Origin of the sequence: Streptomyces sp. NBC_00433, from assembly GCA_036015235.1 — a bacterium.
Taxonomy (GTDB): Bacteria; Actinomycetota; Actinomycetes; order Streptomycetales; family Streptomycetaceae; genus Actinacidiphila.
On the sequence record CP107926.1, the window covers coordinates 3875437 to 4055000 of the forward strand.

Genomic DNA, 179564 nt, shown 5'->3' on the forward strand with positions numbered 1-179564 from the left:
GGGGGCCTCCGTGGTCGCCGCGGGACGTACCGCCGTCACGCTCGCCGAGACGGTCGCGCTCATAGAGAAGGCGGGCGGCACGGCCGTCGCGGTCACCGCCGACGTGGCGCGCTCGGCGGACGCCAGGGCCCTGGTCCGCCGCAGCGTCGAGCACTTCGGCGGCCTCGACGTCGCCGTCAACAATGCGGGCGTCTTCCGCGGCGGCGCCCCCGTGGCCGACCTCCCCGAGGAGGACTGGCGCACCCTCCTCGACGTCAACCTCACCGGCGTGCTCCTCGGCCTCCAGGCCCAGGTCGCCCGCATGCGCGACCAGCCGTCCGGCGGCGCCATCGTCAACGTCGCCTCCAACCTCGGCGCCCACAGCCGCATCCCGGGCCTGGCGGGCTACCTCACCACCAAGGCCGCCGTCTCGGCCCTCACCAGGGCCGCCGCCCTCGACCACATCGCCGACGGCGTCCGCATCAACGCGGTGAGCCCCGGCCCGACCGACACCCCCATGTCCCTCCGCCGGGGCGAGACCCCCGCCGACCGCACCACCCGCATGAGGACCGCGGTCCCCCTCGGCCGCGTCTCCACCACCACCGAGGTCGCCGCCGCGATCCTCTACCTGTCCTCCCCGGAGGCCGCGTCCCTGGTCGGCACCGACCTGGTGATCGACGGCGGCGCCTCCGCCTGACGGCGGGCGGGTCGCGGGGGGAGCCGGGGCCGCGCCCCGGCATGATCGCGGGACTCCGCGGAGCGGAAGGAGCGGGCGCCATGACCACCGCCCCCGGTGACGCACTTGCCTACCTGGCTGTGCGGGACATCGTCGAGCAGATGCGATCCGCCGTTCCCGGCAGGCTGGAGATCACCGAGGAAGGAATCGTCCACGACACGGGGTTCCCCAGCGGGCCGCACGAGGTGACCGCCGCCCGGGTCAGCCGCCGACTGGAGAAGGTCATGCCGGAGGGCCTGCTCGCGCACACCGGCACGCGATGCGGAGGACGTCCACGAGGGCGTGGTGCGGCATCCCGACGTCATGGTCATCGCCGAGGCCGACATGGAAGTCGAGGGCTCCTTCGACCCCGCCGGCCTGCTCGCGGCGATCGAGGTGGTCTCCCGCTCCAACCCGGACAACGACTGGGTCGGCAAGATGCGCGACTACCCGCTGCTGGGCATCCCCGTCCCCGTCCTCTTCGACCCGCGCACCGGCGGGGGCGACGTCCTGTCGGACACCCACCCGACGCCGAACGGGCCGCGCTACGCGACCCGTACGGACTTCGTCTACGGCGAGGACGTCACGATCGGCGAGTGGACGATCTCCACGGAGAATCTGCCGCGCTACCGGTGAGCGCCGCCGGGCGGGGTGGCGCGGCGCGGTCTCCTCGCAGACGGGCGCAGAAGCGCTCCGAGACGGGCGGCCGGGAGAGCACCACTGCGAGCGGCCAGGGGCGATTGTCGGTGGCGGTCGCTAAGGTCGGTGGTGTCTGAGGGGCAGTCAAGAAGGCGGTCGAGGAGGACTGACCATGCGATCACCGGACGAGCTGGGCCGCGTCCCCTGGCATGAGCTGGGGCATGCCTTCGGATCCGCCGATGATGTGCCCCGGCAGATCAGGGCGCTCTACCTCGGGGACGAGGAGGCGGCGCGCGAGGCGATATACGAGCTGCACGGGACGATCCACCACCAGGGCTCGATCTATCCCGCGTCCGCGCCCGCAGTCCCCTTCCTCGCCCACGCCGCCCTCTACGCCCGGGACAGCCTGCGCGCCGAGCTGCTGACGCTGCTCGCCACGCTCGCCGACCACCTCCCCGAGGACACCGCGTCGCCGCACTGGCCCGGCAGCTCCGTCGCCGGCGTCTGCGCCGAGCTGGCGCGGGTGATGCCCGATCTGCTGCCGTGCGTGCGCGACCCCGACCGTGCGGTGCGGCGGGCGGCCCTGCGGGTCGTCGCGGCGGTGGCCGACCTGCTGCCCGCCGAGCTGAAGGCGATCGCCGCCGCCGAGGCCGACGTGCTCTATGCCGAGGACCCGGTCCCGGCGGTGAGGGCGGACGCCATGGTCGTTCGGGCCATGCTCGGCGGGGAGCCCGCGCGGCTGGACGACCCGGTGCCCGAGGTGCGGCTCGCCGCCGCCGTGTTCGCCGCCGAGCGGTCCGGGCCGCCCTATGCCCCGGAGGTGGTGGACGTCCTCACCGAAAGCCGCGCCGCCGCCGACCCGGAGGACGACTACCCGGAGGACTCCCCGGACGGCGCCACGGGCGACTACCCGGACGACTTCGAGGACGGCTCCACGGACGACTTCCCCGGCGGCTTCCGGGACGGCTTCCCGGACGAGGACGACCTCCCGGTGGACGACGACTTCCCGTGGCCCGGCACCGAAGGCCGGGACGCGGACCTCACCCGCCTGCTGCTGGAGGACCCGGCGGCGGCCCTGTCCGTCGCCGCCCGCTGGGCCGCCGACGGCGACGTCGGCAACCGCGGCTCCTGGCTGGCCGAGGAGGTCGCCAACGACTGGCGCGACCGCGAGGCCGCCGTCATCGACGTGCTGCTCAGCGCGCTGCCGCACCAGCGCAGCGACGGCGAGCGCGCCAACCGTGTGGACGCCATCGGCCGCTGGGTCGCACTGCACCCGTCGCCGGGCCAGGAGCTGCGCGACACCCTGTTCGGCTACGCCCGCGGCGATGAGCGGCTGACAGCCCGGCCCGCGCTGCTCGCTCTCGTCCGCGCCCGCGACCCGCGCGCCATCGACCTGCTGGCCGACCGGCCCGGCCCCAGTCCCACGACGCTGCGGGCGGCGTCCGTGTATTTCCCCGGCGCGGGCGACCGCCTCATAGCCGTGGTCCGCCGCGAGCTGGCGGCGGACCCCGACGGCGGCGACGCGACCAACCTGATCGAAGCCCTCGCCGGCTTCGGCACCGCGGCGCTGCGCGCGGCCGTGCCCGACCTGATCGCCCGCCTGCCGCACGGCTACGGCGCCATCGCCGCCGCCCGCCACCTCGGCCTGGCCGGCGTGCGCAGCCGGGAGGCCGAGTCCGCGCTGCTCGCGTCCATGCGGCACCGCGAGACCAAGATCCGCGCGGCGGCGGCCGTCGCCCACTACCAGCTGACCGGCGACCCGGGCCCGGCCCTGGAGGTCTTCCGCACCCTGCTCTCCTCCCCCGGCTTCGCCCCCTTGCACGTGACCGACCTCGAAGCCCTGGGCCGCGCCGCGGCGCCGCTGCTCCCCCTGGTCGAGCCGCTGCTCACCGACTCCTACGAGCCGGCCCGCGTCGGCGCGGCCCAGGCCGTCGCCTGGCTCACCGGCTCCCCCGCCCGGTCCGTCCCGGTCCTCACCGCCTCGGTCGCCGCCAACCCCGTGGGCTTCAGCGCCCTGAAGGCCCTGGCCGCCATCGCCCCCGTCCCCGCCGTGCTGCATCCCGCCCTCCACGACTTCGCGACATCCCCTCGCCGCCTCATCGGCCCCACCCCGACCGACGAGATCCACCCCGACGAGCAGCTCCGCACCCTGGCCCGCCGCCTGCTCGCCCGATGACTTCCGCCCCGCCGGCCGGCCCCCTGCGGGGCACCCGGTCTCGCGGGCCGACCTGCCCGGACGCGGGGGCCGCGCCCGCCACCGCCCCTCCCCCGCCGGGACCCGGCACCGCGTCGTACGGAGAGCACCTGTAACACGGCGGCGGCCCCGTGCATCGACTACGGGTAAGAACACGCCGTCCGGAGGGGGCCGTCCGCATTGCGACACGCACAGACCAAGGCGTACATCGAGTTCGCCCAGGCCAGAACAAGGCCGTTGTACCGCTCCGCGTGGCTGCTCACCGGCGGTGACACGCACCTCGCGGAGGACCTCGTCCAGGAGACGCTGAGCCGGATGTACGTCGTGTGGGGGCGCCGGTCGGACAAGGTCGGCAACCCGGCCGCCTACGCCCAGACCGTCCTCGTACGGAACTTCCTGATGCACCGGCGGCGCCGCGCCACCGGCACCGAGCGGCTGACGGCCGAACCCCCGGAGTCCGGGCAGCAGCCGGCCGCGGGCGGCACCGCCGACGTGGCGCTGCGGCTGACGCTGCTCGACGCGCTCGCCCGGCTCAGCCCGAAGGACCGCGCGGTGCTCGTCCTGCGCTACTGGGAGGACCGCAGCGTCGAGGAGACCGCGGCGGCCATGGACGCGTCGTCGGGCGCGATACGCACCCGTACGGTCCGCGCCCTGGAGCGGCTGCGGGCCGAACTGGGCGAGCAGGCGGCCGATCTCGTCCCGCGCTGAGCCGCACGTCGCACCCGCCACCGCCTCGCGCCCAGGCGAACACCGGATCCGGCGCCGCCTCGCCATGAGGCGCACACCGCACCCGGCACCGCTTCCGCTCGCCGGCAGTACCCGCCACCCGTCCGCACGCGCGGTCCGCGCATGCCCACCAGACGAGGATCACCCATGCCCGAATTCGAGGACGCGCTCAGCACCGCCTTCCGGCAGGCCACCGAATCCGTCCGGCCCGACAAACCGCTGCGGCTGGTGTCCGAGGCGCACGCCCAGGGCCGCAGGATCCGGCGGCGGCGCAAGGTCGCCGTGGTGTCGACGGCGGTCGCCGTCGCCGCCGCCGTGGCGATCGGCGGCACGGTCGTCGCCACGTCGGCGTCCGGCAGCCACCGCGCCGGCACGATCGTCGCGGACCCCGCGAACCCGCGGACCGCCCAGGGGAAGAGGGACGCGCAGATGCGCGACGCCTTCACCGCGCTGCTGACCCCCGGCACCCTCGCCGGGATACAGTCCGAGGACAGCGACCCGGGGGAAGCGCAGCAGGGCGTGGCGCCCGCGGCGGGTATCGCGGCCAAGTTCACCAACAGCCGCGGCACGGCGGTGGTGTCCGTCTTCGTGACCCGCAAACCCGCCGGGTCGGAGCCGTCCAGGGCCGTCTGCCCTCCCGTCCGTGGTGGGGACTCCGACGGCCCGTGCCACCTGTTCGCATACAAGGACGGCCGGGGCATGGTCTCGCAGAACATCCATCCGGCCCCCGCGGACTGGCTGGGGTCGTACTACGAGACCGCCGACTACCAGGTCACCATCGGCCAGAACTGGTTGCGGACGCCGCACCACAGCAACTCCCCGACGACCGACGCGCCGCTGACCGTCGCGCAGCTGACGTCGATCGCCGAATCCGACCTCTGGCGGGACATCGCCGCGGGGATGCCGGTGCCGCCCCGGTCGGCCATGGTGCCGGGCCGGCTGATCACCACGGAATCGTGGTCCTGACCCTTCCGCCGCGACGCCGCTCCCGTACCGGCGGACCGGAATCGCTGGGCTGTATCCAACAGAGGCGGTAACGTATCCATCGTGCCGCGCATTGCGTACCCCGGCGGCGGGCCCTGACGTGCCCTACGGCCACTCGACCCTCCGGCAGTGCGTGACGTCCCGCCTCGATATCCGGTTGGCTTTCGTATGCCATCACGATCGGCCCAAGGGGAAGTGAAAAGCGATGTCCAATGTCGAGATCGTCAGGAAGATGTACGACGACTTCTTCGTCCGCGGTGACACCGACGCGGTGGTCGCGGTCCTCGATCCCACCATCGAGTGGGCGGAGCCCGACCTGGAGTTCCTCCCCTACGCCGGACTCACGAAGGGGAGGGAGAACGTCACCGAGAAGGTCTTCCCGCATATCCCCGCCACTTACGAGAAGCTCCTCTTCCGCCCCGAGACCTTCATCGACGGGGGCGACACCGTCACGGTCATGGGTGAGTGCCTCGCCAAGGGGTTCGACAACCCGGAAGAGCAATTCCCCTTCGCGCACGTGGTGAGACTCCGCGACGGCCTGGTCGTACGGTTCGACCACTTCGTCGACACGAACAAGATCGCCCGGACCCTGAGAACGAGATAGGCGCCACCATCAACACGGACTGGACATTCGGTGGCCTGTGGCCTTACGAGCCGCGGTGGTTCGACACCCCCGAGGGCCGATTGCACTACATCGACGAGGGGAAGCGCGACGGCGACGCGGTCGTGCTGATCCACGGAAACCCCACCTGGGGATTCCTCTACCGGAATTTCATCGACCCCCTGGTGCACGCGGGCTACCGGGTCGTCGTCCCCGACTTCCTCGGCTTCGGACGCTCCGACAAGCCCAAGGACCGCATCGCCTATCACGCCGCCGCGCACACCCGGCGCCTCGCCGACCTCCTGGACTCCCTCGACCTGGACCACACCACCGTCGTCCCGCAGGACTGGGGAGGGCTGGGCCTGGCCTGGGCCGTCGCCCGCCCGGAGCGCGTCGACCGGCTCTTCATCCTGAACACCACCGCACACAACCCGGACCATTTCCGGGTTCCGGCCGCGCTCAAGCTCTTCCGCACCCCCGGCCTGGGCGAGATCATGGTGAAGGGCCTCTCGCTCTTCCACCGCCTCTTCCTCTTCGCGGCCGGCACGATGCGCCGGGAGCGGCTGACACCCCAGGTGCGGCGGGCGTATCTCGCCCCGCACCCGACGTGGTCGAGCCGCACCGGGGTGCTGGAATTCCCCCGGCAGATACCCACCGGCCCGGTCAGCCCGTTGACGTCACTCCTCAGCGACCTCGAAACCGGCCTCGAACGCGAATTCAGGAGCCGGCCCGTCGAGATCGTCTGGGCCATGAAAGACGTGGCTTTCACGTCGCAGATACTCAATGACCAATGGCTCAGGACCTTCCCCGACGCCAAGGTGCTGCGCCTCCCCGACGCCGGCCACTACCTCCAGGAGGACGCCCACGAGGAGATCGTCGCCGAACTCCTCGACTTCCTCCGCACCTAGGGTCTGTTCCCATGGAAATCCTCGGCTACGGTGTCAGCACGATCCTGCCGAAGACCTCGCCGGCGTCCATTTTCCGGTGCGCCAGCACGGCTGCGTCCAGTGGCAGCACCTCGTGCACCACTGTTTCGATCTCGCCCCGGCTCGCCGCGGCGAAGTGCTCGCTCCGCACGGCACGCCGTTCGGCCGCGGTGACGGTGGCCGCGCTGAAAGCGGCGAAGGACATCGACTTCTGGAACGCCGCCATGATCTTCGTGCCGAAGTCCGCCGGTGGCTGCCCCGCGACGGCGCCCACGGCCACCATGCGGCCGTTCGGGTCGAGCCGGTCGAAGAACGACGGCATGTCCTTGCCGGCCACCACGTCGATGATGACGTCATAGCCCGCGGGAGACGGTTCCCCTCCGTCGCCCGAGCGGTCCAGCACATGGGTCGCGCCCAGGCGTCGCAGTCGCTCGCCGCGCTCGGCCGACGAGGTGGTGACCGCCACCGCGGCGGCGCCGCCGCGAGCGGCGAGTTGCACTGCCATGATCCCGATGCTGCCGGCCGCACCGCGCACCAGGACCGTCTCCCCGGGAGCGAAGTGGGCGTGGCGGAGCCCGAAGTGGGCCACCACGCCGGCGCTGCCGAGTGTCACCGCATTGACTGCGGACAGGTTCACGGGCAGGGGAACGATCTCCTCGACCGGCGCGAGGGCCTGTTCGACGTAGCCTCCGCCGGTCCCGGTGAAGGCCCACACCCGCCCGCCGATCCACGACGCGTCGACGCCGTCGCCGACCGCGGTCACGGTGCCCGCCACCTCGCCGCCCGGGATGTGGCCCTCCTTGAAGCCGTAGGCGGCCAGAGCCCCGCTCCTGATCACGGTGTCGACACCGCCGACGCCCACCGCCTCGGTGGCTATCCGTACCTGCCCGGCAGCGGGTACGGGTACCGGCAGGCCGACGACAGCCAGACCGTCAGGACTTCCGAACGTCCGGATCGAGATTGCCTTCACTGTGGTCTCCACGTTCTCGGACAGCTCAAGCACGAGAGCTTCTACGTCTCGGACGCTAACGGACGCCCTCGTCCGTTTGGGTAAAGTGAGAGTGGTGACCGACCGCTTGCCTCACACGCTGCGTTCCGACGCGCTGGACAACCGCGGACGCATCCTCGACGCGGCTCGGGCGCTGTTCTCCACCGATGGCCTGGACGTGCCGATGCGGGAGGTCGCGCGGCGCGCCGGGGTGGGACCTGCCACCTTGTACCGTCGCTTCCCGACCAAGCAGACGCTGGTCGCCGAGGCCTTCGCGGACCAGCTGAACGCCTGTCGCGCCATCGTCGACGAGGGGTGCGCCGATCCTGATCCGTGGCGTGGCCTGTGCCTGGTGATCGAGAGGATCTGCGAGCTGCACGCACGCGATCGGGGCTTCACCGAAGCCTTCCTGTCGACCTACCCGGAGATGAAGGATGTCGCCGCGGGCCGTGAGTACACGCTGAAAGCAGTCGCCGTACTGGCTCAGCGAGCCAAGGAAGCGGGACAGCTGCGGTCCGACTTCGTCCTGGACGACCTGATTCTCATCCTCATGGCCAACAAGGGGATCCACGCCACATCGACCGCCAACCAGGTCAAGGCCTCCCGACGCTTCGCAGGCTTGGCGATCCGGGCGTTCGAAGCCTGCCCTCAGCACGCACCGCTACCACCAGCGGCAGGCCCGGCCTCCGCAGCACCTGGTCGTCCCAGCCGCGCGCCCCGAGCCGTACGGGGTGGGCCGGATCCGGGTGCTGCTCGCGGAGCAGGTCCCGGACCGGGTCGGCGGTGATCTCCGGCGTGGTGACGGTTGCGGTGTGCGTCATGCGCGGCAACCGTAGCCCCCGCCCACGGGGTTGGGCCCGGGGACGGGGGCGTTCACGTCAGGGAGTGGAGCAGGTGACGGTCGGAGGCGGGGGCGGGGCGCTCGACGCGAGGAAGCCGAAGGTGGTCGAGGCACCGGCGGCGAGATTGCCGTTCCAAGCGCCGCTGTGGATGATGACGCTGCCGTCGGGATTCGTCACGACGATGACGTTCCAGGCCTGGGTGACCTGGATGCCGGTGAGGGTGACCGTCCAACTGGTCAGCGCCCGCAGGGCGGTGACGGTGACGTCGGCCTGGTAGCCGCCCTGCCAGGCGTTGCTGACGGTGAGGGCCGCGGTGCAGGCGGCTTTGCCGGTGCCGCCGGCGGCCGGGACCGCCGCCCGAGGCGCGGCCGAGGCGGCACTGGCCCCGCTGAGCGCGACGACGGCCCCGACGGCGAGCAGCAGCAGGGCGACCAGCAGCCTCGAAGCCCGCAGCGCGGGCCGGGCGAGTGATTCTCCACGTGACATGACCGGGGTCCTTCCGGGTGGGGGTACGCCCGTATATGGGAGCGCTCCCATACACGTACGACGGACCCGTTCACCCGTCAAGACCAGCACGGCCCCCCACCGCCTTACGCCACCGCGACGGCCCGCCGGTCCAGCTCCTCGGCGGGCGGCCCCGCCGGGTGAGGCCGGCGTCCTTGGTGGGCGGAGCGCGGGTGCGTATTAGGGTCGGGCGGGCACGGGCCGGGCGGGTATGCCGGTCCACCATCCTCACCCGTACGGAGGCGCGATGCGCGCGACGAACAACGGCAGCGCACTGCTGCGGCTGCGCAAGGTGAGCCGCACGTACGGCCAGCGCCGCGCGCTGCACCCGCTCGACCTCGACCTGGCGGCCGGGCAGTGCGTGGCCCTCTACGGGCAGAACGGCTCGGGCAAGTCGACGCTGCTGCGGATAGCAGCCGGCCGCGACGCCCCCACCAGCGGTGACGCACTCTTCGCCGGGCGGCCGGTCAGCGAGGACGACCCGGAGGTCAGGGCCAGGGTCGCCGTCGTCGGCGACACGGTCGCCTGCTACCCGGACCTCACCGTCCGCGAGCACCTGGAGCTGGTCACCGTCGCGCACGCCGTGGACGACGCCGACGCCTGGATCGACCAGGTGCTGGCCGACCGCCGGCTGTCCGACCACGCCCGCGCCCTGCCCGGCTCCCTCTCCTCCGGCCAGCTCCAGTCGCTGCTGCTGGCGGCCGCCCTCGTACGTCCCCGGGACCTGCTCGTCCTCGACGAGCCCGAGCAGCGGCTCGACCCGGCCGCCAGGCGGCGGCTCGCCGACCTGCTCATCGCCGAGAAGGCCGACGGCGTCGCCGTCCTGCTCGCCACCCACCAGCCCGACCTCGCGGAAGCGGTCGCCGACCGCATGATCGCCCTGGACGACGGCGAGGTCATCGCCGACGGGCCGCCCGCCGCGGTCCTGCGCGAGCTGGGCGTCCGCGGATGAAGGACGGCCTGCGGCCCGCACCGCACGACGACGAGACCCACGGCCCCGCGGCCGACCCGGAACCGGAAGGCGCGGACCCCGCCGACCCGGGCCTCTCCGCACCGGACGGCGAGGACGACGACGCCCCCTGGTCGGAGGAGGACGACGACCGGACCGGCGAGACGCTCGCCTGGCTGCGCCGCAAGCGGCGCGCGCACCGGCGGGCCAAGGGGCGGGAGACGGCCGTCCTCGCCTACACCGTGCTGATCGCCGTCGCCGGATACGGCAGCAGCTTCGTCGTCAGCTTCCTGCGCGGGCTGGAGGACGGGTCCGGCTACGCCGACGCCGCCCGTGACCTGCGCGCGGCGATGCCTCCGCTCTTCGCGCTGCTCGCCCTCGGGATCGCCGTGCTCGCCGCGCGGGACGCGCTGTGGCGGGGGCCGGTCGTCCTGCCGGGGCCGTCCGTGGGGTGGCTGCTGGCGCAGCCGGTGCGGCGGGGGAAGGTGCTGCGGCCGTGGTTCTGGCTGTCGGCCGGGCTCGCGCTGGTGGCCGGGGTGCTGGGCGGGATCGCGGGAGCCGCGGTGCTGCGGGTGACGGGGCTCGCCCCGCTCGGGTCGGCGGTGCTCGCCGCCCTGCCGGCGGGCCTGTGCCTGCCGCTGCTGGCCGTCGCCCTCGGGATGGCGGTGGAGCGGCACCCCGCTGCCGCCCGCGCGGTACGGCGGTGGACCGCGCCCGCGGTGCTGCTGCTGGCCGGGCTCGTCGCCCAGACCGTGCTGGCCGCCAACGGCCACCGCTCCCCCGCCGTCGAGCAGGTCGAGCTGTGGAGCGGCCCGTGGGGCTGGGCAGGCCAGCCGGTGGTGGACGCGGTCGGCGGCAGCGCCGCCGCCTGGCCCGCCGCCGTCGCCCTGCTCGCCGCGGCCACCGCCGCCGCGGTGCTCGCCGCCTACCGCGACGCCGCCCTGGTCCCCACCGCCCGCCTGCGCGAGCGGGCAGCGACCGCGACCACCGTCTCCTCGGTGGCCTGGTCGCTGGAGCTGCGGGCCGCCAAGCTGGCGATCATGGACGCGGGCGGCGGCACCCCGGTCCGCCAGGTGCGGCTGCGGCCGCCGCGCGGCCGGCTCGGGCGGCACCTGGTCGTCGCCTGGCGCGACGCGCTGACCCTGCTGCGTACGCCGGGAAGGCTCGGCAAGGCGGCGCTGTGGACGGCGTGCGGCGCGGCGGTCGCCGGGCTCGGCGCGGACCTCGGCGGGGAGCGCCGCTGGGTCGGGCTGGTCATCGGCCTGCTCCTGGGCTACCTGGCTGTCGGCGCGCTGGCCGAGCCCGCCCGGCTGGAGACCGACGACGTCCGCAGGGCGGCCTGGGCGCCCTACCGCTTCCGTACGCTGATGCTCCACCACGGCATCGTGCCCGCCCTCCTGGGCGCGCTCCTGGGCCTGCTCGCCGCCGTCCCCTACGCGGCCGACGGGCACACCTGGGCGCTGCTGCTGCTCCCGCTGTGCGCGCCGCCCTTCACCGGTGCCGCCCTGGTCTCGGCGGCCCGCGGCCCGGCCCGCACCCAGCTGCTCTTCCTCGGCGGCGGCTCCCCCGTCGGCGGTCCGGGACCGCTCATCTACGTCGCCTGGTACGCCGCGGGGCCGCTGCTCGCCCTCACCGCCCTGACCCTCGCCCTGGCCCCGGTCCTGCGCCACGCCACCGGCTCGGCGGTGGTCCAGGCGGCCACCGTCTGCGTCCTGCTGACCGCCCTGCTGCTCCTGCTGGCCACCCGCATGTCCGACCGCCTGCTGCGGCACTGACCAGCACTGACACAGTGGGGCCATGGGTACGTACGAGACGATGGCCACGCATCTGGAGACCGCCCGCCTGAGGCTGCGGCCGTGGGAGGACACGGACGCGGAAGACCTGCGGGCGCTGTTCGGGGAGCGCGGCGGGCAGACCCCGACGCTGGAGCAGACCCGCGTCGACATCGAGGTGCTGCGCGACCGGGAGGCCGCCGCCGGTGTCGCGCTGCTGCCCATGCAGCGGCGGGAGGAGGGCGACTTCATCGGTTACTGCGGCCTGATCGTCGGCAGGGCCACCGTGGACGAGCCCGAGCTGGCGTACGAGCTCCTCCGCCGCGCCCACGGGCAGGGTTACGCCACCGAGGCCGCCCGCGCCGTGGTCGGGGCCGCGGCGGCGACCGGCAGGGAGCGCCTGTGGTCGACGGTGGGCAGCTGGAACACCCCGTCCCTGCGCGTCCTGGACAAGCTCGGCTTCGCACGCCACCACGTGACCGAGGACGACCGCGGCGGCGAGGTCGTCTGGCTCACCCGCTCCCTCATCGCCCCCACCGGGCAGGCGGGTTAGGGCCTGTCGTTTGGATCTCCGCGGCGCCCTCGCGGACCCCGGCCCACGAGGGCGCCGCCCCGGTCATACGACCGCCCCGGTCAGAACGGCCGTCCGCCGCGGGGTGCTCCGGGGGAGATCACACCCCCCGGAGGGAACCCGTCCGGGGACAACCGGCTCAAGCCGGGTATGAGCGCGAATGACGTACACCACCCCTCTCGCCGCGCCGCGCTGGCCGCCACCGTGGTGGCCCTCGCGGCGACGGGAGCGGGCTGCAAGGCCGCCGCGCACGAGGCGGCCGTGAAGCCGGCGCCGGCGGCCGGGGCCTACCGCAGGGCGGCCGGGGCGCTGACGATGCAGGTGCTCGCCCACCCGGACGACGACCTGTACTTCATGAACCCGGACACCCTGCACGACCTCCAGGCCGGCACACCGGTGGTGTCGGTGTACGTGACCGCGGGCGAGTCGCGCGGCTGGAACACCCCGCCGGGCGGAACGCACAAGCACGAGCACGCCGACCAGGCGGCCTATTCCGCGGCCCGGCACCAGGGCCTGCGGCAGGCGTACGCGGCGATGCTGGGGCTGCCGCACTTCACCCGCTGGCAGAGCGAGGTGCTCGCCCTGCCGGGCGGCCTGCACGCCCAGATCGACTCGCTCGGAAATGGCGAGCGCCGGGCCAGCCTGGTCTTCCTCCAGGTGTCGATGCACGAGCTGAGCCAGACCGCGAGCGTCCAGATGCTGTGGTCGACGCCCGGCACCACGCTCGCGTACGTCCCGGCCGAGGACAGCCCGCCGCCGGCGGACGCGCCCGCCACGTACACCCACGACAAGCTGGTCGACGTCCTGGTCGCCCTGCTGAAGCGGTACGCGCCCACGCATGTCCGCACCCTCGACCCGGACCCCGACATCCAGGTCCACGACGCCGAGCACCTCAGGGACAGCGACCAGTTCGGCTACTCCGACCACCGCGACCACACGCCCGTCGCGCTCTTCGCGTGGAAGGCGCTCGCCCGGTGGGCCGCCGCCGGCGGCAGCGGCTTCACCACCGCGGCCTACCGCGGCTACTACAACCAGCGCTGGCCCTTCAACCTGCCGCCGGCCACCGTCGCGCTCAAGGCGCGCTTCATGCGGCAGTACGGCGGCGACCCCGACTGGTCGTGCGGCGACCCCGGCGGCTGCGGCGACTACGGGCAGGGCCGCGACCAGCCGCTCACCAACCGCAAGGGCTGGATCCGCTCGACCCACCCGCGCTACCCGGGCGCCGGGCAGGTGGTCGTCCCCGCGGCCACGGCGAAGGCACGGCGGACGGCCTACGAGGTCCTCGGCCTGCACGCGGCCGTCCGCACCGAGACCGCGCCCGGCAGCGGGCACTGGGGCCCGCCCCGGGACCTGGGCGGCGGGCCGCTCGCGCCGCGGCTGGCGTGCGTCGCCGTGCCGGGGCGCGGGACGCTGGTCTTCGGGCTGCGGTTCGCCGCGATCGAGGGGCACGGCGGGCCCAACGCGCGGGACGTGGTGGTCCTGGACGGCGGCCGCTGGACCTCGCTCGGCAATCCCGAGCGCTCCGAGAACCGGGGGCGGCGCGTCGGCCCGCCGTCGGCCGTCCGCACCACGGACGGCCGGGTCCACCTCTTCGTGCGGAACGCGGACAAGGGGCTCAGTACGCGGGTACGCGAGGCGGACGGCACCTGGAGCGCCTGGGCCGACCTCGGCGGCTCCGAGGTCCAGGAGGGCCTCTCGACGATCACCGACCGCCAGGGGCGCGTCCACGTCTTCGCCGCCGGGCGAGACACGGTCCACCACTGGGCCCAGTCGGCCCCCTCCGCCCCGGTGGCCTTCCAGCCCGCCACGGGCCTGCCATGCCCGGCCGAGATGCCCCTACCCGCACTCGCGCCCGGCGGCGCCATCGCCCTCACCTACAACCGTCCCGCGTCAGCGGATTCCCTCCGGGAGACGGTGCGCACCTAGGGGCGCGGGGCTGCATCTGATCTGCGGCCGGCGCCGCGTGGGCGCTGCTGCGTAGGGCGGCGCCCTACAGGGGCGCGTGGGGGCACCCCCACGCGCCCCTGTCAGGCACCCCCTTGCCGAAGGGAACCGCAGAACCGCCGCTTCCGGGGCAAACGGAAAGGTCCCGCACCGCCCGGAGGCGGTGCGGGACCTTCCGCGTAGAGCTCAGCGCAGCGTCACTTGTTGATCTTCGTGACCTGGCCGGCGCCAACCGTCCGGCCACCCTCGCGGATGGCGAACTTCAGGCCCTCCTCCATGGCGATCGGCTGGATCAGCGCGACCGTCATGGCGGTGTTGTCGCCCGGCATGACCATTTCGGTGCCCTCGGGGAGGGTCACGACGCCGGTCACGTCGGTGGTCCGGAAGTAGAACTGCGGACGGTAGTTGTTGAAGAAGGGGGTGTGACGACCACCCTCGTCCTTCGACAGGATGTAGGCCTGGGCCTCGAAGTCGGTGTGCGGCGTGACCGAACCCGGCTTGATGATGACCTGGCCGCGCTCGACATCCTCGCGCTTGATGCCGCGGAGGAGCAGACCGACGTTCTCACCGGCCTGGCCCTCGTCGAGCAGCTTGCGGAACATCTCGATACCGGTGACCGTGGTGGTGGTCTTCTCGGTCTTGATGCCGATGATGTCGACGGTCTCGTTGACCTTGAGGATACCGCGCTCGATACGACCGGTGACGACGGTGCCACGACCGGTGATCGTGAAGACGTCCTCGATCGGCATCAGGAACGGCTTCTCGACGTCACGAGCCGGGGTCGGGATCGCCTCGTCGACGGCCGACATGAGGCCGAGGAGCTTCTCGCCCCACTCCTTGTCGCCCTCGAGCGCCTTGAGCGCCGAGACCCGCACGACCGGAAGGTCGTCACCCGGGAACTCGTACTCGGAGAGCAGCTCGCGGACCTCGAGCTCGACCAGCTCGAGGATCTCCTCGTCGTCCACCATGTCGGCCTTGTTCAGGGCGACGACGATGTACGGGACACCGACCTGGCGGGCCAGGAGCACGTGCTCCTTGGTCTGCGGCATCGGGCCGTCGGTCGCGGCGACCACCAGGATCGCGCCGTCCATCTGGGCGGCACCGGTGATCATGTTCTTGATGTAGTCCGCGTGACCGGGGCAGTCGACGTGGGCGTAGTGACGCGACTCGGTCTGGTACTCGACGTGCGCGATGGAGATGGTGATACCGCGCTGGCGCTCCTCAGGAGCCTTGTCGATCTGGTCGAAGGCCGAGGCCTCGTTCAGGTCCGGGTACGCGTCGTGCAGCACCTTGGTGATCGCCGCGGTAAGGGTCGTCTTACCGTGGTCGATGTGACCGATGGTGCCGATGTTGACGTGCGGCTTAGTCCGCTCGAACTTCGCCTTCGCCACTGGGTTCCTCCTGGGGGTGGATCTGTACGCCTTGCTTCATCGGCGCCAGGTGATCTTTGTGGAACGCAAGCCTACGGCGGGTTATTCGCCCTTGGCCTTCGCGATGATCTCCTCGGCGACGTTCCGCGGAACCTCGGCGTAGGAGTCGAACTGCATGGAGTAGCTGGCCCGGCCCGAAGTCTTCGACCGCAGGTCACCGACGTAGCCGAACATCTCCGACAGCGGAACCAGGCCCTTGACGACCCGGGCACCGCTGCGCTCCTCCATGGCCTGGATCTGGCCACGGCGGGAGTTGAGGTCGCCGATGACGTCGCCCATGTAGTCCTCGGGCGTGGTGACCTCGACGGCCATCATCGGTTCGAGGAGCACGGGGCTCGCCTTGCGGGCACCCTCCTTGAACGCCTGCGAACCGGCGATCTTGAACGCCAGCTCGGAGGAGTCGACCTCGTGGTAGCCGCCGTCGAGAAGGGTGATGCGGACACCCACCATCTCGTAGCCGGCCAGGATGCCGAACTTCATGGCCTCCTGCGCACCCGCGTCCACCGAGGGGATGTACTCACGGGGGATGCGGCCACCGGTGACCTTGTTGACGAACTCGTACGTCGCGTCGCCGCCTTCCAGCGGCTCCATCATGATCTGCACCTTGGCGAACTGACCGGTACCACCGGTCTGCTTCTTGTGGGTGTAGTCGATGCGCTCGACCGTCTTGCGGATGGTCTCGCGGTACGCGACCTGCGGCTTGCCGACGTTGGCCTCGACCCGGAACTCCCGGCGCATCCGGTCGACCAGCACCTCAAGGTGCAGTTCGCCCATGCCGCCGATGATGGTCTGGCCGGTCTCCTCGTCCGAGTGGACCTGGAAGGAGGGGTCCTCCTCCGAGAGCCGCTGGATGGCGACACCCAGCTTCTCCTGGTCGCCCTTGGACTTGGGCTCGATGGCGACCTGGATGACCGGTGCCGGGAAGTCCATGGACTCCAGGATCACCGGGTTCTTGTCGTCGCACAGCGTCTCACCGGTGGTGGTCTGCTTCAGGCCCATCACGGCGATGATGTCGCCGGCGCCCACCGAGTCGATCTCCTCACGCTTGTTCGCGTGCATGCGGTAGATCTTGCCGATGCGCTCCTTCTTGCCCTTCACCGAGTTCAGCACCGCTGAACCGGCTTCGAGGCGGCCCGAGTAGACCCGGACGAAGGTGAGCTTGCCCAGGTGCGGGTCGCTCATGATCTTGAACGCCAGGCCGGAGAACGGCTCGTCGTCCGACGGGCGGCGCTTGACGATCTCCTCGGCGTTGCCGACGGCGTGGCCCTCGATGGCCTCGACGTCCAGCGGCGACGGGAGGTAGCGCACGACCGCGTCGAGCAGGGGCTGGACGCCCTTGTTCTTGAACGCGGTGCCGCAGAAGACGGGGGTGACGGTGACGGAGTCCTTGCCGCCCTTGGACGCCAGGGTGATGCGGCGGATGGCCGCGATCAGCTGCTCCTGGGTGGGCTCCTGGCCCTCCAGGTACAGCTCCATCATGGCGTCGTCGTTCTCCGCGACAGCTTCGAGCAGCTTGCCGCGCCACTCGTCGGCCGCCTCGGTGTGCGTGGCCGGGATGTCGACGACGTCGTACATCTCGCCCTTGGTCGCTTCGAGGGACCAGACCAGCGCCTTCATCTGGACGAGGTCCACGACGCCCTTGAAGTCCGCCTCGGCGCCGATCGGCAGCTGCATGACCAGCGGCACCGCACCGAGGCGGTCCACGATCATGTCGACGCAGCGGTGGAACTCCGCGCCGGTGCGGTCCAGCTTGTTGACGAAGCAGATACGGGGCACGCCGTAGCGGTCGGCCTGGCGCCACACCGTCTCGGACTGCGGCTCCACACCGGCGACACCGTCGAACACGGTGACGGCACCGTCGAGGACGCGGAGCGAACGCTCCACCTCGACCGTGAAGTCCACGTGGCCCGGGGTGTCGATGATGTTGATGGTGTGGTCGACGTCGTCGAGCGGCCAGTGACAGGTCGTCGCGGCCGACGTGATGGTGATGCCGCGCTCCTGCTCCTGCTCCATCCAGTCCATGGTGGCGGCGCCGTCGTGGACTTCACCGATCTTGTAGGAGACACCGGTGTAGAACAGGATCCGCTCGGTGGTCGTCGTCTTGCCCGCGTCGATGTGGGCCATGATCCCGATGTTGCGGACCCTGGCCAGGTCAAGCGAAGTGGTGGCCATGTGGCTCAGTCTTCTCTCGGTTTCGATGGGGGTGGTGACTACCAGCGGTAGTGCGCGAAGGCCTTGTTGGACTCGGCCATCTTGTGCGTGTCCTCGCGGCGCTTCACAGACGCGCCCAGGCCATTGCTGGCGTCGAGGATCTCGTTCATCAGGCGCTCGGTCATGGTCTTCTCGCGACGGGCGCGGGAGTACCCGACCATCCAGCGCAGCGCCAGCGTGTTCTGGCGGCCCGGACGGACCTCGACCGGCACCTGGTAGGTCGCGCCGCCGACGCGGCGGGACTTGACCTCAAGGGTCGGCTTGATGTTCTCCAGAGCGCGCTTGAGCGTGATGACCGGGTCGGCACCGCCCTTCTCGCGCACGCCCTCCAGAGCGCCGTACACGATGCGCTCAGCAGTGGAGCGCTTCCCGTGCAGGAGGATCTTGTTGACGAGCGACGTCACCAGCGGGGAGCCGTAAACCGGGTCGATGATGACCGGGCGCTTCGGGGCGGGGCCCTTACGAGGCATTCTTACTTCTCCTTCTTGGCGCCGTAGCGGCTGCGAGCCTGCTTACGGTTCTTGACGCCCTGCGTGTCGAGGGAGCCGCGGATGATCTTGTACCGAACACCCGGCAGGTCCTTCACACGACCGCCACGCACGAGCACGATCGAGTGCTCCTGCAGGTTGTGGCCCTCGCCCGGGATGTAAGCGGTGACCTCGATACCACTGGTAAGGCGCACACGCGCGACCTTGCGCAGGGCCGAGTTCGGCTTCTTCGGGGTGGTCGTGTACACACGCGTGCAAACGCCACGACGCTGGGGGGACCCCTTCAGCGCGGGCGTTTTGTTCTTCTCGACCTTGTCCTGCCGGCCCTTTCGGACCAGCTGCTGGATCGTAGGCACCGTTTCTCCGGTTTCTGTGTGCCGATCTCGATAAATCTAACCTGGGGACCGACCCACGCGGTCGGGTGTGTCGCGGACCCCACACATCCCCGCGAGCAATGGGGAAGTGCGTATGGCGGGTGTCGCGGCCTCGGTGCCCTCGCCCGGTCACATGGCACGCGCGAGAACCCGGGCACACCCCAGGCACAAGGTCAGAGCCTACCTACCGCATCGGCTGCGGTCAAAACACCTGCATACGGGCTGGATACGGGCCTGATTCCGGCCCCTCAGCCGGCACTCACGTGTTGCCCACCACAGCGATCACCGTGAACAGCATCACCATTGCCGCGAAGCCCGCGAGGGTCAGATACCCCAGGATCAGCCCGGCGATCGCCATGCCCTCGCCCTGCTGCCCGGTCCTGCGGATCTCGCTCTTGGCGCGGTGGCCCAGGATCACCGCCGGGATCGACGCCAGCCCCATCGTGAAGGTGCCGCATATGCCGCACACCAGCGACGCGACGGCCTGCCCGTTGGTCGACGGCATCGCCGGCACCATCGTGACGTACGGCGGCGCCCCCGGCAGGTAGGCCCCCGGCAGCAGGCCCGGCGGCATCAAGGGCGGCGGCGGCGGTGGCGGCGGCGTGGGAATGTCCGCCGTGATCCGGTCCAGCTCCTCGTACGTACGGGACTGGTAGACCAGGCCGACCCGGTCCTCGTACTCCGGCTGCTTGAGCCGCCCCTCGGTGAAAGCGTCCTTGAGGACGTTCACCGCTCTCTCCCGATCCGCATCCCCGGCCAGCATGTCTCCATGATGCCGCAGAGCGGCCGCCCCCGAAGGGAACGACCGCTCTGCGTTGTGCCAAGAAACTCGGACTGTCAGCCGTTGTACGGGCCGTAGTCGTAGTCCTCCAGCGGGACGGCCTGGCCGGAGCCGGTGCCGAAGGGGCTGTAGTCGATGTCGTCGTAGCCGACGGCCGAGTACATCGCGGCCTTGGCCTCCTCGGTCGGCTCCACCCGGATGTTGCGGTAGCGGGACAGGCCCGTACCGGCCGGGATGAGCTTGCCGATGATGACGTTCTCCTTCAGGCCCAGCAGCGAGTCCGACTTGGCGTGGATCGCCGCGTCGGTCAGCACCCGGGTGGTCTCCTGGAAGGACGCCGCCGACAGCCACGACTCGGTGGCCAGCGACGCCTTGGTGATACCCATCAGCTGCGGACGACCCGAGGCCGGGTGACCGCCCTCGGAGACGACCCGCCGGTTCTCGGTCTCGAACCGGCCGCGCTCGACCAGCTCGCCGGGCAGCAGCTCGGCGTCGCCGGACTCGATGATCGTCACACGGCGCAGCATCTGCCGGATGATGATCTCGATGTGCTTGTCGTGGATCGACACACCCTGCGAGTTGTAGACCTTCTGGACCTCGGCGACCAGGTGGATCTGCACCTGGCGCTGGCCCAGGATCCGCAGCACGTCGTGCGGGTTGGTCGCACCGTAGGTGAGCTTCTGGCCGACCTCGACGTGGTCGCCCTCGCCCACCTGCAGCTTGACGCGCTTGGAGATCGGGTAGGCCAGCTCCTCGGAGCCGTCGTCGGGGGTGACGACGAGCTTCTTGGTCTTCTCGGTCTCCTCGATCCGCACCCGGCCCGCCGCCTCGGAGATCGGGGCGACACCCTTCGGGACACGGGCCTCGAACAGCTCGACGACACGCGGCAGACCCTGCGTGATGTCGTCACCCGCCACACCACCGGTGTGGAAGGTACGCATCGTCAGCTGGGTGCCGGGCTCACCGATCGACTGGGCGGCGATGATGCCGACCGCCTCGCCGATGTCCACCAGCTTGCCGGTGGCCAGCGAACGCCCGTAGCAGTACGCGCACGTACCGACGGCCGACTCGCAGGTGAGGATCGAGCGGGTCTTGACCTCTTCGACGCCGTGCCGCACGAGCTGGTCGATCAGCACGTCACCCAGGTCGACGTTGGCCGGCGCGATGACCTTGCCGTCCACCACGACGTCCTCGGCGAGCATCCGCGCGTACACGCTGGTCTCGACGTCGTCCGCCTTGCGCAGCGTGCCGTCCTGGCCGCGCTCCGCGATCCGCAGCTTCAGACCGCGCTCGGTGCCGCAGTCCTCCTCACGGATGATCACGTCCTGCGAGACGTCCACCAGACGACGGGTCAGGTAACCCGAGTCGGCGGTACGCAGCGCGGTGTCGGCCAGACCCTTACGGGCACCGTGGGTGGAGATGAAGTACTCCAGCACGGACAGGCCTTCACGGAAGGACGCCTTGATGGGCCGCGGGATGGTCTCGTTCTTGGCGTTCGAGACCAGGCCTCGCATACCCGCGATCTGACGCATCTGCATCATGTTTCCGCGGGCGCCCGAGTCGACCATCATGAAGATCGGGTTGGTCTTCGGGAAGTTGGCGTTCATCGCCGCGGCAACCTCGTTGGTCGCCTTGGTCCAGATGTTGATCAGCTCGTCCGAGCGCTCCTGCTTGGTGATCAGGCCGCGCTCGTACTGCTTCTGGACCTTCTCGTCCTGTGCCTCGTAGGACGCGATGATCGCCTTCTTCGCCTCCGGCACCACGATGTCGGTGACCGAGACGGTGACGCCGGAACGGGTCGCCCAGTGGAAGCCCGCCGCCTTCAGGTTGTCGAGCGTCGCCGCCACGATGACCTTCGGGTAGCGCTCGGCGAGGTCGTTGACGATCTCGGAGAGCTGCTTCTTGCCGACCGCGTAGTCCACGAACGGGTAGTCCTCGGGCAGCAGCTCGTTGAAGAGCGCGCGGCCCAGGGTCGTCCGCAGCCGGAAGCTGTCGCCGAGCTGGTAGGGCTGCTCGCCCTCGCCGGGCTCCGGCGGCAGCCAGCCGCGCGGCGGGACGGTGCCCACCGGGAAGCGGATGTCGACCGGCGCCTGCATCGACAGCTCACGGTTGTCGAACGCCATGATCGCCTCGGCGGCGGAGCCGAACGCCCGGCCCTCTCCGATGACCTCGCGCTCCTCGGAGTCCGTGGTCAGGAAGAACAGGCCCAGCACCATGTCCTGGGTCGGCATGGTGACCGGACGGCCGTCGGCCGGCTTGAGGATGTTGTTCGAGGACAGCATCAGGATGCGGGCCTCGGCCTGCGCCTCCGCGGACAGCGGAAGGTGCACGGCCATCTGGTCGCCGTCGAAGTCCGCGTTGAAGGCGGTGCAGACCAGCGGGTGGATCTGGATGGCCTTGCCCTCGACCAGCTGCGGCTCGAAGGCCTGGATGCCCAGGCGGTGCAGGGTCGGCGCACGGTTCAGCAGCACCGGGTGCTCGGCGATGACCTCTTCCAGCACGTCGTAGACGACCGTACGGCCGCGCTCGACCATGCGCTTGGCCGACTTGATGTTCTGCGCGTGGTTCAGGTCCACCAGGCGCTTCATCACGAACGGCTTGAAGAGCTCCAGCGCCATGGCCTTGGGCAGGCCGCACTGGTGCAGCTTGAGCTGCGGGCCGACGACGATCACCGAACGGGCGGAGTAGTCGACGCGCTTGCCGAGCAGGTTCTGCCGGAAGCGGCCCTGCTTGCCCTTGAGCATGTCGGACAGCGACTTCAGCGGGCGGTTGCCCGGTCCGGTGACCGGGCGGCCGCGGCGGCCGTTGTCGAAGAGCGCGTCCACGGCCTCCTGGAGCATGCGCTTCTCGTTGTTCACGATGATCTCGGGCGCGCCGAGGTCGAGAAGCCGCTTCAGGCGGTTGTTGCGGTTGATCACGCGGCGGTACAGGTCGTTCAGGTCGGAGGTCGCGAAGCGGCCACCGTCCAGCTGCACCATCGGACGCAGGTCCGGCGGGATCACCGGGACGCAGTCCAGCACCATGCCGTTGGGCTTGTTGGTGGTCTGCAGGAAGGCGGAGACGACCTTGAGGCGCTTGAGCGCCCGGGTCTTCTTCTGGCCCTTGCCGGTGCGGATGATCTCGCGGAGGCGCTCGGCCTCCTGCTCCAGGTCGAAGGACTCCAGGCGCTTCTGCAGCGCCGCGGCACCCATCGAGCCCTGGAAGTACGTGCCGAAGCGGTCGCGCAGCTCGCGGTAGAGCAGCTCGTCGCCCTCCAGGTCCTGGACCTTGAGGTTCTTGAAGCGGGCCCACACCTCGTCGAGGCGGTCGATCTCGCGCTGCGCGCGGTCGCGCAGCTGCTTCATCTCGCGCTCGGCGCCCTCACGGACCTTGCGGCGGACATCGGCCTTGGCGCCCTCGTTCTCCAGCTCGCCGAGGTCGGATTCCAGCTTCTTCTGCCGGCCCTCGACGTCCGCGTCGCGGCGCTGCTCGACCTGCTGGCGCTCCACCGAGACCTGGGCCTCCAGGGAGGGCAGGTCGCGGGTGCGGCGCTCGTCGTCGACCCAGGTGATCATGTACGCCGCGAAGTAGATGACCTTCTCCAGGTCCTTCGGGGCGAGGTCGAGCAGGTATCCCAGACGCGACGGGACGCCCTTGAAGTACCAGATGTGGGTGACGGGAGCGGCAAGCTCGATGTGGCCCATCCGCTCACGGCGCACCTTGGCGCGAGTGACCTCGACGCCGCAGCGCTCGCAGATGATGCCCTTGAAGCGAACCCGCTTGTACTTGCCGCAGTAGCACTCCCAGTCCCGGGTGGGACCGAAGATCTTCTCGCAGAAGAGCCCGTCCTTTTCCGGCTTGAGGGTGCGGTAGTTGATGGTCTCCGGCTTCTTCACTTCGCCGTGCGACCAGGTCCGGATGTCGTCCGCGGTGGCGAGGCCGATCCGCAGCTCGTCGAAGAAGTTGACGTCGAGCACTGTGTCGTCAATCCCTCTCAGGGTTGATTCTCAAATGGTCTGAACGGGTCGTGGGGGCCGCCCGGGCTCCCCTTCCAAAGGGGTCCGGGCGGCAACCCGTCAGACCTCTTCGACGCTGCTCGGCTCGCGCCGGGACAGGTCGATTCCGAGCTCTTCCGCGGCGCGGAACACGTCCTCGTCGGTGTCGCGCATCTCGATGGACATGCCGTCCGAGGACAGCACCTCCACGTTGAGGCACAGCGACTGCATTTCCTTGATGAGCACCTTGAAGGACTCGGGAATGCCGGGCTCGGGGATGTTCTCGCCCTTGACGATGGCCTCGTAGACCTTCACGCGGCCGAGAACGTCGTCGGACTTGATGGTCAGCAGCTCCTGGAGCGCGTAGGCGGCGCCGTACGCCTCCAGCGCCCACACCTCCATCTCGCCGAATCGCTGCCCGCCGAACTGCGCCTTACCACCGAGCGGCTGCTGGGTGATCATCGAGTACGGACCGGTGGAGCGGGCGTGGAGCTTGTCGTCCACCAGGTGGTGCAGCTTCAGGATGTACATGTAACCGATCGAGACCGGCTCGGGGAACGGCTCGCCGGAGCGGCCGTCGAAGAGCCGTGCCTTGCCGGACGGCAGCACCATGCGGTCGCCGTCGCGGTTCGGGACCGTGGACTCGAACAGTCCGCGGATCTCGTCCTCCCGGGCGCCGTCGAAGACCGGCGTCGCCACGTTGGTGCCGGGCTCGACCCGGTGGGCGTCGATCGCCTCCAGGCGGCGGGCCCACTCGTCGGCGACACCGGAGACGTCCCAGCCCTGCTTGGCCAGCCAGCCGAGGTGGATCTCCAGCACCTGTCCCGGGTTCATCCGGGACGGGACGCCGAGCGGGTTGAGGATGATGTCGACCGGGCTGCCGTCCTCCAGGAACGGCATGTCCTCGACGGGGAGGATCTTGGAGATGACGCCCTTGTTGCCGTGGCGTCCGGCGAGCTTGTCGCCGTCGGTGATCTTCCGCTTCTGCGCCACGTACACGCGCACCAGCTGGTTCACACCGGGCGGCAGCTCGTCGCCCTCCTCGCGGTCGAAGACCCGGACGCCGATGATCTTGCCGACCTCGCCGTGCGGGACCTTGAGGGAGGTGTCGCGGACCTCGCGGGCCTTCTCGCCGAAGATCGCCCGCAGCAGCCGCTCCTCCGGGGTCAGCTCGGTCTCGCCCTTCGGGGTGACCTTGCCGACCAGGATGTCGCCGGCGACCACGTCGGCGCCGATCCGGATGATGCCGCGCTCGTCCAGGTCCGCCAGGACCTCCTCGGAGACGTTCGGGATGTCCCGGGTGATCTCCTCGGGGCCGAGCTTGGTGTCACGGGCGTCGACCTCGTGCTCCTCGATGTGGATCGAGGACAGGACGTCGTCCTGCACGAGGCGCTGCGACAGGATGATCGCGTCCTCGTAGTTGTGGCCCTCCCACGGCATGAACGCGACCAGCAGGTTCTTGCCGAGCGCCATCTCGCCGGCCTCGGTCGACGGACCGTCGACCAGCACCTGGCCCACGACGACCCGGTCGCCCTCGTTGACGACGACCTTCTGGTTGAAGGACGTGCCCTGGTTGGAGCGGGAGAACTTCGCGACCCGGTAGGTGGTGTACGTGCCGTCGTCGTTGGTCACCGTGACGTAGTCGGCGGAGACCTCCTGGACCACACCGTCCTTCTCGGCCTTGATCACGTCGCCGGCGTCGACCGCGCAGCGGTACTCCATGCCGGTGCCGACCAGCGGCGCCTCGGCCTTGATCAGCGGCACGGCCTGGCGCATCATGTTCGCGCCCATCAGGGCGCGGTTGGCGTCGTCGTGCTCCAGGAACGGGATCATCGCGGTCGCGACCGACACCATCTGGCGCGGCGAGACGTCCATGTAGTCGACGTCGTCACCGGGGATGTAGTCGATCTCGCCGCCGCGGCGGCGGACCAGCACGCGGGACTCGGCGTACCGCATGTCCTCGGTCAGCGGCGCGTTGGCCTGCGCGATGACGAAGCGGTCCTCCTCGTCGGCGGTCAGGTAGTCGACGTCGTCGGTGACGACGCCCTCGACGACCTTGCGGTACGGCGTCTCGATGAAGCCGAACGCGTTGACCCGGCCGTAGGAGGCCAGCGAGCCGATCAGACCGATGTTCGGGCCTTCCGGCGTCTCGATCGGGCACATGCGGCCGTAGTGCGACGGGTGCACGTCGCGGACCTCGAAGCCGGCCCGCTCACGGGACAGACCACCGGGGCCCAGCGCGTTGAGGCGGCGCTTGTGGGTCAGGCCCGACAGCGGGTTCGTCTGGTCCATGAACTGCGACAGCTGGCTGGTGCCGAAGAACTCCTTGATGGAGGCGACGACCGGCCGGATGTTGATCAGGGTCTGCGGCGTGATCGCCTCGACGTCCTGAGTGGTCATGCGCTCGCGCACAACACGTTCCATACGGGCGAGACCCGTACGGACCTGGTTCTGGATCAGCTCGCCGACGTTGCGGATGCGGCGGTTGCCGAAGTGGTCGATGTCGTCGGTCTCGACCATGATCGAGCGGCCCGACTCGCCGACCGTCTCGGTCTCACCGGCGTGCAGCTTCACCAGGTACTTGATCGTGGCGAGGATGTCGTCGGTGGTGAGCACGCCGGCGTCCAGCGGCTCGTCGGCGCCGAGCTTCTTGTTGACCTTGTAGCGGCCGACCTTCGCCAGGTCGTAGCGCTTCGGGTTGAAGTAGAGGTTCTCCAGCAGCGTCTGGGCGGCCTCCTTGGTCGGCGGCTCGCCCGGACGCAGCTTGCGGTAGATGTCGAGCAGCGCGTCGTCCTGGCCCTGGGTGTGGTCCTTCTCCAGGGTGGCGCGCATCGACTCGTACTCGCCGAACTCCTCCAGGATCTGCTCGGTGCTCCAGCCCAGCGCCTTGAGCAGCACCGTGACCGACTGCTTGCGCTTGCGGTCGATGCGGACACCGACCATGTCGCGCTTGTCGATCTCCATCTCCAGCCAGGCACCCCGGGAGGGGATGATCTTGGCCGAGAAGATGTCCTTGTCGGACGTCTTGTCGATGGAGCTGTCGAAGTAGACGCCGGGCGAGCGGACCAGCTGCGAGACGACGACACGCTCGGTGCCGTTGATGCAGAAGGTGCCCTTGTTGGTCATCAGCGGGAAGTCGCCCATGAAGACCGTCTGGGACTTGATCTCGCCGGTTTCGTTGTTGGTGAACTCGGCGGTGACGAAGAGCGGGGCGCCGTACGTGAAGTCGCGCTCCTTGCACTCGTCGAGCGAGTTCTTCGGCGGCTCGAACCGGTGGTCACGGAAAGTGAGCGACATCGACCCGGAGAAGTCCTCGATCGGGGAGATCTCCTCGAAGATCTCCTCAAGACCTGACTTCCTGGGGACGTCCTGCCCGCTGTCCAGGGCCGCCTCGACCCGAGCCTTCCACGCGGCATTGCCGAGCAGCCAGTCAAAGCTCTCGGTCTGAAGCGCGAGGAGGTTCGGAACTTCGAGCGGTTCACGGATCTTCGCGAAGGAGATACGCAGCGGAGCGGTGCTTGCGCCGGTGTTCGAATTGGTGGTCGAGGCGTTGCGCGAGGCGGCCAAGAGGGGGTCCTTCCGAGGGCTCGGACTCACTACGCGCGTACCGGTCCGCCCCTGAGGACCAGAAGAAAACCCTGATGACGGGCCCCTTCAGCAGCTCTCAGACGTGGGCATGCTCCTGGTGACGGGCCAGGCAGCAGCTAACAGGCAGCGCAAAGGGTCAGTGTAGCCACTTGGCACACTGATGTCCAGAGCTGTGATTCGGAGTACCGAATCGTCGCCCCCTCTGCCCGTCTGGCGGGTCCCAGCCTCGGAACCTGGAACCGCGTCCGTCAACCCTGCCGTCGTGCTGCGTCCTGCTGCATAGCCATGCATTCCCGCATCGCCGCCGATCCATGCATCGGACCTCGACCGAACCTGGACCGAAGTCCCCGGCGGTCTGCGGCGCGTCCTGAGAATTGCGCGCCGCGTGCCATACGTCAAGGCCCCAGCCCTGCGGACGTGCTCTCAGCAGGAGGAACACACTACCCGGGGGGTACGACAGCGACACGGCGGCCCGCCGCCGGAGCCGGGAACGACCGAGGGCGGCCACCCTTTCGGGTGGCCGCCCTGCGGCGGGTGGAGCAGAAGCTCCGAGGTGTCACCTGGGTGACAGGGTGCTGCTCGGGTAACAGGGTGTTACTTGACCTCGACCGAGGCGCCGGCGGCCTTGAGCGACTCGGCGCCCTTCTCCGCGGCCTCCTTGGTGACCTTCTCCAGGACGGGCTTGGGAGCGCCGTCCACGAGGTCCTTGGCCTCCTTCAGGCCCAGCGAGGTCAGCTCACGCACAACCTTGATGACCTGGATCTTCTTCTCGCCGGCGCCGGTGAGGATGACGTCGAACTCGTCCTGCTCCTCGACGGCGTCCGCGACGACACCCGGGCCCGCGGGGCCGGCGACGGCGACCGGGGCGGCGGCCGTGACGTCGAACTTGTCCTCGAAGGCCTTCACGAACTCGGCGAGCTCGATGAGGGTGAGGGTCTCGAACTGGGCGAGCAGTTCGTCCTGGGTGAGCTTGGTCGCCATGATGGCGGTCCTTCCACTAAATCGGCAGGTGCCGGATGTACAAGTCGGCGGGCGTACGGTCGGCCCGCGTCGGCCGGTGCCTGATGGCGCCGACCCGCGACCGGTGCCCTGCGGCACCGGTCATCGTGCGAGCCGAATTACTCGGCACCGCCCTGCTCGGCCTCGCCCTGCTCGGCCTCGGCCTTCTTGGCCCGAAGCGCCTCCGCGGTGCGGACGAACTTCGACGGGAGCGCCTGGAAGAGCGCGGCAGTCTGCGACTGCTTGGCCTTCATGGCACCCGCCAGCTTGGCGAGCAGAACCTCGCGGGACTCGAGGTCCGCGAGCTTCTTGATCTCGTCGGCGGACAGCGCCTTGCCGTCAAGGACACCGCCCTTGATGACGAGAGCGGGGTTGTCCTTGGCGAAGTCGCGCAGACCCTTCGCCGCCTCGACCGGGTCACCGGTCACGAAGGCGACAGCGGACGGACCCGCGAACAGGTCGTCCAGCTGGTTGATCCCGGCCTCGTTGGCCGCGATCTTGGTCAGCGTGTTCTTCACCACGGCGTACGTGGCGTTCTCACCGAGCGAACGGCGCAGCGTCTTGAGCTGCGCCACGGTGAGACCGCGGTACTCGGTCAGCACAGCGGCGTTCGAGGAGCGGAACTGATCCGTCAACTCGGCAACCGCGGCAGCCTTGTCAGGCCTCGCCATGAGTCTCGGCCTCCTTCCGGGGTGATTGCGGACCGCACGGAATTGAAGGAGGTGACGTGGCAAAAACGAACGCCCCGGCGCAGGCGCACGGGGCGTGACTCAACGAATCCCTCTCGGGCTCCGGAGATCATCCACGAATCACCTGCGCGGGCCGTCCGCATCCAGCGGATCCTTCGGTCGTCCCGCCCTTTTCGGGGCACGACGACGACCAGCGGTCTTTGGCTTCCCGGGAAGCGTACGGGACCGCGGCCCCGCGGAGCAAATCGCCCGCGGGGCCGTCGGCGGTCCCGGCCGTACCAGCCGCTCTGGCCGCGCTGAGGGCTAGCCCTCAGTTGTCCTGCGCCTTGTTCATCGCGTCGCCGAAGTCGACGGTGTCGGACGCGGCCGGCGGCGTGGCGGTCACCGCGGTGCCGAAGTCCGAGTAGAAGGTGGTCGTCTTCATCACGCCGGCCTTGGTGTCCGCCTTCACGACGGCCTCCACCGGGAGGTTGTCCTTCGACACCCACAGGTCGACGGTCTCCGAGGAGACACCGGCCTTCGTCAGGGTGTCCTTCAGCTGCGACTGCTCCGCGGCGCTCAGACCCGTGCCCGTGCCCCCGAGCATCGCCTGGACGTCGATCGTGGCCGTGTAGTGCGTGGTCCGCACGCCCCTGACCGTCTCGGTCCCGACGACCCGGCTGTCCGGCGCCGCCAGCGCCACGTCCACGCTCTTGACCGGGTTGTTGTTCTGGATCGAGTCCTTCATGTACGACCCCGCGACATCGCTGAGCTTGCCCATGTCGTCGTAGCCGTACCTGACCCAGTGCTTGCCGCCGAACTGCGCGGCCATCGCGGACCCCAGGTTCACGTAATACGCGTCCGGCAGGTACCGCGCGCTCATCGTGGTCGGCGCACCGGCCTCCCGCAGCGACTCCGCCGCGCTGCCGCCGGTGTACGTGATCCCCATGGTGCCGACCAGGCCGTGCCGCCAGTCGATCGCGCCCTTGCTGGTGATCGACATCGTGCTGCCGATCGAGATGTCCGACTCGACCTTCGCGGAGTGCACGCCGGTGGTGGTCTTCTTGACCAGGTCCAGCGCGTTGACCGCGTGCGCGGCCCCCGACAGCGGCGAGTCCTTGTGGTCGGTGCTCTGCGGCGCTCCTGTGGCGGTCGGCTCGTCCTTCGACTTGTCCCCCGCCGACGTCCCCAGCGGCCCGCAGGCCGCGAGCGCCAGCACCGACGCGACGGCGACGCCGGCCGCCGCCGCACCCTTGATCCCCGTGATCCCCTTGGTCCTGCGCATGACCCATCCCCCCTCACGGGGACCACACGCCCCCGTTGAACCAGCGGAACACTAACGCACGCCGCTGACAAGCCCGTACGGCGGTTTGTGGCACGGCTGTTGCCCTCGCGGAGCCGTCGTTGCGGCCCTCGCGGAGGGCCCTCCTGGGGCGCCGGGAACGCGAGACGCCCCGCACCGCCCGGGGAACCGGGGGTGCGGGGCGCCGGGGTTCGCTCCCGGGCGTCAGATCGACGCCGGGTCCTCCTCGACCAGGAGGTTGCGGGTGCGGTTGGGGTCGATCTGGATGCCGGGGCCCATGGTGGTGGACACGGCAGCCTTCTTGACGTAGCGACCCTTGGCCGCGGACGGCTTGAGCCGCAGGATCTCGTCCAGCGCCGCTGCGTAGTTCTCCACCAGCAGGGTCTCGTCGAAGGAGACCTTGCCGATGATGAAGTGCAGGTTGGAGTGCTTGTCGACGCGGAATTCGATCTTGCCGCCCTTGATCTCGGTGACCGCCTTCGCCACGTCGGGCGTCACGGTGCCGGTCTTCGGGTTCGGCATCAGACCACGCGGGCCGAGGACGCGGCCGAGGCGGCCGACCTTGCCCATGAGGTCCGGGGTGGCGACGACGGCGTCGAAGTCCAGCCGGCCCTTCGCCACCTCGTCGATGAGTTCGTCGGAGCCGACGATGTCGGCTCCCGCGGCTTCCGCGGCCGCAGCACGGTCACCGGTCGCGAAGACCAGGACCCGGGCGGTCTTGCCGGTGCCGTGCGGAAGGTTCACGGTGCCACGGACCATCTGGTCGGCCTTGCGCGGGTCGACACCCAGGCGGAAGGCGACCTCGACGGTCGAGTCGAACTTGGTGGTCGCGGTGTCCTTGGCGAGACGGACAGCCTCCAGGGGCGCGTACAGGCGCTCCTGGTCGATCTTGGCGTCCGCAGCGCGGAGAGACTTGCTGCGCTTGCTCACGTGCGTGCTCCTGTTGTCGTGACGGAGTCGTGGTGCGGGCCGAGCCGGCCCTTCCACAGTGGTGCCTTGGCGTGGACGTCAGCCCTCGCCGTTTTTCGCTCGGGCTTCCTGCTCACTCGCTTCGCGGACGGCCTCGTACCTCGGCCGGCCACTGCGCGAGCTCGGGCGTCAGCCCTTGCCTTTCCCTGCTCTGGCTTCCTGCTCACTCGCTTCGCGGACGGCCTCGTACCTCGGCCGGCCACTGCGCGAGCTCGGGCGTCAGCCCTCGACGGTGATGCCCATCGAACGGGCCGTGCCCGCGATGATCTTCTCGGCGGCGTCGAGGTCGTTCGCGTTCAGGTCGGGGAGCTTCGTCGTGGCGATCTCCCGCACCTGCGCGCGGCTGAGCTTGGCGACCTTCTTGACGTGCGGCTCGCCGGAGCCCTTGTCCACACCCGCGGCCTTCAGGATCAGCTTGGCCGCCGGCGGCGTCTTGGTGATGAAGGTGAAGGAGCGGTCGTCGTAGACCGTGATCTCCACCGGGATCACCATGCCGCGCTGCGACTCGGTCGCCGCGTTGTAGGCCTTGCAGAATTCCATGATGTTCACGCCGTGCTGACCCAGCGCGGGTCCGACCGGCGGAGCCGGGTTGGCCGCACCGGCGTTGATCTGGAGCTTGATCAGCCCCGTGACCTTCTTCTTCTTGGGAGGCATTGCTCTCTCCGGGTCCTGTTGAGAGTTTTTCCGTGCCTGCGAGCAGGCATACCGCACCACGATAGCGGGTAATGGGCCCGGCCCTGAAATCCGCGGGCCCGGGAGGGCGCCGGCCGGCCACTCAAGTCGTCCTCCGGCTCACCCGATGCACCCGTAACAGCGCCGGCGGTAGCTGAAATTCCGGTCTACGCGGGAAGAATTCTTGGCATGAACACTTCCCGTGGTGGGCTACTGGCTGGTACCAAGTTGGGGCAGCGTTCCCCCACTTGGAGGTTCCGTGAGACTGACCAGGCCTTTCGCCGCCATCGCCGCACTTGCGTCCGCCCTCGTGAGCGCGCTGGTGCTGACCGGTCCCGCACAAGCCGCCGGACCGGCGTACGTCGCACTCGGGGACTCGTACTCCGCCGGGAACGGTGCCGGCAACTACATCAGCTCCAGCGGCGACTGCCACCGCAGCAACAGCGCGTACCCGGCGCTGTGGGCCAGTGCCCACAGCCCTGCCTCCTTCACCTTCGCCGCCTGCTCCGGCGCGGTGACCAGCGACGTGACGGGCAGCCAGCTCGGCGGGCTCAACTCCTCCACCGGCCTGGTCACCATCACCATCGGCGGCAACGACGCCGGCTTCTCCGACGTCATCACCACCTGCGTGACCGGCTCCGACAGCACCTGCGTCAACCGGGTCAACACCGCCGAGGCCTTCGTCAGGAGCACCCTGCCCGGACGCCTCGACACCGTCTACAACGCCATCCACGCCAAGGCGCCCAACGCCCACGTCGTCGTCCTGGGCTACCCGGACATCTACACCCTCAACGTCTTCTGCATCGGGCTCAGCGCCACCAAGCACCAGAAGATCGACGAGGCGGCCGACGTCCTCGACACCACCACCGCCTCCGTCGCGGCCGCCCACGGCTTCAGCTTCGGCGACGTCCGCTCCACCTTCAAGGGCCACGAACTCTGCTCGGGCGACGACTACCTGCACTCCCTGGTCATCTCCCCGACCTGGGAGTCCTACCACCCCACCGCCACCGGCCACTCGGCCGGCTACCTCCCGGTCCTGAACGCCAACGACTGACCGGCGCCCCCTCCGCACGCGTCTGAGCCCCCGCTCCCATGACGGGAGCGGGGGCTCAGACGTGAGTCGAAAGCGTCAGTTCTTCTGGATCTGGTCGAAGCTGAGCTCGACCGGGGTCTCGCGGCCGAAGATCTCGACCAGGCCCTTGACCTTCTTCGAGTCGGGGTTGATCTCGTTGATCGTGGCCTGGAGGGTGGCGAAGGGGCCGTCGGTGACGGTGACCGAGTCGCCGACCTCGAAGTCCAGGACCTGGACCTCGACCTTGCGGGGCTGGGCGGTGCCCTCGGCGATGGCCGCGGCCTCGGCGGCCGCCTCGACCTCGGGGGCGAGCATCTTCACGATCTCGTCCAGGGTCAGCGGATACGGGTCGTAGGCATTGCCCACGAAGCCGGTCACGCCGGGGGTGTTGCGGACGACGCCCCAGGACTCGTTCGTCAGGTCCATGCGGACCAGGACGTAGCCGGGGAGCTTGTTCTGCCGGATGGTCTTGCGGTCGCCGTTCTTGATCTGAACGACTTCCTCCTGCGGGACCTCGGCCTGGTAGACGTACTCCTCGACATTCAGCGAGACGGCACGCTGCTCCAGGTTGGACTTCACCCGGTTCTCGTAGCCCGCGTAGGTGTGGATCACATACCACTCGCCGGGGAGCGTACGAAGCTCCTCGCGGAAGGCCGCCACCGCGTCCACCGGGGTGAGGGGGGCCGCGGCCTCTTCCTCGTCCTCTTCTTCGGACTCGCCCTCTTCGGACTCGCCCTCTTCGGACTCGCCCGCAGCCTCTTCGGACTCGTCCTCTTCCGACTCGTGGACGGCGGCCTGCTCGGCGGATTCTTCCTCGGCCAGGTCGGCGGCAGCCGGCTGGTCGACGTCGCCGTCGGCGGCCTCGACGATGTCGAGCGCGGTTTCGGCGCTCTCGACGGACTCGTCGGCGTCGTACACGTTCGGGTCAGACACGGTGACTGCTTCTTCCTGACTTCAAAGGTGGCACTGCGGGCGGGGCGGCCAGCGGCCTGCACCCTCCGCGCGGACTGGCGGGACCCAGGGACCAGCGGCCCGGGGACCCAGCCGGAGGACGGCTCAGCCGAAAACGGCGGAAATAAGCTTCCCGAAGCCCCAGTCAACCACGGCCACGAACCCGATGACGACCACAACGAAGACAATCACCACAGTGGTGTACGTGGTGAGGTCGTTGCGGGTGGGCCAGACGACCTTGCGGAGCTCCGCAATGATCTGGCGGTAGAAAAGCGCGAGGCGACCGAGCGGGCCCTTCTTGCCGCGCTTGCCACCGCGGCGGGGCTTCCGGTCGGAGTCCTTGTCGTCCTGAGTCGCGTCAGGCTCAGGGACCTCGATGGAGTCCGTGATCTCAGTCACTCGTCCTCACCTGACTCCGGGTCGTGGCCGTGCCGCGCCCGTCGCGCGGTACGGCGAGTGCTTATCTGCCTGCCCACGTCCAGGTCGGACGTGTGAGCAGGGCCGGAGGGACTTGAACCCCCAACCGCTGGTTTTGGAGACCAGTGCTCTACCAATTGAGCTACGACCCTTCGACAGACACTCCCAACGTACCGCAGGCGACATCGCCGGGAGGGCCATCGACGGTTGAGTGTACGTGTTCTGACGCTCCCCGTCGAACGCCTTGCACCGGAGTCCCTTCCGACCCGCGGAAGATCAGCTGCGGATCACCAGGAATCGGGGTCAAACCCCGGCCCGGCGGGCAAACTCCTGTGCGCTGCCGAACCCCGGTGCCGGGCGGCCCCGGTCTCTGGGAGCATGCAGTCATGAGCGCAGCCACTCCCTCCGTACCCCCCGCAAGCGACCGGCGGGTGTCGGTCCGCATCGGCTCGATCTCCGAGTCCGCCACCCTCGCCGTGGACGCCAAGGCCAAGGCCCTCAAGGCCGCCGGGCGCCCGGTGATCGGCTTCGGCGCCGGCGAGCCGGACTTCCCGACACCCGGCTACATCGTCGACGCCGCCGCCGACGCCTGCCGCAACCCGAAGTACCACCGCTACACCCCGGCCGGCGGGCTGCCGGAGCTGAAGGCGGCCATCGCCGCCAAGACGCTCCGCGACTCGGGGTACGAGGTCGACGCCTCGCAGGTGCTGGTCACCAACGGCGGCAAGCAGGCCATCTACGAGGCCTTCGCCGCCGTGCTCGACCCGGGCGACGAGGTCATCGTGCCCGCTCCGTACTGGACCACCTACCCTGAGTCGATCCGGCTCGCGGGCGGCGTCCCCGTCGAGGTCGTGGCCGACGAGACCACCGGCTACCGGGTCACGCTGGAGCAGTTGGAGGCGGCCCGCACCGAGCGGACGAAGGTGCTGCTCTTCGTCTCGCCGTCCAACCCCACCGGCGCCGTCTACAGCCGCGAGGACACCGAGGCGATCGGCCGCTGGGCCGTCGAGCACGGGCTGTGGGTCCTCACCGACGAGATCTACGAGCACCTCGTCTACGGCGACGCCACCTTCACCTCGATGCCCGCGCTCGTCCCCGAACTGCGCGACAAGTGCATCGTCGTCAACGGTGTGGCCAAGACGTACGCCATGACCGGCTGGCGGGTCGGGTGGATCGTCGGCCCCAAGGACGTCGTCAAGGCCGCGACCAACCTCCAGTCGCACGCCACCTCGAACGTGAACAACGTGGCCCAGGTCGCGGCCCTGGCCGCCGTCACCGGCAACCTCGACGCGGTCGCCGAGATGCGCACCGCCTTCGACCGCCGCCGCCAGACCATCGTGCGGATGCTCAACGAGATCGACGGCGTCGTCTGCCCCACCCCCGAGGGCGCCTTCTACGTCTACCCGTCGGTGAAGGCCCTGCTCGGCAAGGAGATCCGCGGCAAGCGCCCGGCCACCTCCGTGGACCTGGCCGCCCTCATCCTGGACGAGGCCGAGGTCGCGGTCGTCCCCGGCGAGGCCTTCGGCACCCCCGGCTACCTCCGGCTCAGCTACGCGCTCGGCGACGAGGACCTCGTCGAGGGCGTCTCGCGGCTGCAGAAGCTGCTGGGCGAGGCCACGCACTGACCTGGCGGTCGGCCCCGCGACCGTTCCGGTTCCGCGGTCGCCGGCCCCGCGGTCGTCCGCCCGTGGTCGTCCGCCTGTACGGGCAAGCCCCCGTTCGGAGAAACTGGTTCCGAGCGGGGGCTGACCTATAGCAGGATCTTGGAATGGCAAGCGACGTACGTACGAGGTCGGACCCGCGCGCGGGCGGCCGGGACATCCGGCACCTCCCCAAGGCACACCTCCACCTGCACTTCACCGGCTCCATGCGCCCGGCCACCCTCCTGGAGCTGGCCGACAAGCACGGTGTGCACCTGCCCGAGGCGCTCACCTCGGGCGAGCCGCCGAAGCTGCGGGCCACCGACGAGCGCGGCTGGTTCCGCTTCCAGCGGCTCTACGACTCCGCCCGCTCCTGCCTGCGCACCCCGGAGGACATACACCGGCTCGTGCGCGAGGCCGCGCAGGAGGACGCCGCCGACGGCTCCGGCTGGCTGGAGATCCAGGTCGACCCGACCTCGTACGCCCCCCGGCTCGGCGGGCTCATCCCCACCATGGAGATCATCCTCGACGCGGTCCACACCGCCTCCCGCGACACCGGCGTCGGCATGGCCGTCGTGGTCGCCGCGAACCGCATGAAGCACCCGCTGGACGCCCGCACGCTGGCCAGGCTCGCGGTCCGCTACGCCGACCAGGGCGTCGTCGGCTTCGGCCTGTCCAACGACGAACGCCGGGGCCTGGCACGCGACTTCGACCGCGCCTTCGCCATCGCCCGGGAGGGCGGGCTGCTCGCCGCCCCGCACGGCGGCGAACTCTCCGGGCCCGCCAGCGTCCGCGACTGCCTTGACGACCTCGGCGCGCAGCGCGTCGGCCACGGCGTGCGCGCCGCCGAGGACCCGCGGCTGGTCCGCCGCCTCGCCGAGTCCGGCGTCACCTGCGAGGTCTGCCCGGCGTCCAACGTCGCCCTGGGCGTCTACGACAAGCCCGAGGACGTCCCGCTGCGTTTCCTCTACGACGCCGGCGTCCCGATGGCCCTCGGCGCCGACGACCCCCTCCTCTTCGGCTCCCGCCTGGCCGCCCAGTACGAAATCGCCCGGGACGTCCACGGCTTCACCGACCAGGAACTGGCGGAACTGGCCCGCCAGTCGGTCCGCGCCTCCCGCGCCCCGGAGGACGTCCGCGACCGGATGCTGGCCGGCATCGACACCTGGGCGCACTGACGCGCTCCCCGCGCTCGCGGGCGCTCCGGGTGCCCCCCGGGTCTCGCCCGCCCCCCGCCGATCCGGGCGAGACCCCCGGCAAACAAGGAATCACGCGGACCGCCCCTCGCGCACCTGCCCCGGTGCACAGGGGGCGCTCCCTATGCACATCCGGTGTCCAAGGTGAGCGCCCGGGTGATGTGTGCCGCCAGGGCGAGGTCGTGCACCCCGCACACCCCGTTCGCGGACTCCGCGGTCGCGCCCTGCGGCTCGGGGTGGGAGACCAGGGGCTGGCGCACCTGCGCCTCGGCCCTGCGTACCCGGGCCGCCACCGTCTTGGGGTGCACCCCCAGACGCGCCGCCGCGCTCGGCGTGTGCTGGCCGGATTCGATCCACGTCACCACCGTCGGCAGCAAGTCCCCGTCCAACCGGCCGAGATACTCCTCGGCCCAGCGCCGCGGCCCGGCGCCCGCCAGCAGCTCGTCGAGATCGGGCGCCGGTCCCTGCGCCGCCCCGCCCAGGTCCAGCCGCACGATCCGCAGCGCCAGGTCGAGCCGTATCCGGTCGGCGAGCCGGGCGAGGTCCAGGCCGAGCAGCTGCCCCACCGTCTCCGCCCGCTGCCGCACCGTATTGCGGTGGAAACCGGCCAGGCGTGCCGCGCCTATCGGGCCGTACGCCAGCCACATCCGCATCCCGTCCAGCCACTCCGCCCGCCGGGCGGGCGGCCAGGTGTCCAGCGGGGCCAGCAGCGCCGCCGCCCACCGGGCCGCTGCCGCGGGCGGCAGGACGCGTACGAGGTCGATGTCGGGCGTGAAGACCGCGAAGCGGTCCGCATGGGTGCCGGCCGCCGCCAGCGCCCGTGTCGCCTCGCCGTGCGCGTCTGCGACGCCGTCCAGCGGCGCCGGGCGGCTCGCCCCGAGCCGGAAGCCCTCCCGGCGGGTCACCAGGTCGCGCAGCAGCGCCTCCGTGGGCGCGTCGGGGGTCGCGACGATGATCACCTGGTCCTCGTCCACCGGGCAGCCGACGACGAGCCCCGCGTCGCCCAGATGGTAGTGGCACGCCGACACCAGCGTGTCCCTGTGCGCGGCCCGGCCGCCCACCACGTAGACGCGTACGCCGTCCGCGTCGAGCACCGCCGGGCTCATCCCCAGCGGGTGCGCCGCCCGCCTGGCGGCCAGCACCTGGCCCGACATCAGCATCTGCAGGACCGAGGAGCGTATCGGCGCCCGCTCGCCTTCCACCGCGGCCCGCAGCCGCAGCCACGACGACAGCAGCAGCTCGGCCATCGTCACCGCCTCCGTGGCCGGCTGCGGCCAGCCGGCCGACCGTGCCCGCGCCACCGCCAGCACATCGTGGGGCGCCGCCGGGCCGAGGGCGTACAGCCGTACGTTCCACGCCCCCACGTCCGCCGTCGCGGCCTGCGTCGTGCCGTCGGTCAGCGCGGCGACCCGGTCGGCGGGCAGCGTCAGGCCGCCGGTGAGAGGCGGCGGCGGGCGGTGCGGGGCGAGCAGGACGGCCTGGCCGTCGGTCATCCGCGCCAGCCAGCGCAAGACGCCGGCCGCGGTGCCGGGTGCCGTCGAGAGCTGCTTGGCGCACTCCAGCAGCTCCTGGGCGCGGCGGCCCGCCGCCGCTTCCTGGTCGGCGAGCAGCTGCGCCAGCCGCGGCACCGTGCAGGTCCCCGGGTCCGCCAGCAGCACCGGCAGCCGGTGCCGGGCGGCGGCGGCCAGCATCCCGGGCGGCGCCGGTTCGCCGACGGCCAGTGCCGCCGCCCCGCCCTGCGCGAGTGCCCGCAGGTCGGGCTCCTGGCCCGGCGCCAGTACGGCCAGCACGTCGCGCCAGCCGCGCTCGCGGGCCGGGGCGTCCGCCGGGTCGGCCGGCCACACCCCCGCGACCTGGCGGTCGCCCTCGCCCGGCACCTGCCCGGTGCGGCGGAGCCGGTCGGGCGCCGAGCTGATCAGCGTGTCGAGGGTGGGCACGGGCTCGGGGTCAGAGCCGCACGCCGACCATCACCGGTTCGTTCACCAGCGTCACGCCGAAGGCCGCGTGGACGCCGTCGCGTACCTCGCGGGCCAGGGTGAGCAGGTCGTCGGTGGTGGCGGCGCCGCGGTTGGTCAGCGCGAGCGTGTGCTTGCCGGAGATGCGGGCCGGGCCCGTGCCGTAGCCCTTCGTGAAGCCCGCCTTGTCGATCAGCCAGGCCGCGGACGTCTTCGTGCGCTCACCCTCCGCCGGGTAGGCCGGCGGTGCCGCGTCCGCCCCCAGGCGGTCGTGGACGCGGTCCAGGAACGCGGCGAATTCGGCGGCGGTCAGCACCGGGTTGGTGAAGAAGGAGCCGGCCGACCAGGTGTCGTGGTCGGCCTCGTCCAGCACCATGCCCTTGCTCGCGCGCAGCCCGAGCACCGTCGCGCTGGCCTTGTCCAGCGGCACCCGCTCGCCGGGCTCGACGCCGAGCGTACGGGCGGTCTCCGCGTATTTGAGCGGCGCGGACAGGCCGCCGGCGTCCTCCAGCGCGAAGCGCACGCGCAGCACGACGTAGCGGGCCGGGTCCTCCTTGAAGCGGCTGCTGCGGTAGGAGAAGGCGCACTCGGCGGCGGGGAGGGTGACCGTCTCGGCGGTCCTGCGGTCGTAGGCGAGGACGTCGGTGATGGTGCTGGAGACTTCCTGGCCGTAGGCGCCGACGTTCTGGATCGGGGTCGCGCCGGCCGAGCCGGGGATGCCGGCCAGGCACTCGACGCCCGCCAGGCCCGCGCGTACGGTCGCGGCCACGGCGTCGCTCCAGGGCTCGCCGGCGGCGAGTTCGAGGGTCGTGCCGCGGAGGGTGGCGCCCTGGGTGGCGATGCGGACGGCGGTGCCGTCGAAGCCCTCGTCGGCGATGAGGAGGTTGCTGCCGCCGCCGATGAGGAGGACGGGCTCGCCGCGGGAGTCGGCGTCGCGGACGGCGGCGACGAGGTCGGCGTCCGTGCGGGCCGTGAGCAGGCGGGTGGCGGGGCCGCCGAGGCGGAGGGTGGTGTACGCGGCGAGAGGGTGCACGGGGTCAGCTTATTTGGGCCGGGGGCCGGGGGTTCCGGCGGAGGGGGGCGAAATTAGCATATTTACGGCGCGGCACCCTCCTGCGTCAACGGCACCCACTTCCGAGCGCCACAAATATACGAACAATTTCGCCCCCCTCCCCCTCCACCCCCGGCCCCCTCCGTCTTCCTCGGCGCGCCCGCCCGCTCCGGTGGCCTCGTCGGCCCCTCCGCTCCGGCGACTCCGTCGACCCCTCCGCTCCGGCGACTCCCGTGGGGCAGTTCGCTCCGGTGGCTTCGGTGGGCCCGTTCGCTCCGGTGCTTCGGCGGGCCCGTTCGCTCCGGTGGCTCCCGTGGGCCCGGTGACTCCGGTGTCCGTCAGCCCCTCCGCTCCGGCGACTCCCGTGGGGCCGTTCGCTCCGGTGGCTTCGGTGGGGTACGCCGTCCGCGGGTGGCGCGCGCCGGTCTGCCGGCCCCAGGGTCAGGAAACCGGCAGTGCGATGCTGTCGATCGCGGCTTCGGCGATTCGGTTCCTGGTCTTCACGTCGACCCCCGCCTTGGCGAGCGCTTCCAGCCCTCGATGCGTGGTGAGGATCAGTCCGCCGAGCGCCTCGGCGTCGGCGGCCGGGTCCAGGTGCCCGGCGCGCTGCGCCTGCTCGACAAGCCGGCGGCAGCTGTCGAGCAGCATCTCGTACGCGGCGAGCGACCTGCTCGCGACGGCGTCGTCCTCCGACGCCAGTTCGGCCGTCGCCTTGGCCAGCAGGCAGCCAGGCTGACCGGTGTGGCCGTCCGGCGCCGTGAGCCATCCGCGGAGGCGGTCGAGGGCCTGGTCCTCCGGGCCTTCGAGCATGGCCGCGGCAACCTCGTCGGAGTCCGCGCAGTAATCCTCGAATATTCGCTGGAACAGCGCCTTCTTGTCGCCGAACGCGCCGTAGAGGCTTCCCTTGCTGAGCCCTGTCGCGCGGGAGAGATCGTCGACCGAGGTGCCGTGGTAGCCGGTTTCAGTGAACTGCCGGCGCGCGGTGGTCAGGACGTCTTGCTCGCTGAATTTCCGTGGTCGCCCCATGGCTCCAGGGTATGCCGTTCTGAACCATCGGTCCAAATCTTCTGGACGTTCCGTTCCAGAACCCTGTATAGTGGACCGTATGTTCAGAACTAGCATCTCACCCGACACCACCGAGTTCGCAGGAAAGCGCGCGATCGTCACGGGAGGCAGCCGCGGGATCGGCGCGGCCATCGTGCAGCGGTTGCTCGACGGCGGCGCGAAGGTCGTCACCACGGCGCGTAACGCCTCCGACGAGACGCCGAAGGCCGCCACCTTCATCCGGGGCGACATCGGCACCCTCGCGGGCGTGCAGGCATTCACCGCGGCAGCGCTCGACGAGCTCGGCGGCGTCGACATCGTGGTCAACAACGCGGCGGCGGCGCGCGCCCACATCGGGGGCGTCTCGTCCATCCCCGACGAGGAGTGGCTCGACGCGCTCGACCTCAACTACCTGTCCGCCGTGAGGGTCAACAACGCGCTGCTGCCGGCGCTGCGCGAGGCCGGGCCGGGCGGCGTGATCGTCAACATCTCGTCGGGAGCGGCCCTCACGCCGCCGCCGCCGCTGGCTCACTACGGTGCCGCCAAGGCCGCCCTCAACGCCTACAGCAAAGCGCTCGCCTCCGAGCTCGCGCCTGCCGGAATCCGCGTCACCACGATCATCCCCGGCAATGTGCTCACCCCGGGCGCCGACGCGATCCGCCAGAATTTCGCCGACGCGATGGACGTCCCGCTTGCCGCCACCACAGCGGGCATCCCCCTGGGTCGTCCCGGAGACCCGCGCGACATCGCCGAGGCCGTCGCCTACCTCGCGTCGGACCGGGCCCAGTGGGTCACCGGCGTAAGCCTGACAGTCGACGGCGGTGAACTCCCCGTCATCTAGCTCCGGTTCGGTCAGCCGCTCGTACGGCCCGCGGCGACCCCGGCGGCGCGAGATCCGTCCCGCGCCGCCGGGCAAGGGAAAGGGGCGGGTGGGCGGGGGAAGCACCCCGGCCACCCGCCCCGGACGGGGAAGGTCAGGCCACCGGCTGGAGGGACGCCGCGTCCGCCTTGGCCGCGGCACCCGGCCGCCCGGCGGAGCTCCTCGGGAGCAGGAGCGCAGCGACGAGCGCGGCCGCCAGAACCCCCGCCCCGACCCACAGCGCCGGGGTGAGACCGGCCACGTACTGTGCACCGGACCCGTAGCCGCCCTGGGCCGCGAAGATCGAGCCGAGCACGGCGATCCCGAGCGCTCCCCCCACCTCGCGCAGCGCGTTGTTGGCCCCGGAGGCGATGCCCTGCTCACCGGGCGAGACGCTGGACATGACCAGGCTGGTCGCCGGTGCGATGAAGAGCGCCATCCCGGCCCCCGAGAGGATGAGCGCGGGCAGCTGGGCGACGTAGGACACGTCGGGCGAGAGGATCAGCGCGAACCACCCGAGGCCGATGGCCTGGAGCGCGAGCCCGGCGGCGACGACGGGCCGGCCGCCGATGCGGTCGGAGAGGAAGCCGGCGACGGGCGCGACGAGCATCGGCATTCCGGTCCAGGGCAGCATGCGCAGGCCGGCCTGGGTCGGGGTGTAGCCGAGCACGGTCTGCAGGAACTGGCTGAGCAGGAAGATCGACCCGAACATCCCGGCGAACATCAGTGCGCTGGAGACGTTGATGGCGGTGAAGTGCCGTCCGCGGAAGAGCCGCATGGGCAGGATCGGGTTGCGGGCGGTCATGCCGTGCCGGACGAAGGCCAGGACGAGCACGGCGCCGCCGATCAGTCCGGCGAGGACACGGGCGCTGGTCCAGCCGTGGGAGGTGGCGTTGACCAGCGCGAAGACGATCCCGAAGAGGCCGAGGCTGATCAGTACGGTGCCGCGGCCGTCGATGCGCGCACCGGGCGCGGTGGACTCGGCGAGGCGGAGCCGGGCGAGCGGGATCAGGAGCAGGCCGATCGGGACGTTCAGCCAGAAGATCCACTGCCAGGAGATGTGTTCGGTGAGGCTGCCGCCGATGAGCGGTCCCGAGGCGACGGCGAGTCCGTTGACGGCGCCCCAGATGCCGAAGGCGGCACCGCGGCGTTCGGCGGGGACGGCCGCGCTGAGCAGGGTGAGGGTGAGCGGCATCATGATGGCCGCGCCGACGCCTTGGACGGCCCGGAAGGCGATGAGTTCGTTGATGCCGGGGGCCAGGGCCGCGGCGGCGGACGCCCCGGTGAAGATCGACAGGCCGGTGATGAAGAGCTTGCGGCGGCCGAAGCGGTCGCCGAGGGACGCGCCGAACATCAGGAGTACGGCGAAGGTGAGCGTGTAGGCGTTCACTGTCCATTCGAGGTCGGACAGCGCGCCGCCCAGGTCCTTGCGGATGGAGGGCAGTGCGGTGGTGACGACGAGGTTGTCCAGGGCCGCCATGAATCCGGCGACGCTGGTGATCACAAGCGCCCAGGCCGCCGTGGCAGGCCTACGAGTGTCGGTGTGCTGGTCCATTGCCGTGCTCTCCTTACTCCCCATACGGGTCGCTCCCCTGGCGGGTTGCTTCCGTCAACTCTGGTTAGTTATTGATGACTAACTTCTGCGGGCGAAAAAAATGGCCGGCCACCGCAAAGGGCCGGCACTCGGTCACTTCGGCCTGACGGTTTCGTAGAAGCCCTCCCAGATCCGGTGGCCTGCGGGGAAACCCAGCGACACCAGCGTGTTCACGAGCATCCCGTAGGCCAGGAAGGTCGTGGTCTCGTCGACGTCCGCACCGAGGGCGAGCTGGACCGAGTCCCACAGGTCCTGCCAGGACGCCCGCACCGCCTCGCCGAAGGCGTGGTCCCCGGCCGCCTCGGCCGAGGCCACCGCGACGTACGTCTGCATCTGCATCAGCAGCCGCTCCGGGTCCTCGTGGATCATCCGCTGGTAGGCGGCGCCCATCGCCTTGAGCTTCTCGTCCTGCGGCACATCGGCGGCCGCCTCGGCGAACAGCTCGCGGGTGCCGTCGATGCAGCGCCGGGACGCGGCGAGGAAGATGGCCTGCTTGTTCGGGAAGAGCCGGAAGAGGTACGGCTGCGAGACGCCCACCCGGCGGGCGATCGCCTCGGTGGACGTGCCGTTGTAACCGCTGTGCGCGAACTCACTCATCGCCGCGCGGATGACGCTCTCGCGTCGCTCTTCTGCGCTCATCCTGACCATGGGTAAAAAGTTAGTGGCCAATCACTACCTTGTCAACCGCAGCGAGCGGAGAGCGCGGTAAGGACCGCCCACCAGGGGTGGGCGGTCCTTACCTTCGTTCCGTTGCTCAGGCGAGCCTGACCACCGCACGGGACATGCCGAGCACCTTCTGACCTGCGGACATCGCCACCAGGTCGACCCGGACCAGGTTGTCGTCCAGCTTGACGGCGACCTTCGCGGTGACCTCGATCAGCGCGCCCTCGTCGTCGTTCGGCACGACGACCGGCTTGGTGAAGCGCACGCCGTAGTCGACGACCGCACCCGGGTCGCCGACCCAGTCCGTGACCACGCGGGCCGCGGACGCCATGGTGAACATGCCGTGCGCGATCACATCGGGCAGCCCGACCGAGCGGGCGAACTTCTCGTTCCAGTGGATCGGGTTGAAGTCGCCGGACGCGCCCGCGTACTGCACCAGCGTCGCCCTGCTGACGGGGAAGCTCCGGGCGGGCAGCTCCGTGCCGACCTCGACCTCGTCATATGCCACGGTGGCCGTCATCGGACCTCTCCGTCCTGTGCCGGCTCGGCCGCGCGGGCGACCAGCTTGGTCCAGGCGGTCACCACGTGCTCGCCCGACTCGTCGTGGACCTCGCCGCGGACGTCGAGGATGTCGTTGCCCGCGAGGGACTTGACCGTCTCGATCGTGGACGTGACGGTGAGCCGGTCCCCGGCCCGTACCGGGCGGGTGTAGGCGAACTTCTGGTCGCCGTGCACCACCCGGCTGTAGTCGAGCCCCAGTTCCGGGTCGGAGATGACCAGGCCCGCCGCCTTGTACGTGATCGCGAAGGCGAAAGTCGGCGGCGCGATCACATCCGGGTGACCGAACGCCTTCGCGGCCTCCGGGTCCGTGTACGCCGGATTCGGGTCGCCGATCGCCTCGGCGAACTCGCGGATCTTCTCCCTGCCCACCTCGTAGGCGGGAGTGGGCGGATAGCTCCGCCCGACGAAGGACTGGTCCAGAGCCATCGGCACCTCGGATGTGCGGCAGGTCGGCAGATGAGGGAGTGCGGGGGTGGGTGGCGGCAGCCGGTGACGGTGGGGGTCACCGGGCCCGCAAAGCACCGCGAGACCGCCCCCAGTGTGCGACGGGGACGGCCTCGCGGTTACGGCCTTGGTACTGCTGCTGTTGTTGCGAAGGGGCGTCAGCGCGTCTCGCGGTGCGCGGTGTGCGCGTTGCAACGCGGGCAGTGCTTCTTCATCTCAAGACGGTCCGGGTCGTTACGCCGGTTCTTCTTGGTGATGTAATTCCGCTCCTTGCACTCCACGCAGGCCAGCGTGATCTTCGGGCGGACGTCGGTGGCGGCCACGTGAGTGCTCCTTGACGAACGGGTAGATGAACACAGAAAGAGTAGCCGATCGAGGGACCGATCCCGCAATCGGCTACGCAGAGTAGCGGCGACCGGACTTGAACCGGTGACACAGCGATTATGAGCCGCTTGCTCTACCGACTGAGCTACGCCGCTTCGACGAACCGACCCCCGCCGGTACGGCGGGGACCCGATCCATCAGAGCCCCAATACGGAATCGAACCGTAGACCTTCTCCTTACCATGGAGACGCTCTACCGACTGAGCTATTGGGGCGAGCGAGGAAGACATTACACGGTCCGCTGCGATACGTGAAATCCGTATCCGGCAGGGCACATCGGGCTCAGCGGACACCCGCACCGTCCGGCGCATCAGTACGACTAATGCACTCGTCCCGGGTGTCCTACCGCCGCTTACCGGACGCGCGCGTGGCCGACCCCTAGGCTCGACCATGCGTGATCATCCCGTGATTCCGGCGATCACAGGGGGCCGCGGAGTCCCGTGTCCCACGCTTCAGCCCTCAGCCACTGTCTCCCCGCCTTCAAGCCCAGCCTCCACTGCCTCCGCACCGGCCCGCTCCCGTCCCCGGGCGGGAGGCACCCCAGCACCGGAGGAGCGCGATGACCGACAGCCCGCCGCGCGGCACCGCCGCCGAGACCGCCACCCTGCTGCTGTGCGGCGCCCGACTCACCGACGGGCGGACCGTCGACGTCCGGCTGAGCGGGCCGCGGATCGAGGCCGTCGGCACCGCGGGCAGCCTCGCGGCGCCGGGGGCCGCCGGCCGCGATCAGGGTGCCGGGACCCGCATCGACCTGCGCGGTTATCTGCTGCTGCCGGCGCCCGCCGAGCCGCACGCCCACCTCGACCTCGCCCTGACCGCGGCCTCGGACGGGCCCCCGGCGGGCGACGTCGCCGACGTCCAGCGCCGCGCCACCGAGGCGGCCCTGCTCCAGCTCGGGCACGGTGCGACGGCCGTACGCAGCCACGTACGGGTCGGCGGCGTCCACGGGCTGCGCTCCCTCGAAGCGGTGCTCCAGGCCAGGCGGGCGCTGCGCGGCCTGATCGACGTCCACGCCGTCGCCGTACCGCGGCTGTTGACCGGGGCCGCCGGCGCCGACGGGCTCGATGTGCTGCGGGACGCGCTGAAGATGGGCGCCTCCGCGGTCGGCGGCTGCCCCGACCTCGATCCCGACCCCAGCGGTCACGCCGAGGCCGTCATCGCCCTCGCCGCGGAATTCGGCGTGCCGGTCGACCTGCACACCGCCGCCGGCGAACCGGCCCGGCTGGCCCGGCTCGCCGCCATGGCCGGCGGCCTGCGCCCCGGCGTCACCCTCGGCCCTTGCCACGGGCTCGGTGCATTGCCGCCGGACGCGGCAATGTGCGCAGCCGAACGGCTCGCGGCGGCAGGGATCTCCGTCGTCACCCTGCCGCAGGGCGGCTGCGGCGGCCTGGAGTCGGTCCGCCGAGGCGCCGCGGGCCTGCACACACCCGTACGCCTGCTGCGCCGCGCGGGGGTCCCCGTCGCGGCGGGCAGCGGCGCGCTCGCCGACTTCGCCAACCCGGTGGGGCGCGGCGACCCCCTGGAGGCCGCCTTCTTGCTCGCCTCGTACGGCGAGTGCGACCCCCTGCGCTCCTACGATCTGATCAGCACTCAGGCCCGCGCCGTCCTCGGCCTTCCCGAGGTCCGCGTGGAGGCCGGCTTCCCGGCCGAACTGCTCGCCGTCCGCGGCGACACAGTCGAGGGCGTCCTCGCGCTCGCCTACAGCCGCATCGTCATCCACCACGGCCGCGTCGTCTCCCGCACCAGCGCGGTCCGCGAGTATTGCGACACCTCCACCGACCCCGCACTCGACCTCCCCCGCCAGGCACACCGCGAGGCGTGAGCGGACCGGCGTGCCCTCACTCCTCCCCCGCCCCGCGCGACGTACCGTCGGACAATGCGCACCGTAATTGCCGGCGGCCACGGCCAGATCGCCCTGCGCCTTGAGCGCCTCCTCTCCGCCCGAGGGGACTCCGTGGCCGGACTGATCAGGAATCCGGCCCAGGCCGACGACCTCAGGCAGGCCGGCGCCGAAGCCGTCGTCCTGGACCTGGAGTCGGCGACCGCCGACGCCGTGGCGGCCGCCCTGGCCGGCGCGGACGCCGCCGTCTTCGCCGCGGGCGCGGGGGCGGGCAGCGGGGTGGACCGGAAGCAGACCGTCGACCGCGACGCGGCCGTACTGCTCGCGGACGCGGCCGAGCAGGCGGGCGTACGCCGCTTCCTGGTCGTGTCGTCCATGGGCGCGGACGCGGACTCGTCGTACGAGGAGCCGGTTTTCCGGGCGTATCTGCGGGCGAAGGGCGCCGCGGACGACGCGATCCGGGCACGTGAGTCCCTGGCCTGGACGATCCTGCGCCCGGGCGGGCTGACGGACGACCCGGGCACGGGGCGGGTGAACCTGTCCGCGGGCAGCACGGGCCGCGGCTCGGTGCCGCGGGACGACGTCGCCGCCGTCCTGCTCGCACTGCTGGACGCGCCGGCGACCGCGGGGCTGACGCTGGAGCTGATCTCCGGGGACACCGAGATCGCCACGGCGGTCGGGCGGCTCGCCTGACGCGGGCGGAGTCCGGGAGGCGGGATTCGCCGCGCCGCCGCCCGGCTTCGCCTCACCCGGCGGGCGGGGCGAAGCCCTGGCGCATGATCGCCAGCAGCCGCCGTGCGTGGACCGCGTCGGCCGCGGTCATGGCGGCGCCGCTGACCAGTGCGAGCAGGTCGCCGACGGCGAGGTCGCCGCGTACGGCCCCGGCGGCGCGCGCCCGCGCGAGCAGCCCGTCGGCAGTCGACCTCATCGACTCGTGCCAGCGCTCGAAGAGTTCCGTGCGCCGCTCGTCGGGCCCCTCGGTGACCGCGAGTGCCAGCGTGCGCTTGGTGGCGACGTGGACGACGAAGTCGTCCAGCCAGGCGAAGAGGGCGTCACCCGGCGGGTGTCGCTCCGCCAGGAGGCCGGCCCCCTGGCACAGTTCGGCGACCTCGTCGGCGTAGACGGCCACGAGCAGGTCGCCGCGGGTGGGGAAGTGCCGGTAGAGCGTGGCATTGCCGAGCCCTGCCCCCCGGGCCACCTCGTCGAGCGCGACGTCCGGCCCCTCCTGCGCGAAGAGCCGCTTCGCGGCGGCGAGCAGCAGCTCCGCATTGCGGGCCGCGTCCGCCCTGCGGGCCCGATGGGGTACGGGTGCCGGTCCGCCGCCATGTGCCACTGGTTTCTCCACGGGTTGAGAAGTGGGGAGGTCCCCACTAATCTACCGAAAGATAAATGGGGACTTCCCCGTATCGCCGCTTCGAGGGGGAACCGATGGCACTGACCCACGAGGACCGGACGGCCGTCACCGACCTGATCGCGATGCACGGCCACCTGGTCGACAGCGGGCGCTTCGACCTGATGGACGAGCTGTTCACCCCCGACGCCGTCTACGACCTCACCGACTTCGGCCAGCCGCCCCTGCACGGCCTGGCCGCCGTCCGCGACGCGGCCCTCGCCCTGGGCGACCGCAACCCGCTCGGCCACCACGTCACCAACACCGTCCTGACCGAAGTCGCCGACGGCCGCGTCCGCGCCCTGTCCAAGGGCATCGCCGTCACCACGACCGGCACCTGCGGCACCGTCACCTACGACGACACCGTCACCCGCACCCCGGCCGGCTGGCGCATCACCCACCGCAAGGTCCTCGCCCACCGCACCCCCCTGGGCGTGACCGGCCTGCTCCCGACGTCCGATGGACACACATTCGGGTGATCTGCCCGGCGTGGCGCACCACGTACCGCCACGGCGCCCGCACCGTGAGGATCAGCGGATGATCGGCGACAGCGTGGACCATCCGCGGTGTGGCGGGAGGTGTGCCGTGGTCTTCAACGGATTGTGGCGGACAGTGCAGCGGGCGATCGAATCGCAGGAGATGACAGTCCGGCTGATCGCCATCCTGATCACCATGGGCGCCTGCGCCGCCCTCTTCGCCTGGCTCTGGCGCACCTGACCCGGCCCGATCGTCAGACGAAAGCGGTCGCGGCGAAGGAGCCCCCCTCCACGCTGACGGTGCGCCAGTACGAGCCGGGGCGAACGCTGGGGCACCCGACGCAGGTACCGGCGGAAACCGGTGGCCTGGAAGGTGAGGCCGCCTTCGAGGCCCCAGACATCCTCGAACACGAGCGTGGAGGGCGCGATCCCAGTGGTAAACGGCGGGCCGGGGTCCGGGTGGGATCCGGGCGCCCCCGGGCCGGGCAAAACAAAGGTCCCCGACCTGCATCGCTGCAGGTCAGGGACCTCTCCATGTGGCGGCACGTGGATTCGAACCACGGTAGGCTAAGCCGACGGATTTACAGTCCGCTCCCATTGGCCGCTCGGGCATACCGCCATGGAATGACGCCCCGGACATGGACCGCTGTGCGCGGTGGTCTGTGGCGACGACGTAAACGATACCCGATGCGCAGGGGTGGTTCGCCACTGGATTGATCAGCGCGCTGGGGGGTGCGCGGTGGCTAGGGTGGTGGGTGACGGGCCGGCGACGGGCCGTGGGAAAGATCGATCGATGGAACGCCGATGGAACACAGTCAAGGAGCCCACTGAAGATGGCCGACTCCAGTTTCGACATCGTCTCGAAGGTCGAGCGGCAGGAGGTCGACAACGCCCTCAACCAGGCCGCGAAGGAGATTTCGCAGCGCTACGACTTCAAGAACGTCGGAGCGTCGATCGCGTGGTCGGGCGAGAAGATCCTCATGGAGGCGAATTCCGAGGAGCGCGTCAAGGCGATCCTGGACGTCTTCGAGACGAAGCTGGTCAAGCGCGGGATCTCGCTCAAGGCGCTGGACGCCGGCGAGCCGCAGCTGTCCGGCAAGGAGTACAAGATCTTCGCGTCGATCGAGGAAGGCATCTCGCAGGAGAACGCCAAGAAGGTCGCGAAGATCATCCGGGATGAGGGGCCGAAGGGCGTGAAGGCCCAGGTGCAGGGCGAGGAGCTGCGGGTCAGCTCGAAGAGCAGGGACGACCTTCAGGCGGTGCAGGCACTGCTCAAGGACAAGGACCTGGACTTCGCGCTGCAGTTCGTCAACTACCGCTGAGACCTGCCGCTGAGGCCTGCGGCCGACGCCGACCGGCGGGGCCGTCAGGGCGCGCAGGCGCCCCGGCGGCCCTCTCGCTCGCCCTACTGCGCGGTCTGGAGTTCCTTGACCACGGCGAGGGCGTCGTCGATGTGGCCGCCGATGTTCATCATCGAGGAGAAGGCGTGGCGGATGACGCCGTCCTTGTCGATGACGAAGGTGATGCGCCCCGGGACCACACCGCCCAGCGTGGCGGCGCCGTACAGCTTGCGCACGGCCCGGCCGGCGTCCGAGAGCAGGGTGAAGGGCAGTTCGTGCCGCCCGGCGAATTTCTCGTGTGACGCCACCGAGTCGGAGCTGACGCCGATCACCACGGCTCCGGCGTCCGTGAAGCTCTCGTAGCTGTCGCGGAAGCTGCACGCCTCCGCGGTACAGCCGCGGGTGTTGTCCTTGGGGTAGAAGTAGAGCACCACGACCTTCTCGCCCAGGAAGCCGCTGAGCGTCACCTGCTGCCCGGACTGGTCGGGGAGCGTGAAGTCAGGTGCCTTGTCGCCGACTTGCAGGGTGGCCATGGTCATCTCCTTGACGTCTCGGCAGCATTGCCGGTCGGCTTCCATCCTCGCGCGAGCGTACGCGGCGCGGGCGTACGCGGCGCGGGCGTACGCGGCGCGGGCGTACGCGGCGCGGGCGTACGCGGCGCGGGCGTACCCCCTGGCCGCCTACGGAAGGTCGGTACGCAGCAGCGCCGCCAGCAGTGCCGCCAGTTCGGCGCGACCACCGGTGCCCAGCGTCGCGGCCAGCTCGTCTTCCGCGGCCTCCACGACGGCGCGGGCGGTGGCCAGTGCGAGGCGGCCGGATTCGGTGATGCGCAGGGCGTAGCGGCGGCGGTCCTGGGGGTCCCGGTCGCGGACGACCCGGCCGGCCAGCTCCAGGTCGTCCACCACCTGGAGCACCGCCTGCTCGCTGACGGCCAGCCGTCGGGCGAGCTGCTGCTGCGAGAGGGGCGAGAGGGCCTCGTCGGCCACGACGGCCAGCGCGCCGAAGTGCCGGGGCTGCAGGCCGCTGTCGGCGAGGGCGGCCTCGACGCCGTGGCGTACGACGTGGTGGGCCTGGGTGATCAGCGAACCGGTGCGGTGGGGCGCGGGCGCGGGGCGGGACAGCAGCTCGGCGAGCAGGGCGTCGAGGCGGTCGCGCTCGGCGGCGGTCAGTGCCGCGGTGAGCCGGTCGTCGGCGGCGGAGACTGCCGGGCCCATCGCCTCGACGGCGGCCCTGCCGTCCTCGGTGAGCGCCAGGACGTACGAGCGGCGGTCGTCGGGGTTGCGCGCCCGGGTGACCTGGCCCGCGGCCTCGAAGCGGTCGATCAGCTTGACCATGGTGGTGCGGTTTATGCCGAGACGGTCGCCGAGGTCCTGCTGCGAGGACGCGGCGCCGGGCTCGCCGAGCGCGTCGAGCACCCGGAAGTCGCGGAGGCGGCCGGCGGTGTCCGCGGTGTCGCCGAAGTCCGGGGCGAGCTGGGTGGTGAGGAGGTAGGCACCGCGGAGCAGGCACGCAGCGTGACCGGCGAGGGCGGCCGGCACCCCCACGCCGACGGTTTGCCTGCTGAGCGCCTCAACGTCCACAACCGTGCACCTCCCCAGCCGACACTAGCAGGGCACAGCCTTCTGACCAGGGGCCCGAGCGGGCCGGCCGGGGCCCGGCGGGGCCTGGCGCGACCGGCGGGGCACGGGAGGCGCGCGGTGGCGGGGACGGGCTCGGTGCGGCCCCGTGCCGTCACTCGAAAGCCCTCTCCGGTTCCGCCGGGCACATCATGGTCGGATACTGGTGGTGACAGGCTGACAAGGCCGAGAGACGGGTAGAGGTGCTGACCGTGGGTGTACTCAGGTTGGTGTTGAACGTCCTGTGGTTGATCTTCTGCGGAATCTGGATGGCGATCGCTTACACCGTCGCCGCCCTGATCTGCTTCCTCCTGATCGTCACCATCCCCTTCGGCGTCGCCTCCCTGAGGATCGCCGGCTACGTCCTGTGGCCATTCGGTCGGACGGCGGTGGAGCGCCCCGACGCGGGAGCGCCGTCCTTCGCGGGCAATGTGATCTGGCTGATCTTCGCGGGCTGGTGGCTCGCCCTCGGGCACCTGATCACCAGCATCCCGCTGTTCATCTCGATCATCGGCATCCCCTTCGGCTGGGCGAACCTCAAGCTCATCCCGGTCTCCCTGATGCCGCTCGGGCGGGAGATCGTGCCCAGCGACGAGGCCTTCGGCCGGGTCGTCTGACCCGGCCCCTCGTCTCGTCGGGCTCGGCGTCTCGTCGGGCCCGGCGTCTCGTCGGGCCCGGCGTCTCGTCGGGCCCGGCGTCTCGTCGGGCCCGGCTCAGCGGCCGCCGGCCATCTGCTCCAGGCGGGAGATCCGCTCGGCCATCGGGGGGTGGGTCGAGAAGAGCTTGGAGGCGGTTCCCGGGCGGAACGGGTTCGCGATCATCATGTGGCTGGCGGTCTCCAGGCGCGGCTCGGGCGGCAGCGGGAGCTGCTTCGTGCCGGCGTCGAGCTTGCGCAGCGCGGAGGCCAGGGCCAGCGGATCGCCGGTCAGGCGGGAGCCCGAGGCGTCGGCTTCGTATTCGCGGGAGCGGGAGACGGCGAGCTGGATCACGGACGCGGCGATCGGGCCGAGGATCATCATCAGCAGCAGGCCGATGAGACCGGGCCCCTCGTCGTCGTCCGAGCGGCCGACGGGGATGAGCCAGGCGAAGTTGACCAGGAAGACCACGACGGAGGCGAGCGTGCCCGCGACGGAGGAGATGAGGATGTCGCGGTTGTAGACGTGGCTCAGCTCGTGCCCGATGACCCCGCGCAGCTCGCGCTCGTCGAGGATGCCCATGATGCCCTCGGTGCAGCAGACCGCGGCATTGCGCGGGTTGCGGCCGGTGGCGAAGGCGTTGGGCGCCTCGGTCGGCGAGATGTAGAGCCGCGGCATGGGCTGCCGGGCGGCCGTCGACAGCTCGCGCACGATCCGGTAAAGCGCGGGCGCCTCGATCTCGCTGACCGGGCGGGCGCGCATCGCGCGTAGAGCCAGCTTGTCGCTGTTCCAGTACGCGTACGCATTGGTGCCCAGGGCGATGACGAGCGCCACGATGAGCCCGGTCCGGCCGAAGAAGCTGCCGATGACCAGGATGAGTGCGGACAGGCCACCGAGGAGTACGGCGGTCTTCAACCCGTTGTGCCGGCGGTGCACGTGCGCCCTCCAGATTCTGCGGTGTGGCCGGGGGGATGCTCTCTCCGGGGATGCTTTCCCTAAGGAAAACCCCCTGCTCTGCTCAACGCCACCGGGACGGTGCTAGTTCCCTTGTGCGTACCGCCCGCCTACCGCCCGCCTGGCACCCGCGTACGGACTGCGACCGGCCCGGACCTGGGGCGGACCGGGTCCGGGCCGGTTGACGAACCGGTCAGAGCAGGGCGCCCTGGGCGTAGCGCAGGATCAGCTGCGGGGCTCCCGACAGGACGACTCCGGCGACCGCGGTCAGGGCGAGGGCCAGGGCGAGCCCGGCGGGGGTGCGGGCCGCGGCGGCGCCCTCGGCGGTCACGGTCGTGTCGGTACGCCGCTGCGCCGCGGTGAAGAGCAGGGCCGTCCAGCGCAGGTAGTAGACGAGGGCGATGACGACGTTGACCGCCATGATCACCGCGAGCCAGCCGTGCTGGGTGCCGACCGCCGAGGAGAAGACGGCGACCTTGGCGAAGAGGCCGATGACGCCGGGCGGCAGTCCCGCCAGGCAGAGCAGGAAGAAGGCCAGCGCCAGGGCCGCGGCGGGGCGGGCGGCGTACAGGCCGCGGTAGTCGGCGAGGCGGCTGTGCGGGGCGGTGCGCTCGACCAGGGCGACGGCCGCGAAGGCGCCGAGGTTCACCACGGCGTACATCAGCGCGTACGCGACGGTGGTGCCGATCTCGTGCGCCGGGTCGTCGGCGGACGCGGCGGCGGCGAGCGGGACCAGCAGATAGCCGGCCTGGCCGATCGAGGACCAGGCCAGCAGCCTTACCGCGCCGCGCGGCACGTCGGGGCGCTGGCGGAGGGCGCCGACATTGCCCACCGTCATGGTGAGCGCGGCCAAGACCCCTATCGCCGGGCCCCACACATGGGAGTACGGGCGGAAGGCGACGACGGTGACCAGGATCAGCCCGGAGAAGCCGGCCGCCTTGCCGACGACCGACAGGTACGCGGCGACCGGCAGCGGGGCGCCCGCATAGGTGTCGGGCACCCAGAACTGGAAGGGGGCGACGGCCAGCTTGAAGGCGAAGCCGACCAGGGTGAGGGCGACGCCGGCCCTGGCCAGGGTGTGCAGCTGGTCGGGGGTGTGGGTGAGGCCCTCCGCGACGGCGTTCAGCTGCAGGGAGCCGGTGGCGGCGTAGACGAAGCTGATGCCGAGCAGCGAGACGGCGGTGGCGGTCACCGAGGTCAGGAAGAACTTGAGCGCGGCCTCGCTGGACAGCCGGTCGTCGCGGCGCAGGCCGACCAGGGCGAAGGCGGGCAGCGTCGTCACTTCGAGGGCGACGATCAGCGTGGCCAGGTCGCGGGAGGCGGGAAGCAGGGCGGCGCCGGCGGCGGAGGACAGCAGCAGGAACCAGTATTCGCCCGCCGGGATCCGCTCCGTCGTGCCGATCGACAGCAGCGCGGTCAGCAGCGCCCCGCCCAGCACCAGGACCTGGATGACCAGGGTGAAGTGGTCGGCGGCATAGGAGCAGCCGCCGCCGGTCCCGGGCTGGCAGAAGGTCGTGCGGTGGCCGTCGCGCAGCGGGATCACGGTGAGCGCGGCAGCGGCGAGCCCGGCGGCGGTGATCCAGCCCAGCAGCGGTTTGCGCTCCGCCGGCAGGAAGAGGTCGGCGACCAGGACGGCCACGGCGAGCGCTGCCGGGATGAGCACGGGGGTGAGCGCCGTCCAGTCGACGGGCTGCACGAGGGATGCCATCAGTGGCCTCCGAGCAGGGAGCGTACGGCCGGGTCGGTGAGCCCGAGCAGGGCGGCGGGCCACAGGCCGGCCAGGACGGTGAGGGCGGCCAGCGGTGTCCAGGCGGCGAATTCGTACGCCTTGACGTCGGCGAGCGCGGGCCGCAGCTCGGTGGTCTCCCGGTCGCCCATGCAGACCCTGCGGACCACGGTCAGCAGATAGCCGGCGGTCAGCAGGGTGCCGAAGGCGGCGAGGGCGGTGAAGGTGAGGTACGCGGGGCGGCTCAGGCCGGCGCCGGGTTCGAAAGCCCCGAACATCGCGAGCATCTCGCCCCAGAATCCGGCCAGGCCTGGCAGCCCGAGGGAGGCGACGGCGGCGAAGGCGAGCAGGCCGCCGAGCCGGGGGGCGCGGCCGTAGAGGGCGGCGCCGGTGTGTCCGGCGAGCTGGTCGAGGTCGCTGGAGCCGTAGCGGTCCTTGACCGCGCCGACCAGGAAGAAGAGCAGGCCGGTGATCAGGCCGTGGGCGATGTTGGCGAAGAGCGCGCCGTTGACGCCGGTGGCGTTCAGCGAGGCGATGCCGAGCAGCACGAAGCCCATGTGGCCGACGGAGGAGTAGGCGATGAGCCGCTTGAGGTCGCCGCCGTTGCCGCGGCGGGCGAGCGCGAGGCAGGCGAGCGAGCCGTAGATGATGCCGACGACGGCGAAGGCGGCCAGGTAGGGGGCGAAGGTGTGGATGCCGCTCGGCGTGTCGGGCAGCACGATCCGCACCAGGCCGTAGGTGCCCATCTTCAGCAGCACCCCGGCCAGCAGCACGGAGCCGACGGTCGGGGCGGCGGTGTGGGCGTCGGGGAGCCAGCTGTGCAGCGGCCACATCGGGGCCTTGATCGCCAGGCCGAGGCCGATGGCGAGGACGGCGATCACCTGCGTGGAGTGACTGAGGTGTGACCCGTTGTCAGTGGCGAGTGCCACCATGTCGAATGTGCCCGCTTTCACCCCGATGAGGAGCAGGCCGAGCAGCATGATCACGGAGCCGAGGAGGGTGTAGACGATGAAGCGCAGGGCCGATCGTTCCCGGTCGCCGCCGCCCCAGCGGGCGATCAGGAAGTACATCGGGATGAGGACCGTCTCGAAGGCCAGGAAGAACAGCATCAGGTCGAGCACGGAGAAGGTGGCCAGCGTGCCCGCTTCCAGCAGGAGCAGCAGCGCGACGAAGGATTTGGCGGAGCCGCCGGCCGGCAGGTGGAAGTAGGAGTAGAGCGCGCACAGGAAGGTCAGCAGCGCGCTCAGTACCAGGAGGGGGAGGGAGATGCCGTCGACGCCGAGGTGGAGGTGGATCCTCAGCGCGGGGATCCAGTTGAGGTCGGTGCTTGCCTGCATCCTCGCCGGGTGGTCGTGGTCGAAGCCGGCCGCGAGGACGACGGAGAGGATCAGGACGGCGCCGGTCACGGTCACCCCGTGCCGCAGCACCGCCTGGTCGGGGCCGCGGCCGCGCAGACCGGGCGGCGGCGGGAGCAGGGCGCCGGCCGAGCCGAGCAGCGGCAGCACCACGATCGCCGCGAGGACGTACTGGAGGGCGGTGTCGTTCACTGGTTCTCAGCCTCCGACGGCGACGAGGACGGCGAGCACCACGGCGCCGGCCAGCAGCGCGCTGAGGTAGGTCTGGACGTTTCCGTTCTGGGCCCTGCGGACGGCCGCGCCGAGCAGGCGCGGGGTGCCGCCGGCGGCGCGGACGTAGGTCTCGATGACCTCGCGGTCCAGGAAGCGGACCAGGCTCGCGGCGGCGAGCACCGGGCGGACGAAGAGCGCGCTGTAGACGGCGTCGAGGCGGAAGCCGTGGGCGGCGAGCGGGTGCAGCGGGCCGAGCAGCAGCCGGCCCGGGTCGCCGGGGTCGTCGGCGGCGGCGATGTCGCCGTAGATCTCCTCGTGGGTGGCCGTCGCCTCGGCCTCGACGAGGGCGGGCTCCGCGTCGGGGTCGGCGGTGACCACCGCTCCCACGGGTACGGCCTTGCGGGTCGCGGTGGTCGCGGACCAGGCGCCGTAGGTGATCAGTACGCCCACGAGGGCGAGTCCGGTTCCGAGGACGGAGGTGACCAGGGTCGGGCCGAGCGGGGCGCCGCCGAACCAGTCGGGCAGCTCGCGGTAGGTGAGGCCGCCGAAGGCCAGGGTGGGGATGGCGAGCACCCACAGCACGCTGGTCATCACGACGGGCTGCCTGCCGTGGTCGGCGACGTCGGGGCCGCTGCCGCGGAAAGCCAGCAGGAAGAGCCGGGTGGCGTAGCCGGCGGTGAGCAGGGCCGCGGCCAGTCCCGCGACGAGCACGGTCCAGCCGACCGCCGACGGCACGTGCGCGGTGTCGCCCGCTGAGGCGTGCTCGGCGGCCCGCAGCACCGACTCCTTGGAGAAGAAGCCGGACAGCGGGGGGAGGGCGGCGAGCGCGGCGAGCGCCAGGCCCATCGTCCACATGGCGTCGGGGACGCGTTTGCCGAGCGAGCCCATCCGGGACATCGCGGTGAGCGAGTTGGTGCCCGCCGCGTGGATGACGACGCCCGCGCCCAGGAAGAGCAGGGCCTTGAAGGCACCGTGCGAGAGGAGGTGGAAGACGGCGGCGTCGCGGTCGCCGACGGCCAGCGCGCCGGCCATGTAGCCGAGCTGGCCGATCGTGGAGTAGGCCAGCACGCGTTTGATGTCGTCCTGCGCGAGGGCGGCGAGCCCGGAGCCGACCATCGTCACGGCGGCCATCGCGGCGAGCACGGCCAGTGCGGCGGCCGACGCGGTGAAGACCGGCAGCAGCCTGGCGACCAGGTAGATGCCGGCGGCGACCATGGTGGCCGCGTGGATCAGCGCGGACACCGGGGTGGGGCCGGCCATGGCGTCGGGCAGCCAGGTGTGCAGCGGGAATTGCGCGGACTTGCCGGCGACTCCGGCGAGCAGCAGCAGCGCGACCACGGTGGGGTGGTGCAGCTGCCCGTGCGAGGCGGCGTCGAGGATGCCGGTGATACGGAAGGTGTGCGCGTCGGCGGCGAGCGCGAACACCCCGATCAGGAAGGGGACGTCGCCGAGCTTGGTGACCAGGAAGGCCTTGATCGAGGCGGCGCGGGCGGCCTCGGTCTCCCAGTAGTGCCCGACCAGGAAGTAGGAGCAGATGCCCATCACCTCCCAGCCGACCAGCAGCACCATCAGGTCGCCGGTGTAGACGACCAGCAGCATCGCGGAGGTGAAGAGCGAGACCAGGGCGGCGTAGGAGGGGTAGCGCGGGTCGTCGCGCAGATAGGAGACGGAGTAGAGCTGCACGCAGGTCGCGACCAGGCCGACCAGGACGGCGACCAGGACCGAGAAGCCGTCCAGGTGCAGGGCCAGGTCGATCGGCACGGACCCGGTGACGGTCAGCCGGTGCGCGCCGTCGGTGGGGGCGCCGGTGCCCTGTCGGGCGGCGGTGATCGCGGCGAGCACGAAGGAGGCCGCGACGGGCAGCACGGCCAGCGGGCGGACGAAGCCGGGTGAGCGCCGGCCGAGCAGCAGTCCGGCGGCCGCGCCCAGGAAGGGCAGGAGGGGTACGAGCGCGGCAAGGGCGATCAGGGTCACGCGGTGGCCTCGGCCTTCTCGTCGTCGGCCGCCGGTGCGGGGGTGGCACCGGTTGCGTCGGGTCCCTGCGGTGCCTCCGGGCCGTGCGGTTCCGCGAGGCCGGTGAGCCGGTCGATGTCGGAGCTGCCGCGCTGGCGGAAGACGAGCAGCACGATCGCCAGGCCGAGGCCGATCTCGGCGGCGGCGATGGTGATGGTGAAGAGGGTCAGCGCCTGGCCGGCGTGCAGGGTGTCGCGCAGCCAGACGTCGAAGGCGACCAGGTTGAGGTTGACGGCGTTGAGCATCAGCTCGACGGACATCAGGACGAGGATCGCGTTGCGGCGGGCGAGCACACCGTAGAGGCCGACGCAGAAGAGGAGGACGGCGAGGACGGCGGGATAGGCGAGGTGCATCAGCGGTGCTCCTTGCCGGCGTCGGCGTCGGCGTCGGCGTCGGCCGAGGGGTTCGCGTCGGCGGCCGGGGCGGCGGCTTGGGCGGCCGGGGGCGGGGTGTCGCGGCGGGACAGCACGATCGCGCCGACCAGCGCGGCGAGCAGCAGCACCGACAGCGCCTCGAAGGGCAGCACCCAGTGCCGGAAGAGGCTCTCGCCGGTGGCCCGGGAGGAGCCCTGCACGACGCCGTGCAGATTGATCCAGGTGGTGCGGAAGGCGTCCACCACCACCCACACCAGGGCGGCCGCGGCGGCGGCCGCGACCCCGAGGGCGACCGGCCGGTTCTCGGAGTCGGCGTCCGCGGAGCGGCCGATGGGCGCCTTGGTCAGCATCAGGCCGAAGAGGAGGAGGACGACGACGGAGCCCACGTAGATCAGCACCTGCACCCAGGCGATGAATTCAGCGGTGAGCAGCAGGTATTCGACGGCGAGGCCGCCGAGTGCGACGACCAGCCACAGGGCGGCGTGCACCAGCTGCCGGGTGGTCACGGTCAGCAGGGCGGCGCCGAGGGTGGCGAGGCCGATCAGCACGAAGGTGATCTCGACGCCGGTCGGGGAGAGGAAGCCGGGGTGGTGGGCGGCGGCGCTGAGGTTCACGCGTCACCCTTTCCCTGGTCGCCGCTGCGGGCGCTGCGGTCGGCCCGATCGCTCCCGTCGGCCTGTCCGGCCGCGGCGGCCGCTGCCGCCTTCTCCGCAGCCTTGCGCGCCGCGGCGATCTCCTTCGGCTCCTCCGCCGCGGGGTCGAGCGCGGGCGGGGCGGGCACCGTCCACATCCAGTCGCGCAGCTTGTCGCGCTCGTGCGTCAGGTCGAGGATGTCCGTCTCCGCGTACTCGAACTCCGGTGACCAGAACAGCGCGTCGAAGGGGCACACCTCGATACAGATACCGCAGTACATGCACAGGGAGAAGTCGATGGCGAAACGGTCCAGGACGTTCCGGCTGCGCTCGCGCCCGCCGGGGGCGGCAGGCGGGGCGGTCTCCTTGTGGGAGTCGATGTAGATGCACCAGTCGGGGCACTCGCGCGCGCACAGCATGCACACCGTGCAGTTCTCCTCGAACAGCGCGATCACGCCGCGGCTGCGCGGCGGGAGTTCGGGCAGCGCGTCGGGATATTGGGCGGTGACGGAACGCTTCGTCATGGTCCGCAGGGTGACGGCCAGGCCCTTGGCGAGACCGGATCCCGGGATGCCGGAAAGAGATGCCATGGCTAGGAGATCACCACCTTGACGACGCCGGTCAGGGCGATCTGGGCGAGGGACAGCGGGATGAGCACGGTCCAGGCGAGCTTCTGCAGCTGGTCCTCGCGCAGCCGCGGGTAGCTGACCCGCAGCCAGATCACGACGAAGGCCAGCAGCGCGGTCTTGACCAGCGTCCACACCCACCCGGCGCTGCCCGACCACGGGCCGTGCCAGCCGCCGAGGAAGAGCACGGTGGTCAGCGCGCACAGCACGACGATGCCGGCGTATTCGGCGAGCAGGAACAGCGCGAAGCGCAGCCCGGTGTATTCGGTGTAGGCGCCGAAGATGATCTCGGAGTCGGCGACCGGCATGTCGAACGGCGGCCGCTGGAGCTCGGCGAGCCCGGCGGTGAAGAAGACGACGCCGCCGACGAGCTGCCAGGGTGTCCACCACCAGTGGTAGCCGTCGACGATGCCGGGCAGCGACAGGGTGCCTGCCGCCATCGCCACCGAGGCGGCGGCCAGCAGCATCGGCAGCTCGTACGCCATCAGCTGGGCGGCCGTGCGCAGGCCGCCGAGCAGCGAGAACTTGTTCGCCGACGCCCAGCCGGCCATCAGCGAGCCGAGCACGCCGACGCCCATCACGGCCAGGACGAAGATCAGCCCGGCGTCCACGGTCTGCCCGACGAAGCCGTCGGGGCCGACCGGGATCACGATGAGCACCAGCAGATACGGCAGCAGGGCCACGGCCGGCGCGAGCTGGAAGACCCGGCGGTCGGCGTCGGCCGGGACGATGTCCTCCTTCTGCGCGAATTTCACGCCGTCGGCGACGAGCTGCGCCCAGCCGTGGAAGCCGCCGGCGTACATCGGGCCGAGCCGGCCCTGCATGTGCGCCATGACCTTGTGCTCGGTCTGGCCGACCAGCAGCGGGAAGACCAGGAAGACGACGAGGACGGCGACCAGCCGCAGCACGACGTCGAGCGTGTCGTTCATGCGGGGTCGCCTCCTTCTGCGGGCGGTTCCTTCGGGGCGGGCGGGTCCTTCGGGGCGGGCGGGTCGGACGCGGGCGAGTCCTCAGGGGCCGGCGGCTCAGCCGGGGGCTCCACCGGGGCCTCGGCCGGCGTCTCCGCCGGGGGCTCCTTCGGAGCGGCCGCCGGGCGTTGCCAGGGCGCGTCCTGGCTCTGGCTCGCGGAGCCCTCGGTCACGCTGCGGGTGCGGCGGGCCGGGCGTTCGCCGGGCGCCGCGGCAGCCGCACCGCGGGCGGCGCGGGCCGGGCGGGCGGGGGCCGGCGGGAGCTGGCCCTTGAGCGGGCCCCACTCGTTCGGGTCAGGCACCCCGGGCGGCTGCATCTGCCGCCGCTTCGGGCCGCCGTCGTGCGACTCCCCCGGCTCCTTCGCGCCGGGCCAGGCCTTCGCGACCCGGGCGGCGAGCACGAAGTCCTTGCGCAGCGGGTGCCCCTCGAACTCCTCGGGCAGCAGCAGCGGCGCGAGCCCGGGGTGTCCGGTGAAGGCGACGCCGAACATCTCGTGCGTCTCCCGCTCGTGCCAGGCCGCGCCCGGGTGGACGCCGGTCGCGGTGGGCAGGGCGGGGTCGTCGTACCCGACGGTCGTACGCAGCAGCAGCCGCCGTACGCCGCCGCCCGCCGGGCCGCCGGCCAGGGCCACCACGTGCGCGCACACCCGGAAACCGGTGCCGGGCTCGTCGACCGCGCTCAGCCAGTCGAAGAAGGTGCAGCCCAGCTCGTCGCGGGCGGTGGTCAGCGCCGCCTCCCACGACCCGGGCGGCACGTCGACGGTCAGCAGGTCGTACGCCTCCTCGGCGGTGGCGCCCGCGCCGAAGATGTCCGCGGCCTCGCGCGGCAGCCATCCGGTCACGGCGTGTCCCCGGGGTCTCCGGCGGCCGGGGCGGGCGGGGCCTTCGGGGCAGGTGCGGCGACGAGCCCGCTGGTCAGCGCCTGGACGGAGGGCTTGGCGGGCGCGTACCGCTCCCCCAGCGACTCGCGGGCGATCTTCTCCTGCAGCTTGAGGATGCCCTGGAGCAGCGCCTCGGGCCGCGGCGGGCAGCCGGGGACGTAGACGTCGACCGGGATGATCTGGTCGACGCCCTTGGTCACCGAGTAGGAGTCCCAGTACGGGCCGCCGCAGTTGGAGCAGGCGCCGAAGGAGATGACGTACTTCGGCTCGGGCATCTGCTCGTAGAGCCGCTTGACGGCCGGCGCCATCTTGTCCGTCACCGTGCCCGAGACGATCATCAGGTCGGCCTGGCGCGGACCGGGCGCGAAGGGGATCACGCCGAGCCTGATGAAGTCGTGCCGCGACATGGACGCGGCGATGAATTCGATGGCGCAGCAGGCGAGCCCGAAGTTGAAGACCCACAGGCTGTAGCGGCGGCCCCAGTTCAGGACCACCTTCATCGGCTGCGGCGCGAGCCGGGACAGCGTGCCGAGCCGGCGCGGCTCGGGCAGCAGTTCGGGAGGCGCGGCGGAGGCGCCGCCCGGCGCGGCCGAGGCGGTGGGGTCGGCCGGGGAGGCCGGGGTCAGGTCCATTCCAGGACGCCCTTCTTCCAGGCGTAGAGCAGCCCGACCGCGAGGAAGCCGATGAAGACGAACATCTCCACCAGCGTCGTGCCCCCGAAGCCGGGCGCGGCGAAGACCGTCGCCCAGGGGAAGAGGAAGATCGCGTCGACCGCGAAGATCACGTACAGGTAGGAGTACACGTAGTAGCGGATCTGGGTGTGCGCCCAGTCCCCGCCCACCGGGTCGACCCCGCACTCGTAGGTGAGCATCTTCTCCGGCGTCGGCACGACCGGCCGCAGCAGGCGGCCGGAGGCGAAGGCGACGGAAACGAAGAGCACACCGACGACCGCGACCAGGCCGACGACCGAGTAGCCGTGGAAGTAGTCCACGTCCGTCCGCCCCTCGTTGACTCGTTCACCCACCGACCGGTGGTGTCCAGTGTTCCTGTTGGATCTTTAGCCGATCTATACGGAGGGAGTCTAGGCCCTGGCCTGATCGGCACTACCCGCCACCGGCAGGTTCCGGCCCGGGGGCGCCACCGTACCGGCCGACCTGGGGATAACCCCACCCACGTCCGGCCTACCCACCCCATGGCGCGGGAGGCCGCTTCCCCGGCAGGCTGGTGCCATGAACGCCTCGCCGCCCTCGACATACAGCAGCGCCACGGCCACGGCGGCCCACCCGGCCGACGGGTCCGACAGCGCCGCCCTCCCGCCGCCCCGTTTCGCCTTCGACGCGGTGACGTGGAAGGAGATCCTCAACCTGCTGCTGAATCTCCCGATGGCGATCCTCGGCTTCGTCTACGTCGTCACGACGCTGTCGATCGGTGCGGGGCTCTCCGTCACCGTGATCGGGCTGCCGCTGCTCTCCGTGAGCCTGATCGGCTGCCGGATGCTCGGCACGGTGGAGCGCGCGAGGGCGCGGGCGCTGCTGGGGGTGAAGGTCGAGGAGCCGCGGCCGCTGCGGCGCAGCACCTTCGGCTTCCTGCCCTGGCTGTGGGTGACGCTCAAGGACCCGGTGGCCTGGCGGCACGCGCTCTACCTGGCGATCCGGCTGCCGTGGGGCATCGTCACCTTCACCGTGACGCTGACCTCGCTCTTCGTCGCCTGGCCGGTGCTGCCGTTCCTGGCCCGCGGGATGTCGGCGGTGGACCGGGCGCTCGTACGCGGGCTGCTCCAGCCGTCCGACGAGCTGGAGAAGCGGATCGCCGAACTGGAGTCCGACCGCGGCGTCGTGGTCGACACCGCGGCCGCCGACCTGCGGCGCATCGAACGCGACCTGCACGACGGCGCCCAGGCCCGCCTCGTCGCCCTCGCCATGGACCTGGGCCTCGCCCGGGAGAAGCTGCTCGAAGACCCCGAGGCCGCCGCCCGGATGGTCGACGAGGCGCACGGCGAGGTCAAGATCGCCCTCCAGGAGCTGCGCGACCTCGCCCGCGGCATCCACCCGGCGATCCTCACCGACCGCGGCCTCGACGCGGCGCTGTCGGCCGTCGCCACCCGCTGCACCGTCCCCGTCACCGTGACCGTCGACCTGCCGGCCAGGCCCGCGGAGGCCATCGAGGGCATCGCCTACTTCACCGTCTCCGAGCTGCTGCAGAACGTCAGCAAGCACAGCGGCGGCACGAGCGCCTCCGTCGACGTGTGGCGGGCCGCGGACCGGCTGATGGTCCAGGTCCGCGACGACGGGCACGGGGGTGCCGACGTGGCGGCCGGCTCCGGCCTGGCCGGCCTCGCGGAACGCCTCGACTCCGTCGACGGGCTCTTCGTCGTCGCCTCCCCGCCGGGCGGCCCGACCGTCGTCACGGCCGAGCTTCCCTGGCGGGACCGGGACTTCCGCCGCTGACCACCGGTCGGGTGGGGGGTACGCAACCTGGCCCTTGCGGTGGGCCGCCCCTGCCCCTTGCGGTGGGGGGGTACGCGCTGCCCCTTGCGGTGGGCCGCCCTCCGCCGCGCCTTCGTGGCTGGTCGCTCCGTTCTCCCCCAGGGCTTCGCCTGGGGGTACCCCCACGCGCCCCTGGTGCCTGCCCTCTGCGGAGGAGCGGAGCCCCAGGCTGACGCGGGGAAGGGGGCGGCCGGCCCCCGTACAGCGGCGCTGTGGGTGCGTACGAGGCGCCCGCGGGGGCTGGTAGGGGTAGCCCCACCTCCAAGAGGCCGATCCGCACCATGGGGCAGGCGGCGGCGAAAGGCCATGGTGGGGGGTATGACGAGCAGTGCGGAGAGGACGGGCCCGACCATGGCGTACGGCTACCAGGAGCAAGAGCAGGCACGGCACAGGGCCCCGGCCGCGGTGCGGGCGCCCTTCGAGGCGCGGACGTGGCGCGAGTTCGGCTACGCGCTGCTCAACCTGCCGATGGCGATCACCGGTTTCGTGTGGACCGTCACGATGCTCTCGCTCAGCGCGGGCCTCCTCATCACCTTCGTCGGCCTGCCGCTGCTGGTGCTGGCCCTGGGCGGGTGCCGGGCTATCGGGCGGGTCGAGCGCGGCCGGGCGCGTACGCTCCTGCTGCTGGACGTGGACGAGCCGGGGCCGGTACGCACCAAGGGCCGCGGCTTCCTCGCCCGGATGGGCGCCCAGCTCAGCAGCGGTGTCAACTGGCGGCACGTCATCTACATGCTGCTGCACTTCCCGTGGGGCATCATCAGCTTCTCCGTGTCCCTCAGCCTCTTCACCTACGGCTGGGGCCTGCTGACCTACCCGCTGTGGCGCTGGGTCTTCCCGGTCTACTTCGGGCAGGACGGCCTGCAGGTCTACGGCAGCGACGACGGCCGGCACGGCTGGTGGCTGCACACCCCGGCGGACATGGTGCTGTGCGTGGTCCTCGGCGGGCTGCTCGTACTGGCCACTCCGTGGGTCATCCGCGGCATGGCGCACGCGGACCGGATCCTGGTCCTCGGCCTGCTCGGGCCGTCCCGGCTGGACGACCGGGTCACCGAGCTGGAGTCCGACCGCGGCGTCGTGGTCGACACCGCGGCCGCCGACCTGCGGCGCATCGAACGCGACCTCCACGACGGCGCCCAGGCCCGCCTCGTCGCCCTCGCCATGGACCTGGGCCTGGCCAAGGAGAAGCTCCTTGAGGACCCGGCGGTCGGCGCCGCGATGGTCGAGGAGGCGCACGGCGAGGTGAAGATCGCCCTCCAGGAGCTGCGCGACCTCGCCCGCGGCATCCACCCGGCGATCCTCACCGACCGCGGCCTGGGTCCGGCCCTGTCCGCCGTCGCGGCCCGCTGCACCGTCCCGGTCTCGGTGACGGTCGACCTGCCGGCCAGGCCCGTGCCCGCGATCGAGGGCATCGCCTACTTCACCGTCTCCGAGCTGCTGCAGAACGTCAGCAAGCACAGTGGCGCTGCGCGCGCTTCCGTCGACATCTGGCAGGTCGAGGACCGGCTGATGCTCTTCGTCTCCGACGACGGGCGTGGTGGGGCCTCCCTCGCGGCCGGCTCCGGCCTGGCCGGCCTCGCGGAACGCCTCGACTCCGTCGACGGTGTCCTGGCCGTCGACTCCCCGGCCGGTGGCCCGACCCGCATCACCGCCGAACTTCCCTGGCGGGCGTGACCCCGCCAGGGGGCGCCCTTTGCGCCAGGCAGTCACCTTCCCCACCGCCGTGGTAGGCGGCTGCCCCCTGCCGCGGGCCGTCGCCTTTCCCGCCGTCATGGCTGGTCGCGCAGTTCCCCGCGCCCCCAGGTGATTGCCACTTGGCGTGGCGTTGCCTTCTCTCCCGCCTCTTCGGCGGGCGCGCAGTTCCCCGCGCCCCTGAAAAACGCGTGCCCTCCTGCGCACAGAGCCCCTGCCAGGGACCAACGCCTGGGCGTCGGAGGACGCAGGCCCAAAGGGGCGCGGGGAACTGCGCGCCCCGCCGAGATCGCGTCGCAGACAAGCACGCACCGCAAGGGGCAATCACCCCAGGGGCGCGAGGAACTGCGCGCACAACCCACCACCGGGTCGCGGGCAAGCAACGCCACAGCAAGTGGCAACCACCCGGGGGCGCGGGGAACTGCGCGAACAGCCCCCACCGGGCCGCGGGCAAGGAGCCCACCGCAGGTGGTGCTCACCCGGGGTTGACCGCAAGAAGCGTCTTGCCCATGGTGTGCCCGGTCCGCAGGGCCGCGAGGGCGGACGCCGCCTCCGGCAGGGGATGTTCGGCTGTGACGTCGAGGCGGATCGCGCCCGAGGCCAGGAGGGCGAAGGCGGAGAGGGCGTGGCCGCGGACCGTGCGGGGGGCGCGGCGGGCGAGGTCGGCGATGTTGTAACCCGTCAGGGAGCGGTTGCTCTTCCAGAAGGGGAGGACGGGGAGGCTGAGGTCGGGTTCGCGGGCCGCCTCGCCGTAGACGGCCAGCCGGCCGAAGGGCGCGAGCAGGGCGAGGCTGGCGAGCCGGGTCTTGCCGCCGACGGGGTCGAGGACGACGTCGAGGTCGCGCAGCCGGTCGGCGAAGGCGTCCCTGAGGTGGACGGCGTCGTAGCCGAAGCGCTTGGCGTAGGCGGCCTTCTCGGGTGACCCCACGGTCCCGTGGACCGCGGCGGCGCCCAGTGACCGGGCGATCTGCGCGGCCGTGGAGCCGACTCCGCCGGCCGCCGCGTGGATCAGGACGGTGTCGCCGGCCCGCAGCCGGGCCGCGCCGGTCAGGACGCCGTAGGCGGTGGTGAGGACGAGGGCGGCGCCGCCGCCGTCCCGTAGCGATATCCCGTCCAGCGGGAAGACGAACTCCGCGGAGGCGACGGCGTATTCGGCGTAACCGCCGCCGTCCGGCAGATACGCGGCGACCGGCTCGCCGACCGCGAGCCCGCCGACGCCGGGTCCGAGCGCGGCGATCACGCCGGAGACCTCGAACCCCGGCACGTCCACCCCGCGCGCTCCGTGCGGCGGCCCGAAGTCGCCGAGCACGTGCTGGAGTTCGCCGTAATTGACGCCGGCGTAGGCGACCCGGACCAGCACCTGCCCAGGTCCTGGCGCGGGGGCGGGCAGTTCCAGCTGCCGCAGCACCTCGGGGCCGCCGTTGACGTCGAATCCGACCGCGTGCACGCGCACTCCTCTCCCTGGCCGCCGCGAGGGAAGTCGCGGCGCCCACCGGCTGCCGGGCGCAACCTTGCCCACAGCAACCGTATTCCCCATTCGCCCGCCGATGCTGGGATGCTGGGCGGGTCAGTCGGACACGGGGGGGCACGGAACGGTGGAGGACAAGGTGCGAGTGGTCATCGCCGAGGATTCGGTACTGCTGCGGGACGGTCTGACGCGGCTGCTGACCGATCGCGGCCACGACGTGGTGGCCGGTGTCGGCGACGCCGTCGGGCTGATCAAGGCGGTCGACGAGCTCGCGTCCCAGGGCGCGGCTCCCGACGTGGTGGTCGCCGACGTCCGGATGCCCCCCACCCACACGGACGAAGGCGTCCGCGCGGCGGTGCAGTTGCGCCGGGAGCACCCCGAGGTGGGCGTCCTGGTGCTGTCTCAGTATGTGGAAGAGCAGTACGCGACCGAGCTGATCGCGGGCAGCAGTCGCGGGGTGGGATATCTACTCAAGGACCGCGTCGCCGACGTCCGCGAATTCGTGGATGCCGTGGTCAGGGTGGCCGAGGGCGGTACGGCCCTGGACCCCGAGGTGGTCGCCCAGCTGCTCGGCCGCAGCCGCAAGCAGCATGTCCTCGCCAATCTCACTCCGCGAGAACGCGAGGTGCTCGGCCTGATGGCCGAGGGGCGTACGAACTCGGCCGTCGCCAAGCAGCTGGTGGTCAGCGACGGAGCGGTCGAGAAGCACGTCAGCAACATCTTCCTGAAGCTGGGCCTGACCCCGAGTGACGGGGATCACCGTCGCGTGCTGGCCGTGCTCACCTACCTCAACTCCTGAGGTACGCGGCCTCCACCGGCGATTTCGTCTCACTGAACGAGACGGCGTCTCACCCTTTGGGACAAAAGATCGTACGCGCGACTCTCACTTCCCCGGACCTCCGGGGAAGGTGAGCCTTACCGCCGTACGATGACCCGTGAGCCGCCGCCTCGAAGGAGGTCCGTTTCAGTGACCAGCCAGGTCAGCAGCCCCATCCCCGCGGGTACCGCGGAAGAGCCGCCGATCGTTGTCGACGTCGACGTAGTCGGTGATCAGCACAAACCGGCCAAGGAAACCAGGCGCCTCGACCGGGTGATTATCCGGTTTGCGGGTGATTCCGGTGATGGTATGCAGCTTACGGGTGATCGTTTCACGTCGGAGACGGCGTCGTTCGGTAATGATCTGTCGACGCTGCCGAATTTCCCGGCGGAGATCCGGGCGCCTGCGGGGACGTTGCCGGGGGTGTCGTCGTTCCAGTTGCATTTCGCGGATCATGACATTCTGACGCCGGGTGACGCGCCGGATGTGCTGGTCGCGATGAATCCGGCGGCGTTGAAGGCGAATCTGGGTGATCTGCCGCGGGGTGCGGAGGTCATCGTGAACACCGATGAGTTCACGAAGCGGGCGATGGCGAAGGTCGGGTGGCCGTCGAGTCCGCTGGATGACGATTCGCTGGCGGGGTTCGCGGTGCACCGGGTGCCGTTGACGACGCTGACGGTGGAGGCGTTGAAGGACTCGGGGCTGGCGCGGAAGGACGCGGAGCGGGCGAAGAACATGTTCGCTCTGGGGTTGCTGTCGTGGATGTACCACCGGCCGACGGAGGGTACCGAGGCGTTCTTGCTGCGGAAGTTCGCGAAGAAGCCGGATATCGCGGCGGCGAACGTCGCGGCGTTCCGTGCGGGCTTCAATTTCGGGGAGACCACCGAGGACTTCGCGGTCTCCTACGAGGTCGCGCCGGCGTCGGCGGCGTTCCCCGCGGGGACGTACCGGAACATCTCGGGGAATCTGGCGCTGTCGTACGGGTTGGTCGCGGCGTCGCGGCAGTCGGGGCTGCCGCTGTTCCTGGGGTCGTATCCGATCACCCCGGCCTCCGACATCCTCCATGAGCTGTCGCGGCACAAGAACTTCGGGGTGCGGACCTTCCAGGCCGAGGACGAGATCGCGGCGATCGGCGCGGCTTTGGGTGCGGCGTTCGGTGGGGCGTTGGCGGTGACGACGACGTCGGGGCCGGGGGTGGCGCTGAAGTCGGAGACGATCGGGTTGGCGGTGTCGTTGGAGTTGCCGCTGCTGGTGGTGGACATCCAGCGCGGCGGGCCGTCGACGGGTATGCCGACCAAGACCGAGCAGGCCGATCTGTTGCAGGCGATGTTCGGCCGCAACGGTGAGGCGCCGGTGCCGGTGGTCGCGCCGGCCACGGCGGCGGACTGTTTCACGGCCGCTTTGGAGGCCGTGCGGATCGCGGTGGCCTACCGCACCCCGGTCTTCCTGCTCTCGGACGGGTATCTGGCGAACGGCTCGGAGCCGTGGCGGATCCCGGCGGTCAGTGAGCTGCCCGATCTGCGGGTCGATTTCGCTGAGGGCCCGAATCATGCGGACGCCGACGGGACGGAGGCGTTCTGGCCCTATCTGCGGGACCCGGAGACGTTGGCGCGGCCGTGGGCGGTGCCGGGCACGGCGGGGCTGGAGCACCGGATCGGGGGGATCGAGAAGCAGGACGGCACGGGCAACATCTCCTACGACCCGGCCAACCACGATCTGATGGTCCGTACCCGGCAGGCGAAGATCGACGGGATCACCGTGCCCGACGTTCAGGTCGACGACCCCACGGGGGGTGCGCGGACGCTGGTGGTGGGGTGGGGGTCGACGTACGGGCCGATCACGGCGGCGGTACGGCGGATCCGCCGCGGCGGCGAGCACATCGCCCAGGCCCACCTGCGGCACCTGAACCCGTTCCCGGCGAATCTGGGAGAGGTGCTGGGCGCCTATGAGCGGGTGGTGGTCCCGGAGATGAACCTGGGACAGCTCGCGCACCTGCTGCGGGCCCGCTACCTGGTCGACACCTCCTCACTGACCCAGGTCACCGGCCTGCCCTTCAAGGCCGAGCAGCTCGCCCAGGCCATCACCGCGATCATGAACCCGCAGCAGCAGCAGGAGGAGGTGGGTGGCAGTGTCTGAGGCGCTCACGCTGGTCCCCAAAGCGACCGGCAAGCAGTCGATGAAGGACTTCAAATCCGACCAGGAAGTCCGCTGGTGCCCCGGCTGCGGCGACTACGCGGTCCTGGCCGCCGTCCAGTCGTTCATGCCCGAGCTGGGCCTGGCCCGCGAGAACATCGTCTTCATCTCCGGGATCGGCTGCTCCTCCCGCTTCCCGTACTACATGAACACCTACGGTATGCACTCCATCCACGGCCGGGCCCCCGCGATCGCGACGGGGCTTGCCACGTCCCGCCGGGACCTGTCGGTATGGGTGGTGACGGGCGACGGGGACGCGCTGTCGATCGGCGGGAACCATCTGATCCACGCGTTGCGGCGGAATGTGAACCTGAAGATCCTGCTGTTCAACAACCGGATCTACGGGCTGACGAAGGGGCAGTACTCCCCGACGTCGGAGACCGGGAAGATCACCAAGTCCACACCGATGGGATCGCTGGACGCGCCGTTCAACCCGCTGTCGCTGGCGATCGGCGCGGAGGCGAGCTTCGTGGCCCGCACCATCGACTCGGACCGCAAGCACCTGCAGTCGGTGCTGCGGGCGGCCGCCGACCACCCCGGGACAGCGCTGGTGGAGATCTACCAGAACTGCAACATCTTCAACGACGGCGCCTTCGACGCCCTCAAAGACAGTGCGACCGCACAAGAAGCCGTCATCCGCCTCGAACACGGCCGACCCATCCGCTTCGGCGCCCCCGCCGAGGACGGCCTCGGCTCCAAGGGCGTCATCCGCGACCCCGCCACCGGTGACCTGACGGTCATCGACGTCACCGCGTCCGGGACGGACGGCGTCCTCGTCCATGACGCGCACGCCGCCAGCCCCACGACGGCGTTCGCCCTGTCGCGGCTGGCCGACCCCGACACCCTGCACCACACCCCCATCGGTGTCCTGCGCGACACCACCCGCCCCGTCTACGACACCGACATGGCCGAGCAACTCGACCTCGCCGTCACCCGCCAGGGCGAAGGCGACCTGGCCGGCCTGCTCGCCGGCACCGACACCTGGACCGTCCCCTAGCCTTCCCGGCAGGGAAGAAGCAGGCTTAGGGGCGCGGGGAACGGCGCGACCAACCCACCACGGGCTGCACGTCGCCACCGGCCGAAAGGGGCTGCCCGGTCCGTACCGGACCACCGGCCGGTGGGGGCTTGTCGCGCAGTTCCCCGCGCCCCCATCAGCCACCCCCTTACCTGAAGGGAACCGCCCGGCCACCGCGCCCGGCGGAAGCACGCCCCCTTGCCGAAGGGGCACCCCTCAGCCACCGCGCCGGCGGAGGCACGCCCCCTGCCGAAGAGGCACCGCAGGGTCAGGTGCGGGCGTCGTAGGACGATTGGGCCGCGGCAACCGCGGAGACGCGGGACTCGGTCCACGCGGCGAGCGCTCGCACCTTGAGGGCCGCCTCGTGGCCGAGGTCGGTCAGGTCGTAGTCGACGTGCGGCGGTATGACGGGCCGGGCGCGGCGGCGTACGAAACCGTCGCGCTCCAGGGTCCGCAGCGTCTGCGTCAGCATCTTCTCGCTGACGTCGCCTATGCCGTTCCGCAGTTCGCTGAAGCGCAGGGTGCCGGCGTCCAGGAGGGCCGCGAGCACCAGGACGCCCCACCGGCTGGTGACGTGTTCGAGGATGGCCCGCTCAGGGCAGCTCACCTTCATGTACGTACCGTACGTCAAGGTGGGTACTTTCCATAAGTTAGCGTGCCGGTTACGGTGATCACGTCCGACCGCGACAAACGCGTCCGCAAGAAACCCGGGAGAACCACCGTGAGCATCGTCGTCACCGGAGCCACCGGCCAGCTCGGCCGCCTCGTCATCGCAGACCTGCTGGAGCGCGGGGTCGCGCCCGCCGGGATCGCCGCCGTCGTGCGGGACGCGGACAAGGCCGCCGACCTCGCCGCGAGCGGGGTGGAGGTACGGGTCGCGGACTACGACCGGCCCGCGAGCCTGAAGGCCGTCTTCGCGGCCGGCGACCGCGTCCTGCTGATCTCGGGGAACGAGGTCGGCCGCCGTGTCCCGCAGCACACCGCGGTGGTCGACGCGGCCGCCGAGGCGGGCGTGGCGCTGCTGGCCTACACCGGTGTGCTGGGCGGCCCGGCCGCCGACTTCATCCTCGCCGACGAGCACAAGGCCACCGAGGAGGCCGTCCTGGCGTCCGGGCTGCCGTACGTCTTCCTGCGCAACGGGTGGTACACCGAGGTCTACACCGCCAACCTGCCCGCGGTGCTCGAACACGGCGTCGTGATCGGCAACGCGGGCGACGGGCGGGTCGCGTCGGCCGCGCGGGCGGACTACGCGGCGGCGGCAGCGGCCGTGCTGACCGGCGAGGGCCACGAGAACAAGGCGTACGACCTGAGCGGCGACACCGCCTGGAGCTTCCCCGAATACGCGGCCACCGTCGCGGAGCTGTCCGGCCGGGAGGTCGCCTACCACGAGGTGACCGGGGCGGAGCGGCAGGAGATCCTGGTCGGCGTCGGGGTGCCGGCGGACTTCGCCGCGGTGCTGGTCGACGTGGACCGGGCGATCGGGGAGGGCCTGCTGGCCGGCACCAGCGGTGAGATGGCCCGGCTGATCGGCCGCCCGACGACGCCGCTGCGCGAGACGGTCGCGGTGGAGTTGCGGGCGCTGAACGCGTAGGCCCCCGGGGCCTGCCCGCGCCATCCCGGTGGCCTGACGCCGGTTGCGTCAGGACCAATGCGCGATACGGGCCTGGCAGTGCGGTCGGCGTACCGCTACGGTCGGACTGCCGCCCGTACCCGCACCGCGTACGGCGGCGTGGGGAGGACGAGGCGATGGGCGAGAACCGCGCGGGACTGGTGTACGGATTCGTGGCCTACGGCTTGTGGGGACTGTTCCCGCTGTACTGGCCGCTGCTCGAACCCGCGGGCGCGGGCGAGATCCTGGCCCACCGGATGGTGTGGTCGCTGGTGGTGGTCGGCGTCATCCTGCTGGCGCTGCGCCGGTGGGCCTGGGTCGCCGAGCTGGTCCACCAGCCGCGCCGGCTCGCCCTGCTCGTGCTCGCCGCGACCGTGGTGTCGGTGAACTGGGGCATGTACATATGGGCGGTCAACGCCGGCCATGTCGTGGAGACCTCGCTCGGCTACTTCATCAATCCGCTGGTGACCATCGCGCTGGCGGTCCTGGTGCTGCACGAGCGGCTGCGGCCCGTGCAGTGGGCGGCGGTCGGCATCGGCAGCGCCGCCGTCGCGGTGCTCGCGGTCGGCTACGGGCGGCTGCCGTGGATCGCCCTCACGCTGGCGCTGTCCTTCGGCACCTACGGCCTGGTCAAGAAGAAGGTCGCGATGGGCGGCCTGGAGTCGCTGGCCGCGGAGACCTCCGTGCAGTTCCTGCCGGCCCTCGCCTTCCTGCTGGTCCTCGGCGGCCGCGGCGACTCGACCTTCACCCACCACGGTCCCGGCCACGCCGGGCTGCTGGCACTGTCGGGGCTGGTCACCGCCGTGCCGCTGGTCTGCTTCGGGATGTCGGCCAACCGCCTGCCGCTGTCCACCCTCGGCCTGCTCCAGTACCTGGCGCCGGTCTTCCAGTTCCTGATCGGCATCCTCCACTTCCACGAGACGATGTCCGCCGAGCAGTGGGTCGGCTTCCTGCTGGTCTGGTCGGCGCTGGTCCTGCTGACGGTCGACGCCCTGCGCAATGCCCGCCGCACCCGTACGGCCGCGGCCGCCCTCGCGCCCCCGGCCCCAGGCCCTGCGGCCGCCCCGGCCCGTTCCGCCTAAGGGCTGTCCTGTAATCCGCGGTGGACCAGCGCGCGGCGTCAGACGCGGTACATCGCAAGGCGAAGGGCCGCCCTCATACCGGGTCGTGTTCGGGCGAGCCCGACAACGCAGCGAGGTGCCGTAGCTGTCGTCGCGCGCCCGCCGGGGATCAGCGGGACAGCCCTTGGCCTCCCGTTCACCCGGAAATCGGGGCTCCTCCGCCGGGCACCCGGGGTGTGACCCCCGGGGTGTGAGGGGAATCGCTTTGACAGTACATTCATTGCGTGCGCAATATATGCACATGCATGACTTCTCGGGGCGACGGTTCCTCTTCCTCCTCGGCAGCACCCGCGCGGGCGGCAACACCGAGGCGCTGGCACAGCAGGCGGCGGCGCAGCTGCCGTCCGAGGTGGAGCAGCACTGGGTGCGGCTCGCGGAGATGCGGCTGCCCGCCTTCACCGACGTACGCCACGACGGCGACGGCTCGTACCCCCAGCCCAGCGGCCACGCCAGGACACTGCTGGACGCCACGCTCGACGCGACCGACCTGGTCATCGCGTCCCCGCTGTACTGGTACTCCCTCTCCACGCCCGCCAAGCACTACCTCGACAACTGGTCGGGCTGGATGCGCGTCCCCGGCCTCGACTTCCGCGCCCGCATGGCCGGCCGCACCCTGTGGGGCGTCACAGCCCTCTCGGGCGCCGACCACTCCGACGCCGACCCGTTGATCGGCACCCTCGCCAAGACCGCCCGCTACATGCGGATGGACTTCCGCGGCGTCCTGCTGGGCAGCGCGAACCGTCCGGGCCAGGTCGTCGCCGACGAGGACGCGGCGCTGCGCGCGAAGACCTTCTTCACCCCGTGATCCTCACCCCGTGAGGCGCCCCGCGGGCACGCGCCCGCCCCGTACGGCCGCTGGGCCGTACGGGGCGGGCGACTGCTTCCGGCGGTGGCCGTGCCTACCGCACGTCAGGAGAACGTGCAGGTGATGGAGCCGTTGGGCAGGTTGATGCCGGTCGTGGTGTTGGCGGTGAAGCCGAACGTGGTCGTGCCGTCCGGCGGGATCGTGCCGTTGTAGTTGGCGTTGACGGCCTTGGCATTACCGCCGCTGGTGGTCAGGACGCCGTTCCACAGACTGTTGATCGTCGTACCGTCGCCCAGCTTCCAGTTCACCGTCCAATGGCTCGACGGTGAGGTGCCGTGGTTCATGACCTCGACCGAGGCCTGGAAGCCGCCGCTCCAGGTGGTGGTCACCGAATACAGCGCCATGCAGGCGCCGTCGACGGGCGGCATGGACGTCGGCGGCGTGGAGGTCGGCGGCGTGGACGTCGGGGGGGTGGACGTCGGCGGCGTGGAGGTCGGCGGCGTGGAGGTCGGCGGCGTGGACGTCGGGGGGGTGGAGGTCGGCGGCGTGGTGGAGCCGTTGTGGATGCCGGTGACCTCGCCGTGGCCGCCGTCGAAGGCGACGTCGGAGCAGGAGAAGAAGTTCTCGTTGCTGTCCGAGCGGACCCACTGGATGAAGATCAGGGCATTGCCCGTACGACCGGCGGGAAGCGCCTGGTCCCAGTAGTAGTGCCCGCCGTCCGTGCCGGGCGAGCCCACCACCGGCGGGTTGGTGCTGGTCCCGATCGACTCCAGGTCGGCCCAGGCCAGCGGGGTGGTCGGGGACCAGCCCTGCTTGGTCACATAGATGTGGAAGGTGCCCGGGTGCTGGGCCCAGTTGCTGTACTGCAGCTGGATCGTCGACCCCGACGTCAGGTGGGTGCGGGGCCAGTCGGAGCGGGCCGCGCTGTAGGACGAGAAGTCGTACGGCGACTTGTTGCCCGCGCTGCACAGCGTCCCGTCGGGCACGTAGCCCGACGTGCGGCCCCCCGCGTTGGAGTCGAGCACCGCGAACCAGTTGTAGAGCGGCGTCGTCCCGCTCTGCGCGACCGCCGCGGCACACGCCGGGTTGGTCGGCACGAGCGCGCCCGAGGACGTCTTGGCGTCCTGGTAGCACAGATACGTCCGCGACCCGGGCGCCATGGCGACACCGTGGGCCTGCGCGGAGCCCTGGGTGATCAGGACGATGCCGAACGCCGAGAGCAGCGTGGCGAGGACGGCGATTAAGGAGAGCTGTCTGTTCCTCTTCAAGGTGGTGACCTTTCCGGCAACGTCCCCGAGGCCGTGGGTCCACCGCAGCCGGGTCCTCAGGGGCGGAGTGGGGGGAGTGGGGGGAGAAATGTCGTGGGCGCGCTTCACTACTCATGGGAGCGCTCCCATTCGTGAAGCTAACAGCAGATCAGGGACGTGTAAACAGCCCGGTCGCCTTGACCTGCCCTCGCTCTTCGCTGCCGCACGCCAGCGCGGGCCCGTCGGCCGGCCGGCCCGGCCTCCTTACGCCGTCACGTCGCGAGTGGTGAAGCGGGCCCAGGCGGCGGAGCCGAAGACGGCGGCGTAGAGGAGCTGGAGGGCGAGGTTCTTCAGGATGCCGCTCCATATGACGGGGGCGCGCATCACGTCGGCGAAGCTCAGCCAGTAGTGGGGGAAGAGGTAGGGCTGCACGGCGTGGAGCTGGGGGATGTTGTTGATGATCTGGATGGTGATCAGCAGGCCGACCGTGGCGGCCATCGCGCCGATACCGCTGTCGGTGAGGGTGGAGATGAACAGGCCCAGCGCGCCCAGGCCGATGAGGGAGGACGCGACCAGGAGGGCGATCAACAGGCCGCGCAGGATGCCGTCGGAGAGAGGGACGCTGTTGCCGGAGAGCAGGGTGACGTCGCCGACCGGGAAGAGGCTGAAGCCGACGACGACCGCCGAGAGCACCACGACGAGGGTGGCGGCGACGCAGAAGGTCAGCACCGCGGCGTATTTGGCGAGCAGCAGGCGGGTGCGGCCGGCCGGGGCGACCAGCAGATAGCGGAGGGTGCCGGTGCTGGCCTCGCCCGCGACGGAGTCCCCGGCCACCACGCCGATGGCCATCGGGAGGAAGAAGGGCAGGGTCGCGGCGAGAGAGGCGAAGGCGAGGAAGAGGCCGTTGTTGCTGATCTGTTCGAGGAAGGCCGGGCCGCCGCCGTCACTGCCGCCGACCGAGCTGCCGTCGCGGGTCTCGATCCTGACCGCGATGCCGACCAGCACCGGCACGCCGGCCAGCACGCCGAGCAGGGCCAGGGTGCGGGCGCGGCGGAAGACGATCAGCAGCTCGGAGCCGAACAGGCCGAGCGACCACACCGCTCGGGGCGCCCGGGACGCCGGTGGTGCGGGGGCGCGATCCCGGTCCGGCTCCCCCGACTGCTGCCCGGGGTCGCCGTCGTGCAGGCCGGGGCCCGCGGTGGTCTCAGCCCGCGACATCGAAACCCTCCCCTGTCAGAGCCACGAACGCGTCCTCCAGCGACGCCCGCCGCACCCCGAAGCCGCGCACCCGCACCCCGGCGGCGACCAGGGCGGCGTTCAGCTCCGCCAGGTCGGGCGGCTCGGCGGGCAGCTCACCGGTGACCTGGTCTGTGTGCGGGTCGGTGACCAGGTCGGTGACGCCGTGGGCGGCCAGCACCCGGACGGTCTCGGCCGGGTCGGGGGTGGTGACCGCGAGGCGGCCGCGGGTGCCCGCGGACAGCTCGGTGACCGGCCCCTGGGTGATCAGTCGGCCGCGGGCCATCACCGCGGCATGCGTGCAGACCTGCTCGATCTCGTCCAGCAGGTGCGAGGACAGGAAGACGGTGGTGCCGTCGTCGGCCAGCTCCCTGACCAGGGTTCTGATCTCCCGCATGCCCTGCGGGTCCAGGCCGTTGGTCGGCTCGTCCAGCACCAGCAGCTCGCGCGGCTGGAGCAGCGCGGACGCCAGCCCGAGCCGCTGCTTCATGCCGAGTGAATACGCCTTCGCCTTCTTCCCCGCCGCCGCGGTCAGCCCGACCCGGTCGAGCGCCGAACCCACCCTGGCCTTCCTGGTCCGCGGGTCGGCCGTCGGGTCTGCGGCGTCGTAGCGGACCAGATTGTCGTGGCCGGACAGGAATCCGTAGAGCGCGGGGCCCTCGATGAGGGCGCCGACCTTGGGCAGCACGCTGCGGGAGGAGCGCGGCATGGGGCGGCCGAGGACGCGGGCGCTGCCCGCGGTCGGCTCGATCAGGCCCATCAGCATCCGGATCGTGGTCGTCTTGCCCGAGCCGTTGGGCCCGAGGAAGCCGAACACGCTGCCGCGCGGCACCTGGAGGTCGAGGCCGTCCACGGCGAGCGTGCCCCGATACTGCTTGGCCAGCCCGCGGGTCTCGATCACCACGTCGGACGCCGGGCCGTGCGCGGCGGGCGGCTGGTCCATCGCACTCCTTGGTCGGCTTCGTCAGCGGGCGGGGCGGGCAAGCGGGACGGGCGGGGACGGCGGCATGTGCGCCCGGCGGGCCGCCCGCCGGGCGACGTGGCCCCGCCCGGCGGCGGGGCCACCGGTGTCAGCGCGCGGCGCTGCTCGCGGCCGCGGTCAGCGCGGACTCGTCGACCGCACCGGCATATATCGTGCCGTCCTGCGTCAGCAGCACATTGACCAGCCGGGTGTGGAGGAGCGTGCCCGTGCCGAAGGAACCGCTGACCTGCTTGCCGAAGCCGCCGAGCATCCCCGCGGCCCCTCCCCTGCCGTTCTTCTCCGCACCCGACGGCAGCGCGCCCTTGCTGTGGAAGACCGCGACGGTGTCCCAGCCGGACCCGACGGAGCTGCCCGCGCCGAGGCCGGACAACGCGGCGGGCGACGCGCCCTTGCGGGCGGTCTCCTTGGCCTCGGTCACCTTGGCGCCCTTGGGCGGGGTGAAGGTGAAGGTGCTCGCGGCGGGCTTGTCGAAGCTGACCTTGGTGTAGCCGATCTCGACGGCCGCCTTGCCCTTGCCCTTGGGCTGGAGCGTGAACTTCAGCGGCACCCCGGTCTTGGAGTCGACCGCGATCCTGATCGACTCGACCGTCGTGGCCGACGCGTGCTGCGGGCGGATCAGCAGTTCGTACGCACTGCGCCCGGCGACCTTCGCGGTGCCGTCCGCGGTGATCGAGGCGGTGCCGTCGGCCGCCTTGAGGATCTGCCGGGCGGCGGCCTGCGGGGTCGCGGGGAAGTCCTCGGGGCGCGGCTGCTGCCGCGCGCCCGCCTTCCCGGACAGGCTCTCCCGGGCGGGCAGTGCGGCGTGATACGCCTCGTTGGACGCGCTGTCATACGCCCACACCTGCGAGCCGTCGTGGATCACGCTGTATTCGGCGGCGGGCTCGATGATCGAGACCTTCTGCCGGTCCTGGCCGTCGGCGGCGACATGCAGGGTGTGGCTGCCGACGAGCAACTGGGGGAGCTGCCGCTGCGGGTCGGCCCGCGAGCCGTCGCGCGAGCCGAACGACGGCGGCGCCACGGCTCCGCCGAACAGGCTGCTCCCGCTGCCCCCGGTCAGGACGGACGGCAGGCCCAGGTCGGTGGTGATCTTGACCGTGCCGTCCACGGTCTGGGTGTCGGAGGCGGCGATCTTGGTGATGATCTGCTCGGCGGTGAGGGACGGCAGGGACGGGTCGCCGCTGTCCGCGAGCGCGGGGACCAGTCCGATGGTCGCCGCGGTCACGCCCACGACCGCCGCCGGGACGGCATAGCGCAGGGCCTTGCGCCGCCGCCCTCCTTCGGGGTCGCGCGCCTCCGGCTGTGCCGGTTGGATCAGTGCCATTGCGTCTCTACCTCCGTCGTCAGCGGCGGGTTCGCTGTACTGCACTCGTCCACTCCCCGGGCCATTGTCGCCCGGTCCGCCCCGAAGTGGTGTGTATCCATCTCACCAAATCGGCCCCTCCGACACATCAGCCCCCGGGGCCAACTCCGTGTACACCCGCGGGATGACGCTCCCGCGCCCCCGTACACGATCCGGAGTACCCACCCTGACGCCATCTCAGGGTCGGCCGAAAGCCGGGCGGCAAGCGGGCGGCAGGCGAGCGGCAGGCGGTCGACAGCCGGGCGGCAGCCGGCAGGCGGTGCTCAGCCCGCCCGGTGCACCACGGCGTCGCACAGCCCGGCCAGCGCCTGCTTGGCGGGCCCCTCGGGCAGCGGCGCCAGCGCGGTCCGCGCCTCCTCGGCGTAGCGCAGCGAGTCGCGGCGGGCCTGGTCGAGCGCCGGGTGGGCCCGCAGCAGGCCGAGCGCCTCGGCGTGCAGCCGGTCGTCGGTGAGGTCACCGTCGAGCAGTTCGATGAGCCGCCGGTCGTCGGCCGAGACGGCGCCGCCGGCCTGCGCGTACTGCTTGCGCACATGCAGCACCGGCAGCGTCGGGATGCCCTCGCGCAGGTCGGTGCCCGGGGTCTTGCCCGACTCGTGGCTGTCGCTGGCGATGTCGAGGACGTCGTCGGCGAGCTGGAAGGCGATGCCGATGCGCTCGCCGTACTGGGTCAGGGTGTGCACCACCGACTCCCCCGCGCCCGACATCATCGCGCCGAACCGCCCGGACACCGCCATCAGGGAGCTGGTCTTGCCGGCCAGCACCTCCAGGTAGTGGTCCAGCGGGTCGCGGCCGTCGCGCGGGCCGACCGTCTCCAGGATCTGCCCGGTGACCAGCCGCTCGAAGGACTCGGCCTGCACCCGGACCGCCTCGGGTCCGAGGTCGGCCAGGATGTGCGAGGCGCGGGAGAAGAGGAAGTCGCCGGTCAGGACCGCGACCGAGTTGTCCCAGCGGGTGTTCGCGCTGGGCACGCCGCGGCGGGCGTCGGCCTCGTCCATGACGTCGTCGTGGTAGAGCGTGGCCAGGTGGGTGAGCTCCACGACCACCGCGGACGGCACCACGCCGGGCGCGAACGGGTCGCCGAACTGGGCGCCGAGCATGACCAGGAGTGGCCGGAAGCGCTTACCGCCGGCCTGCAGCAGGTGCCTGGCGGCGTCCGTGATGAAGGGGACGTCACTCTTGGTGGCCTCGAGCAGGCCCTCTTCCACCGCCGCGAGTCCGGCGCCGATGTCGGCGTCCAGAGCGGGGTCCCACACGCTCAGCCCGAAGGGTGGCCCGACGACGTTCACGAGGGGTGCTCCTGTCGCTGATCTGGCTTCTGGCGGGGTTTCTGGGATGGCGCTTCGCGGGCGGCTCCGCTGGCGCTGACGTGGTGCTCGGCTCGTATTCCGTACACGGGCAGCGTAGCCGGTCGGCTGTGGATCACCGCCGGGGCATCGCCCTATGCCGAGCCGCGGGCGGACGGCGCCCGGCGCGGCGGGCGAGGTCGCACCGGACGGCGTAGCCGGCGCCGTACGGGAGGCCGTGCCCCGTGAGTCCGCGTATGATCCTGATCGCGGTGTTTCAGGGTGTTATGACCAACCCGTCAGGTGGACACCGGGTGCCGTTCGCCCGACCCGCGGACGTCACCGATACGTAAGACCGTCCGGCCGCACAGCCAACTAAAATCGCCGCAGCAACATGTGACATGTCCTCGCATCGGGGTAGACCCCAACGGGAAAAAAGTCCCGGAGGGAATCAATCGCCGACGGAAATCGATGAGATCGATGAGGAGGTGGATCGATGACAGCCGACCTGCTTGAGGACGAGGCAGAGGCGCATGTGCGCGGTGTCTGTTTCAAGACCGGGCCGCCGGCCCGGACCGGGGTGGAGCTGGAGTGGTTGGTGCATGACCGCTCGGATCCCCGCACACTGATAAGCGCCGACCGGCTGGACGCGGCACTCGCGCCGGTCGAAGTGCCCGGGGCGATGCCCCGGGGCAGCAGAATCACCCGCGAACCGGGTGGCCAGGTGGAGCTGAGCTCCCCGCCCGCCGGTTCGCTCACCGAATGCGTCGAGGCGATGGCCGCCGACCTGGCCGCCCTGCGCGTGGCGATGGACCGGGCGGACCTGGTCCTGACCGGCCTCGGCCTCGACCCCTACAGAACCCCGCCCAGGGTGCTCGACCACCCCCGCTATGCGGCGATGGAGGGCTTCTTCGACCGCGAGGGCCCCTGGGGCCGCACGATGATGCGCCGCACGGCGTCGCTGCAGATCAACCTGGACAGCGGTGACGACTCCGCGGGGATCACCGGATACCGGCAGCGCTGGGAGCTGGCGCACCGGATCGGCCCGGTCCTTGTGGCGGCGTTCGCGAATTCCCCGCTCCGCGACGGGCGCCCCACCGGCTGGGTCTCCACCCGGCAGGCGACCTGGGCCTCGATGGACCCGGGCCGTACGCGGCAGCCCGACCACGACCCCGATCCGCGCTCCGCGTGGGCGCGCTACGCGCTGGACGCGCGGGTGCTGTGCATACGCGGCGACGAAGCCGCACCGGCCGGCGGCGGGGACGCCGACTGGACCGCACCCCCCGGCCTGACCTTCCGCGGCTGGCTGCGCGGCGCGGCGCCGGGGCTGCGCCGCCCGACGGCCGCCGACCTCGACTACCACCTCAGTACGCTCTTTCCCCCGGTCAGACCACGCGGCTGGCTGGAACTGCGGATGACCGACGCCCAGGACGGCGACGCCTGGGTCGTACCGACCGCGCTCACGGCGACCCTGCTGGACGACCCGGTCGCCGCCGATGCCGCACTCGCGGCGACGGAAGCGCTCTGCCTGGACGGGCAGCCGCTTCCCTCCGACGACGTCTGGCGGCGAGCCGCCCGGATCGGCCCGGCCGACCCGGACCTCGGCAAGGCCGTCCGTGCCTGCTTCACCGCCGTGGAGAGCGCACTGGCGCGCTCGGACAGTCCCGCGGCACTGCGAGCGGCGGTCGCCGCCTTCGCCGAGCGCTACGCCGAGCGTGGCCGATGTCCCGCACACGACCAGTTGGACGCGCTGTCCCGCGTCTGACCTTCCGGAAGGTATGTCGTGACAAACCCCCGCACCACCAGTACCAGCAGTACGGCCCGGACCGCGGCCACTTCCGCCACCGGGGCCACTTCTGCCGCTTCAGCCCCGCAGGCCCCGGCGCAGACCCCGTCCGTCCGGGCGCTCGCCGCCCTGGAGGCCGCCAGGCGGCGTACGGAACTGCTCACCGACAGCGTCGACGAGCACGACCTCGCCGCGCAGCACTCCCCCCTGATGTCCCCGCTGGTGTGGGACCTGGCCCATATCGGCAACCAGGAGGAGCTGTGGCTGGTCCGCGAGGCCGGGGGGCGCCCCGGGCTGCGCCCCGACCTCGACCACGTCTACGACGCGTTCCGCACGCCGCGCGCCGACCGCCCCGCCCTGCCGCTGCTCGGCCCGGCCGAGGCCCGCGCCTACCTCGCGGCGGTGCGCGAGCAGACCGCCGAGGTGCTCGAAACCGTCGACACCGGCCCCGACCAGCCCGAGCGCCTGCTCGCGGACGCCTTCGTCTTCGGCATGCTCGCCCAGCACGAGCAGCAGCACGACGAGACGATGCTCGCCACCCACCAGCTCCGCGTCGGGCCGCCGGTCCTCGACGCGCCCGTGCCGCCGCCGGCGCCCGCCGACGCGGCACTCCTGCCGCGCGAGGTGCACATACCCGGCGGCGCTTTCACCATGGGCACCAGCACCGAGCCCTGGGCACTGGACAACGAACTGCCCGCGCACAGCGTCGAGGTGCCCGGATTCTGGCTGGACACCGTGCCGGTCACCAACGGCGCCTACGCCGAATTCATCGCCGCGGGCGGCTACGACGACCCGGCCTGGTGGACGCCGGAGGGCTGGCGGCACGTCCAGGAGGCGGGCCTGGTCGCGCCGCTGTTCTGGGACCGGGACGGCGAGGGCTGGACCCGCCGCCGCTTCGGCCGCACCGAGCCCGTACCGGCGGACGAGCCGGTGCTGCACGTGTGCTGGTACGAGGCCGACGCCTACGCCCGCTGGGCGGGCCGCAGGCTGCCCACGGAGGCCGAGTGGGAGAAGGCGGCCAGGCACGACCCGGCCACCGGCCGCTCCCGCCGCTACCCCTGGGGCGACGCGGACCCGCGGCCCGAGCACGCCAACCTCGGCCAGCGCCACCTGCAGCCCGCCCCCGCCGGCAGTTACCCGGCGGGCGCCGCACCCAGCGGCGCCCGGCAGCTCATCGGCGACGTGTGGGAATGGACCGCGTCCGACTTCGCCCCCTACCCCGGCTTCGCCGCCTTCCCCTACAAGGAGTATTCCGACGTCTTCTTCGGCCCCGACTACAAGGTGCTGCGCGGCGGCGCCTTCGGGGTCTCCCCGGTGGCCGCCCGCGGCACCTTCCGCAACTGGGACTACCCGATCCGCCGGCAGATCTTCGCGGGCTTCCGCACCGCGCGCGACGAGGAGGCCCCCCTCCGCACCCAGGACCCGGTGCATGGCGGCGGGCGCGGCTGATGTGCCGTCATCTCGCCTACGTAGGGCCGCCGGTCACGCTCGACCGGCTGCTCGTCAGACCCGCGCACGGCCTGTACGAGCAGTCGTGGCAGCCGCGGCGGCAGCGCCACGGCACGGTGAATGCCGACGGTTTCGGCGTCGGCTGGTATCCGCTCGGCAATGGTGACGGGACGCCCGGTGCGGACGGCGACGACGCCGGCTTCCCGCAGCCGGTGCGCTACCGGCGGGCCGTGCCCGTATGGGCGGACGCCAACTTCGCCGAGCTGGCCCCGGCGATACGCAGCGGCGCGGTCCTCGCCGCGGTGCGGTCGGCGACCGCCGGGACCACGCAGGACGAGTCGGCCGCCGCGCCCTTCAAGGACGGCCGCTGGCTCTTCAGCCACAACGGCGCCGTCCGGGACTGGACGCGGCTGCCCACCGGCCTGACCGAGGCCGAGCTGCTCGGACTTGAGGCCCGCAGCGACTCGGCGGCGCTGTGGGCGATGCTCACCGCGCTGCTGCGCCAGGGCCAGCCGCCGGGCATCGCACTGGCGTCGGTGGTACGCCGGGTCGCCGCGGCCCGGCCGGACGCGCGGCTCAACCTGCTGCTCACCGACGGCCGCACGATCGCCGCCACGGCCTGGGGCGACACCCTGTGGTACCGCACGGGCCCCGGCGCGGCCCTGGTGGCCTCGGAGCCCGACGAGGAGCCTGCCGCGCCGCACACGGCCGGCCAGGGGCCGGGGCTGGGCGAATGGCGGGAAGTCCCCGACCGCTCGCTGCTGCTGGCCACCACCGCAGGAGTACGGATCATCCCGCTGCGCCCCCCGGGGGCCGCCGAACGCAAGGAGCGACACCGCATGGCCGAGAGCCGCTTCACCCTCGACGACCGGCTGCCCGCCGGCTACTTCACCGACTCGCTGCACGACGACGTCCGCAAGGGCCTGGCCGAGCCGCCCCGCACGCTGCCGCCGAAGTGGTTCTACGACAAGCGCGGCAGCGACCTCTTCGAGGAGATCACCCGGCTGCCCGAGTATTACCCGACCCGGGCCGAGCAGGAGATCCTGACCCGCCGCGCGCCCGAGATCGCCGCGATCACCCGGGCGAGCACCCTGATCGAGCTGGGCTCCGGCTCGTCCCGCAAGACCCGGCTGCTGCTCGACGCGCTCACCGCCGGCGGCAGCCTCGTACGCTACGCGCCCCTCGATGTGAGCGGCGCGGCGCTGGCGGAGGCGGGCGAGGCGATCTGCCGCGACTACCCCGGCCTCACCGTCACCGCGACCGTCGCCGACTTCGAGGACGGGCTGCCGCTCTCGGACGAGCCGGGGCCGCGGCTGCTGGCCTTCCTCGGCAGCACGATCGGCAACTTCGACCCCGGCCAGCGCCGCGCCTTCTACCGCACCCTGGCGCTCTCGCTGAGCAGCGACGACGTGCTGCTGCTCGGCGCCGACCTGGTCAAGGACCCGGACGTCCTGGTCCGCGCCTACGACGACGCGCAGGGCGTCACCGCCGAATTCGACAAGAACGTCCTGTACGTGCTCAACCGCGAGCTGGGCGCCGACTTCGACCCCGAGGCCTTCGACCACGTCGCCGTGTGGAATGCCGAGGAGGAGCGCATCGAGATGCGGCTGCGCTCCCGTATGGCGCAGACCGTCAAGATCCCCGAACTCGACCTGCACCTGGACCTCGCGGAAGGCGAGGACCTGCGCACCGAGCTGTCCTGCAAATTCCGCCGCGAGTCGCTGACGGCGGAGCTGCACGAGGGCGGCTTCACCCTCCGCCAGTGGTGGACGGACCCGGGCGAGCGATTCGCCCTGCTGCTGGCGGTGCCCAACTAGGACACGGCTGCCGCCCTACGACAGCTGACCCCCGGCGCACTGCGGGCGCCGGGGGTCAGCATCGTCCGGGAGGGGCTAGCGGACGAAGACGCCCGCCTTGTCGGCGAGGTCGAGGAAGTACTGGGGCGCCAGGCCCAGGACCAGGGTGACGGCGACGCCGACCGCGATGGCCGTGGAGGTCATCACGGAGGGCACCGCGACGGTCGGGCCGTCGGCCTTCGGCTCGCTGAAGAACATCAGCACGATCACCCGGATGTAGAAGAACGCGGCGATCGCCGACGAGATCACGCCGATGATCACCAGCGGCATCGCACCGCCGGCCGCGGCGGCCTTGAAGACGGCGAACTTCCCGGCGAAGCCCGAGGTGAGCGGGATGCCCGCGAAGGCCAGCAGGAAGACCGCGAAGACCGCGGCGACCAGCGGGGAGCGCCGGCCGAGACCGGCCCAGCGGGAGAGGTGGGTGGCCTCGCCGCCGGCGTCGCGGACCAGGGTGACGACGGCGAAGGCGCCGAGGGTCACGAAGGAGTAGGCCGCCAGGTAGAAGAGGACCGACGAGATGCCGTCCGGGGTGGTGGCGATCACGCCGGCGAGGATGAAGCCGGCGTGCGCGATCGACGAGTAGGCCAGCAGCCTTTTGACGTCGGTCTGGGTGACCGCGATGATCGCGCCGGCCAGCATCGTGATGATCGCGACGCCCCACATGACGGGCCGCCAGTCCCACCGCATGCCCGGCAGGACGACATAGAGCAGCCGCAGCAGCGCGCCGAAGGCGGCGACCTTGGTGGCGGACGCCATGAAGCCGGTGACCGGGGTGGGGGCGCCCTGGTAGACGTCGGGCGTCCACATGTGGAAGGGCACCGCGCCGACCTTGAAGAGCAGGCCCATCGTGACCATGGCGAGGCCGATGAGCAGCAGCGCGTCATTGCCGGTGGTGGAGGCCAGCGCCGGGTTCATCGGGGCGGTGCCGTCGATGACCGCGGAGATGCCGGAGTACGAGACGGTGCCCGCGTAGCCGTACATCAGCGCGATGCCGAACAGCAGGAAGGCCGAGGAGAAGGCGCCGAGCAGGAAGTACTTGACGGCGGCTTCCTGGGACATCAGGCGGTTGCGGCGGGCCAGCGCGCACAGGATGTACAGCGGCAGCGAGAAGACCTCAAGGGCGACGAAGAGCGTCAGCAGGTCGTTGGCGGCCGGGAAGACGAGCATGCCGCCGACGGCGAACATCAGCAGCGGGAAGACCTCGGTGCTGGTGAAGCCGGCCTTGACGGCGGCCTTCTCCTGCTCGCTGCCGGGCACGGCGGAGCCCTGCGCGGCGAAGGAGTCGACCTGGTTGCCGTGCACGCGGGGGTCGAGCCGGCGCTCGGCGAAGGTGAAGATCGCGACGAAGCCGACCAGCAGGATGGTGCCCTGCAGGAAGAGCGCGGGCCCGTCCACCGCGACCGCCCCCATGGCCGCGATGTGCGCCTTGGTGGTGCCGTAGCCCTTGTCGGCGAGCGCGACGATCGCGGCGAAGGCCGCCGCGAGGCCGACCGCGGCCAGGCCGACCTGGGCGGTGTAGCGGGACCTGCGGGGCAGGAACGCCTCGACCAGGACGCCGAGCGCCGCGGCCGCGAAGACGATCAGGACCGGGGACAGCTGGGCGTACTCGATGTGCGGGGTCGGGAACTTGTCGGCGACTGGCGCCGCCGTTGTCCACAGGCTGTGGACGGAGGATGCGCTCACTTCTTCGCCTCCAGCGCGGGCTTGGGGTCGGTCTTGTGCACGTCGGAGAGCGTGTGGTGCACCGACGGGTTGACGATGTCGGTGACCGGCTTGGGGTAGACGCCCAGGAAGAGCAGCAGGGCGATCAGCGGGGTGACCACCACCAGCTCACGGACCTTCAGGTCGGACATGCCCTCGATGCCGGCCTTGACCGGGCCGGTCATCGTGCGCTGGTAGAGCACCAGCACGTAGAGCGCGGCCAGCACGATGCCCAGCGTCGCGATGATGCCGAGCACCGGGTAGCGGCTGAAGGTGCCGACCAGGACCAGGAATTCGCTGACGAAGGGCGCGAGCCCCGGTAGCGACAGGGTGGCCAGGCCGCCGATCAGGAAGGTGCCGGCCAGCACCGGGGCGACCTTCTGCACACCGCCGAAGTCGGCGATGAGCCGCGAGCCGCGCCGGGTGATCAGGAAGCCGGCGACCAGCAGCAGTGCCGCGGTCGAGATGCCGTGGTTGACCATGTAGAGCGTGGCGCCGGACTGGCCCTGGCTGGTCATCGCGAAGATGCCCAGGATGATGAAGCCGAAGTGCGACACGGACGCGTACGCGATCAGCCGCTTGATGTCGCGCTGGCCGACCGCGAGCAGGGCGCCGTAGATGATGCTGATCAGCGCGAGCACCAGGATCACCGGGGTCGCCCACTTGGACGCCTCGGGGAAGAGCTGGAGGCAGTAGCGCAGCATCGCGAAGGTGCCGACCTTGTCGACCACCGCGGTGATCAGGACGGCGACCGGGGCGGTCGACTCGCCCATCGCGTTGGGCAGCCAGGTGTGCAGCGGCCACAGCGGGGCCTTCACCGCGAAGGCGAAGAAGAAGCCGAGGAAGAGCCAGCGCTCGGTGGACGTCTCGATGTGCAGCTTGCCGGACGCCCGCGCCGAGAGGATCTCCTGGAGCGAGAAGGTGCCTGTGCCCAACTGGTGGGCGGTCACGGTGTAGAGGCCGATGACCGCGGCCAGCATGATCAGGCCGCCGGCGAGGTTGTAGAGCAGGAACTTCACGGCCGCGTACGACCGCTGGCGTGCCGCCTCCTCCTCGCCCGCCGCGTGGGCGCGGTCGCCGAAGCCGCCGATGAGGAAGTACACCGGGATGAGCATGGCTTCGAAGAAGATGTAGAACAGGAAGACGTCGGTGGCCTCGAAGGACAGCACCACCATCGCCTCGACCAGCAGGATCAGCGCGAAGAAGCCCTGCGTCGGCCGCCAGCGCCGGTTGGGGTTGGCGTCCTCCAGCGGGTCGGCGTCGTGCCAGCCGGCGAGCATCACGAACGGGATCAGCAGCGCGGTCAGCGCGATCATGACGACCGCGATGCCGTCCACGCCCAGCTCGTAGCGCAGCCCGAAGTCCTTGATCCAGGCGTGCGACTCGGTCAGCTGGTAGCGGTCGCCGTCAGGGTCGAACCTGACCAGGGTGACGGCGGCGAGCACCAGTGTCGCGAGCGAGAAGAGCAGCGCCGTGTATTTGGCGGCGGTGCGCCGCGCGGCCGGGACCGCCGCGGTGACGACCGCTCCCACGGCGGGCACCGCGGCGGTGACGGTGAGGAGGGGAAACGAAGACATGGTCATGAGCTAGACCGCCCTCATGAGAAGAGTCGCGGCGACCAGCACCGCGGTGCCGCCGAGCATCGAGACGGCGTACGAGCGCACGTAGCCGTTCTGCAGCTTGCGGAGCCGGCCGGACAGGCCGCCCACGGAGGCGGCGGTGCCGTTGACGACGCCGTCGACCAGGGAGTGGTCGAGGTAGACGAGCGAGCGGGTGAGGTGTTCACCGCCGCGGACCAGGACGACGTGGTTGAAGTCGTCCTGGAGCAGGTCGCGCCGGGCCGCCCGGGTGAGGAGCGAGCCGCGCGGGGCGAGGCTGGGGACGGACTTGCGGCCGTACATCAGCCAGGCGATGCCGACGCCGACGACCAGCACCACCATGGTGGCGGCGGTGACCGTGCCCGCGCTGACCGGCGAGTCGCCCTCGGTGTGCCCGGTGACCGGCTCCAGCCAGTGCACGAAGCGCGAGTTGAGGCTGAAGAAGGCGCCGGCGAAGACCGAGCCGAAGGCCAGGATGATCATCGGGATGGTCATCGAGGACGGCGACTCGTGCGGGTGCGGCTCGTGGCCCTCCGCGTCCGGCACCCAGCGCTTCTCGCCGAAGAAGGTCATCAGCATCACGCGGGTCATGTAGAAGGCGGTGATCGCCGCGCCCAGCAGGCCCGCGCCGCCCAGGATCCAGCCCTCGGTGCCGCCCTTGGCGAAGGCGGCCTCGATGATCTTGTCCTTGGAGAAGAAGCCGGACAGGCCGGGGAAGCCGATGATCGCCAGGTAGCCGAGGCCGAAGGTGACGAAGGTGATCGGCATGTACTTGCGCAGGCCGCCGTAGCGGCGCATGTCCACCTCGTCGTTCATGCCGTGCATGACCGAGCCGGCGCCGAGGAAGAGCCCGGCCTTGAAGAAGCCGTGCGTCACCAGGTGCATGATCGCGAAGACGTAGCCGATCGGGCCGAGCCCGGCCGCCATGATCATGTAGCCGATCTGCGACATCGTCGAGCCGGCCAGCGCCTTCTTGATGTCGTCCTTCGCGCAACCGACGATCGCACCGAAGAGCAGCGTGACCGCGCCGACGGTGACCACCGCGGTCTGCGCGTCGGGCGCCGCGTCGAAGATGGCCCCCGAGCGGGTGATCAGGTAGACGCCCGCGGTCACCATGGTCGCCGCGTGGATGAGGGCCGAGACCGGGGTCGGGCCCTCCATCGCGTCGCCGAGCCAGGACTGCAGCGGCACCTGCGCCGACTTGCCGCACGCGGCGAGCAGCAGCATGAAGCCGATACCGGTGATGGTGGCGTGCTGCGTGGTGGACGCCTGCTGCGCCTGCGGCAGGACCTGGTTGAAGGCGAAGGACCCGAAGGTGGTGAACATCAGCATGATCGCCACCGACAGGCCGATGTCGCCGACCCGGTTGACGATGAAGGCCTTCTTCGCCGCGGTCGCCGCGCTGGGCTTGTGCTGCCAGAAGCCGATCAGCAGGTACGACGCCAGGCCGACACCCTCCCAGCCGGCGTACAGCAGGAAGTAGTTGTCGGCCACGACCAGCAGCAGCATCGCCGCGAGGAAGAGGTTGAGGTAGCCGAAGAAGCGGCGGCGACGCTCGTCGTGCGCCATGTAGCCGATCGAGTAGATGTGGATCAGCGTGCCCACACCGGTGATCAGCAGCACGAACGTCATCGACAGCTGGTCCAGCTGGAAGCCGACGTCGGCCTGGAAGCCGTCGACGGGCACCCAGGTGAACAGGTGCGAGGTCAGGGTCCGCGCGTCGGCGTCCTTGCCCAGCATGTCGGCGAAGAGGACCGCGCCGAACACGAAGGACAGCAGCGCGAGCAGCGTGCCGATCCAGTGGCCGACGCGGTCGAGCCGCTTGCCGCCGGTCAGCAGGACGCCGGCGCCGAGCAGCGGCGCGGCGACGAGCAGTCCGATCAGGGTTTCCACTGTCGCAGCCCCTCTACAGCTTCATGAGATTGGCGTCGTCGACCGAGGCCGAGTGGCGGGAACGGAAGATCGACACGATGATCGCGAGCCCGACGACGACCTCGGCCGCGGCCACGACCATCGTGAAGAAGGCGATGACCTGCCCGTCGAGGTTGCCGTGCAGCCGGGAGAAGGTGACGAACGCCAGGTTGCAGGCGTTCAGCATCAGCTCGACGCACATGAAGACGACGATCGCGTTGCGCCGGATCAGTACGCCCGCGGCGCCGATGGTGAACAGCAGCGCCGACAGGTACAGGTAGTTGGCCGGATTCACTTGGCACCTTCCTCGGCCCGGTCGTTGTCGCGCTCGGCGAGGTCGGCCCGCTCGGTCGTCCCGACCGCGGGGCGCTCGCCCTCGCGCCCGAGCCAGCGCTCGGAGCTCTGCTCCAGGTCGGCCAGCCGCCGCATGGCGTCGCCCGACACGTCGCGGATCTGGCCGCGCTCGCGCAGGGTGGAGCTGACCGACAGCTCGGAGATCGTGCCGTCGGGCAGCAGCGCCGGGATGTCCACCGCGTTGTGCCGGGCGTAGGTGCCGGGCGCGGGCAGCGGGGTGACCTGGCGGCCCTCGCGCACCCTGGCCTCGGACAGCTCGCGCTGGGTGCGGCGCTCCTCGGTGCGCTCCCGGTGGGTGAGCACCATGGCGCCGATGGCCGCGGTGATCAGCAGGGCGCCGGTGATCTCGAAGGCCCAGACGTATGTGGTGAACAGCAGGTGCGCCAGGCCCTGGACGTTGCCGCCGTCCACGGTGTTGGCCCGGCCGAGGCCGGTGAACGTGTCGAGCGAGGCGTTGGCGATACCGGCGATCAGCAGGATGCCGAAGCCCAGCCCGCACACCGCGGCCATCACCCGCTGGCCCTTGAGCGTCTCCTTCAGGGAGTCCGCCGCGGTGATGCCGACCAGCATGACCACGAAGAGGAACAGCATCATGATCGCGCCGGTGTAGACGACGATCTGGACGATGCCCAGGAAGTACGCGCCCTGCGCCAGGTAGAAGACGGCCAGGATGATCATCGTGCCGGCCAGCGACAGGGCGCTGTGGATGGACTTCTTCATCAGGACCGTGCCGAGGGCGCCGAGCACGGCGACCGTGCCCAGGATCCAGAACTGCACGGCCTCGCCGGTGGAGGTCTGCGAGGCGGCGGCGGCCGCGAGCGGCATCATGCCTCCGCCCCCGTTCCGGCCGGAGCCGCGCCGCCGGGGGCGGTGACCCCGGCGTCGGCGACGTTCTCCGCGGCGTCCGGGGAGACCGCCTCGTCCGGCTTCTCGCCCTTGGAGACGGCGACCTGCCGCACGGTGCCGGGCGCGGCCTCGGTGACCAGGCCGCGGTAGTAGTCGCCCTCGTCCGTGCCGGGGAAGATCGAGTGCGGCGACTCGACCATGCCCTCCTCCAGGCCGGACAGCAGCTGCTCCTTGGTGAAGATCAGCGACTCGCGGGTCCGGTCGGCGAGTTCGTACTCGTTGGTCATGGTCAGCGCGCGGGTCGGGCACGCCTCGATGCACAGCCCGCACAGGATGCAGCGGGCGTAGTTGATCTGGTAGACGCGGCCGTAGCGCTCACCCGGGGAGTAGCGCTCCTCCTCGGTGTTGTCCGCGCCCTCCACGTAGATCGCGTCCGCCGGGCACGCCCACGCGCACAGCTCGCAGCCGATGCACTTCTCCAGGCCGTCGGGGTGCCGGTTGAGCTGGTGGCGGCCGTGGAAGCGCGGGGCTGTGGGCTTCTTGTACTCGGGGTACTGCTCGGTGAGCCGCTTCTTGAACATGGCCTTGAAGGTCACGCCGAAGCCTGCGACCGGGCCGAGGAACTCAGGCATCGCCGTCCTCCTGCTTCTCCTGCTCCGGGGCGTCCTGGCCGGATGCGCCGACGAGTTGGGGCTGCGCCCGGCTGGGCCGGCGCGGCACCCGCTGGACCTGCTGCCCTGGCAGCGGCGGCACGGGGTAGCCGCCGGCCATCGGGTCGAACGTGTCCGGTGGGGCCAGCAGTCCGTCCTCGCCGGGCTTCTTCTTGTCCTCGCGGTCCCTGAAGAGGTCGGCGAGCAGCGAGATCAGCAGCAGTACCAGCACCGCGCCGGCGACGTACAGCACGATCTTCGTGAAGTCGTAGTTCTCGTTGCGCATCGCGCGGACCGCGGCGACCAGCATCAGCCAGACCATCGAGATCGGGATGAGCACCTTCCAGCCGAGCTTCATCAGCTGGTCGTAGCGCACCCGGGGCAGGGTGCCGCGCAGCCAGATGAAGAAGAACAGCAGCAGCTGGACCTTGACGATGAACCAGATCATCGGCCACCAGCCGTGGTTCGCGCCCTCCCAGAAGGTGCTGACCGGCCAGGGGGCCCGCCAGCCGCCGAGGAAGAGGGTGGTGGCGACCGCGGAGACCGTCACCATGTTGACGTACTCGGCGAGCATGAACAGCGCGAACTTGATCGAGCTGTACTCGGTGTTGAAGCCGCCGACCAGGTCGCCCTCGGACTCGGGCATGTCGAAGGGGGCGCGGTTGGTCTCGCCGATCATCGTGCAGACGTAGACCAGGAAGGACACCGGCAGCAGGATCACGTACCAGCGGTCGTGCTGGGCGCTGACGATGGTCGAGGTCGACATCGACCCGGAGTAGAGGAAGACCGCCGCGAAGGACAGGCCCATCGCGATCTCGTACGAGATCATCTGGGCCGACGCGCGCAGGCCGCCGAGCAGCGGGTACGTCGAACCGGACGACCAGCCGGCCAGCACGATGCCGTAGATGCCGACCGAGGCGGTCGCCAGGATGTAGAGGATGCCGATCGGCAGGTCGGTGAGCTGCAGCGCGGTGCGCTGCCCGAAGATGGACACCTCGTTGTCGGCCGGGCCGAAGGGCACCACCGCGAAGGCCATGAAGGCGGGGATCGCCGCCACGACCGGCGCGAGGACGAACACCACCTTGTCGGCCCGCTTGACGGTGACGTCCTCCTTGAGCATCAGCTTCACACCGTCGGCGAGCGACTGGAGCATGCCCCAGGGGCCGTGCCGGTTGGGGCCGATGCGCAGCTGCATCCACGCGACGACCTTGCGCTCCCACACGATGGCGAACAGCACGGTCAGCATCGCGAAGGCGAAGCAGAAGACGGCCTTGAGGAGGATCAGCCACCAGGTGTCGCTGCCGAAGAACGACAGGTTCTCGGTGGTGGCGGCCAGCTGGCTCGCGCCGGCGAGCTGTGCGCTCATGAGGACACCTCCGCGGAGATCGCGACGACCTGCCCGGGGCGGGCGCCCACATCGGAGGCGACGCCGGAGCCCGTCGAGTGGAGCGGGAGCCAGACCACGCGGTCGGGCATCGGGGTGACGGCCAGCGGCAGTGTGGTGGTGCCCGCGGGTCCGGTGACGGTGAGCGGTGCGCCGTCCTGCGCGCCCAGTTCGGCCGCGGTGGCCGCGGACAGCCGGGCCACGGCCGCGTGGCGGGTGGCGGCCAGCGCGTCGTCGCCGTCCTGCAGCCGGCCCTGGTCGAGCAGCAGCCGGTGCCCGGCGAGCACGGCCTGGCCGGACTCGGGCCTGGGCAGCGGCACGGAGGACTCCAGCGGCGCGGGCGCGTAGGAGCCCGACCACCCGGACAGCAGGTCAAGCTCGGCGCGCGCGGACCGCACGTCCGACAGGCCCAGCTTCACGTCCAGCGCGTCGGCGAGCATGGTCAGCACCCGGGCGTCGGCCAGCTGGTGCCTGCTGGTGGCCTGGTCGGGCTTGATCGCGGCCTCGAACATCCGCAGCCTGCCCTCCCAGTTGAGGAAGGTGCCGGCCTTCTCGGCGACCGCGGCGACCGGCAGCACCACGTCGGCGCGGTCGGTGACCTCGCTGGGCCGCTGCTCCAGGCTGACGACGAAGCCGGCCGCGTCCAGGGCCGCGCGGGCGCGGGCCGGGTCGGGCAGGTCGGCGATCTCGACGCCGCCGACGAGCAGCGCGCCCAGCTCGCCGGTCGCGGCGGCCTCCAGGATCTCGGCGGTGTCCCGCCCGAAGCGCCCCGGCAGCGTGGGCAGTCCCCACACCCGGGAGACCTCGTCGCGGGCCCGCGGGTCGGTGACCGGGCGTCCGCCGGGCAGCAGTCCGGGCAGCGCACCGGCCTCGACCGCGCCCCGCTCGCCGGCCCGGCGCGGAATCCACGCCAGGGCGGCGCCGGTGGCGGTGGCCAGCCGGATCGCCGCGGTGAAGCCGCCGGGGACGGCGGCGAGCCGCTCGCCGACGAGGATGACGGCGCCTTCGGTACGCAGCGCGTCCGCGGCCTGCCGCCCCGCCTCGTCCAGGCCGACCTCGCCGGCCAGCGCGTCCATCCACTCCGGCTCGGTGCCGGGCGCGGCGGGCAGCAGGATGCCGCCGGCCTTGTCCAGGCCGCGGGTGGCGTGGGTGGCCAGCGCGTACGTCTGCTGGCCGCGCTTGCGGTGCGCCTTGCGGAGCCGCAGGAAGACCCCGGGGGCCTCCTCCTCGGCTTCGAGCCCGGCGAGCAGCACCGCAGGGGCGGCTTCCAGCTTCGCGTTGGTGACTCCCGTGGAGTCCAAATCGAGTCCGCGGCCCGCGACCGCGGCGGCCAGGAAGTCGGCCTCCTCGGCGGAATGCGCGCGGGCCCGGAAGTCCACGTCGTTCGTGCCGAGCACGACCCGGGCGAACTTGGCGTAGGCGTAGGCGTCCTCGACGGTGAGCCGCCCGCCGGGCAGTACCGCCGCCCGGCCGTGTGCCGCGGTCAGTCCTGCCGCCGCGGCGGCGAGCGCCTCGGGCCAGGAGGCCGCGGCCAGTTCACCGTCGGCGCCGCGGACCAGCGGGTGCGTCAGCCGCTCGGGCCGCTGGGCGTAGCGGAAGCCGAAGCGGCCCTTGTCGCACAGCCATTCCTCGTTGACCTCGGGGTCGTTCGAGGCGAGCCGCCGCATGACCTTGCCGCGCCGGTGGTCGGTACGGGTGGCGCAGCCGCCCGCGCAGTGCTCGCACACCGACGGCGACGACACCAGGTCGAAGGGCCGGGAGCGGAAGCGGTACGCGGCCGAGGTCAGCGCGCCGACCGGGCAGATCTGGATGGTGTTGCCGGAGAAGTACGACTCGAAGGGGTCGCCCGCGCCGATGCCGACCTGCTGGAGCGCGCCGCGTTCCAGCAGCTCGATCATCGGGTCGCCGGCCACCTGGTTGCTGAACCGGGTGCAGCGCGCGCACAGCACGCACCGCTCGCGGTCCAGCAGCACCTGGGCCGAGATCGGCACGGGCTTGGCGAAGGTGCGCTTCTTGCCCTCGAAGCGCGAGTCGGGGTCGCCGACCTGCATCGCCTGGTTCTGCAGCGGGCACTCGCCGCCCTTGTCGCAGACCGGGCAGTCCAGCGGGTGGTTGATGAGCAGCAGCTCCATCACCCCGCGCTGCGCCTTTTCTGCGACCGGCGAGGTCAGCTGGGTGCTGATGACCATGCCGTCGGTGCAGGTGATGGTGCAGGAGGCGACCGGCTTGCGCTGGCCCTCGATCTCGACGATGCACTGCCGGCAGGCGCCGACCGGGTCGAGCAGCGGGTGGTCGCAGAACCGCGGGATCTCGATGCCGACCAGCTCCGCGGCCCTGATCACCAGGGTGCCCTTGGGCACCGAGACGGCGATGCCGTCCACGGTGACGGAGACCAGGTCCTCCCGCGGCACCGCGGGCTGCCCAGCGCCGGAGGACGCACTGCTTGTGGTGACGGTCACGCGTGGGCCTCCGTACGGTACTTGTCGGCCCAGGCGGTGGAGCGGGCCGGGTCGAAGGGGCAGCCCTTGCCCTCGATGTGCTCCACGTACTCCTCGCGGAAGTACTTGAGCGAGGAGAAGATCGGCGCGGCGGCGCCGTCGCCGAGCGCGCAGAAGGACTTGCCGTTGATGTTGTCGGCGATGTCGTTCAGCTTGTCCAGGTCCTCGATGCGGCCCTTGCCCGCCTCGATGTCGCGGAGCAGCTGGACCAGCCAGTAGGTGCCCTCGCGGCACGGCGTGCACTTGCCGCACGACTCGTGGGCGTAGAACTCGGTCCAGCGGGTGACCGCCCGCACCACGCAGGTGGTCTCGTCGAAGCACTGGAGCGCCTTGGTGCCGAGCATGGAGCCGGCGGCGCCGACGCCCTCGTAGTCCAGCGGCACATCGAGGTGCTCCTCGGTGAACATCGGGGTGGACGAGCCGCCGGGGGTCCAGAACTTCAGCCGGTGGCCGGGGCGCATCCCGCCGCCCATGTCGAGCAGTTGGCGCAGGGTGATGCCGAGCGGGCCCTCGTACTGCCCGGGGCGGGCGACGTGGCCGGACAGCGAGTAGAGGGTGAAGCCCGGGGACTTCTCGCTGCCCATCGACTTGAACCAGTCCTTGCCGCGCTGGATGATCGCGGGAACCGAGGCGATGGACTCGACGTTGTTCACCACGGTGGGGCAGGCGTAGAGCCCCTCGACGGCGGGGAAGGGCGGGCGCAGCCTCGGCTGGCCGCGGCGCCCCTCCAGGGAGTCCAGCAGCGCCGTCTCCTCGCCGCAGATGTAGGCCCCGGCGCCGGCGTGCACGGTCAGGTCCAGGTCGAAGCCGCTGCCCTGGATGTCGGAGCCCAGGTAGCCGGCCGCGTAGGCCTCGCGGACGGCCTCGTGCAGCCGGCGCAGGACCGGGACGGTCTCACCGCGGAGGTAGATGAAGGCGTGGTGCGAGCGGATCGCGTAACACGCGATGATCATGCCCTCGATGAGGGAGTGCGGGTTGGCGAAGAGCAGCGGGATGTCCTTGCAGGTCCCGGGCTCCGACTCGTCCGCGTTGACCACCAGGTAGTGCGGCTTGCCGTCGCCCTGCGGGATGAACTGCCACTTCATGCCGGTGGGGAAGCCGGCGCCGCCGCGGCCGCGCAGGCCCGAGTCCTTGACGTAGGCGATCACGTCGTCGGGGGCCATCGCGAAGGCCTTGGCCAGCGCCTGGTAGCCGTCGTGCCTGCGGTAGGTCTCCAGCGTCCATGACCGGGGGTCGTCCCAGAAGGCGGACAGTACGGGCGCGAGCAGCTTCTCGGCCGGTTCGACGGTCATCACTCGCCTTCCTCCTCTGCGGCGTTGTCCGCGACCGGGTCCGCCGGGTGGGCCGGGTCGGACTCCGACGTCTGCCGGGGCGCGTCGTGCGAGCCGGCGTGCTCGGCGGGCGACGGGGTGGTGCTGTACGCGGCACCGTCGCCGGGGGGTTCGGCGCGCTGCCCGACCACCCGGCCCTGCGCCTCACCGCGGTGCAGCCGCAGGCCGGCCAGCGACGCGGGACCCGCGCCGCCGCTCGCCTCGACCGCGCCCTCGCGGGTGTCGGGGAAGCCGGCCAGGATGCGGGCCGTCTCCTTGTACGTGCACAGCGGGGCGCCCCGGGTGGGGCGCACCTCGCGGCCGGCGATCAGGTCGTCGACCAGGGCCTTGGCCGACTCGGGGGTCTGGTTGTCGAAGAACTCCCAGTTGACCATCACCACCGGGGCGAAGTCGCAGGCCGCGTTGCACTCGATGTGTTCGAGGGTGACCTTGCCGTCCGCGGTCGTCTCGTCGTTGCCGACGCCGAGGTGCTGCTTGAGCTCGTCGAAGATGGCGTCGCCGCCCATCACCGCGCACAGCGTGTTGGTGCACACCCCGACCTGGTAGTCGCCGCTCGGCTTGCGGCGGTACATGGTGTAGAAGGTCGACACCGCGGTGACCTCGGCTGTGGTCAGGTCGAGCATCTCGGCGCAGAAGCGGATGCCGGTGCGGGTGACGTGGCCCTCCTCGGACTGCACCAGGTGCAGCAGCGGCAGCAGGGCGCTGCGCGATCCGGGGTAGCGGGCGATCACCTCCCTGGCGTCGCTCTCCAGCCGGGCGCGCACGTCGGCCGGGTAGTCGGGGGCGGGCATCAGGGGGATGCCCAGTGACACGTCGGTCATCGGTCGACGCCTCCCATCACGGGGTCGATGGACGCCACCGCGACGATGACGTCGGCCACCTGGCCGCCCTCGCACATCGCCGCCATGGACTGCAGGTTGGTGAACGACGGGTCGCGGAAGTGCACCCGGTAGGGCCGGGTCCCGCCGTCGCTGACGGCGTGCACGCCCAGCTCGCCCTTCGCGGACTCCACGGCCGAGTAGGCCTGGCCCGGCGGCACCCGGAAGCCCTCGGTGACCAGCTTGAAGTGGTGGATCAGGGCCTCCATCGAGGTGCCCATGATCTTCTTGATGTGGTCCAGGCTGTTGCCCATGCCGTCCGGGCCGAGCGCGAGCTGCGCGGGCCAGGCGATCTTCTTGTCCTCGACCATGACCGCGCCCGGCGCGAGCCGGTCCAGGCACTGCTCGACGATCTTCAGGCTCTCGTGCATCTCGGCGAGCCTGACCAGGAAGCGCCCGTAGGAGTCGCAGCTGTCGGCGGTCGGGATGTCGAAGTCGTAGGTCTCGTAACCGCAGTAGGGGTCGGACTTGCGCAGGTCGTGCGGCAGTCCGGCGGCCCGCAGGATCGGTCCTGTGGCGCCGAGCGCCATGCAGCCGGTCAGGTCCAGGTAGCCGACGTCCTGCATGCGGCCCTTGAAGATGGGGTTGCCGGTGGCGAGCTTGTCGTATTCCGGCAGGTTCTTGCGGAAGGTCTTCACGAACTCCCGCACCTGGTCGATCGCCCCGGGCGGCAGGTCCTGGGCGAGACCGCCGACGCGGACGTACGCGTGGTTCATCCGCAGGCCGGTGATCAGCTCCAGGATGTCCAGGATCAGCTCGCGGTCCCGGAAGCCGTAGATCATGATCGTGGTGGCGCCCAGCTCCATGCCGCCGGTGGCGATGCACACCAGGTGCGAGGAGATCCGGTTGAGCTCCATCAGCAGCACGCGGATGACGGTCGCCCGGTCCGGCACCTGGTCGGTGATGCCGAGCAGCTTCTCGACGGCCATGCAGTACGCGGTCTCGTTGAACAGCGGCGTCAGGTAGTCCATCCGCGTCACGAAGGTGGAGCCCTGCACCCAGGTGCGGTACTCCATGTTCTTCTCGATACCGGTGTGCAGGTAGCCGATGCCGGACCGCGCCTCGGTGACCGTCTCGCCGTCGATCTCCAGGATCAGCCGCAGCACCCCGTGGGTGGACGGGTGCTGGGGACCCATGTTGACGATGATCCGCTCGTCGTCGGACTTGCCGACGGTCTCGGCCAGCTCGTCCCAGTCGCCGCCGGTGACGGTGAAGACCCGGCCCTCGGTGGTCTCGCGCTCCTCCGCCGGCTGCGGGGACGCGTATCCGTTCGTCATGAGTACGACCTCCGCTGGTCGGGAGCCGGGATCTGGGCACCCTTGTACTCGACGGGGATGCCGCCGAGCGGGTAGTCCTTGCGCTGCGGGTGGCCCGGCCAGTCGTCCGGCATCATGATCCGGGTGAGCGCCGGGTGGCCGTCGAAGACGATGCCGAAGAAGTCGTACGTCTCGCGCTCGTGCCAGTCGTTGGTGGGATAGACGCTCACCAGCGACGGGACGTGCGGGTCGGTGTCGGGGATGCCCACTTCGAGGCGGATCAGCCGGCCGTGGGTCAGCGAGCGCAGGTGGTAGACGGCGTGCAGCTCGCGGCCCTGCTCGGCCGGGTAGTGCACGCCGCTGACGCCGGTGCACAGCTCGAAGCGCAGCGCCGGGTCGTCGCGCAGCGTGCGGGCGACCCGCACCAGGTGCTCGCGGGCGATGTGGAAGGTCAGCTCGCCGCGGTCCACGACGGTCTTCTCGACCGCCTCGGCCGGCGGCAGGCCCTGCTCGTCGAGGGCGCCCTCCAGCTCGTCGGCGATCTCGTCGAAGACCCCGTCCTTGCCGCCGTAGGGCCGTGAACTGGCGCCGGGCAGCCGTACGGTGCGCACCAGGCCGCCGTAACCGGAGGTGTCGCCGCCGTTGTTCGCGCCGAACATGCCCTTGCGGACGCCGATGACCTCGCCGGGGGCCTGGTCGCGGGGCGCCGGGACGGCGGCTCCGTTGCTGGACTCGCTCATCGCAGGAGCCCCTTCATCTCGATCGTGGGGAGCGCCTTGAGGGCCGCTTCCTCCGCCTCGCGGGCGGCCTCCTCGCGGTTCACGCCGAGCTTGCCGCCCTGGATCTTCTCGTGCAGCTTGAGGATCGCGTCGAGCAGCATCTCGGGGCGCGGCGGGCAGCCGGGCAGGTAGATGTCGACCGGCACGATGTGGTCGACGCCCTGCACGATGGCGTAGTTGTTGAACATCCCGCCGCTCGATGCGCAGACGCCCATCGAGATGACCCACTTCGGATTCGGCATCTGGTCGTAGACCTGCCGCAGCACCGGCGCCATCTTCTGGCTCACCCGGCCCGCGACGATCATCAGGTCGGCCTGCCGCGGCGAGCCGCGGAAGACCTCCATGCCGAACCGGGCCATGTCGTAGCGACCGGCGCCGGTGGTCATCATCTCGATGGCGCAGCAGGCCAGGCCGAAGGTGGCCGGGAAGACCGACGCCTTACGTACCCAGCCCGCCGCGGTCTCCACCGTCGTCAGCAGGAATCCGCTCGGCAGTTTCTCTTCGATACCCATGCGTAGGCTCCCTGGTCCCCTCGGTTCCCTAGTCCCATTCCAGGCCGCCGCGCCGCCATACGTACGCGTAGGCGACGAAGACGGTGAGCACGAAGAGGAGCATCTCCACGAGCCCGAACATCCCCAGGCGGTCGAAGGTGACGGCCCAGGGGTAGAGGAAGACGATCTCGATGTCGAAGACGATGAAGAGCATCGCCGTCAGGTAGTACTTGATCGGGAAGCGTCCGCCGCCGACCGGCTGCGGTGTCGGCTCGATGCCGCACTCGTACGCTTCCAACTTGGCCCGGTTGTACCGTTTCGGCCCGATGATCGAGGCCATGAAAACGGAGAAGATCGCGAAGCCGGCCGCGATGCCCCCCAGGACGAAAATGGGCGCGTAGGCGTTCACCGTCCCCCGCTCCTTCCAGTCGGCAGTGACTGACATGTACGGACCGCGACTTGTGGTGTGTTTCGCCTCACCCTCGGCGACCGGATCGCTCCATGTGAGGCAGTTCACAAGCCCAAGTCGCCTGCATCCTATGCCTCCCGGTCTGTGATCTGCGACACGGGGTAGGGGCCGAGCTTTGTGATCTCCACCACCTGGCCAATGATCATGAAGTCGGATGAGCGGTGATCATGGGGTGGATCATCCGCAAACGATCACTTCACGTGACATCCACGTTAATTCTCGCTGGTCAGAGACCTGCGCTCATTATCAAGCCACGGCAGCGGCGGGCAAATTGGCGATGGACGCGGCCTCGTGATAGCGCCGGGCCGGTTCACCAACGGCCCCTTGGGGCCAAGGAATCACCCGCGTGAATGTGTGCACGAGCACATACGTAACCGGGCATATGAAAATGCCTCAAACCACCCGATCAACAAGATCACGAAACGGGCATTCGAGCCGTGAACACGTCAACTGTGGCGCATCACACCTTTGTTGAACGGAACCATTCATTCCTGATAGCCAGAGACGCATGCCCCACAACAGCCCTCGGACCCCCGAGTCCGCCTCGCATACCCATACCGGCCGCCGGCGGCATGCCGCACCGTCCCGTCCCAACTGGACGCGCCGGGCCGGAATCGTCGGCGGTGTCGTCAGCGCAGTCGCACTCAGTGGTGCGGCGGCTCCGGCCATAGCCGACAACCACTCCCCGAAGTCGCGGGCCGGCGAGCAGGTCTCCGCCCGCACCCTGAGCACCTCGCTGTCGACCCGTGTCACGGGCGGGCAGGCCGCCGACGCGATCGCGCAGGACGCGATCGAGATGTCGATCGCCGCCGCCCGGCAGCAGGCCGCCGACGAGGCCGCCGCCAAGGCGCAGGCGGCGACCGCCGCCGCGGCCCGGCACCGGGCGGCCGTCGCCGCCAAGGCCGCCAAGGCGCGGGCCACCGCTTCGGCCATGGCCGCCTCGCGCTCCGCGAAGCGCACCGCGCTCAAGGCCACGCCGACGTCCTCCACCGCGGCCTCCGCCGCCGCGTCCCCGTCGGTCGCCGCGCCCTCGGGCACGAAGGTCGACAAGCTGATCGCCTTCCTCAAGGCGCAGATCGGCAAGCCGTACGTCTACGGCGCCACGGGACCCGGCTCCTACGACTGCTCGGGCCTGACCCAGGCCGCGTACGCCACGGTCGGCGTCAACCTCCCGCGCACCTCGCAGGAGCAGTCGACCGCGGGCACCCCGGTCAGCCTCAGCAGCCTCAAGGCCGGCGACCTGGTCTTCTGGGGCGGCGAGGGCAGCGCCTACCACGTGGGCGTCTACATCGGCGACGGCCAGTACCTCGACGCGGCGAACCCCTCCTCGCCGGTCGGCATCAAGCCGATGACCTACTCCGAGCCCGACTGGGCGGTCCGGGTCCTCTGACCCCCCGCCCCCCGCGTCCCCGGTCCGGTCCTGCCGGGCCGGGGGCGTACGGGCGTCACACCAGCCAGCGGCCGTCCTTCATCAGCAGCCTGCCCTTCAGCTCGGCCACCGTGCCCCACGCGCGCAGCTCGACCAGGGCGACGCGGTAGAAGTCGTAGCGGTCGGGCTCCTTGCGCGGGTCCCAGCCGTCCTTCGCCGCGAAGGCGTCGCCGACGCCGTCCGGCAGCTCGCCGGCGGTGAAGTCGGTGGCGGCGCCCTCGATGTGCACGACGTCCCGCGTCGTGCCCAGGCACAGCCGCACCGCGCCGGACGCGGCCAGGTTGGCGCCCGTCGGGTTCGTCGGCCGGGTGGACAGCCACACCGCCTCGCCGTCCCACAGATACGTCAGCGGCATCAGCGTCGGCACGCCCGCCGCGTCGGCGGTGGCCACCCACACGTCGAGTTCGGTCTCCAGCAGCCGCAGGGCGTTGCGCTTGCGCTCCACGCGGCCGCGGGCGCCCGCGGGCTGATCGTTCTCCGTCATGCCGGCCCACGTTAGGGCCCGTCCGGGCCGCCCGCATCGGCCGCGAGGCGTAGGACCCCTGTCGGACCCCCGTCATACGCTGCCGCCATGGCCGCCCGAATCGACCTCACCCTCGACGCCGCCCACGCCCCGACGCTGGCCGCCTTCTGGAAGACGGCACTCGGCTACGTGGACGAGCCCCCGCCCGCGCCCTTCGCCACCCGCGCGGAATGGCACGCGTCCTTCGATCCCGCCGAGGACGACTCCGTCGACGACGGCGCCTGGCTCTGCGACCCCGCCGGGGCGGGCCCGCGCCTGGCCATCCTGAAGGTCCCCGAGCCCAAGACCGCCAAGAACCGCCTCCACCTGGACATCCGCGTCCCCGGCCACGGCACCCCCGCGGATCGCCGGCAGCGCATCGAGGCCGAGGCCGCCCGCCTGACCGAGGCCGGCGCCCGCGTCCTCGCACGCTTCGACGGCCACCACGTGGTGATGGCCGACCCCGAGGGCAACGAATTCTGCGTGGCCGCCGGCCCGGCGGCCTGAGACCGCCCGGCCGGGCGGGTGCGCCGGGGTCCACGGCCGGGCGGGACAGCCGGAGTTCGCGCCCGGACGGCCCCGCGTCACCGCCAGGTGGCTGTCGGGGTGCAACTGGGCGACAGGCCACGGGAATCGCCTTGTGGCCGGTAGTCTCCATGCCGCCAGCAGGAACGACGGGGACGAGGCGGTCAGGAATGAGCGGGGCGGAGTCGGGCGAGGTCTTCTCGGCACTCGGGGCGGACGATCCGGCGTCGGTGGGGGCCTACCGCCTGGCGGCGAGGCTCGGGGCCGGCGGGATGGGCAAGGTCTACCTCTCCTACACCCCGGCCGGGCGGCCCGTCGCCATCAAGGTGATCAGGCCGGAATTCGCCGAGGACGCCGAATTCCGGCGGCGCTTCAAGCAGGAAGTGCAGGCCGCGCAGCGGGTGCAGGGCCTCTACACCGCGCCGGTCATCGACAGCGACGCGGACGGGGCGCGGCCCTGGCTGGCCACCGCCTTCGTGCCGGGTCCGACGCTGTCCTCGGCCGTCGCCGGGCACGGGCCGCTGCCCGTGCCGACCGTGCTGCTGCTGGTCGCCGGGATCGCCGAGGCGCTGGAGGCCGTGCACGGCGCGGGGCTCGTGCACCGCGACCTCAAGCCGTCGAACGTGCTGCTCGCCTCCGACGGACCCCGCGTCATCGACTTCGGCATCGCGCGTGCCGCCGACGCCACCGCGCTGACCGGCAGCGGCGTCACCATCGGCACACCCGCCTTCATGTCGCCCGAGCAGGCCGCGGGGCGGGAGATCACCCCGGCCACCGACGTCTTCGCGCTCGGCCAGGTCGCCGCCTACGCGGCGCTCGGCTCGCCCGCGTACGGCGAGGGCCCCTCGCACGCGGTGCTCTACCGCATCGTGCACGAGGAGCCCGACCTCGCCACGCTCCCGGCCGAGCTGCGGCCGCTGGTGAGCCGGTGCCTGGCCAAGATCCCGGCCGAGCGGCCGACGCTTGCCGAGGTCGTACGGATGTGCCAGGCGGCCTCGCAGCAGACCGAGCTGCGCAGGCCGGAGCAGTGGCTGCCCGGTGCGCTGGCCGCGGAGATCCCGGCCAGGCACGTGGCGCCGGGCTCGCCGCCCGCGACCGCGCCGGCCGCCGCCCCGCAGACCCCGCCGCCGCCGGTGACCCGGCCGGACGTGGCGCCGCCCGCGCAGCCGCCCGCCCAACCCGCCGCGCAGCCCGGCCCGCCGGCGCACCCGCCGACGCAGCCCGCGGCGCACCCGCAGGTCCAGTCCGTCCAGCCTGTCCAGCCTGTCCAGCCGCCGTACGTACAGCAGCCGCAGGTGCCGCACCAGGCGTACGGATACCCGCAGCCGCAGACGGCCTACCCCGCGGCGCACCCCATGCCGCAGCCGCCGCCCGGACCGCGGCCGCCCGGCAAGACCAAGCGCAACATCGTGCTGGCCACGGTCGCCGCCCTGGTCGTGATCGCCGGCGCGGTGGGCGGCACCCTCGCGGTGACCGGCGGCAAGGACGACAAGGACGCCAAGGACCAGGCGGGTCCGACGATCACCACGTCGACCACGGCGGCCCCGGTCGACAACCCGTCGGACGAGCCCTCGGCGACGACCGGCGACCCGGCCACCTCCGCCCCGCCGCCGTCGCCCGAGTCGCACCCGGGCATCCAGCTGGCCGACGGCTTCCACCTGGTACTCGCCGACCCCGACCTCAAGCCGACCCAGGGTCTCGACGAGGACATGCACTACTACTGCGGCTCGGAGAGCGACTGCCACTTCTCCACCGACGCCAACGAGTTCGTGCTGCTCGACCCGGGCGAGGAGGGCTCCCTCGACACCTGCCTGAAGGACACCCGCTACACCCGGGAGATCCAGGTGGCCCGCCTGTCGACCGGTTCGCAGTTCTGCGCCACCACCGACAGCACGGTCGCCCTGATCACCTTCCAGCACGCCTCGAAGAGCACCGAGGCCAGTACGTACGCCGTCATCGACGTCACCGTCTGGCGCAATGCGATCCCGCAGTCGGACGACGACGAGTGACCGCCCCGGTCAGCCCGGTTGGCCCGCCTGGTAGGCGCCGCCCTGCATCCTGGTCATGACGCACATGCGGTTGCTGGCGTTGATCAGGCTGACCAGCAGCACCAGGGCGGCGAGTCGGTCCTCGCCGTAGTGCTTGGCGGCGTTCTCCCACACCTCGTCGGTGACACCGCGGCCCGTGTCGGCGAGCCGGGTGCCCTGCTCGGTCAACTCCAGTGCGGCGCGCTCGGCTTCGGTGAAGACGGTGCTCTCCCGCCAGGCCGCGACGAGGTGCAGCCGCTGTGCGGTCTCCCCCGCCGCCGCGGCCTCCTTGGTGTGGATGTCGGTGCAGTAGCCGCACCCGTTGATCTGGCTGGAGCGCAGCATCACCAGGTCCTGCGTCGCCTTCGGCAGCTCCGACTCCCTGATGACCACCAGGCTGGCGGAGCTGAACGGCTTCATCACCCTTGCCGCGAGGGGGATGGCGGCGAGATTCAGACGGGGTTCCATGAGAAGTCCCTTGCGTTGTCGGTAGGTCGGGCAGGTCGTGCGTGACACGACCTGTGACGAGACAGCGCAAGGGGCTGTGACACAGCCGTCCGGGCGGCCGGACGGCGGTGCGGGTCAGGCGCGGGGGGTGATCTTCGTCAGGCCGTTGATGATGCGGTCCATCGCGTCGCCGCCGGTCGGGTCGGTGAGGTTGGCGAGCAGCTTGAGGGCGAAGCGCATCAGCATCGGGTGGGTCAGGCCGCGTTCGGTGCAGAGCTGGAGGACCTTGGGGTTGCCGATCAGCTTCACGAAGGCGCGGCCGAGGGTGTAATAGCCGCCGTAGGTGTCCTTGAGGACCTTCGGGTAGCGCTGGAGGGCCAGTTCGCGCTGCGCGGAGGTGGCGCGGGCGTGAGCCTGGGTGATGACGTCGGCGGCGAGCTGGCCGGATTCCATCGCATAGGCGATGCCCTCGCCGTTGAAGGGGTTGACCAGGCCGCCCGCGTCGCCGACCAGCAACAGGCCGCGGGTGTAGTGCGGTTGGCGGTTGAAGGCCATCGGCAGGGCGGCGCCGCGGATCGGCTGCGTCATGTTCTCCGGGGTGTAGCCCCAGTCCTCGGGCATGCCGGCGACCCACGCCTTGAGCACGTCGCGCCAGTCCAGCTCGCGGAAGGCGGCGGAGGAGTTGAGGATGCCGAGGCCCACGTTGGAGGTGCCGTCGCCGAGGCCGAAGATCCAGCCGTAGCCGGGCAGTTGGCGCGGCTGCTCGCCGCGCCGGTCCCACAGCTCCAGCCAGGACTCCAGGTAGTCGTCGTCGTGCCGCGGCGAGGTGAAGTACGTCCGCACCGCGACACCCATCGGCCGGTCCTCGCGCCGGTGCAGGCCCATCGCCAGTGACAGCCGGGTGGAGTTGCCGTCGGCGGCGACGACCAGCGGGGCACTGAAGACCACCGGGGTCTTCTCCTCGCCGAGCTTGGCGTGCACGCCGGTGATACGGCCGGTGCGCTCGTCGGTGATCGGGGCGCCGACATTGCACCGCTCGTACAGCCGCGCGCCGGCCTTGACCGCCTGCTGCGCGAGCAGGTCGTCGAAGTCCTCGCGCTTGCGCACCAGTCCGTAGTTCGGGTAAGCGGCCAGCTCCGGCCAGTCCATCTCCAGCCGCAGGCCGCCGCTGATGATGCGCAGGCCCTTGTTGCGGAGCCAGCCCGCCTCCTCGGAGATGTCGATGCCCATCGACACCAGCTGCTTGGTCGCCCGGGGCGTGAGCCCGTCCCCGCACACCTTCTCGCGCGGGAAGGCGGTCTTCTCCAGCAGCAGGACGTCGAGGCCCGCCTTCGCCAGGTAGTACGCGGTCGTCGAACCGGCGGGGCCGGCGCCGACGACGATCACGTCGGCGGTGCGCTCGGACAGGGCGGTGTCGGGCACGGTGGCACTCCCGTTTGGGGCGAGGACGACTTTTCGTTTGCGGGTCTGCGGCACCGGGTCGCGGCCCGGGCTGCCCCGAGTCTATGAGCAGCCCCGGCCCCGCCGCTCCGGTGGGGCGGCCCGCGCGTCCCGCCGGGCGTGCGTCCCGGCCGCAAGTCCCCTGGTGGGGGTCACTCGTCAGGGACCCGCGCGTCCCTGACGGGTCGCTACCGGTGGCGGCCGCCCCCTTCGTCGCGGCGGGTCCTGTCGTCGCCGCTCAGCCGGGGCGGCTGGACGATGCCGAGGTCGTGGACCTCGGGCGTCTGCGGGGCCTGCGGCGCGTGCGTCGCCTGCGTCGACTGCGTCGACTGCGGCGGGACGTAGGGGAAGGGGGGCGGGGCGTACGGGGAGGGGGCCGCGGGACCGGCCGGGAGCGGCGGGGCCAGGCCGAGGGCGCGGCGGACGTACGTGGCGGCCAGGACGCCGCCGAGCGACCACAGCAGGGCGAAGAAGAGGGCTTCAGGGACCGCGGAGCCCAGCGAGGTCTGCGCGGAGACGAGGCCGCCGCCGACGCCGGCGAGCGCGTTGGAGTCGCCGCTCTTGGCGCCGCCGATCACCACCAGCGCGGCGAACATCCCGGTGAAGACGCCGGCGACGGCGAACTGCTCGCCCCGCCCGCGGGTGCGCCCGGTCGCCAGCAGGCCGATGACCAGCGCGCACAGCGCACCGCCGACGACGGCGAGCACGGTCGCCCAGCCGTCCCAGAAGTGGCTCAGATCCGACAGGCCGAAGGGGTGGCCGAATCCGTTGCTGCCGCCCCCGCCGTAGTGGATCTTGAAGGGCGCGCCCCAGCCGAGCGCGAGTCCCGACAGGCCGAGGTTGGGCAGCACCGCGGCCAGGACGACCAGGGTGTCGCCGTCGACGCCGTTGTCCATATTGCCCAGGGCGACCACGAGAACCACGACGCTCGCGAACAGCACGGTGGTCAGCAGCGCGATCCCCGCGGTGCCGACAACCCGCCAGGCGGCGCCGAACCGCGCGCGCAGCGCGGGTCCGTCGAGGACGACCAGCGCGGTCACCAGGCTGAGCAGGAAGGACCACAGCATCACCCGGAAGGGGCCGGTGTGGATCGCCACGCCTTCGAGGCTGCCCTGGGCGACGAAGGCGAGCACGGTCGCCGCGGCCGCGCTGAGCAGCGCGACCCTGACCGCCGCCTCGGGACCCGAGTGCCGCCCGCGCATCGAGCGCAGCACCAGGACCAGGGCGAGCAGCCACAGCATGGTGAAGGTCAGCGGGACGATCGCCGCCGAGCCGGACGCGGAACCCGCGCCGCACATTGGACCGAAGTCGCTGTAGCCGTCCGAGTCGCCGAAGTCGCCCGAGCCGTCGCCGAAGTCGCCCGAGCCGTCGCCGAAGTCTCCGGAGCCGTCGCCGTAGTCCTCCGAGGAGCCGCTGGAATAGTCCGAGCAGTCGGAGTCGCTGTTGCCGAATATCTCCGGGGCGTTCTGGTGGGTGCTCAGGTGGCCGCCGAGGCCCTGGACGACCAGGGCGAGCGCGATCCGGCTGCGCTTGAACCAGCCGACCGACGAGCCCCGCAGGGCGTGCTGCGACCAGGCGCCCAGGCCGCCGGACACCACCAGCAGCACGAGCGCGGGCACGACCGCGGCCAGCACCGCGCCGTCCCAGCGGCCCGCGAAGACCCGGCGGGCGAACTGCGCGGCCGGCGACGGCGCCCCGGGGACCGGCGGAGGCGGGGGTGGCGGCGGGGGGTACGCGGGTCCCGCGCCGGGATACGCAGCCGTCGGCTCATACGCCGGGGGCGCGGGCGGCGCGGCATGCGCCGGGGTGGGCGGCACGGCAGGAGGCGGCGCCGGCAGCTCGCGGCCGCACTTCGGGCAGAAGCGCGCGGAGGTGTCGGAGACCGGGTTCCCGCAGGCGGGGCAGAACGACATGGGCCACTCCGGGGGTCGCGGGGATCGGGCCTCCCCGGCACAGTCACCGCAGACTAGGGGGCCGCCGACGCCCGCCGCACCGGAATGGCGTACTCCTCAAGACGGCTCAACCGCCCGCCGGGGCCGCCTTCTTCGCCCGGTGCAGCGCCACGATCCCGCCGGTCAGGTTCCGCCAGGCCACTCCGGACCACCCCGCCTGCTGCATCCGCCCGGCCAGCGCCTTCTGGTCGGGCCACTCGCGGATGGACTCGGCGAGATAGACGTACGCGTCCGGGTTGCTGCTCACCGACTTGGCCACCGGCGGCAGCGCCCGCATCAGGTACTCGGTGTAGACGGTGCGGAAGGGGCGGAAGGTCGGGTGGCTGAACTCGCAGATCACCAGCCGCCCGCCGGGCCTGACGACCCGCAGCATCTCGCGCAGCGCCGCATCGGTGTCGTGCACATTGCGCAGCGCGAAGGAGATGGTCGCGGCGTCGAAGACGCCGTCGGCGAAGGGCAGCCGGGTCGCGTCGCCCGCGGTCAGCGGCAGCTCGGGGTGCCGCTTCTTGCCCTCGCGGAGCATCCCGAGGGAGAAGTCGCACGGCACGACGGCGGCGCCCGCCGCGGCCAGGGGCAGCGAGGAGGTGGCCGTCCCCGCGCCCAGGTCCAGCACCCGCTCCCCCGGCGCCACGTCCAGCGCCTGGGCGACGGCCCGTCGCCACAACCGGGTCTGCCCGAGCGACATCACGTCGTTGGTCAGGTCGTACTTGGCGGCGACGTCGTCAAACATCGCGGCCACTGCCTGCGGCTGCTTCTCCAGGGATGCACGGGTCACCCTCCCACCCTATGCGCCCCGACGGCGCCCCCGTCTTCCCCCTTGCGGCAGGGGCTGCCACTCCCCCGGCACGGTGCCTGTGCGGTGCCCCTTCCGGGCCGCGGTGGGTGCGGGGCTCCCCTTCGGTAAGGGGGTGCCTGACAGTGGCGCGGGGAACTGCGCGCTCAGCCCACCACCGGCCGGTGGCCCGGCACGGACCGGACAGCCCCTTTCGGACGGCGGCGACCCGCGCGCCGGTGGGGCCTGGTCGCGCAGTTCCCCGCGCTCCTGGGATGGTGGCGGTCCGTCGCCACACGACGGTGAGTGGGTCGTTGCGCGCGCAGTTCCCCGCGCCCCTGAGGGGCGCCCCCCTTGCCGAAGGGGAACCGCACGCCCCCCGCACGGGGATGGGCGCGCCATCGGAGGACGGAACAGCTAGCGCTCAGCGAGGAGGCGGAGTTCGGGGTGGGCCGTGCCGCCCGGGATGGCGGTGGAGGAGAGGTGGGAGACCACGTGGTCGTCCACGGGGTCGTTCGCCGGGTCGTCGTGGATGACGAGGTGCTCGTAGGTCGTCGCGCGCTGCGCGGGCACGCGCCCGGCCGCCCGGATGAGATGGATCAGCTCCATCCGGTTGGAGCGGTGCTTGGCGCCGGCCGAGGAGACGACGTTCTCCTCCAGCATGACCGACCCGAGGTCGTCCGCCCCGTAGTGCAGCGACAGCTGCCCGACCTCCTTGCCGGTGGTGAGCCAGGAGCCCTGGATGTGGGCGACGTTGTCCAGGAAGAGGCGGGCGATGGCGATCATCCGCAGGTACTCGAAGAGGGTGGCCTGCGTCTGGCCCTTGAGGTGGTTGTTCTCCGGCTGGTAGGTGTACGGGATGAACGCGCGGAAGCCGCCCGTGCGGTCCTGGACGTCGCGGATCATCCGCAGGTGCTCGATGCGCTCCGCGTTCGTCTCGCCGGTGCCCATCAGCATCGTGGAGGTGGACTCCACGCCGAGGCCGTGCGCGGTCTCCATGATCTCCAGCCAGCGCTCGCCGGACTCCTTGAGCGGCGCGATGGCCTTGCGGGGCCTGGCGGGCAGCAGTTCGGCGCCAGCGCCGGCGAAGGAGTCCAGGCCGGCGGCGTGGATACGGCGGATGGCCTCCTCGGCGCTGACCCCGGAGATCCGCGACATGTGCTCGATCTCCGAGGCGCCGAGCGAGTGGATCACCAGCTGCGGGAATTCCCGCTTGATCGCGGCGAAGTGCTCCTCGTAGTACTCGACGCCGTAGTCGGGGTGGTGGCCGCCCTGGAACATGATCTGGGTGCCGCCCAGTTCGACGGTCTCCGCGCACCGGCGCAGGATGTCGTCCAGGCCGCGGCTCCAGCCCTTCGCGGTGTCCTTCGGGGCGGCGTAGAAGGCGCAGAACTTGCACGCCGTGACGCACACGTTCGTGTAGTTGATGTTCCGCTCGATGATGTACGTCGCGATGTGCTCGGTCCCGGCGTAGCGGCGGCGGCGCACGGCGTCGGCCGCGGCGCCCAGCGCGTGCAGCGGGGCGTCACGGTAGAGGACGAGGGCCTCTTCCGGGGTGATACGGCCGCCGTCGGCGGCGCGTTCGAGGACGGCTGCGATGTCGCTCACCAGGGAGGTCCCTTCCGGAAGGAGCAAGACGAGGGGCGTGCGGGTGACCGGGTCAGCCTACGCCGACCGGCGGGTCAGGCCGGGGGCAGCAGGCTCACCCGGGTCTCGCGCGGGAAGCCGACCCTGCGGGCGAATTCGCCGATGCCGGCCAGCTGCTCCGCGCCGAGGGAGAAGTCGAGCGTGGTGAAGTAGCGGCGCAGCAGGTCGGCGTCGAAGGCCTCCCAGTGCGCGGCCTGCTCGGCGATCTTCTCGACCTCGTCGAGCGACAGGTCGCGGGAGGCCAGGAAGGCGCGGTGCACGTCGTGGACGGCCTCGGGGTGCGCGGCCAGGTAGTCGCGGCGGACCGCCCAGATCGCGAAGACGAAGGGCAGCCCGGTCCAGTCCTTCCACATCTGCCCGAGGTCGTGGACCTCCAGGCCGAGCCGGGGCGCGTCGTGCAGCGAGGCGCGCAGGGCGGCGTCGCCGATGAGGACGGCGGCCTGCGCCTCCTGCATCATCAGCGCGAGATCGGGCGGGCAGCGGTAGTAGTCGGGGGCCACCCCGTAACGCTCCGTGAGCAGCAGCTCGGCGAGCCGCACCGACGTACGGCTGGTGGAGCCCAGGGCGACCCGCTCGCCGCCGAGCCGGTCCAGCGGGACCTGGCTGACGATGACGCAGGACATGACGGGGCCGTCGCAGCCCACCGCGATGTCGGGCAGCGCGACCAGCTCGTCGGCGTGCCGCAGGTACTCCATGAGGGTGACGGGGCCGATGTCCAGGTCACCGTCTATGAGCTGCTTGCTCAGCTTCTCCGGGGTGTCCTTGGTGAGCTGCATGTCGAGCAGCGTGCCGGTCCTGGCCAGGCCCCAGTAGAGCGGGACGCAGTTGAGGAACTGGATGTGGCCGACCCGGGGCCGGGTCGGACCGCTGCCGTCCGTACGCGCTGAAGTGTCCACCTGGTGGACGCTACTCCTGGTGTCCGCGGGACCCGTGCAGGGCCCCCCGCGCGGCCCTCCGCGTGACCCGTAAAAACGGATCTTGAGACCCTTCCCCGGCCCAGACCCACCGTGCTACGCTCCTCGCAAGTTGCAGTTTGGTTTCCCTTGCAGTACAGAGCCTGCGGAGCATGTAACCCGCAGGCTTTTGTAGTTTTCAGACTTCGCAGTTGCAGGTTCTGGAGCAGGGCAACCCTTTGGGCCCAAGGAGGGCTTTATGGCTACCGGAACCGTGAAGTGGTTCAACGCTGAAAAGGGCTTCGGCTTCATCGCCCAGGACGGCGGCGGCCCGGATGTCTTCGTCCACTACTCCGCGATCAACGCCTCCGGCTTCCGCTCCCTCGAGGAGAACCAGCCGGTGACTTTCGACGTCACGCAGGGCCCGAAGGGTCCGCAGGCGGAGAACGTCACCCCGAACTAGTCCTCTACTAGTCCGGCCAGACGGCGCATCGCGCCCAGAACCTGCATTACCAAGGGGCCGCCTCACTTCGGTGAAGCGGCCCCTGCCTCTTATCCCCGATTGCTCCCCTGGCTGCCGCCCCGATTGCTTCCGCGGCGGTAAAGCTCCTCGATGTCGGCCGCGAAGTCCTTCGCCACCGCGGCCCGCCTGATCTTCATCGACGGGGTCAGATGGCCGCCGTCCTCGGTGAAGTCCGCGGCCAGCACGCGGAAGCGGCGGATCGACTCGGGCTGCGACACGGTGGTGTTGGCGTCGTCCACGGCCTTCTGCAGCTCCGCGAGCAGCTCGGCGTCCTCGACCAGCTCCCCGATCGGCACCGCCTCCTTGCGGCGCATCCGGCGCCAGTGCGCGAGGCCGTCCGGCTCCAGGGTGACCAGGGCGGTCACATACGGGCGGTTGTCGCCGACGACCATGCACTGGCCGACGAGCGGGTGGGCCCGCAGCCGGTCCTCCAGCGGGGCCGGTGCGACGTTCTTGCCGCCCGCCGTGATGATGATCTCCTTCTTGCGGCCGGTGATCGTCAGATAGCCGTCCGCGTCCAGCTCGCCGACGTCCCCGGTCGGGAACCAGCCCTCCACCTCGGGGAAGGGGCCCTCGTCGTTCCAGTACCCCGCGAAGACCTGGCCGCCGCGCAGCAGCACCTCGCCGTCCGGCGCGATACGCACCGCCGTGCCGGGCAGCGGCCAGCCGACCGTGCCGAGGCGCGGGCTCAGCGGCGGCGTCACCGTGGCGGCGGCGGTCGTCTCCGTCAGGCCGTAGCCCTCGAAGACCAGCACCCCGGCCCCGGCGTAGAAGGCGGCCAGCCGGGTGCCCAGAGGTGAGCCGCCGCAGATCGCGTACCGCACCTTGCCGCCCAGCGCGGCCCTGATCCTGCGGTAGACCAGCGGGTCGTACAGCGCCCGCGCCAGCCGCAGCCCGAGCCCCGGGCCCGGTCCGGTGCCGGTCTGCCGGGCCACGGCCGCGGTGCCGTACGCCTGCGCGATACGGGCCGCCCGGTCGAAGGACGAGGCCCGGCCGATCCTCTCCGCGGTGGCACGGCCGGTGTTGTAGACCTTCTCCAGGACGTACGGGATCGCCAGCAGGAAGGTCGGCCGGAAGCCGGCGAGATCGGCCAGCAGGTCGTCGGTGGCGATGCTGGGCGCGTGCCCGAGCCGTACGCGGGCCCGCAGGCAGCCGATCGCGACCATCCGCCCGAAGACGTGCGAGAGCGGCAGGAAGAGCAGCGTCGAGGCGGGCTCGGTGCTCACCGACCTGAAGACCGGGTGCAGCAGCTCGGTGGCGTTGTCGACCTCGGCGAAGAAGTTGCCGTGCGTGAGGATGCAGCCCTTCGGGCGGCCCGTGGTGCCCGAGGTGTAGATCAGCGTCGCCACGGTGTCCGGGCCCATCGCCTGCCGGCGGGACGTGACCAGCGCGTCGGGCAGCGTACGGCCGTCCGCGGCCAGCTGGTCGACGGCGCCGGTGTCGATCTGCCACAGCTCCTTCAGCGCGGGCAGGTCCGCGCGGGCCGCGCTGATCATCCTGGCCTGGCCGACGTTCTCCACGACGCAGGCGGCGGCGCCGGAGTCCCGCAGGATCCACTCCGCCTGCGAGGCGGACGACGTCGGGTAGATCGGCACGGTGACCAGGCCCGCGGCCCAGCCCGCGAAGTCCAGCAGCGTCCACGCGTACGACGTCCTCGCCATCACCGCGAGCCGGTCGCCCTGGCGCAGCCCGGCCGCGATCAGCCCTTTCGCGGTCCCGACGACCTCCTCGCGGAAGGCGGCCGCGGTGACGTCCCGCCAGACGCCGTCCTGCCCCTTGCGGCTCATCACCACGTCGTCCGGCGCGTCGTCCGCGTTCGCGAACGGTATGTCGGCCAGGCTGCCCCGCCGCGGCGGTTCGGCCAACGGCGGCACGGCCGCCTGCACCACCCGCCCGCCTTCCGCGCTGACCTGCGGCTTCCCCACGGCGCCCGTGGCGGGCGGCACCTGACGTCTTGCCATACGGCGGCTCCTACATCGCATCGAGGGTTACGTACGTCCTGCGGCCGAGCTTCACTGGGCGCGGTGGGGGTGCGGCTACCCTTCCGCAAGGGGGGTGCCCAGCCCCTGGCCCGCTGGGTTCTGCGGTCCCATCGCGTCGGTGGGTGCCACCCAGGGGCGCGGGGAACTGCGCGCTCAGCCCCCACTGGCCGGTGGTCCGGTACGGACCGAACAGCCCCCTCGGGTCGGTGACGACCCGCGCGCCCGGTGGGGGCTGAGCGCGCAGTTCCCCGCGCCCCTGGAGTGGTGGCGGTCCGTCGCCACACGACGCCTGGTGGTGGGCTGAGCGCGCCGTTCCCCGCGCCCCTGGGGGGCACCCTCTGCGGTAGGCGGCACGCCTCGGGGTGTGGAAGCGCGCTGCATGGCGACGTTCAGGGGCGGGTCAAGGTGGCGGTCACGGCCTGGCCGCCGGCCGCGCAGATGGAGATCAGGCCGCGTCCGGGGCGCCCCCGGGAAGCGAGGAGTTCGGCCAGTGTGGCCACGATCCTGGTCCCGGTGGCCGCGAAGGGATGGCCCGTGGCAAGGGACGAGCCGGCCACGTTGAGGCGGTCGCGGTCGATCGGGCCGAGCGGGGCGTCGAGCCCCAACCGGTCGGCGCAGTAGGCCTTGTCCTCCCACGCGGCCAGCGTGGCGAGCACTTGTGAGGCGAAGGCCTCGTGCACCTCGTAGAAGTCGAAGTCGGCGAGCCCGAGCCCGGCACGGGCGAGCATGCGGGGCACCGCGTAGGCGGGCGCCATGAGCAGCCCCTCCTCGCCGGACACGTAGTCCACCGCCGCGGTCTCGTACGCCGTGAGGTAGGCGAGCGGTTCGAGGCCGCGTGCGGCGGCCCACTCCTCGGAGCCGAGCAGGACGACCGCGGCGCCGTCGGTGAGCGGCGTGGAATTGCCCGCCGTCATCGTGCCGTCGGGTCCGCCGTAGACCGGCCGGAGCCGGGCGAGCTTGTCGGCGGTCGAGTCGGGCCGCAGGTTCTGGTCGCGGGTGAGCCCGCGGTAGGGCGTGACGAGCGGGTCGAAGAAGCCCCGCCCGTAGGCGGCGGCGAGCCGCTGGTGGCTGGCGGCGGCCAGTTCGTCCTGTTCGCGCCGGCCGATCCGCCAGCGCTCGGCGGTGAGTGCCGCGTGCTCGCCCATGGACAGCCCGGTGCGCGGCTCGGCATTGCGCGGGATGTCGGGGACGAGGTGCCTCGGCCGCGTCGCGGCCAGCGCCTTGACGCGCCCGCCCAGCGACGGCGCCCGCCGCGCGGCGAGCAGCGTACGGCGCAGCTCGTCGTTGACGCCGAGGGGCGCGTCGCTGGTGGTGTCGGCGCCGCCGGCGATGCCGGAGTCGATGACGCCGAGCGCGATCTTCGCGGCGACGGCGAAGACGGCCTGCAGGCCGGTGCCGCACGCCTGCTGGAGGTCGTACGCGGGTGTGGCCGGGTCGAGGACGGAGCCGAGCACGGTCTCGCGGGCGAGGTTGAAGTCCCTGCTGTGCTTGAGCACCGCCCCCGCGGCGAATTCCCCGACCCTCGCCCCGGCGAGCCCGGTGCGGGCGGCCAGGCCGTCGAGCGCGGCGGTGAGCATGTCCTGGTTGGACGCGGTGGCGTAAGGGCCGTCGCTGCGCGCGAAAGGTATGCGGTTGCCGGCGATGACGGCGACCCGGCGGACGGTCTGCATGCGGTCTCCCGAACTTCCGATCTGCGTGACTCACCAGTAGCCTTACCGCCGGTAAACTTACTCCAGAGTAAGGAGAAGGCCAATGGCCGACCGCTATCTCCGCCTCACCGGCACGGCCCCCGGCCGTTTCGTCACCCGCCGGCTCGGCCTCCCGCAGCCCACCGCCCTGCGCCGCTGGTCGCGGCAGACCCCCGACCTGCCGGGACCCGTCCTGCGGCTGGCCGCGGGCGAGAAGCCGGCCCAGGGGACCTACGGGGCCGTCGTCCTGGACGCCACCGCCGTCGCGGACCCGGCCGACCTCCAGGACGTGCACGCGGCCCTGCACCCGCTGGCCCGCTCCCTCACCGCCTGCGGCCGGATCGTGGTGCTCGGCACCCCGCCGCGGGACGGCGGCCTCGCACGCTCCGCAGCCCAGCAGGCGCTTGAGGGCCTCGTCCGCTCGCTGGGCAAGGAGATCGGCCGCGGCTGCACGGTCCAGCTGGTGCGGCTCGCCCCGGGCGCCGCCGCCGACTCCACCCTGGACTTCCTGCTCTCGCCGAGGTCCGCCTATGTCAGCGGCCAGGTCATCGAGGTCGGCCCGGCCGCGGAGGTGCCCGCGGGCGGCACCAGGACCGCGCTGGTCACCGGCGCCGCCCGCGGCATCGGCGCGGCGGTCGCCGAGACGCTGGCCAGGGACGGCGCCCGCGTCGTGCTGCTCGACATACCGCAGGCGGCAGACGCGCTCGCCGAGGCCGCCGCCCGGCTCGGCGGAAGCGCGCTGCCGCTGGACATCACCGCCGCCGACGCGGGCGAGCGCATCGCCGCGGCACTGCCCGACGGACTGGACGTCCTCGTCCACAACGCGGGCATCACCCGCGACCGCAGGCTCGCGAACATGCCGGCCGACCGCTGGGACACCGTCATCGACGTCAACCTCGGCAGTGTGCTCCGCACCACCGGCCACCTGCTCAAGAGCGGCACAATCAACGAGCACGCCAGGATCGTCGGCACCGCCTCCATCGCGGGCATCGCGGGCAATGCCGGGCAGACCAACTACGCCGCCTCCAAGGCCGGCGTCATCGGCTACGTCCGCGCGCTCGCCGCCGACGCCGAGGTCCGCGGGCGCGGCATCACCGCCAACGCGGTCGCGCCCGGCTTCATCGAGACGAAGATGACCGCGGCCGTGCCGCTGGTCATCCGCGAGGCGGGCCGCCGGATGAATTCGCTGGGCCAGGGCGGGCAGCCGGCCGACGTGGCCGAGACCGTCGCCTGGCTCTCCGCGGCCGCCTCCGGCGGGGTCAACGGCCAGGTCGTCCGGGTCTGCGGCCAGTCCCTGCTGGGCGCCTGACGTGGCGCCACTCCTGCTGACCCTGGCCCGCGGCGCCGTCACCGGCCTCGCCAAGCACCCCTCCCCCGCCGCGCCCCTGCCCGCCACCCGCCTGACCGGCACCGCCGTCCGCGTCGACCCGGCACGCCTGGCCGCGTACGCCCGCGTGTGCGGCTTCCCGCCGGACGGCCCCGAGATCCCGCTGACCTACCCGCACATCCTCGGCTTCCCCCTCGCCGCCCGCCTGATGGCCGACCGCGCCTTCCCGCTGCCGCTGCTCGGCCTGGTCCACACGTCGGTCGCCATCCGCGCCCACGGGCCGCTCGGCCCCGCCGACCGCCCCGACCTGACCGTCCACGCGGCGGGCCTGCGCCCGCACCGGCGGGGCACGGAGGTCACGATGGTGACCGAGGCACGGGTGGACGGCGCCCTGCTGTGGGAGGACCGCAGCACCTACCTGGCCAGGCACCGGACCCCCGGCGGGGAGCCGGCGACCGCCTCCGGCGCGGGCCGGACCGGGGAACCGCCCGTCGTGGACCGGTGGGAGCTGGGCGGCGGGCTCGGGCGGCGGCACGCGCGGGTCAGCGGGGACTACAACCCGATCCACCTCCACGCCCTGACCGCCCGCCCGTTCGGCTTCCGGCGGGCCATCGTCCACGGCATGTGGACGGTCGCCCGGTGCGCGGCCCTGCACCCGGGCGCGACCGGCATCACCGCGGAATTCCGGCAGCCCGTCCTGCTGCCCTCGACCGTCGACTACGCCGCCGAGGGCGACCGCTTCGAGGTCCGCTCCGGCGACCGCCTGCACGTGAGCGGCAGCGTCACCCGCAAGGTCACGGCTCCGGGTCGCTGACCGCCTCCGCGGGGAGCGCGTCGAGCACCTGGAGGGCGTCGAGCAGGGCCGTGCGCTGGGCAGGCGTCAGATGGCGGGCCAGCAGCCGCTCCTCGCGGTGCTGGATCGCCGCCTGGGCAGCGTCGCGGACCTGCTGGCCCCGCGGGGTCAGGGCCAGCAGGCGGACCCGGCGGTCGGCGGGGTCGGGGGTGCGGCTGATCAGGCCCCGGTCGCCGAGGTCGGACAGGACCTCGATGATCCGGGTCTTGTCCGCGCCGATCGCGTCGGCGAGCGCGGCCTGGCTGCGCAACGGGCGGTCGTCGAGCCGCAGCAGGACGGAGTAGGCCCACATGGTCAGGCCGTGCTCGCGCAGCACGGGCAGTTCGGCCGCGGTCAGCGCGCGGCCGAGCGGGACGATCATCGCCGCGAGGTCCCTGCGGGGCGGGGCGGACATACGAAGGTGCTCCCTTGACAGATGATATGCATGAGCACACGATAAGCACATGCGTACAAATCTGGAACGGATACGCGCACTGGACGCCAGGGCGGTCCGGCTCAGCGCCGGGCTCGTCCGGCAGACGACCGTAGCCGATCTGGCGCGGGACACGCCGTGCGCCGGGTGGGACCTGGCGGACCTGCTCGCCCACATGACGGCGCAGCACCACGGCTTCGCGGCGGCCGCACGGGGCAACGGCGGCGACCTCGCGGCCTGGACGCCCACCCCTTCCGCCGACCCGGCCGGCGCCTACGCGGCCGCCGCCGACGACGTCACCGCCGCCTTCGCGGACGTCACCGCCGACGACCAGCCCTTCGCACTGCCGGAATTCGCCACGGGCCGGGACTTCCCCGCCGCCCAGGCCATCGGCTTCCACTTCCTGGACTACGTCGTCCACGCCTGGGACGTCGCGGCCGCCCTCGACGCCCCCTTCGCCCCGGACAGCGACCTCCTGGACGCCGCCCTCCCGCTGGCCCTGGCCGTCCCGTCCACCACCACGGCCTTCGCCCCGCCCCTGCCCACCCCCGCGTCGGGCGACCCGCTGGCCCGCATCCTCACGAAGCTGGGGCGGGCGACACGGACGTAGCGAGGCCGGACCAGGCGAAATTCATCAGGGTCGCCGCCAGTTCCTTCGGCGACGGGCCGGGACGAGGGGACGACGCGGCCCACCCCGCCAGGGACTCGGCGGCGCCGACCAGCGCGACGGAATACCCGGCGACCTCCCGCGACCCGCAGGCCGCCGCGATCAGGCCCGCGACGAAGTCGACGATCTCCGCCCGCAGCACGGCGACCTCCGCCGCGAAGGGCTCGCCGACCGTACGGGCCTGGCTGTAGAGGATCGTCCACCCGTCGGGGTGGGCCGCGGTGTGCTCGAAGAAGCCGAGCAGGCCGCTCCGCAGCTGCCTCTCCGGCGTGGCACCGTCCTCCACCGCGTCGCGTACGGCCGCGGTCAGGGCGGCGGCCTCCCGCCGGATGCACGCGGAGAACAGCTCGTCCTTGGACTTCAGGTAGAGGTACACCAGGGGCTTGCTCACCCCGGCCGCCTCGGCGATCTCGTCCATGGACGCGGCCCGGTAACCGCGCCGCGCGAAAGTCGCGACCGCCGCGTCGAGCATCTGCCGCTCGCGCTCGGCCCGCGGCACCCGCCGGCTCCCGGCGGCCGCCATCACGCGGTACGCGGAGCGCTGTCCCTCGCGGCCTCGCCGCGCGCGGCGTCGTCGGCCGCGTCTTCCTGCTCGGTGTTGGCGATCAGGTTGAGCCGGGTGCGCTCGACCTTCTGCGACACCGCGAGCGCGGCCTGCTCGCGCACACCGCGCAGCAGGACCCAGCTCAGCGGGGCGGACACGATGAGGGCCAGGAGTGCGACCCACAGGTAGTTCGAGTCACCGAGCCCGGCCGGCAGGACGTGCACCCGGACCAGGCCCCAGATGACACCGAAGCTGGCGACGATGAGGCCGAAGCGCAGGGCGGTGTATCGGAGCATGCCCCCAGTGAAGCACGGCCTCCTGGGGGCCCAACCCCCACCCCCGGCGCGGGCGCCTCACCCGGGTCCCCTCCGGCAGGGGGGTGCCCCCCCCCAGAGGCGCGAGGAACTGCGCGCGCAACCACCCACCCGCCGGTGGTCCGGCACGAACCGAACAGCCCCTCGCGGACAGTGACGACCCGCGCCCCGGAGGGGGCTTGTCGCGCAGTTCCCCGCGCCCCTGCGGGGCGCAGCCCTACCGCAGAGGGCAACCCCCAGAGGCGCGGGGAACTGCGCGCGCAACCACCCACCCGCCGGTGGTCCGACACGAACCGAACAGCCCCTCGCGGACTGTGACGACCCGCGCCCCGGAGGGACAACGGAAGAGGTGGGGCTACAGGGGGCGGAGCATGATGATGTCGTCGCGGTCGTCGCCCGGGGCGACGCGTATGGCCGCCGGGACGCGGCCGACTTCCTTGTAGCCGCACGCGGCGTAGAACGCGTCGGCCCCGGTGCCGCCCCGGCACGTGAGGCGAATCGCCTCGATGCCGGGGAAACCGCGGGCGGCCCGCTCGACGGCCGACATCAGAGCGCGGCCGTGGCCGCGCCCCTGGTGCCGGGGGTGGACCATCACCGTGTAGACCCACAGCCAGTGCCGCATGAGCCGGTGCGCGTTGTACGCGAGGAAGGCGGTGGCCGCGACGCGGCCGTCCTCGTCGCGGCCGACGATCAGCCGCCGCGACCCGTCCGCCACCGCGGCGAGCGAGCGGTCCAGGTCGGGACGGATGTCCTCGGGCGTGACGGGCGGCACGAAGCCGACCGCACCGCCCGCGTTGGACACGTCCGCCCACAGCGCGAGGACCTCCTCGCGCAAGTCCTCGTCGATCAGCGGATCCAGCTCGCACGTAAGGGTCATAGAGCCAGCGTAGCCATTACAAAAAGGGCGCCGCCATGAGCCGGGTCACACCCGGACACGGGCAGCGGAAAGGAGCCGACGCCCGAGCCGCACTCGTATCGCGCCCGTGCTCACACCCGCATCGGCTGCGGCGACTCCCGCCGCGACCCGTCGGGGCCGGGGTATTCGCGGATGATCTCGTAGCGCGTGTTGCGCTCGACCGGGCGGAAGCCGGCGTCGCGGATGAGGTCGAGGATGTCGTCGCGGGTGAGCTTGTTCGGCGTGCCGTAGTCGTCCGCGTCGTGGGTGATCTTGTACTCGACGACCGAGCCGTCCATGTCGTCGGCGCCGTGGTTGAGGGCGAGCTGGGCCGTGGACAGGCCGTGCATGACCCAGAAGACCTTCACGTGCGGCACGTTGTCGAAGAGCAGCCGCGAGACCGCGAAGGTCTTCAGTGCCTCGGCACCGGTGGCCATCGTGGTGCGGGCCTGGAGGGTGTTGCGGACCTTGCCGTCCTTCATGTCCACGAAGTCGTGCTGGTAGCGCAGCGGGATGAAGACCTGGAAGCCGCCGGTCTCGTCCTGGAGCTCGCGCAGCCGCAGCACGTGGTCGACGCGGTGCCTGGGCTCCTCGATGTGGCCGTAGAGCATGGTGCAGGGGGTCTTGAGGCCCTTGGAGTGCGCCAGGCGGTGGATGCGGGACCAGTCCTCCCAGTGGGTGCGGTGGTCCACGATGTGCTGGCGCACCTCCCAGTCGAAGATCTCCGCGCCGCCGCCGGTGAGCGATTCGAGGCCGGCCTCGATCAGCTCGTCGAGGATGTCGGAGGCGGACAGGCCCGAGATGGTCTCGAAGTGGTGGATCTCGGTGGCGGTGAAGGCCTTGAGCGAGACGTCGGGCAGGGCTTCCTTGAGCGCCTTGAGCGAGCGCGGGTAGTAGCGCCAGGGCAGCGTCGGGTGCAGGCCGTTGACGATGTGCAGCTCGGTGAGGCTGTCGGCCTCCATCGCCTTGGCCAGCCGCACGGCCTCCTCGATGCGCATCGTGTACGCGTCCTTCTCGCCGGGCTTGCGCTGGAAGGAGCAGTAGGCGCACGACGCGGTGCACACGTTGGTCATGTTCAGGTGGCGGTTGACGTTGAAGTGGACCACGTCACCGTTCTTCTGGGTGCGCACGTGGTGCGCGAGCCCGCCCAGCCAGGCGAGGTCGTCGGACTCGTAGAGGGCGATGCCGTCCTCCCGGGTCAGCCGCTCGCCGGCGTGGACCTTCTCCTCCAGCTCCCGCTTGAGCCCCGCGTCCATGTGCTCCTCCTCCTGCCGGCTGCTGCCGGGTACGACCGGATTTTCGACAGTACGCCCCCGGCCTTCGGCCGGGGTGCCCCCATTACGCTTCCTCGGGCAGCGCCCCGACCCTGTTCTCCCACTTCGTGGACAGCACGATCGTGGTGCGGGTGCGGGCCACGCCCTTGGTGCCCGACAGCCGCCTGATGGTGTGTTCGAGCCCGTCGACGTCGCCGACCCTGACCTTGAGCATGTACGAGTCGTCGCCGGCGATGAACCAGCAGTCCTCGATCTCGTCCAGGTCGCGCAGCCGGCCCGCCACGTCCTCGTGGTCGGCGGCGTCGCTGAGCTGGAGGCCGACCAGGGCGGTCACGCCGAGGCCCAGGGCGGCGGGCGCGACGGTGGCGCGGTAGCCGGTGATCACCCCGGCCTGTTCGAGGCGGTTGATGCGGTCGGTGACGCTGGGGCCCGACAGGCCCACCAGCCTGCCCAGTTCCGCGTAGGACGCCCGGCCGTTCTCGCGCAACGCCTGGATGAGCTGTCTGTCCACCGCGTCCATCAGAAGGGACCCTCCCGTTCGTGCCACGACTGCGCTGTCTGGACACGAATCTAAGGCATGAACGGGTCAGCGCCCTGCGCATCTGCTCGTCCCGGCTCCGCCGCACCCGCCCCAGCAGCCGCACCGGCCTCATGCGCGGCGCCGCCCAGCTCGCCCTGCCAGCGGCGGTACAGCTTGTGCGGCACCCCCGCCGCGTCCAGCACCCGGCCCGCGACGAAGTCCACCAGGTCCTGGATGTGCGCCGCGCCGGTGTAGAAGGCGGGCGAGGCGGGCAGCACGATCGCGCCCGCGTCGTCGAGCGCGACCAGGTGGCGCAGCGTCTGGCCGCCGAGCGGGGTCTCGCGGACCGCGACCACCAGCGGCCGCCGCTCCTTGAGCGTGACGCTCGCGGCCCGCTGGAGCAGGTCCTTGGACAGCCCGAGCGCCACCCCGGCCACGCACGCGGTGCTGGCCGGCACGATCAGCATGCCCTTGGCCGGGTAGGACCCGGAGGACGGTCCCGCGGCCAGGTCGCCGGCCGGCCAGTGGCGTACGCGCGACAGGTCGGCGGGCGGGTAGCGGTCCGGGGTGCCGTCGGCGCCGCGGGCCAGCAGGGCGGCCAGGTCCTCGCGCCAGTGGGCGTCGCGGAAGCCGGCGCCGGTCTCGTCCAGCAGGGTCAGCCTGGCTGCCCGGCTGACCACCAGGTCGACGTCCTCGCCCGCGTGCAGCAGGGCGCGCAGCACCGCGGCGGCATAGGGCGTGCCCGAGGCCCCGGACACGCCGACCACCCAGGGCTCGCGCGTACGGTTCCGCTGGGCGCGGCCCGGGAGGCCGTCCGGGGTGCCGTCGTCGGGGAAGTCGTCCACGCCGACGAGCGTAGCCCGACGCCGGTGATGCCGCCGAAGCGGGAACCGGGCGCGGGCGGACGGCGTTGTCATGGGAAGAAGGGCACGGGACTCAGGGGGGTTTTCGTGGCATACGGACAGACCGCGACTCGGACCGCACGACCGCGGGCCGGCCTGGTCGACACGCTGCTCGCGCCGCTGCGCGCCGGCAGCCGGGTGGCAGGCGCGGCGGCGCTGACGGTGGGCTGGCTGGCGCTGCTGTGGATCATCGAGGGTGTCAACGCGGTGAGCGGCCAGCGGCTCGACACCTTCGGCATCACCCCGCGCAAGGGCAGCGAGCTGCTGGACATCGTGCCCGCCGCCTTCATGCACGTGGGCTTCGCGCACCTCATGTCGAACAGCCTGCCGCTGCTCGTGCTGGGCTTCATCGCCGCGCTGCGCGGCATAGGCCGCTATCTCGCGGTGGCGTTCACCATCATGGTGATCAGCGGCCTGGGGGTGTGGCTGGTCGCCCCCGCGCACACCACCACGCTGGGCGCTTCGGGCCTGGTCTTCGGCCTGTTCGGCTATCTGCTGAGCCGCGGCTTCGCGGACCGGCGGCCGCTGGACGTCGTCGTCGGCCTGATCGTCGGCGTGCTCTACGGCTCCATCCTGTGGGGTGTGCTGCCGACCGCCGACGGGGTGTCCTGGCAGGCGCATCTGTTCGGGCTGGTCGGCGGGGTGATCGCGGCCTTCCTCTTCCGGGAGCGCACGGTCGCGGTGTCCGCCTGACCGCCCGCCCCTGACGTCCGGCCGCCCGCCTGGGCGCCGCCGACGGCTCCCCTCATCGCCGACCCGCCGCCGTCCACCGCCTGTTGCCGGATTCCGGCAGCCCAGGTCACCACAAGTCAGCCGGAAACCCCCGCGAGATCACAGCATCCGCACAGCTACGCTTCTGTCAGCCCCACACCGACACCCCCACACCGTCTCCGCGATCTGGTCGCGACGTCCTAGGAGTTCGTCATCAACACCATGCGCAAGGGTCTCGCCGCCGCCGGAGTGGTCGCGCTGATAACCGCAGGCGCTGTCGCCTGCGGCAATGAGGAGCCCAGCACCCCGCAGGGCAAGGTCAACAACGCCTTCACCAAGCTCGGCGAGCAGAAGTCGGTGGCGATCGGGCTGTCCTTCGACGGCACTCCCGACCAGATCTACGCGGCGCTCAAGGACCAGGACGACTTCAAGCGCGCCGACGCCGACATGCTCGCCGGCCTGCGCGTCAAGACGTCCTTCAGCGCCGACAAGGCGCTCGCCGAGGTCACCGGCAACGACAAGGGCACCTCCTTCGGCCTCGAAGTGGCCGGCGGCGCCTCGGGCAAGTCCGGCGGCAAGACGCTGGTCGGGCTGCGCTCGGTGGACCAGAAGGCGTATGTCCAGGTGGACATCAAGGGCATCGCCGCGCTGGACACCACGGGTGACGCGGGCCTGTCCGACCTCAACGACATGCTGGGCTCGGTCGACAGCCTGCCGTCGTCGTTCGGCTCGATCAAGACGCTCGCCAAGGGCGGTTGGGTGTCGATCGACCCCAAGGCCTTCGCGGACTTCGCCAAGACCCTCGGCGGCGCCTCGGGCGACGACTCCGGCAGCGGCTCGGACGACTCCAGCTCCGGCTCCGGCTCCGGCGACTCCCCGCTGAGCGGTTTCGGGCTGCCCTCCGACCTGCCGACCGGCATCCCGACCGACCTCGCGAAGAAGACCTTCGCCCAACTGCTCGCGCCGCTCCAGCAGTCGTTCGCCAAGGACGCGACGATCACCGACCTCGGGACGAAGGACGGCGCCGACCACCTCAAGGTCAGCGTGCCGGCCCGCGCGCTCGCCAAGGACCTGGAGACCAGCCTCGGCTCGCTGACCAAGCAGCTGCCGGGCGACCTGAAGGACAGCCTGAACGACGTGCCGAACAAGACGGTGGCGCTGGATGTCGCCGTCAAGGGCGGCAAGCTGGACCACATCAGCGTCGACCTGGCGCAGTTCGACGACACCATCCACGGCAAGCTGCCGCTGGGCCTGTCGATCGAGGGCGGCGCCGACCCGGTCAAGGCCCCGGCCGGCGCCCAGCAGCTCAACCCGCAGGACCTGATGGGCGCCGTGATGTCGCAGCTGGGCGACGACTTCAAGGTGAAGGCCGACAAGCTCGGCGCCGGCGGCGCCGCCGACCCCGGGCTGGGCATGGACCTCAGCGGGCTCGGCGACATCTGAGCGGCGCCGCGAAGCGGGGCGGCGGCCCTTCGAGCCGCCCCGCGGAGCGGGACCCGCCCGCGCGGCCCCGGCGCCTCAGGTGCCGAGGCCGCGCGCGAGCAGGTCGAGGAGCGCGAAGACGAAGAGCGTGATGCCGATCATGCCGTTGACGGTGAAGAAGGCCCGGTTGAGCCGGCTCAGGTCGTGCGGCCGGACGATGGAGTGCTCGTAGAGGAAGGCCCCGGCGACCACCGCCAGGCCCGTCCACCAGAAGCCGCCCGCGTGGGTGGCCGCTCCGTACCAGACGAGCAGGGCCGTGGTGACGGCGTGGCAGAACCGGGCGCCGTGCAGCGCGGCGGGGATGCCGAAGCGGGCCGGCACCGACTTCACGCCGTGCGCCCGGTCGGCTGCCACGTCCTGGCAGCCGAAGATCAGGTCGAAGCCGCCGATCCACACGCCCACCGCGAGGCCGAGGACCACCGGCTGCCAGGCCCAGGTCCCGGTCACCGCGAGCCACGCGCCTATCGGGCCCATCGCCTGCGCCAGGCCCAGGATCGCGTGCGGGAAGTTCGTGAAGCGCTTGCCGTACGGATAGACCACCATCGGCACCACCGCGACCGGCGCGAGCGCCAGGCACAGCGGGTTGAGCAGTGCGGCGGCCCCCAGGAAGACCGCGACGGCGATCAGCGCGCCCGTCCACGCGGACCTCACGGACAGGGCGCCGGTGACCAGTTCACGGGAGGCGGTACGCGGATTGCGGGCGTCGATCTCCCGGTCGATGATCCGGTTGCAGGCCATCGCGAAGGTGCGCAGGCCCACCATCGCCACGGTGATCAGCAGCAGTTCGCCCCAGTGCACCGAGCCGTCGTCGCGGAACATCGCGGTGAGGGCGGCGATGTAGGCGAAGGGCAGCGCGAAGACCGAGTGCTCGATCATCACCAGCCGCAGGAAGGCCTTGACCCTGCCGTCGGGGCTCGGTCCTGGCTGCCGTCCGAATAGCCGGTCCGGGGTGGCGGATTCCGCGCTCACAGGCCGTACTCCCTCCATCGGCGGTCGACCTTCGCCGCCGTCTCCGGGTCGGAGAGCACCATCTCCGGCCAGCCCCCGTCCCGCGTGTAGCCCTCCTCGGGCAGTTTGCGGGTCGCGTCGATCCCGGCCTTGCCGCCCCAGAACTGCTGGTAGGAGGCATGGTCCAGGTGGTCGACGGGTCCTTCCACGACGGTCAGGTCGCGGGAGTAGTCGGTGTTGCCCAGCGCCCGCCAGGCGACCTCGTGCAGGTCGTGGACGTCGCAGTCGGCGTCCACGACGATGATCAGCTTGGTGAGCGACATCATGTGGGCGCCCCAGACGGCGTGCATCGTCTTCTGGGCGTGCTTGGGATACTTCTTGTCGATCGAGACGATCGCGCAGTTGTGGAAGCCGCCCGCCTCGGGCAGGTGGTAGTCCACGATGTCCGGCACGATGATCTTGAGTAGCGGCAGGAAGAAGCGCTCGGTGGCCCGCCCGAGCGGCCCGTCCTCGGTCGGCGGCCGGCCCACCACGAGCGACTGGAAGACCGGCTTCTTGCGCATCGTCACGCACTCGACGGTCAGCGCGGGGAAGGGCTCCTGCGGGGTGTAGAAGCCGGTGTGGTCGCCGAACGGCCCCTCGGGCAGCATCTTGCCCGGCTCCAGCCAGCCCTCGACCACCACCTCGGCCTGCGCGGGCACCTGGAGCGGCACGGTCTTGCAGTCGACCAGCTCGACCCGCTTGCCCTGCACGAAGCCGGCGAAGAGGTACTCGTCGATGTCGCCGGGCAGCGGCGCGGTCGCGGCATAGGTGACGGCGGGCGGGCAGCCGAAGGCGATGGCGACCGGCAGCCTCTCGCCGCGGCGCTGCGCGACCTGGTAATGGTTGCGGCTGTCCTTGTGGATCTGCCAGTGCATGCCGATGGTGCGCCGGTCGTGCCGCTGGAGCCGGTAGAGGCCGAGGTTGCGTACGCCGCTCTCCGGGTCCTTGGTGTGGGTCAGGCCCAGGTTGAAGAACGAGCCGCCGTCCTGCGGCCAGGTGAAGAGCGCGGGCAGCGCGTCGAGGTCGACGTCGTCGCCGGTCAGGACGACCTCCTGGACGGGGGCGTCCTTGACCTTCTTCGGCGGCACGTGCACCATCCCGGCCAGCTTGCCGAAGGCCTCCCGCACCCCGACGAAGCCGTGCGGCAGTTCGGGCTTGAGCAGGCCGGCGATCTTCTCGCCGATGTCGCCGTAGGACTTCAGGCCGAGCGCCTTGAGCAGCCGCCTGTCGGTGCCGTAGACGTTCATCGCCAGCGGCGCGACCGAGCCCCGCACGTTCTCGAAGAGAAGCGCGGGGCCACCGGACTTGTTGACCCGGTCGGTGATCTCGCCGACCTCCAGGTACGGGTCGACCTCGGCGGTGATCCGCCGCAGGTCGCCCTCCTTCTCCAGCGCCCGGAGGAACGAGCGGAGATCGTCGTAAGCCATGCCGACCAGTCTCGCATCCCGCTCCGGCAGGTTCGTCAGACCCCGGCGTAGGAGTGCTTGCCGCTGACGAAGATGTTCACGCCGTAGTAGTTGAACAGGAAGCAGCCGAAGGCGATCAGCGCCAGATAGGCCGCCTTGCGGCCCTTCCAGCCGGCCGTGGCGCGGGCGTGCAGGTAGCAGGCGTAGGCCACCCAGGTGATGAACGCCCAGGTCTCCTTCGGGTCCCAGCCCCAGTAGCGGCCCCAGGCGGCCTGCGCCCAGATCGCGCCCGCGATGATGGTGAAGGTCCACAGCGGGAAGACCAGGGCGTTCATGCGGTAGGCGAACTTGTCCAGGCTCGCCGCGGACGGCAGCCGCCGCATGATGTCGCCCCAACGGCCGTCGCTCGCCTTGCCCGCGGTGACCGCGACCTCGTAGTGGTCGCGGAAGAGGAAGAGCATCGTGCCGACCGCGGCCAGGTAGAAGATCGCGCCGGAGATGATCGCGCAGGAGACGTGGATCCACAGCCAGTACGAGTGCAGCGCCGGCACCAGCTGCTCGCTGGAGGTGTAGAGCACCGACAGGGCCAGGCCCAGGTCCAGCAGCACCGTGGTGGTCAGGAACAGCCCGATCCAGCGGACGTCCTTCTTCAGCGCGAGCAGCAGCAGGTACGCGCCCACGGCGACCGCGCCGAAGGTGGTGGAGAACTCGTACATGTTGCCCCAGGGGGCGCGCTGCACGGAGGCCGCGCGGAAGCCGACGCCGGTGGCGTGCAGCAGCCAGGCGAGCACCGTGAAGGACACCGCGATACGGCCGTAGCGGTCGCCCTTCTCGTCGCCGCCCGCGGCGCCGGGGCCGTCCGCGATGCCGCGGTCGCTGGCCGAGGCGCGGGTGACGACCTCGGGGCGCTCCAGGGTGACCGTGCTGCCCGCCGCGGTCTTCACGGTGACCTGCCGGGCCGCCTTCTGCCTGGCCACCTCGGCTTCGGCCTCCTTGGCGTTCGCCTCCTCGATCAGCGCCGCCGACTGCACGGCGATCTTGCTGCGCCCGCCGAAGACCCACTCCGCCAGGTGCGCGAGGAAGGCGAGGGCGTAGACGAACATCGCCGACCGGATGAGGTAGTTGCTGTTGTTCGCGAAGTTCTCGTTGACCGCGGCAGCGATGTTCACGCGCGCGCTCCTTCGTCGTCGTTCACGGCTGTGGTCTCGTCCTCGTCCTCGGGTTTGACAGGCGCGTCCGGGAGCAGTTGCAGGGCTACGTCGCCGATCTCGTCGGCGATCCGCGCGGACTCGCTGCGGCCGAGGCCGCCCATCTCCACGACGGTCACGCCGTCCTCGGCCCGCGCCGCCCGCACCCAGATCCTGCGGCGCTGGATGAACAGCGACCCGGCCAGGCCCAGGATCGCGCCGACGCCGCTGATCAGGGCGCCCTCGTTGCCCGACTGGTGGGTGATGCTGAAGCTGGCCCAGGTCTTGACGCCCTCGAAGGTGAGGCTGCCCGCGCCGTTCGGCAGCACCATGGTGTCGCCGATCTGCATCGCCTTGGCGAACGGGTTGCCCTTGTCGTCCGTGAAGGACTTCAGGTGCGTGTCGTCGAGCTGGTAGACGTTCTGCTGGGCGCCGGAGTCGATACCGAGGTCGCCGTGCAGGGCGTTCAGGATCAGCATCGGCTTCTGCAGGGTCGGGAAGGTGGAATACCAGCCCCGGGTGGCGTTCAGGGCCACCGTCGGGGTGAAGATGCCGCGGAAGGCCAGCTGGTCCGGCTTGCCGTCGGTGCCGAGCGTGTCGGGCGCCTTGATGACCCCGGGCGAGGTCATGGCGGTGTCCTGCGGCAGGAACGGCACGATCTCGCGCACCACGTTGCCCTTGCCGTCCTTGATGGAGACGACCGGCGCGTAGCCGTGCGAGATCAGGTAGACCTTCTCGCCGCCGATGCTCAGCGGGTGGTTGATCGAGATCTTGCCCTGGACGGGTTTGCCGTCGGTGCCGCTGTAGTAGTGGATGTTGGCCTGGAATTTGAGCGCGGTGCCCTTCTCCGGGCCGCTGGTGGCGTACTTCTGCTCGAAGTTGTCCAGGTCGAAGCCGAAGGGTTGGAGATCGTCGGCTCCGTAGAGGGTGCCGCCGCTGAAGTCGTCGTATTGGGTGAGGTTGTTGACGAAGCCGTCGCCCTCGACGACCAGCTTGCCGCCTTCCGCCTTCTCCAGCGACGTCAGCGCGAAGGCGATCAGCAGCCCGAACAGCGAGACGTGGAAGACCAGGTTGCCGAACTCCCGCAGGTAGCCCTTCTCGCCGGCCACCGAGGTGTCGGTGACGCTGGTGCGGAAGCGCCGCCCGCGCAGCGCCTTGCGGGCCGCCTCGGCCACCTCCTCCGGGCTCGCGTCGGTGCGCCATGTGCTGTACGCGGGCAGCCGGGTGAGGTTGCGCGGGGCGCGGGGCGGCCGGGACCGCAGCTGGCCGACGAACTGCCAGCTGCGCGGCACGATGCAGCCGGCCAGCGAGACGAACAGCAGGATGTAGATCGCCGCGAACCACGGCGAGCTGTACACGTGGAAGAGCCCGACCTTCTCGTATATCGGGCTGACCGTGGTGTGCTTGGCCTTGAAGGCGTCGAGCTTGAGCTGGTCGCTGTGCTGCGGGATCAGCGAGCCGGGGATCGCCGCGAGCGACAGCAGGAACAGCAGGATCAGCGCGACCCGCATCGAGGTCAGCTGCCGCCACATCCAGCGCGCCCAGCCGAGCAGCCCGAGGGCGGGCGCCTCCGCGAAAGTGTCGGCGGGTGCGGTGCTCAGCTGCGCGCCCGCCGCGCCGAGGTCTTCGCGCTCGGTCTTCTCCGTGATGCTCATGGGTTCAGATCCCTGGGGTGAAGCTGCTCGACCAGATCTGCATCTGGTAGGTGATGTGTTCCCACACTCCGGTGACCAGCAGGACGCCGACCGCCACGAGCATGGTCCCGCCGGTCCTGATCACCCACACGTAGTGGCGCTTGACCCAGGCGAAGGCGCCCAGCGTACGGCGGAAAGCTATGGCCGCGACGATGAAGGGGACGCCGAGTCCCGCGCAGTAGAAGGCCATCAGCAGGGCGCCGCGGCCCGCGCTGGCGTCGCTGAAGGCCAGCGCGTTGACCGCGCCGAGGGTCGGGCCGACGCAGGGCGCCCAGCCGAGTCCGAACAGCACGCCGAGCAGCGGCGCCCCCGCCAGGCCCAGCGCGGGCTTGGTGTGGAAGCGGAACTCCCGCTGGGTGACCCCGCCGACGATGCCCATGAAGGCCAGGCCCAGCACGATGGTCAGCGCGCCGAATATCTTCGTCAGGATCTCGCGGTGGACCTGGAGGGTCTGCCCGAAGTTGCCGAAGAGGGCGCCGCCGGAGACGAAGACGGCGCTGAAGCCGAGCACGAAGAGCGACGCGCCCGCCAGCATCCTGCCCCGCCTGGCCTCGGCCAGGTCGGTGCCGGTCACCCCGGTGACGTACGACAGGTAGCCGGGGACCAGCGGCAGCACGCAGGGCGAGAAGAACGAGATCAGGCCGGCGAACATCGCGACGGGGATGGCGGCCAGCAGCGCTCCGGTGAGCACCGTCTGGTTCTCGTCGACCGCCAGGGCGATCAGCCCGCCGTTGCCGACCACGTCACTTCTCCGCGGCGATCGGGTCGATCAGCTGGTTCAGGTCGTCCTCGCCGAGCGGCTTGAGTGCCCGTGCCGCGAGCCGGCCCTGCCGGTCGATGACCAGTGTGGCGGGCAGGCTCTGCGGGTTGAGGCTGCCCTTGGGGAAGCGCAGGATCAGCTTGCCGTAGGGGTCGTAGAGGTTGGGGTAGGTGATGCCGTAGCGCTTGGTGAAGGCGGCGGCGTTCGAGGCGGTCAGGTCCCGGGTGTTGATGCCGAGGAACTGCACTCCCTTGGCCTTGTCCGCGGCCGACACGTCCACCAGGTGGGGGGCCTCGGCGCGGCAGGGGCCGCACCAGGAGCCCCAGATGTTGATGACGACGACCTTGCCCTTGTACGCGGCCAGGCTGTCCTGCCCGCCCGCCACGGTCTTCCCCGACAGGTCGGGGGCCGGCTCGCGGTCCGCGGGCTTGAGTACGGTGATCTCGCCGCTGCCGCTGACGAAGTTGGAACTGCCCGAGTTCGAGCCGGTCGAGGACGACGAGCAGGCGGCGAGCGCCAGCGCCACGACGGCGGCTCCGACCAGTGCGACGGCACTGCGGAGCGGGCGACGTCGAGGGGCGCGCGTAGGACTCATGTGAAAAGTTTCGCATGGGCCTCCGGGCGATCTTCCACACCCCCGACACCGGCACCAAAAGCGGCAATCGCCCCAAGTAAGGACCAGATGATGGCGCCGGCGGGCGGGAGCGGGCCGCCGCGGTCAGGCCACGGGGGCCTCCGACGAGGTGGTCTCCGCGGGCACCGGGGCCGGCATCGTCATGAAGTCCTTCCAGCCCTGCGACGGCGCCTGGCCGACCTCCAGCCGGCGCAGCCGGTCGAGCACCGCCGGGTCCTGCGCGTCCAGCCAGTCCACGAACTGCCGGAAGGACACCATGCGCACATCGTCGTGCCCGGCGGCGGCGATGTACTTGAACGCGTTCTCGACCGCGTCCATGTAGATCCCGCCGTTCCACTCCTCGAAGTGGTTGCCGATGTAGAAGGGCGCCCTGTTGGTCCGGTACGCCCGCTCGAAGCCGGCGATGTACGACGCCGTGGCCTGCTCGCGCCAGTACGGGTAGTTGCGCGAGTCGCTGCTGGTCGCCGCGTGCGACTGGTTGGCCAGCATGTTGTAGTCCATCGACAGCACCTCGAAGGTGTGCCCGGGGAAGGGGATCAGCTGCAGCGGCAGGTCCCACACGCCCTGCTTCTTCGCCGGCCAGATCTGGTTGCCGCCCGGCGAGCTGGCGTCGTAGCGGAAGCCCAGCGCGGCGGCGGTCGGCAGCCACTGGTCCTGGCCGAGCAGGCACGGGGTGCGGCCGCCGATCAGTTCCTTCTCGTAGTCGAAGGGCAGCGGGTCCTCGCCGTGCCAGCCGGTCTGCGTCTTCCAGGTCGTCACGAAGGCCTTGGCCTGGTCGATCTCGCTCTTCCAGTCCGCCGGGGTCCAGCGGCCGACGCTGCCGACGCCGGCGCAGAAGTGGCCGTTGAAGTGGGTGCCGATCTCATGGCCCTCCTGCCAGGCCTCCCGGACGTTGTCCAGCGTCATCCGCAGGTGGTCGTCGGCGAGGTAGCCGATGTCGGAGGCGCCGAGAGGGCTGTTGGGCGGGGCGTACTCCAGCTTCTTGTCCTCGGGCAGCAGGTAGAGCCCGCTCAGGAAGAAGGTCATGGACACGCCGTGGTCGGCGGCGAGCTTGCGGAAGCGGGGGAAGAGTCCGTTGCCGACCTCGCCGGCGCCGTCCCAGGAGAAGATCACGAACTGCGGCGGGGTCTGCCCCGGCTCCAGCCGGTGCACGTCCGGCTGGTTCGGCTGGTCCCCGGTGTACGCGGTGCTCCCGTCCCCGATCAGCGTCACCGTCTTGGCCGGCGCGTGCGCCCCGCTGGCCCCCGAAGGCTCCCCCGTCCGATCCGTGCCCCCGGCCTTCTTCCCCGTCCCGCACCCCGCGACGGCCAGCCCGGCCGCCGCTCCCGCGGTTGTCGTCAGCAGACTCCTCCGGCTCATCCCAGCCATGCGATTCCCCGTCTCTCGGCGTGCATGTCCTGCAGCTGAGGCGGGCGGAAGCGTGGACGCCCACCATGACGTCCACACGTTCCTCGCGCATTATCCTATTTCGGTCAAATCATCCCGATACCCCCCAAACGGCCCCCGCCCTTTCGCCCTCCCGGCCGATTCCCCCTGCGGGGTGCGCGAACTCACGGGCAGCACCTCTTCCAGAAGAGGGCAAGCCAGAGGGGCGCGTGGGGGTACCCCCACGCGAAGCTCTGGGGGAGAACGGAGCGCTCAGCCCCCACCGGGCGCGCGGGTCGTCACCGACCCGAGGGGGCTGTTCGGTCCGTACCGGACCACCGGCCGGTGGGGGCTGAGCGCGCAGTTCCCCGCGCCCCTGGGTGGCACCCACCGACGCGACGGAACCGCAGAACCCAGCGGGCCAGGGGACGGGCACCCACCGACGCGACGGGACCGCAGGAACCCCCGGCCGGGGGATTGGCACCCACCGACGCGACGGGACCGCAGAACCCCCCGGCCAGGGGATTGGCGCGGGGTGGGCCGGGAGGGGCGTCAGGCCCCGAAGGCCTTGGTGCCCTTCGGGGGCTTGGCGCCACCACCACGGAGGTGGGGTGGCACGAGGTCGATGGCCGGCTCGGAATAGCCGACGGAGACGATCTCGTCACCGCGATACGTGAAGCTGGTCACGCTGGCCAGCGTGCACTGCCGGCGGCGCGGGTCGTGCCACAACCGCCGCCGCTCGGCGTAGGAGCGCAGGATCCAGATCGGCAGCTGGTGGCTGACGCACACCGCCTCATGCCCGCGAGCGGCGTCCCGAGCCGCACCGACGGCCGCGGTCATGCGCACGACCTGGTCGACGTACGGCTCTCCCCAGCTCGGCCGGAAGGGGTTCGTGAGGTATTTCCAGTTGGCCGGCTTGCGCAGCGCCCCGTCGCCGACCCCGAAGGTCTTGCCCTCGAAGATGTTGGCGGCCTCGATGAGGCGGCGGTCCGCCGCGAGGTCCAGGCCGTGCGCCTTGGCGATGGGCACCGCCGTCTCCTGGGCGCGCTCCAGGGGCGAGGCGACCACGTAGGTGACGTCCCGCTCCGCGAGGTGCTCGGCGACCCGGTCGGCCATCCGCCGGCCCAGCTCGGACAGGTGGTAGCCGGGCGCCCTGCCGTAGAGCACCCCGCCGGGATTGTGGACCTCGCCGTGCCGCACGACGTGCACCACGGTCAACTCGTCGCTGCCAGAACCGGCGTTGCTCATACGTGGGCCTCCGCTGCGGCACGTGCGGCGGCGGGCAGCGCGGCGGCGATACGCTCCACGGCCCGCTCGTCGTGTGCGGTCGACACGAACCAGGACTCGAACGCCGACGGGGGCACGTACACGCCCTGCGCCAGCATCGAGTGGAAGAACGGGGTGAAGCGGTAGGCCTGCTGCCGCTTCGCCCCCTCGAAGTCACGGACCTCCTCGTCCGTGAAGAAGACGGAGAACATACTGCCCGCCGTCTGGAGGCGGTGCGCGACCCCCTCCTTGCCGAGCGCCGCCGTCACCAGCCCCTGGATCTCCGCGGAGACCGCGTCCACCGTCGCGTAGGCCGCGTCGTCCAGCAGCCGCAGCTGCGCGAGCCCGGCCGCGGTCGCCACCGGATTCCCCGACAGGGTGCCCGCCTGGTAGACCGGGCCGACCGGCGCGAGCTGCGCCATGACGTCCGCGCGCCCGCCGAAGGCCGCCGCGGGGAAGCCGCCGCCCATGACCTTGCCGAAGGTCATCAGGTCGGGGCGGACCCCGTCGAGCCCGTACCAACCGGCCTTGCTGACCCGGAAGCCGGTCATGACCTCGTCGGAGACGTAGAGGGCGCCGTCGGCCGCGCACAGGTCCCTGAGCCCGGCGTTGAAGCCGTCGAGGGGCGGCACGACGCCCATGTTGCCGGGCGACGCCTCGGTGATGACGCAGGCGATCTGCCCGGGGTGCGCGGCGAACGCGGCCCGCACCGCGTCCAGGTCGTTGTACGGCAGCACGATCGTGTCCCCGGTCTGCGCGCCGGTCACGCCGGGTGTGTCCGGCAGCCCGAAGGTGGCCAGGCCGGAGCCGGCGGCGGCCAGCAGCGAGTCCACGTGGCCGTGGTAGCACCCGGCGAACTTGACGACCTTCGCCCGCCCGGTGAAGCCGCGGGCCAGCCGGATCGCGGACATCGTCGCCTCGGTGCCGGACGACACCAGCCGTACCTGGTCCAGCGGTTCGACCCTGGCCACCATCTCCTCGGCCAGCGCGACCTCGCCCTCACTGGGCGTGCCGAACGACGTACCGCGGGTCACCGCGTCCTGGACGGCGGCGACCACCTCGGGGTGCGCGTGGCCGAGGATCATCGGTCCCCACGAGCAGACCAGGTCCACGTACTCGCGTCCGTCGGCGTCCGTGAGGTACGGACCGGTACCGGACACCATGAAGCGGGGCGTACCGCCCACGGCGCGGAAGGCCCGGACCGGAGAGTTCACGCCTCCTGGGGTCACGGCCGCCGCGCGGTCGAACAGTTCCTGGGACACTGGTGCTTCGTACGGATAGCTCACAGACACATGCTCTCAAACCCCGGGCGTTGCGCCACAACGTCTCAACCGTGCATCTGAGACGATGATCGGGTTGCATGGTTGGGGCGGCAGATGGTCGGGTAGTGGAATGCAGCAGACGGGTGGCGGTCCGGGCGAAGGACCGGGAGAACACGTACCCGATCCCGACGACGCCCGCCCGACCGGCAAGCGCCGCCGCACCCCGCAGAATCGACACACCGCAGAGCCGAGCAGTCCAGAACCACGCGATCCAGAACACCACGAGCAACAGCAACACCGCGATCACCGCGAGCGCGACACGAACGAACGCCGATCGACCGCAGAGGGCAGGAGCAGGGGTGGCCGAGTGGGGGTGACCTACAAGTACTTCGGTGCGCCCGACGGTGCCACCGCGGCCCGCGTCCCGATCTCGATGCGCCCGGAGGAGCTCGGCGGCGACGAACTCGGCCAGGGCCTTTACACCAAGGTCAAGCCGGAGACGATGGCGGCGATGGTCCTCACCGGCATCGAGGGCATACCCCCGGCCAAGGTCCCGCCGCTCGAACTGGTCGTCCTGCACCCCGACTACGCCGTCGTCCGGCTGCCCGCCTCCGTCGTGGAGCCGCTGCGGAACGCCAACGAGGAGTCCCTCGGCGCCGCGGCCTTCATATGGTCGACCGTGCCCGACCGCCGCGGCCCGCGCGACGCCTTCGTCATCTACCGCATGCTGCACGAATGGCAGGACTTCGCCCGCCGCTGCCAGGAGTCGGGCCACCAGCTCTACTGCCTGGTCTGGCCGTAGGGCCTGTCCCTAGCCCCCGCGAGTCCCGCTGGACCCGCGGGGCTCCCCCAGCAGGCACGTCACCCGGCCGTGGCGCCGGCATCCCTGCCGGCGGGCATGTCGGCCGCATCCTCGCTCCAGGCGAGCGCCTTGAGCTGCATACGCGCGGCGGGCGCGCTGTTGGGCACGGTCGCCCAGTACGGATGCGCGGTGACCTGGACCGAGAGCCGCACCAGACGTCGGCGCAACACGGTGGTCTGGGAGCCGGCGGCGCCGGCCAGTTGGCGATACGTGGCGTACCAGTCGCGCTGCGCCTGGACGAGGTCGGCGGGGAAGGTGTGGTGGTGCATGCCTGGGATTCTCGCATACGTTCGAACATCTGTACGAGACATCCAGTGGGCGGGACCCGCGTGTCGCGTCGCGGATCTCTCCCCTGCCGCGTAGCCCTCGCCGTACGGTCCCCGCCGCACACCGCCGCCGCCGGACGACCCGCCGGGAGGGCGGGTCACAGGCAGATCAGCAGGATGCACACCTCGTGCGGCGACTGCGGCTCGGTGGTGGCCGGCGCCGTGGTCGCGGGCGGCCGGTCCGGCGCGGTCGTCGTGGGCGCCGGGGCCGGGCTCTGCGTGGCCGCGACCGGCTGCGTGACCGGGGCCTGGGTCGCGACCGGCTGCGTCATCGGCTGCCGGGTCGCGGTGACCTGCGGGGCCGCCGTGCGCCGGACGACGGGGATCGACGTCGTCAGCCGCGGCGCGGTCGTCGCCGCCGGGTGCGGGGCGGCCGGCCGGCCCGCGTGCTTCGGCGCCGCCGTCTGCGGCGCGGTGGCGACCGGCGCGGGCACGGTGGGCAGCGTGTCGCCCACCGGCAGGTCCGGGGTCGTCGACGCGGCCGAAGTGCCGTCTCCCGAGCCGCCGGTCGGCATCGCCGCGATCGTCAGGCCGCCGCCTGCCAGCGCGACGGCCGTCGCCACCCCCGCCCTGCGGCGGTTCTTGCGCCAGCGCGCCTGCTGCTGCCGCCTGGCGGCCCGTCCGCCGCCGGCGGGCAGCACGGCCACCCCTGCCGGCTCCACGGCGGGCGGGCGTCCCGACCGGTGGCTCGCGCGCTGCCTCGGCTGTTCCGGCATCAGGGGCTCGGACATCAGCGTTTCCGGCATCAGCGCCGCGGCCGATATCGCCGATATCGGCTCCTCACCGGAATAGGGCGGCCCGTACGCCGACACGGGCGGTGCGATGTCCGGGGCGTACGCGCCGCAACCCGGGCACACCAGTGCACCGTTGAGGTTGCGACGGCATTGGTAGCAGTAGTCCATTTTTCGGCTTATGGCTTTCTGTGCTGCTGCAAGGCCGGCTGACCGCAAAACGCTAACAGCACCTCATCGAAGGCCCTGCGGGGCACTTGTGAGGCTTTCGAAAAGATCGCCCGCTCAATTCCGGCGAAGTCGGCGCCAAGCGCACGAAGCACGGCGCCGCCTCCTCAGCCGCGCTCGCGGGCGTAGCGCAGCAGCACCACCCCGTTCCCGAACCTGCGGGTGTCGGCGAGCCGGAGGCTCACGCGGCCGGCGGCGCCCGCGAAGAGCCGCTTGCCCGTGCCCAGCAGCACCGGGTGCACGTAGACCAGATACTCGTCGATGAGGTCGTGCTCGGCGAAGGCGGCGGCCAGGTCGGCGCCGCCCAGGGCGAGATCGCCGCCCGGCTCCGCCTTGAGGGCCTCGACCTCGGCGGGCACGACCTCGCGGACGACGGTGGCATTCCACTCGGCGCTCTCCAGCGTCCGCGAGTAGACGATCTTGGGCATGTCCCGCCAGATACGGGCGAATTCCTTCACCGGCTCGGAAGCCGACGGGTCCTCGTCCGCGGTCGGCCAGAATTCGGCCATGAGTTCGTATGTGACACGCCCGTCGAGAAATGCGCCCATGGTGCTCAGGTGCGCGTTGAAGTAGCTGTGCAGCTCCTCGTCCACGAGATGCCAGTCGATCTCGCGATGCGGCCCTTCCATGAAACCGTCGAGCGATACCGACATCATCAATACGATCTTTCGCATCGTGCTGGTGCTCCTCTTCTCGGTGCCGGGGATCCACGTGTCACCCGAATTGTGCCGCCACGGTCCGACAATGGCCGCGACCAGCGGTTTCGGCGCGCGATAGGCTCCCCGCGTACGAGGACGGCGGCACGAGAGGCGACCCGGGTGCACGGTCAGGCGCGGTTCCAGGACGAGACGGTCGGCGGCTATCTGGACCGGCTGGCGGCCCGGTCGCCTGCCCCCGGCGGCGGAGCGGCGGCCGCGCTGCACGCGGCCCAGGGCGCGGCCCTGCTGGGCATGGTCGCCCGTTACAGCACCGGTGAGAAATACGCCGCCCAGGCCGCCGCCATCGCCCGTATCACCGCCGAGAGCGACGAACTGCGCTCGGCCGCCCTGGACTTGGCCGCCGCCGACGCGGCGGCCTTCACCGCCGTGACCGACGCGTACGCGCTGCCGCGCGCGGACGAGGCGCAGAAGGCCGCCAGGTCGGCGGCCATCGCCCAGGCCCTCGCCGGAGCCGCCCGGCCGCCCGCCGACGTCATCGGCGTGGCCCGCCGGATCGTCGGCCTCGCGGAGGAGCTGCTGCCGATCGGCAACCCGAACGTCGTGACGGACGTCGCCGCCGCGGCGGAGGCGGCCAGGGCGGCGGCCACCACCGCCCGGGTGAATGTCGAGGTCAACCTCGCCGGCATCAAGGACCCCGCCGCCCGCGCCGGCCTGTCGGCGTCCACCGGCGACGTCGACCCGCTCGCCGAGCGGGCCGCGGCGGTGACCGAGGCGGTACGCGGGACGTTGACCCGCTGACCCGGGCCGTACGCCGCCCCCCGTCCGACAAGAGCCGCCCGGCCGCCCGCCGGGCCGTATCCGAGGAGTCGTCGCCATGACCGAGACCGTTCCGCTCACCGGTGCCGCGCCCGCCGCCGTCCTGCGGGACGAGGCGCAGGGGATCGCGGAGCAGCTGGTGCGGGAGGCGGGCGTGAAGCCGCGGCTCGTGGTCGTCGTGGCGACCGAGGACGAGAGCACCGCCTGGTATGTGCGGTCGATCACCCGGGCCGCCGCGAAGGCCGGCATCGCGTGCGACACCGTACGGCTGCCCGCGGACGCCGAAGCCGCCGCGATCCGCGAGGAATTGGCCGCGCTGAGCGCCGACGCGGGTGTGCACGGGGTGATCCTGCAGACGCCGCTGCCGCCCGGCGCTTCCGCCGCCGACCTGGCGGGGGCCATCGCGCCGGAGAAGGACGTGGACGGCGCGAACCCGCTGAGCCTGGGCCGGCTGGCCGCGGGCCTGCACGCCTTCGCGCCCGCCACCGCGGAGGCCGTCGTCAGCCTGCTGGACGCGCACGGCGTCGGGCTCGCCGGCCGCGGTGTCGCCGTCGTCGGCCGCTCCACCGTCGTCGGCAAGCCGCTCGCGCACCTGCTGCTCGACCGCGACGCGACGGTGACCGTGTGCCATTCGCGCACCGCCGACCTGGCGGCGGTGACCCGCACCGCGGACATCGTCGTAGCCGCGGCGGGCCGCCCCGGGCTGATCACCGCCGGCCACCTCGCCCCGGGCGCGATCGTCGTGGACGTCGGCACCAACCCCACCGAGGACGGCGGCCTGACCGGCGACGTGGACGCGCAGTCGGTCGCCGGCCTGGCCGCGGCGCTGTCCCCCGTGCCGGGCGGCGTCGGCCCGGTCACCACCGCGCTGCTGCTCCAGCACACCGCGCTCGCCGCGAGCAGGGCCGTCGCCGGGCACCAGTGACATCTGTCATGCCCGACTACGGATGTACGGCTCTGCCGCCCGCACCCGGCCGACGGCGATGCTCATGCCATGGCAATCACCGACGCACCGCGCACCCTGGACAGCAAGGACACCGAGCCCGGCAAGGCCGTTGAGGCCGGCGCACAGTGCCCCGGCGGCGCGGCGGGCTTCAAGGCCGTCCCGGTGTGGTTCTTCGCCTTCGAAGGCCTGATGGGCGCCTCCTACGACATCGTCAGGTCCTCCCCGCACGCCTGGATCTTCCTCGCCGCCTCCGTCGCGGCGAACATCGTGCTGGCCCGCACGGTGATGCGCGGGCGGCTGAAGATGGCCAAGGCGCTGCTCAAGGGCAGGCGCACCCGCAAGATCGCGGTCGGCCTGATCGCGCTGCGGGCCGCCGTGCACGTCGCGCTCGGCGCGGCCGGCATGCAGGTGACGTCGGGCCCCGCGCACATCGCGCTGGCCGGCGCCATGTGCGCCGCCACGGTCGCGCTGCTGTCCTTCGAGCAGCGGGTGATGCTGCGGGCGCTGGCCGCGGCCTGAGCGCGCGGCGCCGCGGGCGTAGGAGCCCACGGGTCCACGGACGGACGGGCGTACGTACCGCGGAAGCCGCCGCATATGCTGCGGGAAACGCAGCGCACCACCCGAGAGGCAGCACGACATGAGCACCCGTACCGCAGTGGTCACCGGCGCGAGCAGCGGTATCGGCGCCGCCACCGCCCGCAGGCTCGCCGCCGCCGGCTTCCACGTCGTGCTCACCGCGCGCCGCACGGAACGGCTCGACGCCCTCGCCGCGGAACTGACCGCGGCCGGAGGCAGTGTGGCCGTCCACGCCCTCGACGTGACCGACAGGGCCGCCGTGGACGCCTTCGCGGGCGGCCTGGACGCCTACCCGCCGCTGCACGTCCTGGTCAACAACGCGGGCGGCGCGCTCGGCACCGACCCGGTCGCCACCGCCGACCCGGCGGACTGGCGGGCGATGTTCGAGGTCAACGTGCTCGGCGTGCTCAATGTCACGCAGGCCCTGCTGCCCGCGCTCAGCTCATCGGGCGACGGCACGATCGTCGTCCTGTCCTCGACCGCGGGCCTGGCGACGTACGAGGGCGGCGGCGGCTACGTGGCCGCCAAGCACGGCGCCCACGTCATCGCCGAGACGCTGCGGCTGGAACTGAACGGCCAGCCGGTGCGGGTCATCGAGATCGCCCCCGGCATGGTCAAGACCGACGAGTTCGCCCTCACCCGCTTCCGCGGCGACGCGGACCGCGCCGCCGCGGTCTACGCCGGTGTGGCCGAGCCGCTGACCGCCGACGACGTCGCCGACACCGTGGCGTGGGCCGTCACCCGCCCGGCCCACGTCAACGTCGACCTGCTGGTGCTGCGGCCGCGCGCCCAGGCGTCCAACTACAAGGTGCACCGCGAGCGGTAGCCGTCACACGGGCGGGTGAACTCCTGGCCCACCGTCAACTTCCGCCCCCGCGGGGGTTAACGGTGCCCCGGCGCCGGGAATCATGTCCGCGTCCGGTCTTCGCGCGTAGATCCGTACGGCACCCGTTCCCCTCGGCACGGGCCAGCCCCGAGCCGCCCCCCGCGGCCCGGGGCGGTCGTCCGTGCGCGTCCGTACCGGAGGTTCGCTCATGCGCGTCCGCCTGGCACTCCCCCTCGCCGCCGCCGTCCTGTCCCTGCCCGCCGTGCTCGCCGCCGCCGCCCCGGCAGGCGCCGCGCCCGCCGACAAGGCGCAGGTGCTCAGCAGCTGGACCCAGACCAGCGCCGCCAGTTACAACACCTGGCTCGCCGCCCGCAACGACCAGGCCGCCTGGTCGGCCTACGGCTTCGACTGGTCGACCGACTACTGCTCGGACTCCCCCGACAACCCGCTGGGCTTCCCCTTCAAGACCGCCTGCGCCCGGCACGACTTCGGCTACCGCAACTACAAGAAGGCCGGCACCTTCAGCGCCAACAAGGCCCGGCTGGACAACATGCTCTACGCCGACCTCGAAAGGGTCTGCGCCGGCTATTCCGGCGCGACCAAGTCCGCTTGCGACGCCACCGCGTGGACGTATTACCACGCGGTGGACATCTTCGGCTCGGCCAGGCCCGCTCGGAGCGCCGCCTGACGTGCCCGGCGGGCCGGGACCTCTCGCAAGGCCCCGGCCCGCCGGCCCTCCCGGCCGTCAGCTGTGCGCGACGGTGAGGGCGTAGAAGGCGACGCGGGCGCCGTTGGTGGTGCTGTCGGAGGACGACTGGTTGTAGGAGCCGGCCTTGAAATACTGCTTGTAGGCGTTGAAGGACGACGGGATGGCGTAGTGCGTCACGCTCCCGTTGACGGTCAGGTCGATGGTGTTGCCGCCGGACACGCCGATCGTGTAGCTCCACTTGGTGCCGACCGCGACATGGCCCACGGTGTGCGTGGTCTGGCCGCCGTCCGGCGAGTTCTCCACGCCCGCGACGATGTCGCCGTTGGAGTGGTAATACAGCTCGATCAACGGCTTGGTGGACGTGCCGCCCGAGCCGAGGTGGATCTGCCCGACGCACACGTTCGACGTCACGGACACCACCCGCAGCGTCGCGTTCAGCCGGTGGGTGCCGGCCAGCGACCAGTCGGCGGCGCTGCCGTTGGTGTTCATCTCCCGCAGCTCGGAGCGGGCGTAGTTGGAGTTCGGCGTCGTGACGCCCTTCTCCGGCGCCCAGAAGGTCATGGCGCCGTCCGACCCGTCGGTGGAGAAGTACGAGTCCTGGTAGCCGCCCGAGCCCTGCAGCCGCGACGACGAGATCGTGGTGGGCGAGCCGGGCGAGCCGACCGGCTCCTGGAGCTCCCACACCGACAGGTTGAAGTTCCCGCCGGGCGCCACCCCGGTGTCGAGCCCCCCGGACGGCGGCGTCGACCCGCCGGGCAGCGTCCACTTCTGGTTGGCCGCGCCGGTGCACGTCCAGATCTGCAGCTGGTTGCCGTTGGCGGACGACTGGCCGGTCGCGTCCAGGCACTTGCCCGAGCCGGTGTTGACCAGCTGCCCGTTGCTCGCGGTCCACTGCTGCGCCGCGGTGCCGTTGCAGTCGTACAGCTGCACCTTGGCGCCGCTGGCCGTCGACGCGGCCGTCACGTCCATGCACTTGCCCAGCGCCCGAACCGAGTTGTCGGCATTGCCGACCGTCCAGCTCTGCGCGGCCGACCCGTTGCAGTCGTACAGCTGCACATGCGCCCCGTTGGCACTCGAAGCGGAGGCCACGTCGACGCACTTGCCACCGAGGCCGGTGATCGCCCCGGCACTCGCGGCCGAGGCACTGGGCGAGCCCAACAGCCCGAGCGCCCCGACGACACCCGCGGCGCTGACCGCCGCGAGCACTCTTGAACGGCTTTTCATGTGGGGGGTCCTTAAGCCTAGAGGATGGTCTAGTCCAAAGGGTGCGCCCCAGTTGAATAACACGCCCCCGCCACCCCGTCAATGAGCGGCCGACGGAGGGCGGGGGCTCCAGGACCGTCCGGCCCGACGAAGGCCGGACCGTGGTCAGCCCTTGACGCAGATGGCCTGCTTGAGCTTGGCCACCACCTCGACCAGGTCGCGCTGCTGCTCGATGACCCTCTCGATCGGCTTGTACGCGCCCGGGATCTCGTCCACGACACCGGAGTCCTTGCGGCACTCGACTCCGCGGGTCTGGTCTTCCAGGTCGCGGGTGGAGAAGCGCTTCTTCGCCGCGCTGCGGCTCATCTTGCGGCCTGCCCCGTGGGAGGCCGAGTTGAAGGCCGCGGTGTTGCCCAGGCCGCGCACGATGTAGGTCGCCGTGCCCATGGAGCCCGGGATGATGCCGAGGTCGCCGGTGCCCGCGCGGATCGCGCCCTTGCGGGTGACCAGCAGGTCCATGCCGTCGTAGCGCTCCTCCGCCACGTAGTTGTGGTGGCAGGAGATTTCCGGCTCGAATGTGGGCTTGGCCTTCTTCAGTTCACGACGGACGACGTCCTTGAACAGGGTCATCATGAGCGTGCGGTTCCACTTCGCGTACTCCTGCGCCCAGTAGAGGTCGCGCCGGTAGGCGGCCATCTGCGGGGTGTCCGACACGAAGACCGCCAGGTCGCGGTCGACCAGGCCCTGGTTGTGCGGGAGCTTCTGCGCCTCGCCGATGTGGAATTCGGCCAGTTCCTTGCCGATGTTCCGCGAGCCCGAGTGCAGGGTCAGCCACACCGCGCCGTCCTCGTCGAGGGAGAGTTCGATGTGGTGGTTTCCCGATCCGAGCGTGCCCATCTGCTGGGTGGCCCGCTCCCGGCGGAAGCGGACCTCGTCGGCCACTCCGTCGAAACGGGTCCAGAAGTCGTCCCAGCCGGCGGTGGTCAGCCCGAAGAAGCGGCCCGGTTCGAGCGGGTCGCGGTGCAGGCCGCGGCCGACCGGGATGGCCTGTTCGATCTTGGCGCGGAGGCGGGAGAGGTCGCCCGGGAGGTCGTTCGCGGTCAGCGAGGTCTTCACCGCGCTCATGCCGCAGCCGATGTCGACGCCGACCGCGGCCGGGCAGACGGCGCCGTGCATGGCGATGACGGAGCCGACGGTGGCGCCCTTGCCGTAGTGGACGTCGGGCATCACGGCGAGGCCCTTGATCCAGGGCAGCGTGGAGACGTTGCGGAGCTGCTGCATCGCGCCGCTGTCGACGGTGGACGGGTCGGTCCACATGCGGATCGGCACCCGGACCCCGGGCACTTCGGTGTACGACATGGCTGCCCCCCGGACATCGACCATCAGTGAGAAATGAGACGAATCGGCGCAACTGCCTGATTCGTCGAACAAGGGAACGCGTCACCCGATAAACCCACCCCAGCGGGCGGTTTCGGTGAGGCGTGCGGTAGACATTGTGTCCAGGGTTCGCTCATGCGCGCCAAGGAATTACCGCAGCGGGTCAACCGGCGTACGCATTCCGGTCCAATCCGCCGCGATCCTGGCGCCTTCCGATCGAGAGGCGGCACGTGAGGCAAGGGCTCCGCCCCGCGCGGTCAACGCGGTCGAGTGTCGCGCTCGGCGCACCGGCTCTGGCGCTGGTGCTCGCGGTCGGCGCGCTCGGCGTGCTCAGCGCCTGTACGGGCGGCGGCGCGGGCGGCGCGGCGAACGACAGCAAGTCCGTACAGCTGCCCTACGGCGGCACCGTGTCCCCGGCGCCCCCTGGCAAGTACAAGACGCTGCCGCAGCCGTGCGCCGCGGTCGACCTCGACACCCTGAAGGCACTGGTGCCGGGCGCGCTGGACTACTCGGGGCGGGAGTCGCTGACGTACGACACCGACCGCCGGGTCGGGTGCGGCTGGCAGGCCAGTACCCCGGACGGCCGCAGCCGGGCGCTGACCATCGACCTGGAGCGGGTCGTCTCCTACGACCCGGCGGTGAGCGACGAGGTCGAGGCGAGGACGGACTTCGACGACATGGCGATGGCCGCGTCGATCCCGCCGGCGCCCGGCACGACACCGACCACGCCGACCACCCCGACGACCGACCCCGGCAGCACGTCGCCGGCCGGTTCTGGCGGCAGCAGCCCGGACCTGTCGCCGCGGCGGCTGGCGGATGTGGGGAACGCCGCATACATCAACGACAAGCCCTCGACGTCGAAAGGCCTCGCCCGCCGCGATGTGACGCTGGTCTTCTGCACCGCCAACGTCGTCGTGAGCATCCGCTACGCACAGTCCTCGCCCGCGGACGTCCTGCCGCCGCAGAGCCTTGACCTGCAACGGGGCGCCGAGAAGGTGGCCGGCCAGCTGGAGAAGAAGGTCGAGCGCTGAGCGGCGGGCGGCGCGGCCGCCCGCCGCGGACCCCTTAGGGTGGAGGGCCGACCGGCCCATGCCGGGCATCCGCACCGCCGGACGGCAGCCGTACGGCGGTTCGGACGACAGCCGATCCACGCCGCCGGACACACGAGGACTGGGACCCATGGAACGACCACGACGACGCACCGCACCGCGGCCGGCCCTGCTGCTCGCCTGCGCGGTGGCGGTCCCCGCGATGCTGCTCGCCGGCTGCTCCTCGGGCGGCGGCTCCGGCTCCGACGACTCCGACGCCTCGAAGGGCACCGCGGGCAGCGCCACGCCGACGACCCCGGCGCTCGCCCCGGCGAAGTACGCCGACCTCCCCGGCGGCTGCGCGACGGTCGGCAAGGCCACGGTCGCCGCGCTGGTCCCCAAGGCGAAGACCGCGGGCGGCACACCGGCGCTGACCGACGACACCGCGACCCGCGCGGGCTGCTCGTGGACGGGCAACGGCTCCGACGGCTTCCAGTACCGCTGGCTGTCGGTGACCCTGCAGCGGTTCACCTCCAGCGCGACCACGTCGGCCGAGCAGCAGGCCAAGGAGCGCTTCACCGACCAGGTCGCCCTGCTCGGCAAGGTGCCGGGCGCCGCCACGTCGGCGGTGACGCGCATCGGCGACCAGGCCAGTTCGGTCACGGCGAAGGCCACGGTGGCGAAGGTGACGTCGCAGAACGACACCCTCGTGGCGCGGGTCGGCAATGTCGTGGTGATAGTCGAGTACAACGGCGCCGGGCTCGTAGGCAAGAAGAACCCGACCGCGAGCGTGGTGCGGACCGGCGCCGAGCGGGCCGCCAAGGACGTCGTCACGGCGATCGTCGGCGCCAACAGCTGACGCCCGCGCCCCGCAGGGGAGGCGGAGAAGTCGTCCCGTACGGCGGCCCGAAACGCGTCCGCGGCGGCGAACGCGTAACAAAGGCCGCCCCGCCCGTCCGCAATCCATCGGCAATCCGTACGTTTGTCCGCCGGAGGCACCGCCGGAGTGGCGTTGCCGTATGGCAGTCTGGGCCCGGCTAGTTGCCGAGCGGCAGGAGGGGTCGCGGGTGGCCGCGATACGTTTGACCCGGACACACCGGATATTGGTCGGGGTGGTCGTCGCCGGCGCCGTGGTGATCGCAGGAATCGGCTTCGCCGGTTCCTACGCCGCGGTGCGCACTCTCGCGCTGCACAAGGGCTTCGGCTGGTTCGCGAACGTCTTCCCGATCGGCGTCGACGCGGGCATCGTCGTCCTGCTGGCGCTGGACCTGCTGCTGACCTGGCTGCGCATCCCCTTCCCGCTGCTGCGGCAGACGGCGTGGCTGCTGACCGCCGCGACGATCGCCTTCAACGGCGCCGCGGCCTGGCCCGACCCGCTGGGTGTGGGCATGCACGCGATCATCCCGGTGCTCTTCGTGGTGTCGGTGGAGGCCGCGCGGCACGCGATCGGCCGGGTCGCGGACATCACCGCCGACAAGCACATGGAGGGCGTCCGCTTCACCCGCTGGCTGCTCGCGCCCTTCCCGACCTTCCGGTTGTGGCGGCGGATGAAGCTGTGGGAGCTGCGGTCGTACGAGGAGGTCATCCGGCGCGAGCAGGACCGGCTGGTCTACCGCGCCAGGCTGCGGGCGCGCTACGGCGTCGCGTGGCGCCGCAAGGCCCCGGTCGAGGCGATCATGCCGCTGCGGCTGGCCCGCTACGGTGTGCCGCTGACCGAGACCGCGGAGGCCGGCCTCGCCGCCGCGGGCATCGAACCGCACGCGCCGGCCATCGAGTTGCCCGCGGTGGTCACCGTCGTGGCCGAGCCGGCCGCGGGGCCGGCACCCGAGGCCGCCCCGGCGGCGCCGGAGCCCGCGGAGCCGGTGGACGTACCGGAGCCGCTGTATGCCGAGCAGGTCTACGGGCACCCGTACGATCCGCGCTACGACCCGCAGTTCGACCCCAGGTACGACCCGCGCTACGACCCCAGGTACGCCTACGACCAGCAGCAGATGCAGATGCAGCAGTGGCAGGGCGCCCCGCACAACAGCCCCTGGTTCGCGGCCCAGCAGGGCTACGTCCAGGGGCAGCAGCCGTACGAGCAGCAGCCGCAGCCGGACGCCTTCCCCGAGCCGGAGCCCGTGCCCGAGCCCGCGGGGCAGATACGGGTCCCGGCGGGACCGAACCGCACCCGCCCGCTGGGCGGCGCCGCGACGGTGAACGGCGCGAACGGCAACCACGCCGCTACGATCCCGGGCCCGCGCGCCGAGGACTTCGCGGCGCAGGCCCAGCAGCCGCAGATCCAGCAGCCGCAAGCTGTCCAGCAGGTCCAGCAGCCGGTGCGGGAGTCCGTGCCCGAGCCGGTGGCCGAGCCGGAGCCCGTACCCGAGCAGGGGCTCGACATCCCCGACGGCATCTCGGTGGACGAGGCCTACTTCGCCGCCTACCGCCAGTACGTGCGCGAGCAGGGCCACTTCCCGAACACCCGGCAGTTCGCCCGCTACCTGCCCAACGTCTACGGCGGCACCGCCCCCGAGGAGCGCCACCTCGTCGCGTCCATCCGCGACATGCGCTACCGCTTCCAGTCCGAGGCGGACACCGAGCACATCCCGTAGAGCGGGAGACGGCGGACGGCCCGGGTGGACGGTGTCCACCCGGGCCGTTCCTGCGGGGCCCCGGATACCGGGCGGGGCTCAGTCCTGCGCGCCCAGCAGTGACCGCACGCGGTCCTGGCCGACCGCGAGCAGCAGTGTCGGCAGCCGGGGGCCGGTGTCGCGGCCGACCAGCAGCTCGTAGAGCAGAGCGAAGAAGGACCGCTGGGCCACCTTCAGCTCAGGGGTCGGCTTGGCGTCGGGCGCCAGCCCGGCCTGCACCTTCGGCACCGCGTAGACCAGTGTCGTCAGGCCGTCCAGCGACCAGTGCGAGGCGAGCCCGTCGACGAGCAGCTTCAGCGCGCCCCGCTCGTCGTCCGGCAGCCCGGCGAGCCGGGCCGCGTCGGGCTCGGCCCGGACCACCGTCCGCTGCTCGGCGGGCACCTGGCTGGAGATCCATGCCTCGGCCCGGTCCAGCCGCGGCCGCACCTCGTCCAGCGAGGCCAGCGGCCGGTCGGGCTCCAGCTCCGAGAGGATACGCAGCGTCTGCTGCTCCGCGCCGGCGGTGATGTCGGCGACCGAGGCGAGCGTCCGGTACGGCAGCGGCCTGGGCGTGTGCGGCAGCTCCCCGGCCGCGGTGCCGGCCGCGCGGGCGTGGGCGGCGACGTCGCCGGGCAGCGCGGAGCCCTCCTCGACCTTGCGGGTCAGCGCGTCCCACTCGTCGTAGAGCCGCTGGATCTCCTGGTCGAAGGCGATCTTGAAGGACTGGTTGGGTCGGCGGCGGGCGTAGAGCCAGCGCAGGATCTGCGGCTCCATGATCCGCAGCGCGTCGGCCGGCACCGGCACCCCGCCCTTGGACGAGGACATCTTCGCCATCCCGGAGATGCCGACGAAGGCGTACATCGGCCCGATCGGCTGCTCGCCGCCGAAGATCGGCCCGACGATCTGCCCGCCGACCTGGAAGGACGACCCGGGTGAGGAGTGGTCGACGCCGGACGGCTCGAAGACGACGCCCTCGTAGGCCCAGCGCATCGGCCAGTCGACCTTCCAGACCAGCTTGCCGCGGTCGAACTCGCTGAGCCGCACCGTCTCGCCGTGCCCGCAGGCGCACGTGTACGTCAGCTCGGTCGTCTCGTCGTCGTAGGCGGTGACGGTGGTGAAGTCCTTGCCGCACTGCTCGCAGTATGGCTTGTACGGGAAATACCCGGCGCCGCTGCCGCTGCCGTCGTCCTCCTCGGCCGCGCCGGAGCCCTCCTCGGCGGCCAGCTCCGCATCGTCCACCGGCTTCTGGGACTGCTTGGCCGGGGCCTTCTTCGTGCGGTACTGCGCGAGGATCGCGTCGATGTCGGCGCGGTGCCGCATGGCGTGCAGGATCTGCTCGCGGTAGGTGCCCGCCGTGTACTGCTCGGTCTGGCTGATGCCGTCGTAGGTGACGCCCAGCTCGGCCAGCGACGCCGACATCTGGGCCTTGAAGTGCTCCGCCCAGTTCGGGTGCGGGGACCCGGCGGGGGCGGGCACCGCGGTCAGCGGCTTGCCGATGTGCTCGGCCCAGGACCCGTCGACGCCCTCGACGCCGTTCGGCACCTTGCGATAGCGGTCGTAGTCGTCCCAGGAGATCAGGTGCCGCACCTCGTGGCCGCGCCGCCTGACCTCGTCGGCGACCAGGTGCGGGGTCATCACCTCGCGGAGATTGCCCAGGTGGATCGGCCCTGAGGGGCTGAGCCCGGACGCGACGACAACGGGTTTCCCGGGTGCGCGGCGCTCCGACTCGGCGATGACGTCGTCCGCGAAACGGGAGACCCAGTCGGTCTCGGTGCTGCCAGCCACGGCTCTTCCTTCCTGGTCCGCGGGGCGGCCCCTGAGGCGCCCCGACCGCTCCAGTCTCCCAGAACCGCGCCCCCCGCCGGGCCACCCTGTGGATAACCCGGTCCTCCCGCCGACCCCTCTCCCACCCCTGTGGATAACTTGCTCGCCAACGGCGGCGCGCATGGGAGACTGGAGGCCGCTACGACGTGGTGCGGCCACGCGTGGCGACCCCACGATCCCGACACAAGAAACGGCACCTCCATGGCCTCGGTCGCTTCCCTTTCCGCTTCGCTCCAGCAGCGCGTCTCGGCCGCCCTCGCGGCGGCCGTGCCGTCGGCCGTCGACGCCGACCCGCTGCTGCGACGCAGCGACCGGGCGGACTTCCAGGCCAACGGGGTGCTGGGCCTGGCCAAGCGGCAGAAGGCCAACCCGCAGGCGCTCGCGGCCGAGGTCGTCGCCGCGCTGCCCGTGGGCGGCGGTGACGCGGACGGCACGATCGCCTCCGTCGAGGTGTCCGGTCCCGGCTTCCTCAACATCACGGTGTCGGACGCCGCCATCACCCGGAATCTCGCCGCCCGAGCCGCCGACGACCGGCTCGGCGTGCCCGTGAGCGCGCACCCGGGCACCACCGTGGTGGATTACGCGCAGCCGAATGTGGCCAAGGAGATGCACGTCGGCCACCTGCGGTCCTCGGTGATCGGCGACGCGATCGTGCGGATCCTGGAGTTCAGCGGCGAGCAGGTCGTCCGCAGGCACCACATCGGCGACTGGGGCACCCAGTTCGGCATGCTCGTGCAGTATCTGATCGAGCACCCGCACGAGCTGGACCACAGCGAGGGCGAGGGCACGGCCGGCGAGGCCTCGATGTCCCGGCTCGACCGGCTCTACAAGGCGTCGGGCGCGCTGTTCAAGTCCGACGAGGAGTTCAAGGAGCGGGCCAGGCGCCGGGTGGTGGACCTCCAGGCCGGCGACCCCGAGACGGTCGCGCTGTGGCAGCGGTTCGTGGACGAGTCGAAGATCTACTTCGACTCGGTCTACAGCAAGCTGGACATCCAGATCCGCGACGAGGACATCGTCGGCGAGTCCGGTTACAACGACATGCTGGTGGAGACGTGCGACCTGCTGGAGAAGTCCGGTGTCGCGGTGTGGTCCAACGGGGCGCTGTGCGTGTTCTTCGACGACATCAAGGGCAAGGACGGCGAGCCGGTCCCGCTGATCGTCCGCAAGACCGACGGAGGCTTCGGCTACGCGGCGACCGACCTGTCCGCGATCCGGAACAGGACCGGTGACCTGCACGCCGACACCCTGCTCTACGTGGTCGACGTGCGGCAGTCGCTGCACTTCCGGATGGTCTTCGAGACCGCCAGGCGGGCCGGCTGGCTGACCGACGCGGTCACCGCCAGGCACCTGCCGTTCGGCACGCTGCTCGGCAAGGACGGCAAGCCGTTCAAGACCCGGTCCGGCGAGAGCGTCAAACTGGAGGACCTGCTGGACGAGGCGGTGCAGCGGGCCACGGCCGTAGTCCGGGAGAAGGGCGAGAAGATCGGCCTGACCGACTCGGAGATCACGGCGAACGGCACGCAGGTCGGCATCGGCGCGGTGAAATACGCCGACCTGTCGACGTCGCTCGGCCGGGACTACGTCTTCGACCTCGACCGGATGGTGTCGCTCAACGGCGACACGAGCGTCTACATCCAGTACGCGTACGCCAGGACCCGGTCGATCTTCCGCAAGGCGGCGGAGGGACAGCGGGCCGCGGCGCACCCGGAGGTGGCGCTGGAGCCGGCCGAGCGGGCGCTCGGGCTGCACCTGGACGCCTTCGGCGACACCCTCGCCGAGGTGGCCGAGGTCTACGAGCCCCACCGGCTGGCGTCGTATCTCTTCCAGCTCGCGTCGCTGTTCACCACCTTCTACGAGCAGTGCCCGGTGCTCACCGCGGACGGCGGCCAGGACCAGGTGGAGAACAGGCTGTTCCTGTGCGACCTGACCGCCCGCACCCTGCGGCAGGGCCTGACGCTGCTCGGCATCCGCACGCCCGAGCGGCTCTGACCCCGGCCGCCGGCCGACCGCCCAGCCCCGCCGCCGCCCCGCCCGCCGTATCCCGGCGGGCGGGGCGGCGCCGCCTGTGGTCCGATGGTGGGTACGGCAGTGGCGGCACCGAGACCGGACAGGCAGGCGGCGGACGGGCGGACATGCACGTGACGGATCCGGACATCGACTACCAGGCGGTCTACAACAGGCTGCCCGCCGGTATCGCACTGCTGACCCCGGAACTGTGCTATGCCGACGCGAACGAGGCGTATCTGAGCCTGGCGGGCCGCCCGCTGGCCGATCTCCTCGGCGTGTACATCTTCGACGCCTTCCCCGACAGCCCGGGAAGGACGCGCACCGCGAACGGCCCGACCAGCCTCGGTGCCTCCCTGCGGCATGTGCTCGCCGCCCGCGAGCGCGACAGCCTCGCCCTCCAGCGCTACGACGTCGAGCGGCCGGACCGCCCCGGCACGTACGAGGAGCGCTACTGGAGCATAATCAACACCCCGATCCTCGACAGCGCGGGCGAGGTGGTGCTGATCGCCCACCGGGTCGAGGAGGTCACCGCCTTCATGCGGGCCAGGGCCGAGACCGGCGGCGACAGCAAGCTGCAGGCCGAGCTGTACATGCGGGCCCGCGAGCTGCAGGAGATCAACGAGCGGATGCGGGCCGCCCACGCCAGGGAGCGGGAGGTCGCGCTCACCCTGCAGGAGGCGCTGCTGCCCGCGCCCCGCCCGGTCGGCCACCGGGCGGCCGTGCGGTACCAGCCCGCGGTCAGCGCGCTGAACGTGTGCGGTGACTGGTACGACCTGGTGGACCTGCCCGGCGACCGCATCGCGGTCGCCGTCGGTGACGTCGTCGGCCACGGCCTTGCCGCCGCCTGCGTGATGGGCCAGCTCAGAAGCGCGCTGAGCGCCGCCTCCCGGGCCACCTCGGGCCCCGCCGACGCGCTCAACGTCCTCGGGCTCTACTCCAGGTCCGTGGAGGGCGCCGAGTCCACGACCGTGGTCAACACCTTCATCGACTGGCACAGCCGCACCCTCACGTACAGCAACGCGGGGCACCCGCCGGCCGCGCTGCTGCGTCCCGACGGCACGGTGGAATTCCTCGACCAGGCCACCGACCCGCCGCTCGGCGCCCGCCCCGTCCACCAGCCCCGCCCGGAGACCACCGTCGGCTTCACCGCCGGCTCCACGCTGGTCCTCTACACCGACGGGCTGATCGAGCGCCGCCAGGAGGACATCGACGTCGGCCTGGGGCGGCTGGCGGACACCCTGCACCGGCACCCGCTGTCCGACCCCGAGACCCTGGCGGACACGCTGCTCAGCGAGCTGGTCCCGCCGACCGGCGCCACCGACGACACCGCGCTGGTCGTCATGCGGCTCTGAGGCCGCTGCCCGATCCCTTTCAAGACGCCGACCGGGCACGCCAGGTTCCCTGTGGGACGGCAGGGGGCGGAGAAAAATCCCCTGCCTTCGCGAGTCCAAGGTAGTTTGATTCCCGCACGCGTGTGCACATCACGCGTGACGTGACGCATTACCTCGTGACGTGACGCAGTAGAAGGCGGGACCCAGCGAATGACTTCACCCGTGGACGAGGGCCGGCTCCTCCCCAGGCACGCCGCGGTGCCGCTGCCCCGCGCCGACCCTGAGGCCCGCCCGGCCCCGCCGGTGGCGCAGCGCCCGGGCAAGCGGCGGCTGTACGTCCTCGACGGGCTGCGGCTGCTGGCGGCGCTGATGGTGGTGGCCTACCACTACATGGCCTACAACCGGGTGCAGTACTGGGGCAAGAGCACCGCGGCGGTCTTCCCGAGCGCGAACAAGCTGGCGATATACGGCTGGCTCGGCGTGTACCTGTTCTTCCTGATCAGCGGTTTCGTGATCTGCATGTCCTGCTGGGGGCGCACGCCACGGCAGTTCGCGGTGTCCCGCTTCATACGCCTCTACCCGGCTTACTGGGTCGCGCTGATCCTCACCTCGACCGTGCTGTTCCTGCGGCCCGGCGGCACGAAGCTGACCCTCACCGACGTGCTGACCAACGCCACCATGGTCCAGCAGGGCCTGCACTCCCCCGACGTGGACGGCGTCTACTGGTCGCTGTGGGCGGAGCTGCGCTTCTACATGCTCTTCGCCGTCGTCGTCGTGATGGGCCTGACCTACCGGCGGGTCGTCAGCTTCTGCGTCATCTGGCTGGCCGCGGCGATCCTCGCGGAGTCCTCCGACAGCGACCTGCTCAAGGTGGTCGCGAACCCCGGCTACGCGCCGTTCTTCATCGGCGGCGTCGCGATCTACCTGATGTACCGCTTCGGTCCGCGGCCGGAGCTGTGGCTGCTGATCGCCGCGTCCTGGCTCGACGGGCAGCACCAGATGAAGGCGCTGGTGGCCGGTGCGGCACGGGTCACCAAGGAGGACGTGTCCTGGTCGATGTCGGTGGCCCTGGTCACCGCGTTCTACGCGGTCGTGATCGCGGCGGCGCTGGGCAAGCTGGACTTCGTCAACTGGCGCTGGCTCACCGTCGCCGGCTCGATGACGTATCCGCTGTACCTGATCCACGAGGACATCGGCTGGGAGATCATCCGGCACGGCCGGCACCACATGTCGCCGTACGCGCTGCTCGCCTGCCTGGTCCCGCTGATGATGCTGGCGGCCTATCTGATACACCGGCTGATCGAGCAGCCGGCCGCCAACCGGCTCAAGAACTGGCTGTCGCCGGCCCGCGCGGCCGCCGTTCGGCCCCCGTCGTAGCGGCGGCACGCACACGAAGGGCGGGGGCCGGTTCTGCCGGCCCCCGCCCTTCGTCATGTGAGCGCTCAGAGGCGCTGTGCGACCTCGGTCGCCCAGTACGTGAGGATCATGTTCGCGCCGGCGCGGCGGATCGAGGTGAGCGTCTCCATGATGGCGCGGTCGCGGTCGATCCAGCCGTTCGCGGCGGCCGCCTCGACCATCGCGTACTCACCCGAGATCTGATACGCCGCCACCGGCACGTCCACCGTGTCGGCGACCTTGCGGAGCACGTCCAGATACGGCAGCGCGGGCTTGACCATCACCATGTCGGCGCCCTCGGCGAGGTCGAGCGCCAGCTCGCGCATCGACTCGTGGAAATTCGCCGGGTCCTGCTGGTACGTCTTCCGGTCGCCCTTCAGCGAGGAGTTCACGGCCTCGCGGAAGGGGCCGTAGAGGGCGGAGGCGTACTTCACCGTGTAGGCCAGGATCGCCACGTCCTGCCGGCCGATCTCGTCCAGCGCGTCGCGGACGACGCCGACCTGGCCGTCCATCATCCCCGACGGTCCGACCACATGGACGCCGGCGTCCGCCTGGACCTGCGCCATCTCCGCGTAGCGTTCGAGGGTGGCGTCGTTGTCGACCCGGCCCTCGGCGTCCAGGACGCCGCAGTGGCCGTGGTCGGTGAATTCGTCCAGGCACAGGTCGGACATCACGACCATGTCGTCGCCGACCTCCTCGACGACGTCCCTGATCGCCAGTTGCAGGATGCCGTCCGGCTCCGTCCCCTGGCTGCCGACCGCGTCCTTCACCTCGGGCACGCCGAAGAGCATGATCCCGCCCACCCCGGCGGACGCGGCCTCGACGGCCGCCTTGCGCAGGGTGTCCCGGGTGTGCTGATACACCCCGGGCATGGTGGAGATCGCCTGCGGCTCGCTGATTCCCTCCCGCACGAAGGCCGGCAGGATCAATTCCGCCGGGTCGAGCCGGGTCTCTGCGACCAGGCGCCGCATCGCCGGGCTGGTACGCAGCCGCCTCGGCCGCGCACCGGGAAACTCGCCATAGCTCACCATCCCTCCACGGTACGCCTGCGGCGCGCCTGCTCTTCCCGACGTCCCGTCGGTGCCAATCCGCTGGCCGCGGTGGCTGAGAGGGTCCCCTTCGGCAGGGGGCGCCCCTTCCCGCGGGCCGCGGTGGCGCCGCGGTCCCCTTCCGCAAGGGGGTGCCATTCCGCGGGCCGCGGTGGCGCTGCGGTCCCCTTCCGCAAGGAGTGCGCTTCCCCCGAGCACGGTGGGTGAGGGGTGCCCCTTCGGCAGGGGGCGCCCCTTCCCGCGGGCCGCGGTGGCGCCGCGGTCCCCTTCCGCAAGGGGTGCGCTTCCCCGAGCACGGTGGGCGGGGGATGCCCCTTGGGCAGGGGGTGCCGCCCAGGGGCGCGAGGCTGCATCTGATCTGCGGCTGGCGCCGCGTGGGCGCGCAACCCACCACTCACCGTCGTGTGCGACGGACCGCCACCACCCCAGGGGCGCGGGGAACTGCGCGACCAGCCGTCGACGAGCTGCACGTCGCCCACCGGCGCAAAGGGGCTGTTTCGGTTCGATCCGGACCACCGGCCGGTGGTCGGCTGAGCGCGCAGTTCCCCGCGCCCCTGGGGGGCACCCCCTGCCGAAGGGGCGCCGCACGTCCGCCGTGCCCCAGGGAAGCGCACCCCTTCGCACAAGGGGACCGCGGCCCGCGGAAGGGCGCCCCCTGCCCAAGGGGCTTCCCCCGCCCACCGTGCTCGGGGGAAGCGCACCCCTTGCCGAAGGGGCGCCGCACGCCCACCGGGCCCGGGGGGAGGGGCGCCCCCTTGTGGGAGGGGGCGCTCAGACGCGGGCGCGGCGGCGAGCGCCTGGGCGGCGTTCGCTCGGGCGGGTGACGGGATCACCGGCTGCGCCGGCGGCTTGGCGGCGGGCGAGGCCGAAGTCGGCCAGGGCCTGGGCGAGGGCGTGAACGGACGGCTCCGGGGCCATCACATCGACCCGGAGCCCATGCTCCTCCGCCGTCTTGGCCGTCGCGGGCCCGATACAGGCGATCACCGTGACGTTGTGCGGCTTGCCGGCGATGCCGACAAGATTCCGCACGGTCGAGGACGAGGTGAAGAGCACCGCGTCGAAGCCGCCGCCCTTGATGGCCTCGCGGGTGTCCGCCGGCGGGGGCGACGCGCGCACGGTCCGGTAGGCGGTGACGTCGTCGACCTCCCAGCCCAGTTCGACCAGGCCGGCCACCAGCGTCTCGGTGGCGATGTCGGCGCGCGGCAGGAAGACGCGGTCGATCGGGTCGAAGACCGGGTCGTAGGGCGGCCAGTCCTCCAGGAGTCCGGCGGCGGACTGCTCGCCGCTGGGCACCAGGTCGGGCTTGACCCCGAATTCGACCAGCGAGCGGGCGGTCTGCTCGCCGACTGCGGCGACCTTTATCCCGGCGAAGGCGCGGGCGTCGAGGCCGTATTCCTCGAACTTCTCCCGCACGGCCTTGACCGCGTTGACGGAGGTGAAGGCGATCCACTCGTAGCGCCCGGTGACCAGGCCCTTGACCGCGCGCTCCATCTGCTGCGGGGTGCGCGGCGGTTCCACCGCGATGGTCGGCACCTCGTGCGGCACCGCTCCGTAGGAGCGCAGCTGGTCGGAGAGCGACGCGGCCTGCTCCTTGGTCCGCGGTACGAGCACCCGCCAGCCGAACAGCGGCTTGGTCTCGAACCACGACAGGTGCTCGTGCTGGCCGGCCCGCTCCCCGACCACGGCTATTGCCGCGATGGGGCCCTCGGGTGTGGGCAGCGCCTTGGTCGCCTTGAGTTCGGCGGCGATGGTGGCCAGCGTCGCGGTCCAGGTGCGCTGCCGGGTGGTGGTGCCCGCGACGGTGACCGACAGCTGGGTGTCGGGCTTGCGGCCCGAGCCGATCAGCTCGGCGGCGGTCGCGGCGACGGTCTGGAGTGTCGTGGAGACCACCAGCGTGGCGTCGCTGGCGCCGACCTCGCTCCAGCAGCGGTCGGAGGCGGTGGCGGCGTCCACGAAGCGCACGTCGCCGCTGAGCGGCACCCCGGCGTAAGCGGGCACGCCCACCGCGCTGGCGATTCCGGGCACGACCTCGAAGGGGATGCCGGCCTGGGCGCAGGCGAGCATCTCGGCGGCGGCGCAGGAGTCGAGGCCGGGGTCGCCGGCCACCGCACGCACCACCCGCTTGCCGGTCCGCGCGGACGCCATGACAAGCTGTGAGGCGGCATCGGCAATGGCGGTGGTGTCCAACACCTCACCGTCCACGGCTGGTTCCGCCGTGCCCACGTCCGCGCGGGCGTGGGTGCGTACGACGTCGAGCACGTGCCTGTCGCCGACCAGCAGGTCGGCGAGGGCGAGCGCTTCGACGGCGCGCAGGGTCAGCAGCCCGGGGTCACCGGGCCCGGCACCCAGGAAGGTGACGTGACCGGTTGCGGACCGCCCGGCGGAGCCGGGGCTTGCGGCGGTGCCGGCCGAAAGGGCCGTACCGGCGGCGGTGTTCGTCGTAGCAGCGACGGCGGCGGGGTTCAAAGTGCGCGCTCCCCCATAAGACCGGCCGCACCCTTGGCGAGCATCTCGGCGGCGAGTTCGCGGCCCAGGGCGCGCGCTTCGTCGTCGGACGCCGGTACGGAACCGGTGATGGACATCTGCACCAGCGAGGTGCCGTCGGTGGTGCCGACGACGCCGCGCAGGCGCAGCTCGGTAGTCTGCCCGTCGTCCACGAGGTCGGCCAGCGCGCCCACAGGGGCGCTGCAGCCGGCCTCGAGGGCGGCGAGCAGGGATCGCTCGGCGGTCACGGCGACCCGGGTGAACGGGTCGTCGAGCCCGGCGAGCTGTGCGGCCAGCTCCGGGTTGGAAGCTGCGCACTCGACAGCCAGTGCCCCCTGGCCGGGGGCGGGCAGTACGGCGTCGGCGGCGATCAGCTCGGTCGCCTCCGCGATCCTGCCGATTCGGTTCAGCCCGGCGGCGGCCAGCACGACGGCGTCGAGCTTGCCGGAAGTAACGTACCCGATCCTGGTGTCAACGTTGCCACGGATCGGTACCGTCTCGACGTCGAGGCCGTGTGACCGCGCCCACGCGTTGAGCTGCGCCATCCGGCGGGGCGACCCGGTGCCGATCCTGGCGCCGGGCGGCAGTGCCGCGAAGGTCAGGCCGTCCCTGGCGACCAGCGCGTCCCGCGGGTCCTCGCGGACCGGGATCGCGGCCAGCGTCAGCCCGTCGGGGGCGGCGGTGGGCAGGTCCTTGAGGCTGTGCACGGCGAAGTCGATCTCGCCGGCGAGCAGCGCGTCGCGCAGCGCCGAGACGAAGACGCCGGTGCCGCCGATCTGGGCGAGGTTCTCCCGTGAGACGTCGCCGTAGGTGGTGATCTCCACGAGGTGGACGTCACGTCCGGTGAGGCGGCGGACCTGGTCGGCCACCATGCCGGACTGGGCCATCGCCAGTTTGCTCTTGCGCGTGCCAAGCCGCAGCGCGTCCTCGCGCCCCTGGTCCGAGGCACTCGGGTTATTCATTGCCGCCCTCAATTCGGTTGGGCACCCGGGCCGGAGGCCTGGGGGTTTCGGCCCGGCTGACGGCGGCGACCGCCTGCGGGTCGAGGTCGAAGAGTTCGCGCAGCGCATCGGCGTACCCGGCGCCGCCGGGCTCGCCCGCGAGCTGCTTGACCCGCACCGTCGGCGCGTGCAGGAGCTTGTCGACGACGCGGCGCACGGTCTGGGTGATCTCCGAGCGCTGCTTGTCGTCCAGATCGGGCAGCCTACCGTCGAGCCGGGAAAGTTCACCCGCCACGACATCGGCGGCCATCGCCCGCAGCGCCACCACCGTCGGGGTGATCCGGGCGGCGCGCTGGGCGGCGCCGAAGGCGGCGACCTCCTCGGCGACGATCGCCTGGACGGCGTCCACGTCGGCGGCCATCGGCGCGTCGGCGGACGCGGCGGCCAGCGACTCTATGTCGGCGAGCACCACACCGTCGAGGTCGTGCGCGGCCGGGTCGACGTCCCGCGGCATGGCCAGGTCGAGGACGGCCAGCGGCCGGCCGGCGGCCCGCAGGTCGTCGGCGGTGAGCACCAGGCCGGTGGAGCCGGTGCAGGACACCACGATGTCGGCGTCGGCGAGCGCGGTCGCGAGCCGGGTCATGCTGACCGCCTGCGCCTCGGTGCCCTGCTCGGTGAGCTGGGCGGCGAGCCGCACGGCCCGCTCGGGGGTGCGGTTGGCGATGGTGAGGCGGGCGACACCGGCGCGGGCCAGGGTGGCGGCGGCCAGCGACGACATGGAGCCGGCGCCGACGACGAGCGCGCGCCTGCCCTCCAGGGTGCCGGTCGCGGGGGCGAGCTGGGCCAGGCCGAAGGTGACCAGGGACTGGCCGGCCCGGTCGATGCCGGTCTCGGAGTGGGCGCGCTTGCCGACCCGCAGGGCCTGCTGGAAGAGGTCGTTGAGCAGCCGCCCCGCGGTGTGCAGCTCCTGGCCGACCGCGAGGGCGTCCTTGATCTGGCCGAGGATCTGGCCCTCGCCGACGACCATCGAGTCCAGTCCGCAGGCCACCGACAGCAGGTGGTGGACGGCCCGGTCCTCGTAGTGCACGTAGAGATACGGGGTCAGCTCGTCGAGCCCGACGCCGCTGTGCTGGGCGAGCAGCGTGGACAGCTCGGCCACACCGGCGTGGAATTTGTCGACGTCGGCGTACAGCTCGATGCGGTTGCAGGTGGACAGGGCCACCGCCTCGCTCGCGGGCTCGGCGGCCAGCGCGTCCTGCAGCAGCTTCGCGCGCGCGTCCTCGGTGAGCGCGGCCCGCTCCAGCACGCTCACCGGCGCGCTGCGGTGCGAGAGCCCGACGACCAGCAGACTCATGCGCGGCCCTCGCTTCGCTCGGGCCGGCCTTCGTCCGACGTGCGCCTTGTCGTGGTCGGCTCGCTCATGCGGGCATCACGGCGGGTACGTCCCCGTCGGGCTCCTGGCGTCCTTCGCCTGCCTTGCGCTGCTCGTGGAAGGCGAGGATCTGCAGCTCGATGGACAGGTCGACCTTGCGTACGTCCACGCCGTCCGGCACCGACAGCACGGTGGGGGCGAAGTTGAGGATCGAGGTCACCCCGGCGTTGACCAGCCGGTCGGTGACCTCCTGGGCGGCGCCCGCCGGGGTGGCGATGACCCCGATCGAGACCTGGTTGTCGGCGACGATCGCTTCGAGCTCGTCGATGTGCCGCACGGGCAGTCCCGCGACGAGCCGCCCGGCCAGTGCCGCGTCCGCGTCCAGCAGGGCCGCGACGCGGAAGCCGCGGGAGGCGAACCCGCCGTAGTTGGCGAGGGCGGCGCCCAGATTGCCGATGCCGACGATGACGACCGGCCAGTCCTGGGTGAGGCCCAGCTCACGGCTGATCTGGTAGACGAGGTATTCGACGTCGTAGCCGACGCCCCGGGTGCCGTACGAGCCGAGGTAGGAGAAGTCCTTGCGCAGCTTGGCCGAATTGACCCCGGCTGCGGCGGCTAGCTCCTCCGAGGACACGGTGGGCACGGACCGCTCGGACAGAGCGGTCAGCGCCCGCAGGTACAGCGGAAGCCTGGCGACGGTGGCCTCGGGAATCCCTCGGCTGCGGGTCGCCGGTCGGTGCGATCGGCCAGTTGCCACGGTGCTCCTGCGGGTAGAGCTGGGCTGAGGGCGACCACGGTCTTTGGAGCCGCCCCGTGCGTGCCAGGCTATGTCTTTGTGAACGCGTGCACAAAGATGGTGTCCGTTTTGCCCGGTGGAAGTGACGGGCATCACGCACTCCCATTCCGGACATTGGGCACGCTTTGCCGTGGCGAATCGTTGCTGCGGCGCTTCCAGAGCGCGTCGGCGGCCGACGGCGGACCGGGGGCCTCCGGCCAGCGGACACCTGCAGCCTGCAACAACTGCCGCTCCAGCGCGGAAGCGCAGGTTCCGTCCGCGCCGCCGGCGGCCGTACCGGACTGCGCCACAAAGTGGCCGAAAAGCGCCGCTGCGGCGCGGGCGTCGCCGAGCGCGGTGTGCGGGGCCCAGCCGGTCACCCCCAGCGCCTGTGCGCACGCGCGCAGCGACAGCCCGTACGGGACGGGGTGTTCGCGGTGCAGGTCGGCTGCCATCCGCATGGTGCACATCTCGGGTACGGCCGGCAGGCGCACCCCGATCCGGGCGTATTCGGCGGCCAGGAAGGCGCGGTCGCAGCCGACGTTGTGCCCGACCAGGACCCGGCCGCGCAGCAGTGCGAGCACCCGGGCGGCGATGCCCGCGAAGGACGGCGCACCGCCCAGGTGCGCGGGCTCGATGCCGTGGATGTGCGTCGGGCCTACCGGGCCCTGCGGGTCGACCAGCGTGCTGAACTCGCCCTCGGGCCGCAGGTCGCGGTCCAGCAGCACCAGCGCCAGCTCCACGACGCGGTGCCGCCGCGACGACGAACCCGTCGCCTCGACGTCCACCACCGCGTAGCCGCTCGCCGCGGTCCTCACCACCGAGGGCACTCGGCACGCTCCTCACACATCGCCCCCGGCTGCACAAAACGCCCTCGATCCTACCCGACTCGTCATATGCCACGGGCCAGGCTCAGCGGGGCGTGCGTGAGGTCAGGCGGTGAGGGCGCGGCGCAGCCTGGCGGGATCGACACGCCAGAAGGTGTGCTGTTCTCCGTCCACCAGGACGACCGGGATCTGCTCCCAGTAGCGGCGGTGCAGCTCCGCGTCCTGGGTGATGTCCTGCTCCACCACGACCGCCCCGGTCGCGGCGGCGACTTCGGCCACCACAGTGCGGGCGTCGTCGCACAGGTGGCACCCCGGCTTCCCGATCAGCGTCACGGTCCTCGCAGTCGTCATACGGCACATTGTGACGCCTGCGGTTCACGTGCCGGCATCGTGGCCGAACCGGCCGTGTCGCAGACGGTCGTTATGCTCGCGCTATGGCCGCTCTCAGATGGCTCACCCCGCGCACGCAGTCCGCCACGGAGCGGAGTGTGCTGGCCGGCGAGGCCGCCGCCGCCGCGGCGGAGGCGACACTCGCGACGAAGCCCCGGCCGGAAACCGCTCCTCCGGACGACACGAAGCCCGAGGAACCGGCCTTCCCGGTGGAAGGCGACCCGCGGGCCGCCGCGTTCTTCGACCTCGACAACACCGTGATGCAGGGCGCCGCGCTCTTCCACTTCGGCCGCGGCCTGTACAAGCGGCATTTCTTCGACACCCGCGACCTGGTGCGCTTCGCCTGGCAGCAGGCGTATTTCCGGATGGCGGGCGCCGAGGACCCCGAGCACATGCAGGAAGCGCGCGACAGCGCCCTGTCCATCGTCAAGGGGCACCGCGTCGAGGAGCTGATGTCCATCGGCGAGGAAATCTACGACGAGTACATGGCGGGGAAGATCTGGCCGGGCACCCGCGCCCTGGCGCAGGCGCACCTGGACGCCGGCCAGCGGGTCTGGCTGGTCACCGCCGCGCCGGTGGAGACCGCCACGATCATCGCCCGCAGGCTCGGCCTGACCGGCGCGCTCGGCACGGTCGCCGAGTCGGTGAACGGCGTCTACACCGGCCGCCTGGTCGGCGAGCCGCTGCACGGCCCGGCGAAGGCCGAGGCCGTGCGGGCGCTGGCGACCGCCGAGGACCTCGACCTGTCGCTGTGCGCCGCCTACAGCGACTCGCACAACGACATCCCGATACTGTCCCTCGTCGGCCACCCGTATGCCATCAACCCGGACAGCAGGCTGCGCAAGCACGCCCGCGCCGAAGGGTGGCGGCTGCGCGACTACCGCACCGGGCGCAAGGCCGTGAAGATCGGCATCCCCGCCGCAGCCGGCATGGGCGCGGTCGCGGGCGGCGCCGCCGCGGCCATCGCGATCAGCCGCCGCCGCGGCAAGTGACAAGGATGCGCCGGTAGTCCGGCCGCGGAACGGCTCGCGCGGGCACACACACGCTCACAACACGGCCTCTGCGCGAGCTGTTCACGAACGGAAGTGGTCAACTAGGGCCACCTGTTCGATAATTGGTCGATCACCATTCCGTACAGGAAGTGGCGCAAACGGCGATTTGCGCAACTCGGTGTAGTGTCGCCTGTACGAAGCGTTATTCTCCTCAGACGCAATCCGGAACCCACACGTCGCCACGACGGGTGAACGGTCCCGTACTGCACGTGATGGAAGTTCTGCCTCTGGGAGTCCCGTGTACCCACACGACGGGGTTGACACCTCCGGCCTGGCTGCGTTGCGCGCACTGGTGCTCGACCGACTGATGCGCACAGTCCCCGCGTACGCCCTGCCCACCCTCGCCACGTCAGGTCCCACCGTCCCCGGCCCGGCGTACGCGCTGGCCGAAGTCAGCACAGCCGCAGGCAGACGCTCCCGCAACAGCTCGGGCGCGGCCGGTACGAACGCCGCAGCCCCCGGCACCCACGCCCGCCGCCCTGCCTCCGACACCGACTCCGGCCGCATGATGGACCTGGTCGAACGCGCCCAGGACGGCGAGACCGAGGCCTTCGGACGGCTGTACGACCACTACAGCGACACCGTCTACCGCTACATCTACTACCGGGTCGGATCCAAGGCCACCGCCGAGGACCTGACCAGCGAGACCTTCCTGCGCGCCCTGCGCAGGATCGGCACCTTCACCTGGCAGGGCCGCGACTTCGGCGCCTGGCTGGTGACCATCGCCCGCAACCTGGTCGCCGACCACTTCAAGTCGAGCCGTTTCCGGCTGGAGGTGACCACCGGCGAGATGCTCGACGCCAACGAGGTCGCCCGCAGCCCCGAGGACTCCGTCCTGGAGTCGCTGTCCAACGAGGCGCTGCTGACCGCGGTGCGCAAGCTCAACCCCCAGCAGCAGGAGTGCGTGACCCTGCGCTTCCTGCAGGGCCTGTCCGTGGCCGAGACCGCCCGCGTGATGGGCAAGAACGAAGGCGCGATCAAGACCCTGCAATACCGGGCCGTGCGTACGCTGGCCAGGCTCCTGCCCGACGACGCGAGATGAGACCTCGGTGGCCCCGGACGATCATCACACCTGCGTAACCCAACTGGCGCGGCGCTCGTTGCTTCACATGCAGACAACTTTGTGCCTGACTCCGGCATACGCGGTCCGCCGTGTTTCACCCGATCGGGTGCAAGTCGGCAGGCAGCGCAACCCACAGGCGGCACGGGGAGTCGAGTGTGGATGACGAGAGGAGGTGCCGCCCGTGATCGGACAGGCAATGGCACACCGCCGGGCGAACGCCTTCGCCCAGGCCCTTGAGGACGCGACCGTCCAGGAGGACACCGGCGCGGCGGTGCGGCAACAGGGCACACCCGGCGCACACGGCAGCCATGCCGCGGCCCGGCACGCCGACCCCGAGCAGGGCACACTGCTCGCGCTGGCCAATGCGCTCGCCGAGCAGCCGCGCCCCGCGCTCGACCCCGAGCGCAAGACCGTCCAGCGCGCGCAGCTGATCGCCGCGATGGAGCAGGCCCTCGCCGACGGGAGCTTCCCGGTCACCGCCCGGGTGCCCGAGCAGCGCGGCGACGGGCAGGGCGGCAGCCACCGGCTGCGCCGCCTCACCCCGACCACCCGGCTCTCCCGCCGGCTGGCCGTCGGCGGCCTCACCGTCGGCGTCGCAGCCGGCGCGCTCGGCGGCGTCGCCGCGGCCAGCACCAACGCGCTGCCCGGCGACACCCTCTACGGCCTCAAGCGCGGCATGGAGGACCTCAAGCTCGACATGGCCAGCGGCGACGCGTCCCGCGGCAAGGTCTACCTCGACATGGCCTCCACGCGCCTCCAGGAGGCCCGCCGCCTCATGGACCGGGGGCGGGGCGGCCAGCTCGACGACGAGTCCGTCTCCGAGGTGCGCAAGGCCCTGTCGGGCATGCACCAGGAGGCCGCGGAAGGCCACCGGCTGCTCAGCCAGGCCTACCAGGAGGACGGCTCGCTCCAGCCGATCGAGACGCTCAACTCCTTCGCGGCGGCGCACCGGCAGGGCTGGAGCGATCTGCGGGGCAAGCTGCCCAGCCAGCTCACCGACGTCTCCGACCAGGTCTCGTCGGTCTTCGACGCCATAGACCAGGAAGTCGCGCCGCTCCAGGGGCTGCTGCCCAAGCCCAAGCAGGACGGGCACGCGCGCGGCTCGGGTCCCAAGGGCTCCGACCCGTCCGGCGGCACACCGTCGGCCCCGTCGGCCTCCTCCTCCGCCACACCCGGCTCGGGCGGTGCCAACACCCAGAGCCCGAGCCCGTCGCCGTCCGGCTCCACATCGTCCGACGGCCTCATCGGCGGCGCCAACCCGCTGGGCCCCCTCCCGACCTTCCCCACCCCGAACTCCCCTTCCCCCTCAGCCCCCTCCGACCACTCCATCACCCTCCCCCCTCTCCTCCCCGGCCTCCTCCCAGGCCTGGGCCTGGGCACCACCACGGACGACGAGAACTAAGGGCTTAAGGGCTGTCCCGTAATCCGCGGTGGACCCAGCGCGCGGCGTCAGACGCGGTACATCGAAAGGCGAAGGGTCGCCCTCATACCGGGTCGTGTTCGGGCGAGCCCGACAACGCGGCGAGGTGCCGTAGCTGTCGTCGCGCGCCCGCCGGGGATTACGGGACAGCCCTTGGCCCCCGCCTTTCCCCGCGCCCCTGGAAAACGCCCACCCTCCGCCCAGGGGGGCAAGCCGCCAGGGGTGCGGGAACCGCGCGACAAGCCCCCGCTCAGCGGCACCGTGGAGTCCGTGACAGCACCCCGCAGGGGCTGTTCAGAAGAAGACGGACCGTCGCTGGACCAGGAGTTCGTACAGCGTGTGCTGAATCGTCTCGCGCACCTGATCCGTCAGGTTGAAGACCAGCATCGGGTCCTCCGCCGCCTCCGGCGGATAGCCGTCCGTCGGGATGGGCTGGCCGAACTGGATGACCCACTTCGTGGGAAGCGGGACCAGCCCCGCAGCCCCCAGCCAGGGAAATGTCGGCGTCAGAGGGAAGTACGGCACCCCCAGCAGGCGCGCCATGGTGCGGGAATTCCCGAGCATCGGGTAAATCTCCTCCGCCCCCACCACGGAGCACGGAACGATCGGCACCTTCGTCTTCAGCGCCGTCGCGACGAATCCGCCCCGCCCGAACCGCTGGAGCTTGTAGCGGTCCGCGAAGGGCTTCCCGAGGCCCTTGAAGCCCTCGGGCATGACCCCGACGACCTCACCGCGCTCCAGCAGGACCTCCGCGTCCTCGGAGCAGGCCAGCGTGTGGCCGAGCTTGCGGGCCAGTTCGTTGACCAGCGGGAGCATGAAGACCAGGTCGGCGGCGAGCAGCCGCAGGTGGCGGCCTGCCGGGTGGTGGTCGTGGACGGCGACCTGGGTCATCAGGCCGTCCAGCGGCAGGGTGCCCGAGTGGTTGGAGACGACCAGGGCACCGCCTTCCGCGGGGATGTTCTCGATGCCGCGGACCTCGACGCGGAAGTACGCCCCGAACATCGGCCGCAGCAGCGACATCAGCACCTGGTCGGTCAGCTCGGCGTCGTAGCCGAACTCGTCGACCTCGTAGTCCCCGGTGACCCGGCGCCGCAGGAAGGCGAGCCCGGAGGCGACCTTGCGCTCCCAGTCGCCGCCGAGGACCCGGTCCGCGACGGCGCCGAAGGCGCCCGCGAGGTCGGAGGGCGCCTCCGCGGGGGGTGGCGGGTCGCTGGGGCGCCCGCCGTCCGCCTGTGCGGGGATTCCGGCCGCGGCCGCCGGTACGGCCGCCAGCGGCGGCTGTGGGCCGTCGGCGGGCTTGCCGGCCGCGGGCGCCGCGGGCTTGCGGGTCCTGGCGCGGGAGCGCCCGGCACCGCGCCGGCCGCGCGAGTCCTCGTCGAAAGGGATCACCTTGGCGTCGGCCATGGTCCCTGCTCCTTCTGCTGAGGTCGCCGAAGCATCCGCTGAGGTCGCCGAAGCGTCCACGCTGTCCGTCACCGCCGCGCCCCCGTGTCCTTGCCTGTGCCCACGCCGGCCGCGAGCCGGTCCACCGCCGCCGCGAGCCGGCCGGGGGGCAGCAGCCCGGGGCCGTGGCCGCGGGCGAAGTCGTGGAAGGTCTCGGCTGTCGTGTAGGTCGGCTCGAAGCCGAGGGTGTCCCGCATCTCGGCGGTGTCGACCACCCGGCCGTGGGTGAGCAGCCGGATCTGCTCGGGCGCGAAGTCGGTCACGCCGGCCGTGCGCAGCAGCTGCCCGAGCCAGGTCACGGCGGGCAGCAGCACCGGCACGGTGGGCTTGCCCAGCCGCCTGGCGGTCTGCGACAGCAGCAGCACCCCGTCGCCGGCGATGTTGAAGGTGCCGCTGTTGAGGGTGCCGCGGCGGGCTTCCAGCGCGGCGAGCACGAGCACGGCCAGGACGTCGTCCTGGTGCACGAACTGCAGCCGGGGGTCGTAGCCGAAGACGGTCGGCAGCACCGGCAGCGCGAAGAACTCCGCGAGCGGGGTGTCCGCGTCGGGCCCGAGGATGTTCGCGAAGCGCAGCACCGCCACTGCGACGTCGGGGCGGCGGCGGGCGAAGCCGCGTACGTATCCCTCGACCTCGACGGCGTCCTTCGCGAAGCCGCCGCTGGGCAGCGACTTGACCGGGGTGGTCTCGCGGAAGACCGCGGGGTCGCGCGGCGCGGAGCCGTAGACGCTGGTGGTGGACTTGACGACCAGCCGCCGCACGGTCGGCGCCTTCTGGCAGGCGCCGAGCAGCTGCATGGTGCCGATGACGTTGGTCTCCTTGACCTGCGTCCGGCCGCCGGAGCCCAGCGGGGTGCCGGTGACGTCCAGGTGCACCACCGTGTCGACCGAGTGCTGTGCCAGCACCTTGGCGATCATCGGCTGCCGGATGTCGGCCCTGACGAACTCCGCACCGCCCAGGTCATGCTCCGGCGGCACCGCGTCGACCGCGACGACCCGGCCGACCTCGGGGTCGTGCTGGATGCGCCGGACGAACCGGCCGCCGAGCTGCCGCGCGGCGCCTGTGACGAGCACCACCTTGCCCACGCCCACGGTTCAGCGCCTTCCTCGGGGAATACCCGCACCGTATCCCCTGCGCCTCCCCCGTGCGCCCCCCGACATGCCACTGCCCTCCCCCAGCCGCCGGAAGGCGGTGGAGGAGGGCAGGAAGTGCGGCGGAAAAGTCGCCCGCTTACTTCTTGTTGCGGCGCTGAACGCGCGTCCGCTTCAGCAGCTTGCGGTGCTTCTTCTTGGCCATACGCTTACGCCGCTTCTTGATGACAGAGCCCACGACTACCCTCGCTTCGGTTTCACTCGGTGCGGGGCGTCCGAGCCCACACGACCTACGTCGGCCAAGCCTACCCGCCCGGAGCGGACGGGCATAAACGAGGCCCACGCGGACGGTCATCCGCCCGTCAGGGCCTTCTCAGGCAGATTCCACCCCCACGTAGGACTCCCGCAGGTACTCGTGGACGGCCTGCTCCGGAACCCGGAACGAACGGCCCACGCGAATCGCCGGCAGATGACCGCTGTGCACCAGGCGGTACACCGTCATCTTCGACACCCGCATCACCGCCGCAACTTCGGCGACGGTGAGGAAAACGACCTCGTTGAGAGGTCGGGTTTCTGTAGTAGCCATGTCACACCTGAACCTTCCGCACACGCCGGGCACCGGCTTCCCCTCCGGCGACTCAAAGCGGTGTGTGCGCTCCCCCACAGATTAGGGGCGCATGAGGTAAGTGGGGAAGAGGAGTTGCCAATGGTTGACTACTGGGACAGCCAGGCACGCTTGAGTACGTAGCGCGTCAATGGCCGGTAGTAATCGGACCTGACGGCGTCGTCCACCGGCACCGCGACCGACACGATGCCCTCCGCCTCGGCCACGAAAACCGCCGGGTCGTCGGCGTCCGCCAGGCCGATCGCCTCGATGCCCAACTGACCTGCGCCGCACACGAATCCGTGGTCCCCGACAACCAGTCCCGGCAGCATTCCGCCCTGTTCCGCGGCCGCCGCGAGAGCCGCTCTGACAGGCAGCGGGGAGTGGGTGTGCACACCCGGCTCGACCGGCGGCCCGTCACCCTCCGTGTCCACCGGGCGGACCACGGCAACCCCTCCGACGTACCACAAATGATGCCGGCGTACGCCGAACTGCGTGGGCATGTCCACGTCCCGGCCGTACGCGGGGGTGAGGACGACACACCCTGCCGCCGAGAGTGCCGCGGCCAAAGATGCGTAGAAACCAAGGAGGCGATGTGGATGTCCTGTGCCCAAGAGCACCGGAATACGGTCACGCGCGGCCCGCGCGAGCCGCTCAGCGAACGCGTCGAGCGCCGCCACCGTACAGTCCGGGTCGATCACGTCGGGCCCCGACGTCAGTTCGGGATCGGGCGAGACACCGCAGCGGTCCGCCATCAGCCGCAGCAGATCCGCCGCCGTCCACTCCCCCGCCGGGTCGAGGCCCAGCGTCTGCCGCGGATCGCGCGCCGCGAACAGCCGATAGCTCGCCAGGCTCTTCTCCCGGGACGTCGCGACCTGCCCGGCCAGTCCGGCCGCCACCAAATGCGCGCGCAGCGCGCCGACACTCACCACAGCATGATCGTCCCGGCCCAACTCGCCCAAGGCATGCGGAAACCGCCGAATTCACCCTACGATCACCGGACCCGCCCGCTATGGCAGCAGCCCGTGCAGCGGGAAGACCGCCCGCCTGGTCGCCAGGATCGCCTGGTCGAGCCGGTTCGCCGGGTCGTAGCCGGCCTCCTCGAAGCCCTTCCAGCGCGCGTCGCACCCGTCGGTCATCCGCAGCGGCGCGGGCCGCCTGGTCCGCGCGTAGACCTCGTGCCGCCACTCCTCGGGCACCGCGGTCTCCGGCGCCAGCGGGGTGCCCGCCGCGATCGCCACCAGATGCGTCCAGGTCCGCGGCACCACGTCGGTCACCGCGTAACCTCCGCCGCCCAGCGCCACCCACCGCCCCGCCGCGTGCTCGTGCGCCAGCGCGTGGCACGCCTCGGCGACCGCGCGCTGGGCGTCCAGCGACACCGCCAGGTGCGCCAGCGGGTCCTCCACATGCGTGTCGGCCCCGTGCTGGCTCACCAGCACCTGCGGCCGGAAGGCGGCCAGCAGCTCGGGCACCACCGCGTGGAAGGACCGCAGCCAGCCCGCGTCGCCCGTCCCCGGCGGCAGCGCCACGTTCACCGCCCCGCCCTCGGCCCCCGGCCCGCCGGTCTCCTCAGGCCACCCGGTGTTCGGGAAGAGCGTCCGCGGATGCTCGTGCAGCGAGATCGTCAGCACCCGGGGGTCGTCCCAGAAGGCCGTTTGAACCCCGTCGCCGTGGTGTACGTCCACGTCGACGTACGCCACCCGCTCCACGCCCAGCTCAAGCAGCCGCGCCACCGCCAGGGCCGCGTCGTTGTAGACGCAGAAGCCGGCCGCGGCCCCCGGCATCGCATGGTGCAGCCCGCCGGCGAAATTCACCGCGTGCGCCACCTCAGCGCGCCACACCGCCTCGGCCGCCGCCACCGACTGCCCGGCGATCAGCGCCGAGACCTCGTGCATCCGCGGGAAGACCGGATTGTCGTCCGTACCGAGCCCGTAGGAGGCGTAGGCCCCGTACGCCGCGGATACGGACGCAGGCTCGCGCGACGCCCGCCGCACCGCCGCCACGTAGTCCGCGTCGTGCACCAGCGTCAGCGTCGACTCCCCCGCCGGGGGCGCCGCCACCACCCGCAATGCCGGGTCGAGCCCGAAGGCCCGCACGAGACCTCTGGTGAGCGACAGCCGCACCGGGTCCATCGGATGCCCCGGGCCGAAGTCGTAACCGGTGACCCGCTCATCCCACATCAACTGTGCTCGGCCGCTCATGGCCGACACCGTACCCGGCGGGCTCGGCGGCGAAGGACCTGGCGTAATGCAGCGTCGCCCCGACCAGCACCATCGGTACGAGCATCGCGCCGCGGTAGCTCCACGCGTCACCCAGCGCGCCCACCAGCGGCGAGCCCACAAGGAAGCCGACGTAGTTGAAGACGTTCAGCCGCGCGATCGCCGTGTCCGACGCCCCCGGGAAGAGCCGCCCCGCCGCCGCGAAGGTCTGCGGCACGATCACGCACAGCCCGAAGCCGAGCAGCGTGAAGCCCAGCATCCCCACCCACGCGCCCGGCGCCACCGCCACCACCGCGAAGCCCGCCATGGCCACGACCGTCCCCAGCCGCACCACCGCCACCGCACCGAACCGCCGCACCCCGAAATCGCCCACCGAGCGCCCCAGCAGCGTGGTGACCATGTAGACCGCGTAGGGCACCGTCGAGAGCTGCTCGGAGCTGTGCAGGGTGTCCTGGAGGTATTTCGCGCTCCAGTTGGAGACCGTCGAATCGCCGATGTAGGCGAACGCCATCACCAGGCAGAGCGGCATCAGCAGCCGCATCACCACCTGCTGCGTCTCCTTCTCCCCGCCCGCCTCCACCGCGTCGGACGCGTCCCGATACCAGCGGCTCGCCACCAGGGTCAGCGGGATCAGCACCAGCACCACCGGCCCGTACAGCGCCACCAGCGAGATGTGCCAGTGCGCCCCCGACCACGCCAGCAGCGCCCCGATGATGCCGCCCAGGCTGTACGCGGCGTGGAAGCCCAGCATGATGCTGCGCCCGTACGCGCGCTGGAGGCTCACCCCGAGCATGTTCATCGACGCGTCCAGGCCGCCGACGCACACCCCGAAGAAGGCCAGCGTCACCGCCGCCACCCACATGCTGTCCCCGGCGCCGAGCGCGAGCAGCACCAGTGCCACCACCGGCTGCACCCAGCGCAGCACCACGCTCGGCCGCACCCGCTTGACCAGCTGCTCGGTCACCACGCTGCCCAGCCCCGCCAGGATCGGCACGCCGGCCAGGAAGACCGGCAGCAGCCCGTCACTGATCCCGTAGCGGTCCTGGATCGCCGGAATCCGGGTCACCAGCAAAGCGAAGAGCGCGCCCTGCGCGAAGAAGCTGACCGCGAGGGCCGCGCGACCGTGCCGCAGGCTCTGCGGGCGAGCGTCGTCGTCCATAAGGGTGCACGGTAGACGCGAAAGCTACGCCTGAGTAGGTGCGCGGAGTCACGATCTTTCCCGCGCACTTCATCGCGCGCGGATTTCCCCGCCGTCCGGGGGCGAGGTCAGCGGAAGAGCAGGTCGGGCAGCTCCGCCATGCCGCCGAAGAGGGCGGTGGCGTCCTTGAGCTTCGCGGCCGGCGTCATCGCGGTGTAGCCGTACACGTCCATCCCGGCCGCCCGCGCCGCCGCCACCCCCAGCGCGCTGTCCTCCACGACGGCACACCGCTCGGGCGGCACCCCCATGGTGCGCGCCGCGTGCAGGAACAGGTCGGGCGCGGGCTTCCCACGGCCCACGTCCTGCGCCGAGAAGATCCGCCGCTCCCCGAACCGGTCGTAGAGCCCGGTCTTCCGCAGCGCGACCCTGATCCGCTCATGCCCCCCGGACGAGGCCAGGCAGTACGGCACCCCGTCGGCCGCCAGCTTCTCCAGTACGGTCGCGGCCCCCAGGACCGGCTCCAACTCCCGCTCGAAGGCGGCGAAGACCCGGGCGTGGTAAGCGGCGTCGAACCCCTCGGGCAGGCTTCCCCCGTCCCGCTCCCGCACCACGTCGTGCACGCGGTGGATGGCGGCGCCCATGAAGTCCCTGACCGAATCCTCGAAGGTCGTCGGAAACCCGGCCTCGGTCAGGCAGTCCGCCAGGATGCGGTTGGAGATCCGCTCGCTGTCCACGAGGACGCCGTCGTTGTCGAAAATGACCAGGTCGTACTGCATGTCGCCACGCTACAGGGCGGCAGAACGCAGAAAAGCGTCAGCCCCCGTGCGGTGCACGGGAGCTGACGCTTTATCAAAGATTGTTCGGCGGTGTCCTACTCTCCCACAGGGTCCCCCCTGCAGTACCATCGGCGCTGAAAGGCTTAGCTTCCGGGTTCGGAATGTAACCGGGCGTTTCCCTAACGCTATGACCACCGAAACACCATGAAACACACACCACACCCCCGACACCTGCCCGTAAAGGACAGTGAGGATGTGTGGTAGCTGGTTGTTTCAGAACCACACAGTGGACGCGAGCAACTGAGGACAAGCCCTCGGCCTATTAGTACCGGTCAGCTCCACCCCTTACAGGGCTTCCACATCCGGCCTATCAACCCAGTCGTCTACTGGGAGCCTTACCCCATCAAGTGGGTGGGAGCCCTCATCTCGAAGCAGGCTTCCCGCTTAGATGCTTTCAGCGGTTATCCCTCCCGAACGTAGCCAACCAGCCATGCCCTTGGCAGGACAACTGGCACACCAGAGGTTCGTCCGTCCCGGTCCTCTCGTACTAGGGACAGCCCTTCTCAAGACTCCTACGCGCGCAGCGGATAGGGACCGAACTGTCTCACGACGTTCTAAACCCAGCTCGCGTACCGCTTTAATGGGCGAACAGCCCAACCCTTGGGACCGACTCCAGCCCCAGGATGCGACGAGCCGACATCGAGGTGCCAAACCATCCCGTCGATATGGACTCTTGGGGAAGATCAGCCTGTTATCCCCGGGGTACCTTTTATCCGTTGAGCGACGGCGCTTCCACAAGCCACCGCCGGATCACTAGTCCCTACTTTCGTACCTGCTCGACCCGTCAGTCTCACAGTCAAGCTCCCTTGTGCACTTACACTCAACACCTGATTGCCAACCAGGCTGAGGGAACCTTTGGGCGCCTCCGTTACCCTTTAGGAGGCAACCGCCCCAGTTAAACTACCCACCAGACACTGTCCCTGATCCGGATCACGGACCGAGGTTAGACATCCAGCACGACCAGAGTGGTATTTCAACGACGACTCACCACCGGCTGGCGCCGATGTTTCACAGTCTCCCACCTATCCTACACAAGCCGAACCGAACACCAATATCAAGCTATAGTAAAGGTCCCGGGGTCTTTCCGTCCTGCTGCGCGAAACGAGCATCTTTACTCGTAGTGCAATTTCACCGGGCCTATGGTTGAGACAGTCGAGAAGTCGTTACGCCATTCGTGCAGGTCGGAACTTACCCGACAAGGAATTTCGCTACCTTAGGATGGTTATAGTTACCACCGCCGTTTACTGGCGCTTAAGTTCTCAGCTTCGCCACACCGAAATGTGACTAACCGGTCCCCTTAACGTTCCAGCACCGGGCAGGCGTCAGTCCGTATACATCGCCTTACGGCTTCGCACGGACCTGTGTTTTTAGTAAACAGTCGCTTCTCGCTGGTCTCTGCGGCCACACCCAGCTCACCGAGTAAATCGGATCACCAGACATGGCCCCCCTTCTCCCGAAGTTACGGGGGCATTTTGCCGAGTTCCTTAACCATAGTTCACCCGAACGCCTCGGTATTCTCTACCTGACCACCTGAGTCGGTTTAGGGTACGGGCCGCCGTAAAACTCGCTAGAGGCTTTTCTCGACAGCATAGGATCATCCACTTCACCACAATCGGCTCGGCATCAGGTCTCACCCTGCATGAGGAACGGATTTGCCTATTCCTCGGGCTACACCCTTACCCCGGGACAACCACCGCCCGGGCTGGACTACCTTCCTGCGTCACCCCATCACTTACCTACTACCCCCTAGGGTCAGCGGCTCCACCACTCCCCCTCACTCCGAAGAGATCAGAGGCGGCTTCACGGCCTTAGCATCAAAGGATTCAGCATTGGGCGCTTTACAGCGGGTACCGGAATATCAACCGGTTGTCCATCGACTACGCCTGTCGGCCTCGCCTTAGGTCCCG

The 179564-nt window shown here is 71.5% G+C and carries 161 protein-coding genes, 4 tRNA genes, 2 rRNA genes and 2 pseudogenes (2 of these 169 only partly in view); 58 read left to right on the top strand and 111 right to left on the bottom strand.

All coding sequences use genetic code 11. The annotated features are described in order from the left end of the window. The 7 genes and pseudogenes from OG900_16155 to OG900_16185 all read left to right on the top strand — a co-directional run. Positions 1–676, top strand: partial view of an SDR family oxidoreductase gene (locus tag OG900_16155; GenBank protein ID WUH91490.1) — the 3' portion only. Its footprint begins 89 nt before the window's first position; only the last 676 of its 765 coding nucleotides appear in the window; its start codon lies beyond the left edge, outside the window; it ends in the stop codon at positions 674–676. A gap of 80 nt (positions 677–756) precedes the next feature. Then, a pseudogene (locus tag OG900_16160) lies at positions 757–1330 on the top strand (Uma2 family endonuclease). A 175-nt stretch (positions 1331–1505) separates the two neighbouring features. Then, complete coding sequence (locus OG900_16165; GenBank protein WUH91491.1) at positions 1506–3509, top strand: hypothetical protein; 2004 nt, start codon at positions 1506–1508, stop codon at positions 3507–3509. Between the two features lie 198 nt (positions 3510–3707). After that, complete coding sequence (locus tag OG900_16170) at positions 3708–4235, top strand: SigE family RNA polymerase sigma factor (protein ID WUH91492.1); 528 nt, start codon at positions 3708–3710, stop codon at positions 4233–4235. A gap of 165 nt (positions 4236–4400) precedes the next feature. Further along, positions 4401–5219, top strand: coding sequence for a hypothetical protein (locus OG900_16175; protein ID WUH91493.1), 819 nt, complete (start codon positions 4401–4403; stop codon positions 5217–5219). Positions 5220–5442: 223 nt separating this feature from the next. Next, a complete protein-coding gene (locus tag OG900_16180) occupies positions 5443–5841 on the top strand; it encodes a nuclear transport factor 2 family protein (protein WUH91494.1) in 399 nt (132 codons plus the stop codon). An 80-nt stretch (positions 5842–5921) separates the two neighbouring features. Beyond that, on the top strand, positions 5922–6746 hold the full coding sequence (locus OG900_16185; protein ID WUH91495.1) for an alpha/beta fold hydrolase: 825 nt from the start codon (positions 5922–5924) through the stop codon (positions 6744–6746). Positions 6747–6771: 25 nt separating this feature from the next. On the opposite strand, the gene OG900_16190 is transcribed toward OG900_16185, so the two are convergent. Further along, the gene (locus OG900_16190; GenBank protein ID WUH95788.1) at positions 6772–7734 is read right to left on the bottom strand and encodes a zinc-binding dehydrogenase; all 963 of its coding nucleotides are present in this window, start codon (positions 7732–7734) and stop codon (positions 6772–6774) included. Positions 7735–7828: 94 nt separating this feature from the next. Here OG900_16190 and OG900_16195 point away from each other — a divergent pair, with 94 nt between their 5' ends. Continuing rightward, a complete protein-coding gene (locus tag OG900_16195) occupies positions 7829–8539 on the top strand; it encodes a TetR/AcrR family transcriptional regulator (protein ID WUH91496.1) in 711 nt (236 codons plus the stop codon). A gap of 91 nt (positions 8540–8630) precedes the next feature. Here the strand turns inward: OG900_16195 and OG900_16200 are convergent, their stop codons facing one another. Then, entirely contained in the window at positions 8631–9080 is a 450-nt protein-coding gene (locus tag OG900_16200; protein ID WUH91497.1) for a cellulose-binding domain-containing protein, read from the bottom strand. Positions 9081–9345: 265 nt separating this feature from the next. Between OG900_16200 and OG900_16205 the strand changes: the two genes are divergently transcribed. The 4 genes from OG900_16205 (at position 9346) to OG900_16220 (ending at position 14316) form a co-directional block, all read left to right on the top strand. Further along, on the top strand, positions 9346–10050 hold the full coding sequence (locus OG900_16205; protein WUH91498.1) for an ABC transporter ATP-binding protein: 705 nt from the start codon (positions 9346–9348) through the stop codon (positions 10048–10050). Next, a complete protein-coding gene (locus OG900_16210) occupies positions 10047–11822 on the top strand; it encodes a DUF6297 family protein (protein WUH91499.1) in 1776 nt (591 codons plus the stop codon). The genes OG900_16205 and OG900_16210 overlap by 4 nt, the downstream gene beginning before the upstream one ends. Before the next feature lie 22 nt (positions 11823–11844). Beyond that, complete coding sequence (locus OG900_16215; GenBank protein ID WUH91500.1) at positions 11845–12372, top strand: GNAT family N-acetyltransferase; 528 nt, start codon at positions 11845–11847, stop codon at positions 12370–12372. 168 nt (positions 12373–12540) lie between these two features. Then, positions 12541–14316, top strand: a complete 1776-nt coding sequence (locus OG900_16220; GenBank protein WUH91501.1) for a PIG-L family deacetylase — start codon at positions 12541–12543, stop codon at positions 14314–14316. A 215-nt stretch (positions 14317–14531) separates the two neighbouring features. Here the strand turns inward: OG900_16220 and tuf are convergent, their stop codons facing one another. The 12 genes from tuf to rplK all read right to left on the bottom strand — a co-directional run bounded on the left by tuf (position 14532) and on the right by rplK (position 31773). Beyond that, complete coding sequence (gene tuf / locus OG900_16225) at positions 14532–15725, bottom strand: elongation factor Tu (protein ID WUH91502.1); 1194 nt, start codon at positions 15723–15725, stop codon at positions 14532–14534. A gap of 81 nt (positions 15726–15806) precedes the next feature. Further along, on the bottom strand, positions 15807–17936 hold the full coding sequence (gene fusA / locus OG900_16230; protein WUH91503.1) for an elongation factor G: 2130 nt from the start codon (positions 17934–17936) through the stop codon (positions 15807–15809). Between the two features lie 38 nt (positions 17937–17974). After that, the gene (gene rpsG, locus OG900_16235; GenBank protein WUH91504.1) at positions 17975–18445 is read right to left on the bottom strand and encodes a 30S ribosomal protein S7; all 471 of its coding nucleotides are present in this window, start codon (positions 18443–18445) and stop codon (positions 17975–17977) included. A 2-nt stretch (positions 18446–18447) separates the two neighbouring features. Continuing rightward, a complete protein-coding gene (rpsL, locus tag OG900_16240) occupies positions 18448–18819 on the bottom strand; it encodes a 30S ribosomal protein S12 (GenBank protein WUH91505.1) in 372 nt (123 codons plus the stop codon). Positions 18820–19096: 277 nt separating this feature from the next. Further along, positions 19097–19600 carry a DUF1707 and DUF4190 domain-containing protein gene (locus tag OG900_16245; protein WUH91506.1) on the bottom strand — a complete coding sequence of 168 codons (504 nt, stop codon included), beginning with the start codon at positions 19598–19600 and terminating at the stop codon, positions 19097–19099. A 74-nt stretch (positions 19601–19674) separates the two neighbouring features. After that, a complete protein-coding gene (locus OG900_16250) occupies positions 19675–23574 on the bottom strand; it encodes a DNA-directed RNA polymerase subunit beta' (protein WUH91507.1) in 3900 nt (1299 codons plus the stop codon). Positions 23575–23673: 99 nt separating this feature from the next. Then, a complete protein-coding gene (gene rpoB / locus OG900_16255) occupies positions 23674–27159 on the bottom strand; it encodes a DNA-directed RNA polymerase subunit beta (GenBank protein WUH91508.1) in 3486 nt (1161 codons plus the stop codon). A 615-nt stretch (positions 27160–27774) separates the two neighbouring features. After that, on the bottom strand, positions 27775–28161 hold the full coding sequence (gene rplL, locus OG900_16260; protein WUH91509.1) for a 50S ribosomal protein L7/L12: 387 nt from the start codon (positions 28159–28161) through the stop codon (positions 27775–27777). 137 nt (positions 28162–28298) lie between these two features. Continuing rightward, positions 28299–28850 carry a 50S ribosomal protein L10 gene (gene rplJ / locus OG900_16265; protein WUH91510.1) on the bottom strand — a complete coding sequence of 184 codons (552 nt, stop codon included), beginning with the start codon at positions 28848–28850 and terminating at the stop codon, positions 28299–28301. A gap of 328 nt (positions 28851–29178) precedes the next feature. Further along, positions 29179–30132 carry a hypothetical protein gene (locus OG900_16270; protein ID WUH91511.1) on the bottom strand — a complete coding sequence of 318 codons (954 nt, stop codon included), beginning with the start codon at positions 30130–30132 and terminating at the stop codon, positions 29179–29181. A 222-nt stretch (positions 30133–30354) separates the two neighbouring features. Then, entirely contained in the window at positions 30355–31080 is a 726-nt protein-coding gene (gene rplA / locus OG900_16275; protein WUH91512.1) for a 50S ribosomal protein L1, read from the bottom strand. Between the two features lie 258 nt (positions 31081–31338). Beyond that, positions 31339–31773, bottom strand: coding sequence for a 50S ribosomal protein L11 (rplK, locus tag OG900_16280; protein WUH91513.1), 435 nt, complete (start codon positions 31771–31773; stop codon positions 31339–31341). Between the two features lie 277 nt (positions 31774–32050). Here rplK and OG900_16285 point away from each other — a divergent pair, with 277 nt between their 5' ends. Continuing rightward, positions 32051–32845, top strand: a complete 795-nt coding sequence (locus OG900_16285) for an SGNH/GDSL hydrolase family protein (protein WUH91514.1) — start codon at positions 32051–32053, stop codon at positions 32843–32845. Positions 32846–32920: 75 nt separating this feature from the next. On the opposite strand, the gene nusG is transcribed toward OG900_16285, so the two are convergent. The 3 genes from nusG to OG900_16300 all read right to left on the bottom strand — a co-directional run bounded on the left by nusG (position 32921) and on the right by OG900_16300 (position 34383). Next, positions 32921–33796, bottom strand: coding sequence for a transcription termination/antitermination protein NusG (gene nusG / locus OG900_16290; protein WUH91515.1), 876 nt, complete (start codon positions 33794–33796; stop codon positions 32921–32923). Between the two features lie 123 nt (positions 33797–33919). Then, complete coding sequence (gene secE / locus OG900_16295) at positions 33920–34204, bottom strand: preprotein translocase subunit SecE (protein WUH95789.1); 285 nt, start codon at positions 34202–34204, stop codon at positions 33920–33922. Between the two features lie 106 nt (positions 34205–34310). Next, positions 34311–34383, bottom strand: a tRNA-Trp gene (locus OG900_16300). A 234-nt stretch (positions 34384–34617) separates the two neighbouring features. On the opposite strand from OG900_16300, the gene OG900_16305 reads away from it, so the two are divergent. Together OG900_16305 and OG900_16310 are read left to right on the top strand one after the other, a co-directional pair. After that, positions 34618–35856, top strand: a complete 1239-nt coding sequence (locus OG900_16305; GenBank protein WUH91516.1) for a pyridoxal phosphate-dependent aminotransferase — start codon at positions 34618–34620, stop codon at positions 35854–35856. Between the two features lie 143 nt (positions 35857–35999). After that, complete coding sequence (locus tag OG900_16310; GenBank protein ID WUH91517.1) at positions 36000–37049, top strand: adenosine deaminase; 1050 nt, start codon at positions 36000–36002, stop codon at positions 37047–37049. A 140-nt stretch (positions 37050–37189) separates the two neighbouring features. Here the strand turns inward: OG900_16310 and OG900_16315 are convergent, their stop codons facing one another. From OG900_16315 to OG900_16325, 3 genes are all read right to left on the bottom strand, one after another. Then, positions 37190–39004, bottom strand: a complete 1815-nt coding sequence (locus OG900_16315) for a helix-turn-helix domain-containing protein (protein WUH91518.1) — start codon at positions 39002–39004, stop codon at positions 37190–37192. Between the two features lie 10 nt (positions 39005–39014). Beyond that, complete coding sequence (locus tag OG900_16320; GenBank protein ID WUH91519.1) at positions 39015–40055, bottom strand: UDP-N-acetylmuramate dehydrogenase; 1041 nt, start codon at positions 40053–40055, stop codon at positions 39015–39017. Between the two features lie 459 nt (positions 40056–40514). Continuing rightward, the gene (locus OG900_16325) at positions 40515–41099 is read right to left on the bottom strand and encodes a TetR/AcrR family transcriptional regulator (protein WUH91520.1); all 585 of its coding nucleotides are present in this window, start codon (positions 41097–41099) and stop codon (positions 40515–40517) included. Positions 41100–41178: 79 nt separating this feature from the next. On the opposite strand from OG900_16325, the gene OG900_16330 reads away from it, so the two are divergent. Then, positions 41179–41958, top strand: a complete 780-nt coding sequence (locus OG900_16330) for an SDR family oxidoreductase (GenBank protein ID WUH91521.1) — start codon at positions 41179–41181, stop codon at positions 41956–41958. A 133-nt stretch (positions 41959–42091) separates the two neighbouring features. Here OG900_16330 and OG900_16335 read toward each other — a convergent pair whose 3' ends face one another. The 7 genes from OG900_16335 to OG900_16365 form a co-directional block, all read right to left on the bottom strand. Next, entirely contained in the window at positions 42092–43531 is a 1440-nt protein-coding gene (locus OG900_16335; GenBank protein WUH91522.1) for a DHA2 family efflux MFS transporter permease subunit, read from the bottom strand. Positions 43532–43663: 132 nt separating this feature from the next. Continuing rightward, complete coding sequence (locus OG900_16340; protein WUH91523.1) at positions 43664–44218, bottom strand: TetR/AcrR family transcriptional regulator; 555 nt, start codon at positions 44216–44218, stop codon at positions 43664–43666. 106 nt (positions 44219–44324) lie between these two features. Continuing rightward, positions 44325–44753 (bottom strand): MaoC family dehydratase, encoded by a 429-nt coding sequence (locus OG900_16345; protein ID WUH91524.1) that lies wholly within the window; start codon positions 44751–44753, stop codon positions 44325–44327. Further along, positions 44750–45220 carry a MaoC family dehydratase N-terminal domain-containing protein gene (locus OG900_16350; protein ID WUH91525.1) on the bottom strand — a complete coding sequence of 157 codons (471 nt, stop codon included), beginning with the start codon at positions 45218–45220 and terminating at the stop codon, positions 44750–44752. Before OG900_16350 ends, OG900_16345 begins: the two co-directional genes overlap by 4 nt. Positions 45221–45396: 176 nt before the next feature. Further along, positions 45397–45561 carry a 50S ribosomal protein L33 gene (rpmG, locus tag OG900_16355; GenBank protein ID WUH91526.1) on the bottom strand — a complete coding sequence of 55 codons (165 nt, stop codon included), beginning with the start codon at positions 45559–45561 and terminating at the stop codon, positions 45397–45399. Positions 45562–45644: 83 nt separating this feature from the next. Further along, positions 45645–45717, bottom strand: a tRNA-Met gene (locus tag OG900_16360). Between the two features lie 46 nt (positions 45718–45763). Further along, positions 45764–45836: transfer RNA gene (locus OG900_16365), tRNA-Thr, on the bottom strand. 344 nt (positions 45837–46180) lie between these two features. On the opposite strand from OG900_16365, the gene OG900_16370 reads away from it, so the two are divergent. Continuing rightward, a complete protein-coding gene (locus OG900_16370) occupies positions 46181–47443 on the top strand; it encodes a hydrolase (protein WUH91527.1) in 1263 nt (420 codons plus the stop codon). Positions 47444–47497: 54 nt separating this feature from the next. After that, entirely contained in the window at positions 47498–48154 is a 657-nt protein-coding gene (locus OG900_16375) for an NAD(P)H-binding protein (protein ID WUH91528.1), read from the top strand. 52 nt (positions 48155–48206) lie between these two features. Here the strand turns inward: OG900_16375 and OG900_16380 are convergent, their stop codons facing one another. Then, on the bottom strand, positions 48207–48794 hold the full coding sequence (locus tag OG900_16380; protein WUH91529.1) for a TetR/AcrR family transcriptional regulator: 588 nt from the start codon (positions 48792–48794) through the stop codon (positions 48207–48209). A gap of 95 nt (positions 48795–48889) precedes the next feature. Here OG900_16380 and OG900_16385 point away from each other — a divergent pair, with 95 nt between their 5' ends. Together OG900_16385 and OG900_16390 are read left to right on the top strand one after the other, a co-directional pair. Continuing rightward, entirely contained in the window at positions 48890–49330 is a 441-nt protein-coding gene (locus tag OG900_16385; protein WUH91530.1) for a nuclear transport factor 2 family protein, read from the top strand. Between the two features lie 58 nt (positions 49331–49388). Continuing rightward, complete coding sequence (locus OG900_16390; GenBank protein WUH91531.1) at positions 49389–49568, top strand: hypothetical protein; 180 nt, start codon at positions 49389–49391, stop codon at positions 49566–49568. A gap of 296 nt (positions 49569–49864) precedes the next feature. Here OG900_16390 and OG900_16395 read toward each other — a convergent pair. Continuing rightward, positions 49865–49946 (bottom strand) — tRNA-Tyr (locus OG900_16395). Between the two features lie 214 nt (positions 49947–50160). Between OG900_16395 and OG900_16400 the strand changes: the two genes are divergently transcribed. Next, the gene (locus OG900_16400; GenBank protein WUH91532.1) at positions 50161–50649 is read left to right on the top strand and encodes a YajQ family cyclic di-GMP-binding protein; all 489 of its coding nucleotides are present in this window, start codon (positions 50161–50163) and stop codon (positions 50647–50649) included. An 83-nt stretch (positions 50650–50732) separates the two neighbouring features. Here OG900_16400 and OG900_16405 read toward each other — a convergent pair whose 3' ends face one another. Further along, entirely contained in the window at positions 50733–51200 is a 468-nt protein-coding gene (locus OG900_16405) for a peroxiredoxin (protein WUH91533.1), read from the bottom strand. Between the two features lie 147 nt (positions 51201–51347). Beyond that, entirely contained in the window at positions 51348–52247 is a 900-nt protein-coding gene (locus tag OG900_16410; protein WUH91534.1) for a MarR family transcriptional regulator, read from the bottom strand. 248 nt (positions 52248–52495) lie between these two features. Here OG900_16410 and OG900_16415 point away from each other — a divergent pair, with 248 nt between their 5' ends. Then, a complete protein-coding gene (locus OG900_16415; GenBank protein ID WUH91535.1) occupies positions 52496–52900 on the top strand; it encodes a YccF domain-containing protein in 405 nt (134 codons plus the stop codon). A 96-nt stretch (positions 52901–52996) separates the two neighbouring features. Here OG900_16415 and htpX read toward each other — a convergent pair whose 3' ends face one another. The 11 genes from htpX to OG900_16470 form a co-directional block, all read right to left on the bottom strand. Then, on the bottom strand, positions 52997–53854 hold the full coding sequence (htpX, locus tag OG900_16420; GenBank protein ID WUH91536.1) for a zinc metalloprotease HtpX: 858 nt from the start codon (positions 53852–53854) through the stop codon (positions 52997–52999). A gap of 211 nt (positions 53855–54065) precedes the next feature. Further along, entirely contained in the window at positions 54066–55580 is a 1515-nt protein-coding gene (locus OG900_16425; protein WUH91537.1) for an NADH-quinone oxidoreductase subunit N, read from the bottom strand. Beyond that, a complete protein-coding gene (locus OG900_16430; protein ID WUH91538.1) occupies positions 55580–57145 on the bottom strand; it encodes an NADH-quinone oxidoreductase subunit M in 1566 nt (521 codons plus the stop codon). Before OG900_16430 ends, OG900_16425 begins: the two co-directional genes overlap by 1 nt. A 6-nt stretch (positions 57146–57151) precedes the next feature. Then, positions 57152–59140, bottom strand: a complete 1989-nt coding sequence (locus tag OG900_16435) for an NADH-quinone oxidoreductase subunit L (GenBank protein WUH91539.1) — start codon at positions 59138–59140, stop codon at positions 57152–57154. Next, positions 59137–59532 (bottom strand): NADH-quinone oxidoreductase subunit NuoK, encoded by a 396-nt coding sequence (gene nuoK, locus OG900_16440; protein WUH91540.1) that lies wholly within the window; start codon positions 59530–59532, stop codon positions 59137–59139. The genes OG900_16435 and nuoK (OG900_16440) overlap by 4 nt, the downstream gene beginning before the upstream one ends. Further along, complete coding sequence (locus tag OG900_16445; protein WUH91541.1) at positions 59532–60167, bottom strand: NADH-quinone oxidoreductase subunit J; 636 nt, start codon at positions 60165–60167, stop codon at positions 59532–59534. Before OG900_16445 ends, nuoK (OG900_16440) begins: the two co-directional genes overlap by 1 nt. Beyond that, positions 60164–60775, bottom strand: coding sequence for an NADH-quinone oxidoreductase subunit I (locus OG900_16450; GenBank protein ID WUH91542.1), 612 nt, complete (start codon positions 60773–60775; stop codon positions 60164–60166). The genes OG900_16445 and OG900_16450 overlap by 4 nt, the downstream gene beginning before the upstream one ends. 2 nt (positions 60776–60777) lie before the next feature. After that, positions 60778–61740, bottom strand: coding sequence for an NADH-quinone oxidoreductase subunit NuoH (nuoH, locus tag OG900_16455; GenBank protein ID WUH91543.1), 963 nt, complete (start codon positions 61738–61740; stop codon positions 60778–60780). Next, a complete protein-coding gene (locus OG900_16460; protein ID WUH91544.1) occupies positions 61737–62621 on the bottom strand; it encodes an NADH-quinone oxidoreductase subunit C in 885 nt (294 codons plus the stop codon). Before OG900_16460 ends, nuoH (OG900_16455) begins: the two co-directional genes overlap by 4 nt. Further along, a complete protein-coding gene (locus OG900_16465) occupies positions 62618–63292 on the bottom strand; it encodes an NADH-quinone oxidoreductase subunit B (protein WUH91545.1) in 675 nt (224 codons plus the stop codon). Before OG900_16465 ends, OG900_16460 begins: the two co-directional genes overlap by 4 nt. After that, a complete protein-coding gene (locus OG900_16470; GenBank protein WUH91546.1) occupies positions 63283–63684 on the bottom strand; it encodes an NADH-quinone oxidoreductase subunit A in 402 nt (133 codons plus the stop codon). The genes OG900_16465 and OG900_16470 overlap by 10 nt, the downstream gene beginning before the upstream one ends. A 205-nt stretch (positions 63685–63889) precedes the next feature. On the opposite strand from OG900_16470, the gene OG900_16475 reads away from it, so the two are divergent. Together OG900_16475 and OG900_16480 are read left to right on the top strand one after the other, a co-directional pair. Further along, on the top strand, positions 63890–65107 hold the full coding sequence (locus tag OG900_16475) for a sensor domain-containing protein (protein WUH91547.1): 1218 nt from the start codon (positions 63890–63892) through the stop codon (positions 65105–65107). Between the two features lie 390 nt (positions 65108–65497). Beyond that, entirely contained in the window at positions 65498–66817 is a 1320-nt protein-coding gene (locus OG900_16480; GenBank protein ID WUH95790.1) for a sensor domain-containing protein, read from the top strand. A 493-nt stretch (positions 66818–67310) separates the two neighbouring features. On the opposite strand, the gene OG900_16485 is transcribed toward OG900_16480, so the two are convergent. After that, positions 67311–68282 (bottom strand): zinc-binding dehydrogenase, encoded by a 972-nt coding sequence (locus OG900_16485; GenBank protein WUH91548.1) that lies wholly within the window; start codon positions 68280–68282, stop codon positions 67311–67313. A gap of 160 nt (positions 68283–68442) precedes the next feature. Here OG900_16485 and OG900_16490 point away from each other — a divergent pair, with 160 nt between their 5' ends. From OG900_16490 to OG900_16500, 3 genes are all read left to right on the top strand, one after another. Further along, on the top strand, positions 68443–69102 hold the full coding sequence (locus tag OG900_16490; protein WUH91549.1) for a response regulator transcription factor: 660 nt from the start codon (positions 68443–68445) through the stop codon (positions 69100–69102). A gap of 168 nt (positions 69103–69270) precedes the next feature. Continuing rightward, on the top strand, positions 69271–71256 hold the full coding sequence (locus tag OG900_16495; GenBank protein WUH91550.1) for a 2-oxoacid:acceptor oxidoreductase subunit alpha: 1986 nt from the start codon (positions 69271–69273) through the stop codon (positions 71254–71256). A gap of 40 nt (positions 71257–71296) precedes the next feature. Further along, on the top strand, positions 71297–72310 hold the full coding sequence (locus OG900_16500; protein ID WUH95791.1) for a 2-oxoacid:ferredoxin oxidoreductase subunit beta: 1014 nt from the start codon (positions 71297–71299) through the stop codon (positions 72308–72310). 286 nt (positions 72311–72596) lie between these two features. Here OG900_16500 and OG900_16505 read toward each other — a convergent pair whose 3' ends face one another. Next, positions 72597–72941 (bottom strand): helix-turn-helix transcriptional regulator, encoded by a 345-nt coding sequence (locus OG900_16505; GenBank protein WUH95792.1) that lies wholly within the window; start codon positions 72939–72941, stop codon positions 72597–72599. Between the two features lie 108 nt (positions 72942–73049). Between OG900_16505 and OG900_16510 the strand changes: the two genes are divergently transcribed. From OG900_16510 to OG900_16520, 3 genes are all read left to right on the top strand, one after another. Beyond that, a complete protein-coding gene (locus tag OG900_16510) occupies positions 73050–73919 on the top strand; it encodes an SDR family oxidoreductase (GenBank protein WUH91551.1) in 870 nt (289 codons plus the stop codon). Between the two features lie 155 nt (positions 73920–74074). Continuing rightward, positions 74075–75019 carry an EamA family transporter RarD gene (gene rarD / locus OG900_16515; protein ID WUH91552.1) on the top strand — a complete coding sequence of 315 codons (945 nt, stop codon included), beginning with the start codon at positions 74075–74077 and terminating at the stop codon, positions 75017–75019. 280 nt (positions 75020–75299) lie between these two features. Continuing rightward, positions 75300–75863 carry an NAD(P)H-dependent oxidoreductase gene (locus OG900_16520; protein WUH91553.1) on the top strand — a complete coding sequence of 188 codons (564 nt, stop codon included), beginning with the start codon at positions 75300–75302 and terminating at the stop codon, positions 75861–75863. Positions 75864–75967: 104 nt separating this feature from the next. Here the strand turns inward: OG900_16520 and OG900_16525 are convergent, their stop codons facing one another. The 5 genes from OG900_16525 to OG900_16545 form a co-directional block, all read right to left on the bottom strand. Then, entirely contained in the window at positions 75968–77131 is a 1164-nt protein-coding gene (locus OG900_16525; protein ID WUH91554.1) for a lytic polysaccharide monooxygenase, read from the bottom strand. A gap of 243 nt (positions 77132–77374) precedes the next feature. Then, positions 77375–78328, bottom strand: coding sequence for an ABC transporter permease (locus OG900_16530; protein ID WUH91555.1), 954 nt, complete (start codon positions 78326–78328; stop codon positions 77375–77377). Then, positions 78315–79289: an ABC transporter ATP-binding protein gene (locus OG900_16535; protein WUH91556.1), complete on the bottom strand. Its 975-nt coding sequence runs from the start codon at positions 79287–79289 to the stop codon at positions 78315–78317. The genes OG900_16530 and OG900_16535 overlap by 14 nt, the downstream gene beginning before the upstream one ends. 127 nt (positions 79290–79416) lie before the next feature. Further along, on the bottom strand, positions 79417–80649 hold the full coding sequence (locus OG900_16540) for a DUF2092 domain-containing protein (GenBank protein ID WUH91557.1): 1233 nt from the start codon (positions 80647–80649) through the stop codon (positions 79417–79419). A gap of 302 nt (positions 80650–80951) precedes the next feature. Next, positions 80952–81974, bottom strand: coding sequence for a polyprenyl synthetase family protein (locus tag OG900_16545; GenBank protein ID WUH91558.1), 1023 nt, complete (start codon positions 81972–81974; stop codon positions 80952–80954). 493 nt (positions 81975–82467) lie between these two features. Here OG900_16545 and egtA point away from each other — a divergent pair, with 493 nt between their 5' ends. From egtA to egtD, 4 genes and pseudogenes are all read left to right on the top strand, one after another. After that, positions 82468–83736, top strand: a complete 1269-nt coding sequence (gene egtA, locus OG900_16550; GenBank protein WUH91559.1) for an ergothioneine biosynthesis glutamate--cysteine ligase EgtA — start codon at positions 82468–82470, stop codon at positions 83734–83736. Between the two features lie 150 nt (positions 83737–83886). Then, on the top strand, positions 83887–85206 hold the full coding sequence (gene egtB, locus OG900_16555; GenBank protein WUH95793.1) for an ergothioneine biosynthesis protein EgtB: 1320 nt from the start codon (positions 83887–83889) through the stop codon (positions 85204–85206). Then, a pseudogene (gene egtC, locus OG900_16560) lies at positions 85206–85946 on the top strand (ergothioneine biosynthesis protein EgtC). Before egtB ends, egtC begins: the two are co-directional and overlap by 1 nt. Positions 85947–86045: 99 nt before the next feature. Further along, the gene (gene egtD, locus OG900_16565; protein ID WUH95794.1) at positions 86046–87023 is read left to right on the top strand and encodes an L-histidine N(alpha)-methyltransferase; all 978 of its coding nucleotides are present in this window, start codon (positions 86046–86048) and stop codon (positions 87021–87023) included. Between the two features lie 75 nt (positions 87024–87098). Here egtD and nuoN read toward each other — a convergent pair whose 3' ends face one another. From nuoN to OG900_16635, 14 genes are read right to left on the bottom strand one after another with little or no spacing between them, the layout of a single operon-like run. Beyond that, a complete protein-coding gene (gene nuoN, locus OG900_16570) occupies positions 87099–88745 on the bottom strand; it encodes an NADH-quinone oxidoreductase subunit NuoN (protein ID WUH91560.1) in 1647 nt (548 codons plus the stop codon). Next, positions 88742–90346, bottom strand: coding sequence for an NADH-quinone oxidoreductase subunit M (locus OG900_16575; GenBank protein ID WUH91561.1), 1605 nt, complete (start codon positions 90344–90346; stop codon positions 88742–88744). Before OG900_16575 ends, nuoN begins: the two co-directional genes overlap by 4 nt. Positions 90347–90349: 3 nt before the next feature. Then, the gene (gene nuoL, locus OG900_16580; GenBank protein ID WUH91562.1) at positions 90350–92254 is read right to left on the bottom strand and encodes an NADH-quinone oxidoreductase subunit L; all 1905 of its coding nucleotides are present in this window, start codon (positions 92252–92254) and stop codon (positions 90350–90352) included. A 13-nt stretch (positions 92255–92267) separates the two neighbouring features. Next, positions 92268–92567, bottom strand: a complete 300-nt coding sequence (gene nuoK / locus OG900_16585; protein ID WUH91563.1) for an NADH-quinone oxidoreductase subunit NuoK — start codon at positions 92565–92567, stop codon at positions 92268–92270. Then, the gene (locus OG900_16590) at positions 92564–93451 is read right to left on the bottom strand and encodes an NADH-quinone oxidoreductase subunit J (protein WUH95795.1); all 888 of its coding nucleotides are present in this window, start codon (positions 93449–93451) and stop codon (positions 92564–92566) included. Before OG900_16590 ends, nuoK (OG900_16585) begins: the two co-directional genes overlap by 4 nt. Then, complete coding sequence (nuoI, locus tag OG900_16595) at positions 93451–94104, bottom strand: NADH-quinone oxidoreductase subunit NuoI (GenBank protein ID WUH91564.1); 654 nt, start codon at positions 94102–94104, stop codon at positions 93451–93453. The genes OG900_16590 and nuoI overlap by 1 nt, the downstream gene beginning before the upstream one ends. Beyond that, on the bottom strand, positions 94097–95488 hold the full coding sequence (gene nuoH / locus OG900_16600) for an NADH-quinone oxidoreductase subunit NuoH (GenBank protein ID WUH91565.1): 1392 nt from the start codon (positions 95486–95488) through the stop codon (positions 94097–94099). Before nuoH (OG900_16600) ends, nuoI begins: the two co-directional genes overlap by 8 nt. Beyond that, positions 95485–97965 (bottom strand): NADH-quinone oxidoreductase subunit G, encoded by a 2481-nt coding sequence (locus OG900_16605; GenBank protein ID WUH91566.1) that lies wholly within the window; start codon positions 97963–97965, stop codon positions 95485–95487. Before OG900_16605 ends, nuoH (OG900_16600) begins: the two co-directional genes overlap by 4 nt. Then, the gene (gene nuoF / locus OG900_16610; GenBank protein WUH91567.1) at positions 97962–99296 is read right to left on the bottom strand and encodes an NADH-quinone oxidoreductase subunit NuoF; all 1335 of its coding nucleotides are present in this window, start codon (positions 99294–99296) and stop codon (positions 97962–97964) included. The genes OG900_16605 and nuoF overlap by 4 nt, the downstream gene beginning before the upstream one ends. Next, positions 99296–100156, bottom strand: coding sequence for an NADH-quinone oxidoreductase subunit NuoE (gene nuoE / locus OG900_16615; GenBank protein WUH91568.1), 861 nt, complete (start codon positions 100154–100156; stop codon positions 99296–99298). Before nuoE ends, nuoF begins: the two co-directional genes overlap by 1 nt. Next, entirely contained in the window at positions 100153–101490 is a 1338-nt protein-coding gene (locus tag OG900_16620) for an NADH-quinone oxidoreductase subunit D (GenBank protein ID WUH91569.1), read from the bottom strand. Before OG900_16620 ends, nuoE begins: the two co-directional genes overlap by 4 nt. Next, a complete protein-coding gene (locus OG900_16625; protein ID WUH91570.1) occupies positions 101487–102209 on the bottom strand; it encodes an NADH-quinone oxidoreductase subunit C in 723 nt (240 codons plus the stop codon). Before OG900_16625 ends, OG900_16620 begins: the two co-directional genes overlap by 4 nt. Next, a complete protein-coding gene (locus OG900_16630; protein WUH91571.1) occupies positions 102206–102760 on the bottom strand; it encodes an NADH-quinone oxidoreductase subunit B in 555 nt (184 codons plus the stop codon). The genes OG900_16625 and OG900_16630 overlap by 4 nt, the downstream gene beginning before the upstream one ends. 28 nt (positions 102761–102788) lie before the next feature. Beyond that, positions 102789–103148 (bottom strand): NADH-quinone oxidoreductase subunit A, encoded by a 360-nt coding sequence (locus OG900_16635; GenBank protein WUH95796.1) that lies wholly within the window; start codon positions 103146–103148, stop codon positions 102789–102791. A 568-nt stretch (positions 103149–103716) separates the two neighbouring features. Here OG900_16635 and OG900_16640 point away from each other — a divergent pair. Continuing rightward, the gene (locus OG900_16640; protein WUH91572.1) at positions 103717–104598 is read left to right on the top strand and encodes a C40 family peptidase; all 882 of its coding nucleotides are present in this window, start codon (positions 103717–103719) and stop codon (positions 104596–104598) included. Positions 104599–104653: 55 nt separating this feature from the next. Here the strand turns inward: OG900_16640 and OG900_16645 are convergent, their stop codons facing one another. Then, complete coding sequence (locus tag OG900_16645) at positions 104654–105121, bottom strand: pyridoxamine 5'-phosphate oxidase family protein (protein ID WUH91573.1); 468 nt, start codon at positions 105119–105121, stop codon at positions 104654–104656. A gap of 87 nt (positions 105122–105208) precedes the next feature. Between OG900_16645 and OG900_16650 the strand changes: the two genes are divergently transcribed. Continuing rightward, positions 105209–105646: a VOC family protein gene (locus OG900_16650; protein ID WUH91574.1), complete on the top strand. Its 438-nt coding sequence runs from the start codon at positions 105209–105211 to the stop codon at positions 105644–105646. A 188-nt stretch (positions 105647–105834) separates the two neighbouring features. Next, on the top strand, positions 105835–107673 hold the full coding sequence (locus tag OG900_16655) for a serine/threonine protein kinase (GenBank protein WUH91575.1): 1839 nt from the start codon (positions 105835–105837) through the stop codon (positions 107671–107673). Between the two features lie 9 nt (positions 107674–107682). Here OG900_16655 and OG900_16660 read toward each other — a convergent pair whose 3' ends face one another. The 6 genes from OG900_16660 to OG900_16685 form a co-directional block, all read right to left on the bottom strand. Next, positions 107683–108159: a carboxymuconolactone decarboxylase family protein gene (locus OG900_16660; GenBank protein ID WUH91576.1), complete on the bottom strand. Its 477-nt coding sequence runs from the start codon at positions 108157–108159 to the stop codon at positions 107683–107685. A gap of 114 nt (positions 108160–108273) precedes the next feature. Continuing rightward, positions 108274–109560 carry a geranylgeranyl reductase family protein gene (locus tag OG900_16665; protein ID WUH91577.1) on the bottom strand — a complete coding sequence of 429 codons (1287 nt, stop codon included), beginning with the start codon at positions 109558–109560 and terminating at the stop codon, positions 108274–108276. A 206-nt stretch (positions 109561–109766) separates the two neighbouring features. Further along, positions 109767–111491 carry a zinc ribbon domain-containing protein gene (locus OG900_16670; GenBank protein ID WUH91578.1) on the bottom strand — a complete coding sequence of 575 codons (1725 nt, stop codon included), beginning with the start codon at positions 111489–111491 and terminating at the stop codon, positions 109767–109769. A 106-nt stretch (positions 111492–111597) separates the two neighbouring features. Next, the gene (locus OG900_16675; protein WUH91579.1) at positions 111598–112305 is read right to left on the bottom strand and encodes a demethylmenaquinone methyltransferase; all 708 of its coding nucleotides are present in this window, start codon (positions 112303–112305) and stop codon (positions 111598–111600) included. Between the two features lie 414 nt (positions 112306–112719). Further along, positions 112720–113910 (bottom strand): dehypoxanthine futalosine cyclase, encoded by a 1191-nt coding sequence (mqnC, locus tag OG900_16680; GenBank protein WUH91580.1) that lies wholly within the window; start codon positions 113908–113910, stop codon positions 112720–112722. A 74-nt stretch (positions 113911–113984) separates the two neighbouring features. Continuing rightward, positions 113985–114845 (bottom strand): menaquinone biosynthesis protein, encoded by an 861-nt coding sequence (locus OG900_16685; GenBank protein WUH91581.1) that lies wholly within the window; start codon positions 114843–114845, stop codon positions 113985–113987. A 256-nt stretch (positions 114846–115101) separates the two neighbouring features. On the opposite strand from OG900_16685, the gene OG900_16690 reads away from it, so the two are divergent. Then, positions 115102–115305, top strand: coding sequence for a cold-shock protein (locus tag OG900_16690; protein ID WUH91582.1), 204 nt, complete (start codon positions 115102–115104; stop codon positions 115303–115305). 89 nt (positions 115306–115394) lie between these two features. On the opposite strand, the gene OG900_16695 is transcribed toward OG900_16690, so the two are convergent. Both OG900_16695 and OG900_16700 read right to left on the bottom strand, forming a co-directional pair. Further along, a complete protein-coding gene (locus OG900_16695; protein ID WUH91583.1) occupies positions 115395–117326 on the bottom strand; it encodes an AMP-binding protein in 1932 nt (643 codons plus the stop codon). A 410-nt stretch (positions 117327–117736) separates the two neighbouring features. After that, positions 117737–119017, bottom strand: coding sequence for an acetyl-CoA C-acetyltransferase (locus OG900_16700; GenBank protein ID WUH91584.1), 1281 nt, complete (start codon positions 119015–119017; stop codon positions 117737–117739). Positions 119018–119099: 82 nt separating this feature from the next. On the opposite strand from OG900_16700, the gene OG900_16705 reads away from it, so the two are divergent. Together OG900_16705 and OG900_16710 are read left to right on the top strand one after the other, a co-directional pair. Further along, positions 119100–120344, top strand: a complete 1245-nt coding sequence (locus OG900_16705; protein ID WUH91585.1) for a 3-oxoacyl-ACP reductase — start codon at positions 119100–119102, stop codon at positions 120342–120344. A 1-nt stretch (position 120345) separates the two neighbouring features. Further along, positions 120346–121176 carry a MaoC/PaaZ C-terminal domain-containing protein gene (locus OG900_16710; protein ID WUH91586.1) on the top strand — a complete coding sequence of 277 codons (831 nt, stop codon included), beginning with the start codon at positions 120346–120348 and terminating at the stop codon, positions 121174–121176. Here OG900_16710 and OG900_16715 read toward each other — a convergent pair. Then, on the bottom strand, positions 121157–121609 hold the full coding sequence (locus OG900_16715; protein WUH91587.1) for a MarR family transcriptional regulator: 453 nt from the start codon (positions 121607–121609) through the stop codon (positions 121157–121159). The two genes, OG900_16710 and OG900_16715, sit on opposite strands and share 20 nt — an antisense overlap. Positions 121610–121658: 49 nt before the next feature. Here OG900_16715 and OG900_16720 point away from each other — a divergent pair, with 49 nt between their 5' ends. After that, a complete protein-coding gene (locus OG900_16720; protein WUH91588.1) occupies positions 121659–122237 on the top strand; it encodes a TIGR03086 family metal-binding protein in 579 nt (192 codons plus the stop codon). Here OG900_16720 and OG900_16725 read toward each other — a convergent pair. The 6 genes from OG900_16725 to OG900_16750 form a co-directional block, all read right to left on the bottom strand. Beyond that, a complete protein-coding gene (locus OG900_16725) occupies positions 122206–122817 on the bottom strand; it encodes a TetR/AcrR family transcriptional regulator (protein WUH91589.1) in 612 nt (203 codons plus the stop codon). The genes OG900_16720 and OG900_16725 overlap by 32 nt on opposite strands. Next, entirely contained in the window at positions 122817–123134 is a 318-nt protein-coding gene (locus OG900_16730; GenBank protein ID WUH91590.1) for a DUF4229 domain-containing protein, read from the bottom strand. Before OG900_16730 ends, OG900_16725 begins: the two co-directional genes overlap by 1 nt. 373 nt (positions 123135–123507) lie before the next feature. After that, the gene (locus OG900_16735; protein ID WUH91591.1) at positions 123508–124029 is read right to left on the bottom strand and encodes a GNAT family N-acetyltransferase; all 522 of its coding nucleotides are present in this window, start codon (positions 124027–124029) and stop codon (positions 123508–123510) included. 110 nt (positions 124030–124139) lie between these two features. Further along, positions 124140–125303, bottom strand: coding sequence for an aminofutalosine synthase MqnE (gene mqnE / locus OG900_16740; GenBank protein WUH91592.1), 1164 nt, complete (start codon positions 125301–125303; stop codon positions 124140–124142). A gap of 82 nt (positions 125304–125385) precedes the next feature. After that, positions 125386–125841 (bottom strand): Lrp/AsnC family transcriptional regulator, encoded by a 456-nt coding sequence (locus OG900_16745; protein ID WUH91593.1) that lies wholly within the window; start codon positions 125839–125841, stop codon positions 125386–125388. A gap of 50 nt (positions 125842–125891) precedes the next feature. After that, positions 125892–126608 (bottom strand): UbiX family flavin prenyltransferase, encoded by a 717-nt coding sequence (locus OG900_16750; GenBank protein WUH95797.1) that lies wholly within the window; start codon positions 126606–126608, stop codon positions 125892–125894. 243 nt (positions 126609–126851) lie between these two features. Here OG900_16750 and OG900_16755 point away from each other — a divergent pair, with 243 nt between their 5' ends. Together OG900_16755 and OG900_16760 are read left to right on the top strand one after the other, a co-directional pair. Further along, positions 126852–127436 carry a rhomboid family intramembrane serine protease gene (locus OG900_16755; GenBank protein WUH95798.1) on the top strand — a complete coding sequence of 195 codons (585 nt, stop codon included), beginning with the start codon at positions 126852–126854 and terminating at the stop codon, positions 127434–127436. A gap of 240 nt (positions 127437–127676) precedes the next feature. Further along, the gene (locus OG900_16760) at positions 127677–128897 is read left to right on the top strand and encodes a hypothetical protein (GenBank protein WUH91594.1); all 1221 of its coding nucleotides are present in this window, start codon (positions 127677–127679) and stop codon (positions 128895–128897) included. A 75-nt stretch (positions 128898–128972) separates the two neighbouring features. Here OG900_16760 and OG900_16765 read toward each other — a convergent pair whose 3' ends face one another. The 9 genes from OG900_16765 to hemL form a co-directional block, all read right to left on the bottom strand. Further along, a complete protein-coding gene (locus OG900_16765; protein ID WUH91595.1) occupies positions 128973–129905 on the bottom strand; it encodes a 4-hydroxybenzoate octaprenyltransferase in 933 nt (310 codons plus the stop codon). Then, entirely contained in the window at positions 129902–131353 is a 1452-nt protein-coding gene (locus tag OG900_16770; protein WUH91596.1) for a menaquinone biosynthesis decarboxylase, read from the bottom strand. Before OG900_16770 ends, OG900_16765 begins: the two co-directional genes overlap by 4 nt. Before the next feature lie 35 nt (positions 131354–131388). Beyond that, positions 131389–132501 (bottom strand): c-type cytochrome biogenesis protein CcsB, encoded by a 1113-nt coding sequence (gene ccsB / locus OG900_16775; protein ID WUH91597.1) that lies wholly within the window; start codon positions 132499–132501, stop codon positions 131389–131391. Further along, positions 132498–134174, bottom strand: a complete 1677-nt coding sequence (locus OG900_16780; GenBank protein WUH91598.1) for a cytochrome c biogenesis protein ResB — start codon at positions 134172–134174, stop codon at positions 132498–132500. The genes ccsB and OG900_16780 overlap by 4 nt, the downstream gene beginning before the upstream one ends. Positions 134175–134178: 4 nt before the next feature. Further along, positions 134179–134937: a cytochrome c biogenesis CcdA family protein gene (locus tag OG900_16785; GenBank protein ID WUH95799.1), complete on the bottom strand. Its 759-nt coding sequence runs from the start codon at positions 134935–134937 to the stop codon at positions 134179–134181. Positions 134938–134956: 19 nt separating this feature from the next. Further along, a complete protein-coding gene (locus tag OG900_16790) occupies positions 134957–135568 on the bottom strand; it encodes a TlpA family protein disulfide reductase (GenBank protein WUH91599.1) in 612 nt (203 codons plus the stop codon). Between the two features lie 123 nt (positions 135569–135691). Beyond that, positions 135692–136975: a hypothetical protein gene (locus tag OG900_16795; protein ID WUH91600.1), complete on the bottom strand. Its 1284-nt coding sequence runs from the start codon at positions 136973–136975 to the stop codon at positions 135692–135694. 549 nt (positions 136976–137524) lie between these two features. Continuing rightward, positions 137525–138220 (bottom strand): histidine phosphatase family protein, encoded by a 696-nt coding sequence (locus tag OG900_16800; GenBank protein ID WUH91601.1) that lies wholly within the window; start codon positions 138218–138220, stop codon positions 137525–137527. Further along, complete coding sequence (gene hemL / locus OG900_16805; GenBank protein WUH91602.1) at positions 138217–139524, bottom strand: glutamate-1-semialdehyde 2,1-aminomutase; 1308 nt, start codon at positions 139522–139524, stop codon at positions 138217–138219. The genes OG900_16800 and hemL overlap by 4 nt, the downstream gene beginning before the upstream one ends. 349 nt (positions 139525–139873) lie before the next feature. On the opposite strand from hemL, the gene OG900_16810 reads away from it, so the two are divergent. Beyond that, entirely contained in the window at positions 139874–140302 is a 429-nt protein-coding gene (locus tag OG900_16810; protein ID WUH91603.1) for a hypothetical protein, read from the top strand. Between the two features lie 59 nt (positions 140303–140361). On the opposite strand, the gene OG900_16815 is transcribed toward OG900_16810, so the two are convergent. The 3 genes from OG900_16815 to OG900_16825 all read right to left on the bottom strand — a co-directional run bounded on the left by OG900_16815 (position 140362) and on the right by OG900_16825 (position 142321). Continuing rightward, entirely contained in the window at positions 140362–140631 is a 270-nt protein-coding gene (locus tag OG900_16815; protein WUH91604.1) for a hypothetical protein, read from the bottom strand. Positions 140632–140786: 155 nt separating this feature from the next. Beyond that, positions 140787–141590 carry a hypothetical protein gene (locus tag OG900_16820; protein WUH91605.1) on the bottom strand — a complete coding sequence of 268 codons (804 nt, stop codon included), beginning with the start codon at positions 141588–141590 and terminating at the stop codon, positions 140787–140789. A gap of 164 nt (positions 141591–141754) precedes the next feature. After that, positions 141755–142321 carry a dihydrofolate reductase family protein gene (locus tag OG900_16825; GenBank protein ID WUH91606.1) on the bottom strand — a complete coding sequence of 189 codons (567 nt, stop codon included), beginning with the start codon at positions 142319–142321 and terminating at the stop codon, positions 141755–141757. Between the two features lie 144 nt (positions 142322–142465). Here OG900_16825 and OG900_16830 point away from each other — a divergent pair, with 144 nt between their 5' ends. From OG900_16830 to OG900_16850, 5 genes are all read left to right on the top strand, one after another. After that, positions 142466–143104, top strand: coding sequence for a cyclodeaminase/cyclohydrolase family protein (locus OG900_16830; protein WUH91607.1), 639 nt, complete (start codon positions 142466–142468; stop codon positions 143102–143104). A gap of 76 nt (positions 143105–143180) precedes the next feature. Further along, complete coding sequence (locus tag OG900_16835) at positions 143181–144047, top strand: bifunctional 5,10-methylenetetrahydrofolate dehydrogenase/5,10-methenyltetrahydrofolate cyclohydrolase (protein ID WUH91608.1); 867 nt, start codon at positions 143181–143183, stop codon at positions 144045–144047. A gap of 69 nt (positions 144048–144116) precedes the next feature. Then, positions 144117–144587, top strand: coding sequence for a hypothetical protein (locus OG900_16840; GenBank protein ID WUH91609.1), 471 nt, complete (start codon positions 144117–144119; stop codon positions 144585–144587). A 118-nt stretch (positions 144588–144705) separates the two neighbouring features. Further along, the gene (locus OG900_16845; protein ID WUH91610.1) at positions 144706–145470 is read left to right on the top strand and encodes an SDR family oxidoreductase; all 765 of its coding nucleotides are present in this window, start codon (positions 144706–144708) and stop codon (positions 145468–145470) included. A 208-nt stretch (positions 145471–145678) separates the two neighbouring features. Next, positions 145679–146158 carry a phospholipase gene (locus OG900_16850; protein ID WUH91611.1) on the top strand — a complete coding sequence of 160 codons (480 nt, stop codon included), beginning with the start codon at positions 145679–145681 and terminating at the stop codon, positions 146156–146158. A 57-nt stretch (positions 146159–146215) separates the two neighbouring features. Here the strand turns inward: OG900_16850 and OG900_16855 are convergent, their stop codons facing one another. Together OG900_16855 and OG900_16860 are read right to left on the bottom strand one after the other, a co-directional pair. Further along, entirely contained in the window at positions 146216–147403 is a 1188-nt protein-coding gene (locus OG900_16855) for a polysaccharide lyase family 7 protein (GenBank protein WUH91612.1), read from the bottom strand. 144 nt (positions 147404–147547) lie between these two features. Further along, a complete protein-coding gene (locus OG900_16860) occupies positions 147548–148741 on the bottom strand; it encodes an RtcB family protein (protein ID WUH91613.1) in 1194 nt (397 codons plus the stop codon). A 248-nt stretch (positions 148742–148989) separates the two neighbouring features. On the opposite strand from OG900_16860, the gene OG900_16865 reads away from it, so the two are divergent. From OG900_16865 to OG900_16875, 3 genes are all read left to right on the top strand, one after another. Beyond that, positions 148990–149790 carry a hypothetical protein gene (locus OG900_16865; protein ID WUH91614.1) on the top strand — a complete coding sequence of 267 codons (801 nt, stop codon included), beginning with the start codon at positions 148990–148992 and terminating at the stop codon, positions 149788–149790. 148 nt (positions 149791–149938) lie between these two features. Further along, the gene (locus tag OG900_16870; GenBank protein ID WUH91615.1) at positions 149939–150646 is read left to right on the top strand and encodes a DUF3558 domain-containing protein; all 708 of its coding nucleotides are present in this window, start codon (positions 149939–149941) and stop codon (positions 150644–150646) included. A 208-nt stretch (positions 150647–150854) separates the two neighbouring features. After that, positions 150855–152381 (top strand): DUF2637 domain-containing protein, encoded by a 1527-nt coding sequence (locus OG900_16875; GenBank protein WUH91616.1) that lies wholly within the window; start codon positions 150855–150857, stop codon positions 152379–152381. A 78-nt stretch (positions 152382–152459) separates the two neighbouring features. Here the strand turns inward: OG900_16875 and lysS are convergent, their stop codons facing one another. Then, entirely contained in the window at positions 152460–154184 is a 1725-nt protein-coding gene (lysS, locus tag OG900_16880) for a lysine--tRNA ligase (protein ID WUH91617.1), read from the bottom strand. Positions 154185–154424: 240 nt separating this feature from the next. Between lysS and argS the strand changes: the two genes are divergently transcribed. The 3 genes from argS to OG900_16895 all read left to right on the top strand — a co-directional run bounded on the left by argS (position 154425) and on the right by OG900_16895 (position 158938). Next, positions 154425–156212 (top strand): arginine--tRNA ligase, encoded by a 1788-nt coding sequence (gene argS / locus OG900_16885; GenBank protein WUH91618.1) that lies wholly within the window; start codon positions 154425–154427, stop codon positions 156210–156212. Positions 156213–156361: 149 nt separating this feature from the next. Next, positions 156362–157582 (top strand): SpoIIE family protein phosphatase, encoded by a 1221-nt coding sequence (locus tag OG900_16890; protein ID WUH91619.1) that lies wholly within the window; start codon positions 156362–156364, stop codon positions 157580–157582. 189 nt (positions 157583–157771) lie between these two features. Then, positions 157772–158938 carry an acyltransferase gene (locus OG900_16895; protein WUH91620.1) on the top strand — a complete coding sequence of 389 codons (1167 nt, stop codon included), beginning with the start codon at positions 157772–157774 and terminating at the stop codon, positions 158936–158938. Between the two features lie 65 nt (positions 158939–159003). Here the strand turns inward: OG900_16895 and hemB are convergent, their stop codons facing one another. The 7 genes from hemB to OG900_16930 form a co-directional block, all read right to left on the bottom strand. After that, the gene (gene hemB / locus OG900_16900) at positions 159004–159987 is read right to left on the bottom strand and encodes a porphobilinogen synthase (protein WUH91621.1); all 984 of its coding nucleotides are present in this window, start codon (positions 159985–159987) and stop codon (positions 159004–159006) included. Positions 159988–160776: 789 nt separating this feature from the next. Continuing rightward, complete coding sequence (locus tag OG900_16905) at positions 160777–162354, bottom strand: bifunctional uroporphyrinogen-III C-methyltransferase/uroporphyrinogen-III synthase (GenBank protein WUH95800.1); 1578 nt, start codon at positions 162352–162354, stop codon at positions 160777–160779. A gap of 113 nt (positions 162355–162467) precedes the next feature. After that, complete coding sequence (gene hemC / locus OG900_16910; protein ID WUH91622.1) at positions 162468–163451, bottom strand: hydroxymethylbilane synthase; 984 nt, start codon at positions 163449–163451, stop codon at positions 162468–162470. Beyond that, positions 163444–164784 carry a glutamyl-tRNA reductase gene (locus OG900_16915; protein ID WUH91623.1) on the bottom strand — a complete coding sequence of 447 codons (1341 nt, stop codon included), beginning with the start codon at positions 164782–164784 and terminating at the stop codon, positions 163444–163446. The genes hemC and OG900_16915 overlap by 8 nt, the downstream gene beginning before the upstream one ends. 64 nt (positions 164785–164848) lie before the next feature. Beyond that, entirely contained in the window at positions 164849–165559 is a 711-nt protein-coding gene (locus OG900_16920; GenBank protein WUH91624.1) for a redox-sensing transcriptional repressor Rex, read from the bottom strand. Between the two features lie 131 nt (positions 165560–165690). Next, the gene (locus tag OG900_16925; GenBank protein WUH91625.1) at positions 165691–166407 is read right to left on the bottom strand and encodes a 3'-5' exonuclease; all 717 of its coding nucleotides are present in this window, start codon (positions 166405–166407) and stop codon (positions 165691–165693) included. Between the two features lie 102 nt (positions 166408–166509). After that, positions 166510–166755 (bottom strand): glutaredoxin family protein, encoded by a 246-nt coding sequence (locus OG900_16930; protein ID WUH91626.1) that lies wholly within the window; start codon positions 166753–166755, stop codon positions 166510–166512. A gap of 83 nt (positions 166756–166838) precedes the next feature. On the opposite strand from OG900_16930, the gene OG900_16935 reads away from it, so the two are divergent. The 3 genes from OG900_16935 to OG900_16945 all read left to right on the top strand — a co-directional run bounded on the left by OG900_16935 (position 166839) and on the right by OG900_16945 (position 170311). Then, complete coding sequence (locus tag OG900_16935; GenBank protein ID WUH91627.1) at positions 166839–167786, top strand: HAD-IB family hydrolase; 948 nt, start codon at positions 166839–166841, stop codon at positions 167784–167786. Between the two features lie 298 nt (positions 167787–168084). Then, entirely contained in the window at positions 168085–168888 is an 804-nt protein-coding gene (locus tag OG900_16940; GenBank protein ID WUH91628.1) for a sigma-70 family RNA polymerase sigma factor, read from the top strand. 217 nt (positions 168889–169105) lie between these two features. Continuing rightward, entirely contained in the window at positions 169106–170311 is a 1206-nt protein-coding gene (locus OG900_16945) for a DUF5667 domain-containing protein (GenBank protein WUH95801.1), read from the top strand. 312 nt (positions 170312–170623) lie between these two features. On the opposite strand, the gene OG900_16950 is transcribed toward OG900_16945, so the two are convergent. The 10 genes from OG900_16950 to OG900_16995 all read right to left on the bottom strand — a co-directional run. Further along, positions 170624–171733: an acyltransferase family protein gene (locus tag OG900_16950; GenBank protein ID WUH91629.1), complete on the bottom strand. Its 1110-nt coding sequence runs from the start codon at positions 171731–171733 to the stop codon at positions 170624–170626. A gap of 68 nt (positions 171734–171801) precedes the next feature. After that, a complete protein-coding gene (locus OG900_16955) occupies positions 171802–172854 on the bottom strand; it encodes an NAD-dependent epimerase/dehydratase family protein (GenBank protein ID WUH95802.1) in 1053 nt (350 codons plus the stop codon). A 145-nt stretch (positions 172855–172999) separates the two neighbouring features. Then, positions 173000–173098 (bottom strand): AURKAIP1/COX24 domain-containing protein, encoded by a 99-nt coding sequence (locus OG900_16960; protein ID WUH91630.1) that lies wholly within the window; start codon positions 173096–173098, stop codon positions 173000–173002. A gap of 135 nt (positions 173099–173233) precedes the next feature. Beyond that, on the bottom strand, positions 173234–173446 hold the full coding sequence (locus tag OG900_16965; GenBank protein ID WUH91631.1) for a helix-turn-helix domain-containing protein: 213 nt from the start codon (positions 173444–173446) through the stop codon (positions 173234–173236). 128 nt (positions 173447–173574) lie between these two features. Then, positions 173575–174396, bottom strand: coding sequence for a phosphatase (locus OG900_16970; GenBank protein WUH95803.1), 822 nt, complete (start codon positions 174394–174396; stop codon positions 173575–173577). Between the two features lie 78 nt (positions 174397–174474). Continuing rightward, positions 174475–175665 (bottom strand): acetoin utilization protein AcuC, encoded by a 1191-nt coding sequence (locus tag OG900_16975; protein ID WUH91632.1) that lies wholly within the window; start codon positions 175663–175665, stop codon positions 174475–174477. After that, positions 175634–176842 carry an MFS transporter gene (locus OG900_16980; GenBank protein WUH91633.1) on the bottom strand — a complete coding sequence of 403 codons (1209 nt, stop codon included), beginning with the start codon at positions 176840–176842 and terminating at the stop codon, positions 175634–175636. Before OG900_16980 ends, OG900_16975 begins: the two co-directional genes overlap by 32 nt. 107 nt (positions 176843–176949) lie before the next feature. Beyond that, positions 176950–177597 (bottom strand): HAD family hydrolase, encoded by a 648-nt coding sequence (locus OG900_16985; protein WUH91634.1) that lies wholly within the window; start codon positions 177595–177597, stop codon positions 176950–176952. Between the two features lie 82 nt (positions 177598–177679). After that, positions 177680–177796, bottom strand: a 5S ribosomal RNA gene (gene rrf, locus OG900_16990). A 103-nt stretch (positions 177797–177899) separates the two neighbouring features. Beyond that, positions 177900–179564 (bottom strand): 23S ribosomal RNA (locus tag OG900_16995); it runs 1460 nt beyond the window's last position.

Bases quoted from the DNA above. Each gene is read 5' to 3' on its own strand.
- OG900_16330 (WUH91521.1), top strand. From the start codon at position 41,179: ATGTTCAGAACTAGCATCTCACCCGACACCACCGAGTTCGCAGGAAAG.
- OG900_16530 (WUH91555.1), bottom strand. From the start codon at position 78,328: ATGTCGCGGGCTGAGACCACCGCGGGCCCCGGCCTGCACGACGGCGAC.
- OG900_16700 (WUH91584.1), bottom strand. From the start codon at position 119,017: ATGCAGACCGTCCGCCGGGTCGCCGTCATCGCCGGCAACCGCATACCT.
- OG900_16390 (WUH91531.1), top strand. From the start codon at position 49,389: ATGATCGGCGACAGCGTGGACCATCCGCGGTGTGGCGGGAGGTGTGCC.
- OG900_16935 (WUH91627.1), top strand. From the start codon at position 166,839: ATGGCCGCTCTCAGATGGCTCACCCCGCGCACGCAGTCCGCCACGGAG.
- nuoI (WUH91564.1), bottom strand. From the start codon at position 94,104: ATGCCTGAGTTCCTCGGCCCGGTCGCAGGCTTCGGCGTGACCTTCAAG.
- OG900_16855 (WUH91612.1), bottom strand. From the start codon at position 147,403: ATGAAAAGCCGTTCAAGAGTGCTCGCGGCGGTCAGCGCCGCGGGTGTC.
- OG900_16620 (WUH91569.1), bottom strand. From the start codon at position 101,490: ATGACGAACGGATACGCGTCCCCGCAGCCGGCGGAGGAGCGCGAGACC.
- OG900_16385 (WUH91530.1), top strand. From the start codon at position 48,890: ATGGCACTGACCCACGAGGACCGGACGGCCGTCACCGACCTGATCGCG.
- OG900_16725 (WUH91589.1), bottom strand. From the start codon at position 122,817: ATGGCGGCCGCCGGGAGCCGGCGGGTGCCGCGGGCCGAGCGCGAGCGG.
- OG900_16175 (WUH91493.1), top strand. From the start codon at position 4,401: ATGCCCGAATTCGAGGACGCGCTCAGCACCGCCTTCCGGCAGGCCACC.
- OG900_16350 (WUH91525.1), bottom strand. From the start codon at position 45,220: ATGGCTCTGGACCAGTCCTTCGTCGGGCGGAGCTATCCGCCCACTCCC.
- egtD (WUH95794.1), top strand. From the start codon at position 86,046: ATGGCCGAGAGCCGCTTCACCCTCGACGACCGGCTGCCCGCCGGCTAC.
- OG900_16860 (WUH91613.1), bottom strand. From the start codon at position 148,741: ATGTCGTACACCGAAGTGCCCGGGGTCCGGGTGCCGATCCGCATGTGG.
- rplK (WUH91513.1), bottom strand. From the start codon at position 31,773: ATGCCTCCCAAGAAGAAGAAGGTCACGGGGCTGATCAAGCTCCAGATC.
- OG900_16715 (WUH91587.1), bottom strand. From the start codon at position 121,609: ATGTCCGCCCCGCCCCGCAGGGACCTCGCGGCGATGATCGTCCCGCTC.
- OG900_16870 (WUH91615.1), top strand. From the start codon at position 149,939: ATGGAACGACCACGACGACGCACCGCACCGCGGCCGGCCCTGCTGCTC.
- OG900_16305 (WUH91516.1), top strand. From the start codon at position 34,618: ATGAGCGCAGCCACTCCCTCCGTACCCCCCGCAAGCGACCGGCGGGTG.
- OG900_16980 (WUH91633.1), bottom strand. From the start codon at position 176,842: ATGGACGACGACGCTCGCCCGCAGAGCCTGCGGCACGGTCGCGCGGCC.
- OG900_16165 (WUH91491.1), top strand. From the start codon at position 1,506: ATGCGATCACCGGACGAGCTGGGCCGCGTCCCCTGGCATGAGCTGGGG.
- OG900_16345 (WUH91524.1), bottom strand. From the start codon at position 44,753: ATGACGGCCACCGTGGCATATGACGAGGTCGAGGTCGGCACGGAGCTG.
- OG900_16835 (WUH91608.1), top strand. From the start codon at position 143,181: ATGACCGAGACCGTTCCGCTCACCGGTGCCGCGCCCGCCGCCGTCCTG.
- hemC (WUH91622.1), bottom strand. From the start codon at position 163,451: ATGAATAACCCGAGTGCCTCGGACCAGGGGCGCGAGGACGCGCTGCGG.
- OG900_16745 (WUH91593.1), bottom strand. From the start codon at position 125,841: ATGGACGCGGTGGACAGACAGCTCATCCAGGCGTTGCGCGAGAACGGC.
- OG900_16655 (WUH91575.1), top strand. From the start codon at position 105,835: ATGAGCGGGGCGGAGTCGGGCGAGGTCTTCTCGGCACTCGGGGCGGAC.
- OG900_16575 (WUH91561.1), bottom strand. From the start codon at position 90,346: ATGACCATGTCTTCGTTTCCCCTCCTCACCGTCACCGCCGCGGTGCCC.
- rarD (WUH91552.1), top strand. From the start codon at position 74,075: ATGGGCGAGAACCGCGCGGGACTGGTGTACGGATTCGTGGCCTACGGC.
- OG900_16400 (WUH91532.1), top strand. From the start codon at position 50,161: ATGGCCGACTCCAGTTTCGACATCGTCTCGAAGGTCGAGCGGCAGGAG.
- OG900_16180 (WUH91494.1), top strand. From the start codon at position 5,443: ATGTCCAATGTCGAGATCGTCAGGAAGATGTACGACGACTTCTTCGTC.
- OG900_16705 (WUH91585.1), top strand. From the start codon at position 119,100: ATGGCCGACCGCTATCTCCGCCTCACCGGCACGGCCCCCGGCCGTTTC.
- OG900_16965 (WUH91631.1), bottom strand. From the start codon at position 173,446: ATGGCTACTACAGAAACCCGACCTCTCAACGAGGTCGTTTTCCTCACC.
- OG900_16850 (WUH91611.1), top strand. From the start codon at position 145,679: ATGCGCGTCCGCCTGGCACTCCCCCTCGCCGCCGCCGTCCTGTCCCTG.
- nuoH (WUH91565.1), bottom strand. From the start codon at position 95,488: ATGAGCGCACAGCTCGCCGGCGCGAGCCAGCTGGCCGCCACCACCGAG.
- OG900_16325 (WUH91520.1), bottom strand. From the start codon at position 41,099: ATGGGGCGACCACGGAAATTCAGCGAGCAAGACGTCCTGACCACCGCG.
- OG900_16425 (WUH91537.1), bottom strand. From the start codon at position 55,580: ATGGCATCCCTCGTGCAGCCCGTCGACTGGACGGCGCTCACCCCCGTG.
- argS (WUH91618.1), top strand. From the start codon at position 154,425: ATGGCCTCGGTCGCTTCCCTTTCCGCTTCGCTCCAGCAGCGCGTCTCG.
- OG900_16475 (WUH91547.1), top strand. From the start codon at position 63,890: ATGAACGCCTCGCCGCCCTCGACATACAGCAGCGCCACGGCCACGGCG.
- OG900_16370 (WUH91527.1), top strand. From the start codon at position 46,181: ATGACCGACAGCCCGCCGCGCGGCACCGCCGCCGAGACCGCCACCCTG.
- OG900_16735 (WUH91591.1), bottom strand. From the start codon at position 124,029: ATGACCCTTACGTGCGAGCTGGATCCGCTGATCGACGAGGACTTGCGC.
- OG900_16915 (WUH91623.1), bottom strand. From the start codon at position 164,784: ATGAGTCTGCTGGTCGTCGGGCTCTCGCACCGCAGCGCGCCGGTGAGC.
- OG900_16500 (WUH95791.1), top strand. From the start codon at position 71,297: ATGAAGGACTTCAAATCCGACCAGGAAGTCCGCTGGTGCCCCGGCTGC.
- OG900_16895 (WUH91620.1), top strand. From the start codon at position 157,772: ATGACTTCACCCGTGGACGAGGGCCGGCTCCTCCCCAGGCACGCCGCG.
- OG900_16800 (WUH91601.1), bottom strand. From the start codon at position 138,220: ATGAGCAACGCCGGTTCTGGCAGCGACGAGTTGACCGTGGTGCACGTC.
- OG900_16695 (WUH91583.1), bottom strand. From the start codon at position 117,326: ATGGCAAGACGTCAGGTGCCGCCCGCCACGGGCGCCGTGGGGAAGCCG.
- OG900_16340 (WUH91523.1), bottom strand. From the start codon at position 44,218: ATGGTCAGGATGAGCGCAGAAGAGCGACGCGAGAGCGTCATCCGCGCG.
- rplL (WUH91509.1), bottom strand. From the start codon at position 28,161: ATGGCGACCAAGCTCACCCAGGACGAACTGCTCGCCCAGTTCGAGACC.
- OG900_16405 (WUH91533.1), bottom strand. From the start codon at position 51,200: ATGGCCACCCTGCAAGTCGGCGACAAGGCACCTGACTTCACGCTCCCC.
- rpsG (WUH91504.1), bottom strand. From the start codon at position 18,445: ATGCCTCGTAAGGGCCCCGCCCCGAAGCGCCCGGTCATCATCGACCCG.
- OG900_16840 (WUH91609.1), top strand. From the start codon at position 144,117: ATGGCAATCACCGACGCACCGCGCACCCTGGACAGCAAGGACACCGAG.
- OG900_16335 (WUH91522.1), bottom strand. From the start codon at position 43,531: ATGGACCAGCACACCGACACTCGTAGGCCTGCCACGGCGGCCTGGGCG.
- OG900_16590 (WUH95795.1), bottom strand. From the start codon at position 93,451: ATGCCGCTCGCGGCCGCCGCCGCCTCGCAGACCTCCACCGGCGAGGCC.
- OG900_16815 (WUH91604.1), bottom strand. From the start codon at position 140,631: ATGCACCACCACACCTTCCCCGCCGACCTCGTCCAGGCGCAGCGCGAC.
- OG900_16845 (WUH91610.1), top strand. From the start codon at position 144,706: ATGAGCACCCGTACCGCAGTGGTCACCGGCGCGAGCAGCGGTATCGGC.
- OG900_16945 (WUH95801.1), top strand. From the start codon at position 169,106: ATGGCACACCGCCGGGCGAACGCCTTCGCCCAGGCCCTTGAGGACGCG.
- OG900_16985 (WUH91634.1), bottom strand. From the start codon at position 177,597: ATGCAGTACGACCTGGTCATTTTCGACAACGACGGCGTCCTCGTGGAC.
- OG900_16220 (WUH91501.1), top strand. From the start codon at position 12,541: ATGAGCGCGAATGACGTACACCACCCCTCTCGCCGCGCCGCGCTGGCC.
- OG900_16975 (WUH91632.1), bottom strand. From the start codon at position 175,665: ATGAGCGGCCGAGCACAGTTGATGTGGGATGAGCGGGTCACCGGTTAC.
- OG900_16780 (WUH91598.1), bottom strand. From the start codon at position 134,174: ATGAGCATCACGGAGAAGACCGAGCGCGAAGACCTCGGCGCGGCGGGC.
- nuoF (WUH91567.1), bottom strand. From the start codon at position 99,296: ATGACCGTCGAACCGGCCGAGAAGCTGCTCGCGCCCGTACTGTCCGCC.
- egtA (WUH91559.1), top strand. From the start codon at position 82,468: ATGACAGCCGACCTGCTTGAGGACGAGGCAGAGGCGCATGTGCGCGGT.
- OG900_16245 (WUH91506.1), bottom strand. From the start codon at position 19,600: ATGCTGGCCGGGGATGCGGATCGGGAGAGAGCGGTGAACGTCCTCAAG.
- OG900_16205 (WUH91498.1), top strand. From the start codon at position 9,346: ATGCGCGCGACGAACAACGGCAGCGCACTGCTGCGGCTGCGCAAGGTG.
- OG900_16450 (WUH91542.1), bottom strand. From the start codon at position 60,775: ATGGCATCTCTTTCCGGCATCCCGGGATCCGGTCTCGCCAAGGGCCTG.
- OG900_16520 (WUH91553.1), top strand. From the start codon at position 75,300: ATGCATGACTTCTCGGGGCGACGGTTCCTCTTCCTCCTCGGCAGCACC.
- fusA (WUH91503.1), bottom strand. From the start codon at position 17,936: ATGGCCACCACTTCGCTTGACCTGGCCAGGGTCCGCAACATCGGGATC.
- OG900_16820 (WUH91605.1), bottom strand. From the start codon at position 141,590: ATGGACTACTGCTACCAATGCCGTCGCAACCTCAACGGTGCACTGGTG.
- OG900_16795 (WUH91600.1), bottom strand. From the start codon at position 136,975: ATGGCTGGGATGAGCCGGAGGAGTCTGCTGACGACAACCGCGGGAGCG.
- OG900_16210 (WUH91499.1), top strand. From the start codon at position 10,047: ATGAAGGACGGCCTGCGGCCCGCACCGCACGACGACGAGACCCACGGC.
- OG900_16760 (WUH91594.1), top strand. From the start codon at position 127,677: ATGCGCAAGGGTCTCGCCGCCGCCGGAGTGGTCGCGCTGATAACCGCA.
- OG900_16770 (WUH91596.1), bottom strand. From the start codon at position 131,353: ATGGCTTACGACGATCTCCGCTCGTTCCTCCGGGCGCTGGAGAAGGAG.
- OG900_16690 (WUH91582.1), top strand. From the start codon at position 115,102: ATGGCTACCGGAACCGTGAAGTGGTTCAACGCTGAAAAGGGCTTCGGC.
- OG900_16270 (WUH91511.1), bottom strand. From the start codon at position 30,132: ATGCGCAGGACCAAGGGGATCACGGGGATCAAGGGTGCGGCGGCGGCC.
- OG900_16215 (WUH91500.1), top strand. From the start codon at position 11,845: ATGGGTACGTACGAGACGATGGCCACGCATCTGGAGACCGCCCGCCTG.
- nuoK (WUH91540.1), bottom strand. From the start codon at position 59,532: ATGCACCTCGCCTATCCCGCCGTCCTCGCCGTCCTCCTCTTCTGCGTC.
- OG900_16930 (WUH91626.1), bottom strand. From the start codon at position 166,755: ATGACGACTGCGAGGACCGTGACGCTGATCGGGAAGCCGGGGTGCCAC.
- nuoE (WUH91568.1), bottom strand. From the start codon at position 100,156: ATGACCGACGTGTCACTGGGCATCCCCCTGATGCCCGCCCCCGACTAC.
- OG900_16480 (WUH95790.1), top strand. From the start codon at position 65,498: ATGGCGTACGGCTACCAGGAGCAAGAGCAGGCACGGCACAGGGCCCCG.
- OG900_16790 (WUH91599.1), bottom strand. From the start codon at position 135,568: ATGAGTCCTACGCGCGCCCCTCGACGTCGCCCGCTCCGCAGTGCCGTC.
- OG900_16640 (WUH91572.1), top strand. From the start codon at position 103,717: ATGCCCCACAACAGCCCTCGGACCCCCGAGTCCGCCTCGCATACCCAT.
- OG900_16375 (WUH91528.1), top strand. From the start codon at position 47,498: ATGCGCACCGTAATTGCCGGCGGCCACGGCCAGATCGCCCTGCGCCTT.
- OG900_16645 (WUH91573.1), bottom strand. From the start codon at position 105,121: ATGACGGAGAACGATCAGCCCGCGGGCGCCCGCGGCCGCGTGGAGCGC.
- OG900_16625 (WUH91570.1), bottom strand. From the start codon at position 102,209: ATGAGCGAGTCCAGCAACGGAGCCGCCGTCCCGGCGCCCCGCGACCAG.
- hemB (WUH91621.1), bottom strand. From the start codon at position 159,987: ATGGTGAGCTATGGCGAGTTTCCCGGTGCGCGGCCGAGGCGGCTGCGT.
- OG900_16505 (WUH95792.1), bottom strand. From the start codon at position 72,941: ATGAAGGTGAGCTGCCCTGAGCGGGCCATCCTCGAACACGTCACCAGC.
- OG900_16310 (WUH91517.1), top strand. From the start codon at position 36,000: ATGGCAAGCGACGTACGTACGAGGTCGGACCCGCGCGCGGGCGGCCGG.
- OG900_16950 (WUH91629.1), bottom strand. From the start codon at position 171,733: ATGGCCGACGCCAAGGTGATCCCTTTCGACGAGGACTCGCGCGGCCGG.
- OG900_16670 (WUH91578.1), bottom strand. From the start codon at position 111,491: ATGTCGTTCTGCCCCGCCTGCGGGAACCCGGTCTCCGACACCTCCGCG.
- rplJ (WUH91510.1), bottom strand. From the start codon at position 28,850: ATGGCGAGGCCTGACAAGGCTGCCGCGGTTGCCGAGTTGACGGATCAG.
- nuoH (WUH91543.1), bottom strand. From the start codon at position 61,740: ATGAACGACACGCTCGACGTCGTGCTGCGGCTGGTCGCCGTCCTCGTC.
- OG900_16660 (WUH91576.1), bottom strand. From the start codon at position 108,159: ATGGAACCCCGTCTGAATCTCGCCGCCATCCCCCTCGCGGCAAGGGTG.
- OG900_16630 (WUH91571.1), bottom strand. From the start codon at position 102,760: ATGGGTATCGAAGAGAAACTGCCGAGCGGATTCCTGCTGACGACGGTG.
- mqnE (WUH91592.1), bottom strand. From the start codon at position 125,303: ATGGACGCGGGGCTCAAGCGGGAGCTGGAGGAGAAGGTCCACGCCGGC.
- OG900_16540 (WUH91557.1), bottom strand. From the start codon at position 80,649: ATGGCACTGATCCAACCGGCACAGCCGGAGGCGCGCGACCCCGAAGGA.
- OG900_16535 (WUH91556.1), bottom strand. From the start codon at position 79,289: ATGGACCAGCCGCCCGCCGCGCACGGCCCGGCGTCCGACGTGGTGATC.
- OG900_16200 (WUH91497.1), bottom strand. From the start codon at position 9,080: ATGTCACGTGGAGAATCACTCGCCCGGCCCGCGCTGCGGGCTTCGAGG.
- OG900_16825 (WUH91606.1), bottom strand. From the start codon at position 142,321: ATGCGAAAGATCGTATTGATGATGTCGGTATCGCTCGACGGTTTCATG.
- OG900_16730 (WUH91590.1), bottom strand. From the start codon at position 123,134: ATGCTCCGATACACCGCCCTGCGCTTCGGCCTCATCGTCGCCAGCTTC.
- OG900_16650 (WUH91574.1), top strand. From the start codon at position 105,209: ATGGCCGCCCGAATCGACCTCACCCTCGACGCCGCCCACGCCCCGACG.
- OG900_16465 (WUH91545.1), bottom strand. From the start codon at position 63,292: ATGGACCTGACCCCGGCCTCCCCGGCCGACCCCACCGCCTCGGCCGCG.
- OG900_16720 (WUH91588.1), top strand. From the start codon at position 121,659: ATGCGTACAAATCTGGAACGGATACGCGCACTGGACGCCAGGGCGGTC.